Source organism: Chromobacterium sp. Beijing, assembly GCF_021496765.1.
Classification (GTDB): domain Bacteria; phylum Pseudomonadota; class Gammaproteobacteria; order Burkholderiales; family Chromobacteriaceae; genus Chromobacterium.
The window spans coordinates 949,541-1,180,226 of sequence record NZ_CP053750.1 but is presented as its reverse complement, the minus strand read 5'-3'; the positions used below and the strand labels follow the sequence as shown (position 1 = coordinate 1,180,226).

Below are 230,686 nucleotides of genomic sequence, written 5' to 3'. Positions count from 1 at the left end.
CAGGTTTACCTCGGCTTGCTGGGTGATCATGCGCAGCGAGGTCGCTTCGAAACCGTGCTCCACAAACAAGCGTTCTGCAACGTCCAGAATGCGGGTGGCGGTATCGGGGCGGCTTGCTTCCATGTTCTCCAGTGCCTTTTTTGTATTTGCTGGTTTTATGGTCTTGCTCATTTCAGCTTTCGAACAAGCGTTTCAAACTTACGTTTTAATTTGACGAATGTCAAGACATGTCTCGACGGCGCTCGGGCCAAACTCTCAGGGCGGCAACAAAAGCGGCAGTCCGTATTTTAGACTGCCGTTTGAATGAAACACATGTTGAAAGCGTTTAGTCAAGGCCGCGCGCCAAATCCCGCTTCAGATCCTCGACATGCTCCAGGCCCACCGCCACCCGCAACAGGCCTTCGACGATGCCGGCCTTGGACCTGGCTTCCGGCGTGATGCGGGCGTGGGTGGTGGACGCGGGATGCGTAATGGTGGACTTGACGTCGCCCAGATTGGCGGTGCGGGAAATCAGCTGGACCCGGTCCACCACGCGCCAGGCCTCGGCCCTGCCCCCCTTGACCACGAAGGACACCACCGCGCCGCCGCCGCTTTGCTGACGCAAGGCCAGTTCATATTGCGGATGGCTGGCCAGCCCTGGATAAAACATCCGCTCCACCGCAGGCTGCGCTTCCAACCAGCGCGCCAACTCCAGCGCGTTGGCGCTGTGCTTTTCCATCCGCAGATGCAGGGTTTCCATGCCGGAGAGCAAAGCCCAGGCGTTGAACGGCGCCAAGGTGGGGCCGGCGGTGCGCACGTGCAGGTAGATCTGTTCGATCAGCGCGTCGCGGCCCACCACCGCGCCGCCCATCACCCGGCCATGGCCGTCCAGGTATTTGGTGGCGGAGTGCATCACCAGGTCCGCGCCCAGTTTCAGCGGCTGCTGCAAGGCCGGGGAACAGAAGCTGTTGTCCACCACCAGCAGGGCCTCATGCTGATGGGCAATAGCCGCGATGGCGGCGATGTCGGCGATTTCCGTCAGAGGATTGGACGGCGTTTCCAGAAACAACAAACGGGTATTGGGCCGCGCCGCGTCGCGCCAGGCTTGCAGGTCGGTGGCGTCGACAAAGGTGGTTTCCACGCCGAACTTGGCCAATAGGCCGGCAAACAGATTGGTGGTGGAACCGAACAGGCTTTGCGAGGACAGGATGTGATCGCCGGCCTTGAGCAGACTCATCATGATGGCCTGGATCGCCGCCATGCCGGTGGCGGTGGCGATGGCGCGCTCGCCGCCCTCCATCAGCGCCAGCCGCTGCTGAAAGGCCGCGACGGTGGGATTGGTGAAGCGGGAATAGGTGTAGCCGTCCAGTTCGCCCAGGAACATGGCCGCGGCCTGTTCCGCCGAATCGTAGGTGAAGCTGGAAGTCAGATGCAGGCTTTGGCTGTGCTCGCGATAATCGCTGATTTCGCGGCCGCCGCGGATTGCCTGGGTTTCCGGGTGCCAACAGGCTTGTTCGGTATTGTCGGATGCCATTGATGTTTCTCTGCGGGTGCTTCTAAGAATTTGTTCACGATCGGCTGCGCGTCATGAGACCTGGCGCGGCGAATACTGCTTCGAGAGGCTCATGCGCCGTGCGCACACTCCGCTTTCCCTGCCGCAAGGCCTTGTCTCGCCTTGCCTCGCGGGAGCATGAACAGGCGCCAAGGATAAGACCAACGGCCATATTGCCTGAAAATCCGCGGTTTGCTAAATGCCTGCCGGGCATAAAGCCGCCGGCCCGGCGGCATTAGCGCCAGCCGGCGACGGCGGCCGGCTCACTCGATCAGCAGCATATGCGCGCGCACCCAGTCGCGATCCGCCGCCTCGAAGTGCCACCACTCGGTGGCGATGCCGTTGAAGCCGGCCTGGCTCATGCAATGGCGCAACAGCTGACGGTTGGCCACTTGCGCCTCGCTCAGCCTGCCGGTCCGCAGCAGCTCCGCCTCGCGCTGCGGCTGCGCCCGTTCGGTGAAGTCGTCGAAACCGGTGCCCATGTCCAGTTCGCCCCCGTCGGCATCCTCCACGCTCAGGTCCACCGCCATGCCGAAGCTGTGGATCGAACCGCGCGCCGGGTCGGCGACGTAGATGCGCTGCGGCGTGTCCTTGACGATGTCCCACAGCACCCGCTGCACCCGCCCCGGCCTCAGCGCGTCGAAAACCAGCAAATGGAAGCCGGGACGCAGCCGGCGCAGCTCGCGCGCGGCCATGGCCAGGCCTTCGGCCGCACGGCGGTGCAATAAGGCGGGCGCCGCCTCGCCGTAAAGGTTTCGCCCCACGAAATTGTTGGCGCAGGCATAGCGCAGGTCCAGTCTCACCCCGTCGATGTCCGCTATCGACAGGTATTCCGGATGCGCCGCCAAGTCCTCCATCCCGATCACCGCTTTCATGCTCGCCTCGCTTCCCTCATCCATCCCCCGGCCCTCACTCCCCCGCCATCTCCCCCGCCATCTCCCGCGCCAGCCGCTCGGCACTGCCCAGGGCCAAGGTGAAGCCCAAGGCGCCGTGTCCCAGATTCAGCCACAGATTGGCCGGTCCGCCGGGCGCGCGGCCTATCAAGGGCACCCCGTCCGGCGTCGCCGGCCTCAAACCGGCCCATTCCGCCGCCTGTTCCAGGCGGCCCGCCCGCGGCCAATCTCGCATCACCTGCCGGCGCAAGCCGGCCACGCGCCGCGGGTCCGGGCTTTCGTCATAGCCGACCAGATCCGCCGCCGCCGCCACCCGCAGACGGCCGCCTATCGGCGCGTACAAGATCTTGCGCTCGAAATCGGTGACGCTGAGCGCGGGCAAACCCTCGCCCGCCGGCATGTCCAGGCTATAGCCCTTCAGCGGGTAGAGCGGCAGCCGCAGGCCCAGTTTGCGCGCCAGCCCCGCGCCGCCGACGCCGGCGGCCAGCACCAGATGCCGGCAAGGCAGAGCGCCTCCGGGCAGCCAAACTTGCCGCACCCGCCCCTGGGCCAGTTCGAAGCCTACGACCTCCTCGCCGAAGCGGAACTCTACGTCCAGACCCTCGTCGCGCATTCTTCGCTGCATGGCCAGGCAGAACAGCCGGCAATCCGCCACCTCCTCGTCCGGGGTATGCACCCCGCCGGCCAGCGGCCCGCTCAAGCCGGCCAAGGCCGGCTCCAGCGCGCGGCAGGCGTCCGCGTCCAGCAAGCGCTGGCGCGCGCCCAGCTCGCTCAAGGCCGCCATGCCCTGTCGCGCATGCTCCAGCGCCGCTGCGCCGCGGTACAGCACCAGCTTGCCGTTGCGCCGCCAGGCGAAACCGTCCAAGCCTTCCGCGCGCAGCGCGTCCAACTGCTGGCGGCTGCTTTGCGCCAAACGCCACAATTGGGCGCTGCCGGCGCGGTTGGCCTCGCGGTTGCAGGCGCGGTAGAAGCGCCACAGCCATTGCCACTGGGCCGCGTCCCAACGCGGGCGCAAACGCATCGGCGCGTCCGCGCTCAGCAGCCAGGCCAGCGCCTTGGCCGGCACCCCGGCGTCGGCCAGCGGCGCCACATAGCTGTAGCTTAGCTGGCCGCCGTTGGCGTGGCTGGCGCCGGCCGCCGCCTCGCCGCGCCGTTCCAGCACCGTGACCGGCCAGCCCGCCCGCGCCAGCCGCCACGCGCTGCACAGTCCAATCACGCCGGCGCCCACGATCAGCACCCTCGCCTCGTCCATTCCGCCCCCTCGCAAAGTCCGTCAAACCGCAAAGCCGGCTTTCGACGCCGGGAACCAATCGCCAAGACCTTGGACCGACAGCGGTAGATGACGGACAATTCGCCTGCCGCGAACAAGAACTCAGGATAGCGTAAATGACAAAATCGATCCTCTCCCTTTCCCTGTTGCTGGCCGGCGCGCTGCCCGCCGCCGCGCTGGCGGCCAAGCCCCTGGTCTTTTGCGCGGAAGCCGCGCCGGAAGGCTTCGACCCGGCGATGTGGGACACCGCCTCCACCTACAACATCGTCAAGCCCGTCTTTCAGGGTCTGACCGAATTCAAACGCGGCGGCGTGGCGCTGCGCCCTGGGCTGGCGGAAAGCTGGAGCGTGTCGGCGGACGGACTGGAATACACTTTCAAGCTGCGCCGCGGCGTCAAATTCCATCAAACCGATTACTTCAAGCCCAGCCGCGACTTCTCCGCCGACGACGTGGTTTTCACCGTCAACCGCTGGATCCGGCCGGAGCTGCCGTTCAACCAAGCGCTCAAGACCCCGCTGACCGGCCCGGACGGCTACGGCCTGGTCAAGCTGATAGACTCGGTGCAAAAGCTGGACCCGAGCACCGTCAAGATCCGGCTGAAGGAACGCAACGCCACCTTCCTGACCTTCTTCGCGATGGGTTTCGCCGGCATGCAGTCAGCGGAGTACGCCCAGCAGTTGCTGCAGGCCGGCAAGCCCGCGCAGATCAATCTGCAGCCCATAGGCACCGGCCCCTACCGCTTCAAGAGCTACGCCAAGGACTCGACCGTGCGCTACGAGGCCAACCCCCAGTACTGGGGCGCGCCGCAGAAAACCCGCAGCCTGATTTTCGCCATCGTCACCGATCCTCAAGTGCGCATCCAGAAACTGAAAGCCAATGAATGCCAGGTGGCCGCGGCGGTGCGCGAGGCCGATCTGGACACCTTGAACGCCGATAAGAACATCAAGATCGCCGCCACCGGCGCCAGCAACATCTCCTATCTGGCCTACAATCTGAAACGGCCGCAATTCGCCAAGCGCGAAGTGCGCGTGGCGCTGGACATCGCCATCAATCGCGACGCCCTGTTCAAGGCGATGTTCCCCAAGGGCGGCGCCACCCAGGCGGTCAACCCCTATCCGCCGTCCACCTGGAGCTGGAACCCCAAAACCCGCAATGAATACAACCCGGCCAAGGCCAAGGCGCTGCTCGCCCAGGCCGGCTACCCCAACGGCTTCGCCCTCGATCTGTGGGCGCTGCCGGTGCAAAGACCGACCAACCCCAACGGCAAGCTGATGGCGCAGATGATCCAGCAGGATTGGGCCAGGATAGGCGTCAAGGCCAATATTCGATCCTACGAATGGGGCGAATACCTGAAACGCGCCGCCGCCGGCGAACACGATGTCTATATGTCCGGCCTGACCAGCAACTCCGGCGATCCGGACGATTTCCTGTGGAACTCGCTGTCCTGCAGCGTCAGCAAGGGCGGCCAGCGCTTTTGCAACCCCGAGTTCGACAAGCTGCTGCTGCTGGGCCGGCAGGCCACCGAGCAGAAGCAACGCGCCCAGTACTATTTGAAAGCCCAGGAGATTTTCAAATACGAGCGCCCCTGGATCACCATGGCCCATTCCCGCATTTACATTCCGCTGCGCAACAATGTGCAGGGTTTCGTGATGAATCCCAACGGCTCTTTCGACTTCGAGGACGTATGGCTCAAATAAACCCAAGCTGGCCGCCCTATTTCGTCAGCCACCGTTATCAGGGCTTGCGGGCCGGCCCCCGCCTGATCGTCACCGCCGCCGTGCACGGCAACGAGGGCTGCGGCACGCTCGCCGTCCGCCGGCTGATGGCGGAGCTGGAACAAGGCGCGCTGGCCTTGCGCGCCGGCCGGCTGACCCTGGTCCCGGTGAGCAATCCGCTGGCCTTTCAGTTGGGCCAGCGCGGCGGCGAACGCAATCTGAACCGCCATCTCGCCCCCAGCGACGCGCCGCGCGATTACGAAGACCATGTCGCCAACTGGCTATGTCCGCTGCTGGCTGAGCACGAGGTTTTGCTGGACTTGCACTCCTTCCAGTCCCAGGGCCAGGCTTTCGTGTTCCTGGGACCGCGCGACAACGCCGGCGAGCTGGAGCCCTTCGCCCTGGCCGCGCAAGAAGAAGCGCTGGCGCAAAGGCTGGGCGTGGCCCGCGCGGTGGACGGCTGGCTCGCCACTTACGCGCTGGGCGTGAACCGACGCGGCAAGGCCTCGGACGGCGACGTCCGCTACGGCGTCGGCACCACCGAGTACATGCGCCAACAAGGCGGCTGGGCGCTGACGCTGGAGTGCGGCCAGCACGACGACCCGGCCGCGCCGAGCGTCGCCTACCAGGCCATCGTCAACACCTTGGCTCATCTGGGCATGTTGGACGCGCCGCCGCCCGCGGCCGGCCCCTTGGAGGCGCTCAGCCTGTACGAGGTGGTGGACAAGCTCGACGACGGAGACCGCTTCGCTCGCGACTGGACCAGCTTCGACCCGGTGAGCCGAGGCGAGCTGATAGGCTGGCGCGCCGACGGCAGCCCGGTAACGGCGCTGGACGACGGCCGCATCGTCTTCCCCAACCCCCGCAGCCCTAGCGGCCAGGAGTGGTTCTATCTGGCCCGGGCGTCCTCCCGCTTTTGAGAAGCTGTTGACGATCCGCCGCGCGCAGCGAGGCGCGGCCACCGCTTCGGAATGCTCATGCGCCGCATGAGCATTTCACTTTCCAAGACCGGCTCCCAGCGCCATTCTGCACGACTCAGCATTTCCACTTAAGTATTTGTTTTTCATAAAAACCGCCATTTAGGCCAGCACGCCCCCCATCCCAACTGCTACACCGATAAGCACTGCCGCGCGGCCGGCAGCCGCTACCGCGCCCGGTCGTCCCTGGCCGTGCGTCCACCTCAAATCATTCAGCGCAAGGAAGTGAACACCATGAGCCATCTTCCCACGCATCAAACGCTGCCTTATGGCGTCGCCATTCATCAGGCGATCGCCGAAGGCAACCTGGCGCAGATGAAAACCTTGCTGGAGCAAGGCGAACAGCATCTGCACCAATACGGCGATCTGCACGCCGCCATTGAGCAATTGAAGCTGGAAATCACTCGTCTGGAACGGCGCTGAGCGCCGCGCAGCCCGAGGCATCCCTCACCTTTAGTTTTGGAGGTCTTATGTCAGGCAATACTCAGACTGAAATCGGATTGTTCCCCGTCAGCTACCTCATCGGCAACGATCTGGCGGGCGCGCCGACGCTGCTCTTGAACCTGCTGGTGGCGCCCCCCACCCACTCGGTGACCGGCAGCGCCCACGTCGTCAACCAAAGCCTCCACCCGCCGCTAAACCTGCACTCCCATGTTCACGGCCAATACGCCTACCTGGGCGTGGTGCCGACCAGCGAGGGCCGCATCCTGATCTCCGCCCAAGGCCACAACGGCAACACCACCAACTTCAAATTGCACCTGGTGCTCAGCCACGACTGGAAAAAGGGCATCGCCAATTACAGCTATCTCGACGGCTCCACATGGGTGGAAGTGGACAATGTGCCGGCCAAGCTGAACCCGGAACTGAAATCCCGCTATTTCCCGCTGCCGCTGGAACCCGGCCCGGTGATCCTGCCCAATCCGCCCATCATGGCCCTGTACGGCGTGCCGATCCAAAGCGCCATCGCCAGCGGCGACCTGGCCCATATGAAAACCCTGGCCGCTTACGCCAAACAGCAGCTGGACGCCCAGCCGCAACTGCGCAAGGAACTGGATGCGCTGAAGGCGGAAATCACCAAGCTGGACCGCAAATAAGCAGGCGCTCGCGCCGATACCTTCCCATTCGTCAAGGAGTGCTCCATGTCAGCAACAGGATTGTTCCATGTCCGTTACCTCATTTCCCAACCGGTGCTGGGCGCGCCGGTCCTGACCCTGGACTTGCTGGTCGACACGCCGCAGAAAAAGATCAGCGGCCACGCCAGCATCACCCAGAGCGTCAGTCCGCCGCTGCAGTTCCAGGCCAATGTCTGGGGCCATTACAGCCAGGCCAAGCTGGACCCGTCGGCCGAGCATCACATCGTGCTGTCGCTGGACGGCAGCCCCAGTTCGCCCAATAGCCAGATCGCCGAAACCTTCCATCTGCAAGGCATCCTCGATCAGGACTGGCAGGACGGCCACGCCAGCTACCGCTTCTTCTACCAGGAAGCCTGGCACACCGTCGCGCACGCCATCGTCACCGAAGCGCCGGCCGTGCACCCGGAGCCGCGCGCCGGCAGCAAGCCCTATCCGCACCCCATCCCGCTGTACGCCGCCGCGCTGCAACAATCGCGCGTCAGCAGCAATCTGGCGCAGATGAAGTCCTTGGCCGGCCAGGCGGAAGAGCAGCTGAAGCAGCACGACAATATCGAGGCCGCGCTGAAGCAGCTGCATGCTGAAATCGCCCGCCTCGAAGGCCGGCACTAAACCGCCCCGCCTCATCCGCGCTTGTTCAAAGCCCAGGAGCGCCCGCCGGGCGCTCCTCGCCCTCTCTCAAGGACCCGCCCATGCTAGACGACAGCCCCGCCGTCCGCCCGGCACGCTATCTGGACGACGAAGACTTCAAGCGCTACGTCCCGGTGCACGTGGTTTGGGAAATCACCCTGGCCTGCGATCTGAAATGCCTGCACTGCGGCTCCCGCGCCGGCCACCGCCGCCCCAACGAGCTGTCCACCGCCGAATGCCTGGAAGTGATAGACGCGCTGGCGGCGCTGGGCACCCGCGAAATCACCTTGATCGGCGGCGAGGCCTATCTGCGCAAGGACTGGACCCAGCTGATCCGCGCCATCCGCGGCCACGGCATGTATTGCGCGATTCAGACCGGCGGCCGCAATCTGAACCCCGCCCGGCTGCAACAGGCGATAGACGCCGGCCTCAACGGCGTCGGCGTGTCGCTGGACGGCCTCGCGCCCCTGCACGACAAGGTGCGCAATGTGCCGGGCGCTTTCGACAAGGCGGTGGACGCCCTGCGCCGCGCCAAGGCCTCCGGCCTCGCCGTCAGCGTCAACACCCAGATCGGCGCGGCCACCATGCCGGACTTGCCGGCGCTGATGGATCAGATCATCGAGCTGGGCGCCACCCACTGGCAGATCCAGCTGACGGTGGCGATGGGCAATGCGGTGGACAACGACGAACTCTTGCTGCAGCCCTACCAATTGCTGGAGCTGATGCCCTTGCTGGGGCGGCTTTACCGCGAGGGGGTGGAACGCGGCCTGTTGATGAACGTGGGCAACAATATCGGCTACTACGGCCCTTACGAGCGGCTGTGGCGCGGCTTCGGCGACGAGCGGGTGCACTGGAGCGGCTGCGCCGCCGGTCAGACCGTGCTGGCGCTGGAGGCGGACGGCACCGTCAAGGGCTGTCCCTCGCTGGCCACCGTCGGCTTTTCCGGCGGCAATGTGCGCGATATGAGCCTGGACGACATCTGGCACCACAGCGAGGGCATCCATTTCGGCCGGCTGCGCTCAGTGGACGATTTATGGGGTTATTGCCGCGGCTGCTACTACAACGACGTCTGCCGCGGCGGCTGCACCTGGACCTCCCACTCGCTGCTGGGCAAGCCCGGCAACAATCCCTACTGCCATTACCGCGCGCTGGAACTGGAAAAACAGGGCCTGCGCGAGCGCATCGTCAAACTGCAGGACGCCGCGCCGGCCTCCTTCGCCGTCGGGCGTTTCGACCTGATCACCGAGGACATCGCCAGCGGCCAGGAAGTCGGCCGCATCAGCCGCAGCGGCCAGGTGATCGCGCTGACTTGGAAAAACAAGGGCAAGACCGCGCCGCGCGAAGGCCGGCCGCCGGCCAAGCTGGCGCTGTGCCGGCAGTGCCAGCAATACATCCACCCCGACGAGACCTGTTGTCCGCACTGCGCGGCCGACGTCGCCGCCGCCGAACGCGATTACCTGCAAGAACAGGCCAAACGCCAGCAGGTGATCAACAATCTGCGCCGCCTGCTGGGTTTGCCGGACGATTAAGGCGCCGCGCCGGCGCCGAAACGTGGTTTTATGCCAAAAAACTCGGCGCCGCCGCCACGGCCATCCACTGGCCATAGCTCATTTGACGAAAATCGGTCTACAATCGCGGCTTGCCTAGCCTCACCACGCCGCCATGGGAGCCCGATGCCCGCATGAACCGTTTCGCGCCGTTCGCCCTATCCCCGGAAGCCGTCGCTTCCGCCTTGCCGGGCCCGCATCATGAGCGATAAGCCGCGCCGCCCGTCGCTGCAGGACATCGCCGACCGGGTAGGCACTTCCAAGATGACGGTCAGCCGTTATCTGCGCAACGCCAGCCTGGTGTCGGACGCCACCGGACAGCGCATCGCCGGCGCGATGGAGCAACTGGGCTATATCCCCAACCGGGTGCCGGACCTGCTGGCCCGCGCCAAGAGCCGCGCCATCGGCGTGCTCTTGCCGTCCATGTCCAATCAGGTGTTCTCCAGCCTGGTACACGGCGTCGAAGCCATGACCCGCGAGGCCGGCTACCACACGCTTTACGGCCATTACTGCTACGACATCGAACAGGAAACCCGGCAAGTGGAGCAGTTGCTGTCCTTTCAGGTGGACGGGCTGATCCTGTGCGAAACCGTTCACTCCGAACGCACTTTGCGCATGCTGCAGGTGGCGGCCATCCCGGTGGTGGAAGTGATGGAGCTGCCGACCCAGCCCATAGACCTGGCCGTGGGCCTGGACCATAGGGCCGCCGCCGAGGACATGACCCGGGCCATGATCGCGCGCGGCAAGCGGCGCATCGCCTATCTGGCCGCCCGCCTCGACCGCCGCACCCGCTTGCGCGCCGCCGGCTACCGGGCGGCGATGGAGCAGGCCGGGCTGATCCCGCTGGAGATCCAGACCGAACAACATTCCAGCTTTCAGCTTGGCGGCGAAATGCTGCGCCAGGCCATGGCCTCCGCGCCGGATCTGGACGGCGTGTTCTGCACCAACGACGACATCGCCGCCGGCGCGCTGCTGGAGGCCCAGGCCATGGGCCTGGCGGTGCCGGAGCGCATCGCCGTCGCCGGCTTCAACGCGCTGGACATCGGCGCCGCGCTGCACCCGCGGCTGGCCAGCGTCGTCACGCCGCGCGAAGCGATAGGCCGGCTGGCGGCGCAACGCCTGCTCGGCCGCATCCACGGCCAGCGTTACGCCGATCCGGTCGTGGACCTGGGCTATACCCTGAGCCTGGGCGGCAGCGTCTAAGCCGGTGCCGGAATACGACACCGGCCTCCCCGTAAAATCCCTTAGCAATCAAGCCCTCAAGCGATGACGCCGGTTCCGGATCAAGCCCGGCGCTCAAAACGCTTGCCTGCTCGCCGCAAAGCCGACATATTGTCATCGGCATGATGTTACCGGTAACAATCACGATCCGCCTTCAAACGAAAGCGACAACTCATTGGAGTGGCTTCATGAATTCCACACCACATCAGGTTTACGTGCTGATGGGCGTCTCCGGCTGCGGCAAATCGGCGCTCGCCGCGCGGCTGGCCCAACACCTGACATGCGCCGTGCTGGACGGCGATTTCCTGCATCCGCGCGCCAATATCGACAAAATGGCCGCCGGAACGCCGCTGGACGACGCCGATAGGCTGCCCTGGCTTGCCGCGCTCAGCGACGCCGCCTACGCCATGCAACGCAGCAACGCGCTGTCCATCATCGTCTGCTCCGCGCTGAAACGGCGATACCGCGATCAGTTGCGCGCCGGCAACCCCCAACTGTCCTTCCTCTACCTGAAAGGCGACTTCGACTTGATCCTGCAACGGCTTCAAGCCCGGCAAGGCCATTTCCAGAAGGCCGATATGCTGGCCTCTCAATTCGCCGCGCTGGAAGAGCCGGGGCCGGACGAGACCGACGTCCACGCCCTGGACATCCGCCCCGAGCTGGACAGCGTCGTCGCCGGCGCGCTGCGCCTGATCCAGTCCCGCCAGGAGCGCTGACATGTCCATCGCAACCCTGGTATTGACCGCGCTGGGCTCGGTCGCCCTGTTGTTGTTGCTGGTGATGAAGGCGCGCCTGCACGCTTTCATCGCGCTGATGCTGGTCTCGATCGGCGCCGGCGTGGCCTCCGGCATGCCGGTGGAGAAAATCGCCGACACCATGCAAAAAGGCATGGCCGGCACGCTGGGCTTCCTCGCCGTGGTGGTGGCCTTGGGCGCCATGTTCGGCAAGATCCTGCACGAAACCGGCGCGCTCGATCAGATCGCCGACCGGCTGCTGAGCCGCTTCGGCGAACGGCGCGCGCATTACGCGCTGGGCGTGGCCGGCCTGGTCTGCGCGTTGCCGCTGTTCTTCGACGTCGCCATCGTGCTGTTGATCGGCGTGGTGTTCGCGGTGGCGCGCCGCACCGGCGGCAATGTGGTCAAGCTGGCGGTGCCGCTGTTCGCCGGCGTGGCCGCGGCGGCGGCCTTCCTCTTGCCCGGTCCCACGCCCATGCTGCTGGCTTCGCAGATGCAGGCCGACTTCGGCTGGATGATTCTGATCGGGCTGGCGGCGGCGATTCCCGGCATGCTGCTGGCCGGACCGCTGTTCGGCAGCTTCATCAGCCGGCACGTCAGCCTGGCGCTGCCGGACGACATCAGCGAGCCGGCTCTGGACCGCGGCCGCATGCCCTCCTTCGCCTTCAGCCTGACCCTGGTGCTGTTCCCGCTGGTCATGGTGGCCTGCAAGACCCTGGGCAGCCATCTGGCCGCGCCGGGCTCGGCCGTCTTCCATTGGCTGCAGTTCATCGGCCATCCGTTCAGCGCCATCCTGGCCGCCTGCCTGATCGCCATCTACGGCCTGGCGATCCGCCGCGGCATGGACGCGGAACAGGTCATGCGCGTCTGCAACGCCGCACTGCAACCGGCCGGCATCATCCTATTGGTGACCGGCGCCGGCGGCGTGTTCAAGCAGGTGCTGGTGGATTCGGGCGTGGGGCCGGCGCTGGGCAACGCGCTGATCGGCGCCGGCCTGCCCATCGCCGTCGCCTGCTTCGCGCTGGCGGCCGCGGTCAGGGTCATACAGGGCTCGGCCACCGTCGCCTGCCTGACCACGGTGGGCCTGGTGCTGCCGGCCATAGAAACCATGGGCTTGTCCGGCGCGCAGCTGGCGGCGCTGTCCATCTGCATCGCCGGCGGCTCCATCGTGCTCAGCCACGTCAACGACTCCGGCTTCTGGCTGTTCGGCAAATTCACCGGCGCCGACGAGGCTCAGACGCTGAAAACTTGGTCGCTGATGGAGACCATATTGGGCACGACCGGCGCCCTGGTCGGCATGGCGGCCTTCGCCATGCTGTGACGCGCGGCATGCGCCTTGGCAAGCATGGCCGCCGGGTACGATACTCACTGAAACACGCTTGAGTAGCCCACCGCCATGACGGACCCCCTCTGCACCACCCTGCTTGCCTTGCTGGACGACAGCGCGGTCCTGATCGCGCTGTTCGACCCGCAAGACATGCTGCGCTACGCCAACACCGCCTTTCGCCAAAGCTTCTTCCTGTCCCAAGAGGAATACCTGAGTTGGGCGGAACTCATGCGACGAAACTACCGGCAGAAGCAAGGCTCGCGGATAGAAACCGACGATATCGAAGCCTGGCTGCGCTCCGCCTGTTCGCGCCGCGGCAAACTGCCTTACCGCGCATTCGAGGCCGATCTATGCGACGGCCGCTGGATGTGGATGACGGAAACCATGAGCGCGGACGGCTGGATGCTGTGCCAGGCCAGCGACATCACCGAACTGCGCGCCGACAAGCGCGAACTGCGCCAGGCCCGCGACGTGGCCGTGCGCGCCGCCCAGACCGACCCGATGACCGGCATCAGCAACCGCACCCATCTGATGCAGTTATTGCAACTGCTGTTGCAGCAGCGGCTTCAGCACGCGGCGCCGTCCTGTCTCGCCATTCTCGATCTCGACCACTTCAAGCGCATCAACGACCTGGAGGGCCATCCGGCCGGCGACCACGTCATCTGCGGCTTCGTCCAGACCGCGCGCGCTCAGCTGCGGCAAAGAGACGGCTTCGGCCGCTTGGGCGGCGAGGAATTCATGCTGCTGCTGCCGCAAACCTCGCTGCTGGAGGCCGAGCAATGCTGTGAACGGATTCTCGCCGCCGCGCGGCTGGACCGCCCCCTGGCGGCCAAGCCCGAGCTGGGCTACACCTGCTCGATCGGGCTGACCGAGCTGCGGCCCGACGACGACATCGCCAGCTGCTACGCGCGCGCCGACGAAGCGCTGTACCACGCCAAGGGCAGCGGGCGGGATTGCGTGAGCAGCGTGCGTTAAAACCGGCTCAGTCGGCCGTGGCCAACAGCTCGGACGCTTGCCAGCGCTGGAATCGCCGCTGCGCCGCCGCCACGCTGGACGCGGTCAGCGTCAGGCCGCCGCAAGCCGGCGCCCAGTCTTCCGCGCGCTCCGGCGCGTCGTCGAAGGCCAGCAAATGCGGCGCGCCGCCGGCCGCCATGCCCGCGCCCAGCAACACCGCGCCGTCCGGATTGCCGGCGCTTTCCACCAGGCCCACCCGCCCTCGTTCAGCAGCATCGGGAAGCGATGGCTGGCCGCCACCGCCTGGCGCGCGTCGCGAGCGATCTGCAGCTTGTCCGCGTCGCCGGGCTCCAGCAATACCGGGCATGGCAGCGCCGAAGCCAGCTCCCGATGAATCTGACTCTCGATCACGGTGGGCGGCAGCAACACCGCGCTGACCAGATCGCTCAGATACGCCATCTCATTGGGCTGAATCAAGACATGCGCCAAGGGAACGCCCGCGACCAGGCATTGCAGATAAACCTTTCTTTGCTCCAACAGCGCTTGTCGTCCGCGCCCCGTCGTCGCGACGGCAAGCGGCTGGGCCAACACGCTCCAGCCCGCCTCCCGCGACAGCCAGGCGCTCAGCTGTTCAGCCTGCTCCAGCAAGGCCGGCAGCGGCAAACGCAGCAACAGCAGGCGGCGCGTCCCCGCCCCGGCTATCGCGGCCTGAGTCAGGCGGCGGCCGCGCGCCACCGTCTCCCGCGCCCTGTCGTCCGCCATCGCGTCGGCCATCAGTTCCCGCGGCGAGGGCAAGCGCAGCAAGCCCATCGGCTCCGCCGCCTGCGCACTATCGGGAACACCGTCCATGCTGTCGCTGCCTTCAAAATACATTGTCGTTCTCCATCCTGCGCCTGCCATGCAAGCGGTTCAATTGGCGGCTACGATATTTTTATTGAGAATGATTGTCAATTGCGTTTTTACCAAAATTAGTCCAATCCCTCGGCATGAGACACCGCCTCCCGCCCTTGCGCAGCATGCCAAAAAGTAGCTGAGAACGGCCTCTGGCGCGCCTTTTAGATGACGTCAACATGAGACGGCGCCGCCAAATCCGGACCTGCGCCTCCACGAAGTCCTAGAGCAAAAATGTGGAATCAATATCATCTGTACGCAATATCACCGTATTGCAATGGATAACGATTATCATTTATATTCGCCCTCGACGCTCAGACGAGCCATCCCCACCTACCCAGTGGACTCAGGAATAGCGATGAACCAAACCTCACTCGACCCAGCCTATAGCGGCGAACACAACCTGTTGGCCGCCTACCAGGCCGATTCCGCCTTCTTCTTCGCCTCGCCATGCCACACCCTGCTGGCCGAAGGCATCCAGCAAGTGATCACCGACACCGATCCCAGCGCCGCCATCGCCGCCGCGCTGGCCGCCCAGCCGGACCCGGCTCAGGCCGTGGTCGTCGGCGCCATCCCCTTCATGCCGGAACAACAGCCGTGGTTGTTCGTGCCGCAACAAGTGCGCCGCGCCGACGCGCTGCGTCAGGAACAGCGCAGCGCCCTGCGCCAGCCCTTGCAAGCCGATTGCCAATTGACGCCGCAGCCGGCGCCGGCCGCTTACTGCCAGGGCGTCAGCGACGCGCTGGCCCGCATCGGCAGCGGCGCGCTGGACAAGGTGGTGCTGTCGCGCACCTTAGAGCTTTCCGCCAAGCAGGCCATAGACCAGCGTCAATTGCTGCTCAATCTGGCCAGCCAGAACCAGCACGGCTACACCTTCGCCGTGCAGCTGAGCGAAGACGGCGCGCCCCGCCGCGCGCTGATGGGCGCCAGCCCGGAACTGCTGCTGGCCCGCTACGGCCGGCAAGTAATCACCAATCCGCTGGCCGGCTCCGCCGCGCGCAGCCCGGACCCGGCGGAAGACCGCCGTCGCGCCGACGCGCTGCTGGAGTCCGGCAAGGACTTGTTCGAGCACAAGCTGGTGATCGACGCCGTGGTCGAGGCGCTGGCACCGTACTGCCGCGATCTGCAAGTGCCGGCCGGCCCGTCCCTGGTGTCCACCGCCACCATGTGGCACCTGTCCACCCGCATCAGCGGCGAGCTGATCGATCCGGCGGTGGGCTCCTTCGAACTGGCGCGCGCGCTGCACCCCACCCCGGCGGTGTGCGGCTTCCCGGCCGACCCGGCGCGCAGCCTGATCCGCGAGATCGAGCCCTTCGACCGCGGCTTCTTCACCGGCATGGTGGGCTGGTGCGACGGCAAGGGCGACGGCGAATGGGCGGTCACCATCCGCTGCGCCGAAATCGCCGAACGCACGCTGCGCCTGTTCGCCGGCGCCGGCATCGTCACCGGCTCGCTGCCGGAAAGCGAATTGGCCGAAACCGCGGCCAAATTCCGCACCATGCTGCGCGCAATGGGCCTGGCCGACCTGGCGGAGGCGGCATGAGCGAGCAACAACTGGACTGGACGCCGTGGCCTGAAGACTTCGCCCGCCGCTACCGCGAGGCTGGTTATTGGCAAGGCCAGACCCTGTTTTCCATGCTGGCGGCCCAGGCCGAGCAACAGCCGGAAAAACTGGCGCTGGTGGCCGGCAAGCAGCGGCTGAACTACCGCGAGCTCAAGCTCTACGCCGAACGCCTGGCCGCCGGCCTGTACGCCCGCGGCCTGCGTCCCGGCCAGCGCGCCGTGGTGCAGCTGCCCAATTGCGCCGAGTTCTTCATCGTCGCCTTCGCGCTGTTCCGCCTCGGCATGCTGCCGGTGTTCGCTTTGCCGGCGCACCGCCGCGCCGAAGTGTCCTACTTCTGCCAGCACACCGACGCCGCGGTCTATATCTGCGCCGATCAGCACGCCGGCTTCGACTACCGCGCGCTGGCGGCCGAGCTGCTGCCGCTGGCGCCCTCGCTGCAGCAGGTGATCGTGGCCGGCGACGCCGGCGACTACACCCCGCTCAACAGCCTCTACCTGATGGACCAGCCCTTGCCGGCGGAGCCGGATCCCAGCGGCCTGGCCTTCTTCCAGCTCTCCGGCGGCAGCACCGGCGTGCCCAAGCTGATTCCGCGCACCCATGACGACTATCTGTACAGCTTCGCCGCCAGCGCCGAAATCTGCGGCCTGAGCCGCGACAGCGTCTATCTGTGCGTGCTGCCGGCCGGCCACAACTTCCCGATGAGCTCGCCCGGCAGCTTCGGCGTCTTCCACGCCGGCGGCACCGTGGTGCTGGCCTCCGGCCCCAGCGTCGACGAATCCTTCGAGCTGATCGAGACCGAGGCCGTCACCATCGCCGCCCTGGTGCCGCCGCTGGTGCCGCTGTGGCTGGACGCCGCCGCCAAGCAGCCGGGCAAGCTCGCCAGCCTGCGCCTGCTGCAAGTGGGCGGCGCCAAGTTCGGCCCCGAGCTCGCCGCCCGCGTCGAGCCCGCGCTCGGCTGCAAGCTGCAGCAGGTCTTCGGCATGGCCGAAGGCCTGGTCAACTACACCCGGCTGGACGACGGCCCGGAACAGGTGCTGAACACACAAGGCCGGCCGATCAGCGCCGACGACGAAGTGCGCATCGTCGACGACGAGGACCAGCCGGTGGCGCCGGGCGAAGTCGGCCACCTGCTGACGCGCGGCCCCTACACCATCCGCGGCTACTGGCGCGCCGCCGACCACAATCAGCGCGCCTTCACCGCCGACGGCTTCTACCGCACCGGCGACCTGGTCAGCATGAACGCCGACGGCTATCTGACGGTGGAAGGCCGCGCCAAGGACCAGATCAACCGCGGCGGCGAGAAAATCTCCGCCGAGGAAGTGGAAAACCACCTGCTGGCCCACCCGCTGGTGCGCGACGTCGCCATCGTGGCGATGAGCGACCCCTATCTGGGCGAGCGCTCCTGCGCCTTCATCATCCCGCGCGAGCAACAGGCGATCCGCCTGCCCCAGGTGGCCGCCTTCCTGCGCGAGCGCGGTCTGGCCGCCTACAAGATTCCGGACCGGCTGGAGCTGGTCGACACCCTGCCGCAAACCAGCGTCGGCAAGGTCAGCAAGAAAACCCTGCGCCAGATGCTGGAACAGAAACTGGCCGCGCAGTCCACCCAAAGGTCACAAGCATGAGCATTCCCCGCATCGCCCCTACGCCATCCCGTCGCAACTGCCGGACAACCGCGTCAACTGGACGGTGGCGCCGCAGCGCGCCGCGCTGCTGATCCACGACATGCAGGAATACTTCCTGGATTTCTATGACCGCGAGGCCGAGCCGGTGGCCACCGCGCTGCGCAATATCGCCGCCATCCGCGCGCGCTGCCGCGAGCTGAACATTCCGGTGTTCTACACCGCCCAGCCGGCGGAACAGGCCGACAGCGACCGCGGCCTGCTCAACGATATGTGGGGCCCCGGCCTGCCGGCGCGTCCGGAACGCCATCCCATCGTCGCCAGCCTGAGCCCGGCCGCCGACGACACCGTGCTGACCAAGTGGCGCTACAGCGCCTTCCAGCGCTCTCCCTTCCTCAATCTGCTGCGCCAGCAAGGCCGCGACCAGCTGATCATCTGCGGCATCTACGCCCACATCGGCTGCATGAGCACCGCGCTGGACGCCTTCATGTACGACATCCAGCCCTTCTTCGTCGCCGACGGCCTGGCCGACTTCTCCGCCGACCGCCACGCGATGGCGCTGGAATACGTGGCCCAGCGCTGCGGCGTGACCCTGGACAGCCAGCGTCTGCTGGGCCAGCTGGACCAGCAGGCCGCACCGGCCAGCGCCGCGCCCAGCGCGGAAGCGCTGCGCGCCGCCATCGCCGAACTGCTGCAACAGCCGGCCAGCGACATCGGCCTGGACGACAATCTGCTGGACTGGGGCCTGGACTCCATCCGCCTGATGAGCTTGCTGGAACAATGGCGCGCGCTGGGCGCGGAAATCGACTTCATCGAACTGGCGCAACAACCCACCGTCAACGCCTGGCAGGCGCTGCTGGCGCGCCAGCTGGACGGGGCCGCCGCATGAGCGCCAGCTACCCGGAATTCCACGGCCGGCTGGCCGTGGTCAGCGGCGCGGCCCAGGGCATAGGCGCGGCGCTGGCGCGCTCGCTGGCGGACCAGGGCTGCCGCGTGGCGGCGCTGGACCTGCGCGCCGACGGCCTGCAGCAACTGGCGCTGCATACGCCGGCCCACGCCGACGGCCGCATCATCCCGCTGCCGCTGGACATCCGCGACGGCGCGGCGGTGGAACAGGCGGTGGCCCGCATCGAAGACGAGATCGGCGCCATCGACATGCTGGCCAATGTCGCCGGCGTGCTGCGTCTGGGCACGGTGGAACAGCTCAGCGACGAGGACTGGCTGCAGAGTTTCGCCGTCAACACCCACGGCGTGTTCTTCCTCAGCCGCGCGGTGGCGCGGCGCATGCAGGCGCGCCGCCAGGGCGGCATCGTCACCGTGGGCTCCAACGCCGCCGAAGTGCCGCGCACCCAGATGGCGGCCTACGCCGCGTCCAAGGCCGCCACCACCCAGTTCAGCAAATGCCTGGGCCTGGAGCTGGCCGAGTTCGGCGTGCGTTGCAACATCGTGTCGCCCGGCTCCACCGACACCGCGATGCAGCGCCAGTTGTGGAGCGACGACGCCATCCCGCCGGCCATTCTGCAAGGCTCGCTGGAGCAGTACCGCACCGGCATCCCGCTGCAACGCATCGCCGCGCCGCAGGATGTGGCCAATGCCGCGCTGTTCCTGCTGTCGGATCAGGCGCGTCACATTACGCTGCACAATCTGTACGTGGACGGCGGCGCGACGCTGGGGATCTGAGAACCTGTTTACGATCTGCTGCGCGTCGGCGATACGGCGTTGAAACCGGATTCGAAATGCTCATGTACCGTATGTACACTCCGCTTTCTCAGCCGTTTTCGCCTTGTCTCACCTTAGCTCGCGAGATCGTAAACAGGTTCTGAACACCGATTCACGATCCGCAAAGAAAAACGGGCAAGACCATTGGTCTTGCCCGTTGTCACGTCGCCGCGCCAAGCGCGGCGCGGCTCCGGCGGATCAGTTCACCGGGCAGCGGTTGGCGGCGCGGTAATCCACCACCTTGATCTTGCCGCTGACGATGTCCTTGCGCGCCTGCAGAATCTTCTTCTCCATCTCAGGCGTGATCAGCGAACGGTTGTATTGGTCCAGCGCCCAGTCCACGCCGTTTTCCTTCAGGCCCATCAGCTTGACGTCCGGCTTCCACGCGCCGTTCTTGGCGTCGCGCATGGTTTCGTACACCGCGTTGTCCACGCGCTTGACCATGGAGGTCAGCACCACGCCCGGCTGCAGATAGTTCTGATTGCTGTCCACGCCGATGTAGAACTTCTTGGCGCCCTTGGCCGCCTGGATCACGCCCATATTGGACAGCGCCGCCGCGGCGAACACCACGTCCACGCCGCGATCGAACTGGCTCTTGGCCAGCTCCCCGCCGCGCGCCGGGTCGTTGAAGGCGGCGTGGGTGGTGCCTATCATGTTCTGCATCACCACCGCCTTGGGATTGGCGTACTTGGCGCCCTGGGCGTAACCGCAGCCGAAGGCGCGGATCAGCGGCACGTCCATGCCGCCCAGATAGCCCACCTTGCCGCTCTTGGACTTGAGCGCGGCGGCCATGCCCACCAGGAAGGAGCCTTCCTGCTCCTTGAAGGCGATGCTCTGCACATTCGGACCCTTGGCCACCGAATCCACCAGGGTGAACTTCACCTTGGGGAACTCCTTGGCCACGGTCTCGATGGACTGGGTGTAGGCGAAGCCCACCGCCACCACCAGGTCGGCGCCCTTGCGCGCCATATTGCGCAGCATCTGCTCTTTCTGAGCGTCGTTGCTGACCTGGCCTTCGCGGTAGTTGATGTGGAATTCTTTCTTGAAACGTTCGGCGCCGTTGAATGCCGCTTCATTGAAGCTCTTGTCGAACTTGCCCGCCTGATCGTAGATCACGGCGACAGTGAAATCCTTGGCTGCAACCGGGCCTGCCAGCAAGATGGCAGCGGTTGCGCCTGCGATGTGTTTCAGCGCAAACGTCATGTTTTATCTTTTCTATGTGGATTACAGGCGATGCGACAGCGCCGCGGGCGGCGTTGCCGGCGCTTCAAGCGAAAGACGGAGGGGGAAACCGAGTGGACCGCGGCTGCCGGGGCAGACGGGACGAAACAGAACCACGCCGCTGCGAACCGCAGCGGATACAACGCGCCAATTGAAGCTGCCGGATTGTAGGCAGCCCGCCGCCGGCTGTAAACCGGCGTGGCCGAATCCTGCAACAACAGGTCGAAAAACGGACAGCCCGCCATAAGAACCTGTTCACGATCTTTTCAAACCGGAACGGAAGTATTGTTCAAAGCATTGAATCCGCTACGCGGATGATGATTTAGGGCCGGTTCCACCCGGCGAACGGAAAGGGAGATTTGCGCGGCCAAATCTCCCTTTACCCTAAAGGCCGCCCTGCAAGCCTGGCCTGCGGCTACCCGTCGGGTCCCGTCAGGCCCGAGGCGCGGCTGAACTCGCAGCGCGCTAACGTCGCGCTGCTCGAACAAGCAGCCGCTTAAAACCTCGGGCCTGCCACCCGACGGCAGGCTTGAAGGGACCCGGGGCGCGTCGAATACATGGTTTCCTACGTATCTAGCAACGGTTAAACACATCTACAAAAGATCGTAAACAGGTTCTAAGATCTTGTTCAAAGTCCGCAGCGCCTCATGAGAGGTGACGGCTTCGAAATGCTCATATACCAAACGTACATTCCGCTTTCTCAGCCGCGACGCCTTGTCCCGCTCCGGCTCGCTAGACTTTGAACAGACTCTGAAAACCAGGACGACGGGCCGTCGGCAACGCTCAATCCCCGCTCAGCGCGGAAACAGCTGGCCGATGTCCTTGGCCTCCCAGTGCGGGAAGTATTTGCGCACCAGCGCGTTCAACTCCAGCTCGAAGGCGCGCAAGCGCTGCAATTCGTCCTGCGGCGCGGCCGCCTGCTCCGTCCTGGCCGCCGTGATCATGCCGGCGCCGGCGGTGGCGTTGCTCAGCCGGTCGATCACGATGAAGCTGCCGGTGCCGCGACAGGCGGCGTAAGCGTCTATCACCGCCGGCGCGTTCAGGCTGATGCGGCACAGCGCGATCTCGTTCAGGTGCAGCGCCTCGGCCGGCTTCTGCTCCAGCGTGTTGACGTCCACCTGGTGCAGGATGGCCTCCACCCGGCCGGTGACGAATTTGCCGGCCAGCTTGAAGCCGTATTCCTTGCCGGCGCGCAAGGGCGCGTCCTGCATCCACACCAGATGCGCGTCCAGGCTGGCCGCCACCGCCGGCGGCGGCTGGTCGGCGCGCACCAGCATATCGCCGCGCGACACGTCGATCTCGTCCTCCAGCGTCAATGTGATCGCCTCGCCGGCCCCGGCCGCGGCCAGTTCGCCCTCGTAAGCCACCACGGCCTTGACCTTGCTGCGGCGGCCGGACGGCAGCGCCAGCACCTCGTCGCCGGGGCGGATCTCGCCGGCGGCGATAGTGCCGCAAAAGCCGCGGAAGTCCAGATTGGGCCGGTTCACGTACTGCACCGGCAGGCGGAAGCCTTCCAGCGCCGCGTCGCTGCGCACTTCCACCGTTTCCAGCAACTGCATCAGCGTCGGCCCCTGATACCAGGGCGCGCCCTCGCCGCGGCTGACCACATTGTCGCCGCGCAGCGCGGAGATCGGCACAAAGCGGATGTCCGGAATCGCCAGGCCCTCGGCGAAGGCCAGATACTCGCCGCGGATGCGCTCGAACACCGCCGGGTCGTAATCCACCAGGTCCATCTTGTTCACCGCCACGATCACATGACGGATGCCCAGCAGGCTGACGATGAAGCTGTGGCGGCGGGTCTGGGTCTGCACCCCGCGCCGCGCGTCGATCAGAATGATGGCCAGATTGCTGGTGGACGCGCCGGTGGCCATATTGCGGGTGTACTGCTCATGGCCCGGGCAATCGGCGATGATGAACTTGCGCTTGTCGGTGCTGAAATAGCGGTAGGCGACGTCGATGGTGATGCCCTGCTCGCGCTCCGCCTGCAAACCGTCCACCAGCAAGGCCAGGTCTATCTCCTGATCGGTGGTGTTGTATTTCTTGGAGTCGCGCTCTATCGCCGCCAGCTGATCCTCGAAGATCAGCTTGGAATCGTGCAGCAGCCGGCCGATCAAGGTGGACTTGCCGTCGTCCACGTTGCCACAGGTGATGAAGCGCAGCAGATCCTTGTTTTCGTGCTGGCGCAGGTATTCCAGGATGTCGCCGGCGATCAGATCGGATTGGTGGGTCATCAGAAATATCCTTCCATCTTTTTCTTTTCCATCGAACCGGCGCTGTCGTGGTCTATCACCCGGCCCTGACGCTCGGAAGTGCGGGTCAGCAGCATCTCCTGAATGATGTCCGGCAGCGTGGCCGCCTGCGATTCCACCGCGCCGGTCAGCGGATAACAGCCCAGGGTGCGGAAGCGGACGCGGCGGGTTTCAATGCTCGCCTTCTCCGCCGGGCTCAGATAATCCAGTATCCGCTCGTCGTCTATCATGATCAGCGTGCCGTCGCGCGCTATCACCGGCCGTTCGGCGGCGAAGTACAGCGGCACGATCTCGATGTTTTCCAGGAAGATGTATTGCCAGATGTCCAGCTCGGTCCAGTTGGACAGCGGGAACACCCGTATGCTCTCGCCCTTGTCTATCTTGCTGTTGTAGATGTTCCAGAGCTCGGGCCGCTGGTTCTTCGGGTCCCAGCGGTGGTTGCGGTCGCGGAAGGAATACACCCGCTCCTTGGCGCGGCTTTTTTCCTCATCGCGGCGAGCGCCGCCGAAGGCGGCGTCGAAACCGTATTTGTTCAAAGCCTGCTTCAGGCCCTCGGTCTTCATCACGTCGGTGTGCTTGGCGCTGCCGGCGGTGAACGGATTGATGCCGGCGTCCACGCCCTCCTGGTTGACGTGGACGATCAGATCCCAGCCGTACTCGCGCGCCTGCTTGTCGCGCAGCGCGATCATTTCCTTGAACTTCCAGGTGGTGTCCACGTGCATCAAGGGAAACGGCGGCTTGCCCGGCGCAAACGCTTTCTTGGCCAGATGCAGCATCACCGCCGAATCCTTGCCTATCGAATACAGCATCACCGGGTTTTCGAATTCCGCGGCCACTTCGCGAATGATGTGGATAGACTCCGCTTCCAACTGCTTGAGGTGAGTCAGCCTCTGTTGACCGATGTTCATGCTTCCTGCCCATCCTGTAGATGCGCTCAAATCTACCGAAAGCCCATCGGCGCATCAAAACCGATGGGTTATATCAATATGCTCTTAGCAAATCAACAATTAGTCCAAAGGGCAATAAGAACGCCAGGACGGACGCTGCGGAATCTTCGGCCCACGCGGCAATAACTGTCTACATTAGTACAAATACGCAAGCCGCACGGAGACAGCGATGAGCCCCGCCGCAGAGCCGGAATACCAAATCGTCGCCACGCTGCACTGCCCGGACGGCCTGTCGGTGCTGCTGGCCAGCCGCGACGGCGCGGCGCTGGCGCTGGTGGAATCCGCGTCCGAGCTGCCGGACGCGCCGCCGCGCCCGGCCTTCCGCCATCCCTTGCTGCAAGCCTGGCAGGGCCAGGCCCGCCTGGACGGCAAACCCTACGCCGTCTACCGGCAGGACACGCTGCAGCCCTTGCGTCTGAAGGCGCTGGCCGCGCTGCCGCTGGCCGAGCGCATCGGCCTAGCCTGCGACATCCTGGAGCCGCTGATCCACCTGCACGCCAGCGGCAAATGCCTGGGGCGGCTCTATCCCGAAACCGTGCTCGCCGACATCCACCAGCGCGTCGCGCTGCTGGGCGAACACGCCTGCCAGGCCTTGAACCCGGAACGGCTGCGCCAAGAGCTGTCTCAGGCCGAACAACTGCTGCGCTGGCTGATCAGCGCCGGCGCGCCGGAACGGGACTGCGATCCGGAGCTGGAACAATGGCTGGACGCGCTGCGCGACCCGGCGGCCGACGCCGGCGCCTGTCGCCGCGCGCTGGCCGGGCTACAGGACTGGCTGGCCCGCCATCAACGCTTCAACCGCCAGGAAGGCGGCCGCGCCGCGCTGGACCACTTGCTGCAACGCATGCGCCACGCGCCGGACTTTCCGGCGCTGTCCCAGGCCATCGCCGCGATCAACAAGAGCAACAACGCCGACAGCGAGCGCCTGCAAGCGCTGTCCAGCGCCATCCTCAAAGACGTGTCGCTGACCAATAAGCTGCTGAAAGTGGTGAATTCCGCCAATTTCAGCCAGTACGGCGGCGCGGTCAGCACCATCTCGCGCGCCATCGTGATCCTGGGCTTCGACACCATACGCAATCTGGCGCTCAGCCTGCTGCTGTTCGAACACCTGCACAACCGCGCCCACGCCGACGAGATCCGCGACGTGGCGATCAAGACCCTGTTCACCGGCCTGCTGGCCCGCTCGCTGGCGCCGGCCTGCGGCGTGCGCGAGGCGGAAGAAGCCTTGATTTGCGGCATGCTGCAAAACCTGGGCGAACTGCTGTGCGTCAACTACTTCCGCGACGAGTACCGGCAAATCCAGACGCTGATCGCCGCCGGCGCCGGCGTCGACCAGGCCGCGCACCAGACGCTGGGCGCCCATTACGCCGACCTGGGCGCCGCCACCGCCGCCTTGTGGCGTTTTCCGGAACGGATTCTGACCGGCATGGAACCGATGCCGGCCGGCGCGGTGCGCCAGCCGCAAACCGGCGAGATGCGGATGAAGGCGCTAAGCTCGCTGTGCCGCGAACTGGTCTGCCAGCTGACCCAGAGCGGCATCGACCAGGCCGACGCCAGCCGCAAGCTGCTGCAACGCTACAGCCGGGCGCTGGCGCTGGAGTGGGCGCCGCTGGAACGGGAACTGGCGCAGGCCCAAACCCAGCTCACCGCCTATCTGGCGGAACTGGGTCCGGAAGCCGGCCAAGGGCCGCGCTCGCAGGCCTTGCGCCAGGCCAGGCTGGACAAGAGCGCGCCGCCGCCCAGCCCCGCCGCGCCGCCGCCGCCCGCGCCGGACCCCACCCGGCTACAGGCCACCGCCGGCTCCGCCGGCCGGATCGCCGTGCTGTCCGCCGGCGTGCAGGACATCACCAACACCCTGCTGGGCGATTACAAGCTCAACGACCTGCTGCGCATCATTCTGGAAACCATGTACCGCGGACTGGGCTTCGACCACGCGCTGATCTGCGCGCGCAGCGGGGCCGATCTGCCGCTGCAGGCGCGCTTCGGTTTCGGCGAAAAAGTGGAGTTGCTGCTGCCGGCGCTGCGCGCCGACATCGACAGCGGCGACAGCCTGTTCCGCAAGGCGCTGGAACGCAACGCCGACATGCTGATAGACGACATCGACGCGCCGGCCATCGCCCAGCACATCCCGGCCTGGTTCCGCCAGATGGGCGTCGCCCATACCTTTGTGCTGCTGCCGCTGTCCTTGGACAAACGCAAGCTGGGCATACTCTACGGCGACCGCCGCCAGGCCGGCTCGCTGGCCATCGCGCCGGAGCAGCTCAGCCTGCTGAAGACGCTGCGCAATCAGGCCTTGCTCGCCATCCGCCAGCAGCCCGCGCGCTAAGAAGCTGTTTACGATCTGCTGCGCGTCGTGAGACGTGGCACGGTGAGCACCGCTTCGAAATGCTCACGCCCCCCTTGTACACTCCGCTTTCTCAGCCGCAACGCCTTGTTCCGCTCTGGCTCGCGAGGGGTTGAACCGGCGCTAAACCACCTCGCCGGCGAAACCGTCCAAGGCCTCCAGCAGGCGATCGATGTCGGCGAACTCCGCGTCCGGACACAGCAGCAACATATTGTGGAAGGGCGTGATCAGGAAACCGCGGTTGAGCAGGTAAAGATGGATCACCCGCTCCAGTTCCTCGTCCAGCATCGCCCCCGCCTCGCTGCCGTTGCGCGGCGGACGCGGGGAAAACTGGAACTCGCAGCGCGCTCCGACGCGGCTCACGCACCACGGCAGCCGCCAGCGTTCTATCCAGTCCTGCAAGCCGTCCGCCAGATGCTGGGCCAGCGCGAACATCCGCTGATAGGCGGCGTCGCTCATCACCTCGGCCAGGTTGGCGCGCATCGCCGCCGCGGCCAGCATATTGCCGCTCAAGGTGGTGCCGATGCCGGAATGACCGGGCGCGGCCGCGCGCTTGGCGCGCTGCGCCCGCTCCGCCAATTCCGCGCTGAACCCATAGACCGCGCACGGCAGGCCGCCGCCCAGCGGCTTGCCCAACACCAGCGCGTCCGGCTTCAGGCCGTAGGCCGCGCCGTAGCCGCCCGGCCCGCTGCTGATGGTGTGGGTTTCGTCCAAGAGCAGATAGCTGCCGTAGCGGCGGATCAAATCCTGGGCCTCGCTCCAGTAACCGGGATCCGGCAACACCATGCCGATATTGGTCATCACCGGCTCGGCCAGCACGCAGGCCGCCCGCTCGTCGCTGAGGGCCCGCTCCAGCGCTTCCAGATCGTTGAACTCCACCACCCGGGTATGCGCGGCCGGATCGTGGACCTGACCCAGCAGGCTGGCGCGCCGCCTGGGCCGGCCGTCGACCAGATCGACGAAGGCATCGTCCACCGTGCCGTGGTAACAGCCGTTGAACACGACGACCTGGTCCCGGCCGCTGGCGGCGCGCAGCCAGCGCAGCGCGAAGCGGTTGGCGTCGCTGGCGCTGAGGGCGAACTGCCAGTGCGACAGGCCGAAGCGCCGCGCCAGTTCCTCCGCCACCCAGACCGCGTCCGGCGACGGCAGCATGGCGGTCAGGCCGCGCGCCGCCTGTTCGGCGATGGCACGCGCCACCGGCTCCGGCGAATGGCCGAACATCGCCCCGGTGTCGCCCAGGCAGAAATCCAGGTATTCATGGCCGTCCACGTCGCGCAGCCGCGCGCCCCGGGCCTCTTCCACGTAGAGATTGAAGGGAGTGGACCAGTCCGCCATCCAGTGCAAGGGCGCGCCGAACAGCAAATGCTCGCCGCCGGCGGCGGACAGCTGCCGCGAACGCGGGCGCCGCTCGGAAAACATCGCCAGTTCCTGCCGGTGCAAGGCCTGGGCCTTGTCGAAATCGATGCCGTGACGCAAAGCCATGAAGCTCTCCTTGAAGGGGAAGACTGCGCGTCAGTATATCCAGATGCCGTCGACGGCGGCAGCGGCGCCGGCCCTCCCCGGCACAAGGAACAGCCTGAATGCGACGAAGCCCGGCCGAGGCCGGGCTTCGTCAGCGCCGCGATGGCGGCTTTACAAGGGCAGATGGCCTGCCAGAGCGTTGATTTTTTGCAGCGCGCGGCGGAAGCGGCTGTGAGCGCGGGACACGGTGGACTCGCTGATGTCCATTTGCTGGGCGGCGAAGTAGCCGGTCATGCCCTCCACCTCCATCAGCCACACCGCTTCGCGCGAGCGTTTTTTCAGGCCGATCAGATCGGCCACCTGGTTGAAATCGTCAAGCTTCATCGCGCTGTTCTCCTCAGGCGTTCGCCTTCGCATCATGACAGTCCATGCAGTGGGCGGCTTTCTCGACAATGACGTGGCCGCGCGTTTCGCGCGACATTACCAGTATAGGGGCTTGCAAAAAAAATGCAGGCAGCGCTCCGTGTAAATACGCAGTCGCCGCCTATTGCGCTGGCGTGGACGCAACAGGCCTCAAGCCTGCCGCATCCAGCGCAGCACGCCGCCGGCGGCGGCGCGCCCGGTGGAGAAGCAGGCGGTCAGCAGATAACCGCCGGTGGGCGCTTCCCAATCCAGCATCTCCCCTGCGCAGAACACGCCGGGCATCGCCTGCAACATCAGATTGTCGTCCAACGCGCCGAAGGTCACGCCGCCGGCGGTGCTGATCGCCTCGTCCAGCGGCCGCGGCGCCAGCAAGCGCAAAGGCAAGGCCTTGATGCCCTCGGCCAGCTTGGCGGGGTCGTTGAACACGTCCTTGTCCAGGCATTCGCGCAGCAAGCCCATGCGCACGCCCTTCAGACCCAAACGGCTTTGCAAATGGCTGGACATCGAACGCGAACCCCGCGGCCGCGCCACTTCGCCCAGAATGCGCTGCAAGCTCCAGTCCGGCATCAGGTCCAGATAACACAAGGCCGCGCCGCTGCGCGCGATTTCGTCGCGGATGGCGCCGGAGCAGGCGTAAATCAGATTGCCCTCCACGCCGCCGGCGGTGATGACGAACTCGCCGCGGCGGCTGAACGGATGACCGACGGCCGGATGGAACTGCAAGGTCACCGATTTCAACGGCGCGCCGGCGAACTTGTCGGCGAAATACTCGCTCCAGCCGGCGTCGAAGCCGCAGTTGGACGGCTGCAGCTTGGACACCTCCACGCCGCGCTCGCGCAGCATCGCCGCCCAGCTGCCGTCCGAACCCAGCTTGCGCCAGCTGCCGCCGCCCATGGCCAGCACCACGGCGTCGGCCTCGGCCAGGCGCTCGCCGTCCGGCGACGACAGCCGCAGGCGGCCGCGCTCGTCCCAGCCCAGGAAACGATGGCGCACGTGGAAGCTCACTCCCGCCTCGCGCAAGCGCGTCAGCCAGGAGCGCAGCAGCGGCGCCGCCTTCATTTCCTTGGGAAACACCTTGCCGGAACTGCCGATGAAGGTTTCTATGCCCAGGCCGTGCACCCAGGCGCGCACATGCTCGCCGTTGAACACGTCCAGCATGGGCCGCAACTCGGCGCTGTGAGCGCCGTAGCGCTGCACAAAGCTGGCGTGGGGCTCGGAATGGGTGATGTTCATGCCGCCCACGCCGGCCAGCAGGAATTTGCGGCCGACCGACGGCATCGCGTCGTAGACATCGACCCGCACGCCCGCCGCCGCCAGTTGCTCGGCGGCGGCCAGGCCGGCCGGCCCGCCGCCGATGATGGCTACGCGGCGTCCGCTTGTGTCACCCATATACTGCGCTCCTTGAAATCCATGGTGAAGAATGCGCCCAAACTGCGGCGAGGGCGGGATTTTCACAGAAAACCGCCGCAAACCCAAGCCTAATCGTTTTAACTATAAGTTTGATTTAAACCAACATTCCTACGTCATCAAATCACTACCATCGCGCTGCGACCCATTTCAATAAACCTATAGCGGCAATCGCGCGATTCTACAAACACACCGGGAGAACGGACCCTCCGTCCGCACACGCATGCGCAAATTTTCCGATTGGCCGATCTGGCTGAAACTGACCATGGCGGTATGGTGCTGCCTGGTCCTGGCCTGGAGCGGGCTGATTGCCTGGGAAACCAGCGTCAGCCGGGACATCGCCGTGGAACAGGCGCAAGACCTGGCCCACAGCATGAATGAAATGACCATGGCCGGGCTCACCGGCATGATGATTACCGGCACCGTGGGCCAACGCGACGTTTTTCTGGACCAGATCAAGGAACTGTCCGCGGTGCGCGATCTGAGGGTGATCCGCGCCCCGGCCGTCAGCAAGCAGTTCGGTCCCGGCAACGCCGGCGACAAGAATCTGAACGGCGACGCGGTGGAGCTACAGGCGCTGCGGGACGGCAAGCCTCATATCCGGATTGAATCCACGCCGGCGCTGGGCGAACATCTGCGCGTGGTCTATCCGGCACTGGCCTCGCGCAACTATCTGGGCAAAAACTGCATGATGTGCCACCAGGTGGCGGACAAGACGCCGCTGGGCGTGGTCAGCATGCGCGTCTCCCTGGAGAAGCCTTACGCCTCGGTCAGCCGTTTCCGCGATCAGAGCATTCTGTTCGCCATCCTGGCTTCCCTGCCCCTGATGGCGGTGGTCTTCCTGCTGGCGCGCCGCCTCGTCACCCGCCCGCTGCAGGCGATGTCGGCCGGGCTCGCCGAGCTGGCCCAGGGCGAAGGCGATCTGACGCGACGGCTGCCGGTGCGCAGCCGCGACGAAATCGGCGACACCGCCTTGCGCTTCAACCAGATGCTGGCCGCCATCGCCGAGCTGGTGCGCCATGTCGGCGCCTCCGCCGGGGCGGTGTCGCAGTCCTCGCGCCAACTGGCCGACGGCGCCGCCCACCTGGCGGAAAGCTCGCACAGGCAAAACCGCCAATCCCAGTCCGCCGCCGGCGCGGTGGAGCAGCTGGCCAGCCATATCGGCGAAATCGCCGGCAAGGCCGAGGACGTCAGCGCCGAAGCCGACCAGAGCCTGCAACGCTCCGAAGACGGCCGCGCCAGCCTGAGCCAGCTGCAACGCGAAGTCAGCCAGGTGGAGCAGGCGGTGCGGCTGATGGCGCAGGCGGAAACCGAGCTGGCCAGTTCCACCTCCAGCATCACCGATATGACCAAGGAAGTGCGCGAGATCGCCGAACAGACCAATCTGCTGGCGCTGAACGCGGCGATCGAGGCCGCGCGCGCCGGCGAACAGGGCCGCGGCTTCGCGGTGGTGGCCGACGAGGTGCGCAAGCTGGCGGAGAAATCGGCCCGCTCCGCCAGCGAGATCGACGCCGTGACCGGCGCGCTCAACCAGAAAACCGACGCGGTGCGCGCCGCGGTCAACGCCGGCCTCAGCTCGCTGGCCGCCAGCCGCCAGTCCGCCGACAGCGTGTCCAGCGTGCTGGACGCCGCCAATCAATCGGTGGCCGAGGTGCGCCAGGGCCTGCGCCAGATCGTCGCCGTCACCGAGCAGCAGCGCGCCGCCAGCCAATCCGTGACCGGCAGCATAGACGCCATCGCCGAAATGGCGCAGACCAACGATCAGGAGATCGGCCAAACCGTGAACGCCGCCGAACAACTGGAACAATTGGCCCAGCGGCTGACGGAATCGGTGTCGCGCTTCACCGTGTGAATCCAACTCCATTGAGCCGCTAGTCAATTTCTGGCCCCGTTCGCGCGGGGCCTCCGCCTTCTTGCGAGCCGGAGCCGAAATAAATCCGCCGGCGGCGGATATCCGATTTGGCCGTTGGCCGCCGGCCTGTTACACTCGCAGCCCGATACCGTAATACGCCAAGTCATTGTGAAAAAAGCCGCTTTCTCCACCCTGCCCCTGTCCGCCGCCCTCTTATCCAATCTGGACAGCCTGGGCTACCACAGCATGACCGCCATCCAGGCGGCCAGCCTGCCGGCCATTCTGGACGGCCAGGACCTGATCGCCCAGGCCAAGACCGGCAGCGGCAAGACAGCGGCTTTCGGACTCGGCATCCTAGCGCGCTTGAACCCGCGCTGGTTCGGCGTGCAAGCGCTGGTACTCTGCCCCACCCGTGAGCTGGCCGACCAGGTAGCGCAGGAAATCCGCCGGCTGGCGCGCAGCATAGACAATGTCAAAGTGGTTACCCTGACCGGCGGCAGCCCGATGGGCCCGCAAATCGGCTCACTGGAACACGGCGCCCACATCGTGGTGGGCACCCCCGGCCGGCTGCAGGATCACCTGTTCCGCGGCTCGCTGAATCTGTCCGGCGTCGGCACCCTGGTGCTGGACGAGGCGGACCGCATGGTGGACATGGGCTTCATCGAGGAAATCGTCGGCATCGTGCGCGCCTGCCCGCGCCAGCGCCAGACGCTGATGTTCTCCGCCACCTATCCGGAAAACATCCGCAAGATCAGCGCCCAATTCATGCGCCGGCCGCAGGAAATCCAGGTGGAGTCGCTGCACAGCGGCGAACGCATCGAACAATGGTTCTACAAGATCAAGCCGGAACAGCGGCTGGAAACCGTCACCACCATACTGCGACACCTACGCCCGACGTCCGCGCTGGCCTTCTGCAACACCAAGGAACGCTGCAAGGAGCTGGTGCGAGACCTGCAGGCGCGCGGCTTCAGCGCGCTGGCGCTGTACGGCGACCTGGAGCAGCGCGAACGCGACCAAATCCTGCTGCGCTTCGCCAACAAGAGCGCCACCGTGCTGGTGGCCACCGATGTCGCCGCGCGCGGCCTGGACATCAAGGAACTGGACCTGGTGATCAACGTCGACGTCACCCATGATCCGGAAATCCACATCCACCGCATCGGCCGCACCGGCCGCGGCGAGGCGATGGGCCTGGCGCTGACCCTGACCGCCGACAACGACGACAAGCGGCTGGCGCTGATCGAAAGCTATCAGCAGGCGCCGCTGACCTGGGCCAAGCTGGAACAACTGACCCCGGCCCCCGGCGGCCCGCTGCTGCCGCCGATGGTCACGCTGGAAATCGCCGGCGGCAAGCGCGAAAAACTGCGCCCCGGCGACATCCTCGGCGCGCTGACCGGCGACGCCGGCTTTAGCGGCGCCCAGATCGGCAAGATCAGCATCTTCGAATTCGCCAGCTTCGTCGCGCTGGACCGCGCCATCGCCGAGCAGGCGCTGGAGCGCCTGTCCGCCGGCAAGATCAAGGGCAAGCAGTTCAAGATGCGCCTGATTTGAACGACGACGCGCCCCCGGCCCGACAAGCACTGCCGGGCCGGGGGCGTTTTTGCTAGAATACGTCTCATTAGCCGCAGACACGCACATCACCAGAATCCCATGAGCATCCAACTGAAAAACGCCCAAGACATCGAAAAGATGCGGATCGCCGGCCGCCTGGCGTCGGAAGTCCTCGACTACATCACCCCCTTCATCAAGCCCGGCGTCACCACCGAAGCCATCGACAAGCTGTGCCACGACTACATCGTCAATGAGCAGGGCGCGATCCCGGCGCCGCTGAACTACGCGCCGGACGGCCACAATCCCTACCCCAAATCCGTGTGCACCTCGGTCAACCACGTGATTTGCCACGGCATCCCGAACGACAAGCCCCTGAAAAGCGGCGACATCATGAATCTGGATGTCACCGTGATCAAGGACGGCTACCACGGCGACACCAGCCGCATGTACCACGTCGGCAACGTCAGCGAACACGCCCGCCGCCTGTCCCGCATCACTTACGAATGCATGTGGCGCGGCATCGACAAGGTCAAGCCGGGCGCCACGCTGGGCGATATCGGCTACGCCATCCAGCAGCACGCGGAAAACTCCGGCTACAGCGTGGTGCAGGAATTCTGCGGCCACGGCATCGGCACCAAATTCCACGAAGAGCCGCAAGTGCTGCACTACGGCCGCCCCGGCACCGGGCTGGAACTGCAAGCCGGCATGATCTTCACCATCGAGCCCATGATCAACCAGGGCAAGCGCCACCTGCGCATGCTGGGCGACGGCTGGACCGTGGTCACCAAGGACCGCAGCCTGTCCGCGCAATGGGAGCACACCGTGCTGGTCACCGACAGCGGCTACGAAATCCTGACCCAGTCCGCGGGCACGCCGCCCAAGCCCGGCAAATAAGCCGGAAACGCATCCCCAGCCCGGCGCCGCCGGGCTTTTTCACGCCCATGCCCGCGCCATCCGCCGCGACGCGACTTTACCCAAAACCCGGCTTGCCCTGCCCCGCGCGCTTTCTTACACTGAAGAAGTGAAACCACATCCAGCGGGAGCCGGCCATGGCACTGACCATCAATAGCAATCTGAGCGCGCTGCAGGGGCAGAACCAGCTGAACCAGACCCAGAAAGCCAAAGACAAGCTGCTGGCTCAACTCTCGGCCGGCAAGACCACCAACAACGCCGCCAACAATCCGGCCAACGCCGCCATTTCCGAAGCGCTGCTGGCCCAGATCAACGGCAATAATCAGGCGATCAACAACGCCAACGACGGCATCTCGCTGGCGCAAACCGCCGACGGCGCGCTCAATCAGCTGCAAAGCAATACCCAGCAAATCCAGGAGCTGGCGATCCAGGCCGGCAACGGCGCGCTCAGCGCCAGCAACCGCCAGGCGCTGCAACAGCAGGTGGACCAGCTGACCCAGGCCAACTCCGCCATCGTGCAAAGCACCGAATTCAACGGCACCCCGCTGCTGAACAGCAACGCCTCCACCACCTTCCAGGTGGGCCCCAACGGCAGCGCGGACAACCAGGTGAACATCTCCGGCGTCAATCTGTCCGCCGCGCCGGCCAGCGGCGGGCTCAACAGCTACAACGCCAATCTGAACGCCACCGGCACCATAGACATCAGCACCCAGGCCGGCGCGCTGGCCGCGCAGCAAAGCACCAACGCCGATCTGAACACCCTGGCCAACACCCGCAGCACGCTGGGCTCGATCAGCAACCGTTTCGAGGCCAGCATCAACAATCTGCAAACCGCCTCGGTCAACACCGCCGCCGCCAATAGCCGGATCAGCGACACCGACTTCGCCGCCGCGACGGCGCAGCTGACGGCCAAACAGATCCTGGGGCAAACCGGCCTCGCCGCCCAGGCCCAGGCCAATGTCGGCCCGCGCGCGGCGCTGTCCCTGCTGGGCTGAAGCGCGAGGCCGGGGCTCCCCCCGGCCCAAAGCCCAGTATTAGCGGCGATTGCGCCGCCAAGCCTTGTTACACGCGGTTACAAGCGATATCATTGGCACACACGCTTTTCGCGCACTAAATCATCGGGCACCCTGCGGTGCCCTTTGTCTATCTGAAGGAGTTGCATATGTCGACAAGCCCGGCCATCACGGTGTCCTCTCTGGACTATGAGCGCCTCGCCGCGCTGCTGGAGGATTGCGAGAGCGGCCACCCCACCGCGGCCGCGCTGGAAGCCGAGCTGGAGCGCGCCGATGTGGTGGAGCCCGCCGCCATGCCCGCCGGCATCATCACCATGAACAGCTGCGCGCGGGTCAAGCTGGACGACGCCCAGGAAAAAACCCTGACCCTGGTCTACCCGCGCGAAGCGGACAGTGAACAGGGCAAGATCTCGGTGCTGGCGCCCATCGGCGCCGCGCTGCTCGGCCTCTCCGCCGGACAGAGCATAGATTGGCCGACGCCGGCCGGCAGCATCCGCCTGAAGGTGCTGGAAGTCACCTACCAGCCAGAAGCCGCGGGCGAACTGCACCGCTGATAAAAAAAACCGGCCATCGCATGGATGACCGGTTTTTTTGCGCCAGGGCCTGACGACGCCCTACCAACAGCGCTGAATCGTCTGCGCCAGCTGCACCAGGCGGCCATGGAAGAAATGGCCGGCGCCGGGAAACACCACCACCGGCAAACCTTGCGGCCGGGCCCATGCCATCACCGCGGACAGCGGAATCACCTCGTCCTCCTCGCCGTGAATCACCAGCGCATCGGCCGGCACCTCCGGCGTCGGCGTTTCGTACTTGCCCACCGCCACGCCCATCAGCAGCAATTTGTCCGACGCTATGCGCGCGCGGGTGCGCGCCGCGACGAAACCGCCGAAGGAAAAACCGGCCAACGCCAGCGGCAGATCGCCCTGCTCGCGGCGCGCGTGTTCCACCACGGCGATCACGTCCTCCACCTCGCCGATGCCGTAATCGTGCTGTCCCTCGCTGTCGCCCACGCCGCGCAGATTCGGGCAATAGCAGACATAGCCCAGCTGCGACAGGGCCTTGGCCGCGGTCTGCACCACCTTGTTGGTGTTGGTGCCGCCCTGCAGCGGGTTGGGATGGCAGATCACCGCAATGCCGCGCGCCTCGGCCTGGGCCGCCACCACGATGGTTTCCAGACCGCCGGCGGGCCCGGCCACCACTTGCTTGTTCATCGCCTTCAACATCAGATCTTCAACCTTTCCACCACGCGCCCGCCCACCATGTGCTCGGCGACGATTTCGTCGATGTCTTCCTTGTCGACGAAGGTGTACCAGGTCTCCTCCGGATACACCACCATCACCGGGCCGTCGTCGCAGCGCCCAAGACAGCCCGCCTTGTTGACGCGGATCTTGCCCTCGCCGGCCAGGCCCAGGGCCTTGACCTTGTCCTTCATATAGCCCAGCAGTTCGCTGGCGCCGTGATTATTGCAGCAATCCTCGCAGCCGGCGCGCTGATTACAGCAGATGAATACATGCTTGTCGAAAAAGCTCATGGAATGCCTCGTATGCTCACAGAACCATCTTAGAACGTGTTTACGATCTCGCGAGCCAAGGCGAGACAAGGCGAAAACGGTTGAGAAAGCGGAGTGTACAGACGGTACATGAGCATTCCGAAACCATTTTCAACGCCGTATCGCCGACGCGCAGCAGATCGTAAACAGGTTCTTAGGAGTCGCTGTCCGCCCAACCGCTGACGCCCAGCGTGGCGGCGTTGTCGAACTTGGCGTACTTGCCGACGAAGGCCAGCCGCACCGCGCCGGTGGGACCGTTACGGTGCTTGCCGATGATGGCCTCGGCCAGGCCCTTCACTTCCTGGTTCTCCGGGTTGTAATACTCTTCCCGGTACATAAAGACGATCAAGTCGGCATCCTGCTCGATGGCGCCGGATTCCCGCAAGTCCGACATCATCGGCCGCTTGTTGGGACGCTGCTCCACCGCCCGCGACAGCTGGGACAGCGCGATCACCGGCACCTGCAGCTCCTTGGCCAGACCTTTCAGGCCGCGCGAAATCTCGCCCAGCTCGGCGGTGCGGTTGTCGCCGCGGCCAGAGCCCGACATCAGCTGCAAGTAGTCGATCACGATCAGACCCAGCTTGCCGCCGTGCTGGCGCGCCAGACGGCGCGCGCGCGCGCGCACTTCCAGCGCGGTCAGCGCAGCGGTTTCGTCGATGTACATCGGCGCCTCGGACAGCTTACCTATCGCGTAAGTCAGCTTCTGCCAGTCGTCGTCGCCCAGCTTGCCGGTGCGCAGCGTGTGCTGATCCAGCCGCCCCACCGAACCCAGCATACGCATCACCAGTTGCGTGCCGCCCATCTCCATCGAGAACACCGCCACCGGCAGATGCTGCTCCACCGCCACATGCTCGGCGATATTCATCGAGAACGCGGTCTTGCCCATGGACGGACGTCCGGCGACGATGATCAGATCGCCCGCTTGCAGGCCCGAGGTCTTGGCGTCCAGATCAATGAAGCCGGTGGGCACGCCGGTGACCTCGTCCGGGTTCTCCCGGCTGTAGAGCATGTCGATGCGCTCCACCACCTCTTTCAACAGGCCCGGCATCTCCAGGAAACCCTGCTTGGACTTGGCGGTGGATTCGGCGATCTGGAACACCTTGCCCTCGGCCTCGTCCAGCAGCTGCGAGGCGTCGCGCCCCATCGGCGCGTAGGCGGCCTCGGCGATCTCGGTGCCCACCAGCGCCAGCTGGCGCATGATGGAGCGCTCGCGCACGATCTCGGCGTAGCGGCGGATATTGGCGGCGGACGGCGTGTTCTGCGCCAGCGTGGCCAGATAGGACAGGCCGCCGATATTGCCCAGTTCGCCGTTCTTGTCCAGGCTTTCGGAAACGGTGACCACGTCGGCCGGACGCGCCAACTCCACCAGCCTGGCCACGTGTTTGTAGATCAGCCGGTGGTCATGGCGGTAAAAGTCCGCCTCGGACACCACGTCGGCGATCTTGTCCCAGGCGCTGTTGTCCAGCAACAAGCCGCCCAGCACCGATTGCTCGGCTTCGATCGAATGAGGCGGCGTGCGGATCGCCGCCATCTCGCTGTCAAAATTCTCGTACGATTCAGTCATGTAGACTCGGAGTGATGGCGCGGCCTGGCCGCGCGAATGAAGCAAGCCTGGATCAGGCAAAACCCGATTTTAACCCGAAACCGCCACTCGCTGAGCATGCGTTGACAAGCGCCCCGCGCGGCCCCAGCATCGAAGCTTCGTTCATCTGGAGCCGCCATGACGCCCACCGCCCTCGTCCAAAGACAACTCGACGCTTACAACCAACGCCAGCTGGAGCCCTTCCTCGCCGTCTACGCCGACGACGTGACGGTGTACCGGCTGCCCGGCGCGGAACCCAGCCTGCGCGGCAAAGCCGCCCTGAGAGATTTCTACGCCGGCCAGCGCTTCAACTTGCCGGACCTGCACGCCGAACTGGTCAAACGCATCGAGTTCGGCAACAAGGTAATCGACCACGAACGCGTCAGCGGCGTGGCCGAGCAGCCCTTCGAAGTGGCGGCCGTCTATGAAATCATCGACGGCAAGATCCAGAACGTGTGGTTTCTGGCGGCGGACTAAGAACCTGTTTACGATCTGCTACGCGTCGGCGATACGGCGTTGAAAACATCTTCAAAATGCTCATGTACCGTATGTACACTCCGCTTTTTCAGCCGTTTTCGCCTTGTCTCGCCCTTGCTCGCGAGATCATAAACAGGCTCCAAGATCAGCAATGCATCCCGGCCACATAGCCTGACGACCAGGCCCACTGGAAATTGTAGCCGCCCAGCCAGCCGGTGACGTCCACCACCTCGCCGATGAAGAACAGGCCGGGCACCGCGTTGGCCATCATGGTCTTGGACGACAGCGCCTTGGTCGACACCCCGCCCAGCGTCACCTCAGCCTTTTTATAGCCTTGCGTGCCGTTGGGTTTGACCCGCCAGCCGTGCAAGCGCTCGGCCAGCTGCTGACGCTGCTTGGGCGACAAGTCCTTCAGCCGCTTATTGCAGCCCTCGCGCTCAAGCCAGGCCTCGGCGAAGCGCTTGGGCCAGCCGAACTCGGCCAGCGCGTTGGCGATAAGCTGCTCGCTGCCCGCCTTTTGCTCCAGCCAGGCCGCGGCGTCCGCGTCCGGCAGCAGGTCCAGTTCCAGCGTCATGCCCGGCTGCCAATAGGACGACACTTGCAGAATGGCCGGGCCGGACACGCCCTTGTGAGTGAACAACACGTTCTCGCGGAAGCGCCCCTTGCCGGCGCGCGCTTCCACTTCCAAAGACACGCCGGCCAGCGGCGCGAACGCTTCCGCGTCCTCCACATGAAAGGTCAGCGGCACCAGGGCCGGCGTCAGCGGCGTCAGCTCCAGGCCGAACTGTTCGGCCAACTGGTAGCCGAACGGCGTCGCGCCGATCTGCGGGATGGACAAACCGCCGGTCGCCACCACCAGCGACGCCGCGCGAAAAACGCCGGCGCCGGTCTCCAGCGCGAAACCGTCCGCGTCCCGGCTCACCCGCAGAACCTGCGCCTCCATGCGCCGGTCCACCCCGCCCAGCCGGCACTCCTCGTCCAGCATGGCGATGATGCGTTCGCTGCCGTCGTCGCAGAACAGCTGGCCCAGCTTTTTCTCGTGATAGCCGATGCCGTGGCGCTCGACCATGGCGATGAAATCCTGCGGCGTGTACTGCGCCAGCGCCGAACGGCAAAAATGCGGATTGGCCGACAGATAACAGTCGAAACGGGCGTGGAGATTGGTGAAATTGCAGCGGCCACCGCCGGAAATGCGAATCTTCTCGGCCAGCTTGCGCGCATGGTCCAGCAAGAGCACGCGCCGGCCGCGCTGGCCCGCGGTGGCCGCGCACATCAGGCCGGCGGCGCCGGCTCCAATGACAATAACATCATACTGCAATGGCGTTCATCCTTACTTTACTTTTTTAGTCAACTATTGGCGACCAGCGGCTTAATCCAGTAAACTTGCGGCTAAAGCATCCGCTTATGCGGCTTACTTTCTCAACAAGGAGAGCATAATGGAACACAAACTGCCGGAACTGCCGTACGCGCTGGACGCGCTTGCCCCGCACATTTCCAAGGAAACCCTGGAATTCCACTACGGCAAGCATCATCAGACCTACATCACCAACCTGAACAACCTGGTCAAGGGCACCGAGTTTGAAAACGCCTCCCTGGAAGAGATCGTGAAGAAATCCTCCGGCGGCATCTTCAACAACGCGGCCCAAGTTTGGAACCACACCTTCTACTGGCTGGGCTTCGCCCCCAACGCCGGCGAAGAGCGCAAGCCCACCGGCGCGCTGGCCGACGCCATCAACGCCAAATGGGGTTCCCACGACGAATTCAAGAAAGCCTTCACCCAAACCGCCATCGGCACCTTCGGTTCCGGCTGGGCCTGGCTGGTGAAGAACACCGACGGCTCGCTGGACCTGGTATCCACCAGCAACGCCGCCACCCCGCTGACCACCGACAAGAAGCCGCTGCTGACCTGTGATGTGTGGGAGCACGCGTATTATATCGATTACCGCAACAGCCGCCCGAACTATCTGGACAGCTTCTGGAAGCTGGTGAACTGGGACTTCGTCGCCAAGAACTTCGCCTGATTCGACGCGGCCTGACAGCCTGATGCAAAAGGGACCTCCGCGGTCCCTTTTTTGTCGCCCTCGCGCCATGGCCTCTCAGGTTTTTACGCCCTGCATCCGCTGCCGCAAGGCCGCCGCCGCGCGCAGGGCGAAGGCGTAAATGGACAGCTGCGGATTGGCCCCCACGCTGCTGGGAAACACCGAACCGTCCACCACGGTCAGATTGTCCAGCTGCCAATGCCGCCCCCATTCGTCCACCACCCCGGACTCGGCGTCGCCCGACATCGCCAAGCCCCCCATCACATGAGCGCTGACCACCTTGGCCAGCAAGGGCTTGAGCGTCAGCCCCGCAATCATGCCCCGGGCCTCGCCCCAGCTGCGGGCCAGGCCGGCCTGCTCATGCACCGTCAGCACCTGCCTGGCGCCGGCCGCGAACTGGATCTCGGCCATGCTCAACCAGGCGCGGCGCGCGCCCTCCCACAAGACCTCGTTCAAGGGATAGTCCAGCTCCGGCGAACCATCGCCGCGCAAGCGCACCTGGCCGCCGCGGCTTTCCGGATGAAAACCGTCGCGCAACAAGGCCAGCGTCGCGTGCAGATGCGGCAAGCGCCGCAGCAAGGCCGGCTGCGCCGCGCCGAAGCCGGGAAAGGTGATGCCGGCCAGCAAGGGATGGATGGGCGGCACCTCCAGCTTGTAGCCCAAGGGGCCGTCCAGCGCGTGAACATGCATGAAGTGATCGCTGTACACCGTCTGCGGCGCGCCGTTGAACGGCTCCACCGGTTCCGGCATCAAGGCCGCCGACAGCAGCACCGGATGCAGAAAGGTCCGCGTCCCGGTATGGCCGCCCGGATCGATCAGGCCGCTGCGCAGCAGAATGGCCGGCGAACCGATGGCGCCGGCGGCCAGCACCACCTGAGCCGCCTTCACCTTGAAGCGGCGCCCGGTTTCCCCCACCCCGTCCGCCGCCAGAAAACGCCCTTCCAGCCCTTCCAGCCGGGTTCTGGCGGCATTGGCGCGCAGCCGGTCCACCCGCGCCCGGCTGATCAGCCTGGCGCCATGCTCCAGCGCGGCGGGAATTGCCGTCACCAGCATGGACTGCTTGGCGTTGGTGGGGCAGCCCATGCCGCAATAACCCAGGTTCCAACAGCCGCGCACATTGCGGCGGATACGCGCATGGGCGATGCCCAGCGCCGCGCAGCCGCGGGCCAGCGCCGCGTTGTTGGGGTTCGGGTCCGGCAGCCAGTCGGCGATGCCCAGCCGCGCCTCGGCTTGCTCGAACCAGGGCCGCATCGCCTCCTCGCCCACGCCGCTCAAACGGTGGCGCTCCCGCCACCAGTTCAGCGTGTCCGGCGGCGTGCGGAAGGAACTGGTCCAGTTGACCACGGTGCTCCCGCCCACGGCCCGGCCCTGCAGGATGGAAATCCCCTTATCCGCCGTTTTGCGACAGGCGGACTCCTGATACAGCTCCGGGTAGGCCTTGGCTTCCAACAGACGAAAATCGCGCGAGCTGTACAGGCCGCCCTCCTCCAACAGCAGCACGTCCAACCCGGCCGCGGCCAATTGCTCGGCCGCCATGCCTCCGCCGGCGCCGCTGCCGACGATGACCACATCGGCCCTCAGCTCCAGATCGGGCAGGCTCGCGCCGTCCAGCGCCTTCCAGCCCGCGACGACGCCGGCGGCCACCGGATCGGGTATCGTCGCGCGGCTCACGGCAGCATCTCCATCACCGCCGCCGGCTGCCGATAGCCCAGCGCCGGCCAACTGGCCGGATTGCCGTACCAGGCCGCGTTCAGCAACTGGTGCAAGGCCTGGTAGCCACTGCGCAGCAAGGGAAAAACGCTGCCGCGCCAGCGCCGCAGAAAGGCTTCGATGTCCTCGACCGACGCCTGCCGCCACGGCGCGGACACTCCGGCGATCCAGCGCCGCCCCCAGGGGTTGCCGAGCAAATCCAGCAATTGACGCAGTTCGGCCCGCATCGCCGGCGGCAAGCCGGCCACCGCGCGGTCCACGCCGCGCACCACGTCCTCGGGCGGCGCGACGCCCGCCCCCAGGACGCCCGGGGCGATCGCCGCCAGCAACTGGGCGTCCCGCGGCGTCAAGGCGCGCAGCTTCAAGGGCTTGGCCCAGTCCTCGGCCGGGCCGTCCGGCTGCGGCGAGGCCAACAAGGTGGCCAGCGCCAAGACCGCGGTGCCGCCCAGACCGGTTTTGAGCAATTGGCGGCGGCTCAGCATCTCAGCGCAGCATCCACTTCAACAGCCGCTCCACGCCGGCGCCGTAAGGCGCGCGCGTCAAGGCGGTGCCGGCCCAGCGGCTTTGCCGGAACACCGGCTTGAGCTTGGAGAAGGCCATAAAGCCCTCCTTGGCGTGACAATGCCCCATCCCGGACGGGCCGACGCCGCCGAAAGGCAAATCCTCCTGCACCACCTGCAGGGCGATGTCGTTGATCGCCACCCCGCCCGACACGGTTTCGCGCAAGGTTTTCTCTATGCGCAGCGCATCCCGGTCGAACAGATACAAGGCCAGCGGCCGCGGCCGCGCGTTGACGTAGGCCAGCGCCTCGTCGAATTTGTCGTAACTCAGCACCGGCAGAATCGGCCCGAAAATCTCCTCCCGCAACAAAGTCGCGTCTTCCGGGCAGCCCTGCACCAGGGTCAGCGGGAATTTGCGGCTGGGCCGCCAGTCCTCCGCCGCCGGGTTGATCTGCTCCACCTCGGCGCCGGCCGCGCGCGCCTCCTCCAGCCATTGCAGCAGGCGCTGGCAATGACGCTCGTTGATGATGGCGCTGTAATCGGGATTGTCCGCCAGCGTCGGATAGGCGCGCCGCGCCGCGCCGCGCAACTCGTCCAGCAAAGCCTCGCGGTCCTTGTCGTTGACCAGCACATAGTCCGGCGCCACGCAGGTCTGGCCGGCGTTCAGCATTTTGCCGGCGACGATGGCCTCGGCCGCGTGACGCAGATCGGCGCCCCGGGCGACGATGACCGGCGATTTGCCGCCCAGCTCCAAGGTCACCGGCGTCAGATTCTCCGCCGCCGCGCGCATGACGTGACGGCCCACCGCGGTGGAGCCGGTGAAGAACAGATGGTCGAAAGGCAGCCTGCTGAAGTCCTGGGCCAGTTCGGCGTCGCCGTTGACCACGACCATCACCTCCGGCCCCAGATAGCGCTCGGCCAGGCGCTGCAACAGCGTGCCGGTTGCCGGCGTGTATTCCGACATCTTCACCATCACCCGGTTGCCGGCCGCCAAGGCGGACACCACCGGCCCCAGCGCCAGAAACAAGGGATAGTTCCACGGCACCAGCACGCCGATGACGCCCAAGGGCTGCGGCATCACGCTATTGCCGGCCGGCTGGAACCACATAGACACCCCGCGCCGTTCCGGCCGCATCCAGCGCCGCAGCCGCCGACGCGCGTAACGTATGGCCTCCAGCGAGGGAAACAGCTCGGCCAGCCGGGTTTCCACCGCGCTGCGGTGGCCGAAGTCCTGGCTGATGGCGTCGACGAAAGCCTGGCGGTTGTCCTGCAACATGCTCTCCAGGCACTTGAGCCAATCCTGGCGCTGCTCCAGCGGCGGAAACGCTGAAGCCCGGCTAAGGCGGTACAGGCGGGAAAACTCCGCTTGCAGATGATCATCCCGGCAAATGGGCATGGCGGCGGCATTCATTGTATTATCCTTAGGATAGCAGTATCCGAACGATTGTTTAGAGCCGTGACTCTAAAACAAGAATATCATCGCCCACCCACGCTGTCACCCTCTAGCCGCGCCATGTTGATCGATTTTTTTTACGCCCTGCGCGAAGCCGGCCTGCCGGTCACGCTGAAAGAATTCCTCACCTTACTGGAGGCGCTGCAAAAACGCGTCGCCTTCGGCGATCTGGACGCGTTTTACTATCTGGCGCGCACCGCGCTGATCAAGGATGAGAAACACTTCGACCGTTTCGACCAAGTGTTCGGCAGCCATTTCAAAGGCCTGTCGCTGGCGCTGGACGAACTGAAAACCGGCATCCCGGAAGACTGGCTGCGCAAGCAGGTGGAAAAGCACCTGTCCGAGGAAGACAAGCGCCGCCTGGAGGCGCTGGGCTGGGAGCAGTTGATGGACACCCTGCGCCAGCGGCTGCAAGAGCAGCAGGAACGGCACCAGGGCGGCAATAAATGGATAGGCACCGGCGGCACCAGCCCCTTCGGCGCCTTCGGCTACAACCCGGCCGGCATCCGCATCGGCCAGCATGAGTCGCGCCATCGCCGCGCGGTGAAAGTGTGGGACCAACGCGAATTCCGCAATTTCGACGACTCGGTCGAGCTGGGCACCCGCAATCTCAAGATCGCGCTGCGCCGGCTGCGCGAGTTCGCCCGCGACGGCGCCGAGGAAGTGCTGGATCTGGACGCCACCATCGCCGCCACCGCCGGCAAGGCCGGCATGCTGGACCTGCGCATGCAGCGCGAGCTGCGCAACGCGGTCAAGGTGCTGGTGCTGTTCGACATCGGCGGCTCGATGGACGACCACGTCAAGGCCTGCGAGGAACTGTTCTCGGCGGTGAAGTCCGAGTTCAAGCACCTGGAGTATTTCTACTTCCACAACTGCGTCTACGAAGCGGTATGGAAGGACAACGCCCGCCGCCACACCCAGACCCTGCCCACCTGGGACCTGATCCATACTTTCGGCGGCGATTACAAACTGATCATCGTCGGCGACGCCACCATGAGCCCCTATGAGATCAGCTATCCGGGCGGCAGCGTGGAACACATGAACCAGGAGGCCGGCGAAGTCTGGCTGCGCCGCCTGCTCGCTCACTTCAAGCACGCCGCCTGGCTCAACCCGGTGCCGGAGGCGCACTGGGACTACACCCAATCGCTGCACATGCTGCGACAACTGATGTCCGGGCGCATGTACGGGCTGACGTTGCAAGGCATTGATCAGGCGATGCGGGCGCTGAAGCGCAGCGCGCCTTGAATTTTAACTTTCCGACACAAATTATTACTTGAGCTTGCGGCGGCTTGTGTTCCAGAATGAAATCACAGGGGGCCGCCATAGACGACTTTGCTTCCAGGCCGGTTGGCCGGCAATCGTCTTCACCAACAAGTTCGTACTCAAGCCTCGGGGAGCCATGCCATGGAAATTTTGCTTTTATTCGCCCTCATCGCCGCTGTGGTCGTCGTCGCCAAGATGTTGAGCGGCCCGGTGGAAGACCAGGACCAACTGGCTCCGATCCGCATTCGCAACGATCAGGACCAGCGCCGTCGCTGACCCCCGTCCACGCATAAGAAACGAAAAAGCGCGCCGCTAGGGCGCGCTTTTTTCATGCGGCGACACGCGGATCAGAACTCGCGCTGCGGCACCAGCACCGTCCGGTTGCCGTTGCTTTCCATCGGGCTGACGATGCCCGCCGCTTCCATTTCCTCGATCAGCCGCGCGGCGCGGTTATAGCCTATGCGCAGATGGCGCTGCACCGATGAAATAGACGGCTTGCGGGTGCGCATCACGATTTCCACCGCCTCGTCGTACAGCGGGTCGCTTTCCGTCGCCGCCTGCGCCTTGGCCGTGGCCGCGGCGGACTCCTCCTCCGCCTCGCTCTCGCCGGTCAGCAGGCCTTCCACATAATCGGGCTCGCCGAACTGCTTCAGATGTTCGACGATGGCGTGCACTTCGTCGTCGGTGACGAAGGCGCCGTGCACGCGCTGCGGATAACCGGTGCCCGGCGGCAGGAACAGCATATCGCCCTGACCCAGCAGGCTTTCCGCGCCCATCTGGTCCAGAATGGTGCGGCTGTCCACCTTGCTGGACACCTGGAAGGCGATCCGCGTCGGAATATTGGCCTTGATCAGACCGGTGATCACGTCCACCGACGGCCGCTGAGTGGCCAGGATCAAATGGATGCCGGCGGCGCGCGCCTTCTGCGCCAGCCGCGCGATCAATTCCTCGATCTTCTTGCCGGCCACCATCATCAGATCGGCGAACTCGTCCACCACCACCACGATGAAGGGCAAGGCCTCCAAGGGCTCCGGCGTTTCCGGCGTCAGGCTGAACGGATTGCCGATGCGCTGCCCCATGGCTTCGGCCTCGCTCACCTTGTCGTTGTAGCCGGCCAGATTGCGCACGCCCAGCGCGCTCATCAGCCGGTAGCGGCGCTCCATCTCGCCCACGCACCAGTTCAAGGCGTTGGCCGCCAGCTTCATATCGGTGACCACCGGAGCCAGCAGATGCGGGATGTCGTTGTACACCGACAGTTCCAGCATCTTGGGATCTATCATGATGAAGCGCACTTCGTCCGGCCGCGCCTTGTACAGCATGGACAAAATCATCGCGTTGACGCCCACCGATTTGCCGGAACCGGTGGTGCCGGCCACCAATAGATGCGGCGCCTTGGCCAGATCCATCGCCACCGGCTGGCCGGTGATGTCCTTGCCCAAGGCCAGGGTCAGGCGAGAACGCGGCTGCTGGAACACTTCGGAGGAGAAGATCTCGGACAAACGTATCATCTGGCGCTTGGGATTGGGCAGCTCCAGACCCATGCAGGTTTTGCCGGGTATGGTTTCCACCACCCGGATCGCGGCCAGGCCCAGCGCGCGCGACAAATCCTTCATCAGATTGACCACCTGATTGCCGCGCACGCCCACCGCCGGCTCCACCTCGTAACGGGTGATCACCGGGCCGGCGTAAGCGTCCACCACGCTGACCTTGACCTTGAACTCGGCCAGCTTTTCCTCGATGACGATGCCGCGCTCCAGCAACTCCTCCTCCGAGCACGTCACCGTCGCCTCGTCCGCCGGGCGCAGCAAATCCAGCCCCGGCAAACCGTAATCGTCGTATACCGGCCGCGGCTTGGCTTCCGCTTTGGCTTCCGGCGTCGCCGCCTGCTCCACCTCGGCCTGCGCCTGCCGCGCCCATGCCTCGGGCGCCTCCGGCGCCGGCTCGGCGTCCCAGGGCGGACGAAGCTCGGCCAAGACTTCCGCCGGCTTCGCTTCCGCCGCCGGCGGCTCGATCAAGACCCAGGGCATGGGCTTGGCCGCCAGCTGCCGCGCCGCGGCCGCCGCCGAAGGCGGCTCTTCCGTCGGCAACACCGCCTGCTGCACCACCGCGGGCTTTTCATCCTCCTGCACCAGAACCGAGCGCGTTTGCGGCCAGCGCCACGGCGCCGGCTCCGGCGGCCGCGTCGGCTCCGCTTCGTCTACGGTCTGCGGAACGGAAACCGGAACCGGGTCGATAAGCGGCAACGCCGCCTCGTCGGCCGCGGGCACCGGCGGCGCGGCCTCGGCCGACGACCATTCCGGCTCGGACCTGGGCTCCACGTCAAGCAGAAACGCCGGCGCGGCGGGCTCGACCGGCGCGAATACCGGCGACGCCGGCTCCGACGACGGGGCCTGGGCCTCGTCCTCCGGCCTAGGCGGCGCGATCTCCGCCATCGGCGCGGACATCTCCTCGAACGCCACCACTTCGGGCTCGATCAACGGCGGCGCCGGTCGCGCCTGCGCGGGCGGCGGAGACAGCCAGCCGTGATGCGCGGGCCGCGCGCTGGCCGGCAATTCATGCCGCACCACGGGCGGCGGCACGATTTGCGGCTCCTCCGCCTCTTGCGGCTTGAGCGCCTGGGAGCGAATCACGAAAGCTTGAGGCGCGGCCATGGTTTTGCCGCGCTTGGAATGGATGTGGCGCAACTGCTCGCGCACCTCGCTGGGCTCGATCACCGGCAAGGCGGACGCGCCCTGATCCTTGGCGCTCTGCGTCAGAACCCGGGAGGCCTGGCGGCGACGGTAATCCGACTGCAGATTATGTTGCAGCTCATGCAGGCCGATCACCGGCAGATCCTTGGCCTGTTCTTGCTCGGCCGACGGCTGGCGCACGCGCTTGCGGTATTCGCGGGACAGTTCCAGCGTCGGCAGTTCCGGCTTGGCCTGCGGCGGCGCGGCCGGCCGTTTCGGCAAGACTACGGTTTCGCGTTCGACGGCGGCCGGCGGCGCTTCGCGTTCAGGGGACGGCTGCGGCGCGGACGGTCTGACCGGCTCCGGCTCGGCTGAAGCGGGAGACGCGTCGCGGGGCGCGATCGGCTCGATCCGAGAACGGCTCCACGCCTCCGCGGCGTGCGGCCCGGCGTCGGCCTCCTCCACGAAGTAGTCCGGCTCATGACGCTCCGTCGGCGACATGCCCAACAAGCGATCCAGCTTTTGGGTCCATTCGGACAAGACGACGCGGCCGGTATACACCAGCCAAGCCAGCGCACCCAGCACCAACAGCAGCACACACAGCACAAACCACACAGTTCACAACCTCTGACGATGTCGAAAATTAACGGCCGGCCCCGCACCCGCTGCGAGCCCGACTGCGGCGATTGTACCGTTTTTTATAGTGTTCGCGGCAGGCGCGCGCGGACGATGAGCGCCCAGGCGGAGAAAAAAATTAAGCCGCGGCATGATGCGGCGGCTTAATCCCTGCTGGCGGCGCGGTCCGGCTAGGCGGCCAGTTGCAAATACCCCTGCAGCTGACCATTGGCCAACAAGCGGCGCAGATGGCTGCCCGGCGTGGGGCCGGCGTAGGCGACGCCGGCCTGTTTGCAACGCAGCACCTGGCCGGTGGCCAGGGTCACGAGCTCCATTTCCAACACCCAGGCCTGAACGTCGTCCACGCCTTCGACTTCCGGCTCCAGCGTCGCGGTCAGGCGATAGCGGCCATCGCCGGAGTTCACATCCAACAAGCCCATCAGCCCCAGATTGTTGCGCACATCGGCATCGTCCGCGTCAAAAGCGCCCGTCGCCAACGCGGCGGCCGGCAGCTTGTCTTTAACAGTGTTTGCAACCATGACAGTTAATCCCCTTTGATGTTGTTATCGTTTGCCGCTTTGGGCTGGCCGCGGTTCAAAGCGCCGCGCGGGCGCGGGCTCCCGAACTAAATCAGCCGCGGAGACGGGAAACGCCGCAACATCATGCTGCATTTCATTGGCCTACTGCAATCCCTTGCCAGAGGCCTCTGCGTTGCGAGACGGACAAACTGTCCTTTTTGCCACTTCTTCACATTGCGGGACGATTACAGCAAACGCGGATTTAGCGTATAGCGGCCGCTCAAGCTGGCCGAGGCCAACACATGGCCGTCCAAAACCGCGACGATGTTGGCAGGCGTCAAGACGCCGTCCACCGGCAAAGCTGCCACATCCAAGGCGTAGACGGTGAAAACGTAGCGGTGCTCCAGGCTGTCGTTCCACGGCGGGCAGGGGCCGTCGTAGCCGTAGTAGTCGCCGGCCATAGCCGCGTCGCCGGCGAACCAGCCGGTGTAGTCGTTGATGCCGTGACGCAAGCCCTGTGGCGCGTCCGGACCGCTCTTGCCGCGCGCGCTCACCCCCGCGCTGTGGCCGCCCTCGGCGATCTCGCTCTGTCCGGCGGGAACGTCCAGCAGCAGCCAGTGATAGAAGTCCACCCGCGGCAGATCCGCCGGCACCTCCCTGCCCTCCTGATTGACGTCGTCGCCGCGCGACGGCACGTCCGGATCATGGCATATCAGCGCGAACGAGCGCGTCCCCTCCGGCGCTCCGCTCCAGACCAGATGCGGGTTGAGGTTGTCGGACAGCGCGACATGGCTGTCGGCGTCCGGCACGCAGAAGGCCAGGCGGCCCGGAATGCGTTCCCCGTCTTGAAAGCTGCGGCTGTGCAATTGCATGAATCTGCTCCTTGACTACGGCCGGCGATAGGCCGATTGAAAAAAAGCCCCGACTTGCGGGGCTTTGGCGATGCTGGATATCAAAACCGGCCAGGCTTAGCCCGCCTTCACCACCTGGGCGATGGCGGAAGCCACATAGGTCAGGTTCTTGCTGTTCAACGCCGCCAGGCAGATGCGTCCGGTGGACACGGCGTAGATGCCGAAGTCGGCGCGCAAGCGCTCCACCTGGGCCGCGCTCAGGCCGGTATAGGAGAACATGCCGCGCTGCTGGGCGACAAAGGAGAAGTCCTGAGCCACGCCTTCGGCCTTGATCGCCTCGACCAAGCCGACGCGCATCGCGCGAATGCGATCGCGCATGCCGGCCAGTTCGTCTTCCCACAGCTGGCGCAGTTCAGGGTTGGACAGCACCGCGGCCACCACCGCGCCGCCGTGAATCGGCGGGTTGGAATAGTTGGTGCGGATCACGCGCTTCAGTTGGGACAGCACGCGCGCGGATTCTTCCTTGCCGGCGGTGACGATGGACAAGGCGCCCACGCGCTCGCCGTACAGCGAGAAGCTCTTGGAGAAGGAGCTGGACACGAAGAACTGCAGGCCGGAGGCCGAGAACAGGCGCACGGCGACGGCGTCGGCGTCGATGCCGTCGGCAAAGCCCTGATAAGCCATGTCCAGGAAAGGTACCAGGCCGCGCTCGCGGCAGACCCGCACCACCTCGGCCCATTGCGCGTCGGACAGGTCGGCGCCGGTGGGATTGTGGCAGCAAGCGTGCAGCACGATCACGGAGCCGGCCGGCAGTTGCGCCAGGAAGGCGCGCATGCCTTCGAAATCGACGCCGCGGGTGGCCGCGTCGTAATACGGGTAGTTTTCCACCTCGAAGCCGGCGGACTCGAACAGCGCGCGGTGGTTTTCCCAGCTCGGGTTGCTGATATAGACCCTGGCCGCCGGGTTCAGGCGCTTCAGGAAGTCCGCGCCGATTTTCAGGGCGCCGGTGCCGCCCAGCGCTTGAGCCGTCACCACCTGGCCCGCCTTGATCAGCTCGCTGTCCGCGCCGAACAGCAGGTTCTGCACCGCGCTGTCGTAAGCCTGAGCGCCTTCGATCGGCTGGTAGCCGCGCGGCGGCATGGTTTCAAGACGCGCCTTCTCCGCCGCCTTCACCGCCGCCAACAGCGGAATCTTGCCGTTGTCGTCGGAATAAACGCCAACGCCCAGATTCACCTTGGTGGTGCGGGTGTCGGCGTTGAATGCTTCGTTCAGGCCCAGGATAGGGTCGCGCGGCGCCAGTTCTACGGCGGAGAAGATCGAGGTCATGCAAGGCTCCATTACTTTACGCAACAACCGGCCAAAAGCGCTCGCCCTGGCCGGCTGGACAAGAAAAACCGGATGGCCACAGTCTAACATGGAGAGCCGTTCTCCGGGCTCTCATCCACCGTCGCCGCGTTTTGACAGTGCGTCGCCCGGCCATTACCCTGACATCAGCCACCCAAGCATTTCCTTGCGGCAGCCACAGGAGCATGACTCAATGAAAAAAGGCATCTTGCTGTTCTGGCCCTCCTTCATCATCGCCATTCTGGCGACAGGGGTGTTCTTCTCCATTTTCGATCCGGCCGAGCTCAGTCTGCACGGCAAAACCCTGTTCAACGACAAGCTATCGGCCTACTCGGTGTTTTTCCTGGTCAGCTGGGCTTTCGGCGCGCTCAACACCAGCATTGTGCTGCTGTTGGAAAAAACGCCCGCGAACTGAACGGCTTCACCCCGCCGCCGGTGGTGATCCCGGAAGACGACGCCGCCCAGCCCTAAACCCCTGCCGGCCAGCATGAAAAAAGGAGCCTCGCGGCTCCTTTTTCTGTTTGACGGCACGGGCTCAAATCACGCCCAGGCCCTTCAGCATCACCACCAGGATCAACAGCGGCGACACATAGCGCAGCACGAAGAACAGCGCTTTCAACAAGCCCTCGTTCTTCAGGGCGCCCTGATTGCTCAGCGCCTGCTTCAGCTGTTCGAAGCCCCACACCCAGCCAACGAACAGGCAGAGGAAGATGCCGCCCAATGGCATCAGCAGATTGGAGGTCACGAAGTCGAACAGATCGAACAAGGTCATGCCGAAGAGCTTGAAGCCGGACAGCGTGCTGTTGGACAAGGCGCAGCCCGCGCCCACCAAGGCCAGCAGCAGCAGGTTGATCACCGTGGCCTTGACGCGGCTGATGCCGAAGCGCTCGCTGAACACCGACACCGGCACTTCCAGAATGGACAGCATCGCGCCGGTGGCGGCGATCGCGGCCAGCACGAAGAAGGCCACCATGAACACATTGCCCAGCGGCATGCTGGCGAACACCGCCGGGATGGTGATGAAGAGCAGCGACGGGCCCGCCGCCGGCTCAAAGCCGAAAGCGAACACCGCGGGGAAAATAGCGATGCCTGCCAGCAGGGAAACGAACAGGTCCGCGCACATCACCCGGAAGGTGGTGACCGGGATGTTCTGATCATCGCGGAAATAGCTGCCGTAGGTAATCATGGTGCCCATGCCTATGGACAGCTTGAAGAAGGCCAGCCCCACCGCGGTCAGCACCACCGCGCCGCTGATCTTGGAAAAATCGGGGGTAAACAGGAAGTCCAGCCCTTTGGCCGCGCCGGGCAGCATCAGGCTGCGCGCGCCTATCACCAGCAACAGCAGGAACAGCAAGGGCATCAGCTTCTTGGTCACCGCCTCGATGCCTTTGGACACCCCCATCAGCAGAATGCCGCCTATCAGCAGCAAGACCAGCCATTGCCACAGCAAGGATTGCACCGGATCGGAGATCAAGGCGCCAAACGCCTGCGAGGTCACCTTGGGATCGCTGGACAAGAGGCCGCCGCCCAAGGACTTGAACACATAGGCGAAGACCCAGGCCGCCACTTCGGAATAGAAAGCCATGATCAGGAAGGCGGCCAGCACGCCGAAAGCGCTGATCAGCCACCAGGGCTGACCGGCCGGCGCCAGCGTCTTCAGCGCCGTCACCGCGTCGCGCTTGGCTTTGCGGCCCAGCATGATCTCGGCGATCATCACCGGCAAGCCCACCAGCAGCGTGGCCAGCACGTACACCACCAAAAAACCGGCGCCGCCATTGGTGCCGGTCAGATAAGGAAACTTCCAGATATTGCCGAGGCCCACGGCGGAACCGAGAGTCGCCGCCAACACGCCAAAGCTGGAGGTGAAGCCGTCTCGCGACTTGGCCGCGCCTCCCTGCCGCACAGATCCCACGTTCTGACTCATTTATTTTTTCTTTCTGACTACCGCGGCGCCAACGCTCGCCGGCCCTTGGGACCGGGCGTTGAACAGCTGCTCACGCCGCCATAAAACAAGCCCGCCTAAGGGATCCCCCGGCGGGCAACTTGAGTGTTCGGCTTGTCGCCGGCAGCGATTTTGCGGCTATTCGGTCATCAGCGCAAAAAAATCTTCACGGTTTTTGCGTCAGCTCATCTCCCAGTCGCCGCAACCAGGCCGCGCACTGCTCCAGTTGATCGATGTCGATGTATTCGTCGGGCCGGTGCGCTTGTTCGATGTTGCCGGGCCCCAACACCACGCAAGCGATGCCGGCCTCGCTGAACAGGCCGGCCTCGGTGGTGTAGGCGACGCCCTTGCCGCCGTCGCAGCCGCACAAGCGCGCCACGGTGCGGCGCACTGCGCTGTCTTCAGACGATTCGAAGGCCGGGCTGTACACCACCCGTTCGATCTCGATCTGCGCCTCCGGCGCCACCTCGCGCATCTCCAGCAACAAGGTGGCGGCGTAGTCCCGGACGGAACTGACAAAACGCTCAGGCCCATCGCCCGGCAACCAGCGGCACTCGAACATGAATTCGCAATCCTTGGGCACGATATTGCAGGCGGTGCCGCCATGAATGGTGCCGGTCTGCAAGGTGGTGAACGGCACATCATATAAGGACTGACGATGGCCGAAGGACGCTTCGGCGTCGGCCAGCTTGCGGATATGGGTGATCAGCCGCGCGGCGAACTCGATGGCGTTGACGCCTTGCGGGGTGAGCGAGGAATGCGCGGCGCGGCCGCCCACCTTGCACAGGAAATGAGCGATGCCCTTGTGCGCGATCACCGGCTGCATGCTGGTGGGCTCGCCGACGATGCAGCCCGACACCTTGACCCCGTCCTCCGCCAGGCGGTCTATCAGCCGGCCCACGCCCAGGCAGCCGACTTCCTCGTCGTAAGACAGGGCGATGCCTATGCCCTGCCTTAATTCTCCGCGCGCGGCCAACTCCGCGAACCAGGGCGCCAGCGACAGCACGCAGGCGATGAAGCCCTTCATATCGGCGGAGCCGCGGCCATACAAGCGACCATCGCCCTTGTCGGTCAGAACGAAGGGATCGCTGCTCCAGACCTGGCCGTCCACCGGCACCACGTCGCTATGGCCGGACAGCACCACCAGCGGCAGCTCCGGCGCGCCGATGCGGGCGAACAGATTGGCCTTGCTGCCCTCGTCGTTGAAGGTCAGCGTGGACTCCACGCCCAATTGCGACAGATAAGCGCGCGTCCACTCGATCAATTGCAGATTGGAATGCCGGCTGGTGGTGTCGAAGCGAATCAGTTCCGCCAACAGTTCTTGCGCCGATTGAACCATCACACACTCCCACGCTTGCCGCGGTATTAATATAGATGCCGCCCAGTCTGCCTGCGCGGCCGCGCTTCGGCAACCGACGCCGCGGCCGGCGTCGCGACAAAAACGCACGCCGAGCTTGGCAAAACGGCCGCTTGTCGTTAGAATGCGTCTTCTCTTGAGGCGGGTCTCCCCGCATTGCGCGATAGCGAACCTGGTCAGGTCCGGAAGGAAGCAGCCACAGTTATTTAGCGCAAGTGCCGGGGGTCAGGCTCGCCGCCCCTCCCTTTTTTTCAGTCTCAAATGCCAAAACGCTTTACAAAAAAGCGACCACACAGTATCTTTTTGCGTCTCGACCTGCAAATCCCATTGTCCTTGACAATAAGAATCCACTAACATTGCAAAAAACGAAGTCGACTCTTAACGGAACTTCATGAACTTTTTTGCATCAGAATTATTCCTGATGGATTTTTTTTGCTATTTTTAGGGTGCAGGGCACGAAACCTAAAAAATATTAGAACCAATATTCTTTGATACTGAGAGGAACACTCATGAAACTGTTTGAAAAGATCCCCAACCCGCGTGAGATCCGCCGCAAGCTCGGCCTGAACCAGCAAGAATTCTGGAGCCGCATCGGCGTGACCCAGTCCGGCGGCTCCCGCTACGAAAGCGGCCGCAACATGCCCAAGCCGGTGCGCGAACTGTTGCGCCTGGTTCACGTCGAGCAGATCGACCTGTCCAAGGTTCGCCGCGAAGACTTCGAAATCGTCGAGTACCTGAAGGAAACCCACCCGGACCTGTACAAGAGTCTGCGCAAAGCGGTTCGCACCAAGCTGGAAGCCCAGGACGGCAGCGTGGAAGCCACCGCTGGCTGATCCCCTTCCGCGAGGAAAGCCAGCCCGCAGCGATGCCGGCTGGCTTTATTTTTGCCCGCGTGATTGTCCGACAAGCAACGGCGCGCCTCACTCCGTCCATGCAAGGCGCCCGCCATGCCATCAGCCTAGTCCCCCGGGTTGCGCACCAGCAACACCGGTACGTCCGCCAGTTTAAGCACGCCCTCCGCCACGCTGCCCATCAGCAAATGCATTAAGCCGCTCCAGCCATGGGTACCCATCACTATCAAATCGGCGCCCCAGACGCCGGCGTCGTCCACCAGCACCGCGGCGATTTTGTCGCCCCAGCTTTCCAGGATCTTGCAATCCGCCGTCACGCCCAGCTCCTTGGCCTTGGCCCCGGCCTGGCCAACACCTGCTCGCCCGCCTGCTTGATCGATTTCTGCAGCTCGGTCGCGTCCAGAAACTCGGTGCCGCCCCAGCCGAACTGGGCCAAATCCACCACATGCACCAACTTCAGGCTGGCGCCCACCTCCTTGGCCAGATGGCAAGCCTCGTGCAATGCCAGGTTGGAGGTTTCACTATCATCCACGGGTACGAATATGCGCTGATACATGACTCTGCTCCTTGTTGTATTTGCCTTACACTTGCAGTCTATCAAACCATGCCACTGCCCTGTTGACTCAGGTTAAGACAAACAACTCAGCCAAACCACTCGCCCAAAGCCCACATCATGCCCAGAATCCAGATTGTCCTGCCTGAGCGCTTCGCATTCGAAACCCGCGTCGACATCCGCATCGGAGACATCAACTACGCCGGCCACCTAGGCAACGACGCCGTGCTGAGACTGGCCCAGGAAGCGCGGCTGCGCTTTTTACAAAGTCTAGGCTATCCGCACGAACTCAGCATCGAGGGCCTGGGCGTCGTGGTGGCGGACACCGCCACCCTCTATCGCGCGGAGGCCTTTCACGGCGAGGTGCTGCGCTTCGCGCTGGCCGTGGACGACGTCGGCGCGCGCGGTTTCGATCTGCTCTATCAGGCAAGCAATGACAAAACCGGGAAAGAAGTGGCAAGATTGAAGACAGGCCTAGTCTTCTTCGACTACGTCAGCCGCAAGCCTGCCGCCATGCCCCCAGCGTTTCTGGAGCGGCTAGGCGTCACATCAGAATAAAGGAAAGGCGTCATGAGAAAATACGCACTCAATAGCCCGGAAGCACTGGCGCGCCTGCTGGCCATGTTTATGATCACGGATGGCAATATGGACCCGCGCGAGCTGGAGCTGCTGGAGAAACTCCACGTCTACGACCTGATCGGCCTGCCGCGCAAGCAGTTCACCAAGGTGCTGGTGGATTACTGCGACGACGTCTCCGACGAAGCCAACGACGACGGCACCATTCATTTGCTGGACGCGGAGCGCATCAACGGCCTGCTGGCCGAGGTGAGCGACCACCGCAAACGCATCCTGGCCTGCGTGCTGGCCATGGATATCAGCAAGTCAGACGGCACCATCAGCGAGCCGGAAATGGCCTTGCTGAGCCATATGATGAAAAGCTGGGGCATTTCGCTGGACGATCTGGAACGCGAATTCGCCCGTTAACCCCTTTCCGCGCCAAAGCAGCCGTCCGCGCGGCTGCTTTGGCCATTTTGAAGCCTCCCCCGCCCATGACGAGCAATACCCGATTTTCCGGCACCGACAACTACATCGCCACCGAAGACCTGATGATGGCGGTGAACGCCGCCATCACGCTGGAGCGCCCGCTCCTGATCAAGGGCGAACCCGGCACCGGCAAGACCATGCTGGCCGAGGAAGTGGCCCGCAGCCTGGGCCGAGAGCTGATTGTCTGGCCGATCAAGTCCACCACCAAGGCGCAGCACGGCCTGTACGAATACGACGCGGTGTCGCGACTGCGCGACTCGCAGCTGGGCGACGCCCGCGTGCACGACATCCGCAACTACATCGTCAAGGGCAAGCTGTGGCAGGCTTTCGACGCCGACGCCGCCCCGGTGCTGCTGATCGACGAAATCGACAAGGCCGACATCGAATTCCCCAACGATCTGCTGCGCGAACTGGACCAGATGGAGTTCTTCGTCCACGAAACCCAGGAGTTCGTGCGCGCCCGCCAGCGCCCCATCATCATCATCACCTCCAATAATGAAAAAGAGCTGCCGGACGCCTTCTTGCGCCGCTGCTTCTTCCATTACATTCGCTTCCCGGACCGGGACACCATGCAGGCCATCATCGACGCCCACTTCCCCGCCCTGCGCCAGCAACTGGTCAGCGAAGCGCTGGAGGTGTTCTTCTCCATACGCGAGCTGCCGGGCCTAAAGAAGAAACCCAGCACCTCGGAATTGCTGGACTGGCTGAAACTGCTGTCGGCGGAAAACATGGACGCCGCCGCGCTGAAGCAGCGCCATCAGGACAACGCCCCGCCGCCTCTGGCGGGCGCGCTGCTCAAGAGCGAACAGGATCTGCAATTGTTCGAGCGCCTGATGCAGATGGCCAGGCTGCGCCGCTGAAATGGACATCCTGGAGCGCTTCGCCGCCTCGCTGGCGCTGGCCGGCCGCAGCGGCCACACCGCCGCCGCCTACCTGCGCGATCTGGAACAACTGGCCGCCCTGCTGAGCCCCGCTCCGCTGGAGCGGGCCGAACACGCCCAGTTGCGCAGAATCCTGGCCAAGCTGCACGCGCAAGGCCTGCACAGCCGCAGCCTGGCGCGCAAGCTCTCCGCCTGGCGCCGCTTCTACCAATGGCTGCTGGACAACGGACAGCGCGGGGACGACCCCAGCCAGGGCCTGCGCGCGCCCAAACAGGACAAGCCGCTGCCCAAGGCCTTGCCGGTGGACAGCACCGCGGCCTTGCTGGACCGCATCGACGACAACGACGCGCTCTCCATACGCGACCGCGCGCTGTTCGAGCTGATGTATTCCTGCGGGCTGCGCCTGTCCGAAGCGGTGGGATTGAATCTGGAAGACCTGGACTTTTCCGACGATCTGCTGCGCATCCGCGGCAAGGGCGGCAAGGAACGCATTGCGCCGCTGGGCGCCGAGGCGCGCGCCTGCCTGCAACGCTGGCTGGCGCAACGCCAGGCGGCGCAGGAGGAGCGCGCGGTTTTCATCGCCCGCCACGGCGGACGGCTGGGCGGACGGCAAGTGGAAAAACGCCTGCGTGACTGGGCGATCAAGACCGGCGCGCAACAACACGTGCATCCGCATATGCTGCGCCACTCCTTCGCCTCTCACCTGCTGCAATCATCCGGGGACTTGCGCGCGGTGCAGGAACTGCTGGGGCACGCCAATCTGTCCAGCACCCAGATCTACACCGCGCTGGACTTCCAGCACCTGGCCAAGGTCTACGACGGCGCGCACCCGCGCGCGCGCAAAAAACCGGACAACAAAGACTAAAAGCCTGTTCAAAGCCCGCCGCGCTTCAGCGGGTGGACGCTAAGCCGCGCGGCTGCGCGCGGCCAACAGCTCGTCCAGACGCTGCAAGGCGCGGATCACGGTTTGCGCGCGCACCTGCGCGCGATCGCCGTCGAAGCGGCAGCTGAAAGCCTCGCTCCAGCCGTCAGGGCCGGCGATGCCGAACCAGACCAGCCCCACCGGCTTGGCCGCCGTGCCGCCGCCGGGGCCGGCGACGCCGGACACCGCCACGCTCCAATCCGCGCCGGACAACGCCTGCGCGCCGGCGGCCATCTGCCTCACCACCGCCTCGCTGACCGCGCCGTGCTCGCGCAAGGCGCCGTCCTCCACCCGCAGCAGACGCTGCTTGGCCTCATTGCTGTAAGTGACCACGCCGTAGCCGAACCAGGCGGAACTGCCGGCGATGTCGGTCAGCGCCGCGGCGATCATGCCGCCGGTGCAGGATTCGGCGGCGGCAACGCTCTCGCCCGCCGCCAGCAAACGCTCGCCCAGACGGCGAGCCAATTCCAGACTTTCTTGCATGGCCATCCTCTCAGCCTCGCCGCGCTTTGAAATGGCGGATCAAGCCGTTGGTGGAGCTGTCGTGCGCCAGCGCGTCGTCGCCGGCGGCCAGCTCCGGCAGAATGCGGCGCGCCAGTTGCTTGCCGTACTCCACCCCCACTGATCGAAGGAGTTGATGCCCCAGATCACGCCCTGCACGAACACCTTGTGCTCGTACAGCGCCAGCAGCATGCCCACGCTGCGCGGACTCACCTCGTCCAGCGCCAGGGTGTTGGACGGCTGATTGCCCGGGAAGAGCTTCTGCGGCAACAGCATGTCCAGCTGCTCGCCCGGCAAATGCGCCAGCTCCCGCATCGCCTCGGCCTCGCTCTTGCCGCGCATCAAGGCTTCGGTCTGGGCCAGGCAGTTGGCCACCAGCACCTGGTGCTGGTCCGCCACCGGATAATGACTGCGCATCGGGATGATGAAGTCGCAAGGCACCAGTCGCGTGCCCTGATGCAGCAGCTGGAAAAAGGCGTGCTGACTATTGGCCCCTCTTCGCCCCAGATCACCGGGCCGGTGTCGAAGTCCAGCGCCTCGCCGTAACGGCCGACGCGCTTGCCGTTGGACTCCATGTCCAATTGCTGCACATGGGCCGGCAGACGCCGCAAGCCGTGGTCGTAAGGCATGATGGCGTGGGTATGGGCGCGATAGAAGGTGTTGTACCAGACGCCGATCAGCGCCAGCAGCACCGGCATATTGGCGGCGAAGGGCGCGCTGAAGAAATGCCGGTCCATCGCGTGACCGCCGGCCAGGAACTCCTGGAAGCGGTCGAAGCCTATCGACAGCATCACCGGCAGGCCGATGGCCGACCACGTGGAGTAGCGGCCGCCCACCCAGTCCCAAAAGCCGAACATATGCGCCGGATCGATGCCGAAAGCCTGCACCGCCGGCTGATTGGTGGACACCGCGACGAAATGACGCGCGATATCGGCCTCGCTCCCCGCCTGCAAAAACCACTGACGCGCCGCCTGGGCGTTCAGCAGCGTCTCCGGCGTGGTGAAGGATTTGGACGCGATGATGAACAGGGTTTCGGCGGGGTCCAGCCGCTGCAGCGTGCCCGCGACGTGCGCGCCGTCCACATTGGAGACGAAATGCACGTCCAGCTCCGGCGACGCGTACGCGGCCAGCGCCTCTTTCACCATCAGCGGCCCCAGATCGGAACCGCCTATGCCCAGATTGACCACGTGACGGATGCGCCGGCCGCTGAAGCCTTTCCACTCGCCGCCGCGCACCTGTTCGCTGAAAGCGCGCATCCGCGCGAGCACCGCCTGCACCTCGGCCACCAGCTCGCAGCCGTCCAGCAGCAGGCTCTCGCCGGCCGGCAGCCGCAAGGCGGTGTGCAGCACCGCGCGGTCCTCGCTGACGTTGATGCGCTCGCCGCCGCGCATTTTCTCCATCCAGCCGGCCAGATCGGCCTCGCGCGCCAATTCGAACAACAGCTCCAGCGTACGTTCGGTGATGCGGTTCTTGGAGTAGTCCAGCAACAGGCCGTCCAGCTCCAGCGAAAAGCGCTGGAAACGCTGCGGATCGGCGTCGAACAACTCGCGCATATGCATGTGCCGGGTCGCGCGCTGATGCTGATGCAGCCGGGCCCAGACCCGGGTGGAATTAATGTCGGAACTGCGTTGCGAAGCCATATGGATTGCCGCTGGAATAAGTGTTCGCCAATAAAAAGGAGCAAGCTCCGCTGCGGAGCCGCTCCTGTGGGACAGTACCCCGCTTAAAACGTGTTTACGATCTCGCGAGCTAGAGCGGGACAAGGCGTTGCGGCTGAGAAAGCGGAATGTACTCATGGTACATGCGCATTTCGAAGCGGCACTCGCCGTGCCACGTCTCACGACGCGCGGCGGATCGTAAACAGGTTATTAGAGCTTGAGGAAATGCTCACGGTAGTAACGCAACTCCTCGATGGACTCCAGGATGTCCGCCAGCGCCTCGTGCTTGCCGCGTTTGACCACGCCGCGCGCCACCTCCGGCTTCCAACGCTTGCACAACTCTTTCAGCGTAGACACATCCAGGTTGCGATAGTGGAAATACTCTTCCAGCTTAGGCATCCAGCGCACCATGAAACGACGATCCTGGTGGATGGTGTTGCCGCACATCGGCGTGATCCGCGGCGGCACGTGCAGAGCCATGAAATCCAGCAGGATTTGCTCGGCCTCGGCTTCGCCCAGCGTGGAGACCTTGACCTTTTCGATCAGGCCACTCTTGCCGTGGGTGTTCTTGTTCCAGTCGTCCATGCCGTCCAACACCTCGTCGGGCTGGTGGATCACCAACACCGGCGATTCCGCCACCACGTTCAGCTGGCTGTCGGTCACAATCATCGCCACTTCGATGATGCGGTCGGTCTCTGGATTCAGGCCCGTCATTTCCATGTCGAGCCAGATGAGGTTCATTTGATCTTGTGTCATACTTGCCAATCTTTGCAAAACCCTTCTATTTTCCTTCATTGCCGCGCTGGCGGCAAACCTGACAGCAGATAACGGACTCCGATGACCGAGGCATTCAGCTCTCTCTTCCTGGCCGCGCTGGCGGCCACACTCGCGCTAAAACTCTGGCTGGGCTGGCGCCACGCCCGCCACATCGCCCGCCACCGCGCAGAAGTGCCCGCCGCTTTTCGCGACGCCATCGCCTTGCAACAACATCAATTGGCCGCCGATTATTGCATCGCCAAGACCCGTTTCGGCCTGTTTTCCGCCGTGCTGGACAGCCTGGTGATCCTGGCGCTGACCTTTGGCGGCGTGCTGCAATGGCTGGCCGGCGCCGTGGCCGCCGCAGGCGTCTCGCCGCTGCCGTCCGGCCTGCTGCTGATCGTGGGCGTGGCGGCGCTGACCGGCTGCGTCAGCTTTCCGCTCAGCCTGTACTCCACCTTCGGCATCGAGGCCCGCTTCGGCTTCAACAAGACCACGCCCAGGCTGTTCATCATTGACCAGATCAAGGGCCTGCTGCTGGGCGCCGTCATCGGCTTGCCGCTGGTGGCGCTGGTGCTGTGGCTGATGGACATTTCCGGCCCGCTGTGGTGGCTGTGGGTCTGGCTGGTCTGGACCGGCTTCCAGCTGCTGATGGTGGCGATCTACCCGACGCTGATCGCGCCGCTGTTCAATAAATTCACCCCACTGGAAGACCTGGAGCTCAAGGCGCGCATCGAAGCGCTGCTGCAACGCGCCGGCTTCCAGAGCCAGGGCGTCTTCGTGATGGACGGTTCTCGCCGCTCCAGCCACGGCAACGCCTACTTCACCGGCTTTGGCGCCGGCAAACGCATCGTGTTCTTCGACACCTTGCTGGGGCAATTGGACCATCAGGAAATCGAAGCGGTGCTGGCTCACGAGCTGGGCCATTTCAAGCGCCGCCACATCGTCAAGCGCATCGCGCTGGCCTTCGCGCTGTCGCTGGGCTTCCTCTTCCTGCTGGGGCAGCTGCTGGACGCGCCCTGGTTCTACGCCGGCCTAGGCGTCTCCACGCCCAGCACCGCGATGGCGCTAATCCTGTTCTTCACCGCGGTGCCGGCCTTCACCTTTCCGTTCACCCCGCTGTCCAGCAGCCTGTCGCGCCGCCACGAATACGAGGCCGACGACTTCGCCGCCAGCGAAACCGACGCCGGCAAACTGGTGTCCGCCCTGGTCAAACTTTATCGCGACAACGCGTCCACGCTGACGCCGGACCCGCTGCATTCCGCTTTTTACGACTCGCACCCGCCCGCCGCGCTGCGCATCAACCATCTACAAGGAAACCGCTGACATGAACCTGCTCGAACTGTCCTGCGAAGCCCAACACGGCGCCAGCCCGCTGGCCGCCAGCACCGTCAACCAATTGATGGGTTCCCTGCCCGGCTGGAACATCCGCGGCATCGAACTGACCAAGACCTTTCCCTTCGCCAACTTCCACGACACCATGGCCTTCGTCAACGCGCTGGCCTGGATCGCTCACCGCGAAGACCACCACCCGGATCTGTCGGTGCATTACAACCGCGTCGTCGTCAACTTCAGCACCCACGACGCCGGCGGCCTGACCCTGAACGACTTCATCTGCGCCGCCAAGACCGAAGCGCTGCTGGCCCGCCCATGACAGGTCAGACCGGACAAATCATCCGCAGCCACGGCCGCCGCTTCATCGTTGAATCCGACGGCCAGGTTTACGATTGCACCACCCGCGGCAAACGCGTCGATTTCGCCTGTGGCGACTGGGTGGACATCCTGGTGCAGAACAAGGAACAGGCCGTCATCGAGCGCTCGCAAGAGCGACGCAGCCTGCTCTACCGCCAGGACGACTGGAAAACCAAGGTCATCGCCGCCAATGTGACCCGCATCCTGTTCGTGATCGCCGCCGTGCCCAGCCCCAACGAAGAACTGCTGGGCCGCTGCCTGATCGCCGCGGAAGCCGGCGACATCGACCCCGTCATCGTGGTCAACAAGGCCGACCTGCCGGAAACCGAGGGCTTGCTGCGCAAGTTGGAGCTGTACCGCCAACTGGGCTACCAAGTGGTCACCCTGTCCGCCAAGCAGGACGTCGCGCCGCTGCTGCCCTTGCTGCAAGGCCAGACCAGCGTCTTCGTCGGCCAGTCCGGCATGGGCAAGTCCACGCTGACCAATGCGCTGCTGCCGGACGCCAACGCCCGCATCGGCGACATTTCCACCGCGCTGGACTCCGGCCGCCACACCACGACTCACGCCACGCTTTACCATCTGAACGCGGACAGTCATCTGATCGATTCCCCCGGCCTGCAGGAGTTTGGCCTCAAGCATTTGAAGGCCGCCGAACTAACCCGTTACTTCCCGGAAATACGCCCGTTGATTGGTCAATGCCGCTTCCACAATTGTTCGCACCGCGTGGAACCGAACTGTGCCATCATGACCGCATGTGAATCGGGCGCCATCGCCAAGTCCCGGCTCTCTTTGCTGCAACGTCTAACGGATGAACTTTCACCGTCCAAGCCGTGACGAAGGGTGTGCGTACTTTCCATTCACATACGCGGGTAATTCACTTATCCTAAAAAACTGAAAGTCGTATCGCATAAGCATATCCAGACAGACAGCCAAAAAAGGAGCCAGCACTATGACTAAGCGAATCGCACTCGTAACCGGCGGCATGGGCGGTATTGGCACCGCCATCTGCAAAGCCCTGGCGGAAAGCGGTCACATCGTAGTCACCACCTACAGCAAGCCCGGCCGCGAACAAGCCTGGCTCGCCGACATGAAGGGGCTGGGACTCAAGGATATCCACGCCTACCAATGCGACGTCACCGACACCGCAGCCTGCAAGGCACTGGCCGAAAAGGTGGCCAAAGACCTGGGGCCGGTGGACGTGCTGGTCAACAACGCCGGCATCACCCGCGACTGCAGTTTCAAGAAGCAGACCAAGGACGATTGGGACGCGGTGCTGCGCACCAATCTGGACTCCCTGTTCAATATGACCAAGCCGGTGGTGGACGGCATGGGCGACCGCGGCTTCGGCCGCATCATCAACATCTCCTCGATCAACGGTCAGAAGGGGCAGTTCGGCCAGACCAACTACTCCGCCGCCAAGGCCGGCATGCACGGCTTCACCATGGCCCTGGCGCAGGAAGTGGCGCGCAAGGGCGTGACCGTCAACACCATTTCGCCCGGCTATATCGCCACCGATATGGTGATGGCGGTGGCGGAGGAGACGCGCAACAAGATCGTGGCGCAGATTCCGGTGGGCCGCCTGGGCAAGCCCGAGGAAATCGCCGCCCTGGTCGCCTTCCTCGCCTCCGAACAAGCCGGCTTCATCACCGGCGCCAACGTGGCGATGAACGGCGGTCAACACATGATGTAAACGGGCCCCGGCCCGCCGCGCGACGCCGCCCCGCCGGGCGGCGTTTTCTTTTGCCCGCCCGCTGTGTATGCTGTCGCTTTCCCAAGCCACACCCCGACGACACCCCATGGCAGAACATCTGATCATCCACGGCGCCGACAAACAAGAGCGCTATCAAACCCTATTGCCGCAGGCGCTGGCGCTGATTGAGTCCGAGACCGATCAGATCGCCGCGCTGGCCAATCTCTGCGCCGCCTTGCACAGCAGCTTCGACTGGCTGTGGACCGGCTTCTACCTGGTCAAGGACAAGCAACTGGTGCTTGGCCCCTTCCAGGGCCCGATCGCCTGCACTCGCATCCCGTTTGGCAAAGGGGTGTGCGGCAGCGCCTGGCAGGCCGAAAAAACCTTGGTGGTGGAAGATGTCGACGCTTTCCCCGGCCATATCGCCTGCTCCTCCAGCGCCCGTTCGGAAATCGTGGTGCCCGTCCGCAACGCCGCAGGCGAAGTGGTCGCGGTGCTGGACGTGGATTCCAGCGAACCGGCCAGCTTCGACGCGGTGGACGCCGAATACCTGGAGCGCATCGCCGCGGGGCTGGCCCGCTTGTTCTGAGAAAGCCCGCAAACCGGCCTCAAGAGCTTTCGAGGCCGCCGCGGCCATGAAAAAAGCGCGCCCTTTGGCGCGCTTTTCATTGCCGGCCCTTGCCGCCGGCTACGACTGCAAATGCATAGGGTTTCGCCCCTCGCGGGATCTCGACCACGCGCGTCCCGCCAGCTCCAGAACCCAGAACACGGCCAGACCGGACAGAATGGACAGATTCTTGCCCGCGGCCATCGCCAGCAAACCCTGCCAGAAAGAGCCGCCGTCCGCCCAGCACAAGCCGCACCACACGAACAAGGCCAGCAGGGAGATCAGCGCCGGCGCGCGATAATATTCGACGAAAGTCATATTGCCTCCAATCAAGACAATCCTCACGTCAAACTAGCAAAGCCGGCTTCCGCCGGCATCGTGGCAAGCACTTAGTAGAAACACGCGTCCGGAGCGCACTAGCCCAGCAAGGGCAATTGCAGTTGCCGCCCCAGCCATTCGCGCAAGCCGGCCTCGTCCAGCGCCAACAGCTCCTGGCGCGAACCGGCCAGAATCTCGACCAAACGCGCCAGCTGCCGCTCGGCGCCCAGATTCACCTCGCCGGCCAGCCGGCTGTTCTCGCTGGCCATATCCAGCAAGCGCGCCGAAGTCTGCTCCAACTGCACCGCCTGCCGCAACGCATCCTGCTCCAAGGCGGCGCTGCGCCCTTCCAGCCACTCCAGCCTCGCCTCCAAACGGCCGTTGTCTCGCTCGCGCTCCGCCAGACGGTCGCGCCACTCGCCTTCCAGCCGCGTCCGCTCGCGCCGGCTGTGTTGCAAAGCCTCTTCCTGGCGCGCCTGCGCCTGCTGCATCGCCCGACGCTCCTCTTCCATCTGTTCGTAGAGCCGCAGCCGCAAACCTTCCAGCCGCTCATAGGCCAGCGCCTCGCGCCGCGCGGCTTCCTCGCGCGCCTCCTGCACTTTCAGCTCGGCGCGCTCTTCCAGTTCCTGCTGACGTTGCTCCGCCTGACGCCTAAGCTCGGACAGCTCCTTCCTGGACTGCTCCAGCCTCGACTCCTGCTCCAGCTGCGCTCGCTCCAGCATCTGGCGCCGGGTTTCCTCGCCCTGCAAGCGTCCTTCCAAATCCGCCAGCCTCGCGGCGCGCAACTCCAGCTCGCGCAAGGCGGACTGCAACTCGGCCTGGCGCGCCGCCAGGCCGGCTTCCAGCTCGCGGGTCTCCGCCGCAGCCTGGGCCACCGCGGTTTCCGCGTCCTGACGCAAAGACTCCAGCCGCCCGTCCGCCTCGTCGCAGGCCCGCTGCCACACTTGTTCAAAGGCTTCGGCCAGGCCGGCCGGCCAATCCGGCCGCCGCGACGACACCGCCACCCGCGACAGAAACTCCTGTCGCCATTCTTTCAAGGTGTTGTTGATCGTGGTGTTGGAGCCCGCGCCTATCCTAGCCCTCACCTCCATCACCGTCGGCCATACGCCTTCGCCCACCAGCTCGAACGCCGCCTGCCGGATGCGCGAATAAATATCTGTCGCCATGCCTGAAAATGCCCGTTTGTCGTGGCCGACATTCTAGCAAAGCGTCGCTTTAAAATATATTACGTATTACATTTAAAATTTAACAGACAGCCCGCGCATGCCTCGGCCGGAAAACACAAAGGGCGGCGCGCCGTTTACGGCGCCCGCCCGCATCGCTCCGTCCGCCCGCGTCAACCGCGCGCGGCTTCGCCCACGAAGATTTCCACCCGCCGGTTCTTCGCCCGCCCCGAGGCGCTGGCGTTGCTCGCCACCGGTTCATGCGAGCCGCGGCCGGCGATGCTGATCCGCCCCTCCGCCACGCCGCGCGCGGTCAGATAGTCGCGCGTGGCGCGGGCGCGGTTCAGCGACAGCGGGTCATTGACCGCATTGGAGCCGGTGTTGTCGGTATGGCCGACGATCTTCACCGTGGTCACCGGATTCTGGTTCAAGGTGGCGGCGAAACGGTCCAGAATCGGCCGCAGATTGGGCTTGATGTCGTAGCGGCCCACGTCAAAAGACACATCGCTGGGGATGTCCAGCTTCAGCTGATTGTCCGCGGTCTGGCTGACGCTGACGCCCGAACCCTTGGTCGCCTGCTCCATCGCCGCCTTCTGCTCCTGCATGTGCTTGGACCACAAATAGCCGCCGCCGGCGCCCAGCGCCGCGCCCAGGGCCGCGCCGGTGGCGGCGCTGCGGCCAGGGTTGCCGCCGGCGGTCAGGCCGCCCAGCACCGCGCCGGCCACCGCGCCAATCGCCGCGCCGGTACCAGTGTCTTTCTGGGTTTCGGACATGTTCGCGCAGCCGGACAGACCGCCGCTCCCCAGCGCCAATGCAACAAACATCACGATCAGTTTATTCATGCCTGGATCCTTTCCATTCAGTCCATTACCCGCCCCGGCTCCTGCGGGACGCGCTTTCAGCATATACCCATTGCGTTGCGGCCACCGCGCGTCCCGGCCAAAAGACAGGCGCGGCCAAAGCCGCCAAAGCGACAAAACGCTTGATTCGGTTGCCAAAGCCTTCCCTTGCCGCGCCAATCCGCGTACCATCGCGCCTCGCTTTACGGGAGGGAATATGAACACGCAGACTACGGCCCGCGCCTGCGGCATTGACTTTGGCACATCCAACTCCACCGTGGGGTGGCTGCGCCCGAACCAAGCCACTCTATTGACGCTGGAGGACGGCAAGATCACCTTGCCCTCGGTGGTTTTCTTCAATTACGAGGAAGATCATTCCGTGTTCGGCCGGCTGGCGCTGCAGGAGTACATGGAAGGCTATGAAGGCCGGCTGATGCGCTCGCTGAAAAGCCTGCTGGGCTCCAACCTGATCGACAGCCAAACCGAAGTGCAAGGCAAGGCCCTGCCTTTCCGCCACCTGCTCAGCCTGTTCATCCAGGAATTGAAGCTGCGCGCCGACCGCGCCGCCGAGCGTCCGTTCGAACAAGTGGTGCTGGGCCGCCCGGTGCACTTTGTCGACGACAACCCCAAGGCCGACGCCGAAGCCGAGACCACACTGGGCGAGATCGCGCGCCAGGTGGGCTTCAAGGACGTGTCCTTCCAGTTCGAACCCATCGCCGCCGCCTTCGACTACGAAGCCCGGCTGGAGCGCGAAGAGCTGGTGCTGATCGTCGACATCGGCGGCGGCACCTCGGACTTCACCCTGATCCGCCTGGCGCCCGAGCGCCACCGCCTGGACGAGCGCCTCGACGACATTCTCGCCACCGGCGGCGTCCACATCGGCGGCACGGACTTCGACAAGCAATTGAGCCTGCACGGCGTGATGCCCCTGTTCGGCTTCAAGAGCCGGCTGCGCAACAACGCGGAGATGCCGTCCAGCCAGTACTTCAACCTGGCCACCTGGCACACCATCAACTTCGCCTACACCCGCAAGGCCTGGATGGACCTGCAGGACGTGCACCGCGACGCGGCGCAGCCGCAGGTGCTGGACCGCCTGTTCCGCCTGATCCAGGACCGCGCCGGCCACCGACTGGCGATGCAGGTGGAAGCCGCCAAGATCGCGCTGTCGGACGAGGCGCAGCACCGGCTGGACCTGGGGCATATCGAGGCCGGCCTGCACTGCGAGTTGAGCCGCGATCAATTCAATCACAGCATAGACGCGATGCTGGGCCAGATCGGCGCCACCGTGCGCCAATTGCTGACCGACGCCTGCGCGCAGGCCGACGACATCGACACCGTCTTCTTCACCGGCGGCTCCAGCGGCGTGCCGGCGCTGCGCGACAGCATCAAGCGCCAACTGCCCCAGGCCCGCCATGTGGAAGGCGATCTCTTCGGCAGCATCGGCAGCGGCCTGGCGATCGAGGCCGCCAAACGCTACGGTTAAGACACGATTCGCGCCCGGCCCGCCGGGCCCTGAAACGCCAAAGGCCGAGCATGCTTGCTCGGCCTTTTCGCTTATTCGCACGGCGGCGGTGCTTACGCGCCGGAACCGCCGTTAGTCTTCTTGCCCTTGCGCCGCGCCTCCGGCGGCAGATCGAACTCGAACAACTGCGCGGTGCGCCCGGTCTGCGATTGACAGGCTATCATCAGCGCGCGGTTGATCGCCTCCTTCTTGCTGACGCCCCACCACTCTATCATTTTATCCAGCGACTTCTGCGCGTCCCGGCTCAGTTCCACCGTCACCGACAGCTCCTGCAGGCGGCTGCGGCGCAGTTCGCGGCTGCGCCGCTTGCGCTCGGCCACCGTCATCGCGCGCTCGCCCAAGGGCTTGCGTCCCGGCTTTTTGCGGACGCCGCCAATCAGATCGAAGGTGTAGTGATCGCAAGGATCTTTCATGGCTTGAGTGACGGGTCACGGTCGTTGCTGAAGAGGGGCGCAAGGATAGCACAAAGCAAGCCCTGACGGGCGTTTCACGCATTCCCGGCGCAAAATATCCCATTGCGATGCGGCGGGCGCAAAAAAACCCCGGCCTGGTGCCGGGGCAGACTCAATCAGCCGCCCTGAAGGCTGATCGAAAGCGACTATACAGTTCCAGCATAGCCCTTGTTTCGGCTTTGCACAGCCCGCTTTGGCGTAGTTGGGCCCCGTCTCAGTCGCTGCCGAATTCCCGCTCCAGTTCCGCCAGCGCCTGGCGCGTCACCCGCACTGGCATCAAGGCGCGACGCAAAGGTTGGGCCTGCCCCAGCACCAGCTCCTCGAACTCCAGTTCGGTGGCGTCTTCGCCCGGCGCGTCCTGCTTGATCCCCATGCGGTTCAGGTACAAGGTCCGCCATTCCAGCCGAAAATATTCGGCCGGATGCTCCAGCACATGGCGCACCGTCTCCAGCAAGCCCTCAAGGCTCAGCGCGCCGCGCGCCTCGCGCAATTGGGGCTCGATCTCGGCCATGCGCCGCTGCACCCCTTCGCAGGTATCGGGCAAGGGCGAACCGTCCGAGGAGCCGTCCACCACGGTGCCGGCCTCGCAACGCAGCACGCTCAAGCGCAATTGCAGCCGCGACATCTCGTTGTCCAAGGTCTGGCGCAACTGCTCCAGCAGGCTCAGCCGCCGCGCAATCACCGTGACCAGCATTTCCTCGCTGCGCCGCGCGCTGCTCTCAAGCAGCAGCTCGCGCGACGCGCAGGGCATGGCCAGCCTATGACCGTCGAAGCTCACCACCTGCTGCGGCACTTCGCGGCGCAGCTCCCCGCCCTCCATCGCCACGCCCAGGCGGCCGGTTTCGCTGCGCGCCATCGACAACAAGGCCCAGGCCTCGTCGCCCTGGCTGGCGGACAGGAAGAAATTGCGCAAGGCTTCGCTCTGCCGCAGGCAGGACAAAAGGCTGGCCGGCCCGGAAAACAGCAAGCCCAGCCGCGGGTCCTGCGCAAAGCCGCGCAAGGACAGCGCCAGCGGCTCCGGCATTCGGCTGGGCAACTCGGCCAGATAGGCCTGGGTGACGCGCATGCCCGGCGCCAGCGCGTCCAGATAGCCGGGAGACAGGCGCAAACGCTTGTCCGTGCCGTCGACCAGGCTCTCTATCGCCTGTGTCAACTCCCGCTGCTGCTGCCGGCTTTCGGCATCCAGCCCCCATCTTTGCAACAAGCGCCCTAACATCCGTCCTCCGTTAAACAATCATCGATTCCGCGCCGCCTAGAACGACTCGTCGTCGCGCAGATAGCGCCATTGGCCGGTGGGCAGATTGCCCAGCTTGACCTTGCCGATGCGAATCCGCTTCAGGCCCACCACGCGCAAACCCACCAGTTCGCACATGCGGCGGATCTGGCGTTTCTTGCCCTCGCGCAACACAAAACGCAACTGATCCTCGTTTTGCCAAGCCACGGTGGCAGGCAGCAATTTTTTACCATCCAGCTCCAGACCGTGATTGAGCAGACTCAAACCTTCGTCGGAAAGTTCGCCCTCCACCCTCACCAGGTACTCCTTGTCCACGCTGGAATGCTCGCCGATGATCTGCTTGGCCACCCGGCCGTCCTGGGTCAGGATCAACAGGCCCACCGAATCGATGTCCAGGCGGCCGGCCGGCGCCAGCCCTCTCAGATGCTGCGCAGAAAACCGGCGGCGGCTCTTGTCCTCCGCCCACTGGTTTTCCGGTTTGACCAGCACCACCGCCGGCTCGTAGCCGTCCTCGGCCTGGCCGGACACGTAACCCATGGGCTTGTTCAGCAGGATGGTGACGCGCGAGGCTTGAGCGTCCTGCGCCTTCTTGTCCACTTCGATCAGATTGTGCGGCAGCACTTTCTGCCCGAGGACGGCCACCTCGCCGTCCACTTTCACCCACCCTTGTTCGATATAGCTATCGGCCTCGCGGCGCGAGCACAAACCCAACTCGGCCATGCGTTTCGACAGGCGCACTGGTTCCATCATTTCGTTCCGTAATAAAAAAAGCGGCTTGCGCCCGCTGCGGCGCCCGCTCCGTCTCTATCTTCCAAGACAGACGCTCGGGCCACCCGCAACCACCGGCAAGTCCGCTGTTGCATTCCCGCTATTGTAGGGGATGCCACTGCAACTGGCTATGCGCCAACCATCACCCTCCTGTTGGGGACTTGTTCAGCACCCCGGTGCCACGCACCTCCTCTCTGGTGGACAAGCGCCACTGCAGCACCTTACCCCCAACGTCAAACAATAACACCAGCTCCTTGTCGTAACGGTTCTGCGCACTGAACAAGGGCCCCAGGTCGGTGAAGTTTTGCAACTGAGGCCGATACTGAACATAGCTGTACACCCACAATTCACGATTGCTGGAAAAACGTATTCGGTCCTGCGGCTCCCCAAAAGCATCAAGCACCTCGCGCCGGCTGCCTCCGCTTTGCAGCATTCGCTTCACCGCCGGTTCATCCACTTCCGCCAACTGCCTGCTTCCGCTGCTGGCGCACCCCATCAACCAACAAACGCAACATAGCGCCCACCATCGCTTTTTCATTTGCCGCCCTCCCCAATCATGGGTTCCAACACGACTTGCGCATCGTCAGACCATGCCCCTACATCCAGCGGCACCGAATACAAATACTCACGCGGGTACGGCCATTGAAAGAACGGTGTGAACGACTCAGCGCGACCGTAAAGCCAGATGACGGGCAAGGTGAACTGCTTGCCACGCTCCAACAAGGTAACGCTGAACACCGGCTTGTCAGCAATGAACAAGTATTGAACGCGCCCTTGCTCATAAGGGTTTTTCTCGCTCTGCAAGCGCGCCAGCCCCTTGAGCATCGCCTCGCCCAAGGCCGCTGAAGCCTTGCGCGCGCAGGCCACCACATCCTCCTGACACGCGGCCTCCACTACCGGCAAGCAGGCCACCTCCCTCTCATCCCGCAAGCTCACCCTACTCTGGACCCCCACCAAGCACTCCAGTCGCAAATCTCCCAGCCGCCGGGTATTAGCGGGCAGACCTTTGCTGCGTACCACCGGACGCCAACTCAACTCCACCGGGGGCAGGTTCGCCACCAACAGTGCATTGCGCTGCGCCAGCCCCGCCAGCTCATCCAGGGCAAAGCTGTAGTCGCTGGCGAGCTTGACCATGCCTTTGCCCCCACTGCCATCGCGCCAAAATAGCCCTACTCCCGCCCGCGGCGGATGTGGATAAAGGCGATAGCGCAGCGAGGAGCCCGGTGCCAGCGCGCGGAATGCGTCGAAAGCTGCCCACCCCTTGGCCAATTCGGCATAGGCGTAAACCGACTCCTTGCGCGGGGCCTGCGAGTGTCCTGGTGTTTCGGCAACCGCCCCGACCGCCATCAGCAAACCCAAGAAACCAACTCCCGCCCTCAGATTGCGCATTGCCACGCCTCCCCCGTAAAATTCATATTGCATCATCAAGACAAGAAAACCATCGCATTCGATTTTATTTAGTCGCAATCAGTACATCAAGCCGTCTTGTTCGACTATGCTGGTACGCCATGGAGCGCCAGCCAAGCCCCGGAGGCAGGCATGAACTGTTTCAATGAATACGAAGACTACGACGGCATTGGCCTGGCCCAGCTGATCGCCGGCGGCCAGATCAGCGCCGGCGAGGCCGCGGCCGCCGCCCAGGCACGGCTGGAGCGCTGGAATCCGGCGCTGAACGCGGTCTGCCTGCCGCTGCCGGAACAGGCTCAGGCCCAGTTGCGGCAAGCGCAAGGCGCCGGCCCGCTTGCCGGTTGCCCGGTGCTGATCAAGGATTTGCTGGCCGACATCGCCGGCGTGCCCACTCGCAACGGCAGCCGCCTGTTCGACGGCTATGTCGCGCCGCGCGACGCCGACATCATCCAACATTATCGCCAGGGCGGCCTGATCTTCATCGGCAAAACCGCCACGCCTGAACTGGGCCTCAGTCCCTACACCGAATCCGAGGTCTACGGCCTCAGCCGCAACCCCTGGGACCTGACCCGCACCCCGGGCGGCTCCAGCGGCGGCTCGGCCGCGGCGGTGGCCGCCGGCATCGTGCCCATCGCCCACGGCGGCGACGGCGGCGGCTCCATCCGTATTCCCGCCTCCAACTGCGGCGTGTTCGGCCTCAAGCCCAGCCGCGGACGCGGCCCGGCCGGCCCGGACTACAGCGAGGGCTGGCAGGGACTGGTCTGCCAACACGCGCTGACGCGCAGCGTGCGCGACAGCGCGGCGATGCTGGACCTGCTGGCCGGCGGCCCGCGCGGCGGCGAGGCCTATTACTGGCCGGCGCCGGAGCAAAGCTTTTTCGCCGCGCATCAGCGCGAGCCCGGCAAGCTGCGCGTCGCCTGGAGCAAGCGCCCCATCCTGGGCGGCGCGCTGCACCCGGACTGCGCCGCCGCGCTGGACGACGCGCTGGCCTTGCTGACCGAGCTGGGACACGAGGTGGAAGAAGCGTCGCCGCCGCTGGCGTCGCCGGAGGAATACAACCGCGCGATGCTGGCCATCATCTGCGGCGAGATGGCCGGCCTGCTGCGCGACATCGAGCGCCGCACCGGCAAACCGGCGCGCCACCAGCAACTGGAAGCGGCCAGCTGGGCGCTGGCGCGCTACGGCGAGCGGCTCAGCGCCGGTGAGCTGGCCTGGGCGCGCGGTTTCGCCTGGGAGCAGGCCCGGATCATGGAAACCTTCCACCAGCGCTACGACGCGCTGACCACCCCGGCCCTGAACCAGCCGCCCGCCCTCGTCGGCGGCCTGGGACCCAGCGCCGCCGAAACCGCGATCTCGCGCTGGATGCTGGGCAAGCTGGGCTGGGATTGGACTTTGCGCTTCGGCCAGTTGATTCCGGCCACTTCGCGCCGTCTGATGGAGTATCTGGGCTGGACCATACCCTTCAATATGAGCGGACAGCCGGCAATGAGCGTGCCGCTGTACTGGAGCCAGGCCGGGCTGCCGATAGGCGTGCAATTCGTCGCGCGCTGCGGCGACGACCTGACCCTGCTGCGGCTGGCCCGCCAGTTGGAGCAGGCCAGACCGTGGGCGCAACGGCGCCCGCCGGCCCCGCCTAGCGCTTGAAGCCGGCCAGAGCCGGCCCCAACTCGCCGGCCAGCCGGCGGCCCAGCTCGGTCACCAGCGTCTGCAGGCCGGCCGCGGCCGCCGCGGCGTCCGGCGTCGCCAAAGGCTGGCTCTGCAGGAAATAACCGCTGGCCAGCGGCCGTTTGTCCCCCTGCGTCGGCAGAGCCTGCCAAGCCACTTCCAGCGAGGCGTCGCGCCCCGGACGCAGGCGCAGCTGGCGCACGTCCAGCAATAAGCGGACGTCCCCGCCGCCCATGCCCGGTTGCGGATAGGCGTAGATACTGGCCAGGCCCAGCGAGCGGGACAGGTCCGCCGCCACGGCTTGCGTCAGCATACGGTCCAGCGGACCGGCCCAGCGCTGCAAGTCCAGCAATTCGACATTGCCGGCGGCGTCTTCCACCACCAGCTGGGGCCGCTCCAGCCCCGCAGGCAGGCTTGCCGGCCCCACCATCACGCTGACGCCCAGCACGGGGGTCGCGGCCGCCGTCGACAGGGCCGGCCGCAATTGATGGAAGGTGGTGGGCGGCGAGGCGCAGGCGCTCAGCAGCGCCAGCATGATCAAGCTCAGCGCGATGGATTTCATTTTTTCTCTCCCTTGCCGCGTATCAACGCTTCCGGATGGCGGTCCAGGTAATCGGCCAGCGCGCGGAAACTGCGCGCCGTTTCCGACACCTCCTGCGCCGCCGCGCGCACGTCCTGCTGCAGCGGCGAATCCGCCTGCATCGTCTGGCGCGTGCTTTCCAGCGTTTTCTGCAAGTCTTCCAGCGTTTTCACCGCCTGCGGCAGCACCTTGCCGTCCATGTTCTCGGACAGCTTGCGCATGCCGTCCAGCGTCTGGTGCAGCGATTTCAACGATTGATTCAGCTCCTCGCCTATGCTGTCGAACGGCACCTTGTCCAGCCGGCGCGCAATGCGCTGCAATACCCGCTGCAGTTCTTCCAGATCGCCCGGCAGCGTCGGCAGCTCGGTCATGCCGTTGCGCACCGCCACCTTGGCCGGCTTGGCCTCGGGGAAAAAGTCCAGCGCCACGTAAAGCTGACCGGTGATCAGGCTGCCGGAGCGCAGCTGGGCGCGCAGGCCGTTGCGCACCAGAGATTCCACGGAAATCTTGGCCGAAAGACTGTGATCGCCGGACAGGGTGTTGAGCCGGCTGGGATAGGTGCGGATGTCCACCGTCATGTCGAAGTCCTTGCGCGCCGCCGCGTATTCGATGCCGATGGCGGTGACTTCGCCGAAGGTGATGCCGCGGAAATCCACCGGCGCGCCCACGGTCAGGCCGCGCACCGACTGCCGGAACTTCAGCCGGAAGGACTGGGTTTCCCGGTCGCGGTTCTGCAGCGCTTTTTCGCGGGTTTCATTGAGCAGGAACAGGTATTTGGCGTCCGGCGCCTTGTCCGGCCCGTCGCTGAGCGGGGTTTCAAAGGCGATGCCGCCCAGCGCAATCGCCGCCAAGGATTGGGTGTTGACGCTCAGGCCGTTGGCGCCGATGGCCACGTCGATGCCGCTGGCGTGCCAGAAACGGCTGTTGACGGTGACGAAGTGATCATAAGGCGCGTTGACGAATACCGACAGCTTCACCGCGCTGCCGGCCGGGTCCAGCTCGTAGCCCACCACCTGGCCCACCGGCACGCGGCGGAAATACACCGGCGAGCCGGCGTTGAGCGAACCCAGATTGTCGGAGCGCAGCACGAACATCTTGCCCGGCAGGTCCGCGTTGATGATGGGCGGCACTTCCAGGCCCTTGAACTCGGTGCGGCGCTCCTTGCTCTTGCCCACGTCCATGCCGATGTAGGAGCCGCCCAGCACCGTGCCCAGACCGGACACGCTGCCGCCGGAGATGCGCGGCCGCACCACCCAGAAACGGCTGTCCGCCACCAGGTAATCGTCCACGTTCTTGCTCAGCTCCGCGGTGACCAGGATGGACTGACGGTCCGGGCTCACCGACACCGCCTTCACCTCGCCTATCTCCACGTCCTTGTACTTGATCCGGGTTTTGCCCGCCTCCAGCCCTTCCGCGTTCTGGAAGGCGATGGTGATGGTGGGCCCGCGCGACAAGACCGCGCTCACCGCCAGCCAGCCGCCTATCACCGCGGCCACCACCGGAATCAGCCACACCAGCGACGGCGACCAGCGCCGCCGCTTCACCGGCACCGCGGCCGGCAAGTCCTCGCCGGCTGCGGCCGGTTTTTCGGGTTGATCACTGCTCATCGTCTTCCTTTACCTGATCCCAGATCAGCCTGGGATCGAAACTCATCGCCGCCACCATGGTCAGCACCACCACCGTGCCGAAGGCGATCGCCCCCGGCCCGGCCTTGATCGACGCCAGCGACTGCCATTGCACCAGCGCCACCATCAGGGCCACCACGTAAATGTCCAACATCGACCACGGGCCAATCACCTCCACCACCCGATACAGCCGCGTGCGTTGCCGCGGCGCCCAGCCGGAACCCAGCTGCACCGTCACCAGCAAGAGCAGCAAGGCCAGAATCTTCAACAGCGGCACCAGCACGCTGGCGGTGAACACCACCAGCGCCAGCGGCCAGGAGCCGGATTTCCACAAATACACCACCCCGCTCATGATGGTGTCGTTCTGCATGCCCATGATGGTGGAGGTTTCCATGATAGGCAGCAGATTGGCGGGCAGATAGGCCACCATCGCCGCCAGCAGCAAGGCCCAGCTGCGCTGCAGGCTGTGCGGCTTGCGCGAGTGCAGCGCGGCGTGGCAGCGCGGGCAGGATTGGGCGCCTTCTCCGGCCCGGCACAGCAGCCCGCAGCCGTGGCACAGCCATAGGCCGGACTGCGCGGCGGTTTTCACGCGGTAGTCCGACATTGCTGACAACGCTCCCACAAGTCTTCCGGATTGAAACGACTGGCGCTGGCCGCCATCAACACGATCAAGGCGAACAAGGCCATCAGGCCCACGCCCACGTGCACGGTGGCCAGGCTGACCAGTTTGACCAGGGACACCAGGATGCCCAGCAAAAACACTTCCACCATGCACCACGGGCGGGTCAGTATCTTCAGCCGCATCAGCCAGGGAAAGCCGCGCGGCACATGGCCGAAGGCCAGCGGCAGCCGCACATAGAGCATGCTGCCCAGCTCCAGCGACGGCATCACGATGCCGGTGAACATCACCAGCATCGCCACCGACAACATGCCCTGGCGCTCCAGCGCCACCACCGTCTGCCACAAGGTGGCCGCGCTGCGGGCTCCGGCGGCCTCCAGGGTCACCACCGGATAGACGTTGGCCAGCAGAAAGGCGATCACCCCGGTCAGCAGCAGCGCCAGTTCGGCGTCCTGCCGCTGCGCGCCGTAACGGCGCACCAAAGCACCGCAGCGCGGGCAGCACGCCCGGCCCTCCCCCTTCAACGCCACCTGCATCAGCAGATCGCAATCGTGGCAGGCGGTCAGCTTGGAATCGGCGTCCGGTCGCGTCATCAGTAGCCGCCTTTCGCCTTGCGCTCGGCGGTGAAGCTCCACCACGGCCGCGCCTCGTCGCTGTCCATGTAATGGACCACCGACATCAGCGTATCCAGCACGCACGGGTCCTGCCGGGTTCCGGTCAGTTCGCACAAACGGTGGTACAGCCGCAAAGGCTCGGCGCCGCGCAATTGGCACGGCTCTTCGATGCCGAGCAGGCGCAAATCCTCGGCCAGGCTGGGGCCGATATTGGGCAGCTCGCGCAAATGCCGCGCCCGCGCCGCGGGCGGACAACGTGATGGATGCATAAACTCTCTGCGCAGATGGCAACAACCCGCATCATAAAGGAGGCCGCGCCAGAGTTCAAAAGCCGTCCCGGCCCGGAGGCCGTTCAACATCCCGAGAATTAGGCGAGACAAGGAGGGAGGAAAGGAAGAAACGGAAGGGAGGCGGCGCATGCGCCTTGCGCAACGGCGCCCGCCGCGCCCGGTCCAGCGCGGCGGACTTGAACAGACGCTCAGCCGTGGAAGATGTCCCAGCCCAGCTTGAGGATCAAGGTGCTGGTCAACAGCAGGAACAGCACCCGCACAAAGCCGGTGCCCTTCTTCATCGCCACCCAGGTGCCCACTGTCGCGCCGGCCATATTGCACACCGCCATCGGCAGCGCGTACTGGAACAGCACATGACCAGCGGGGATGAAGAACAGCAGCGCCGCGCAGTTGGTGGTCAGGTTCACCACCTTGGCCGAGGCCGAGGCGTGCAGAAAATCGAAAGCGAAGAAGCGGATGAACAAAAACATCAGAAAGCTGCCGGTGCCGGGGCCGAACAGGCCGTCGTAAAAACCGATGGCGCCGCCGATGGCCATGCCTATCGCCATTTCGCGCCGGCCTATCGCCACCGGCTTGTGCAGGGAGCCGAAGTCCTTCTTCCACAAGGTGTACACCGCCATCACCACCAGGAGCGCCAACACCAGGGGGCGCAGCACGGCCTTGTCGATCAGGCTGACCGTGGCCGCGCCGGCGATGGACATGAAGAAGGCCGCCACCGCCGCCGGCAGCACCAAGCGCCACGGCACCTTGACCCGCTTCAGATAGGAACGCGCGGCGGACAGCGTGCCCATGGCCGCCGCCAGCTTATTGGTGCCGAACACCGTGGCCGGCGCCAGATTGGGCAAGGCGCTGAACAGGGCCGGAATCTGAATCAGGCCGCCGCCGCCCACCGCCGCGTCCACCAGGCCGGCGGCGAAGGCAATCACGCACAAAAAACTCAAGGTCAACAGCATCCACTTCTCCCGGCTCCGCGCCGCTTACAGTTAGGACAAGATTCTATGCCTTGCCAGCCAAGCGTGCTTGCAATACCGTATTGCGAAAATCGCAATCAGAATACCGGGGCCGGGATGAAATCCTTATGGGAATTGCGCGTGTTCTGCGCGGTGGTGGAAAGAAAAAGCTTTGTCGCCGCCGCGCGCCAGCTGGGCACATCGCCCAGCAGCGCCACCCGCGCGGTGCAGACGCTGGAAGAAGCGCTGGGCGGCAGCCTGCTGGCGCGCTCGCAAAAACAGGTCAATCTGACCCTGGCCGGCGAAAGCTATTACGCCGCGGCGCGCAAAATGCTGGACCTGCAGGAAGAAGCCGAGGACGAGCTGGCGGCCTTGAGCGAGGCGCCGCGCGGTCTGCTGCGCTTTTCCGCGCCGGAGGCGATGAGCCACGCTCTGTTGCCGCCGGTGCTGACCCGCATGGCCGACGCCAACCCGGAGCTGCGCTTCGACGTGCTGTACAGCGACACCATACTGGACCCGATACGCGAGAAGCTGGACTTCAGCATCCGCGGCGCCTTCCCCGCCTCCAGCGAGCTGATCGGCTACCCGCTGTGGGATTACCAGCGCCACCTCTATGCCAGCCCGGCCTACGTCGAGCGCCACGGCGCGCCGCAAACGCCGGAACAACTGCCGGAGCACCGGGTGCTGATCCACTCCGCGCCGCGCGTGCTGAAAGCCTGGAATTTCGTGTCCGCCGGCCACCAGCTCAGCCTCAATCTGACGCCCTGGCACCGCGTCAGCTCCGGCAGCGCCGTGCTCCACGCCGTGCTGGCCGGCCTGGGCGTCGCCCGTCTGGGCAATTGGCTGGCCGAGCCGCTGGTGCGCGCCGGCCAGCTGCTGCGGCTGTGCCCGGATTACCGCATCGTCTCCAGCCACGGCGACAATCCGCAGATGCACGCCGTCTTCGCCAACCGCCGCATTCCGCGCAAAGCCCGGCTATTGCTGGAGGAGGTGCGCGCGGCCGCCCGCGACGCCGGCTACGGGCTTAAAGCGCGCTGAACCATAAAAAAACGGAAGCCAAAGCTTCCGTTTCGATCATGTTCACCATGGGCCGGAACACCGGCCCGCCATGGCCCCGCTCAACCCACCCAGCGGCGGGCAGCGGCGAACATCCGGTACCAAGCGCCGTTCTCGCCCCAATCCGCCGGGTGCCAGCTGTTCTGCACGGTGCGGAACACCCGTTCCGGGTGCGGCATCATGATGGTGAAGCGGCCGTCGGCCGTGGTCACCCCGGTGATGCCCGCCGGCGAGCCGTTGGGGTTCAGCGGATAGGTCTGGGTGGCGCGGCCGTCGAAATCGACATAGCGCAACGCCGTCAGCGCCTGCTCCTGCGCGCCCGGCGCGAACACCGCGCGACCCTCGCCGTGGCTGACCACCACCGGCAGCTGGCTGCCCACCATATCGCCCAGGAAGATGGACGGCGAGGCCGTCACCTCCACCATGGCGAAGCGCGCCTCGAACTGCTCGGAAGCGTTGCGGTGGAACTTGGGCCAGTGTTCGGCGCCCGGGATGATGGACGACAGATTGGACATCATCTGGCAGCCGTTGCACACGCCCAGCGCGAAAGTGTCGCCGCGGCCGAAGAAGGCCTCGAACTGATCGCGGGCGCGCGGATTGAACAGAATGCTCTTGGCCCAGCCTTCGCCGGCGCCCAGCACGTCGCCGTAGCTGAAGCCGCCGCAGGCGGCCAGGCCCTTGAAATCCGCCAGCGACACGCGGCCGCTGATGACGTCGCTCATATGCACGTCCACGGTGTCGAAACCGGCGCGGTCGAAAGCGGCCGCCATCTCCAGCTGACCGTTGACGCCCTGCTCGCGCAGCACCGCCAGGCGCGGACGCGCGCCGCCGGCGACGAAGGGCGCCGCCGGATCGGCGTGCACGTCGAAGCTCAGCTTGGCGCTCAGACCCGGCGCTTTCGGGCTGGAGCGCAGCAGGTGTTCGCTGTCGGCGCAGGCCGGATTGTCGCGCAGGCGCTGCATGCGGGCGCTGGTCTCAGACCATTCGCGGTGCAGATCGGAACGGCTCTCGTTGAACAACTCCACGCCGCGGTGCTTGATCACCAGGCGGTCCTTGTTGTTCACGCGGCCGATCACGAACAGCTCGCGGCCGATGCCGGCCTTCATGAAGCGCGAAATCACTTCCGGCGTGTCGGATTTCTTCACCTGCAACACCGCGCCCAGCTCTTCATTGAACAGCACCCGCATCAGGCGGCCATGGGTGGCGGCTTCCTGAGTGGGCTGCACGAAGTCGTCGATGATGCGCTGGGTGTTCTTGCGCTCGATCACCAGTTCCTGCAGATCGATGGTGACGCCGATATGGCCGGCGAACATCATTTCCGACAAGGTCACGAACAGGCCGCCGTCGGAGCGGTCGTGATAGGCCAGCAACATATCGTCGCGCAACAGCGTCTGCACGGTGTTGAAGAAGGCCGCCAACTGGTGCGGGCTTTCCACGTCCGGCGCCTTGCCTTCCATCGCCTTCCATACCTGGCCGTAGATGGAACCGCCCAGACGGCAGCGACCGTAGCCCAGATCGATCAGGATCAGATCGGTGTCCTTGTCCTCTTTCAGCTCCGGCGTCGCGGTTTTGCGCACGTCTTCCACCGGGGAGAAAGCGGAAATGATCAGCGACAGCGGCGCGGTCACGGCTTTCTTCTCGCCGGCCTCTTCCCACACCGTCTTCATCGACAAGGAGTCCTTGCCCACCGGGATGCTGATGCCCAGGTCCTGGCTCAGCTTGGACACCGCGTCCACCGTACGGTACAGGCGCGCTTCCTCGCCCGGGTGGCCGGCGGCGGCCATCCAGTTGGCGGACAGCTTGACGTTGCCCAGGTGGCCGACAAAAGAGGCGGCGATATTGGTCAGCGCCTCGCCTATCGCCATGCGGCCGGAGGCCGGCGCGTCGAACAGCGCGGTGGGCGTGCGTTCGCCCATCGCCATCGCTTCGCCGCGGTAGGTGTTGAAACCCATGGTGGTGACGGCCACGTCCGCCACCGGCACCTGCCAGCGGCCCACCATCTGATCGCGCGCGGTCATGCCGCCCACGGTGCGGTCGCCGATGGTGATCAGGAAGGATTTGTCCGCCACCGTCGGGTTGCGCAGCACGCGCAGCGCGGTTTCCTTCAATTCAAAGCGCGAGGCGTCGAAGATGGCCAGATCGCGTTCGCGAGTGGCTACATCACGCGTCATCCGCGGCGGCTTGCCCAGCAACACCTCCAGCGGCATGTCCACCGGATGGTTGTCGAAATGATCGTCGCGCACCTGCAGATGGCCGTCGTCGGTGGCCACGCCCAGCACCGCGAACGGGCAGCGCTCGCGTTCGCACAGCGCGGTGAAGCGTTCCAGATCCTGCGGCAGCACCGCCATCACATAGCGCTCCTGCGACTCGTTGGACCAGATCTGCATCGGCGTCATGCCCTTTTCTTCCAGGTGCACCTTGCGCAAATGGAAGACGGCGCCGCGGCCGGCATCGTTCACCAGCTCCGGGAAGGCGTTGGACAGGCCGCCGGCGCCCACGTCGTGAATCGACACGATGGGGTTGGCGTCGCCCATCTGCCAGCAGCGGTCGATCACTTCCTGGCAACGGCGTTCGATTTCCGGGTTGCCGCGCTGTACCGAGTCGAAGTCCAGGTCCGCGCTGTTGGCGCCGGTATCCATGGACGAAGCCGCGCCGCCGCCCAGGCCGATCAACAGGCTGGGGCCGCCCAGCTGAATCAGCAGCGCGCCTTCCGGAATCTCGTTCTTGTGGATTTGCTGCTGCTGGATATTGCCCAGGCCGCCGGCGATCATGATCGGCTTGTGATAGCCGCGCATCTCGCCTTCCACCACTTCTTCGAAGGTGCGGAAATAGCCGGTCAGATTGGGACGGCCGAACTCATTATTGAACGCCGCGCCGCCGATAGGGCCTTCCAGCATGATCTGCAAGGCGGAGGCGATGCGCTCCGGCTTGCCGTATTGCGCCGCTACGTCGCTGTAACGTTCCCACGGCTGCACAAAGCCGGGGATGTTCAGATTGGACACGGTGAAACCGGTCATGCCGGCCTTGGGACGCGAACCGCGGCCGGTGGCGCCCTCGTCGCGGATTTCGCCGCCGTTGCCGGTGGACGCGCCGGCGAAAGGAGAAATCGCCGTCGGGTGGTTATGGGTTTCCACCTTCATCAGAATATCGGTGGGCTCGCTATGGTAAGCGTAGCCGTGGCCTTCCGGCTGCGGATAGAAGCGCTCGATGAAAGCGCCTTCGATCACCGAGGCGTTGTCCTTGTACGCCACCAGCGTGCCTTGCGGATTGGCGTCGTGGGTATCCCGGATCATGCGGAACAGCGACTTTTCCTGCTCCTCGCCGTCGATGATGAATTTGGCGTTGAAGATCTTGTGGCGGCAGTGCTCGGAGTTGGCCTGCGCGAACATCATCAATTCCACGTCGGTGGGATTGCGGCGCATCTTGGTGAAGTTTTCCACCAGATATTCCACCTCGTCTTCGGACAGGGCCAGGCCCAGATCGGCGTTGGCCGCTTCCAGCGCCGCGCGGCCGCCGGCGAGGATGTCCACGCTGCTCATCGGCTGCGGATCTTGATGGACAAACAGGCGGGCGGCGTCGTCCAGCGAGGCCAACACCGTTTCCGTCATCCTATCGTGCAAGAGGCCCGTCAAAATATGACGAGCCTCTTCATTTAAAGATTGTTGCGCGGACTTAACCCAGAAGGCGGTGCCGCGTTCGATGCGGTGAATCCCTCCCAGCCCGCAGTGCTGAGCGATATCGGTGGCCTTGGAGGCCCAGGGCGACAAAGTGCCCAATCGCGGCGTCACCAGAAACAGTTCGCCATCCGGCTGGCCGGCCAACGGCGCTTCGCCGTAACTCAGCAACTTGCCCAAGGTGGCCTGCTCTTCCAGCGTCAGTTCGGTTTCGCTTTCGGCGAAATGCCAGAATTCGGCACTGATGCTGAGGTCCGGCAGCCCGGCTTCGGCGGCTGCGGCAAGCAGTTTTTCAAGACGGAACGGCGACAGCGCAACGCCGCCACGGAGCTTGGTAAGGTAAGACATTAGACACCCGCGACAAGTATCAGGAAAGCGCGTCATAATACAGCAATTCACTGTTTGTTTTAAGCGGCTAATTGCCCGGATGTCCGCCGCTTAATAAAATAATCCGCATTTAGACAGCATTTCATCTCATCAGCAAGGAGCTTCCAGCATGAAAAAGGTTGAAGCCGTGATCAAGCCGTTCAAACTGGACGAGGTGCGCGAGGCCCTGTCCGAGCTGGGCATCAACGGCCTGACCGTCACCGAGGTCAAGGGCTTTGGCCGCCAGAAGGGCCATACCGAGCTCTATCGCGGCGCCGAATACGTGGTGGACTTTTTACCCAAGGTGAAAGTGGAAGTGATCCTGCCGGACGACCTGGTGGAGCGCGCCATCGAAACCATCGTCGCCACCGCCCGCACCGGCAAGATAGGCGACGGCAAGATCTTCGTCACCCCGGTGGAGCAAGTGGTGCGCATCCGCACCGGCGAAACCAACGAACAGGCGATTTAAGCCCACCGGCAAGCGCCGGAACCCGTTCTCCAAAGCCCCGCTTCCGCGGGGCCTTGTCATTTAATCCAAAGGCCCGAACAGGCAGGTATGCGTATCCTGCCCCGCGGCCACCACCTTGCCGTCCCTGGACATGACGATGTGGCTGCTGCTCCTCTCCTCGCCCGGGCAGAACAGGCGCTGCGTCTTGGGCGCGCCAAAGCGCCAGCGCAAAGTGGCGTAGCCGCCCTGCTCCGGCTGGGTGGAGATGCCCGCCACCACGCGGCCGTCCTGACTATAAGCGGTCAGCGTCAGATCGCCGATCACCGGCGAGAACGGCGCCAGCTTGCCGTTTTCCAAGCGCAGCGGGTGTTCTCCGTCCGTAGCGGACGCGCTCAGCCATACGCGGCGGCCATCCTCGGAAACCGAACGCAAGAACATCCCCAGGCTCTCCTTGCGGGTTTCCGCGCGCACCGCCGCCTCCAGATCCGCCTCGCCCTCCGGCGAGATTTGCACGAAGGCGCGCCTATGGTCGTTTTCCCGGTTAAAGGACACAAAAACCGTGCGCCCGTCCGCGGACAAGCCCTCCAACACCGACTTGGCGCGGATCACGCTGACGCCCTCGCCCGCACGCCAACGCACGGCGTCGCTTTCCGTGAAGATCTTCCCGTCTGCGCCGCTCATGCCGGCCCAGGCCAACACCTGAGCGTCGCGCTGCGCGCCATCCATCTTGCCTTCCGCCGCGGCCGGCCACGGCAAGGGCTCGCGCCGGCTTGGCTTGCCCTCGTCCGGATTCCAGACAAAGCCGTGCCACACGCCGGAGTCGGCATTTTTGAAGTAGCCGGCCACATCGCCGCGCCCCAGATGGACGCCGGAAACATGCAGCTGAGTCGCCGCGCCATCGCTCATCAGCGGGCTTTCATTCATGAAATCTTGCATGCGCCGCATCCGCCGCAGCGTGTCCAGATCGCCGCGCAGGGCGATGCCGGCCGTTACGGCCCCATCCGCGCTCAGCGCCAGCGGCAGGCTCATGGGCTCCGGCAACAAGCTGAAGCCCTTGCCCTCCACCCATTGGAAGCCGCGCGGCATGGCTCCTTCGTCGCTCAGCAGCCAGCCAATCACCGTGCGGCCGTCGGCGCTGATGTCGGTGACGCCGGACAGCCAGGCCTGGCCGGCTGGCACCAGCGTCTCCAGCGCTCCGCCGCGCCGCCAGCGCACCGCCTCCAACTTACCGCCCTGGCCGCTTCCAAAAGCCAAGATCAGGCCGTCTCGCGACATCGCCACATAGCTGGCGGTGAAATAACCGCCCTTGGGCAAAGGCAAGACCGCCTCCGCGCGCCCCTGACGCAAGCTCAGGCCATTGGCCGAACGCAGCGCCCACAGCTCATGCCAGGGAAAACGCAGCTTGAGCGCGTCGATCAAATCCATGGCGGAATCGTTCAGTTCGCCGCTGCCGGCGCTCAGCAATTGCGCCGAGCCGTCGTAGGACAGCTTTTCCGGGTAACGCGCTTTCAATAGGACGAAGTCTGGTTTTGCGGCGGCGGCAAGCGGCGCGCACCAGACGGCCAGCGCCAATAGGGAGGCGAAGGTTTTGGACATGGCTAATTATGATTATCAGCTTAAAGGGCGAAACCTTATCATCCCGCAGGCATTGCCCTCAAACCCTTGCCCCGCTGCGCCTGCGCGGCGTCAAACAAAAAGCCCCCGGATTCCGGGGGCTTTCAAACCATTTAAGGTCGGCTTACTTCCACAGCTTCCACCACGGCATGTCCTCGATGGACCAGCCTTCTTTCAGGTATTCGCTATTGGGGTAGTTCAGCGCCAACACGCGCTTGGCGTCGTCGCGCAGCTGCGGCATGGACAGCTTGTCGTAAGCCGCCACCATGATGCCCAATGCCTCTTCCGGATACTTGGTGTTGGCGTAACTCTTCACCACGCCCTGGGCGCGGTTGGCCGCCGCCAGGTAAGCGCCGCGCTTCATGTAATAACGGGCCACGTGCATCTCGTTGCCGCCCAGCGCGTCCAGCAGCCGCTCCATCTTCTTGGAGGCGTCTTCCTTGTAAATGCTGTTGGGGAAGCGCGTCACCAGCTCGCGGAAGGCGGCGAAAGCCTCGCGCGCGGCGCGCGGATCGCGCTCGCTCATGTCCTGACCGGCCCATTTGGCCAGCAGCCCGGAATCATCGTTGTAAAACACCAAGCCTTTCAGATAATAGATGTAGTCCAGGTTTGGATGGGTGGGATGAAGCTTGATAAAACGGTCGGCGGAGGCGATGGCCTGCTCCGGCTCATTATCCTTGTAATGGGTGTAAGCCAGGTCCATCTGCGCCTGCTGGGCGTAGCGCCCGTAAGGGAAACGCGCTTCCAGCGTTTCGTAGAGCTTGACAGCGCGGGTATAATTGCCGCTGTTCAACTCATCATGCGCTTCCGAATACAGCTTTTCCACGGTCCAGCCGCGAGTCTCATCGTAGGTTTCCGTGGTTGCACAACCGGCAAGCCCCATCACCAACATTGCAGCGACAACGTATCTTTTCATGACTGATCCTTACTTTGACCCGGACGATTATAGCGACATCTCGGAAAACGAGGTATCCGCTACACAACAACTTGATGTTCCGCTGTCGCTGTGCGGCGAACGGCTGGACGCCGCGCTGGCGAAATTGATGCCGGAATACTCGCGCAGCCGGCTGACGCAATGGATCAAGGACGGCCATGTGCTGCTGGACGGCAAGCCCGCCGCGCCCAAGACCAAAGTGCTGGGCGGCGAAAAGCTGGACGTCACCCTGATGCGCAGCAACGAGGAGATGGCCTTCCAGGCGGAAGCCATGGACCTGCCCATCATCTTTGAAGACGATCATATCCTGGTGATCAACAAACCGGCCGGTTTGGTGGTCCACCCCGCCTCCGGCAACTGGAGCGGCACCCTGCTCAACGGCCTGCTCCACCATTGTCCGGCGCTGGCCCAGGTGCCGCGCGCCGGCATTGTGCACCGCCTAGACAAGGACACGAGCGGCCTGATGGTGGTGGCCAAGACGCTGCCGGCCCAGACCGAGCTGGTGCGCCAGTTGCAGGCGCGCACCGTCAAGCGCATCTACCGCGCCATCGCCGACGGCAACGTGCCGTTTGACGGCACCATAGAAACCCAGATGGGCCGCGATCCGCACAACCGCCTGAAAATGGCCGTGCTGAAGTTTGGCGGCAAACAGGCCATCACCCATGTACGGGTGCTGGAACGCTTCGCCAGTCACTCCTACATTGAATGCAAGCTGGAAACCGGCCGCACCCACCAGATCCGCGTGCACATGCGCGAGGCCAACCACCCGCTGGCCGGCGATCCGGTCTACGGCAACCTGCGCCACAAGATGGACGAAGGCGTGGCCGCCGTGGTCAAGACGCTGGGCCGCCAGGCGCTGCACGCTTACTCCCTGACCCTGGTGCACCCGGCCAGCGGCGAAGAACGCAACTGGAAAGCCCCGCTGCCGGACGACCTGCGCCACCTGCTGGACGTGCTGCGCGGAGACGGCGACACCGCCGACGCCGCGCCGCTGCCGCAATTGCAGGACGAGCCGGAAGACGAGGACTGGGACGAAGAGGACGATGAAGACGACGGCGACGTGGAGGTGATCTATGTCCGCTGAACGTCCCGCCGAACAAGCGCCGGACTGGCTGGAGGCCGACTGGCCGGCGCCGCCCAATGTGCGCACCCTGATCACCACCCGCAACGGCGGCGTCAGCGCCGCGCCCTTTCACAGCCTGAACCTGGGCCAGCACGTGGGCGACGACCCGGCCGCCGTGGCCGCCAACCGCGCGCTGCTGCGCCAGCAACTGCCGGCGGAGCCGGCCTGGCTGAACCAGGTCCACGGCGTGACAGTGCTGAACGCGGCCGAGGTGGGCGCCCAGCCGCCGGACGCCGACGCCAGCTTCAGCCGCCAAAGCGGCGCGGTGTGCGCGGTGATGACCGCGGACTGCCTGCCGCTCTTGCTGTGCAATAGCGAAGGCACGGTGGTGGCCGCCGCCCACGCCGGCTGGCGCGGCTTGTGCGAGGGCGTGATAGAAGCCGCCGTGGCCGCCTGCCAGGAACGCCCGGCGCGGCTGATGGCCTGGCTGGGTCCCGCCATCGGCCCGGACGCCTTTGAAGTGGGCGCGGAAGTGCACGCCGCCTTCATGGAACGCGACCCCGCCGCCGCGACCGCCTTCAGCGATATCGGCGACGGCAAATTCCTGGCCGACATCTACGCGCTGGCGCGTCAGCGCCTGAATGCCGCCGGCGTGGAACAGATCTACGGCGGCGAAGAATGCACGGTGATAGACCGCGCGCGCTTCTTCTCCTACCGCCGCGATGGCCAGACCGGACGCATGGCCAGCCTGATCTGGCTGGAGTAAGAACCTGTTTACGATCTAAGAGCGTGTTTACGATCTCGCGAGCAAGAGCGAGACAAGGCGAAAACAGCTGAGAAAGCGGAGTGTACATACGGTACATGAGCATTTCGAATCCGGTTTCAACGCCGTATCGCCGACGCGCAGCAGATCGTAAACAGGTTCTAAGCCACCCTCCCCACAGCCCCGCCACGCGCGGGGCTTTTTATTGACCGCGCGGTCGGACAGGCCAAAAACCCAACACACCAATTACGCACCAATTTCCGCCCGCGCGACGCCATCCGCGCCCTGATGCAAATCCACAACATCTAGTGGCCCGCGCCGCCCTCCCCGCTGCGGCTTGTTTCAGCAAGGTTTCCTGCCTACAGAGTGAAATGTGTCGGCCGGCCAAAAAAAAATCTCAGGCCCCGCAAAGCCAACAACCACGGGCTTTCGCCCCTCGTCCGCGCCAAAACAGCCATTAAATCTTCCGCTGTCAAGACTTGTACTGCCCCATACTCAACACTAGAATTTGGGTGTTCCGCGAGCTACAAACAATACATATTGTGTTTACCCACAGCTCGCGCACAGCTTTTCAACAGATTTGTCCACAGCCGGCCTGCCCCTCGGGAAACGCAGCAACGGAAGGACGCAACCACCCACCTTATCGAGGGCTACATGCAATTGACCACCTTTGAAGGGCAGACCGCCGCAGAACTCGGCCGCGCAGCCGCGCCCAAGGCCGATTTCAGCCAGTACAAAACCATCCGTCGCAACGGTGCGGTGGTGCCGTTCGAGCCCGTCAAGATCTCCATCGCCATGACCAAAGCCTTCCTGGCCGTCATGGGCCATCAAGGCGCCACCTCCGCCAGCCTGCGCGAAAAAGTCGCCCAGCTGAGCGAACAAGTGGCCAGCGCCCTGATGCGCCGCAAGCCGGAAGGCGGCGCCATCCACATTGAAGACATCCAGGACCAAGTGGAACTGTCTCTGATGCGCTTTGGCGAGCATGATGTAGCCCGCGCCTACGTGCTGTACCGCGAACAGCGCGCCCAAGAGCGCGCCGCCCGCGGCGAAGCGCTGACCCAGGTGCAGATCAATGTGGTGCGCAAAGACGGCCGCAAGCTGCCGCTGGACATCGCCCGCCTGCGCGCCACCATCGAATCCGCCAGCCAGAACCTGGCCGGCATCGATATCGACGCCATCCTGAGCGAAACCCTGAAGAACATCTACGACGGCGTCAGCGAAGACGAAGTCAACAAATCCGCCATCCTGGCCGCCCGCTCCATGATTGAGCAGGACCCGGCTTACGATTACGTGACCGCCCGCCTGCTGCTGAACAACATCCGCCTGGAAATCCTGGGCGAAGCCGTCAGCCAGGAAGAAATGGCCAAGCAGTACGCGCTGTACTTCCCCACCTTCATCAAGAACGGCATCGACGCCGAACTGCTGGATGAAAAACTGGGCGAATACGACCTGAAAAAAATGGGCGCCGCGCTGGACGCCAACCGCGACCTGAAGTTTGGCTACCTGGGCCTGCAAACCCTGTTTGACCGCTACTTCCTGCACGTGGACGGCAACCGCATCGAAATGCCGCAAGCCTTCTACATGCGCGTGGCCATGGGCCTGGCGCTGAACGAAGTGAACCGCGAAGAGCGCGCCATCGAGTTCTACAACGTGCTGTCCAGCTTCGACTTCATGTCGTCCACCCCCACCCTGTTCAACTCCGGCACCCGTCGCAGCCAGCTGTCCAGCTGCTACCTGACCACCATTGCCGACGACCTGGACGGCATCTACGAAGGCATCAAGGAAAACGCCCTGCTGTCCAAATTTGCCGGCGGCCTGGGCAATGACTGGACCTCCGTGCGCGCCATGGGCTCCCACATCAAGGGCACCAACGGCAAATCCCAAGGCGTGGTGCCGTTCCTGAAAGTGGTCAACGACACCGCCGTGGCGGTGAACCAGGGCGGCAAGCGCAAAGGCGCCGTCTGCGCCTACCTGGAAACCTGGCACGCGGACATTGAAGAATTCCTGGAGCTGCGCAAAAACACCGGCGACGACCGCCGCCGCACCCACGACATGAACACCGCCAACTGGATTCCGGACCTGTTCATGAAGCGCGTGATGGAAGGCGCGGACTGGGCCCTGCTGTCCCCGTCCGAAGCCCCGGACCTGCACGACCTGTACGGCGCGGCCTTCGAGAAGCGCTACAAAGAGTACGAAGCCATGGGCGAGCGCGGCGAGCTCAAGGTGTACAAGCGCATCCCGGCGCTGTCCCTGTGGCGCAAGATGCTGACCATGCTGTTTGAAACCGGCCACCCGTGGATGACCTTCAAGGACCCGTGCAATATCCGCAGCCCGCAGCAGCACATGGGCGTGGTGCACAGCTCCAACCTTTGCACCGAGATCACCCTCAACACCAATGAGGACGAAATCGCGGTCTGCAACCTGGGTTCCGTCAACCTGTCCGCCCACCTGAAGGCGGACGGCGGCCTGGACTCCGAAAAACTGCAGCGCACCATCCGCATCGCCCTGCGCATGCTGGACAACGTGATCGACATCAACTTCTACCCGGTGAAGAAGGCGCGCAACTCCAACCTGAAACACCGTCCGGTGGGCATGGGCATCATGGGCTTCCAGGACTGCCTGCACCAGAAGCGCGTGGCCTACGGCTCCGACGCCGCGGTGGAGTTTGCCGACGAATCCATGGAAATGGTGGCCTACTACGCTTACTGGGCGTCCACCGAACTGGCGGAAGAACGCGGCCGCTACCCGTCCTACAAGGGCAGCCTGTGGGACCGCGGCATCCTGCCGCACGACAGCATCAACCTGCTGGCGGCCGAACGCGGCGGCTTCCTGGAAGTGGACCGCAGCGAACGCATGGACTGGAACGCGCTGCGTGAACGCGTGAAAACCCACGGCATGCGCAACAGCAACTGCCTGGCCATCGCGCCCACCGCCACCATCGCCAACATCATCGGCGTATCGGCGAGCATTGAGCCGACCTACCAGAACCTGTTCGTCAAATCCAACCTGTCCGGCGAATTCACCGTCACCAACGAATACCTGGTGCGCGACCTGAAAGCCGCCGGCCTGTGGGACGAAGTGATGGTGGCCGACCTCAAATACTTTGACGGCAGCCTGGGCCAGATCGACCGCGTGCCGGCCGAGCTGAAAGCCATCTACGCCACCGCCTTTGAACTGGACCCGCGCTGGCTGGTGGAAGCGGCCTCCCGCCGCCAGAAGTGGATCGACCAGGCTCAGTCCCTGAACCTGTACATGGCGGGCGCTTCCGGCAAGAAACTGGACGAGCTGTACAAGCACGCCTGGTTGCGCGGCCTGAAAACCACCTACTACCTGCGCACCCTGGCCGCCACCAGCGCCGAGAAATCCACCGGCCGCGGCGGCGAGCTGAACGCGGTGTCCAACAGCCACAGCCAAGCGGCTGCGGCTCCGGAAGCCATGGTGGACAACACCCCGGCCACCGACGCCAAGTTCTGCAGCATCGACAACCCGGATTGCGAGAGCTGCCAATAAGGCGGAAGCAGCCATCCTGGCTTGAACGGCCGGCCCCTCGGGGCTGGTCTAGCCTGGCCCCGGCCAGGCTCCATGTCACAGCCCCCTGCCCGCAGCCGGCTGTGACATGGCCCCGTAATCCGGCCGCCCCACCCATTGGCCAGCCGCCTGCCCGTCCAGACGGCTGGCCAATGGGGAACGCAGCAACAACCCGCGCCAGACCGTAAGGGCAAGGGAAGCCGCACACACACAAAACCAGGGGAAACCGGATGAACATAGAGGAATTTTTCAACAGCTACGCCGTTGGCTACAGCCAGCTGGATGTGCCCCAAGTGACCGCGCACTTCACCGTGCCCTTCACCGCCATCCACCAGGGAGACCTGAGCAGCTGGGAAGACATGGCATCGCTGCGCGACACCACCACTGCCTTGCTGGCGTGGTACCGCAGCCAGGGCTTTCTCAGCGCCAGCCACCAGCTGGACAGCGTGCTGAATTTTGGCGAAGACGCCGCCAGCGCCCGCGTGCGCTGGATTGTGCAGCGCCAGGACCAGCCGGCCTGGGAATACTGCACCGGCTACCACCTGAAACGGGTGGACGGCCAGTGGAAGATTTACGGCCTGGTCCAGTACCAGGACGCGCCGCAGCAGTAAGTAGTGCCCAGCCTCAAGCCGCTTGCCCTCAGGCGGCTTCGGGATGGAAACGCCGGCCGGCCCGCGATGCGGGCGGACGGAAACAGCTCAAGACCAAGCAAGCAAGCGCGGCGGGTGTTGAGCGGGTTCCAGGAAGACGAGGCCCACGGCCCCGCCGCCACAAGCCAGGCTTCAGCAGGAGGTCAGATGCAAACGTTTGAAAACATCCGGATCAACGGGTTTTGCGAACAAAGAACCCACAACCCCGACAAGCAGTTTGTGCTGTTCAATATGTACCTGACGCTGAACCAGGCCCCGCCCTGCGAATGGAAGGACCTGTTCAACGAAGCCCGCCGCCTGCCGCGCCAGAAAGTGTGGCGCAAAGCCTGGGTGGAAGCGGACGCGCTGGTGGTGTACTGCCAGCCGGAAGAACTGCAGCAGCAAATAGAGCTGCTCAAGCAAGACATAGAACAAGCCAACCGGCAATACCGCCAGCTGCTGAAGCTGCGGCAGCCGCGCGGCAGCCAGGTGGAGCAGGAGGAAAGCAGCGAACGCCAGCTGATCCACCGCCTCAGCCAACAGCTGCGCTTCTGAAAGGACGCCGCTCATGAGCGCCACCGCATTCTGTATCGCCCGCCATGGCGAAAATGGCAAAGACGCAGGCTACCGCAAACTGGGCAGCCTGCACGTGGACCTGGACCCGGTGCCGGCAATCGCCGCCGCGCCGCGCCAGATACAAATACTGCGCAAAAGCAGCCTGCCGCTCAGCCCCAGCCTGGCTGGCGACAAGCAGCCGCTGCCGCCCCAAATCACCGCGCCGGACGCGGAGTAAATCCAGACAGGAGCCCTTAATGCTGAACTTTGACGACACCATCGAAACCAAACCGGCCGCCCCCTCCGCGGGCGCCAACGCCGCCGGCCGCGTCAACGTGGTGGACAAAAAAGTGATCAACGGCACCACCGACGTCAACCAGCTCGTGCCCTTCAAACACAAATGGGCATGGGAAAAATACCTGGCCCAATGCGCCAACCACTGGATGCCGCAAGAAGTTAACATGCAGCGCGACATCGAACAGTGGAAAACCGGCCAGCTGACCGAAGACGAAATGCGCATCGTCAAGCGCAACCTCGGCTTCTTCGTGACCGCGGACTCCCTGGCCGCCAACAACATCGTGCTGGGCACCTACCGCCAGATCACCAGCCCGGAATGCCGCCAGTTCCTGCTGCGCCAGGCCTTTGACGAAGCCATCCACACCCACGCCTACCAATACATCGTGGAAAGCCTGGGCCTGGACGAAGGCGAAGTCTTCAACGCCTACAACGAAATCAAATCCATCCGCGACAAAGATGAATTCCTGATCCCCTTCATCGACGTACTGTGCGACCCGGCCTTCAAGACTGGCACGCTGGAAAACGACCAGAAGCTGCTCAAATCCCTGATCGTGTTTGCCTGCATCATGGAAGGCCTGTTCTTCTACGTGGGCTTTGTGCAAATCCTGGCGCTGGGCCGCCAGAACAAGATGACCGGCGCCGCGGAACAGTACCAATACATCCTGCGCGACGAGTCCATGCACTGCAACTTTGGCATCGACCTGATCAACACCATCAAGCTGGAACAGCCGGAAATCTGGACCGAAAGCTTCAAGGCCGAGATCACCGAACTGTTCAAGCACGCGGTGGAACTGGAATACGCTTACGCCGAAGACACCATGCCACGCGGCGTGCTGGGCCTGAACGCCAGCATGTTCAAGGAATACCTGCGCTTCATCGCCAACCGCCGCATGCAGCAGATTGGCCTGGACCAGCTCTACCCCGGCGTGAACAACCCCTTCCCGTGGATGAGCGAGATGATTGACTTGAAGAAGGAGAAGAACTTCTTTGAGACGCGGGTTACTGAGTACCAGACTGGCGGGGCTTTAAGCTGGGATTAACTCCTCATAAAAAATAAAAGCACGCAATTTAGCGTGCTTTTATTTTATGAAAGAGACAATATGAAATTCAAAAGAACCAACAACCTCATAACATCATCATATCAAGTCTGCATCGATAATATTAGTGAAATGAGTGCTGCACTGCATGCGGCTATCGATTAACGAGGACATACTGATATAACTCTCGACTTCAAAAAATGCACGCTTGCCGAGCCAGAATTTATGCTTGCTCTTTGCGCCATGACAAAAGCAAGGCAATTAAATAATATAAGTTTCGACATTGAATTGCCAACAAACCTCAAAATGAGAAGGCTTTTTATTAACACAAATTGGGCACACTATATCTCTCCTCATCTACATGAATACAGAAATTTTGAAGGCTACGCACAAGTACCCGCAACGTATTTTTCCAATCATCAGGAACAATATGCAGCAGTCACAAAAATTGTTGACGTCATCTTAACTCATATTGATGGCATTCAGAAAAGTGATTTCGCAGCTTTTGAGTGGGCCGCCAATGAAATGACTGACAATATCTTAAATCATTCAATAACTGGATCTGGTTTCGTCCAAGTATCAAAACTTAGAAAATTCCACAAGAAAATCTCAATGATTATATGCGACATTGGGATTGGAATACCGGATAGTTTACGATCAGGTCTCCACACCTCAATGACAGATGCAGTCGCATTGTCTGAAGCAATCAAAGAAGGAGTAACAAGGGATAAAAGCGTTGGGCAAGGAAACGGACTATATGGAAGCCATAAAGTATGTCCTAATAGTGGCGGCATGTTAAAAATTAGATCAGGATACGCCATACTCACAGCAGTTGGTGACAAAGTTGAAACCGAAACAACTTCTGCACCTTTCAAAGGAACTTTAATTGCGTCAGAAATCGATTTCTCAAAAAAAGGCCTTCTTGAAAATGCACTAAAATTTGATGGAAAAGTGCATGAGACCCTATCGAGAATTGAGGCAATATATGAAGACGAATTCAACGATTTATTAACAATAAAAATTATAGATTGCACCAAGTCATTTGGAAGCAGGGCCTCAGGAAGCCTAATACAAAAGAAAATTTACAATCTTTTGGAAATGCACCCTGAGCACAAAGTAAATATTGACTTCAGCGGAGCCCCATTAATTACAAGCAGCTTTGCTGACGAAATACTAGGAAAGCTACTTATAAAAATAGGAAAAGAAGCATTTTTTAAAAAAATCAAACTATCTGGAATGGATGAAATAAACAAAAAAATCATCTCGCGCTCACTTACCCAACGAGAAAGAGACATGCACTAAATATCTCACCCCTTCAATATCAACATTATCAATAACGGTTATTGAAAAATACGTAACTGATTAGATTATAGCTACACACCAAAATAGCTAGCACATAATAAAAAAACTCTTAACTCGTTATCTTATATTTTCAACCCATTTCGTTTATGATGTTTAACACACCAACTACGTCCAAAAAACAAGGGGATTGTGCGATTACCCTCTTTCAATCATGATGGTTTTTCTGCATCGCGTGGAGACAGGTATTAGCACCGCTATCACCATATATTTTGCAGCTGTCATCCAAAATAGAATTAGCCAGAAGATTACCCCGCCCCGAAAGGTCGTTGCAAAATCAATACTAAATTCACAAATAAATAACTCTTCATTTCAATAACAATCAAAGCAAATCACAATTACGGCCATTAAGACTTCATACGTCTTTAGCATTAAAAACCTCTCCATAGCATTCAATATCACGATATATGAATTTCATGCCGGTCTGACATGAAACCATCTCTCTCTTCAACAGATTCTGATGCATCAAGGCTATCATTGGTGGATTAGTTATATAATCAAAAAAACCCTTAGAAGTCAAAGCCCCTCCAAACGCTCATCATAATACTCTTCAATAATCGCCCCCGTTACTACATTTTTTTTACGCATTTTTGCTCTTGAAAAAAAATCTTTCAATGTTTTCTCATCTAGAATATAAAAATCATTAACTCTCAAAGATCGACCAAGCAAGGCAGAGGTTACTATAAGTTTGTGTATATTAACTGGATTCCAGTTAGCATCCAAACTCAATTCTTTTCTAATGTAACTTAAATTACCCACGAAAAAATCAGTAGTTTTTTTATGCTGAGCTACAGTATCAAGCAAAAAGCCTTCCAAATACTCTCGATATCCTTTTACATTTTCCTGTTGAAATTTAGACTTACACTCACACAAGTAGAGATCATCATCAAAAATAAATGCAACATCACAATCGAAATTCTTAACCTTTACCGTTGCACATGGAATATTTTTTCCTTGCAGGAATTTCAAAATATTGTTTTGAAATTTATTTCCTTGACTTTGAAAGTCAGCACCTTTTGACCTTAATAGCGACTCGATTGAAAATGCGGGATGAATCACAGAGGCGCACGATTTCAGTATCGCATAGCGGTCCGGAGACACTAAAATGAGCGGGCAGTCCAATATATCTGTTGACTTGTTTGTAAAAGTTAGAGAACTCACCACAAACTCACAGTCACTCTTATCAATCCCTTCATTACTTAGCAGCTTCAACAAATCTGTCTTACTTACTGTAAAGAACAATCCAAAACAATCTTTTTTTAAACTATTCTCATTTATCAATCGCAAGATGAGAGAATAAGATTTCAGCCATACATTTAGAGCAACGCCCAAATAATTTTCTTTAAGATCTCGCGAGTAGAATTGTTCAACTAGATGATAAAATGAAACTACTGTGTTTTCCTCCCATCTTTTAAGTAGCCTAGAATGCGACGAGGACACCCTCCTTATAATATCAGCATCCCTAGAAAATCTTTTCAACCTTAGTCTTGCAAGGGAAACCCTGAATGCAGCAACCACCCCACTCGATTGCGCATTTAGAATAGCTTGCCCCCCATCAACAGTAATGGTTACTTCATTTATTTCCCAAAGCTTTTGAAATTCATTAAAAATAGCCCAATCAGAAGCTAGGGTCGCACACTCAAAAGCTGTTCTAAATTTCCCCCAATCCATAGCATTGGGAAATAGAAGATCACTCTTAACATTTATCCACAACTCCTTTAAAATGCCCGAGTAATTCTGCAAAAAGTAATCAAAAGCAAACTCCTCATCAACAAGGCCTCTATAATTAATCCCATCTTGGAAAGATGTATTAATCTTTACATCAAAGCCAAAACCAGAATCCTCTACATTCCCATCGACATTTTTCCTCCTAGAAATAAACTCCAACACCATTAACGCATAAACAAACTCTTCTTCCGGGCTAGAGAAAGCACTCAGCTTTGATATTCTAGCCTTAAGCGCCTCACGCTCTCTCTTAAAAAATAGCACTTCGTTTAAAAGCTCATTAAGCTTTTCATCTCCAGCAGCACCGTAGCGCCCACAAAGATATGATCGACAGTCTGATAGTGCGTCAATATCGTAACACAGATTTTTTCTTTTTATTTTTAATAAAAATCCATCAATGCTTGTGCATTTTTCTGCAATGGTTTTTATTTTTTTCAAATTATTCACGACACCCTTTCAGATAGAAATTAACAAATTTGAATTAAGATCAGGCCAAGCCCAGCAGACAAGAGCAATTTCAGATTTAATACCACAAGAAATTAATAACCTGCAAGTCACATCTTTTCATTCCTGCTAAAATTTTATACTGATCTTGACCTACCCACTAGAAATACCAAATTTGGTTCTTATAGAAAATCCTGGCCGGTTCATTTTACCCCAATGCATTGACCCCAAGCTGCCACACTGTTAAATTGCACGCTGGTGCTCAACACACCCTCCGCTAGCGGTTAGCCCGCGCCCGTAAGTCGTGGCTTTTTTGCGTCCATAGGTTTCCTGTCGTGCCACTATCCTGGCACGTCCAAAGCTTATGGCCGGGTAGCGTGCAGCCATACAATACCCCGGCAACGGGGGAAATCTGTGGGCCGTCTAGCGGCGGTGTTGAAGTGCCCGGCCGCCCCTCTCAACAGGGGGCGCTTTAGACAAAACCGCTAGGAGTCCATGACCATGGATGCTCGTCTTATATTTGTCGTCTCTATCTCCCCTCCCCTTACTTGTTCTCCCCACCGCCTATCACATGCCTTGTTGTGCCTGCGCGCTGCGTATCGCCATGCGTTTTTGGCCGCGCGGTTTGCGCGCTTCGCTGGGGAGGCTCGGCCATGAATACCGCTATCAATCTGGAAATGAAGACGCCACTGCGGCTGGATTTCTCCAAGGGTTTGGCGATGCGAGTGCTGCGGCGACCGGAGGGGTTCTGGTTTGTCGCGGCGGAGGTGGCTGTGTCCATGAAGCTGGAGGTGAAGGATTTGCAGATAGCCTTGGGCGAGCCGCTGGGACGATCCTTCTGCCTGGCGGATGAGGCGGAGCCGGTGCTGTGCCTGTCCGAGGGCGAACTGAGCGAGGTGTTCCGCCGCATCAAGAAGCCAGGCGCGCGGCGGCTGCGGCGCTGGTGGCTGGAGGAAACCCGCCCGGCCTTGCTGCACCAGGCCGCCGCGCCAAGCACGGCGGAAGCCCTGCACCTGGCGCTCGCCCTCGCCGCGGAGGCGGCGCAACAGGTCAGCCGCACGGTGTTGGACGCCGTGCTGCGCGAACCCAGCCCATGGCTGCATTCACGCTAGGTGGTGACACTGGATTACGCACCCAACAACAAGCAGCGCTGGCCGCAAGGCAGGCTGATCGGCTTGAACAGCAGCGTCTCCACGCTTAGCGCCTTGGCAGAGCTGATCGCCCCACCCGGCAAGATACCGATCAGCAAGGCGGAACTGGTGAAGCTAGCCACCGCCTGCCAGTTGCGTTTGGCGGAGCGCATAGGCAGTTAGAGCGGCTCACAAAACCCCTGATGCTGCGTTGCGCCGACTTGCCGTACTCAATGTGCTCTCTGCGTCGGCGCGCCTTGCCTCAGCCGTAAAACTGAGTTTTGTTAGCCACTCTTAGTCGGCTAATCACGCAGTGTAATAAGAAACACCGCTTCACTATTGCGAAGCGGTGTTTTCGTCAAAAGAGTCCTAGTAGTTTAAATGCGACCTACCCGTCGGCTTCTTTCTCAAAGTATTGACCTGGATATGCGGCCAGCGCGTCACCTGGCCATTGGAGCCGAACATGAACTCAAAAAACAGCACTTGTTCATATTGAAGCTGCAACACCTCACAGCCGTCGCTGTCTATCACCGTCTGTATCCACAAGTTCAGATTCATCTCGGTAACATTGGCAAAGGTGCTCACAAAGGGGGTATTTAAAATCCCGCCTTGCGGCCCGCCATTGTGTTTGCTGCTGAGCTGAATCAACGTGTATTTTTTGATGCGCTGGTCTTTGATCACATCACGCAACCGCAAATCAGGGCGTACGGAATACGGGTAGTTTGGGTCAGCGACAATCCGTTGGAAATAAGTCAGATTGCTGTCCGGCTGGGTGGCCGGCAATGACTTGTCAAACGCCCAAGCCGGCGCGGGTTCATCCAGATTAAGCGGCGCGGCCGGCGTGCCCTCCTGAACCGACAACAAGGGAGCTGCGCCCATGCTGGGTGAAATGGCGAGCGGAGAGCCTGCCAGGGGCACGGGGTTGGCAGCAACGGCAGCCGGTACCGTATTATTGTCTTGCGGCTGCGGAGTCGTTGGCCACGAGTTGCTAAAGGGCTGAGTCCAACAGTCGGTGCCGGTGGGATATTCCGGTTTGCCTGGAATGTCCGCCTGAAATCCGCCGGTGATCATCATCGCACTGCCATGGGGTATGGTCCCGCTACGCGCAATGGAATAAGGCGGCACGTAATTTGGCCCGTTGGCGCCGGCGCCAATGGCAATCCCAGGGAAGCCGTTATCAGAAATGACGGATTCTTCAGTAGCCGCATGGTTGTACATCGGGTTCATCCACAAATACATGCCATCTTCTTCGTGAATGCCCACGCCGTCACTGACGCGCTGTATGCTTTGATTGTATTTCACCGCGCCCGCAAACTGCTCGTTGGTGCCGCCCCGATTCCGCACCCCGCCATCCACCAGGGAGAACGTGAGTTCTTCGGTATAGTTTTCACATAGGAAGTGGAATATACCGAAAATGGTTTCAGAATTTGTCCCTGGAGACGGCATACAGGTGGTATGCAAGCCCCACCCCAGATTCGTCTTATCCGGATTGTAGTTAACCCATGTGCCTTCCAGCTGCTTCAGCACACCATAATCAGCTGGCTGATCCAGTACTTTATCCGAATATTCCGGATAGGGCGGAGCTGGCGTTTGAACCACATTGTTTTCAGGCATACACACCTCGCATGATCATTCATTTTGATAAAGGCCGGTGTAGCGAAAAGACGATAAAAGCCGTGTCAGCTTTACGGGACTTGCTGTACAAATAAAAACACACCAATGAAAAGCTGGGTTTCTAGCAAAATTTGTATTTGCGTGGCTGAAATATTCTGCAAATCTCCAGCCATGAAATGAACCAAATTCCACCATACAAAAATCCTAGCACTAGACATGACAATGTCAAGGCAAATTTTATTGATTATTTTATTATGAATAGAGAACGTCTAAGTTAGGCGAAATTTTCTAAGAAACCATCTTTGGAGAGAATGCGGTCATGGGGATGGTAGAACCGAAACCCAAGCACAGTGGAGGTGATATCGCCCTCCCGGGCGATTGCGGTACAGCCGCCGTCTTCCATCCACCGACGGGAGCGACCTGGCGTGCCTTTGTTGGAACCGGCACGCCTCGGGGTGTAGGAGGCGCAGCGCACACTAGATGCGTTCTATAGACACCGGGCTGTTGACGATTTCCTTAAGATCTCGAAGCGTCCGCCCTATCATCTGGAATGCTTCGCTCCCGTCGTAACGCAGGGATGATTCATATCGGGCATAACCACTTGTGTCATTGCGGACTGCGGATAGCCAGTTAAACGAGCCGATCACCAACCAAGCGTAATCAACCAGCACCAACTTGCTGTGCACGCCTTGCGACTGGGCAACCCGTACCTTGGCGCCTGCCGCTTTCAAGCGCTCGATACATTGCGCGTACTCGGCTTTGGCCCTCTGGTTCAACATCGGGTCCGATACAACCGTCACGCTGACACCCCGCTCAACGGCCTTACTCACCTTCTCCAGCACCCGGTCTGCCCCTATGGCTGCGGAGGTGAGAAAGGGAGATACGATGACAAGCCGGTTACGGGCGGCTTCGAATGCTTCGGCCAACACTGAGCGATGCGCATCAAGATCCCGGATGAGCGCCGCTGGCGCCATGTCGAACCCAGGAACCAATAACTCAACGGGCACATCGGATATTTCGTTGCCGCCGCCGTTGAACAGGCTTTTACCTACAATCGCGGACGGATGCTCACCGATAGGTTGGAAAAGATGCATATTGCCGAAGACCAGAAAAGCATCCTGCGCGCGGGATATCGCGACGTTCAAGATAGACGGATCTAGGTCAAAGAAGGCCTCTCCAGGCACGGTGTCTAGACCGTAGGTTGGCGAAAACACGACTATCCTGCGCTCCGCACCTTGCAGGGCATGAACGGTGCCAACCGTTATGCCGTGGTCCTTGCCTAGCTCGCTTTCCAGCGCACGGCGCACCGTGCGCGCCTGGGCGGCGAACGGCGTGATCACCGCAACCAGTTCGCCAAACGACTTGCCACTCTCCTGGTACGCGTCCTCAATTTGTGTTTTGCGCTGTCCCAACCATTTGGCGATGGCCGCCGCCTCTGTCCGGTTGAATAAGCTGGTGCCGCTGCGCGATGCCACACCAGGAATGTGGACATAGCCTACGCTCGGCGTAATACGCCGCGGCCCTTCCTCCCGGCAAGGCTGTAGTAGCCCGCCATAGGCCAGGCGATTGCAGATCGTAATGATCTCAGACCAACATCGCCTGTGCTCCTGGAGGAACATGCCCCGGCCTCGCGCCGGATGTTTCGAATACGGCGTCGCACGCTGAGCCAGCCGCATCAGGCTGCTCGCGGAAACATCCAACCCAGACTTATGAAAATAGGTAGATTCGGACATCGAGGGAATCACGCCATGCCGCCAGGCATTCGCCAAATCGATGGGCTGCGGGATAGCCCAGATGGGCTTAATCTGGTCGACATCGCCCACCACGAGTGCCTGCTTGGCCAATGCGAAGGAGACCATGCCAATTTCCAAAGGCACCTGGCCGGCCTCATCTACGATGAGCAGATCGATGCCGTCATACAGCGGCTTAGGTTCGCCGCTATATCCGGTAAAACGGTTCGGCAAGGAATAAAGCGTTGTGACAAAGCATGGAAACAACTTAGCCAAGCGCCGGTATTGACGTAGCAATTTGTCGGGCGCTTTGCTGTCACCCATGCCGGTGGAGCCGCGCAATTGCCCCTCAACCTCGAGAAGGTAGCGTGCCTCCCAATAATGGGTGGCCAGTTTGAACGCATCGTAGCGAGCGCCTTTATCCAAGGCGGTTTGAATCGTTTCGACAGTCAACTCGCCCAATTCCGGCACAAGCTTCCTGAGAGCCGCCACCGCGCGCATCAAATTGTCCCTGGCCGCTTTAGCGCCTTGAACCTCGTATTTAGCGCCCTCAAGACCCACTTCTTCAGCCGCTAAGAGGCTGAGCAAAACCACATCCGTCTCCGGCCGCTGCCGCTGTTCGCGGAAACGACTGCCTACCAGCTCTCCGTGACTGATTTCCCGCTCCGCCCAAAACGCGGCGTCGCGCCGCAGCCGTGGAGACTGAAGGCGGAAGCCCGCCAGCAGGCTCATCCACCATGGCTCGCTGGCGCAATGAGTCATCCATTGCACGCGCAAAGCCTTCAGGTCTCCAATCCGCTTTTCCGCCGCAACGCTCTCTATTTGACGGTTGTTCAGTTCCGCGTCCGCAGCGGTCAACGTAGACAAAATCACTTCGCCACACAACGCTTGCCCCTGTATCGCGTCTGCCAGGAACTCCATAGCCCGCAAGGCATCCTGGACCTGAGCGGTGCAAGCGGTCAGTTCTGCCTTCAGCAGTACGAGAACCCGGTCGAGCGAGAGCGAGGCCTCTCCGGGGAAGGCCTTCTGCGCGTGCCCCAGAAAGACTTCGAGCGCGCTTGCAAAGCCCTCTTCGGTTTCATAGGCCTGGGCTTCATAAATGGCGTCCTTGCCCATCCCTTTCATGGCATGAACGGGAAAATTCTCTTTCGCCTCTTTCGACTTTGCGGGGAGATACATGCCATAGCTATCAAGGCCGCTCAGCCATCGTCCGGCAAATGGCGACGTCCCCTCATCATCCACTTCGGCGAAAGCTCGCAAGATATTGAGTACCGCCTGATTATTGGTTGACGTCGCTACAATAATCGGTGGTTCGGCATCAGCCAACGCGGCGGACACCCACGCGCTTGCGATCGCACTGAGGAGCAGCGTGGTCTTGCCTGTACCGGGCGGGCCATCAACCGCCAAAATAGGTGAAGACTGGTTCGACAGATGGTGCGCTAGCGACTCGCGCTGCGAATCGGCCAAACCGTATCGATGCTCCATCTGACCAACATGTAAGCGGGAAGCGCTCCATTGCGCGCGAGTATCCAGTAAATCCCGGTCCGTAGCCGCTTGTACCAACTTTTCCAGAAGCGGGAGTTCCGGCGCATCCGCTCCCCGTAAGCTGTCAACCAGGGCTTCGATAAAGAAAGTTGCCGAGCCGGCTCCGCGCGGCATAAACACGGCGATATCGAGCGGCTCGTAAGCGTCAATCTCCAACTCGTCCAGAGTGCTTCCCGTCAACGCATTCAGCAGTTGATCAGCTTGCTCCAGCAGAGACTTCCAATCGGTTTTCGCCTGGGCCAATCTTGAATAGGCCGAATCAGCGTCATCGACGGTGCCGATAACCACCTCGGAGGATGTGGGTTCAAGCAAATTTCGCGGGACAAGAACGGGGAACTCGACTTTGTCGTCGACGACGATCTCGCCATTTTGGCAAATCTTTGCCGAGATGATGACTGGGGCAACCCTGGCGGGCCGACGCGTATCCGCACGCCCATGCTCAGTGCGCAAGCTGAAAACTCTTGGACAGATCAGGACGGGAATGGGCCATAACCTGTCATCCGCGGTCCCCTTTGAACGGCTTTTTACTTTTCTGAACAGCGTTTTTGTCGCGTGTTCGCCGATGCTGCCGCTCAGCAGCAGCTCCTCCTGAGTCTCTACGACATCATCGCTGCGTAAATCCGGTGACAAACGAGCCGCATCGGCCAAAGACGCGTGAATATAGCTTAAGTACTTCTGCAAAACGTCAGTCATCTTCCCATTCTCTTTATTCTCTACGAGGACAGCTAAGCGCCCTCTCCCACATACCTCAAACCCAGCAAAACCTGAAATTCTGGCGCATGGAGTCCTCGACGGTTTTGCAAAAACACATAAAACCAAAAGCATATTCCATACAACTAACAATGTCACACGACTAATATCAAACCCGTTGCTGTCTACCTAAGCATTTCCTTCAAAAAGCCGCTCTCTTCTTGAGGCCAAGCTTGACGGCTGCCGTAGTAGATCGCGGCCTTGCAACCTTGTCGCGCGCCGGGTCAAGCCTCTCCCGGCCGGCGCCAAAGTTGACCAGGAGGCCGTCATGACGCCTTTCCCTCCGCACTCCGCTGGGTATGCCTCGTCCATGGGATATGCCGGGCCGCCGGTCATCAAAGCATTGCGGGGCTTAGGCCAGCGCTTGCTCGCGAAACAGGAGCACAACACCTTGTCGCAGCTAACCGTCCAAGCAAAGCGGCTTGCGGCACAGGAGGTTTTCCCACGCTATGGCGCCTGGAAAGTGGTGGTCCAGGCGGCGAACTGCTCAGCCGGCATCGGCGCGGCAATAAAATATCCCTGAGCATAGTCGCAGCCCAGTTCGCGCAGGCTCTGCCAGTCAGCGGCGGATTCCACTCCCTCCGCAACCACCAGCCGTCCCAGATGGTGGACAAGTTCGATGGTGGATTTCACGATCATGGCGGAGTCTTTGTCCTGCGACATATTCATCACAAAAGACTGATCAATCTTGATGTAATCCACCGGCAGTTTTTGCAGATAGCTCAACGACGAGTAGCCAGTGCCAAAATCATCCACATACAGTGCGACACCAGCGCATCGCAGTTCATGCAACAAGGCCAGCGCCAGCTCCGGGTCCAACATCACGGAGCTTTCCGTGATTTCCAGCTCCAGCAAGCCGGTGCGAATCGAACGCTGTTCCTGCCAAAGCCGCAGCTTGTCCGGCAAGGCGTCGTCTTGCAGATTGCGCGCCGATAAATTGACCGCGATGGGCAGCATCAGCCGCTGCCGCTGCCAAGCTTGCAGAAGCTCCAGCGTTGCCGTAATGACCCACTCGGTCAGCGGGTGGATAAGCCCGGACCGCTCAGCGATATCAATGAAGGCGCTGGGCCCCAACAAGCCGTGCTGCGGATGCTGCCAGCGCACCAAGGCCTCGGCGCCGCAAATCCGGCCATCGGCCAGGCTGACCTTGGGCTGCAGGTATAGCCGCAGCTCGCCCTGCGCTATGGCATGGCGGAGTTCTCTGGCCAGCGTCAGCCGCTCAGCCTGCGTCTCGCCCTTGCCCGGTTCGTACAGGCAATAAGCCACCCCCGCTGCTTGGCCTGCTGTGCGGCCTTGCCCATATGACGCAACAAATCGTGTACGTTCCCCCCATGTTGAGGGAACAGCGCGATCCCCACTCTTGCAGCAACGTCCAGGGTCAGCCCCGCCACTTCAAAAGCGGTGGTCATCGTCCAGGTGACCGCCGTGACCAGCACCAAGGCCTCTTGCGCATCGGCGCCGGGAAGCAAGACCGTAAATTCGTCGCCTCGCACGCGCGCGGCCAACGCGGCGGCGGGCAGGCAAGCCCTCAGGCGAGCGCCAAACTCACGCAATACCTGGTCGCCCTGCGCGAAGCCGAGCACCTCGTTGATTTCCCCCAGCCGTTCGATATTGAACTGCAGCACGGCCAGCATGCGGCCCTCCTGACTGGCGTGTACAACGGCCAGCGTCAATGCCTCTTCAAACTGCAACATATTGGGCAGGCCGGTCAGTTGATCATGGCGCAGCATTTGCTGCATGGCTGCGCGGGCCTGCTCTCGTTCCCGCTGCGCACGCAAGGAGCCGATGCCGAACGCGAGATCGGCGCTGGCCTCAATCAGCAAATCAATCTCGTCGTCGTCAAAGGTATCCGCCTGCTTGTCGTAAATGGTCAGGGCGCCGATCACGCGGCCGTCCACCCGCAACGGGCAGGCCAGGCCGGATGCCGCTCCATACATCAAGGCCCGCAGCGCCTCATACCGGCTGTCGTTCTGCATGTCGCGCGCCAGTTGCACCTTGCCGGTACGCACGGCAGTCGGCGTGATGCTGATGCCGCCGGCGGCATCGGCCCTGCCCAGGACAATGCCTTTCAGTTCGTCCAGCCCGCCGGCAAAGCCGCATTGAGCCATCGGCTGTAGCTCTTGCGCCTCTCCGTCGCCATACCAAATCACCGCCGTGTCGTAACCGCCGGCCTCAACAATGGCCCGGCAGCTGCTGTCCAGCAACTCCTGCTCGTCCTTGGCGCGCAACATGGCGCGGTTTCCGGCGCTGAGGGTACGCAAGGCGCGGGAAACATGCTCCAGCTCGCGCACTTGCTGAGACAGTTCGTTGTTGAGCAGCTGGATATGCTCCTCTGCCGCCTTGCGCTCGGTGACGTCGATGCCCAGCACGTAATAACCGATCACCTCCTCCTGCTCATTGCGTTTGGGCACATAGCGTATGTTTTGCCAAACCCCTGGAAAAGGCTGCCAGTCATAGTCCAGCGGCTCGCCTGCCAGCGCTTTGTCAATGCGCGGACAGGCTATGTCGTAACGCTCTTCCCCCAGAATTTCCTTCACGGCGCAGCCGGTGATGTTCACGCGCTCTGGCGCAAAGCGCTGCCGGTACTGTTCGTTGACATACACATAGAGGCGATCGGCATTGACATAGGCAATCAGCACCGGCACTGCGCTGAGGATGGCGTCCAGATGCGCCTCGCTTTCCACCAAGCGCAAGGACCGGTCCTGCACTCTCTCGGTAAGCAGGGCATTCTGCGCCAGTATGGTCAGCCGGGCATCCCGTTCCGCGGTGGAGTCATGGAATACGACCACCACGCCGTTCAGTTGACCGCCGCTGGCGATAATCGGGGCCACGGTGTAGCTGATCGGGCACTGCCGGCCGTCGCGCGCCACCAGTTCCCCATGCCAGGACTCCGGCATGTGCAAGGCCTGAGTCACCATTCTTGTGCCGCACGCCAATAAATCGATAGCCCGGTCGTCTTTATCCCGCCGCACGGTCAATATCTGTGACAGGGGCACGCCGACGGCCTCGGCGGCAGGCCAACCCGTGAGCAACTCGGCCACCCGGTTGCAACGGGTAATCAAGCCAGCCGCATTGACGGAAACAACCGCGTCCCCAATCGAATGCAGCGTGGCGGCCAGGCTTTCCTCGCTGGACGCCAATGCCTCCCGGCTGGCCTTGAGCGCCCGCCATTGCCGCCGCACCATGAAAAAAGTCCCGGCCAGCAGCAGGTAAAGCGTGATGCCGCTCAGGCCGTTCCACCATAGCTGCCACTGCTGTGAGCGCTCATAATCGATCTGCCTCCGTTCCAACACGTGGTGCTCTTCCCGGTCCATTTCGTCCAGCAAGCGATATACCTGTGTGCGGGAGGCGCGTAGCGGCGCTTGCGTCGCATAGGCGCTGGCTGCGGTTCCGCCCTGCTGGCGATACAAGCGCTCAACCTCACGGGAGATTGCCAATCGCTGATTGACGACCCTGCGCAGAGCTATCCAACGCTTAAGCTGTTCCGGGCTATCGCCGACTCGCACACGAAGCTGCGCCAACAAGCGCTCGCGTGCGTCAATTGCCCTGTCGCGCTCCTTTAAATTGGATTCATCGCCTGTCAGACGATAGTTCTGAGTGCTCATTTCCACTTGCGTGGTATCGCCGCGGATATGCGCCAACTGGTCCATGACCAGAACGCTGTTCGCCAGCCAGTGCGCGGCTTGACTGGCGTTGTCGACAACCTTCCAGATGGAAAGCGACAGCGCCGCTACAAACAACATGGCAACGGCAATGGCGACTCGCAACTTGGCTTCAAATCGGTCTGGCAAAATGTCCACCCCGGCGTGCTGACCCCAATCAATATCCTATATAGATAGTAAATTCCGCCACGGTAGAACAAGGCATTAACCATAGGGTTTGGTCTTGAGGCCCCACAAACTCCAGCCCGCTCCACTTGAAAATTCCGACTTGATGAACCACGGCGCATCCTTTGAAGGATGACAATCAAGAAACCCTCCTCTCCTCCGCCATTGGCTTGACGCCCCACCCCCGCCTCAGTACCCTGTGCCTCGCGCTGCGCCCAATACGCTGCGTAGGGCTGGCAAGCCCAGAAATGTATGATCGCAGACTCTTTTGTGTCCGCTTTGGCACAACTACGTCTGCTGCCACGCTGTACCCATTCGGGTAGGCCGTGGCAGGGAGCTCCTTGTGGGCTGCCGGTCCTTGATCATACATACCGGTCTTGCCACCTTGTCACGTGCCTGTCCATGCCTCTCCGGGCAGGCTCTAAAGCTGACTAGGAGACCGCAATGCCCCCTTCCCATCCGCACTCCGCTTTCGCCAAACCGCCGCCTGATCCACAGAGCCAAACCCTGGCCGCCTGCGCCCTGGCCTTGAACTGCCTCGCCACCCTGCGTCACGCGCTTGACGCCTTCCAATCCCACGCCGCACAGTCACATCAGCCCCGTTTGCAGCATCTGGCCTGCGCCGCCACCGCGGTGCTGGACGATTGCGCCAGCCAGTTGCACAGCCTTTGCCCCGACGCCGTTCCCTGCCCGCGGAACGACGGGTTTCCAACACTGACTTGGAGACCGCAATGACACCTTCCCTCTCTTTCGCCACGGCCGCTAAACCGCCCCCGGCTGCCCGCTCTGTCAGACGCCCGCATCAGTCGGCGTTGAATCGTCATATTTTTAACAAATTAAGTTGTCATTCCTACCATCCTATGGTCTTATGCGTTGATGACAGCTGGGACCAAAGCCGTGACAGGGTTCCCGCGTCGTCAAACCGGATGTATGTGCTCAAGGATTGTTACTGCGCAAGCAGGCAAAACCTGATGACTTGGCTGAGGCCAAGCCGTCAGGTTTTTTTGTTTTCAGGGTGTGCGCTATGAAAATCAGCAAAATCTTGAACAACAACGCGGCCCTCGTGTTGGACGAACACCAGCATGAGTTGGTGGCCATGGGCTGCGGCCTGGGGTTCCAAAAGCGCCCGGGAGACGCGCTGGACCCGGCCCGGATCGAAAAACTCTTCGCCTTGCAAAACCATGAGCTGACATCCCGCTTGAGCGAAGTCTTGAGCGGCATCCCCGCGGAGGTGATGGCGGTGTGCGCCGACATCCTCAGCCTGGCGAAAAAGCAATTGGGCAAACTGCCCGAGGAGGTGTATCTGGCGCTGCTGGATCACTGCCATTTCGCGATTGAACGCCAGCGCCAGGGCATTGCCCTCCACAACGCGCTGCAATGGGAAATGCGCAGGCTCTACCCAAGAGAGTTCGCCCTTGGCCAGCAAGCGCTGATGCTGATTGAGCAGCGCCTGGGTCTGAGCCTGCCGGAAGATGAAGCGGGGTTCATCGCCTGGCATTTGACCAATGCCCAAATATCAACCGAGGCTCTCGGGATGCAAGCCATTTCCCAATTGATGCAGCAGATACTCCGGATTGTCACCTACCAGCAAGGGCGTGAGCTTGACGAGCAAATGCTGAACTACCACCGCTTCATTGCCCACCTGAAGTTTTTTGCGCAACGCGTGTTGTCGCAGCAGACATTGCCTGTTGGAGACGCCTCCTTGCATGCGGCGGTGAAGGCAAGCTACCCGCAGGCGTGGCGCAGCGCGGAAAGCGTTAGAGGCTTTATTTGGGAGCAGTACCAGAAGGAACTTGAGTTGGACGAGATGATGTTCCTCGCCATTCACATCAGCCGTCTGTAAGCCTGATCTTTACTCGCCGGCGGCTTTGAGCCGCCGAGACATCAACAGGGTTGTTACTGTCTAGAACAGGCAAAACCTGACCACGCCTCCCCCATTGCGGGCGGGCGCGGTCAGGTTTTTTTTTGAGCGTTCGCTCGCCATAGGGAGGAGAACAATGGACATACTCGCCAAGCTGATCGTCGCGGGAGTGGGCGGCAAGGACAATATTCTGAGCCTGGTGCACTGCGCCACCCGTCTGCGCTTCAAATTGCGCAACCCGGGGCTGGCCCATGCCGAAAGCTTGAACAGCCTGCCCGACGTGCTCATTGCGCTGGAGAGCGGCGGGCAATTCCAGGTGGTGATCGGCAACCGGGTGGCGGAGGTCTATGCCGAGATACAGCCGCTGATGGGTGCCCAGGAGGACGCCGATAAGGAAGAAAAGGATGGGCTGTTCAATCGTTTTATCAGCCTGGTATCGGCCATCTTCATGCCCGTCCTGGGCATTCTTACCGCCTCCGGTGTTTTAAAGGGGCTGCTGGCTCTGTTCGTGGCTTGCGCTTGGCTGAGCAAGAGCAGCGGCACCTATTTACTCTTGTTCACCGCCAGCGACGCCTTGTTTTATTTCCTGCCGATGGCGCTGGGCTATACCGCCGGCAAAAAATTTGGCGGTAATCCTCTGTTCACCATGGCGATTGGCGGCGCCTTGGTGCATCCACAAGCGCTCCGTGCTTTTGAGGCCGCCAAAGACCCGGGGACGGCGGCTTTGGATTTTCTCGGCCTGCCCGTCACCTTGATGAATTACAGCTCCTCGGTGATGCCCATCCTGTTTGCGGCCTGGGTCAGTTGCCAAGTCGAGCGTAGGCTCCGTCCACGCCTGCATGACTCGGTGCGCAACATCCTGACGCCCCTGGCCTGCCTGATCCTGGTTGTGCCGCTCACCTTCATTCTGATAGGACCGCTGGCCACTTGGGCCAGCCAAACACTGGCGGGCGGCATTCAGGTCTTGTACGGCTTCATGCCCATGCTTGCGGGCGCCGCCTTGGGCGCGGGCTGGCAGGTCTTGGTGATCTTCGGCCTGCACTGGGGATTCATCCCGCTGTTCTACAACAATCTGAGCGCGCTGGGCTACGACACCTTGACGCCCATGTTGATCCCCGCTGTTTTAGGGCAGGCTGGCGCAGCCTTTGGGGTGATGCTGCGCAGCCGCGACGCCAAAAAACGCGCCCTGGCCGGCTCGGCGGTCACGTCCGGCCTGTTCGGCATTACCGAACCGGCCATCTATGCCATCAATTTGCCGGCCAAACGCCCTTTCATCTTCGGCTGCGTGGGAGGCTCGCTAGGCGGCCTGTTTGTCGGCTATGTGCAGGCAAAAAAATACTCGATGGGTCTGGCCAGCATTTTTTCCTTTGCTCAACTCATTCCCGACAGCGGCATCGACTATACGGTTTGGGGAGCGATTGCCGGCAGCCTGCTGGCGGCGAGTCTCGCCGCGCTGCTCACCTTCTTCTTCGGCCAGCCCAAGGCCGAGGCGGCCGCCGCCGCGACGACAGAGGCTCCAACCGCGGTCGATGCCTCATCGTCTTATCAAGTCCTTTCCCCGATTCATGGCCAGCCCCAGGCGCTCAACACGGTACCGGACCCCGCCTTCGCCAGCGGCGTGCTGGGCAAGGGCGTGGCTATCTTGCCGCACAGCGGTCGGGTGGTGGCGCCGTTTGGCGGCCGGGTCAAATCCCTATTCCACTCTTGCCACGCCCTGGCGGTCGTCGCCGACGACGGCACCGAAATGCTGATCCATATCGGCATCAACACCGTCAAGCTCGATGGCCGCCACTTCAACGCCCATGTCCGGACAGGCGACGCCATCACGGCGGGCGATCTGCTGTTGGAGTTTGACCGCGCCGCCATTGCCGAGGCCGGCTTCGACATGACCAGCTTGGTGCTGATCAGCAACCCCGGCTGCCCGCAAGTGCAGCCTCTCACCATGGCCGAGGTGGCGGAGTTGGCCCCTCTGCTGGCCGTCAGTCGTTAACCACCGCATCAGGAGATATAGAGATGACATTGTTTCCCGCTGATTTTCTATGGGGCGGCGCTTTGGCCGCCAATCAGGCTGAAGGCGCTTACCTGGCCGATGGCAAGGGCCTGTCCACCTCGGATGTGCTGCCGCAAGGGGTGTTTGGCCCCATCGCCCAGCGCGTGGCCGGCGACAGCGGCCTCAAGGACCAGGCCATAGACTTTTATCACCGCTATCCGGAGGACATCGCCCTGTTCGCCGAGATGGGTTTTAGCTGCCTGCGCGTGTCCATCGCCTGGAGCCGCATCTTTCCCCAAGGCGACGAGGACGCGCCCAACGAGGCCGGGCTGGCGTTTTATGATCGCCTGTTCGACGAAATGGCCAAGCACGGGATTCAACCCTTGGTCACGCTGTCGCACTTCGAAATGCCCTATGCGTTGACCCAGCGACACGGCGGTTGGGCCAGCCGCCAGACCATCGCCTTTTTTGAGCATTACGCCCGCACCGTGTTCGCCCGCTATCGCGACAAGGTCAAATACTGGCTGACCTTCAATGAGATCAATATGGCGCTGCACGCGCCGTTTACCGGCGTCGGTCTGCCGCCGGACAGCGGCAAGCAAGCGGTTTACCAAGCCATCCATCACCAACTGGTGGCTAGCGCCCGCACCGTCAAAGCCTGCCATGAACTGATACCGGGCGCCCGGATCGGCAATATGTTGTTGGGAGGCGTTCGTTACCCGCTCACGTGCCGGCCGGAAGACGTGCAGGAAGCTTTGCGGCAAAACCGAAAGTGGCTGTTCTTTGGCGATGTGCAGGCAAGAGGCGCTTATCCGGCCTATATGCAGCGCTTCTTCCGCGAGGCAGGCATCGCGTTGGACATCCGCGCTGCCGACCTTGACGACCTGCGCGCCACCGTAGACTTCATCTCCTTCAGCTACTACATGTCCGGCTGCGCCTCAGCCGATCCCACAGTGGGCCAACAGGCAAACGGCGTGCTGGGCATGGTGCCCAACCCTCACCTGCCCAGTTCGGAATGGGGCTGGCAGATCGACCCGCAGGGCCTGCGCTACTTGCTCAATCTGCTCTACGACCGCTACCAGAAGCCGCTGTTCATCGTGGAGAACGGCCTGGGCGCGCGCGACGAGGTGACGCCGGACGGCCGCATCCACGACCCCTACCGCATCCAATACCTCAACGATCACCTGCTGCAAGCGGCCGAGGCGCTGGACGACGGCGTGGAGCTCCTTGGCTACACCAGTTGGGGGCCTATTGATCTAGTCAGCGCCTCCAAGGCGGAGATGTCCAAACGCTACGGCTTCATCCACGTCGATCTGGACGACCAAGGCCAAGGCAGCCTGGAGAGACGGCGCAAGGACAGCTTTTACTGGTATCGAGACGTGATCCGCAGCCGGGGACAAACGCTTAAGCCGGCCGGCTAATCGCACGGGAACATTCGCGGCTCGCCAACAGCGGGCCAAGCCATAGCAGGCGCTGCCATAAGCCAGGAGCGGGCTTTGCCCGCGCCTAGGCAGCCGCCGGAAAGATCAGGAGACAAACATGCCTACCTTGTTCTCTACCGCCCCGCGTCGCGGTCCCTTGGCTTTGGCGCTGAGCTTAGGGGTATTGCTAAGCCCCGATGTCATTCAAGCCGAAAGCCAAAACCCGGCCTGGAACGGCACGGTTCTGGGCTTCGAACCGCAGGCCGGCGACTTGCTCAGCACCGATACCGGTATTCGCAACCGGCTGGAACAATATGGTTTTCGTTATCGCCTGGCCCACGTCAGCCAAACCGCCTACAACGCCAAAGGCGGTTACAACACGGACAAGAAAGCCGAATACATCGACCAGTTTTCGCTGACCTTCAGCCAAAGCCTGGAGGCGCTGACCGGCATGCCCGATGCCGCGATCGAAGGCAATATCGTCAACCGTAATCATGACAACAATCTGACCAGCACGCGGCTGCAAGACCCACGCGTCGGTTTCAACGACCTGGCGCAGGAAAGCTGGGGCGGCCAGTCCATTACCCGGCTGGGCTGGCTGACCTTCCGTCGCAGCTTTCTCGACGGCAGATTGCAGTGGCGGATAGGACTGATGAACAAGGTGCAGGACTTCGACCAGATCATTCCCTGCGATTTCCAGACCTTGAATCTGTGCGGAGGAAAATCCGCCGGCTCGCGCACTTGGTACAACTGGAACGTGCACTACTGGGGCACAAGCTTACAGTACCGGCTCACTCCGGAAGTCACCCTGAAAACCGGCCTGCTGGAACAGAACCCGCAAGCGCCATCACGCAGCCACGCCTGGAGCGTATCCACCGACGGCAGCCGCGGCATCCTGCTGCCGCTGGAAGCGGAATGGAAAACCCGCCATTTTGGCCTGCCAGGCATTTACATGCTGGGATTGCTCTATACCAATGCCAAGCAACGCGACTTCTACGCCGGAGCATCCGGAGGCGCGGGAACGGACGACCCCGCGGGGTATCGGCACTACCGCAATACTTGGTATCTGTACACCGGCTTCAATCAACAGCTGACTCGCCATCTTGAAACAGCCAACCGCGGGCTCAGCCTCTCCTGGAGCTTGGGCGTGGCCGATCAACGCAGCAACGCCCGGTCCTATGCCAGCTCCTTGTCCTTACGCTATCGCGGACCATTTGATGCCCGGCCAAATGACTGGCTGGCCTTGGGCGTATCCAAATTTCAGGCCAGCCCCAACTGGCGCCGCAGCCAGAACCTGCTGAATCAGCGAGCCGGCGTCAGCGACTATCAGGACCCGCTTTACGCGCCGCTGCCGGAATCCTCGGTCAACGCCGAATTGATCTACCGCTACCAGGTCAGGCCCTGGCTGGAGTTGCAACCCGGACTCCAATACTGGGTGCGGCCGGGAGGGCTGGTTCAGACGCCCAATGCCTGGGTCGTGGGCCTAAAAACCACCCTCAACTTCTGATATCGCCAATCTTCTTGAGTTTTTCAGAGGGGTCAAACCAAGGAATGCCATGACAACGACCTTGCCCGCCATGGAGCAATTAAGACGCTTGAACCAAAACCTGAGCAATACACAGGACCAGAGCGCCTTGCCGCAGCTGGGCCGGCAACTGGCCCGGCAATGCGAAGAGATGGACGTCCGTCTGACGCAGGGCCTGATCGACATCCGAGCCGCCCATCTCGGCCTGCAGGCCATCCAGACCCTGCTGCAGCGCCGCGACGAGCCCTTGCTGTGGAACAGCGAGGAAGCCGCGGCGCTGCTGGAGCCGCTGCAACAGCGCCTGAGCCAGGGCTTAAGCCGCATCAACCGCCTGGTCTAGCCCGCCTGGCCTCTCTGCCTGCGGCCGGCGGGCCTCAGGTGCTGCTCTCGCTCAGCAGCCCCGCCAGGGTCAGCAGCCCGGACGCGCCGGTGGCGCCGTTGGGATCGGCGACATCCTCGCTCTGCGGGATGACCGACGCATCCGTCGGGCCCAGCCACAGCGGGGCCAGCCGGCTGAGGCCGCCTTGCATCAGCAGATCCGAGATCAGATCAAAGGCCGCGGCGGGCGATTGCAGGCGCAGCCATTCCGAGGCCGGCAGCCCCGCCGCGTCCGTTGGGCTCACCTGCAGCTTGGCCGCCATCAGTTGCCGGCGGAAGGCGCTCACCTTGCGGCTGTAACCGCCGGCGATGTCCCGATCGAACGAGGCCACCGCCATGCTGCCGTCAAAGGTCATGCCGCGGCGCCGAAAATGGGTGGCGCCGCTCAGGCACCAGACGTCGTCGACAATGACGGTGGTGGTGCGCAGCTGCGCCCAGCGGCCGGGGAAGCCGCGCGGGTGGAACACCGCCACGCGCGCCGCGCCTGCGCTTTGCAGGATGTCCACGGCGTCCTTGCGCTGGGCGATCGCCCTGCGCACAAAGGGCGCGTACGCGGGCGCGAAGTCCGTCTCGCGCGGCAGGCAGACAATCACTTTCAGATTGGGGTTGGCCGCCATCCGGTCCGCTATCTTTTGCGCAAGGTCTATCTCATAGGCGGCGGGCGGGCCGCTGGGCCGCGCGGTGCGGGCGAAACCGGCGGTCTCGATGTAGATCAGTTCATCGGCCTCGCCGATGGCGCGGGTCAGCGCCCAGAGCGAATCGCGGTTGCCGTGCTTGGAGACGAAGAATTCGCGCCGCACCGCGTTGATCAGCCGGTCTTCGTTGGAGATGGTGATGGACGGCGCGCTGCCCAGCCCCAAGGCGGCGGCCAGCTGGTTGAGCAGGTTCTGGAAGGTGATGGGCGAGGACGAGCCCAGCGGGTTGTCGTCGGGCAGCAAGGACAGTTCCGGCGTTTCGCATACCGCGCACACCGTTTCCAGCGCCACGCCCGAGGAGCTGCCGGGCGTGGCCGCCGGCGCGGCGGCGGGCGGGTTGAAGTTGTTGCCGCCGGACATGGCGATCCAGCCCGGCGTGCTATCTCCGGGCAAGGGAAAGATGGGCTGGACGCGGCGCAGCGCGTGCTGGGCCAGGTCGTAAGCCAGCGCGCCGGTGACGCGCACGCCCGGCGCATGGGTGTCCGGGCCGGCGGGGTTGCCGGGGTTGGCGTTGGCGTGGTCCGCCGATCGGCTTTCGCGCGCCCAGCGGCCGCCGCTGAGCACCGCGTCCCAGTCCAGCCCCGCCGATACGTTGGCGCTGGGGACGCCGGTGACGACGATCGCGTCGAAGCGCGCCATGGTGGGCATGCGCGGCCCTTGGCGCGGCTGGGTTTCGGACATCAGCGCGCGCGCCAGGTCCGCCGCGGTGGCCGGGGAGCCGCCCGGCGGCGTCACGGTGCGCGGCAGGCCGAAGAGCGGCACCGGGCAGATGGATTTGATGTTGTCCGGCCAGGCCGCCAGCGGGTCTCCGGCGGCGAAGGGGTCGGCCGGCGCGGCCGCCGGCCCGGCGGCGATGACGGCGCGCTGCGCCGCCCACATGCGCCGCCGCCCGGTGCGCGGCGCGATCACCAGGTCATAGACCAGGGTGCCGGGGCTGGGCAGCGGGTCCCCGGGCTTCAGGCCAAACGGGTTGCGCACCAGCACCTGCACCGGGCTGCCCGCCGCGGCGATCGCCGCGCCGCCGTCCGCGCGCAGGAAGGAGAGCTCCTCGCCTATGGCCTGGATCAGCTGGAAGCGCTGCGCGAAAACGCGCACGGTGGCGCCGCTGGGCGCGAAATCGGCCGGGATGGCCACCACCACGTCGTTGGTTCCGGACCAGGCGGCGGTGACGCCGGCTGGCGGCGCCATGCCCGCGCCAAAGCCGGCATTGGTGTTGGGGCCGGGAAAAGCCGGCCAGTGCGCGCCCGCGCCCGGCGCGGCGGCGGTGCCCACGCCGGATTCAAAGGTGGGCGACACGGCGAACATCAGCGCGCCGGCGCCGGCCCCCATCATGCGTCCCGCCGTCTGAGACGCCGCGGCCAACATGTCCGGGCCGTCCGCCAGGTAATCCACGGTTACGCCGTCCCTGACCTGGGGCTGCAGGTCCGCCGGTATTTTCTGGTCGTCCGCGGGGATGCCGTTGACCGCGGAGGCGGTGCGGTTGCCGCGCAAATGCCAATCCAGGTCCACGGCGAAGGCGCGGACGAACTGGCGCGCCAGCGTCACGCCCGCCGGCAGATTGGGCACGGTGAGCGGTCCGGCCGACATGGTGCCGCCGCCGGCCCAGCCCAGGCGCAGCCTGGCCGCCGCGCCGGCTCCCGTGCCCGCCAGTTGCTGGCCGGCGCTCATGGCCACCAGCCCTGCCGCGCCCAGCGCCGTGGACGAGCCGCCGCCGGACGCCTGCCTTTCCACGCCGGGGCCGCCGCCCACCGCTGAAAACGCGCGCCCGTGCAACGTGGCCACCTGGGCGAGCACGCCGCCGGCCAGGCCGGCAATGCTGCGCACCCCGCCCGCCGCCGCGGGCGATACCGCGCCGGCGCTGATATCCAGCGCGGGAAACGCCGTTTGCAGATCGTCCAGCATGGCGGCCACCGCGACGGGGTCGACGATGAGTCCGCGCGCATCGTGAAAACTCAGCGCCGCGCCCGCGGCCCCGGCCGGCAGGTCATCGCCCGGATCGTAGCTGTGCGGCGAGACGTTGTCCGTCAGGCCGCGGACAATCAGGGTATGCGGCACGGCGCGCACCTGGGGCTGCCCGGGCGCGGCGTAACGGCCGGCGGCCAGCGTCTCCAGCCGCGCCGCCGCCTGCGGATGCAGGCGCAGCGCCGCGCCGGCCCCGCTCAGGGGCGCGCCGTCCGCCGCGCGGAACGCGGCCAGGCTGTCCAGGTATTCAAGAATGCCGCGCCACGGCGCTTTGGGCGCGCCGGCAAAGGCGAGCGTGAGCGCCGCGCCGTCAAACGCGGGGTTGGCCCCGCCCCAGCGAGGCCCCAGCCGCAGCGCGGTCAGCCCCAGCGCGTCCAGTCCGTGGTCCTTGAGCGCCTGCGCGGCGCCCGCCGGCGTCAACGTGAAAACCGTCACCATGGCGCGCTCCTTATCCGTGGGCCCGTTGTTCGACCGTGCGGCCGTCGGGCGTGATGATGCGAACCAAGACGCCGCGCAAGGCCAGCGCCGAGACGATGGCGAAATGGTCGTGCGCCGGCGCGGCCTGCCGCGCCACGGCCGGCCCCGACGCGCCGAGGACGGGCCTGCCGGACACGGTGGGCACCGAGCCCAGCTCCGCCTCGAACACATAGACCCCGTTGATCAGCTTGAACTGGGACGGCGCGGGACGCGGGCCGATGATGATGGGTGGGATTCCTATGCCGCCTATGCCGCCCAGCCCGGGCGGCAGCCGCGGCGAGAGGGGCGGAATGGTCGGCAAGGGCCGGATGGGCGGTATCGGCGTAATGGGCGGAACCGACGGTTCGGGCGTCAGTTCTATGCGCAGACGATAGACCCCGCCCGCATCGCTGTCCGGCGCGTTGCTGCTAAAGGTGTAGGCCTTGCCGGATGGCGACAGGGCCGCGCCGACGATGGGCGACAACAGCGGCAGCGGGACGATGGAGCCGGACGGGATGGCCAGCGTACGCTCGCTCGCGCGTCCCAGCGGGTCCGTCATCCGCACCGTCACCGACACCGCGTCGCCCATGGCGGCGCGACGCACCAGCAGCCGGTATTGGGTGGGGCCGCCGTCTATGCGCCAGACGTCCGTGCCGGTGACGGGCGGCGCCAGGCCCAGCTTGTCGAGCGCCGTCTGCCGCCGCAACAGGGGCGCGCCGCCGGCCAGGACGGCTTCCACCGACAGCATGTGCGGCCCGGCCGGCGTGGCCGCCACCGGCGCGTTGGAGCTGAACTGCAGCAGCACCGCGGCCGGATCGCCGCCGGGCCAGCTCATCGTCAGCGGGGACAGGTCCGGCGGCCCGGCCGGCGGGATCAGCACCGACACCGCGGGCGACGGCCGCGAACGCCCCTTGAGCACGCCGCGCAGCGCGTCGTCGTCGCTCCAGGCCACGGCGCGATACCAGACATTGCGCCATGAGCCGCTGGGGCGGTCTTCGCCGGCCAGGCGGGCGATCCAGTCGCCGCCGCCGTCCGGCGCGCTCACCGTCCAGCCGCCGCCGCTGGCCATGACGCTGGCGATCGGCGGGCCCATGCTGTCCAGCGCGCGCGCCGCGTCGTCCACGCGCACGCGGTACAGGTCTATGCGCTTGGGCCGCGCGCCGGCGCCGCCGCGCGTGCCCACCCGGATGCGCGCCCGGTAATCCGGCGCGGCGGGCGGTTTGTCGAACACCATCTGCACTTCTATCGTTGGCGGCGCGGGCTCGGCCACCCGCGGCGCGGCGTAGGCGATGAGCGCCTGATCCGCGTTCGGTCCGCTGGGCCAGGCCGCTTCGTGGCCGCCCGCCATCATGGGCAGCACGGTGTAGACGTGGATGTCGCGCGAGCCGCGCGGCATCGTCACGTCGGCGGCGGTGACGGTGATCAGTTCGGCGTTGCGGCGGATGAAGTCCCGGCGGATGGGGTTGGCCTTGAACGCCTGCTTGATCGTGCTCAGCCGCTGGCTGAGCGTGCGTTCCGGCGTTGGTTCCGGCTGCCCGGGGTGGCTGCTGAGGATGCGGGTTTCGGTGCTTTCATACACCGCGTAGCCCACGGCGCCGGCCACGGCCGCCCAGCTCAGGTGCGCGTGGCATTCGCCGGCGGCGTCCGGCAGGCTGGCGAGCTGGACGATGTCCACGACGGTGGGCCGCGCGCGCGGATCGGAGGCGTAAGCCAGGCGCGGCGTAGGCGGCCAGGGGCCGCTGCGGTGCGGCGCGATGGCCTCCACCGCGCGCGCCTCCAGCACCAGGCCGATATGCGGCGTGGCGCCGAAGTCCAGCGAGAAGCCGGGAATCGTCAGCCGGTAACGCCGGCTGCTGCCCTGCGCGGCGTGGCCGGGCGTCACCACCGCCGCGCCTTCCGCGTCCAGCGCGTCCACCGTGCCGCCGGCCAGCGCGGGCGCGTCGCCGGCGAAAGTCAGCTGCATGGCCGCCGCCGCGCCGCCCAGCGATTTTTGCAGCCCCGCCGGCGCGGGCGCGGCCGGCGGAGCGCTGCTGCGCGTGGCCGCGGCGAACAGGCGACCGCGCAGATCGATGCGCGACGGGGTGCGCACGCGCCAGTCCACCGATATCTCGCACACCAGGGACGCCGCGCAGACGCTGCCGCTGCCCGGGTCCGTCGCGCGCAGGTCGGCGGACAGGAACTGCACTGGCGAGAGGTCCGGCTGGCCCACGGTGATGGCCGCCGCCGCCCAGGGGCTCCAGATGCCGAAAATGTTCTGGGTGGCCGCCGCATACGTCATGGCCACGCTGCCCGGATCATTGGGGACGGCGAGCGCGCCGTCGGTGGCGCTCTGGCGCGTCGGCTCCGGGTCGCGGTCGTTGCGCGCGCTGCCGATGGGGCGATGGCCGCCGGCCTGAGCGTGCTTTTGCAGCAGCGCCTCGGCCGCGCCGGGCGCGCCGTTGCGGCGCCGCGCCGCGGCGTAGCTGGCCACCGCGCTCAGCTGGTTCAAGGGAAAGCGCTCCCAGCTCGCCCGGATCGACGCCAGCCAGTCCCGGTCCGCCTGAGACGGCCGCAGATTGGCCTGGAAGTCCACCGCGAAATCCGCCGGCGTGGGCGCGGGCAAGGCCAGGCCCGGACGCGGCACCAGCGCGGCGAACTCCACCGGCCCCGACGCCCCGTCCAGCCCCTTGTCCCACAGGCCGGTGATCAGCCAGTCCCAATCGCTGCGGCTGGCGTCGCCGAACAGCTGGCTGCTGGCGAAGTTGATGGGCGGAATGTCCTCGTCCGCGTAGCCGGTGCCGTAGCCCAGCGTCACGGCCAGCAGCGGATCGGTCGACGCCGCCATCGCCAACAGCCCCACCGGCGACAGATCGGCCTTGCCCGGGTCCGTGGCGGGCATGGTTTCGCCGGCCGGGTTCTGCGGCGGATCGATGGTGAAGGTGAAGCGTTTGGCCGCCTGCTGATTGGGCGGCAGCGAGGCCACGTCATGCAGCATGGGCAGCAGTTCGATGGCGCTCTCGTCCACCAGCTTGGCCGGGTCCGGCAATTGCCACATCGGCGCCGGCGCGGCGTCCGGAAACGCCGGCCACCAGCCCAGCGGATTGACGCCGCGCTGGTAGCGGTCCACCGCCGCGTCCGGCGCCGGCATTTCCGCGCCCACCCTGCCCTGTTTGACGCCGTGGCGCTGGCCCAGCCCCGCCCAGTCCGCCTCCGCCACCGGCAGCCCCACCGTTTCCACCAGCTGCCAGCCTTCCACTTTTTCCAGTTCGTCGGCGTTGAGCCCGGTGGGCGCGTCGTAGCTGGAGACGTTGACCAGCATCAGCCCGGTGATCAGCGGCGCCTGAAACTCCAGGGTGTCGCTGCCGCCCGCGGCCAGGGTGCGGGACTGCACGGCCACGATGGCCTCCAGCACCGGCGGCCCGGCCAGCACGGCCACGCTGAGCATGCCGCCGGCGCTGGAATGCACGGTCAGCCGCGCCGAAGCCAGCGGCGCGTCGAACTGAATGATGCGGAACAGCGGCGGCAAGGCCAGTTCTTCATAGCCCACCGGATGCGGCTGGCCCAGCGGCGTGGCCGGACGGCGCCAAACCTTGAAGGGCTCGCTGGGCAGCCCGGCCGCGGGGCTGGTCTGCCAGCGCAGCAGCAGCGCGCGCCGTTTGGGCGGCACCATGGTCGCCGCGCCGATATTGGGGTTGACTCCGCCGCGCTGGCGCAGGAGGGCGGTGAAATCCACCAGGGCGCCTTGCGCGTTCAGGATCGCGGGGTCGTAGATACGGGTCGCCATCTCGGGGCTCCTCAGAACTCTTCCCACGGCGCATGCGCCAGCGGTTCGTCGACGATCACAAAATCGGTGGGCGCGGCGCCCGCGCCATCGAGATAAGCCGCCTTGAAGACCTTGCGCTCCAGCGCCAGGCGCAGCCGCTGACCGCGCGCGCCCGCGCCCAGGCGGATCAGCGCGCGTTGATTGCCCGGCGCCCACAGCGTCTGGCTCACGCCGGCCGCATTGCCGGCCGCCGGGGTCAGATCCAGCCAGACTTGCTCGGTCATCTGCCAGCGTTTGCTGGGCGGCGTGTCGCCGCTGGGCTCCTCGCTGGGCAGCGGGCGGGTGCGGCGCATGGGCTCGGGGGCGTCTATCATCACCGCCACCGGCTGCGGCGTGGCCGCGGGGTTGGCCTGTTCCCAGAACACGACGACGCGCGGATCCTTGGGCACCGGCATCGGCTCCAGCCCGGCGGCCATCATCGCCTGATCCAGCTCCGGCCCCTGCGGGTCCCGGCTGGCGAAGGCGGCGGTGGCGAAAATGCCCTGCATGGCCCCCGTCGGCGCGTAACGGTGCTCGGTCAGCACGCCCTGGAAGGCGGTGGCGAACGCGTCGAAGGTGCCGAAGGCGCCGGTTGAGAAATGCCGCCGCAGCACGCGCTCGCCCACGGCGTTCGTGGGCGCGCCCATGGGCACGGCTTCGATGTCCAGCACGTAGTCGGTGTAGGGTTCGAGCGGGATTGGGAGGGTCAGCTCGCTGTGGCGCGAGCGGTCGACATCGACCGGGATGCACGGCCCGAACTCGGCCAGCTTGTCCACCAGCACGCCTTCGAACGGCGACATCACGCTCGCCTTCACATCACCCAGCTTGGGCTGAATGCCGGCGCCGCCCCCGGCGGGATGGACGATGGGCACAGGATGCTCGATGCCCGGCACGTTCACCTGGGCGAACGAGGCGGCCTTCAGGCGCACGCGCAATTCCTTGCCGTAAGCCCCCCACAATTTGTCCACATCGTTGGTCCCGAACACCAGGCGCACGTGCTCCTCGCCAAAATAATGCGCTTCCCCGGCGGCCGGCAGCGTGCACAGCATCCATGGTTCCAGCGATTTGGGGCTGTTGGCGTCGGTGCGGAACCAGAAGTCCTGCGTCTGCGCGCCGCCGTCGGTTTCGTTGCCGGCTTTGTCGCGGGCGCGGATATGGACCGTGGTGCGCAGGTGGTACAGCTCGTCCGGCGCCAGCAAGGCCACGTCGCCGCTGGCGGCGCCCAGCAATTGCTCCAGCACGCCGCGGTTGCGCTGGGTCTGGCGTTGATCCCAGTCTTCGCGCGCGGCCTCGGCCCAGCGGGTGAACTCCAGCGCGGCCACGTAGTACGGCCGCCCGCTCACCTCGCGTTTCTTGGCCGCGACCGGGTCCTTCGCGTGCGGCACGCCGATCTCGATGCGGTCCAGCTTCTCCGCCTTGTCCAGGTGGATCAGATACGGCACATAGCCCTGCGCCTGCATCAGCTGGGATTGCAGCACCACGTGGGACACCGGGTCCACCCACGGCCCGTTGGTGTCCGTCCAGCGCGGCGGCAGGCCGAGCAGGCCAAGCGCGTCGGCGTTGCTCACCACGCGGCGGCCGATCTCGGCGCCGTTCGCGTCCAGCAGACGCAGCACCAGGCCGCGCGCCGGCGTGGGGTTGGGCGGCAGTTCGCGCCGGGCCAGCAGCAGGATGCGGCCGTCGACGATGGCGCCGCAGCTCACCACGATCACATCGTCCAGCGGGCCTTGCTTGAAACCGGCCTGCTCCAGTTGCGCGGCCACCTCGCCTGCGCGGCGCTTGTCGCCGAACACCACTGGCAGGCCGATGTCGTACAGCGGAGACGCCAGCAGACGGCTGTCGCAGCGGCGCGGCGGCACGGTGGCGGCGCCCGGCGCGGCGGCCGGCGGCGCCAGCGTGGCCAGGCCGGCGCTGATCTGCGTCAGCGCCGCGCGGTTGATGACGGTGCTGCTCGCCAGCTGGCGCACGGTGTCGGCAAACGCGACCGGGGCGACGTCGATGCGGTCGGTCCGGCGCAGCGCGATGGACGGCGCGGTGGCGGCTTCCAGCACCGCGCGCCCGACGGCGAGACGGCTGGCGAAACCCGACAGATTAAGCGGCGCGGCGGCGCCCGCGGGCACGGTGGAGGACGGCAGTCCGGGCTTCTGGCGGCACGGCACTTGCGTGCCCGCGATGACGGCCGGCACGATGCCGCGCTGGCGGTCCAGCTGGCGCTGGCCGGTGCGCCAGCGTTCGCTCACCTCCAGCTCCAGGTCCGGCGCTTCCGAGCGCTTGGTCTTGTCCGGGTCCGGCCAGGCGATGCCGTCCACCTGCCAGCCGGTTTCCGACGGGCCGCTGGGTTCGTGCTCGAAGGTCCAGAGCACGGCGGCGGCGGGCGCGGCGTCGTGGCAGACGGTGCCCCAGCGTTCGGTGATGTTTTCTTCCAGGAACTGGCTGCGCTCCAGCGCCTTGGGCGTGGGATTGGGCACCCAGTTCAGCAGGGACAGATTGGCGACGAGATTGCCTTCGGTGGGGTCGTTCAGCGTCCACCAGGTCGACGGCGTCGGCCCCGGGCCGACCGCGACGCCGCCGTCGGCGCGCGTCAGCTCCACGGCGGTCACGTCGTAGCGGTAGGCGTAGTCGCCGCGCTTGACGAAGCCGTCGGCCGGCGCGCCGGGCGATCCGCCCGGCGTCTGGCCCAGAATCGTCAGCGCGTCGTCCACCGGGGTGGCCGACATCGTGATCACCGGAATGGCGTCTATGGGCACCACCGGCAAGGCCGGATTGTTGGCGGCCGGCTGCGCCGCGCCGCGCAGCGCGTCGCCGATTTTCGAATCAATGCCGCGGTCCACCCCGGTGCCCACCACCAGCGCGGGCGAACGGCTGACCAGGCTCACCGCCCGGACCAGCTCGGGCGCGGCCGGGATGATGGGGTTTTGCTCGCCGATGTGGAAATCGACGCAGCCCTTGATGCTGAAGAAGAACAGATCGATCTCGCCGCAGATCTCGCCGTCTATCCGCGAGATCTGCGAGCCGTCGGACTTGGTGCCGATCTGCACCGTCAGATCCGCCGACGCGCTGATGCTGATGATGAACAGGTGCAAATCCCCGCGGACATAGAGCAGGCCGCCCACGTAGAACGGGTCGAAGCCGAGCACCGCGTTGAAACCGGCGGTGGCGCGCAGATAAAGGTTGATCGAGGTGTTGCCCCAGGTGATGGACACCTCCAGGCCCACGGCCAAGCCCACGCCCGATACCGCCGACAAGCCCTTGTACGCCGGGATGCCGTGCCCGGACACCATCACATAGCCCTGGCCGTCGAACACCTTGAGGATGTTGGCGTGGATGGGGCCCGGCAGCGGACGGTTCATGCTGTCGCTGCCCGGGAAGGTGCCCAGGTAGACGTGCCAGTCGCCGCCGTGATTGAGGTTGAAATACGCCTCGATCGGGATGGTGATCTGCACGATGGGGGTGATCTTGAAATCGATGGACAGCCCGATGGTCAGCGTGCCGCGGCCGAAGTCGAGATCGATCACGCACAGGAAGGTGCCTTCGGCGGTTTTGTCCTTGAGGTCCGGCAACTTGGCCAGAAGATTGGCCTTGACCACCAGCAGCAGGCGCGGCCCCGGCAGTTCCAGCAGGACCATCCCCTTGACATTGAAGATGATGCCGCCTTCCATCGTGCCCAGGATGGCGCCCACGCCGAAGGCCCAATGGTCTATCTGCGGCTTCCACGCCTGAAGGTTGGTCGGATTGCCCTGAGCCCGGTCCTTCAGCCAGGTGAGCGCGGGCGTCAGCGAGGTGATGCCGTCCTCGTTGCGGGTGTAGTGCATGGCGAACAGGCCGAGGAAGCCGTAAATGCCGAAGCCGGACTGCGCCAGTGGTATCGCCACCGGCAGCTCCAGTTCCAGCGAGATCGCCACCGCCGTGGCCGGCCCGCCCAGGGCCGCCGGGATGTCGGACACCGCGATGCCCGCCGCCAGCCGCAGCTTGATGGGCACCAGCGATACGTCGATCTGCCCCTTGATCTCGAACGGGTTGGCGTTGATCTCCATATAGCCGCGCCCTTCTATGGTGCCCGGCACCTTCAGGCTGGCGGCGAAGGCCGTCAACTCCGGCGGACCCGCCGGGTCCACGGGAATGCGCACCCGCGCGCGTTCTATGGTGATCACGCCCAGGTTGACCGCGAAACCGAGATCCACTTCGAAGGTCAGCGGGTTGGTCCGCGCGATGCGCGCGCCCAACACCTGGATGATCTGGCCCAGCGGGTCCGGCACGCGCACCGCGCCCGGCCCCGACAGGTCGATGGAATAGCCCTTGGACGAATCGAACATCGGCCGCAGCTGGAAGCGGTTGGCCGAGCCCGGCGGATAGCCCATCTGCAGGCCTATCGCCTTGTAGCGCACCGCCAGCGGCTTGTTACGCGGAATCTCCAGCAGCTGGAAGCCGCCGATGGAGACATTGGCCGACACCGCCGTTTCCACGTCGAACAACAGCGTGGAAACCCATTGCCCCGCTCGCGTCGTCACATGCAACTCGCCGCCGTACAACACCACGCGCTCCACATTGAACAGGCCCAGCTCCGCCAGCGTGATGGGCAGCGCGAGCGCGGCCCCGGTCAACACCAGGGCGCCGACGTCGCCATCGGCCGGATTGGCGGGCGCGGTGGCGGCCAGCAGCGGCGTGAACACCGTGGTCATGCCCAGCACGTTGCGGCCGGTGCTGGGGGCTTGCAGCGGCTGGCCGGCCAGCTGCCCCGTCATCACCAGGCCGTCGCGGTCGTTGGGATCGGCGCCCAGGTAGAGCTTGACCTCGTCGGTCTGGCTGGCCGGATCGCGCTGGTAGAGGATCTGGTAATTGACGATGCCGTCCGACGGGTTCTGGCTGCCCAGGCCCTGGAAGGTGGGGATGTCGCCCTGGGCGACGCCGCCGTTGCGCAGCCGCTGTTCGGCCGCGGTTTCAAAGTCGATCGACCCGCTCAATTCAATGGCGACGAACTGATCGCGCACGATGCGCACCTTGAGCGCGGCGGAGCGGAACCAGTCCGGCGGCGGCGGCGTGGCGGGCGCGGGATCCCGCGTGGGGATGGTGGGCGGCGGCGGCGGCGGGGCCGCCGGCCGCGTGGCGTCGCCCTGGGTGACGGTGCCCGGCAAGGCGATGGGCCCGAAGCCGCCGATGCTCGCCTTCCACCACAGATTGCGCGCGCCGGAATGCGTCTGCCAGTCCGCGGTCCAGGCCGGCGGCGGTTCCGCCGCGCCGATGTCGGGCGGGTCCAGCGTCAGCGTAAAGCTGGGGATGCGCAGATTGGCGTCCGGATTGGCCGCCTCCGCGCTCAAGATCTGCTGCAGCGCCCGCGCGCGGCGGCGCGAGAGCAGGTAGTTGTACTTGGCCTTGGCCACATTGCCTTCGAAGCTGGCCACGCCGGTCAGCGTCAGCGCGGCGGCGGAAATGCGTTTGAGCGCCGCGCGGTACTGCTGCATGAACGGCGTCGCCGGCGGCGTCCAGACGGCGCTGCCGCTCGGGTCCACCGCCGGCGAGCTGTTGGTGTTGTCGGGGATCAGCGCGTAGTCGGCCGGATCGCTGTCATTGGGGTGATCGAAGCGGTAGTAGCAGGTAATGCCGGTCACGGAGCCGCTGCTCAGCTCCGCGCGTATCGCCCGGGTTTGCCCGGCGGACACCGGGATCGTCACCGTGGCGCCGGGGCTCTGCGCCGCGCCGTCCACGGTCCAGGCCGTGGCCGGATTGGCCGGGTTGAGGCTGACAGTGACGGAGCTCGCGTCCTGACGGACGAGCAACAGCTCGGGCGTGGTCTGCGGCTGCCCTTCCAGCGTAATGGAGGTGGTGCGCACCGTGGCCGGCTGGCCGGGCGCGGCGCCGGGCGCGGGCAGGCTCTGCGCGGCCTGCTCCCTCCGCGCGGTGATGGTGAGGGTGGCGCTTTTCTGCGGATTGGACGCGTCGGTGGCGGTGACGCCTATGCTCATGTCGGCGGCGCCGGACAGATCGATGTCGTGCACCAGGCCGTTATGCGCGCCGCCGCCGAAGCTTGCCTGCCCGACATAGGGCGCGCGGCCCCCCGTGATGTCGATCACCATGCGCGTGCGCGCGGGCAAGGACGCCTCGGCGGTGTGCTCGCCGGTGCGGCGGATGCCGATGGCGGCGCCGTCCGGCGTGAAAAAGCGCGCCGACACATTGAGCTGGCCTGCGCCCTGGTTGATCACCATCAGCTCGAAATCGCCGGTCACGCCGCTGGATTGGCCGAAGCCGATCAGGAAGTTGCGCACCCCGGCGTCCACGGCGAAGTCCTGCATGCCGTTGGGGGCCACGAACAGGCGGATCTCCGGCAGATAAAGCCCGGTCCAGCTCTCGTCGAAGCCAAACTGGTCCAGCACCTCCGGCGGCGTGTAGCCGTCGGCCAGGTCCAGCGTGGCGGAGCGGAATCCGAAGCCCACCACCTGCCCGTCGCCGACGAAGGCATAGGGCGGCGTCATCGTAATCAGCTGCGCGGCGCCGATGTCGCCGGGATCGTCTATGCCGGTGACGCCCAGCGAGGCGATGGACACGTTCAGCGCCGCGGCGGCGTCGCTGCCTTGCGACAGGCGCAGCTTGATCTTGGGCAGGGTGAAGAAGACGTCGCTGCGCGAGGCGTCCGGCACCAGCAGGCCGTCGCTCTCCATCTTGGCCGGCTTGAGGAAGGGAGGCCGCAGCACGATGCCGGCCAGCACCAGGTCCAGCGTGAAGCCGGTGCCGGGATAGTCCGAGGGCGGCGCGTCGCCGGGAATCGGGTCCCAGGCGTTGAGCACGGCGCGCACCGGCGCGAAACCCGCGTCGCCGCCGGGAATGCCGCCCACGCCGTTGGCGATGATGGCGCCCGCCGCGCGCGGCACCGACAGGGCGAACTCGACATGGGTGTCGGTGATGTCGAACCAGGGGTCGCGCCGGCCGGGCTGGCTGCGCGGGTGCCCTTCGGTATTGGACGCCTCTGCGCGCAGCGTGCCGCTGGACGGATCGAAGCTGATCTCGACATCGCCGGAGAAGCGCGCCACGCCGCGGATGACCGTGCCTTCCACGCCAAACGCCGTCTCGAAACTCTCGACATACAGGACGGACAGCACGGCATGCCAATCCGTGTTCTCGCCCTTGAGCAGATAGGGGCGGAACAAATCCACGAGCGCAAGTTCGGTAACCATCAGAGCTCCCTTTCTTGAAAAGGAGTCAACGCGTCGGCGGGGCGCTAGAGACTGATCAGGAAAGCATAGGCCACTGTCAGCGGATATTCCATTAAGTTTGTAAATTCAATAGGATATGGTTTATGGAAAGCCTTTTTGCTGATTGAATGCATAAACCATATTGTTCCTACTTGCCGTCAATCCGCGGACTAGCCTCATCCCGGCACTCTGAAGGAGGACTCGCCGCCGCGTCCTTGGGCGTCATCCTGCTGATCTTGATGAGAATCCGTCCCTGGTTGTTGCCATAGAAGGATTTCGTATCATTGACGTAGAATCTCAACTCGCCGCTTAAGTCGCTTATTTCAGAAGAAAGCTGCCCAATATAAACCGGCTTCCCTGACCCGCCTCTGTCACCTGTGGCCATCAAAGCAAACCAGCAAAGCTCAGAATGATGTTTCGTCCACCCCAAGTACTTGGTGACACCACCGCCCGTGTCCCCCTGGGGCGCCGGCACCTGTCGGGTTTTGTCATACCAGAACTGCTTCGGAAAAACGTCTACCCTGTACCTCTCCTCCTTCTCCAGCAGCAGCCCGGTTCCATTGCCTGTTGTGTCAAAGCTCACCCCAGCCTGCACGATGAACCAACAGGCGCACCCAGGCTTAAGCTTGCCCAATGCGCGCTGAAAGCTAGGATGCCGGCATGGCAGCGCTTCTTTTACTTCCGCCAAGGGTAAGGGCGCATCTCTGACTCTCAGTTTCTCCTGCGAGGAGGCGCAGCCGGCTACCAGCGGCATGACGAGCGCCAGGCAGACCAGGCCTCCCCGCCCTTGTTGCGAAATAATGTTCTTGGAAAACATCATCGTCCCTCCTGAGCCGGGATGCAGTCCCCATCCTGTTCGGACCAGGTAACAACATCAACGGCGAGCGCATCAGACGGACAGGAGCTGCCGGCGGCTTGCTCCACAATGATGGGGGGACTCGCCATCTTGGCTAAGGGCTCCAAGCAAACCCGTCCTACCTGACGCAAATCCAGATATTGATTTTCATGTTCTTGAGGCGGCATAGCCTGTCTTCGCTGGAAAACACTGCCGTGCATGCATAAACGGTTTTGAAACTCCGCCATGGGCTCGTGCGCCATGCCTGTTGCCCCCGCACAAGCCCATACGCCGCAAAGTCGCCTATCTCCTAAGGCATAAGCAGCCAGGTTACGATTCATCTTGTGGTACAACGCCGACCAGACGCCGTCCTCAGGGTCGTGGCTGCTGCCATAGATGTCCTCGGGGGCTTGCATCTTTCCAGGCAACAAACCGGTATTGGCTTGCATCAGCCGGCTAATCATCCAGTTCAGGCTCAGGCCCGACAGCTTGCTGTCCGAGGCCCCTCCGCCCACATCCGAATGCGCACCGGCAAACCACACCTCTCGCACTTTCCCAGCCTCCTTCCGCGCGTCCGGCTCTCCCGCGGGCAAAAGACCGCGCTTGCCCAGTGCTGCCCGTTGTTTGCCATCGTTTGGACAGCTATAACGCCCATTGCCCTGAGCTTCGGCAAGGTCCGGCAGAAACTTGCGGGTCAGCAAGTGCTGGCGCGTCATCAGCAGCGGAGTAAAGATCCACTCGCGGTCATCATCCAGGGAGACCGCGTGGAATACTTGCTCCACATTCAGAATCTGGTCGCCATAGCGCCCGTTGGGCTCGTCGATATCGACATAAAGGGGAGCGACATGCGCTTTGTGCAGCAAGCGGTCATCCCAACCGCCCACCCCTCCTCCCAGCGCGCCCACGGTGTCCCACAAGCCCAGCACCTTGACCATGCGGGATCGATAGCTTTGCTTCTCCGGTCCCCCGCGCGCCACCGCAATCTCACAGGGGAAACGGCGCTCATGGAAGCCATCCTTCATCTCCTGGAACAGCGCCTTGGCCTTCTGACTCCTGACCTCCTCAGTCATATCTGGAGGCTGATCCGGCAAACCGATGTATTGCAACATTGATGCCAGCACCCGGGCCGCATAAGCTCCACGGCTGAAGCCGAACAAGTAGATCTCATCTCCGGCCTGGTAATGCGTCAGCAGAAAATCATAGGCCAGCGCCACGCGGTTCTTGAAGCCCAGGCCTGTGGCAGCCCCTAAAGCATTGCCATTCACCCCCACCCCTTCGATATACAAGGTGGAAATATTGGGCTGATTTTGCATTGATATCATCGAATGCAAACGCTTGACGTTGGTGTTGCTTTGTACATCGTTCGCAGTGCCGTCAAAAAAGATGGCGAACTTCTGGGGCTCGGCTGAATGCTCCTTCACTACAGCAAGCTGCTGTTCATAATAGATATTGCTACACCCTTGTAGAAAGGGGAACAAAATTGCAAAACCCAGCAAGCGCAGAGCAAGCCAACTCAATACATTCATTACGTGGCCTCTTTTCATGGCGAGACATAACGATCAAAAATAACAGTCATTGATTTAAAAACTGATCGATGGCTTTATTTTCAATAATCAACAGTGCACTTAAAAATCAAGCTGGCAATCAAAATCAATCACCGCAAAATCAAAACAACACTTTCCCGATAAAATCATTCCATAGAGAAAGCGTATAGAAAACGAATCTCCGTTAAAGCACACCAATTAAAACAATTACACTCGATATCATCCAAACAAAGATAGTTTACAAAATACACAAGCAAACTCCGTACAAGCACTTAGGCCCGCTAATAAAACCTGTCGATAAATTGCGTACAGATCAATGAGAAAGCCAGCTCGAGCAAAACGTAATGTGTATCCAGCCGTGGCCGCCATCCCGGCGGGAGCAAGATGGCAGTGGGTGTCGTGGCCGCAAAGACTTTCAGAGCTTCCAACTAACGACTTTTCGGTCATCTTTGCCAGACGCGAAAATAGTCACACGGCATAAATTGGTTTTGTTAGCGGGAATTGCCCAAGCCCGCCGACGCGGCCGCCATTGTCTATACCTGAGAGGAGTCCCGGCGCTTGAGTTGGCATAGCGTAAAGAAACCATTGAAAATGGGGAGTCCATGCTCAGTTCGTTTTTCATTGACGCTTACCAGTCCTATTTATTTCTACCGACCCAATACAATCTGTGGCTGGTGGCGCTGTCCTTGCTGGTCGCCGTTTTCACCTCTTGTCTGGCGCTGCAGATCGCCGGCCTGGCCCGCGAGGCCAGCGATCGCTGGCTGCGCCGGGTCGCCCTCGCCACCGGTTCTTGCGCCATGGGCGGCGGCATCTGGGCCATGCACTTTGTCGGCATGCTGGCTTTCAGCGTTTGCAGCACGGTCCAATACGCGCTGCTGCCCACTCTCTTGTCCATGCTTCCCGCCGTCGCCGCCTCGCTGATTGCCTTGCACTTGCTGTCTCAGCCCAAGATCGACGGCAGGCAGTTGCTGATCAGCGGAGTGCTGGTGGGGAGCGGCATCGGCACCATGCATTATTCCGGCATGGCGGCCATGCGGATGACGCCGCTGCTGCGTTACGACCCGCTGTGGTTCTCCGTTTCCATCCTGCTCGCCGTTTTGCTGAGCACCTTGTCGCTGTGGATACGCTTTGGCCTGGACAATAAAAAAATCGGCAAGGGGTGGATGACGCTGCTCAGCGGCGCGGTGATGGGGGTGGCCATTGCCGGCATGCATTATTTCGGCATGGAGGCCGCCCGCTTCATCGGCACGCCGGACCCGGCGTTCCGCAACGCCTTGGACAACAACGCCGGCCTGGCCGTCGCCATCGCCATCACGGTGCTCCTGCTCGGCAATATGGTCTTCGTCGGCAATGTGTTGCTGCGTTACCGTCCCTTGTACCTCAGAACGCAAAGCAATGAATTGAAGCTGCAAGCCACCTTCAACACCTCGCTGGACGGCATCATCACCATTGATGAAAAAGGCCGCATCTTGACGGCCAACCCGGCGGTGGAGCGCTTGTTTGGCTGGAAGGTCGACGAGTTGCTGGGCAAGAACATCAAGCTATTGATGCCGGAACCGCATCACTCCAAACATGACCGTTTCCTCTCCGACTACAAGCAAACTCAGATTGCGAAGCTGATCGGCAGGGAGCGCGAGGAGATGGCGCTCAGGAAAGACGGCGTCCAGTTTCCCATCCGGCTATCGATAGGCAAGGTGTTGCTGCCCGATCAGGTGATCTACGTCGGTTTCATCGGCGACATCAGCGAACGCTACCGCATCCAGCAAGAGCTGGAGGACCGTGAAAAGCAGTTCCGCACCCTGATAGACAACATTCCCGGCGTCGCCTTTCGCAGCCACTGCCTGGAGCCCTGGAAGACCATCTTCATCAGCGAGGACATCGAGAAGCTCTGCGGCTGGCCGGCCAAATCCTTTCTGGACGGCCGCATTCAGCTGCTGGACATCATCCATCCGGAGGACCGGGACAGGGTGCGCGAAACCATCCGCGCCGCCCTGGAGCAGCGGCAGCTCTATGTTCTCGAATATCGTCTGCTATGCCTGAACGAGGAGGAGCGCTGGGTGTTGGAGAGCGCTCGCGGCGTCTACGACGACGCCGGCGCGCCGCTGTTGATTGACGGGGTGATTCTGGATATTTCGGAGAAAAAGGCGGCGGAGTTCGCCTTGATCGAGGCCAAGAATCGCGCGCTGTCGGCGGTCAAATCCAAAAGCGCCTTCCTGGCCAATATGAGCCATGAGATCAGGACGCCGATGAACGCCATCATCGGCTACACCGATTTGCTGCAAGACACCGAGCTGGACGCTCAGCAAAAAAGCATGCTGAAAACCGTCAATCACTCCGCCAAAAGCTTGCTGGGCCTGCTCAACGATGTCCTCGACACCGCGAAGCTCGAACAAAACGCCCTGGAGCTGGAAGAAGCGCCCTTTTCATTGCGCGAGGTGGCGGAACACGTGATCGACATCCTGCGGCTGAGCGCCAGCAAAAAAGGCATCAGCTTGCAGCTGAAATACCCGGCCATTATCCAGCAGGCCTTTATCGGCGACGCTTTCCGGGTGCGGCAAATCTTGATGAACTTGGTTGGCAACGCCATCAAATTCACCGCTCAGGGCGGGGTTTGGCTGACGGTGCTGTCCGCGGGAGAAAACGTGGTCATCCTGATCCGCGACAGCGGCATCGGCATGAGCAAGGACACCTTGGCCAAATTGTTCGAACCCTTTTCCCAGGCGGACGCCTCCACCACCCGCCGCTTTGGCGGCACCGGCCTGGGCACCACCATCGCCTTGCAGCTGGCCCAGAAAATGGGCGGGCGGATCGAGGTGCAAAGCACCCCGGACAAAGGCTCCATCTTTCAGGTTTACCTCCCCTTGCGCCCGGCGCCGCCGGACGCCCTGTCCTGCCTGGAGCCTGCGGCGACGGAGCTCATGCCCAAGCCGCCGTCCCCCCTGAACATCCTGGTGGCCGATGACGATGCGATCAATCTGGACATCGTCACCATCCTGCTCAAAAAATACGGGCACCGCATCTATACCGCGTCCAATGGCAAAGAGGTCATCAACGCGTGGCAGCACCACGACATCGACCTCATCTTGATGGACATTCAGATGCCGGTGATGGACGGCATCACCGCCTGCAAGTTCATCCGTCAGGTGGACCCCGACAGCGACAAGCGCGCCACGCCCATTATCGCCTTGACCGCCGGAGCGTTTCAGGAGGACCGCGAGGCGGCCATGGCCGCCGGCATGGACGGCTTCATGACCAAGCCCATAGACGTCATCCGGCTGCAAGATGAAATCGAACGCGTGATGAAGCGCATGGCCGGCTAGCCGCCGGCGCTCCCGGCCGAGGGCGGCGGCGGGGCCGCCGCGCGCCGTGGCAGCTTGCGCGATGAGCGCCGCATCGAACCCCTCGCGCCGTACGCGCATTCCGCCCCCTCCGCGTTTTTCTCCCTGCCCCGCTCCGCCTCGCCATAGTCCATTTATTGCGATAAAACCATATTTATTTAATGACATGTTCATTTTGTATTGATATGCTGTTCAGATATTTCTGCGCATTGACGCAGACAAACCTCATGAGACAGCCACAGGGAGAAGTGTCATGGCGAACCCGTTCGACAATAAGGAAGGCGTTTTTTTCGCCCTGGTCAACGATGAGGGCCAGTACTCGCTCTGGCCCGAGTTCGCTCCGATTCCGGAGGGTTGGCAAGCCTGTTTCGGCCCCTCCGACCGCCAGTCCTGTCTGGACCACATCGAACAAAACTGGATAGACATGCGGCCCGCCAGTCTGGCCCGCGCTCAGGACGCCTTGCTCTCCACCGGCTGATTCCCGCCCCGGCTCAAGGGGGCCATGCCGGGACGCGCCCGCTTTCAGGACAAAGCGCGGCGCCGCTCTCGCCATCTCGCGGCGGCGCGTTCGCCGCGCGCCCTACCCGCCATCCCGCTCCACACCGAAAAAAACGCCGGCCGGCCGCGCATGCGCGGAAGGTTGCGGCCTCACGCCCTGTTCCGCAAGCCATTCAAGGTGCGATATGAACGACAACGCCGTTTTTCCCTCCCGCAATCCGCACGCCGCGGCCGCCCCGGCTGAAACCTTCGCCGCCCTGTTCGCCCGAAGCGCGGCGGACCATCCCGACGCCATCGCGCTGCGACACGGCGCGCGCGCGCTCAGCTACCGCGAGCTGGACGACCAGGCCAACCGTCTGGCCCATTATCTGCGGGAGCTGGGCATAGACCGCGAAACGCCGGTGGGGCTGTGCCTGGACCGCTCGCCCGAACAAATCATCGCCATGCTGGCCATTTTCAAGGCCGGCGGCGCTTATCTGCCGCTGGACCCCGATTACCCGCGGGAAAGGCTGGCCTATATTCTCAACGACGCCATGCCGGCCGCGCTGCTGACGCGGGCCGCGCTGACCGAACAACTGCCGGTCCACTGGGCGCGGGTGGTGGAACTGGATACCGAGCAGCCCACATGGCAGACGCAGCCGGATCAGGCGCTTCCGCTTCACGATTTCCCGGACCAGCTGGCGTACCTGATCTACACCTCGGGCTCCACCGGCCAGCCCAAGGGCGTGGCGGTGACTCACCGCGGCATAGGCGCGCTGGCGCGCGCGCAGAGCCGCCGCTTCGGCATCGCCGCCGGCGCCCGCGTGCTGCAATTCGCGTCTTCCAGTTTCGACGCGGCCTTCTCCGAAGTCGCCATGACCTTGCTCTCCGGCGCCTGTCTGGTCACCGCGCCGGCGGCGGAATTGACGCCGGGCGCGGCGCTGGCGGACTTGCTCGCCCGCCAGAAAATCAGCCATCTGACCCTGCCTCCCAGCGCGCTGGCCCTCATGCCGGACGGCGGTATCCCGCAGGATTGCGGCCTGATCGTCGCCGGCGAGGCCTGCCCGGCGGCCCAGGTGCGGCGCTGGTCCGCCGGCCGGACCATGCTTAACGCCTACGGCCCCACCGAGGCCACCGTGTGCGCGACGATGAGCGGCCAGATGCGGGATGAGGCCCCCGCCGACATCGGCGCGCCGCTGCCCGGCGTCCAGGCTTACGTGCTGGACGACGCCCTGCGGCCGCTGCCGCCGGGCGTCGAGGGCGAGCTGTATCTTGCCGGCGACGGGCTGGCCCGCGGCTATCTGGGCCGGCCGTCGCTGAGCGCCGAGCGCTTTGTCGCCAATCCCTTCGGCCCCGCCGGCAGCCGCTTGTACCGCAGCGGCGACCTGGCGCGGCTGCGCGCCGACGGCGCGCTGGACTACCTGGGACGGGCGGACGAACAGCTCAAGCTGCGCGGCTACCGCATCGAGCCCGGCGAGATCGAACACCTGCTGACCCAGCAAGCCGGCGTGAGCCAGGCCGTGGTCCGCCTGCGCGAAGACCTGCCCGGCATCAAGCAGTTGATCGCCTACGTCGTTTCCCGCGCCGGCCTGCAAGCCGACGGCGCGGCCTTGCGCGCGGCGCTGGCCGAGCAACTGCCGGATTTCATGGTGCCGGCGGCGGTGGTGCCGCTGGAGCGCCTGCCGCTGACGCCCAACGGCAAGGTGGACAAACAGGCGCTGCCCCCGCCGGATTTTGAAAACGCCGACGCCGGCGAGGCGCGGGACTGGCTGGAGAAAACGCTGGCCAAGCTGTATGCGGAAGTGCTGGGGCTGTCCAGGGTGGGCCTGGGCCAGGGTTTCTTCGACCTGGGCGGCGACAGCATCAGCGCCATTCTGCTGGTCAGCCGCGCCCGCGCCCACGGCCTGCAATTCAGCCCGCAGGACGTTTTCGACCACCCCTGCATCGAGCGTCTGGCGCTCCGGGTCCGCCCGGTGGACGCCGACGCGGCGGCAGGCGAATTGCCGCCGTCCAGCGCCGCGGACCTGGAAAGCATCCGCGCCCGCTATCCGGCGGTCAGCGCGGTGCTGCCGCTGTCGCCTCTGCAGCGGGGCCTGCTGTTCCACCTGCTGTACGACGAAGGTCAAAGCGACGTCTATCTGATACAGATGGGCTTCCAGCTGGACGGCCCGCTGGACGCGGACAAGCTGCGCGCTGCCGCCGAAGGCTTGCTGCAACGCCATCACCATCTGCGCGCCGCCTTCTCCGCGGACGGGCTGGAGCAGCCGGCGCAAATCGTGCTGGAGCGCGTAGAGACGCCCTGGCGCGAGCTGGACCTGTCCGCGCATCAGGCCGATGAACAGCAGCGCGCCCTGGAACGGCTGCGCGCGGACGACTACGCCGCCGGCGTGGACCCGGCGCGCGCGCCGCTGCTGCGCTTTACCTTGGTCAAGCTGGACGCGGAGCGCCACCAGCTGCTGTGGAGCTTCCACCACCTGCTGTTCGACGGCTGGTCGGTGCCGGTGCTGCTGCGCGAACTGTTCGCCCTCTACCGCGGCGACGCGCTGCCGCCCGCCATTCCCTACCGCGATTACCTGGCCTGGCTGCACACCCGCGACCGCGACGCCGCCAAGCGCCAATGGATCAAGCATCTGGCCGGGCTGGAGCAGCCGGCGCGCCTGGCGCCCAGCGCGTCCCAAAGCCGACAGCTGCCGCGCAACCACAATGTGACGGCGGACCCGGCGGTCTACGCCGCGCTGGAGCGGCTGGCCCGCCGGCAAGGTCTCACCCTCAACACCTTGTTGCAAGCCGCCTGGGCCATTCTGCTCGCCCGCCTCTCCGCCTCAGACGACGTCGTTTTCGGCGTCACCGTCTCCGGACGTCCGCCGGAGCTCCCCGGCGTCGAGCGCATGGTCGGCCTGCTGATCAACACCGTCCCGCTGCGCCTGCGGCTGCAGCCCGAGGAAACCCTGACCGCCCTGCTGCAACGCTTGCAGGCCCAGCAGGCCGCGCTGATCGAGCATCAACACCTCAGCCTCGCCGAGATCCAGCAGGCGGCCGGCCTTGGCGATTTGTTCGATACCCTGCTGGTCTTTGAAAACTATCCGATCGCCGATGACGATCGCCGCGTGGACGACGCGCTGTCCATCGGCTATCTGGGCGGCCAGGGCGTGGACACCTCGCACTATCCGCTCAACTTGTGCGCCGTCCCCGGACCCGAGCTCGAGCTGCGCTTCGGCTACCGGCCCGACCTCTTCTCCGCCGACGCCGTCGACGGCATCGCCCGGCAGTTGCTGGAGCTGCTGCGCCTGATCGCCGAACAGCCCGAGCTGCCGCTCGCCCGCATCCCGCCGGCCACGCCGGCCCAACAAGACGCGCTCGCCGCCTGGAACCGCACCGACGCCCCGCTGCCCGCCGCCACCCTGACCCAGTTGCTGGAACGTCAGGCGGAACTCAGCCCCGACGCCGAGGCGCTGCGCTTCGACGAGGTCGCCCTTAGCTACCGCCAGCTGCACCAGCGCGCCAACCGCCTCGCCCGCCGCCTGCGCGCCGACGGCGTCGGCCCCGAGACCCTGGTCGCCGTCGCGCTGCCCCGTTCCGTCGATCTGGTCGTGGCCCTGCTCGCCGTGCTCAAGGCCGGCGGCGCTTATCTGCCGCTCGATCTCGACTATCCGGCCGAACGCATCGCCTTTATGCTGGCCGACGCCCAGCCCGCCGTGGTCCTGTCTCGCTCCGGGCTGCTGGCCGGCCTGCCGGTCGAACACGCCTTATGCCTGGACCAGATCGACGATGCGCTCGAGACCCTGTCCGATGCGCCGCTGGAGCTCCCCGGCGACGACAGGCATCCGGCCTACGTCATCTACACCTCCGGCTCCACCGGCCGCCCCAAGGGCGCCGTCAACAGCCATCGCGCCATCGTCAACCGTCTGCTGTGGATGCAGCACGCCTACCCGCTGGCCGACGACGACGTGGTGCTGCAAAAAACCCCGTCCAGCTTCGACGTCTCGGTCTGGGAGTTCTTCTGGCCGCTGATCGCCGGCGCCTCGCTGCTGCTGGCCCGGCCCGACGGCCATCGCGATCCCGTCTATCTGGCCGAGCTGATCCGCCGCCGCGGCGTCACCACCCTGCATTTCGTCCCCTCCATGCTGGACGCTTTCCTGCAGGAACCCGCCAGCGCCGGCTGCGCCAGCCTGCGCCGCGTGCTGTGCAGCGGCGAAGCCTTACCCGCGCCGCTGCTGGCCCGCGCCGCCCAGACGCTGCCCTGCCCGCTGCATAATCTCTACGGCCCCACCGAGGCCGCCGTCGACGTCACCGCCTGGACTTGCGATCCGGTGCGCGACAGCCGCTCGGTGCCCATCGGCCATCCGATCTGGAACACCCAGCTCTTCGTGCTCGACGCCATGCTGCGGCCGCTGCCGCCCGGCATCCCCGGCGAGCTGTACCTGGGCGGCGTCGGCCTGGCCCGCGGCTATCTTCGCCGTCCGGCGCTGACTGCCGAGCGCTTCGTCGCCCATCCCTTCGCCGCCGGCCAGCGGCTGTACCGCACCGGCGACCGCGTCGTCCGCCGCGAGGACGGCGCGCTGGACTACCTGGGCCGCCTAGACCATCAGGTCAAGCTGCGCGGACTGCGCATCGAGCTGGGCGAGATCGAAGCCGCGCTGCTGGATCAGCCCGGCGTCGCCCAGGCCGTGGTCCTGATCCGCGAGGACGCGCCCGGACAGCGCCGGCTGGTCGCCTACGCGGTGCCCGCCGCCGGCGCCCAGGCCGACGTCGCGCGCTGGCGCGACGCGCTGGCCGCCCGCCTGCCCGACTACATGGCGCCCGCCGCCTGGGTGTTGTTGGATGCGCTGCCGCTGACGCCCAACGGCAAGCTGGACCGCCGCGCCCTGCCGGCGCCGGAACTGACGCTGGCCGAGCACCGCGAGCCGGTCACCGAAAAAGAAAAACTACTGGCCGAAGCCTTCGCCCAGACCCTGGGCCTGGAGCGCGTCGGCCTGGACGACAGCTTCTTCCATCTCGGCGGCGACAGCATCAGCTCCATCCAGCTGGTGAGCCTGGCCCGCAAGCGGGGCTTGGGCCTGACGCCGCGTCAGGTATTCGAACACCCCAGCGTCCGCGGCCTCGCCCAAGTCGCGGCCGAGGCCTCGGCCCTGGCCGTTGACGCGCGCGCCGACGCGCCGCTGCTGCGGCTGGAGCCAGCCGAAATCGAGCGTCTGAGCCGCCGCCGCCCCGGCCTCGCCGAACTGCTGCCGCTGACGCCGCTGCAGCAAGGCCTGCTGTTCCACGCGCTCTACGACCACTCCGCCGCCAACCCCTATGTGGTGCAGATGCGCATCGAGCTGGACGGCGCGCTGGACGGCGCCGCGCTGCGCCGCGCCGTCGAACGTCTGCTTAGCCGCCACCCGCATCTGCTGGCCTCCTTCATTCACGAGGACACCCAGCAACCGATGCAGGCCTTGAGCCTGGACAGCGCCGCGCCGTGGCGGGAAGCCGATTTGTCGGCGCTCAGCGACGACGAGGCGCGCGCGCGGCTGGAAGACATGCAGACGGCCGATCATGGGGAGAGCATGCCGCCGGACCGCGGGCCGCTGCTGCGCTTCACCCTGATCCGGCTGGCGCCGGAGCGCCACCGCCTGCTCTGGACTTTCCACCACCTGCTGCTCGACGGCTGGTCCCTTCCCGTGCTGCTGGAAGAACTGTTCGCGCTCTACCGCCAGGGAGAATCGGCCGCGCTGCCGCCCGCGCCGGCCTACCGCGATTACCTGCTCTGGCTGTCCGGCCGCGATCAGGCCGCCGCCCGCCAGGCCTGGGGCCAATACCTGCGCGGCGTGGACGAGCCCACCCTGGTGGCGCCCGGCCTCCCCGCCGCGGAACAGCGGCCGGATCTGCACACCGCCGCGCTGACGGCGGAGCTCAGCGCCGCGCTGTCCGCCCAGGCGCGGCGTCGCGGGCTGACCCTCAACACCCTGGCCCAGGCCGCGTGGGGCCTGCTGCTGGCCCGCCTGACCGGCCGCGACGATCTGCTGTTCGGCATCACCGTGTCCGGACGGACCGCGCCGCTGGAAGACATCGCGCGGCTGCCCGGCCTGCTGATCAACACCGTGCCGCTGCGCCTGAAACTGGAACCGTCGGCCACGCTGGCCGGCTGGCTGGACGATCTGCAATCGCGCCAGGCCGCGATGATGGAGCATCAGCATCTCGGACTCGGCGACATCCAGCAGCTGACGGACATGGAGGAATTGTTCGACACGCTGATGGTGTTCGAAAACTATCCGCAGCTCGACGCGCTGCGCCAAAGCCGCGCCGGAGACGGCCTGAGCGTGCGCCCCGTCGACGGTTTGGGCGGCGATGTGTCGCATTACCCGCTGGGCCTCTGCGTGGTGCCGGGGGAAAGACTGGAGCTCCGGCTGGGCTGCCGCGCCGACGCCTTCCCGCCGGCCGCGGCCGAGAGCATTCTCGCCAGCCTGACGCGCCTGTTCCAGGCGCTGGCCGGCGATCTTGAGCGGCCGCTGGCCAGCCTGCGCTGGCTGGACGAGGCCGAGAGCCGCCAGCTGGACGGCTGGAACGCCACCACTCGCGCCACCGCGCCGGCGACGCTGCCCGAGCTGTTCCGCCGGCAGGCCCGGCTGACGCCGGACGCCGTCGCGGTCTGCGCCGGCGACGTTCGCCTGAGCTACCGCCAGCTGGATCTGCAATCCAACGCGCTGGCCCACCGCCTGCGCGCGGCCGGCGTGACCGTGGAAACGCCGGTGGCGCTGTGGCTGCGGCGCGGCCCGCTGCTGCCGGTGGCCATCCTCGGCGTGCTCAAGGCCGGCGGCTGCTATATCCCGCTGCACACCGCCCAGCCGGAAGAGCGGCGTGCCTGGACCCTAACTCAGTCGCGCGCCGCTTTGCTGCTGGCCGACGAGGCCCCGGCGCCGGCCATGCTGCCGCCGGGCCTGCCGGTGCTGCGGATAGACGGTCCGTCCGACAGCGCCGAGCACCCGCCCCGCCTGGAGCTGACCCCCGACGCGCTGGCCTATGTGATGTACACCTCTGGCTCCACCGGCGTGCCCAAGGGCATAGCCGTCAGCCACGCCAACGTCGGGGATCTGGCGCTGGACCGCCGCTGGGAGGGCGTATCCCAGAGCAAGGTGCTGCTGCACTCTCCGCATGCCTTCGACGCCTCCACCTACGAGCTGTGGACGCCCTTGCTGCACGGCGGCCAGGCGACGCTGGCGCCGCCGGGGGACAACGACATCGACTCGCTGGCGGACGTCCTACAGCGGGAAAGCGTCACCGCGGCCTTCCTGACCACCGCGCTGTTCAACCTGCTGGCCGAGGAGCGGCCGGACTGCTTCGCCAGCCTGCGCACGCTGTGGACCGGCGGCGAAGCCGCCTCGCTGCGCGCCTTCCAGCGGGTGCGGGAGCGCCATCCGGAGCTGGAACTGGTCCACGTCTACGGCCCCACCGAGACCACCACCTTCGCCACCTGCTGCCCCCTGCCGTACGATCAGCCACTGGCTGCGCCGCTGCCGATAGGCGCGCCGATGGACAATACCCGCGCCTATGTGCTGGATTCCGCGCTGCGCCCGCTGCCCGTCGGCGCGCCCGGCGAACTCTATCTGGCCGGCAGCGGCCTGGCGCGCGGCTATCTGGATCAGCCGGCGCTCAGCGCCGAGCGCTTCGTGGCCAACCCCTTCGGCCCCGCCGGCAGCCGGCTCTACCGCAGCGGCGACCGGGCGCGCTGGCGCGCCGACGGCCAGCTGGAATTCCTCGGCCGCGCCGATCAACAAATCAAGCTGCGCGGCTTCCGCATCGAACTGAGCGAAATCGAAGCCAGGCTGCGCGAACACCCGGCCGTGTCCCAGGCGCGGGCGGTGCTGCGCGAGACGGACGGCGCGCCGCGCCAGCTGCTCGCCTATGTCGCGCTCCACCCCGGCGCCGACCTCGCCCCGTCCGCGCTCAGACAAACCCTGGCGGCGCAGCTGCCCGACTATATGGTGCCAGCCGCCGTCGTCGCGCTGGACGCGCTGCCGCTGACCCCCAACGGCAAGCTGGACCACCGCGCGCTGCCCGCGCCCGATTTCCAGGCCGGCGAACGGCGGCCTCCGCGCAGCGACGCCGAGCACATCCTGGCCGGGCTCTACGCCGAGCTGCTGGGCCTGGACGAAGTCGGTCTGGACGACGGCTTCTTCGATCTCGGCGGCGACAGCATCGCCTCCATCTTGCTGGTCAGCCGCGCGCGGCGGCAAGGCTTGCTGCTCAGCCCGCGCGAGGTCTTCCTCCATCCTCGGGTGGAGGCGCTGGCCGCCGTCGCCCGGCCGGTCGTCGCCGTCGCGGCCGAGGACACCGCGGAGGGCCCGCTGCCGGCGACGCCCATCATCCGCTGGTGGCTGGAGCGCGGCGGCCCGCAAAGCGGCTTCTACCAATCCATGCTGTTGCAAACCCCCGCCGGATTGGAACAAGCCCATCTGCTGCAGGCGCTGCAAGCCTTGCTGGACAAACACGACGCGCTGCGGATGCGGCTGGATGCCGACAACGGCCTGAGCGTGCCGCCGGTCGGCTCGACCTCGGCGCAGGACTGCCTGTGCCGCATCGCGGCGGACGCGCATCTGGAGATCCCGCCGGCCGACATCGCCGCCGCGGCGCGGCAGCTGGACCCCGCCGCCGGCGCCATGTTGCGGGCGCTGTGGCTGGACGCCGGCCCGGACGCGCCGGGCAGGCTGTGGCTGGGCATCCATCACCTGGCGGTGGACGGCGTTTCCTGGCGCATCCTGCTGCCCGACCTGGCCTCCGCCTGGCGCGAGGCCCGCGCCGGCCAAGCCATCCGGCTGGATCCGGTGGCCACCTCCTTCCGCCACTGGGCGCTGCTGCTGAACGAGGACGCCGTCCGCGCCGCCCGCGCGGCCGAAGCGCCGATGTGGGCGGCCATCCAAGACCAGGCCGATCCGCCGCTATCGCCCTGCCCGCTGGACCCGGCGCTGGACACGGCCGGCGCCAGCCGGCGTCTGAGCGTCGCGCTGCCTTCCGCCGTCACCGCCGATCTGCTGACCCGGGTGCCGGCGCTGTTCCACGCCGGCATCAACGACGTGCTGCTCACCGGCTTCGCGCTGGCGGTGGCGCGCTGGCGGCATGGCCGGGGACGGGACGGTGGCTCCGCGGTGCGCCTGGAATTGGAAGGCCACGGCCGCGAGGAGCGGGGCGAGCATTGCGATCTCTCCCGCACCGTGGGCTGGTTCACCAGCCTGTTCCCCGTCTGTCTCGACCCCGGCGCCTCCGCCGCGGCCGCCCTGGACGACGACGCCGTGCTGGGCGCGGCGCTGAAGCGGGTCAAGGAGCAATTGCGCGCGCTGCCGGACCGGGGCCTGGGATACGGCCTGCTGCGCTATCTCAATCCGGAGACCGCCGCCCGGCTGAGCGGCGCGGCGCCGGCGCAACTCGGCTTCAACTACCTGGGACGCTTCTCCACGCCGGCGCGCGGCGACTGGATGCCGGCGCCGGAAGCGGCCGGGCTGGACGGAAACAGCGATTCTTCGACGCCGCAGACCCACGCCATCGAACTCAACGCCGCCACCCACGACGGCCCGGACGGCCCGGAACTGGTGGCCACCTGGCTGTGGGCCGGCCGCCTGTTCGACCGGCAGGAGATCGAGAAGCTGGCGGAGGACTGGTTCGACGCGCTGCGCGCCTTGGCCAGGCTGGGCCGCGCGCCGGACGCCGGCGGCAGCACCCCGTCCGACCACCCCTGGCCGGCGGGCTGTCGCAGGAGGAGATAGACCTGATCGAAGCCGGCTTCTAAGAACCTGTTCAATGTCTGCTGCGCTTCAGCGATACGGCGTTGAAAACCAGCTCAAAATGCTCATGTACCACGTGTACATTCCGCTTTTTCGCTCGTTTTCGCCTTGTCTCGCCCTTGCTCGCGAGACTTTGAACAGGCTCTAAGAGCCTGTTCCAAATACTTTCCGGGCGGCCGTCGACGGCGACCGCCCATTGCGAGGTTCACGATGTCGAAGATCGCCGAAATCCTGCCGCTGTCGCCATTGCAGCAAGGATTGCTGTTTCACGCGCTGTACGACGAACGCGAGGTGGACGCCTACCATGTCCGCAACCGCTTCGAGCTGCGCGGCGTCCTGGACGCCGGCCGGCTCAGGCGCGCGGCGGAGGCGCTGCTGCAACGCCATCCCAATCTGCGCGCCGCCTTCGTCTACAAGGGGCTGGCGCAGCCGCGTCAGGTGGTGCCCCGCGAGTTCGAGCTGGATTGGCGCGAGGAAGATCTGTCCTGCCGGGACGCCGCCGCGCTGGACGCGCTGCTGGAGGCGGACCTGCGCCGCCGCTTCGATCCGGGCAAGCCGCCGCTGCTGCGCTTCATCCTGGTCAAGCTGGACGCGGAACGCCATCAACTGCTGTGGAGCTTCCACCACCTGCTGTTCGACGGCTGGTCCATGCCCATCCTGATGGACGAGCTGTTCGCGCTCTACCGCCAGGGAGAATCGGCCGCGCTGCCGCCGGCCGCGCCCTACCGCGATTATCTGGCCTGGCTGCAACAGCAGGACAAGGCCGCCGCCGCCCGCGCCTGGGCCGCCAGCCTGGACGCGCTGGACGAGCCGGCCAAACTGGGCGCCGCCGCCGCGGGGGAACGCCAGCTGATCCTGTCCCGTCAAACCGAAACCGCCCCGCTGCAGGCGCGGGCCCGCCAACTGGGCGTCACCCTCAACACCCTGCTGCAAGCCGCCTGGGCCATTCTGCTCGCCCGCCTCAGCGCCGCCGACGACGTCGTTTTCGGCGTCACCGTTTCCGGACGTCCGCCGGAGCTGCCCGGCGTCGAGCGCATGGTCGGCCTGCTGATCAACACCGTCCCGCTGCGCCTGAGGCTGCGGCCCGAGGAAACCCTGGCCGCCCTGCTGCAACGCCTGCAGGCCCAGCAGGCCGCGCTGATCGAGCATCAGCACCTCAGCCTCGCCGAGATCCAGCAGGCGGCGGGAAGAACGGAGCTGTTCGACACTCTGCTGGTTTTCGAAAGCTATCCGGCGCTGCCCGGCGCGGCCGACGGCGAGGTGGCCGACGGCCTGGCCTTGATTCCGCTCGGCGGCGACGGCGCGGACACCTCCCACTACCCGCTCAGCCTGTGCGCCGTCCCCGGGCCCGCGCTCGAGCTGCGTTTCGGCTACCGGCCCGATCTCTTCTCCGCCGACGCCGTAGACGGCATCGCCCGGCAACTGCTGGAACTGCTGCGCCTGATCGCCGAACAGCCCGAGCTGCCGCTCGCCCGCATCCAGCCGGCCACGCCGGCCCAACAAGACGCGCTCGCCGCCTGGAACCGCACCGAGCGCTGCCCGCCGCCACCCTGACCCAGTTGCTGGAACGCCAGGCCGCGCTCAGCCCCGACGCCGAGGCGCTGCGCTTCGACGAGGCCGCCCTCAGCTACCGCCAGTTGCACCAGCGCGCCAACCGCCTCGCCCGCCGCCTGTGCGCCGACGGCGTCGGCCCGGAAACCCTGGTCGCCGTCGCGCTGCCCCGCTCCATCGATCTGGTCGTGGCCCTGCTCGCCGTGCTCAAGGCCGGCGGCGCTTATCTGCCGCTTGATCTCGACTATCCGGCCGAACGCATCGCCTTCATGCTGGCCGACGCCCAACCCGCCGTCGTCCTGTCCCGTTCAGAGCTGCTGGCCGGCCTGCCGGTCGAACACGCACTGTGCCTGGACCAACTGGACGAGACCCTGTCCGATGCGCCGCTGGACCTCCCCGGCGACGACAGGCATCCGGCCTACGTCATTTACACCTCCGGCTCCACCGGCCGCCCCAAGGGCGCCGTCAACAGCCATCGCGCCATCGTCAACCGTCTGCTGTGGATGCAGCACGCCTACCCGCTGGCCGCCGACGACGTGGTTCTGCAAAAAACCCCGTCCAGCTTCGACGTCTCGGTCTGGGAGTTCTTCTGGCCGCTGATCGCCGGCGCCTCGCTGCTGCTGGCCCGGCCCGACGGCCATCGCGATCCCGTCTATCTGGCCGAACTGATCCGCCGCCGCGGCGTCACCACCTTGCATTTCGTCCCGTCCATGCTGGACGCCTTCCTGCAGGAGCCCGCCAGCGCCGGCTGCGCCAGCTTGCGCCGCGTGCTGTGCAGCGGCGAAGCCTTGCCCGCGCCGCTGCTGGCCCGCGCCGCCCAGACGCTGCCCTGCCCGCTGCATAATCTCTACGGCCCCACCGAAGCCGCCGTCGACGTCACCGCCTGGACTTGCGATCCGGTGCGCGACAGCCGCTCGGTGCCCATCGGCCATCCGATCTGGAACACCCAGCTCTTCGTGCTCGACGCCATGCTGCGGCCCTTGCCGCCCGGCATCCCCGGCGAGCTGTATCTGGGCGGCGTCGGCCTGGCCCGCGGCTATCTGCGCCGTCCGGCTCTGACTGCCGAGCGCTTCGTCGCCCACCCCTTCGCCGCCGGACAACGGCTGTACCGCACCGGCGACCGCGTCGTCCGCCGCGAGGACGGCGCGCTGGACTACCTGGGCCGCCTAGACCATCAGGTCAAGCTGCGCGGACTGCGCATCGAGCTGGGCGAGATCGAAGCCGCGCTGCTGGATCAGCCCGGCGTCGCCCAGGCCGTGGTCCTGATCCGCGAGGACGCGCCCGGGCAGCGCCGGCTGGTCGCCTACGCGGTGCCCGCCGCCGGCATCCAGGCCGACGTCGCGCGCTGGCGCGACGCGCTGGCCGCCCGCCTGCCCGACTACATGGTGCCCGCCGCCTGGGTGGCGCTGGACGCGCTGCCGCTGACGCCCAACGGCAAGCTGGACCGCCGCGCCCTGCCGGCGCCGGAGCTGACGCTGGCCGAACACCGCGAGCCGGTCACCGAAAAAGAAAAACTGCTGGCCGAGGCCTTCGCCCAGACCCTGGGCCTGGAGCGCGTCGGCCTGGACGACAGCTTCTTCAACCTCGGCGGCGATTCGCTGCTGGCCTTGCGGCTGAAGGGCCTGGCGCTCAAAGCCGGCGTCTCCTTCGAACTGGCCAGCCTGTTCGAACACCACAGCGTGGCGCTGCTGGCCGCCCATGCGGAACAGGCGGCGGCCGCCGCCGCGCCGGCCGAACCGTTCTCGCTGCTGGACCCCGCCGACCGCCGGCGGCTGCCGCCGGACGCGGTGGACGCCTACCCGCTCAGCCAATTGCAACAGGGCATGCTGTTCCACAGCGCCTTCCGCGACGGCTCGACGCTATACCACAACATCGTCGGGCTGGCGGTGTCCCTGCCTTACGACGCCGCCGCGCTGCGTCGCGCGCTGGACGCGCTGTGCCGGCGGCACGAGCTGCTGCGCACCCGCTTCGCGCTGGACGGCTATCTGGAACCCTTGCAACTGGTATTGGCCACGGCCGCCATTCCGCTGGGAGAAGGCGATCTCGGACAGCTGCCGCCCGCCGCGCAGCAAGAAACCCTTACGGCCTTCATCGCCGCCTGGTCCAAACAGGCTTTCGATCCCGGCGCCGCGCCGCTGCTGCACGCCCACGCCCACCGGCTGGGCGAACGGCGCTTCCACCTGACGCTGCGCATCCACCACGCCATCCTCGACGGCTGGAGCGACTCCGTCTTCATCGTCGAACTGGCCCAGCTCTACCAGGCTGAACTGGCCGGCCGGCCCTGCCGGCTGCCCGCGCTGTCCAGCCGCTACCGCGACTACATCGCGCTGGAACGCGAGGCGATGGCCTCGCCGGCCAGCCGGGATTTCTGGCGGGAACAGCTGCGCGGCTACGAAGCCGCCGCCGCGCTGCTCGCCCGCGAGGACAGCGCCGCCGCGGCCGACGGCCCGCTGCAGATCCACGCCGACATCGCCATAGACGAGCCGGTTTCGACGGCGCTGACCGCGCTGGCGCGCCGCTTGAACGCGCCGCTGAAATCGGTGCTGCTGGCCGCCCACCTGGCGGCGCTGGCCATGCTGACCGGCAAAAGCAGCGCCTGCACCGCGCTGGTCACCAACGGCCGGCCGGAAACCGCGGACGCGGAGCATATGGTGGGCCTGTTCCTGAACTCGGTGCCGCTGCGCATGGAGATCCGGCGCGAACCCTGGACCCGGCTGATAAGCCGCGTGATAGACGCGGAACGGGCGCTGCTGCCGCACCGGCGTTATCCGCTGGCCACCATGCTGCGCGACGCCGGCCTGCGCGACGCCGGCGAGGCCATCTTCAATTACACGCATTTCCAGGCGCTGGAAGCGCTGGCCGACTGGCGCCAGCAGGACAGCGCGATGGACAACAGCTTCGCGCTGCAAATCAATTTCCGCCCCGACGGCGCGCGCATCGCCGGCAGCCTGACCGCCCACCGCGACGCCCACGACGCCGACGCGCTGCGGCGCTACGCTCGCTGCTACGCCGCCGTGCTCGCGCAGCTGGCCGGCGACCCCGACGGCCCGGTGCGCCGTCTGGACCTGCTGGACGAGGACGAGCGCCGCCTGCTGCTGGATGACCAGGCCAGCGCCCGCGACATCGCGCCGCTGCCGCTGTGCGAGCTGTTCGAGCGGCAAGTCCGCCGCGCGCCGGACGCGCCGGCGCTGGACTGCGACGGCGAAACCTTGAGCTACGCCGAGCTCAACCGCCGGGCCAACCGGCTGGGCCGGCGGCTGATCGCCGCGGGCGTCGGCCCTGGTCGGCTGGTGGCGGTCGCGCTGCCCAAATCGGCGGCGCTGCTCGTCGCGCAACTGGCGACGCTGAAAGCCGGCGCCGCCTATCTGCCGCTGGACCTCAACTACCCGGCGGAGCGGCTGGCGCTGATGCTGGACGACGCCCGCCCCGCCCTGGTGCTGAGCGACGCCGGCTCCGCCGCCCGCCTGCCGCAAACCGCCGGGCCGGTGATGGCGCCGGAGGCCGACGATAGCTTCGCGGACGGCGACATCGGCCAGCAAGAAAGGCTGCGCCCGCTGACAGCGGACGATCTGGCCTACGTGATCTACACCTCCGGCTCCACCGGCCGGCCCAAAGGCGTCGCGGTCGGCCACGCCGGACTGGCCAGCCTGGCGCAAGACCTGAAAGAGCGCTGCGCGCTGGACGCGTCCGCGCGCGTGCTGCAATTCTCCTCGCCGGGCTTTGACGCCTCGGTGCTGGAAATGCTGATGGCCTTCGCCGGCGGCGCCTGCCTGGTGCCCGCCAACGCCAGGCAGCTGGACGCCGACAGCCTGCCGGGCACGCTGCGCGCCGCGCGCGTCAGCCACGCGCTGCTGCCGCCGGCGCTGCTGGCCATGCTGGAACCGGCGCCGGATCTGCTGCCCGGCGCCTTGCTGGTCGGCGCCGACGCCTGCCCCGCCGAGGTAGTGGCCAAATGGGCGCGCGGCCGCCGGATGATCAACGCCTACGGCCCCACTGAATCCACCATCTGCGCCACCCTGAGCGACCGCCTGACCGACGGCGCGCCGCCCATAGGCCGGCCGGTGCTCAACAGCCAGGTCTATCTGCTGGACGAGGCCTTGCAGCCGGTGCCCGCCGGCGTCGCCGGCGAGCTGTACGTGGCCGGCGCCGGCCTGGCGCGCGGCTATCTGGGCCGCCCCGCGCTCAGCGCCGAGCGTTTCGTCGCCAATCCCTTCGGCGCGCCCGGCAGCCGGCTCTACCGCAGCGGCGACAAGGCGCGCCGCCTGGCGGACGGCCAGCTGGAATTCCTGGGCCGGCTCGATCAGCAGATCAAGCTGCGCGGCTATCGCATCGAGCCGGGCGAGATCGAGGCCGCGCTGCGCGCGCAAACCGACGTGGCCCAGGCCGTGGTCTTGCCTGTCGACGACGACGGCCGCAAGCGCCTGGTCGCCTACGCCGTCCCGCGCGCCGGCGCCAGCCTGGACGGCGCGCGGCTGCGCGCCGGGCTGGCCGCCGGCCTGCCCGACTACATGGTGCCCGCCGCGGTGACGGTCTTGCCCGCGCTGCCTTTGAACGCCCACGGCAAGCTGGACCGCGGCGCGCTGCCGGCGCCGGTCTTCGCGACCGCGCCGCAACGCTTGCCGGCCACGCCGCTTGAACAGACGCTGGCGGCCTTGTTCGCGGAGACGCTGCGGCTGCCGGCCGTGGATCTGGACGCCGGCTTCTTCGAATTGGGCGGCGACTCGCTGCTGGCGATGCGGCTGGCCGCCCTCATCCGCGGCAAGCTGGGCGTCAAGCTGTCGATGGAACAACTCTTCCTCGCCCCCAGCGTCGCCGAATTGGCGCGGCGCCCGGCGTTTGGCCGCCCGGACGAATCCTCGTCGGCGGCCGGCGGCCGCTCGTTCTGGCTGACCGTCCGCCGACAAGACGGCGAGCCGGTCTCGCTGCGCTGCGACGGCGAGCTGGAGCTGCCGGCCTTGCGCCAGGCCTTGCGCGAGCTGGGCCGCCGTCACGCCGCCCTGAACGCGCCGGCCGAAACAGGGGCGACGATCAAGGCCGCCAACGGCCTGGCCTTGCCCGCCGCGCTGCGCCAGGCCGCGGACAGCGGCGCCGGCGCGCCGATCGCGCCGCTGCTGCGGGAGCTGGCCCAGGCTTACGCCGCCCGCGCCGACGGCGGCGCCCCCGATTGGACGCCGCTGCCGCGGCCATACGCCGACTACGCGGACTACGCCGCGTCGCGCGCAGAACTCAGCCAGGCGACGGCTCCGTCCGGCACGCCGGCTTCGCGCCCTTTCCCTCCCTCTTCCACGACATTGGAGCAAGCATGAACACTCCCCATCCCGACGCGGCCGTCTACCTGAAAAGCGGCGTCAAACTGGAACCGCTGTTCCACCGCTGGTACGCCTGGAGTCATCTGGTGTCGCCGGTCCAGCAGGCGATCAATCTGGCCTTCCGCCAGATTCCGCTGCTGCGCTCCTTCATCGCCAACCCCAATGTGCACATCGCCGCCTCCAAGAACCCCCAGATGCTGGGCGGCCCCTTCCTGGAGCTGCCGGCCAGCGATCTGCCCGCGGTGCGCCGCCTGCTGCAGGACACGCTGAAGGACGCGGCGCCGCTGCTCCGCTTCGCCGAAGACCTGCAAAAGCTCAATCGCCAGCTGCAGCAAACCGCCAGCGGCCACAGCCTGGACGCGGTCTACGCCGAGTTGCCGCCCACGTTGGCCGGCCTGGTCGAAGTCAGCTACGACCTCAACCATCACCCCGGCCTCCGCGTGCTGGACCCATTGCTGAGCTATCCGGACGCCGCGGACGCGGACCGGCAGGCGCTGGCCTTCAGCACCGAGCGCGACGAGCAGCGCCATTTCTTTCTGAACACGCCCCGGCTGGACGGCGACGCCAGGCTGGTGCTCCCGCTGCCCTTCGCCGCCCCCCATCACGAAGCGCTCGCCGCCAGCCGGATACGCGCCGTCCCTTACGCGGAGCTGAAGCAGGCGCTGAAGGTACCGGCGGAACAGGAAGCCCGCTTCCGCGGCTTCTTCGACACCGAAGCGCCGCGGCGCGAGCAGCCCGAGTATCACGGCGGCGACGTGCGCATCCGTTATTTCGGCCACGCCTGCGTTCTGCTGCAAACGGCGTCCACCTCGGTCCTGATCGATCCCTTCGTCACCTGGGACCGGGACGGCGAGCCGCAGCGGCTGACTTTCGACGATCTGCCCGACCATATCGACTACGTGTTCATCACCCACAACCATCAGGACCATTTCAGCCCGGAGCTGCTGCTGCAATTGCGCGGCCGCATCGGCCGCCTGCTGGTGCCTCGCCACAACAGCCGCAGCCTGGCCGATCCGTCGATGAAGCTCACGCTGCGCGCGCTCGGCTTCCGCAACGTGTCCGAACTCGAGCCGATGGAAAGCGTGCGCTTCGACGACGGCGAAATCGTCAGCCTGCCGTTTTACGGCGAGCACGCCGACCTGGACATCGAAAGCAAGCACGGCATGTTCCTGCAGCTGAAAAACCGCCGCTTCCTGTTCCTGGCGGACTCGGACTGCAAGGACCGCGCGCTCTACCGCCGCATCGTGGAGCGTCTGGGCAAGGCGGACACGCTGTTCATCGGCATGGAGTGCGACGGCGCGCCGCTCAGCTGGCTGTACGGCCCGTACACCGGCAGCCCGCTCAGCCGGCGCGACGACGAATCCCGCACCTTGTCCGGCTCGGACTGCGAGCACGCCTGGAGCATCGTCGAGGAGTTCGACTGTAAGAAGATCTACGTCTACGCGATGGGGCAAGAACCCTGGATGCGCTTCGTCACCGGCCTGGAGTATTCGGCCGACAGCAAGCAGATCGTCGAGTCGAACAAGTTCCTCGAGCGCTGCCGCGCCGCGGGCCTGAGCGCGGAACGGCTGTACGGCTGTAGCAGCTTCAGCTGCTGAGCCTGTTCAATGTCCGCCGCGCGTCGCGGAAGCCGACACGGTGAAAGCCGCCTGGAAATGCTCATGCGCCCCAAGCACATGCCGTTTTCCAGCGGTTTTCGCCCTGTCTCGCCTTCGCTCGCAAAACGTAAGAGCTTCCAGGACGCCGTCGCCGGCTTGGGGCGCGGGGCTGAATAAAGGCTTGCTCTTGTCGACTGATTGCCGACCCAAGGTATTCGCTTATGAAATTTTCACTCGATGCCGGCTACGGCTGGCTTGCGTCCTTGCAACAGGAACGACTGTTCCACCTGAATCCGCTGGCGCCGGACGCCGCCTCATGCTCGTTTCCCGTCGTGCTGCGGATAAGCGGCGCGCTGGACGCCGCGGCATTGGAGACGGCCCTGGCCGCGGTCGTGGCCAAACACGAGGCCTTGCGCACGACGATGGCCTTCGACGGCGACGAACTGCTTTGCTCGACGCGGCACGCCTGGCCCGGCCCCCTGCTCCAGCCGACGCGCCAGGAACCGGCGAGCGGGGACAGCGCCGGCCTGGCCGCGGCCGTCCGGGAAGTCATCGACCGCCCCTTCGATCTGGCGACGGGGCCTTTATTTCGCTTTGCTCTCTTTCAGCCGGCGGATGATGAGGCGAGCCTGGTCATGGTGTTCCATCAGGCTGTTTTTGACGCCTGGTCGGCCGGCATCCTGGCTACAGACCTGGACACGGCTTATGCCGCCGCCTTGAACGGCGGCGACGTCGAGCTCGCGCCCAATGCGCTCGATTACGCGGACTTCGCCCATTGGCAGCGCGAACCATGGCGCGCCGGCGCGCCCCGGCCTTCACGATTGGGCGCGGACGGTCCGTTGCCGGCCACGATATCGACGGACGGCGCTCAATGGGCGCTCAAGCTCCCCTCCGAGCAAGAACAACAATTGCGCCGGCTTCAACGGGAAACGGGAGACGCCTTGCTGGTCGTTTTCTCATCCTTGCTCGGTCTTTTCCTGGGCGCGGAAAGCGGCCGGGATGAAATCCTCATCGACGCGTCCGTCCCGGGGCGACGCCACGCGGAAGCCAATGAAATCATCGGCCTGTTTGAAACCCCGCTCCCGCTGCGCTTGCGCCTGGACGCCAAGCCCACTCTGCGGGAGATGCTGGACCAGGTCCGCACGCAGGCCGCGCAGGGCGCGGAGAACCGGAGCATGGCGTTTGAACCCTCCGCCGCCTTGGAGCCGCCAGGGTTTCAAGTCGCCGCGCGGGTGCGAAAACGCCCGCTCTGGCGTCTCGCCGGCCTGCGGCTGACCGAGCAGGCGGCGCATGCCGGACGCGCGAAGCGCGACTTGAGCTTTGTGCTGGACGAACGCGACGACGGCGTCTGGCTGACGCTCGAGTACGCCGACGCCTTGTTCGAAGCCTCGGCCGCCCAGCGGCTCTTGAACGGGCTGGTCCGCTTCGCCGCGCAATGCCTTGCCGATCCCGCCCGCCGGCCGGACGCCTTGCCGGCGGCTGATGGGCAAGAACTCGCCAGCCGCGGACAAGAGCGGGGCACCGGCGCGCTCGCGGCGTTGGCGCGGCCCCAGGCCGACGCCCGGCTGGGCCAGCTGTCCAGCAATCAGCAAAGCCTGTATTTCTTTGAGAAACTGGCCCCGGACCGCGCCTTGTACAATGTCCCGCTGCATCTGGAGATGCGCGGCCAGCTGGACCCCGCCCGCCTGGAGGCGGCGCTGGAACAGCTGCTGAAACGCCATGAAGCCCTGCGCGCGCGCTTTGTGGAAACCCCGGCCGGCCTGCGGCAGGACATCGGCGCGTCGCCCTCCCGCGTACTCGAAACCGCGGATCTCAGCCAACTGCCGCCGGACCGCCGCGACGCCGGCTTCGCCAGCCTGGAACGGGATGTCAGCTCGACCCCCTTCGACCTCGCCGCCGGCCGGCTATGCCGCTTTTGCCTGGCGCGCCGCGGCCGCGATCACTGGGTGTTGTTGATGGTGTTTCACCACATGGCGTTTGACGGCCATTCCGCGCAGATATGGCTGCGCGATCTGCGGACCCTGCTGCGAGACGGCGCCTTGCCCGCCGTGGGGCCGGCGACGACGGTGAGAGAGGCCGCCGCCGAGGAGCGGGCCTGGCAGCGCAGCCGCGACTATCAAAAGGAATTGAGCCGCTGGCTAGACCGCCTGGCGGGAACCGCGGCCCCGCTCAATCTCAGGCCGGACCGCCCGCGCCCGCTGAGACGCGACTACGCCGGGGCCTTCCTGGAATGCGCCTTGCCCCAGACGCTGCTGGGCGAGCACATCCAGCGCGCCGCCCAGCTTGGCGCCTCGCCGTTCATGGCCGTCGCCGCCCTGCTCGCCGCCTATCTGTCCGCGCGCGGCAATCAGGCCGACGTCTGCCTGGGCTTCCCCCATGGCGGACGCGGCGACGGCGCGATCGAGGACACCATAGGCAATTTCGTCAATTTGCTGGCCATGCCGGTGCGGATAGAGATCGCCGACACCCCGCGCAACATCATCGAAAAAGTGCGCCAAACCGCCCAGGCGAGCTACGCCGGCTACCGGGTGCCGTTCTCCTCCCTCGTCGATCGGCTTGGCCTGGAGCGCGTTCCCGGTCAACACCCGGTCTTCCAGGCGGTGGTCACCGTCGATCAAGACTTCGACGGCTGGACGCAGGACGGCCTGACCGTGGCCTTGCTGCCGGGCAGCAACCCTATCGCCAAGTTCGACCTGGCCTTCGGCTTCAATCTGGCGCGCAGCTGCGTCCGCATCGAGTACGCGACCGATATGTTCGACCCGGCGTCGATTGAAGCCATGGGCGCGGAACTATCGGCCTTGCTGTCCCAGTGCGTGCGGGGCTTCGACGCGCCGCTGCGGCAGGCCGCCGGCGCGACGGCCGCCGGGGAGGTGCCGCGCGCCGCGCCCAAGCTGCTGAGAAAACCCAAGCCGGCCGGCGCCGGGAACGCCGGCTTGGCGACGGACGCGACGTGAGCCCATGTCAAGCGCCGACAACTGACCAACCGCCGGAGGGCGCAAAGCGCTCTAGCCGGCAGGACATGCAAAACCAATGACTCATCCAACAGAACTCAGCGCCTGCCAAACGCTTGCCGAGGCCTTCTCCCGCTCGGTCCAGCGCTTTCCCGATCGCATCGCCGTGCAATGCGCGGCGGCTTCGCTCAGCTACCGGCAACTGGATCAGCGGGCGGACGCCCTGGCCCGCCGCCTCCGCGCCATGGGCGTGACCGCCGAAACCCTGGTGGGCTTGTCCGTGCGCAGATCGTCCGATCTGATCGTCGCCATGCTGGCCATTCTGAAAGCCGGCGGCGCCTACCTGCCGCTGGACCCGGAGTATCCGGCGGAGCGGCTGGACTACCTCGTCGGCGACGCACGGCCCAAGCTCATCGTCGTGGATGCGGCATCGCGGGAACGGCTGGCCGCCGCCGCGTCCGCCAAGGACATCCCGCAGCTTGATCTGGACGCTTTTGCGCCATCGCGCGACGAGACGCCCGTGGGCGGCGGCGCGCCGAATCGCGACAACCTGGCTTACGTCATCTATACCTCGGGCTCGACCGGAGGCCCCAAAGGCAGCCTGATCACCCACCGCAATGTGCTGCGGCTGTTTACCGAGTCCCAGCCTTATTACGACTTTGGGCCGGAGGACGTCTGGCCCTTGCTGCATTCCTACGCCTTCGATTTTTCGGTCTGGGAAATCTTCGGCGCGCTCTTGCATGGCGGCGCCCTGCTGGTCCCGGACCTGGCCACCATTCGAGACCCCTCCGCGCTGCTGGCGTATTTGCGGCGGCATGGCGCGACGGTGCTCAACCAGACGCCGTCCTTCTTCTATCAGCTGGCCCTGTATCTGAGCGAACATCCGGAACAGCGCGAGGCCCTGGAATCGCTGGCCTTCGTGGTGTTTGGCGGCGAGCGGCTGGACCTGACCCAGCTCAAGCCCTGGTTCAAGACCATGGGCGACGAGGGTCCGGTGCTGGTCAATATGTACGGCATCACCGAGACCACCGTGCACGTCACCTTGCACGTGGTCGACGCCGACGAGACGAAGCATAGGAAGTCCGCCGGCATCGGCTCGGCCTTGCCGGACTTGTCGCTGTTCCTGCTCGACGAGGACTTGCAGCCGGTGGCGGCCGGCGAGGTCGGCGAGCTGTATGTCGCCGGTCCGGGACTGGCGCGCGGCTATCACGGCCGGCCCGGCCTGACCGCCGAGGCCTTCATTCCCTGCCCCTTCCCCGGCCGCGAAGGCCAGCGGATGTACAAAACCCAGGACCTGGCGAAGATCGATCCGCACGGCGAGCTGGTTTACGAATCGCGCAAGGGCGGCTACCTGAAGATCCGCGGTTTCCGGGTTTCGCTGGCCGAGATCGAATCCGCGCTCTGCGAGCTGGACGGCGTCGCCAACGCGGTGGTCCAGGCCTCGTCCGAGGATGGGCGAGATCTGGTGTCGGCCTATCTGCGCTTTGCGTCCGCGCCGATGAGCTTGCGGGAACTCCGCCAGGCGCTGGCGGAAAAACTGCCCGGCTTCATGATGCCGCACCACTTTCATTGCATCGACAGCCTGCCGCTGACCGCTCACGGCAAGATCGATCGCAGCCGTTTGCCGCACATCGCGCGGGCCCTGAGCGACGAACGCCCGCCGGACGCGCCGGCCTCGGCCGACGAAGCCGACATGACGGCGATCTGGCGCCGGGTGCTCGGCGTGGAACGTCTTGGTCCTAACGATGATTTCTTCGCCTTGGGCGGGGACTCCATCCGCGCCGTGGAACTGATCATGGCGCTGAATCGCGCCGGCTGGGCCGCCACGGTGGAAGACGTGTTTCACTCGCCCAATGTCCGGGACCTGAACGACCGCAGCCTGCGGGGCGAAACCGGCTTGCCGCCGACGCGGGCGAAACGCGCGAACGCCGCGTCCGACATGCAGCGCCTGATGCTGGAGCACTATCAGGCGGCCCCGGCAGGGCTGGGCGTCTATCACGTGCAGCAGTGGTTTGACTGCGTGGACGCGGCGCTCGACATCGGGCGGCTCATGGAGTCCTTCCGCTTGGAGTTTTCCCGGCATCCCGTCTTCCGCACGCTCTTCGTCCGCGACGGCGACGCGATTCTCCGCACCGACGCGGGCAGGGAACGGGTGCGCCTGGACGCCGTCGACCTCCGGCGCGACGCCCCTGCCCGGCAGCGGGCGCGGATTGCCGAGTACGCGCGCGCCGATCTCCACGCGCCATTCGCGCCCTTCGAGGCGGCAAGCGAAACGGCGCGGCTGCGCTTCTTCCAAACCGAGGACAGCCGCTGCGTCGTTTTCCTGAGCATCCACCACGCGATAGACGACGGCTGGGGTCAGCAACGCTTTTTCGACGCGGTATTTCAGCGCTATCAGCGCCATGACGCCGTCGCGCCGCCGGCGCGCGCGGACGTGTTTTCCGAATACGTCGCCCTCCAGCAGCGCATGGCCCTGGACCCGGCGGCGATTGAATACTGGCGGCGAGCGCCGTTTGCCGGCGCGCAGACGCTTGCGCGACGGAGAACGCCGCCGGCCGGAATGACGGAGCACAAAAAACGAATCGCGCCCCGGCTGGTGGCCCGCGTCGGCCACTGCGCGCGCGCGCGGCGCATCCAGACGCGATCCTTGTATTTGGCCGCCGCCGGGCAAGCGATCGCGCGCGCGACCCGGGACCCCAGATCTTGATCGGAATGGTGGTCAACGGCCGGGTGCCGGAACTGAGCGATCCGCTGGACGCGGTGGGCCTGTTCTGGAATTTGCAGCCGCTGTCGTTTCAGGCCTTGGCGTGCCCGCTGGAGACGGCTGAGGCCATCCACCAGCGCCTGCTGCTGCAGGAGAAATACGCGCTCTACCCGCTCAGCGCGATTTTCGATGCGCGCAGCCCTGGCCGGGAGTTTCTTTACACCTTCAACTTCACGAATTTCCGGGCGCGGGATTCGAAAACGGCGGATTTGCGGGACTGGGACGGCGTGGATCGCTTCCACTACCCCGTCAATATCGCCGTCCATCTGGACGAGGGCTCGGACATCGCCGAATTCCGGCTGAGCGGCGATCCCGCTTATTGCGGCGAGGCCGCGGCGGACGCGCTGTTCCAGGCTTTCGAAGAAGCGCTGGGCGTCGCCGTCGGGGAGCTGGCCGGCCTAGGCGCTTGACGCGGCCGCGCGAGGCCGGCGCTCCCGGCCTCAGCGCGACAGCAAGGCGGCCACTCGCTTGGCGGTGGCCTTGGCCGACTGCGGGTTTTGCCCGGTCACCAGCCGGCCGTCCACCACCACCTTGGGCATGAACGGCAGCCAGGCTTTTTCATAGCGGGCGCCGCGCCGCCTCATTTCCTCCTCGGCGTTGTAGGGCACTTTGCCGGCCACGCCGGCCAACACTTCCTCCCGCCAGGAAAAGCCGGTCAGCCGACGACCGGCCACCAGCAGCGCGCCGTCGGACAAGCGGATATTCAGCAGGCCGCAATAACCGTGGCACACCGAGGAAACGACGCCGCCCTGCTCGTAGATCTCGCGGGCGAGCCGCTGCAGGCCGGCGTGCTCCGGAAAATCCCACATCACCGCGTGGCCGCCGGTGAAATAGATCGCGTCGAACGCCGCCGGGGCGATGTCTTCCGGCTTGGCGGTATCCGCCAGCAAGGCCCGCTTATCGGCGCTGGCCAGCCAGGCCCGCGCCGAGGCGTCGGCGTTCGGCCATTTCAGCGAGCGCGGCTCCAAGGGAGAGGCGCCGCCCAGCGGGCTGATCAACTGCTGCTCCCAGCCTTGCGCGGCGAACACCTCGTAAGCGTGGCTCAATTCAGACAGCCACAAACCGGTGGCTTCGGACGGATCGGCGTAGTGAGCGACATTGCTCACCACATGCAGAATGCGCTTGCTCATGACGGCTTCTCCTCATCAAAGCGCCGCTGGGGTTTGAACACGGTTTGCGTCGGCCGTTTCCGGCGGCGGGCCTGCGCCACCTTAAGCTTCAAGTCCGCTTGAGGGTCAAGGCATTTCACCTGAGCCTAAGCGCCCGTTTACGACTTTTCCGGGAGCGGGCCTTGCCCGCTTCCCGGCGCTCCGCCCGCCGCGCCGTCCTCGTCGCGCAGGCGGTTCAGCACCCATTGGGCCCGCTCGTCGCAGGCCAGCCCTTCCGGCCCGTTCTCCATGCTGGCGATCACCCGCCGCAACTGGGCCTTGTTCTGCTCCAGCCGCTGCTGTAAGCGTTCGATCTCGGCCACTTTGCGCATGAGCCCCGCCAGCAGGTCCTCATGCTGCCAGGCCTTAGGCTCCGTCGGCAGCAGACGGCGAATCTCCTCCAGGGAAAAGCCGGCGCTCTGGGCGCTGGCGATGATGTCCAATACCCACAGCGCTTCCGGGCCGTAATCACGGTAGCCGTTGGCCCCGCGCGCCACCGCCCGGATTAGGCCGCTGGCTTCGTAAAAGCGAATGCGGGAGGCGGTCATGCCGCAGCGCTTCGCCAATTCTCCAATTTTCATCCGCGTTCTCGATCGGGGCTTGACATTAAAGTTAACTTTAAACCTATGGTTGAGCCAAGATCAAACCCGGAGCGCGCGCTCATGACCCTATTCAGCCCCTTGACCCTTCCCAACGGCTCCAGCCTGCCCAACCGCATCGCCAAGGCGGCGATGGAAGAAAACATGGCGGACGCGGACCAGGCCCCGTCCGATGCCTTGATGAGGCTCTACCAGGCCTGGGCGGACGGCGGCGCCGGCCTGCTGATCAGCGGCAACGTGATGGTGGACGGCCGCGCGATGACCGGGCCGGGCGGCGTGGTGCTGGAGGACGAGCGCCAGATGGAGCGCTTCCGGCGCTGGGCCCGGATCGGCCGCTCCCGCGGCGCGCAGTTCTGGTTGCAGATCAACCATCCCGGCCGTCAGATGCCGGCCAATCTGGGCCAGGCCACCTGGGCGCCGTCCGCGGTGCCGCTGGACCTGGGCAAGATGTCCAGGCATTTCGCCCTGCCGCAGGCGATGACGCCGCAGGGGATCGCCGATGTGATACGGCGCTTCGCCCGCAGCGCGGGCCTCGCCGAGCAGGCCGGTTTCGACGGCGTGGAAATCCACGCGGCCCACGGCTATCTGCTCAGCCAGTTCCTGTCCCCGCTGTCCAACCAAAGAACGGACGCCTGGGGCGGCCCGCTGGAAAACCGGGCCCGCCTGTTGCTGGAGATCGTCAAAGCGGTGCGCGCGGAGGTGTCCCCGGGCTTCGCCGTGGCGGTCAAGCTCAATTCCGCCGATTTCCAGCGCGGCGGCTTCAGCGCCGACGACGCCCGCCAGGTGGTGCTCTGGCTCAATGAGCTGGCGGTGGATCTGGTCGAGCTTTCCGGCGGCAGTTACGAAGCGCCGGCAATGCAGGGCGAGGCCCGCGACGGGCGCACCCTGGCCCGCGAGGCCTATTTCCTGACGTTCGCCCAAGCGCTCCAAACCGTGGCAGCCATGCCGGTGATGGTCACCGGCGGCATCCGTCGCCGGCCGGTGGCCGAACAGGTGGTGGCCAGCGGCGTGGCCATGGCGGGCATCGCCACCGCGCTGGCCCTGGACCCCAGGCTGCCCAGCGACTGGCGCCAGGGCAAGGACACCGCTCCGGCGCTGCCGCCCATCGCCTGGCGCAACAAGCCGCTGGCGGCGCTCGCCAATATGGCCGCGGTGAAGTTTCAGCTGCGCCGGCTCAGCCAGGGCAAGACGCCCAAGCCCCAGGTGTCGCCGCTGCGGGCGCTGATCCAGCAGCAGCTGGCCGCCGCCTGCCGCGCCCGCCGCTATCGACGCTGGGCGGCGCAACGCTGAGCCGGCGGCCTCAAGCGCCCGGCAGCGCGGCCAGAAAGCGCTTCAGCGCCGGGTTGGCCGCGTCCTTGCGGCTGACGAAGCTCAGCGGCATCGGCAAGGACAAATCCCGCAGCCGGAAGAAGCGCGCCTGGGCCGGCGGCCGGCCCAGATTGGCGGAGTTGACGATGGCGGCGCCGATGCCGGCGCAGACCAGCGACAAGATCGCCGTTTCGGTGCCGGCCTCCTGCGCCACCCTAAGACGCACGCCCAGTTGCCGGCAAGCGCTGATCAGGCGGTCGTAATAGCCGGGATAGGCTTCGCGCGGCATGGTGACGAAGGGCCGGTCCGCCAGGCTGCGCAGCGCGACGGGGCGGCTCTCGTCGTGGCCGGTGTCCCAGCAGCGCGGCAGCGCCAGCACCACGTCGTGCTCCAGCAAGGGCAGGCCGGCCAGGCTTTCCGGCAAGTCTTCGTATTGGTAGATGAAGCCGCCGTCCAGCGCGCCCTCCTCCAGCGCGCTCAATTGCTGCGGCGTGTTCAGCACGCTCAGCTCCAGCGCCACCTCCGGCGCCTCCGCCTGGAAGCGGCTGAAAGCCTGGGGCACCAGGCCGTCCCAACCGGCGTTCTCCACGCAGCCCAGCCGCAGCCGGCCCAAAAGGCCGGCGGCCACGCGCCGCGCGCTCTCGGCCGCGTCGTCCAGCGCGGCCATCGCTTTGCGCACCTCGCGCAAATAGCTTGCGCCGGCCGCGGTCAGCTTGAGGCCGCGCGGCGAACGCTCAAACAGCGGCAGGCCCAGCTCTTGTTCCAGGTCCTGGATCTGCCGCGACACCGCCGGCTGGGTGATGTGCAGATGCTCGGAGGCCAGGCGCACGCTTTGGTGCTCGGCCACGGCGATGAAGTAACGAAGATGGCGCAATTCCATGCGGGGTCTTTCGGCTTGGCTATGCCTTTAAGTTATCACGAATTAATAATTCGGCATTGGAAAGCATGAATAATTTCCGCGATAGTGACGGTCAAGCCGCCGGCCGCGCCGGCGCGCACCCTAGCCGCAGAGACCCAAATGGACACCATCAGCCCCACTTATCAACTTGGCGACGCCAAGATCACCCGCGTGACGGACACCCTGCTGCGCGGCCTGGCCCCGTCCTTCCTCTACCGCGACTGGAACGAGACGCTGCTGGCGCAAGAGCCGGGCTTGCGCGGTCTGCTGGACGCCGACGGCGCGCGCCTCACCCTGAGCGTGCACAGCTGGGCGGTGGAATGGGCCGGCCAGGTTTTCCTGATCGACACCGGCGTCGGCAATGACAAGGAACGCGCGTTCAACCCGCTGTTCCACCGGCTGCAAACGCCCTTTCTGGAACGCCTGGCCCGCGCGGGCATCCAGCCCGCGGACGTCGACCACGTGTTGCTGACCCATTTGCACGCGGACCATGTGGGCTGGAACACGCGGCTGATCAACGGCCAGTGGACGCCCACCTTCCCCAAGGCCCTCTATGCTTTGCCGCAAGGCGATCTGGATTTCTTCGCCACGCCGGAAGCGGACAGCCGGCGCATGGTGTTCGACGACAGCGTGGCGCCGGTGATCGCCTCCGGTCAGGCGCGCGTGATCGGCCTGGACGGCGGCGACTACCAGGACGGTTTCCGCTTCCACCCCACGCCCGGCCATTGCGCCGGCCATATGTCGATCTCGCTGAGTTCGCGCGGCGAGACGGCGCTGTTCTGCGGCGATGTGATGCATACGCCGATGCAGGTGTACCGGCCGGAATGGAATTCGGTGTTCTGCCGGGAGCAGGACGCGGCGCGGACATCCCGGCGCTGGCTGCTGGACTTCGCCGCCGAGCGCCGCGCCCTGGTGTTCAGCGCCCACTTCGCCGACAGCTCCGCCGGCCGGGTGACGCGCCGGGACGGCGGCTTCGGCTGGACCTTCCTCTAGAGGCGCCGCTTAACGATCCGCCGCCTCCGTGGGGCGTCCCCGTCCACGCGGCTTTGAAACGCCGACGACAAGCTGCTCTAATCCTTAATCTCAATGCCTTGCGCCAGGCCTTGCACAGGCCCCCAACCTAGGAGCTCCTCATGGCCCTTCCCACCCTCGCGCCGGAGGCCGTCGCCGCCCTGGCCCAGGCCGCCGGCCTCAAGCTCGCCCCCGATCGCCTGGAGGCCGTCGCCGCCACCCTGGCCTTCATCCGCGCGGAAATCGCCAAGCTGGACCGGCTGAGCCCGGCCGACGCGCGCTCAGCGCCCCCCTTCGACCCGGACTGGAGGTAAACGCCGTGCAAGCCTATCAATTGAGCATTGTGGACGCGGCCCGGCAGATAGCGGACGGCCAGTTGTCACCGGTGGAGCTGACCCGCTCGGTGCTGGAGCGGGCGCAAGAGAAAGAAGACCAGCTGTCCGCCTATGTCACGCTCGCCGCGGATCAGGCCATGGACGCCGCGCGGCGGGCCGAGCAGGAAATCCGCCGCAAGGAATACCGCGGCGTCTTGCACGGCATCCCCTACGCGCTGAAAGACCTGATAGACGCGGCCGGCCTGCCCACCACCGCCAGTTCGCAAGTGCGCCGGCATCACCTCGCCGCCGCCGACAGCGAGGTGGCCGCCCGGCTCAAACAGGCGGGCATGATCTTGACCGGCAAGACCCATACCCATGAATTCGCCTTTGGCCTGACCACGCCGCAAACCAACAATCCCTGGGCGCCGGAGCGCTCCCCCGGCGGCTCCAGCGGCGGTTCCGCCGCCGCGGTGGCTTATGGCGGCGCGCTGGCGGCGCTGGGCACCGACACCGGCGGCTCCATCCGGGTGCCGGCCGCCTTGTGCGGGCTGGTGGGCCTGAAGCCCACTTACGAACTGGTGTCCCGCCAAGGCGTGGTGCCGCTGTCCGGCTCGCTGGACCATGTCGGCCCCATCACCCGCACCGTGGCGGACGCCGCGGCCTTATTGGACGCCATCGCGACGCGACGGCCGCCATCGGCCGACAGCTACCGCCAGGGCCTGGGCCAGGGGTGGAGGGGCTGCGCGTCGGCGTGGCCGGCAATTATTTCTGCGAGCATATCGCGCCGGACATCCAGGCCGCGCTCCAGGACCAGCAGGCCGAACTCGCCGCCGCCGGCGCGACGCTGGTGGAGGTCGAGATCCCGCTGACCGATTTCATCCTGCCCATCCAATGGGGCCTGATAGCGCCGGAAGCCGCCGCCTATCACCGGGACGCGCTGCGCCGCGCGCCGCAGCTGTACGGCGACGAGGTGAGGACGCTGCTGGAAGCCTGCATGCTGGTGCCGCAGAACGAACACGCCCAGGCCCAGGCCGCGCGGATCGCTCTACAAACCGCCTGGCGCCGGCTTTTCGCAGGCATCGACCTGCTCTTGGTCCCCACCGTGCCGCACACCGCGCCGCTGCACGGCCAGGACAGCTTCGTCTGGCCGGACGGCGTCGAGGAGAGCGTGGTCTCCGCCTATATACGGCTGAGCACGCCCGCCAATGTGCTGGGCCTGCCGGCGCTGACGGTGCCGGCCGGCCTGGACCGGGCCGGGCTGCCGTTCGGCGTACAGCTGATTGGCCGGCCTTTCGACGAGCTCACGGTGCTGCGCGCCGGCCAGCTGATAGAGAGCCGCTGCCAAACCCGGTTTGACCTGCCGCGGGCCTAAGAACCTGGTCACAGCCTGCCGCGCTTCGCGACGCGTGGCGCGGCGGGCGCCGCTTAAACATGCTCATGCGCCGCCTGCGCATTCCGCTTTACTCAGCGGCTCCCGCCTTGTCTCGCCCTGGCGCGCGAGGCTTTGAACAGACTTGTGGACTGTCCGCATCGCGCCCGCTCACAAACCGCCCAGCGAACCGTCGCGCAGGCTCTTGGCCATGGTTTTGCAGGTGTGGAGAAAAGCCGCCACCGCCGGGCTGACGTGCTTCCGGCTGGGCACCGCCAGGCCCACCGCGCGCCTCACCATGGGCGCCAGCGGCTTTTTCACCACGCCGGGGCATAAGGCCAGCAAGGGCGCCGGCACCGCGAGATCGGCGACGATGGACACCCCGGCGCCGTTCTCCACCATTTTGACGATGGTGAGAATCTGGGCGTAGCGGTGCTTGACCATGGGCCGCAGGCCGGCGGTTTCAAACAATCTCTCAATCAGCGCGGTATTGCCCGCCAGCGTCATGATGAAGGGCATGTCGCACAAATCCGCCAGCCGCGCCGCCGGCTGGCCGGCCAGCGGATGGCCGGCCGGAATCAAGGCCACGAACTGGTCCTCCACCAGCGGCAAGGTGTCGAAACGATCGTCCGGCAACACCACGAAGCCCACGTCCACCCGGCGCTCGCTGACCCATTGCGCCACTTCGTCGTCCTCGCCCTCTTCCACGAACACGTCGATTTCCGGATAGCTGGCGCGGAACTGCTCGAGGATGCGCGGCAACAGCAGCAACGAGGAGGTGGTGCCGAAGGAGCCGATGCGCAGCACGCCGCGGTTCAGGCCGCGCGCCGCCGACGCCTCCTGACGGATCGCCTCGGCCACGCCCAAGAGCTCGCGCACGCGCAGCAGCAGGCTGTTGCCGGCCTCGGTGGCCTCGATGCCGGCCTGGCCGCGCGTCAGCAGGGTCAGCCCCCATTCCTTCTCCAATTGCCTGATCGCGTGCGACACCGCGGATTGGCTGATGCCCAATTTGTCCGCCGCCGCGGTGAAGCCGCCCAGCTCCGCCACCAGCGCAAAGATTTCCAGCTGCGTAAAGGTCATGACCGTCTCGTCCACCCATGAGCAAATGCTCATTTTTCCATGAATTCAAACAATCAATAGTATATACGCACCCACATAGCATCAGGAGGCCGGGCGGCACGCCCGGCGCCCACCATGAATCACTCAAGCACCCTCGCCGTCGCGGCGCAGCCCGCCCGCGCGCAAACCGCGCTCAGGCCGGCCCTGTCTCTGAAACTGGCGCTGACCGCGCTGTTCTGGGGCGGCACCTTCATCGCCGGCAGAGTGCTGGCGCAATCCATGCCGCTGATGACCGCCGCCTTCGGCCGCTTCCTGGTGGCCGCCCTGCTGCTGGTGCTGGTGGCTTGCCGGCTGGAAGGCGGGCTGCCGCGGCTGAACCGCTCGCAGATCGCCGTCACCGCGTTTCTGGGCTTTACCGGCATTTTTCTCTACAACGCCTGTTTCTTCGGCGCGCTGGCGCGCATTCCCGCCGGCCGCACCGCCTTGTTCGTCAGCCTCAATCCCATCATGACCGCGCTGGCCGCCAGCCTGATTTTCCGCGAGCGTCTGGGCCTGCGCCGCTGGGCCGGCATCGCCGTGGCCTTGCTGGGCGCCATGGTGGTCATCACCCGCGGCGATCTCGTCGGCACGGTCCACGATTTCAGCCAGTCCTTCGGCGCCGGCGAAGCCCTGATGAGCCTGGCGGTGCTGAGCTGGGCGGCCTATACGCTGGGCTCGCGCAAGGCGATGGAAACCCTGAGTCCGATCGCGGCCACCACCTACGCCACGCTGTGGGGCCTGGCCTTCCTGTCCCTCGGCGCGGCCGGCGAGATCGGCTCCGTTCCCTGGGCCTCCTTCGGCTGGCGGATCTGGCTGTCCATGCTCTATCTGGGGGCCATAGGCACCGTGGTGGGCTTCATCTGGTATTACCAGGGCATCCGGGAGATCGGCCCCTCGCGCGCCGCCGTGTTCACCAATCTGGTGCCCGCCTTCGGCGTGCTGCTGTCCGCGGGGCTGCTGGGCGAACCCATTCTGGCGTCCATGTTGGCGGGCGGCGCGCTGGCGGCGGCGGGCGTGTCCCTGACCAACCGCAAGTGAGCGTTCGGCCGCGCCCGCCCCGCCGGGCGCGGCCCTCGGGCAAGCCCTTAGTACGAATACCTAAGCCACGGCTTTTGATTTGCAAAACGAATAAAATCGCATTGACAGTCAAGGTCGCGCTGCTAGGCTTCAATTCCCAAACCCCTTAGGGAGAAGCCCCATGGCCAGCCCGCTCACCCTGTTGATGCCGGTCATTCCCGGCACCAGCCTGGAAGCCATCGCCGCCACTCTGGCGGAATACGAACCCACCCTGCATCAAGCGCTGACTTCGATCGGCACCGTCCATTACGCGCGCACCTTGCTCTTGGACCGCTCCGCCGCCAATCTGCAGCCCACCGGCAAAAGCAGCGACAACTACGTGATCGCGGTCATCACCGAGTACGACGGCAGCTTCAACGCCTACATCAACGACTTCGTCGCCCAGGTGGGCACCGTCTTCGACGCGCTGCTGCAATTCGTCGTGGGAGGCAAGGCGCTGACCCCGGTGGCCAATAATGTGGCGGCCTTTCAGGCCTTCATCGCCCAGAACGACGCGTCCCAGCATATTCCCAACAACGGCGGCGGCGGCAAGGACGACAACGGCTTGTACCAGGCCTATCCGTACACGGTGCAGACCATACTCGCCGCGCTGGACTGAAGCGCGCCCGCCAGGCGCAGGCGGCCCGCCCGCTTGCGCCTTAGAGCCTGTTCAAAGTCTCGCGAGCAAGCGCGAGTCAAGGCGAAAACGAGCGAAAAAGCGGAATGTACGCGTGGTACATGAGCAGCTTGAGCGGGTACTCGCCGAGCAGCGTTTCACGAAGCGCAGCGGACTTTGAACAGCCTCTTACACCCGTCCCATTGCTGAAAGGCATGCCATGAACAGCCCCGACCTCCCGTACGACGACATCCAAGGCACGATTCTGCGCGGCTACCGCGTGGACCTGGCCCGGCATTTCATTCTGAGCGTTAGCGACAAGGCCGCCGCCGGCGAGCTGATCCTGAAACTGGTGGAGGGCCGGGACGGCCTGCCGAGCATCACCAGCGCCAAGCGCTGGCTGCAAAAACCGAGCAGCTTCCTGAACATAGGCTTCACCTGTCCCGGGCTGCGCATGCTGGGCGTCGGCGCCGAGCAGCTGGCCAGTTTCGAATCGACCTTCCAGCGCGGCGCCACCGATGGCGACACCGCCAGCCTCGTTGGCGACATCGGCGCCAGCGCGCCTGAAAAATGGATAGGCGGCCTGGCCAATGGCGAGCAGGTGCACATCGTGCTCAGCTTGTGGGTGGCCAAAGATCCGGCGCTGCTGGAAAGCCTCAGCGCGCGGCTGCGTCAGGCCTTCGCCGGCGCCGTCAGCGAACTATCCGCCCATGACGCCCAGGCGCTGCCTGACAATCAGGTGCACTTCGGTTACCGCGACAGCATCGCCCAGCCCACCATCGCCGGCGCCCCGCCGCGCAAGCGCCCGGAACCGGACGATCAGGCCGTCATCGCCACCGGGGAATTCCTGCTCGGCTACACCAACGAGGGCAACGGCGTGTACTCGGTGCAACCGCCCGAACTCAGCCGCAACAGCAGCTATGCCGCTTTCCGCATCCTGGAACAGGACGTGGCCGCTTTCGACGCGTTCCTGAGCGAATACGCGGCCAAGGCCGGCATCGATCCCGAACTGCTGGCGGCCAAGGTATGCGGACGCTGGCGCAACGGCAACCCGCTGACGCTGCGGCCGGACGAGGCCGGCGCCACGCTGCCGACCAGTCAATTGAACGACTTCAACTACGTCAATGCCCAGCCGTCCCAAGACGACACCCTGGGCCTGAAATGTCCGATAGGCTCCCACATCCGCCGCAACAATCCGCGCAACGGCGCGGTGGTGGGCACCGACAGCGCCCACCACCGCATCGTGCGCCGGGCCATGCCTTACGGCCCGGCCTACGACCCCGAACACCCCTCGGCCGCGGCCCGCGGCCTGATCGGCTACTTCATCAACGCCAGCCTCAGCAATCAGTTCGAATTTCTCAGCAGCCAGTGGAACCTGCTCAGCGACTTCGTCAAATCCGCCACGGAACCGGGCAATCCGGACGCCGGCAACGCGGTGTTCAACATCAGCGGAGAAGACGTCTTCCTCGGCGTCAACGACGCCGCGGACAGCAGCTTCACCCTGGCCGCGCCCGGCCGCTCGGGCAAGAACAACACCGTGTTGCAAGGCTTCTCGCGGATGATCACCACCCGCGGCGGCGCGTATTGCTTCCTTCCCGGCATCGGCGGCCTGCGCTACCTGGCGCGGCTGGCCAGCGGCTAAGAGCCTGTTCAAAGTCTGCTGCGCGTCGTGAAGCCTTGCACGGTGAGTACGAGCTCAAAATGCTCATGTACCACGTGTGCATTCCGCTTTTTCGCTCGTTTTCGCCTTGTCTCGCGCTTGCTCGCGAGACTTTGCACAGGCTCTAAGACGCGTCGGCCGGCCGCCCGTACTGCTCGCGGATGAAGTCCGTCATGTGCGCGGCCAGGATCTGGTGCACCTCCTGGCTGGGGTGCACCTCATCGTGGAACAGGTGGCGATGCGAGCTGTCCAGCGGCCGCGCGTCGCCGGCGAAGCCGAGCACGCGCGGCAGGTCGATATAGCCCTCGTGCTTATTGTGCATCGTGTCGTAATCCACTGTTTCCGCCAGCTCCATCATGTAATCCAGCTTGGCGCCGATATCGAAGAAACGGAGGGTCACCCCGGCGTCGCGGTAGCGGGCTTGCAACGCCTCCACCGCCTGGCTCAGCTGCCGGTTATGCCGCTGAGACAAGTCGTGCAGCTTTTCGGCCTCCGCCGGCGGCTGTTTGCGCGCGTTCACGGTTTTGGACAGATCCGGCGCGCCGGCCACCAGGATGTCCTTGACCCCCTTGGCCACCAGCTTGTCGATCTGCCGCTCGTAGGTGCGGATCACCTTGTCCACGTCGGTCTTGCCGAAAGTCATGTAGTCGTTGGACCCAGAGCCAGCACCGCCATATCGCCCGGCTGGAAGTGGTGCTTATTGATCTGGCGCTCCATATGGGAGATGAACATGAAGGCCGGGTTCCACTTGGAGTACTTGCCGGCCACCGCGCCGCCCTCGGCGTAATTGACCACCGGCTTGCCCAGAAAAGCCCTGGACGCCAGGAAGTCCGGCCAGGCGAAGCCATTGGTGAAACGCCCTTCGTAGTACTGGCGCGAGGACGGCATCACCCCAGGGTTTTGCTGAGCATGCGGCCTTCGGAGTCCGACAGGCTGTCGCCTATCACCACCAGGCGCTGGATATGCCCCAGGCTCTTGCCCTCCCCGGCGGCCGCGGCCGGCGTCTTGGCCTGCACCGCCTGGTTTTTCAGCGCCAGCGCGAACAGCGCCTTCTTGTCGAAGCCAAGCGAGGCGACGGAGTCCGAGCGCGACAGCGTGGCGGGATCGTGCCGCAATTGCCGCAGCCGCATGATCAGCCTGGACGCCTCCGCCAAGCGCGCCTCCTCGCGCCGGGCGCAGTGCCTGGGAACCAGCAGTTTTCCGGGTACGAGTTTGCAAGTCATCGGCATGGCGTAAGCTCCTGTGCGCGATCCGCGGCGCGGTCAATGGGTTTTCAATGTGCCGCAGCATGCCCAAGCGCGAGCCCGCAAGCTTGCTTAAAACGATCACGCCGCCGGTCAAGGCGCGCAAAAAAGCCCTGCCGAGGCAGGGCGCTTGCCGTAGGCGGCCGCAATCAGCGGCTCTTATCCCGATGAAACGCCAGATGCTCGCTGGCGTAACGCCTCTGCTCCCGCAAAAAGCCCTGAATGCCCTGCCGCATCGCCACCGCCATGTCCGGCCGCTTGTCCGGCTTGCAGATATAGGTCCACAGAAAATCCTCCTGCGTGTCCGGCTGGATGTCCTCCATCTTGGCGTGCTCGAACTCGGTTTCCCGCGATTCGCCGTTCACATCGAAAGCCACCGTCATCGGCATCATGATCAGGCGTTGCCGGCAATGGATCTCGTACAGGGACTGGCTGTAGGCGTAAGCCGTCATCGGCTTGTCCGCCTCGAATCTGGGCGCGCACAGCGTCCAGAACTTGACGGTGCCGTGCGGCGATTGCGCAATGCTGTCGGTATCGATCAACAAGCCGCCCTCGCTGGGGTTGAAGTAGGTGAAATCCCAGCTGGAGGCGCTGGCCATGGAGGACAACAAGATAAAAACGCAGGCAATGACTTTCAACATTCTGATTCCCAATATTTTTCCAATCGATACGCGCAATGCAGCGGCGGCGGGCATGATAACAGCCCTGGTTTTTCCTTGTGAATGGCCGGGCGCGCTCTGAATCAAGCCCGCGGAGCCGAAACACGGCAAGGCGAATCGGCGCCGCTCAAGGCCAAGGCTGATAAATGGGTCGCGGATCAAGGGCTTTTTCTTACACTTGAGCCAGCCGTCCATCGGCCCGCGGCCGAAATCGTTTTCTGAAAGTCTTCCCCGCCGCTCAGCCTTCACACTGCGCCCCAATAAAATAACCATGCGGCAAACCTGGGTTCGCTCCCCAGTGCGTCCGTCGCCGTCCGCTTCGGACGGCGCGCCGAGACGCCGCCGCTCCAAATCAGCACTTCGCCGGGAAAACCGCCATGAGCACCATTCCAACCGCCATCCAACTGCGGGCGCAGCAGTACGACCTGTCACGCCTGCAAGACCACAAGGAACACAGCCGCGTCGGCATGCGCAAAGACGGCATGCTAGTGCTGTACACCGGCCGCAGCTATCTGCTGCACCCGGAACAAACCCGGCGCGCCAGGGACTTTCTCCGCGCCCGGGGAGCCGTCGTCGGCTCCGGCCCGCTCAAGCTGTCCGCTTTATTGCGCCTGAGCCCGCCCGTCGTCGCGCCCCGCAACGCTCCGCCGCCGGCTGGGGACAGGAGCTCCTGCCTGCTGCTGCGCTGCCTGATGCAACAGCGAGTCCGCGTGATTCGAGAAGAACTGGGCCTGCTGCGCAGCGCCTGCGTGGTGACGCGGGCCAAGCAACGCCTCGTCCAGCCTGAGACCAAGGCGGACGCCCCGCTCCCGCAAGCCATGCCGCCGGCGCTGCTGCGCCGCTTCAAGATGGTGGGCGTGGCTTTCGAGCGCCCGCCGGCAAGCTACGCCGAATTGTTGTCCGGCATCCGGGCCTGCGGCCGGCCGAAACAGATCGCCGTCGCGGAAAGAAAACTGGGCAAGGTCGATCTCAGCTCCGCGCCCAAGCCCGGCAAGGTCAAAAGCCTGCTCGCCGCGCTGGCGCGCGCATCGGAGGACGCCTGGACCCAATGCGCGCGGGCGCATGGCGGCGAGCAGGCGCGCGCTTTCCGGCAAACCGCGTTCATCCAGGGGTCGACGATAGGCGAACAAGGCGTTTGCTTCCCGCTGGTCGTCAAATGGTTGGCCAGCCAGCGCAGCTGGCCAAACGAGGCCGAGGCCTTTTTCCGCGACATCGAAACCGAGGGCGGACGGGACGAGGTGATGGAACTGGCGGTCAACAGCTATGTGTGGCGAAGCGTAGACGCCATCGCCGACTATTTCGCCGTCTATGGCTTGAGCCCTCGCGGCCACAGCGAAAGCCCGGGCTTCAAGATCGCGCTGGAGCGCGACGGCCTGTACAACATCGGCATCCGCCCGCCCAAGGCGTCGGCCACGCCTTGGCGGCCAGGGTGGATCATGCCGCGCGGACATTCCGGTTTTTCGATCCCAATAGCGGGGAATACGCGCTGCCGTCCGCCGAGGCCCTGGCCGGCTTTACGCAAGACTACCTGGCGCTGGCCTACCCTGCGCTGGACAAGGGCAGCGATGTGATGCGGCTGGAGTAGCGCCCGCTCCAAACCTCATCGTCTGAATTTTCCGCGCGCCAATCCGCATAGAATGCGCTTGCTGCGCGCGGCGCAGCACTATTTCCCTCTTCCAACGCTGAAACGCCGACAGGAGGCCCATCTACTTGCGCGCATCCGCGCCGCCCGTTCCATTTGCCAGTCCCCCCTCTTTCGCCAATAAAATCCGTATGGCATTTTGTGCGTTTTCCCGGCTCGCGCCGCCCTACCTCTGTCTACCGGAGAACGTTTTGAAACGCACACTTTCGATGCTGGCCCTGGCCGGCGCCGGCTGGCTGGCCTGCGCCGGCGCATCCTGGGCGCAAGCCTCCCCCGCCGGCAGCGCTCCTAGGCTGGCGGCGCGGCTGGCGGTCTGCGCCGCGCCGTGGAAGGCCGCCACGCCCTATCCGGCCGGCAGCGTGGCCAGCCATCACGGCGTCAACTTCACCGCCGTCTACTGGACCCAGGGCAACACGCCGGACGCCAGCAGCGGCGCGGCGGAAATCGGCCAGCCCTGGACCGCCGGCGCGCGCTGCGCGCTGCCCGGCAAGGCCAAAGCGGCCAATCCGGACGCCAACTTCTCCCCAGCACGCTGAAATTCCTGAAAGCCAACACCGGGCTGGACGGCGAGCAGTGGAACAACATCATGAAGTTGGTGAACAAGCCGGAGCAAGACTCGCTGGATTGGCCCAAGTTTTACGGCTATTGCGAGGACATCGACGACGAGCGCGGCTTCACCATCGGCATTTTCGGCGCCACCACCGGCGGCCCGCGTGATCAGGGGCCGGACGGCCCGACGCTGTTCAAGGAGTTCGACGCCGCCAGCGGCGCCGGCAATCCCTCTATTGCCGGCGGACTGGCGCGCGCCGGGGTGCGCGGCGGCATGCAAGGGCCGGTGCTCAAGATCAGCGACAGCGAGAAGGTGTTCTGCGGCAAGATAGCCGCGCTGCAAAACAACGCCGCCTGGCGCGAAGCGATGTGGCAGACCTTTTACAAGGTCTACATCCAATACAGCGTGCAACAGGCGCGCCAGCGCGGTTTCGGCAGCGCGCTGACGATAGGCTCCTTCGTGGACACCGCGCTGAACCAGGGCGCCAGCGGCGGCTCCGACACGCTGCAGGGACTGCTGTCCCGTTCCGGCGGCAGCGGCGACGAAAAAACCTTCATGAACCGTTTCCACGCCGAGCGCAGCAAGGTAGTGGACACGAATGAATACAACCAGCCGCCCAATGGCAAGAATCGCGTCAAACAATGGAGCGGCCTGCTGAGCCAGGGCGAGACCGATCTGAAAGACGCCGACGCCGCGGTGCTGAAAGCCACCAGCTGGAAGATGAAGTAGGCGCGCCCGGCCCGATTCACGATCCGCCGCGCATCGTGAAGACGCCCCACGGTGAGCGCCTTGTCTAAATCCCGCTGAAGCGCAGCGGACCTTGAACAGGCTCTCAGGCCTCGCCCGCCGGCTCCAGGCCTTCCTCCGCCGGCGCCGAAGCCTGCGGCGCGCGGCGCAGCCAACCCAGCGCCCGCGGATGGTCCACCCTCGGGACGCCCTGCTCCATGAGCAAGGGCAGTCGCTCGCGGGCCTCGCCGAACGGGCCGGGGTTCTGCTGAATGATCTCGATGAAATCCGGCCCGATCCGACTGACGATGGCGACGTGGCCATAGCGGTTGAACACCCAGGGCGCGAACACGATCAGGTCTTCCGCCCGCGGCGCGTCGCCGCCGCCGTTGCGGTATTGCAGCAGGCCGCGCTCGGGATTGAGCGCGCCGTTGTCCAGACGGGACTGGAAGAAATCCCGGGCATGGCCCTTGTCTTGCGGCATCTTGTGGCCAAAACGCTGATAGTAATAGCGTTTGACGAACTCCACGCACTGATAGCGCAGGCCCAGATTGTAGCCGTCCGACGCCAGATTGCGTCCTTCCACATGCTGCACGCCGCCGTTGTAATACACGGCGACGCCGTTGAAGGCGTCCACAGGCTCGCCCACCGCGCGGCCCCAGTTGCTGTTCAGATGCGTGGCCGCCCAGTAGGCGCCGCTCAGCAGCGCGAGCAGCGCCAGCGCCGCCTTGCCCTTGCTCAGCTTCATTGCGGTCCGGGCCCGGCTTTGACCGGCTCGTCCAGCCAATCCTCCAGATGACAGGACTCGCCGGAACGGATCGCGTCGATGCGCTCCACTTGCAAGGCCGGCTTGCCGTCCCGCTCCGTGAATTCGCCCAGGATCCGGGCCGAGGTTTTGGCCTGTTCTTCCAGCGCCTGCGGCGACAGACCCGGCCATTCCGCCAAGGGCCGGCCTTCCTGGCTCAGCAACTGATAGATAGGTTTGCCGATGCTGCAGCGGGTCAGCCGCAAGCTCCCCTCCTGCGCGCTCAGCATGCCGATATAAATATCCGCCGCCATGGCGGCAAACGGCGTCAGCGCGCCAAGGACAAACAGCATCGGTTTTCGCGGGAACATATCGGTCTCCTTGCGGCCGCCATCGAGACAGGCGGCCTAAAATTCGATCGGCATGTTAACAGTTGCCGTGCCGATGAACCAGCCTCGCCCGGAGCGCGGCTAGCCGCCGCCGGCCGCTCTTGTTATATTGGCGGCCTTCCGTCCTCAGTCCGAACGCCGCCCATGTCCGTCCCCGCCCGTTACCTTTTCGCCAGCCTGGCGCCGGTCCTGCTCGTTCTGCTGGCCGGCTGCAAGCCGCAGGCGATGCAGGCCAGTTACCACTGCGCCGACGCCACCCGCTTCCACTTCAGCCGCCAGAGCCAGACGGTGGAGCTGATTCGCGGCGAACAGCGTTTTCAGGGCTATATGGACGAACGCGGGCTGCTGACCTGGCCGCGCGACAAGGCCGGCCTGGGGCTGCCGGACAGCTTTTTCATCACGCGCAAGCTGCCGGATGAAATGAAGCTCTACGGCGGCTTCGCCGGCACCGGCCTGGCCTGCAAGCTGGATAAAGGCCGCTGAGCGCCGGCAAGCTATCCGAAGTTCCCCGCGCCGACCTCGCCGAAAGATCAGCGGCTAAAACCCCCATCGCCAACTTTAATGAAATAAGCATATTCCTCGCGCCATCGGCGCGACGTCGAATCTGCTTTCTCTCACTTTCATTTTGGAGATTCACCATGGCTTGGACCGGTACTGTCGCTGCGAACAATCCCAACGGGGAACCCACCACCATCACTTACAATCCCGGCGATGTGATCACCATTGTCGCGTCGGGCTGGGCAGGCTACGGCCCGCAGCCCAACTGGGGCCCGCAGGGCGACAAGAGCCACCCCAATCAGGGCCTGATCTGCGGCGACGCCTACTGCGGCGCGCTGGTGATGAAGATCGGCGCCGGCGGCTTCATCCCGGTGAACACCGGCCTGTTCCGCTGGAAAGCGCCGGCCAACGCGCAAGGCCAGATCACGCTGTACTACAACGATGTGCCCAGCACCTACGGCAACAACTCCGGTTCCTTCCAGGTGAGCATCGGCAAAGACGCGGTCTGATCGCGCTCTTCCGCTCGCAAGCAGCCCCGCAAGGGGCTGCTCCGCGCCCTTTCCCCGCCTTCACGCTGTCCGAGCCGCTACGCGCTCAATGCTGCGCCGCCAGCCAGGCCAGAGCCGCCTCTCTATCGTCGAACACGCGAAACTGCCGGCCACGGCGCGCTTCGCTCAGGTATTCGCCAAAACGTTCGCCGTAGGCGGCGCCGTCGGCGAACACCCCGGCCACGGCAAGACGATAGTTGACCAGCTTCTGAACGAACTCGCCGGCGAAGCGGCTGCTCAAATCGAAAAAAGCCGGCGGCAAGGCCTCTTCCGCCAGCAGCACGCGCGGCGCGTCGTGCTCCGCGCACAAGGCCACCAAATCCAGCGCCTGGTCCAGGCTCGCCACCCCGGCGCTGCACTCGATCAACTTCGTCTGCTTGACGGTCGTCACTCGGGTTTCCATCGGCACGCTCTCCCTTGCATGAAAAACAAAAGCAAATCATGACCAAGACATGGCCGCGCGACAAGCGCCGTTTGAGCATGGCTCTTAAGACCTGCTCAAAGACTCGCGAGCAAGAGCGGGCCTAGACGGCAAGCACAGAGAGAAACGTGTTTAACGCCGCGTCGCCGAAGCGCGACGGACCTTGAACTGGCTCCTAGATCATTCATGCGGATTTTCAATATGGTGGTAGTACCTATATCGGCAGTCTGATCCTTAAACCATATTGATGTCTGCGCAAGCGTAAAAGAAACCGGGCCGGCGGCCGCTCCGCCCGGGCCGCCGCGGCGCTCAATGCAAGCAAGGGTTCCGTTCATGCACCGTCTCAGCCAGATCATCATGCCGGTATTGCGGGATTTGCCCGCGTCCCACCTCAAGCGCGAACTGCTGCAAGCCTTTGAACGGCACGGCAGCCACTTCGACGCGATCGAATCCGGCTTTGCGCGCCTGACCGCGCGGCGGCAAAGCCCGGAAACGCTGCGGCGCTTTTTCCAGAGCTGGAGCCAGACCAACAATAGCGCGATGACGGTGGCCGGCATCAGCAACCGGCTGACGCTGCTGGTCCACACCGGCCAGCCGGTGGCGGACCGCGAGGCCTTGTTCGCCGCCATGGTCTGTTTGAACCGCATCGTGGACGAGGATTTGGCGGTCACGCACAAGGTGCTGCACGCGCAGATGTACTACAACATGGCCACGGGCATTGTCGGAGATGACCAGTGGCTGTCCCATGCCTATCTCCACCCCAGCGCCAAGGCCTTCAAAAGCTGGAAGGATCATCAGTCGCTGCGCGAGCCGGACCTGGCCGTCGCGCTACTGACCACGCTGACGCACGAGATTTACACCCATGGCGAGGTGGAATTCATCCTGCCGCTGTTCCGCCGCTGGCTGACCCGGACGCTGGGCTTCGCCGAGCGAGACGCCACCCGCACGCTGGGCTGGATCAGCGTGCACTGCGGCCCCACCGAGAAAAACCACTTCTTCCACGCCATGAACGCCCTAAACCACTACGCGCGGGCCATGGCGCTGGACCTGGAGCGCTACAGCCTGGACGGCATCGTCGGCGCCTATCTGGAGCAAAAGGCGGCGGTGCTGGCGACGGTGCCGCGGGACGCCGCCGCGGAGGCGCTGTGAGCCGGCCGCGGCCTCCGCTTTTGCGGCTGGCGGACCAGGCCGCCGCGCCGCCGCCCTGGCCGCCGGGCGCGCCGCCCCTGTTCGCCCCGGAACAGTTGGCGCGCGCCCGCGTGGAGGTGTCCGCCGACTATCTGAGCAGCCTGCGGCGCCTGAGCGCGCTGCTGGACGCCGCCTTCCGCGCCATCGTCGGCCGCTACTTTCTGGACCCCCGCATCCGGGCGCTCTATCAGCTGCCCAAGGCCATGGAAGCGCTGCTGCGGCGCGCGCACGGCCGGCCTTACCGCGTGGGCTTCTACCGTCCGGACTTCATCTACGACCGCCATGGCCAGCCGCGCATTTGCGAGGTGGGCGCGCGCTACCCGATGAACGGCTGGATGATCAGCCGCTGGCTGGGTCAGCCGGCCGGAGACGACGCCTTCTTGCAAACCCTGCGTCAATGGCATCCGCCCGGCTGCGTGGTGGCGCTGACGCACGCCCGCGAACCCGGCACCGAGATTTTCCTGCTGGCGGAAACGCTGCGCCGCGACGGCGTCCACTTTCTGTCCGCCCGGCCGGAGGCGCTCAGCGTCCGCGACGGCAAGCTGCGGCTGGACGGCCGGACGGTGAACCGCTGCATCCTGGAAATGGATCGCAGCGAGCTGCCGCTGCTGCCGGACCGGGTGCTGGACCAGCTGCTGGACGGCGGCGCGTATTTCAACGACATCCGCACGCTGATTCTGGTGCACGACAAGCGGGTGCTGGCGGTCCTGAATCGCGAGGACATCATGCGGGACTGCCTGGACGCCGACGATTACGCGGCCTTGCGCCCCTTTCTGATCCCCTCCTTCGCGCCGGCCTCGCGGGACGAGGCCGAGGCCCTGCTGGCGCGCGCCGGCGACTTCATCGCCAAACCCAGCAGCGGCGGCCGCGGCCTGGGCTCGCTGGTGCGCTCCGCCTGCGGCGAAACCGCCTGGCGCGAACTGGTGCTGGGGCAATGGCCGCAATACATGTTCCAGGACTACATCGAGCAAAGCGAGTTCGTGGACCCGGAAAGCCGGCAGCGCATCCGGCTGGTGGGCATGCAGCTGTGCCGCGACGCGGAAAGCTACGGCCCCGGCGTGTTTCGCGGCTCGGACGAGTTGATCATCAATCTGCACCAGCGCCGCGGCAAGCTGTACTCCGCCGCCGCGACGGCCTGAACCGGTTTCGCGCACAGGGGCTTCATGCGGCATTCCGTCATTATTCCGCTGTACAACAAACGCGCCTACATCGGCGAGACCATCGCCTCGCTGGCGGCGCAGGAAAAGGCGCCGCACGAGATCATCATCGTCGACGACGCCAGCACCGACGACGGCGCGGAGGCGGCCGAGCAGGCCTTGCGCCACCACGCCCAGGATTTGAGCCGTACCCGCAGCGTGCTGCTGCGGCTGCCGCGCAACAGCGGCCCCGGCGCGGCGCGCAACGCCGGCCTGGCGCGGGCCGGCGGCGAACTGGTGAGCTTCCTGGACGCCGACGACTGCTACCGGCCGGACTGCCTGCGCTTGCTGGAGCAGAAAATGAACGAGCACCGGCTGGACCTGGCGGTGCTGGGCTACGACAGCGCGCCGCCTGAGGAACGCTTCCCGCAGCTGGACGCCTTGCGCGCCGAACTGGAGCCTTTGGAGGACGAAGCCTTCCTGCTGCCCCGCCCGCTGCGCACCGCCGGCCACCCGGACTTCTTCATGGGCCGGGCCAGCAATGTGGCCGCGCGGCGGCAATGGCTGCTGACGCAGCGCTATGTGGCCGGCGCGCGGCTGAACGAGGGCATCGATTTCTGGTATCGGGTGCTGAAAGAGATCGTCGCGCACGGCGGACGCGCCGGCCTGCTGTCCGCGCCGCTGATCCGCTTCCGCATTCTGGCGGACAGCCTGTCGCACCGGCCGTGCCGGGACTGGCGGCTGCTGGCCACCCCGCCACGGTGCTGCGCTACGCGGGCAGCCAGGACGCGGACGAATTGCGCCTGGCGCGCATGCTGGCGCAGCGCTGGCTGGACTACGCGCAAGAAGCGCTGCCGGACGCGGCGCAGCGGCGCGCCTTCCTGAGCCGCCACCGTCCGCTGCTGATCCAGCTGGGGCTGACGCCGATGGACGCGGCCAGGCTGCCGGCATGAAGGCGCCGCCCGCCCAGCCGCCCGCGCCGGCCCGCCAGCAGGCCTTGCTGCGCGAGTGCTTCGAACTGGCCCGCGCCCACCCCTTCTATCGAACGCTTTACCGCGGCGTGGCTTGCGCCGAAGACGCGCCGCCGCTGGAGAAGGCGACGCTGCAAGCCGCGCTGGAGACGTTTTCGCCGGAGCGGGAAGCGTCCGGCCTCTATCTGGTGCGCTCCGGCGGCAGCACCCGGGCGGCGCTGATCTTCCCGGTGGACATTGCGGAAAACCTGGCCCAGCGGCAGGCGCTGGCGGACCGGCTGCGCGCCGACGGGGTGTTCGGTCCCGCCAGCATCGCCTTGAACCTGTTCGGCTACGCCAATCTCTATCGCACCGCGGCCATCGTCGACGATGTGCTGGAACGTTGTCAGGCCACCACGCTGCCGATGAGCGCCCACGCCGCCGACGCCGACATCCTGGCCGCGGCGCGGCGATTCCGCCCCAGCCACGTGCTGGGCACCCCGTCGCGGCTGGCCTTGTTCGCCGCCCATCTGGAAGCCGCCGGCGAGCGGCTGGAGATTCCGCAGCTGCTGTACGCCGGCGAAACCCTGCACGCGTCCACGCTGGCGCGGCTGCGCGCCGCGCTGGGCGCGGCCCAGGTCTGGTCGCTGTACGGCGGCGCGGAAACCGGCATCTGGGCGTGGAGCGACGCCAGCCGCCGCCCCGGCCTGTTCCGGGTGCTGCCTCGGGTGGCGGCGGAGATTCTGCGGCCGGACGCCGCCGGTTACGGCCGCATCGCGGTCAGCAACGCCTGGCGGCGGCGCTTCCCGGTGTTCCGTTACTGCCTGGGCGACATCGGCCGCTGGGTGGAGTGCGACGGCGAACGCTGGCTGGAATTGCGCGGCCGCGACGGCCGGTCCTTCCGCCTCAATGAAACCACGTACGAGTTGGACGATTTCGCGCAACTGACCGGCGCGGAGCACGCTTTCCAGATCCAGCTGGACCGCGACCCGGCCGGCCGCGAGCGGCTGACCCTGCTCTTGGCCGAACATCTGGACGCCGGCCCGGAAGCGGCCTTGCGCGCGCGCCTGGCGGCTTTGCTGGGCCTGGCGCCGGATGACGGCGCCTTCGCGCTCGGCTTGGCCGCGCGGGCGCGATGGCGGCTGGACCCCGTCACCAGCAAGACGCCGCCCATCGTGGATTTGCGGGACTGAAGCCGCCGGCGGACCGCCGTTCCGGCCGTCCGCCGCCCTTGCCCGCCGCGCGCTTACAAGGTCTGGAAGTAGAAGCGGTAATCGCCCTGGCCGAACAACATCGACATGCTGGTCAGATTGCTGTTGGCCGGCGTGCCCACCAGGGTCAGGATGGGAATGGAATCGTGACCGTATTGGTAGGCCTGGGTCTGCGGGTTGTAGCCGAACTGGTAGAAGGTGTCCACGCTGCCCACCTTGAAGGCGTACAAGCGGTAAGTGCTGCCGTCGAACAACATCGACCAGCGGTGGAAGTCGGTGTCTCCCGGCGCGCCGGTGACGTTCAGGGTGGGAATGGAGTTGTAGCCGTACTCATAGTGGTTGGTGGAGCGGTTGAAACCGAACTGGTACAGCACCGTGGGCGCGCCCAGGCGCCGCAAATACAAGCGATAGGTACTGGTGCTGCTGTCGTAGAGCATGGACACGCTGCTGGCGTCCGCATCCGGCGGCGCGCCGGTGATCTTCAACTCCGGGATGGAGTGGAAGCCGAACTCGTACTTGGACGTGGCCGGATTGAACGCGGCCTGGTACAAGGTGTCCGCGCTGCTGCCCTTGAAGAAATACATCCGGTAATACTCGCCGTCGTTGAGCATGGTCCAGCGCGCCCAATTGGTGTCGCTGGGCATATTGGCGATCGACATATTGGGAATGGAGCCGCCATAGGCGAACTTATACGTGCTGGTGTTGGGCACATAGGCGAACTGATTGACTGATGGCATGACGCTTTCCTCCAAAGTGAGTCAGCTGCCCAGGCGCGGGCCCAAGGCCGGCGACCTCCCTACGGCAACAGCAGCTGACAAAACCCGCGCAAACGGCATGACGCCGGCGCGGCGCGCGGACTGGCGCGTTCAAGCGGGTTTTGCCAGCGGTTCTACCCCTGGCTTGAGATGATGATTGCGTGATTGCGCATGGATCTCTCCTCCCCGCGCGGCGGCGCGGGCGAACAAACAGCCACTAAGTCGTCAATCAGGGGCGGGCGCCTTGGCGCGGACGAGGCGGGGCCGATAATGGCGGCGATAGGGACTTCGACTAGCCAGTAATAGCATCTTGAAAACCGGGCGTGCCTGTACTTTCGGACTGGGTCGGCGGCTCTGGTTACAGTCGTTACATATTGCGCGCTATGCCGTCCACCGCCTCCCCCTAAAATGCACGCCATCTGACGGCGCCGCCGGCGCGCCGCCTCATCCAAGGGAAAGCAAGATCAATGAGAACAAAGGGATTCATCAGCCTGGCCCTGGCCGCCCTGCCGGCCTTGAGCCAGGCCGCCATGCCCATCGCCCAACTGAACCAGCACGCCGAGCGGATTTTCAAGGATAGCCAGGCGGTGGGCATGGTGATGGTGGTCGTCGACAAACAAGGCGGCCTGCAACGCTTTTACGGAGAAACCCGCCCGGGCAGCCGCCAGACGCCGGACGCCAATTCGCTGCTGCGCATCGCCAGCCTCAGCAAGCTGATGACCAGCGAAGTGCTGGCGGCCATGGTCCTGGACCAACGGCTCAAGCTGGACGATCCGCTGCGGAAGTTCGCGCCGGCGGGAAGCGCGCAGTCCAAGGCCCTGGCCGGCCAGCCCATCACCCTGCTCCACCTGGCCACCCACACCAGCGGCTTCCCGCGCGAACTGCCGGGCGTCAAGCCGCGCGACACGCCGGTTTTCGTCTGGCCCAATCAGCAGCAGCGCTGGCGCTGGCTGGCCAAGACCAAGGCCCGCTTCGCGCCGGGTCAGAGCGCGCAATACTCCAATCTGGCTTACGACTACCTGGCCGACGCGCTGGCCGTCGCCGCCGGCAAGCCCTATCCGGCGCTGCTGCGCGACACCGTCACCGGGCCGCTGGCCATGCGCGACACCACCTTCAGCCCCAGCCCCGCCCAATGCGCGCGCCTGCTGCGCGGCGTGGAGGCCAGCCCCTGCGTCAACACCAGCGCGGCCATAGGCAGCGGCGGCGTCTATTCCACCGCCGCCGACATGCAACGCTGGCTGCAGGACCTGGTGCGGCCGCAAAGCGAGCAGCGCAAGCGCCTGTACCAGCAAACCTTCCAGATGCGCTATCAGCGCGCCGAATTGCGCAGCCTCGCCGGCATGGACGTGCCCGGCAAGGCCGACGCGCTGGGCCTGGGCTGGGTGGCGATGCACGAACAGCCGGACACCCGGCCCTTCCTGCAAAAAACCGCCGGCGGCGGCGGCTTTTTCAGCTACGTCGCCATCGACCCCCAGCGGGGGACCGCGGTATGGGTGGCGCTGACCCGCGGCAAGCAGACCCGCTACCAGGCGATGAGCGACGGCGTGAACCAGTTGCTGCTGGCGCTGAACCGCTCCTAAGAAAGCCGCTTGCGATTCGCTGCGCGTCGCGGGGCCCGATGCGGCAGACGCCGTTTCGAAATCCCCCTATCGCCCAGGCGCATGCGGCTTGATCGGACGCAAGGCCTCGCCTCGCTCGCGGGGCCTTGAACAGACGCCAAACGGCCCTGGCGACGCGCAGACGCCATGACTCGCGCCGCTCCTTCTTTTCCCACATCCTCATCGACAAGGAGGCATCGTCATGCCCGCAATGAATCGCCGCGTCCTGCTGCTGGCCTGCGCCGCGCTATCCGCCCACGCCCTGGCCGCCGCGCCTTCGCCCCAAGCCGCCGTCGACGCGGAAATCCCGGCGCTGATGCGCAAGCACGGCATCCCCGGCATGGCGGTGGGCCTCGCCGTCGACAGCGGCGTTCAGGTTTACAACTACGGCCTCGCCTCCAAGGCCGACCATAGGCCGGTAACGCGCGCCACGCTGTTCGAGATCGGCTCGCTCAGCAAAACCTTCACCGCCGCGCTGGCCAGCTACGCCCAGGCCGAAGGCCGGCTCTCGCTGGCCGACCCCGTGACCCAGCACCTGCCGGCGCTGGCCGGCGGCGGCCTGGAACGGGTCACGCTGCTGAACCTGGGCACTCAGACCTCAGGCCTGCCCTTGTTCGTGCCGGACGACGTCGACAACGCCGGCACATTGCGGCGATTCATGCGGCGCTGGCGCCCCAGGCAGCCGGCGGGCGGGCAGCGGGTCTATTCCAATATCGGCATCGGCGTCCTGGGCCAGATCGCCGCCGCCAGCATGCGCATGCCCTACGCGGCGGCGGTGGAAGGCAGGATCTTCGCCAAGCTGGGCATGGACAGCAGCTTCGTCAACGTCCCCGCCCAGAGAATGCGCGACTACGCCCAGGGCTACGACAAGAACGACAGGCCCGCGCGGCTGACTCCGGCCCTGCTGGCGGACGAGGCCTACGGCGTCAGGTCCAGCGCCGCCGACCTGGCGCGCTTCCTCAACGCCAATATGGGCCTGCTGCCCATGGCGCCCAAGCTGCGGGCCGCGCTCGAGGACACCCATATCGGCTACTACCGCGCCGGGGTGCTGACCCAAGGCCTGATCTGGGAACAATACCCGTATCCGGTGGACCTGCCGCGGCTGCTGAGCGGCAATGCCCCGCCTACATCTATCAGGGCATGCCGGCGCAGCGCCTGGATCCGCCGCTGCCGCCGCAAACGCGGGCCTTCATCAACAAGACCGGGTCCACCAACGGCTTTTCGGCTTACGCCGCCTATATCCCGGAAAAACGACTGGGCATCGTGCTCTTGGCCAACAAGTCCTATCCGCTGGCCGAGCGAGTGAGCGCCGCCTACCGCATCCTGGCGCGGCTGGACGGCGGACTCGCGCCCGCCGCTCAACCGTGATCCCGCGCGGCCGTCGTCGCTAGCCGGCGGTCTTGAGCACAACGATGGACGCGACCAGCAGCGACAGATAGGCAAGCTTTTTATTGCTCTTTTTATCGCCCCAGAACAGGATGCCGGTCACCACCGTGCCCACCACGCCAATCCCGGTATAAGCGGCGTAAGCAATCGACATGTCTATGGTTTTCATCGCCCAGTAGAGAAGAAACAAGGAGCTGCTCAAGCCCGTCGCATACAGCGCGCAGCCCCTGACATACCGCTTCAGCGCGATGTCCCGGATCCCCACCACCACCAGAATTTCCAGCACGCCCGCCGCCAACAGATAAAGCCAGTCCATTTCAGTCTTTCACTTGCTTGAGTTGCACCACCGAAAACAGGATCACCGCAATCGCCAGCATCGCCACCGGACTGAACGGCTTGCCGAACAAGGCCACATCCAACAGATAAGCGCCTACGGTTCCGAAGATCACGAAAAACACATAGGCGGTCGACGCGCCCATTCTCTTGGTCGCCAGCACCAGCAAGGAGAAACTGCCGATGATGCAGACAATGGTCGCCAACCATTCCAATGCGCTTTCCGAGCGCTTCAAACCCGCGGCCCACAGTACTTCCAAACCGCTGGCAAACAGCAACAACACCCAGCTAAGCATCTTTAACGCCCCTTCCCCGACTCAATCATCAAAGCCCGTTCAGCCGTCGCGGCACACGCCCGGAGCCTGTTTACGCACCCTCGGGCAAGAACGGAAAAACCTTGCGGCGGCCCACTTGATAATGAGCGCGCCAAGAACGTCTTCAGCGCTCCGCCAATCGCTCGATATCTTGGAACGCGTCCCGCCACTCCTGCTCGCTCATCTCGGCCAGGCCGAAGTAGCGCAGCATGAACGCCCCTTCCACCGCCAGATAGGCCACGCGCGCGCGGCGGCCCTCCTCGGTGGCCACGTCCAGCTTGCCCAAGCGCTCGGCATGCCAGGCCCGCACCCAGTCTTTCTGGTCCTTGGACTCCAGCATGGCGCTCAGATGGCAGGCGGCGCGGGCGATCAAGGCCTCTTCCGTCGCGGTGATGCGGACATGGGTTTTGACTTGCTCGACGCTGGACAGCTGTTCGGCGGCGACGCCCGCGGTTTTCTCGAAACACGCGTCGTAGTGCTTGCCCCAGCGCTCCAACATGGCGTTGACCAGATTGCGCTTGGCGCCGAAACAGGACTGGACCCCGCCCTTGCTGATGCCCACGGCCTTGGCCACGGCGTCTATGGTGAGGGCGGCCGCCCCCTTGCGTTCTATGATCTCTTCCGCCGCGTCCAACACCTGATTGCGATCGATGGATCTGGGTTTGCTCACGATGCCTCCCGGCTCATTGAATACATACGTATGTATTCTATTGAATCCCAGGAAGTAGCGTCAAGCGCGCGATGGGCGTCGCAACTAGGCCGGCGCCAGCTCCTGAGTGAACAAGGTCTGGCCGGCCACGTCCTTCAGCCTCACCGTCATCGCGCGGCTGCGGGCGTCTATGTCCACCTGGCCGAAGAACTGCATGCCGGCCAGCGGCGACAGGTTCTGCGTCTCCGGCGCCTTCTGGTACACCACCTTGGGGCCGAACGTCATGTCCAGCGGATTGGGGCCGAAGGTGCCGGCGTTCAACGGACCGGAGACGAACTCCCAGAACGGATTGAAGTCCGCGAAGGCGGCGCGTTCCGGATGGTAATGATGGGCGGCGGTGTAATGCACGTCGGCGGTGAACCACACCACGTTGCGGATATCGCGGCGCTTGATCTCGCCCAGCAGCCAGGCCAGCTCCAGTTCGCGCCCCAGCGGCCGGCCGTGGTCGCCGTTGGCCATCGCCTCCCAGCGCGCGCTGCCGTCCGCGTTCTTGCCGTCGGCCACCTGCAGGCCCAGCGGCATGTCCGCCATCACCGCCTTCCAGACGCCCTTGGAAGCCTGCAAGCCTTCCAACAACCATTGCAGCTGCGCCCGGCCCATGAAGTTCGCGCCCGGCTCGCCCTCCCGCTGCAGATTGGCGCCGTTGGCGTCGCGATAGCTGCGCATGTCCAGCACGAAGACATCCAGCAACGGCCCCTGCGGCAGATGGCGATACACCCGCTCGTCCTCGCCGTTGCCGTGAAGCCGCAGCGGCGCGTACTCCAGAAAGGCGCGGGTGGCGCGCGCCTGCAACACGCCTATGTTTTTCTCGCGGTAACGCGGGTCGGCGGACAAGTCCTTGCCGTCGGACCAATTGTTGACCACCTCGTGGTCGTCCCATTGCCAGATCTGCGGCACCTCGGCGGCAAAGCGCCTCACATTGGCGTCCATCAGGTTGTAGCGGTAGCGGCCGCGGTATTCGTCCAGCGTCTCCGCCACCTTGCTCACTTCCGGCGTCAGCAGATTGCGCCAGATCTTGCCGCCCTCCACCGCCGTCTCGGCCGCCATCGGGCCGTCTGCGTAAATGGTGTCGCCGCAATGCACGAAGAAATCCGGCCGCTGCCGGCGCATGGTTTCGTAGATGCGCATGCCGCCCCAGTCCGGATTGATGCCGTAGCCCTGGCCGGCGGTGTCGCCGGACCAGACGAAGCGCAGATCGCGCGCCGTGTCCGCCACAGTGCGAAAGCTCCCTGTCACCGGCTCGGACCAGGCCCGCGGATGGACCGCGTCTTCAAAACGCGCTCTCACATACAGCCGCTCGCCGGCCGGCAGGCCGCTCAGATCCACGCGCGCGGTGAAGTCGCCGGCCTCGGTCGCCCAGGGGCCCCGCACCTGGCGCGGGCTGGCGAAGCGCTCACTGCGGTCCCACTCCACCACCAGGCGCGCGGTCCGGTCGGAGCGCGCCCAGACAATGGCGCGGTCCGCGCTCGCGTCGCCGATCTGGATGCCGGAATTCATCAGCGGGCGCAGACGGTCCGAGGTGACGACGGCCGGCGCGGCCAGCGCCGGCCCGGCCAGCAACAGGCCGCCTCCGGCAAGCGAGGTTTTCAAAAAACGGCGGCGATCCATGGCGTTCTCCGGTGTTGATCAAGACAGTCAAAACGCCGATCTTGCCGCGGCAAGATGACGCCAGGATGTCCCGCTAGCGGGTTTTACGTATTTCATTCGCGCGCTTGATCGCATATACCTCAAACACCCGCCGCGCGGCCCTCCGAGCCGGCCCGCAGTCAACGGGCTCCGCCAACAGGTTCAAAGGAAAGCACATGCTCTGGGACCCCGGGCCGCCCCCGCCTTTCTCCTCGCTGTTCGAGCACGCTCCGCTGGCAAGCTATCAGGCTCTCCCGGCCAAATTCCGCCTGGAATGGGGCCCCGTCTACTATCGCGGCCGCCTGGACGGCAGCGCCAAGGTGCTGATCGTGGGACAGGACCCGTCCGCCGATGAAAACCTGACGCGCCGCGCCATGGTCGGCACCGCCGGCCAGCGGGTGCAGGGCTTTTTGCGCAAGCTGGGCCTGGACCGTTCCTACGTGATCGTCAACGCCAGCCTGTACAGCATTTACGGCCAGTTCGACGCCGAGATGGCCGGCTTCATGGACCAGGCCGCGGTGCGCGCCTGGCGCAATCAATTACTGGACCAGCTCAAGCAACCCGGCCTGCAAGCGGTGATCGGCTTTGGCAAGGCGGCGGCCAAGGTGCTGGACGACTGGCCCGGCGCGGCGTCCTTCAAGGCCGCGCAGCGGCTGTTCCAGCCGCAGCACCCCACCGCGCGCTCGCCCGGCGCGCTGCTCAAATCCTGGAACCAGACCCTGGCCGCGCTGGCGCCCTTGCTGAACCCGGACCCCGGCCTTGCGCCGGACCCCACCCCCTATGAGCTGACGGGCTTTCGCGAGCAGGATCTGGCGCGGATTCCCGCCGCGGACCTGCCCTTCGGCATGCCGGCCTGGCTGGGCCAGGGCGATATGGCCACGCGGGTGATCAAGGGCCAGGCCAAACTGAAAACCCCGGCCGCCAACGCCTCCATTCTGTGGACGGCGCAGGCGGACCAGGGCTGAACCGGCGGGAGAAGCAAATGAAAAGCCTGGGATGGCTGCTGTGCGCCGCCGCGCTGTTGCCGGCCCACGCCGGGGTGACGGTGACGCCGGGCGACGACGAACACCTGGTGATACGCGGCCGCCTGGTGCTGGCGGAACAAGAGAGCGACGGCCGGCTGGTGCTGGCCGGCGACCGCATCGTCTGCGCCGGCGCGGACTGCGCCGAGCCCCCGGCGCCACCGTGCTGGACGTGAGCGAGGGCTACGTCTTTCCCGGCTTCATCGACGCCCACAACCACGTGGCCTACAACGCGCTGCCCAAGTGGACGCCGCCCAAGCTCTACCAGAACCGCGGGCAATGGCAGCGCGCCGCCGCCTACAAAACCTTCAAACGCCCCTACGATCAATTGAAGAAAAGCGGCCTGATCTGCGAAATGGTGAAATACGGCGAGGCCAAGGCGCTGATCAGCGGCGTCACCACCATACAAGGCTCGCCCGCCGGCCGCTGCCTGCAAGGGCTGATCCGCAATGCGGAGAACCCCCAGTCCGGCCTGCCGGTCTCCTCCGCCCACGTCCGCACCTTCATCCTGGACGTCGGCGGCGCGCCCAAGATCGACTGGAACGCGACCGACGCCTTCCTGATCCACGTCGCCGAAGGCGTGGACGCCGACGCGCTGGCGGAATTCTCCACGCTCAAGGCCAAGGGCCTGCTCGCCCCCGGCACCGCCGTCATCCACGGCACCGCCTTCGGCGACGAGGAGTTCCGCCAGATGGGCGCGGCGGGCAGCAAGCTGATCTGGTCCCCGCAAAGCAATCTGGCCCTGTACGGCCGCACCACCCGCGTCGACCTCGCCTTGCACCACGGCGTGCCGGTCTCGCTGGGCGTGGATTGGAACCCCACCGGCAGCGACAATCTGTTCGACGAACTGCGCGTGGCGGAAAGCGTCAACCGCCAGCAATTCCAAAGCGCGATCCGGGAACGGGACTGGGTGGCCATGATCACCCGCCACCCGGCGCGGGCGCTGGCCCTGGACGACTACATCGGCGAACTGCGCGCCGGCCTAAAAGCCGACGTCGTCATCCTGTCCAGCCGCGCCGCCGCCCCCGGCCAGGCGCTGCTGGACGCCAGGCTGCGCGACGTGGCCGCGGTGCTGGTGGGCGGCCGGCTGCTTTACGGCGACAGCGACGCGATGGCGGCGGCCGGCCGCGCCGATTGCGACGCGCTGACCGTGGACGGCGCGCCCAAACGGCTCTGCATGCAAACCGCCAAAACGCCCAAGGGCGAGCAGCGGCTGGACGACGTCCGCGCCACGCTGCGCAGGGTCTACGCCGGCGTGGCGCCGCTGGCGCCCTGAGCCCGCCGCTCAAAGTCCGCGCTCCGCGACAGCGCCGATCCGGCGGCGCGCGCCCATGCCCGCCGGTCCCCGCGGCGTCTCCGGCATGCGTGGATACGCAATGGACATTCCACTCCCTGCTTACGAGTGCATATGCTATAAAACAGCAAAATATGATTAATTCATAAACACCAAATCCGTTGATCAATGGAGCTTTGGCGCATGCAGCAAACTCCCGCCTCCGGCAACGACGCCTTCGAGTTTCTGTCCACGCTGCCGCCCAGCCGCGCGCAGCGCCGGCTGGCCCTGGCCGCCATCGTGGTGTCCATGCTGGTCTTCGTCTGCGCGCTGCCCTTCGCCAAGCTGCCCCTGCCCAAGGTGCCCGCCTTCATTCCCGCCTATCAGGCGGCGATGGCGGTCTGCGATCTGGTCACCGCGGCGCTGTTGTTCGGCCAGTACGCGATCTTGCGCGCTCGCGCCTTGCTGGCCTTGGCGACGGGCTATTTGTTCACCGCGCTGATGGCGATGGCGCATTCGCTGACCTTCCCCGGCGTGTTCGCGCCGGGCGGCCTGCTGGGCGCCGGGCCGCAGACCACGGCCTGGATGTATATGTTCTGGCACGGCGGCTTTCCGCTGATGGTGCTGGCCTACGCGCTGCTCGCTCAGCGCAACGACGGCCCCAAGCGCTTCGCCAGCGCGCTGCCGGCGGTGCTGGGCTGCGTCGCCGGCTCGCTGGCGCTGATGGCGGCGCTGACGGCGCTGGCCACGCTGGGCCACCCCTGGTTTCCCCCCATCATGCAAGGCAGCCGCTACACCCCCATCATGTTCGGCGTGGTGTCCGCGGTTTGGGGCTTCAGCGCGCTGGCGCTGCTGCTCTTGCTGCGGCGCTGGACGCGCACCTTGCTGGATGTCTGGCTGGCGGTGGTGATGACGGCCTGGCTGTGCGACATCGCCCTGTCCGCCATGCTCAACGCCAGCCGCTTCGACCTGGGCTTTTACGCCGGCCGCGGCTACGGCCTCTTGTCCGCCAGCTTCGTGCTGATCATCCTGCTGCTGGAAAACGGCCTGCTTTACGCGCGGCTGGCGGATACCGCCGGACAATTGCGCGTGGCCAAACAGCAGGCGGAAGACGCCACCCAGGCCAAATCGATGTTCCTGGCCAATATGAGCCATGAAATCCGTACGCCGATGAACGCCATCATCGGCATGTCCTATCTGGCGCTTAAAACCAAGCTGAGCGGGCAACAGCGCGACTACGTCAACAAAATCCACAACGCCGGCACCTCCCTGCTGGGCATCATCAACGACATCCTGGACTTCTCCAAGGTGGAGGCCGGCAAGCTGGAAATGGAGGCCGAACCGTTCTGGCTGGACGATGTGCTGGAGGCGGTGTCCTCGCTGGTGGCGCAAAAGGCGACGGACAAATCGCTGGAATTGCTGTTCGAAGTGGGCTCGGACGTACCCAAGGGGCTGGTGGGCGACGCCCTGCGGCTCAGCCAGGTGCTGATCAATTTGAGCAATAACGCGATCAAGTTCACGGAAAAGGGCCAAGTGGCCATCATCATCAGCCGGCTGGAACAAGTGGGCGACAAGGTCCAGCTGCGTTTCTGCGTGCACGACACCGGCATCGGCATGAGCGAGGAACAGGCGGCGCGGCTGTTCCAGCCGTTCAGCCAGGCCGACGGCTCCACCACCCGCCGTTTTGGCGGCACCGGCCTGGGCCTGACCATCGCCAAGCGGCTGGTGGAGCTGATGGGCGGCTCCATCCGGGTGGAATCCGCCCCCGGCTGGGGCAGCCTGTTCATGTTCAACGCCTGGCTGGGCGTGTCCTCCGCCGTGGACACCCGCCGCCAGGGCCTGCCCGGAGAGATCAAGGGCCTGCGCGTGCTGGTGGTGGACGACAACGCCTCGGCGCGGGACATCCTGTCCGACCAACTGCGCTCGCTGGGCTTCTACGCCCACGCCTGCGCCTCCGGGCCCGAGGCGGTGGCGGCGATCGCCCAGGCCAATCTGGACCGGCCTTTCGACGCGGTCTTCGTGGACTGGATGATGCCGGGCATGAACGGGGTGGAAACCATCTCCCAGATTCGCAGCATCAGCCGCAGCATCAAGGTGGTGCTGGCCACCGCCTTCGGCCGCGACGACGTGCGCGCCCAGGGCGAGCTGAGCGGCTGCGACGCGGTCCTGATCAAGCCCGTCAGCCTGTCCTCGCTCTACGACGTGGTGCTGGCGATGTTCGGACCGCAGCGGGACCACGGTCTGGTGACGCTGACCGAGGAATTGCCGCGGCTGGACGGCGTGCGCCTGCTCTTGGTGGAAGACAATCTGGTGAATCAGCAGATCGCCGTGGAACTGCTGGGCGACGCGGGCGCGCTGGTGACCTTGGCCAATCACGGCGGCGAAGCGCTGGCGCGTCTGGCCGCGATGGGGCCGCAAGGCTTCGACGCGGTATTGATGGATGTGCAGATGCCGGTGCTGGACGGCATCTCGGCCACCCGGCAGATCAAGGCCGATCCCCAGTTCGCCTCCTTGCCGGTGCTGGCGATGACGGCCGACGCGCTGTCTGAGGAGCGGGAGGACTGCATGAACGCCGGCATGGACGACTACATCGCCAAGCCGATAGACCCGCATACGATGTTCCAGACCCTGCTGCGCTGGGTGAAGCCGATACCGCCGGGCGCGGAGATCCACCGCGCCGCCTCGTCCGCGCTGGCGCTGCCGGACATCCCCGGCCTGGATCAACAGGCCGGCTTGAAACGCGTGGCCGGCAAGCGCGAGCTGTATCTGCACCTGCTGCGCCAATTCATCGCCGAGGAAGCGGACGCCGCCGCGCGGCTGTCCGCGGCGCTGGAAATCGGCGACTACGTCCAGGCCGAACGCACCGTGCACACGCTCAAAGGCGTCAGCGGCAATGTGGGCTGCGTGCAGTTGCAGGAGGCGGCCACCGTGCTGGAGCGGGATTTGCGCGCGCGCGGCGCCATTCATCTGGCGCCGCTGGAACAGGCGCTGGAACAGGTGATGACGGCGCTGCGCGCCGGTCTGGAAGCGGAAGACCGCTTATCCGGCGCCGGCGCGCCGACGGCGGACGCGCCGGCCGGCCCGGCGCTGCTGCAACAACTGGCCGCCCTGCTGGCCGCCAGCGACGGCGACGCGCTGGAACTGTTCCTGCAACAGACGCCGGCGCTGCGCGCCCTGTTCGGTCCCGATGAATTCGCCGACTTCGAAAAAGCGCTGAACCACTTCGATTTCGTCAACGCGCTGACACTGCTGCGCCACGCCGCGGCCGCCCAGCGCATCCCCTTGCCGGAGGACATAAGATGACGGACTCCGCCCCGGCGGCCCCGCGTCAGACCGTTCTGATCGTGGACGACACCCCGGAAAACCTCACCTTGCTGTATGGCTTGCTGAAAGACCATTATCGGACCCAAATCGCCAACAGCGGCGAGCGCGCGCTGGAGCTGCTGGAAGGCGACGCGCTGCCGGACCTGCTGCTCTTGGATGTGATGATGCCCGGCATCGGCGGCTTCGAGACTTGCCGCCAGGTCAAGGCCAACCCGCGCACCGCGCGCATCCCGGTGATCTTTCTGACCGCGATGGGCGAGAACGAGAACGAACAGGCCGGCTTCGACGCCGGCGCGGTGGATTACATCATCAAGCCCATCTCGCCGCCCATCGTGCTGGCCCGGGTCAAAACCCATCTGAGGCTCAAGGCCGCCGCCGACTTTCTGGAAGACAAGGCCGCCTTCCTGCAAACCGAAGTGGAACGCCGCATCCACGAAGTGCAAGTGGTTCAGGACGTCACCATTCTGGCGCTGGCCTCGCTGGCGGAAACCCGCGACCATGAAACCGGCAACCATCTGCGCCGGACGCAGAACTACGTGCTCGCCCTGTGCACCCAATTGCGCAATCACCCGCGCTTCCAGGCCGTGCTGGAAGAGGAGACCATCCAGGAACTGTTCAAATCCGCGCCCTTGCACGATATCGGCAAGGTGGGCATTCCGGACGACATCCTGCTCAAACCGGGCAAGCTGACGCCGGAAGAGTTCGAAATCATGAAAACCCACACCACGCTGGGACGCGACACCATCGCCGCGGCGGAGCGGCTGCTGGACTCTCCCAGCAGCTTTCTGCGCCACGCCAAGGAGATCGCCTACAGTCATCAGGAGAAATGGGACGGCAGCGGCTACCCCAGGGCCTGACCGGCGACGACATTCCGGTGTCCGCCCGGCTGATGGCGGTGGCGGACGTCTACGACGCCCTGATATCCCGCCGCGTCTACAAGCCCCCTTCCCCCATGAGCAGGCGGTCGCCATCATCCGCGAAGGCAGCGGCAAGCATTTCGACCCGGACATCGTCGCCGCCTTCCTGAGCATGACGGAAACCTTCCGCGCCATCGCCCTGCGCTATACCGACTAAGAACCGCCTCCCAACCAAGCGCCGCGCCAAGACCGCGCCGTATTCCGCAACAGCAATAAAAAAACAGCCCGCGCCGGATAAACGGCGAAGGCTGTTTTTACATTCCAATCAAAGCGCCATGGCCGCCATCAGCGCTTTTTCATTTGCGGGGACGCCGTTTAGGAAAGCAGAGATTTAACGGTGCTGCTGGTTTTATGCTCCACCAGCAAGGGCTCCATACTGTCTCTTTTAGTCACGTCCAGATCATGCTTGGAAATGATTTCCTTCAATTGGCAAGCCAATTCCGACATGCTGTACGAGCCCGCTTCAATATCGATCAGCAAACCGTCCACCCGGCTGCGGCTCATGCGGTTGCTTTTCCACTTACGCTCGAAGCCGCCCGCGGCGGCCAGGCTGGACAAGGCCGCGGCGATCGAGGTCAACACCGTGGAATAACCCTTCAGGTCATGCCCTTGCACCTGCAGCAAGCCGCCCACCACCACGCTGCAGAGAATCGATCCGAAAATGGCCGTATGATGGGCGAAGCTCCAAAGCCGCTGACCTTTGCTAAACCAGTTTCGCCATCTCATGGCTTCCTGCCTGAGCGCCTCTTTATCCATCATATTTCCTCCTCGCTGAGAAGTACGCATTTGCGGCCAGTCATGAAGTCAACATAGTCAATCCAACTGAAGTTGCAAATATTGACGCGTAAAAAGCCCATTAATTTGAAATGGCCCTGGCCGAATTCGACGCGTGAAGGAACAACGCTTAAAAACTGAAATTTCCCGGAAGACCCGGCGCGTCCCAGAAAAGCGGAAAGTGAAAATCCGGGACGCCCCGCTCAAAGGCGCATCGATAAATCTATCAATCTAGACCACGGTCTTGATTCCCGAAAGTCTGATTTCCCCCTTTCCGCGCGGCGACGCTTGCAAGGGAAATCCTGAATCTGTTTCAAGCGGAACCCTATGACAATCGTCGTCTCTCGCCGACGCCGCACCCTGCTCCGGCCCCCGACGGCGCTTGAATTCGTACGAAAAGCGCCGCGGAACTAGCCTTGGCCGCGCATTGTCTATATAATCTGGATTCTTATCTGGGGGCGACCTGGTTTCGACGAGGGTTGCGAAGCAGATGAGGGCATACCGGGATTTCAGTCACCCCGTAAAACACTGAGTTTATTTAGTCGCAAACGACGAAACTTACGCTCTGGCAGCCTAAGGGCTAGCTAGACACTACAACGGTTCGCAGATGGGCCGGGGGCGTCAAAACCCTGTAGTGTCACTTTACATCTGCTAGTGCTATGTCGGGTTACTTGGCATAGTGCGAAACAATAGGTAACTCGCCAAAGTCCAGCCTGTCCGTCGGCGTGGCAGCGGTTAAATCCAAATGACACGACTAAGTATGTAGAACTCACTGTAGAGGACTTTCGGACGCGGGTTCGATTCCCGCCGCCTCCACCACCACACCGCTTCATGACCCGTCATGAAGACTCAGAAACCCCGATAGCTCAAGGCTTTCGGGGTTTTTTGTCGCCTCAGCCTCCGCAAGGCGGCCCCCGCCCCGCCGCCCATCTATAATCCAGTCATCCCCATCTCCGCAAAGCGACCATGCCTCGCCTGTTGCCCAATTTGCCGGACAGTTTCCGGCTACGGCTGACCGCGCTGTTCGGCGGGCTGTTTCTCGCCTCGGCGCTGCTGGCCGCGCTCTTCCTGGATCAAGTGCTGAGCAGCCGCATCGTGCAGAACCAGGGCGTGGCCATGCATGCGCTGGCCGACAACATCGCCAAGGCCATCTCCACCAATCTGCAGGAACGCCATCGCGAAGTCTTGCTGCTGGCGCAGACGCCCGCCTACGTCCGCGCGCCGCTGGACGGCGACGACCTGCGCCAAAGCCTGGAACGCACCAAGCGGGCCTACCGCTACTACGCCTGGATTGGCATCACCGACCCGGACGGCAACATCGTTTCCGCCACCAGCGGCATGCTGCAGGGCCAAAGCGCGGCCAAGCGCCCCTGGTTTATCCACGGCCGCCAGGCTCCCTTTGTCGGCGACGTACACCAGGCCGTGCTCTTGGCCAAGCTCATGCCCTCCGCCGCGAACCATGGAGAGCCGCTGCGCTTCGTCGACTTCGCCTCGCCGATTTACGACCCCGCCGGCAAATTGCGCGGGGTGCTGGCCACGCACGCGCTCTGGGCCTGGGTGGAGGAAACGATACGGGAACGCCTGCCCGCCAAGACATCTCAGCAAGTCTTCATCATCGACAAGCGCGACAATACGCTGTCGCCCTTCGAGGCGATAGGCAAGGAGCGCCCGCCCGCGCCCCTGCCTTCCGGCCGGGATTTTCAGCTCGGCGTCTGGCCCGACGGCAAGAATTACCTGTATAGCGAGGCCTGGGTGCGCGAGGCTGGGCTGGACTGGCGCGTGGTCGTCCGACAGCCGCAAGGGCAGGCCTTGGCGGCCTTGAACCAGTTGCGCGCCAGCCTGATCCTGCTGGGCCTGGTCGCCACCTTGCTGCTGATGGTCGCCGTTTATCGGCTGGCCGCCCTGTTCAGCACACCGCTGGAACAATTGGCCGGCATCGCCCGGCGCATTGGCCAGGGAGACGAACACGCAGATTGGACGCTGCCCAGCGGCGCCCAGGAACTGCGCCAGCTGTCGCAGGCGATGCGAAGCATGGCCACCGCCCTGCTGGCCCGCAAACAGGAGCTGACCGACATCAACGCCAAGCTGGAGCAGCTCGTGGAGGAGCGCACCGAGTCCCTGCGCGAGGTCAACCACGAGCTGGTGCGCACCGCCACGCGATTGGCGCAGCAGGCGCGCAGCGACGCGCTCACCGGACTGAACAACCGCATGGCCTGCAACGAACAGCTCAGGGAAGAGCATCTGCGCTACGGACGCAGCGGCGCGCCCTACTCGGTGTTGTTGCTGGACGTCGACCACTTCAAGCGCGTCAACGATCATTTTGGACACGACGCCGGCGACCGCGTGCTATGCCACATCGCCCGACTCCTGCAAGCCACCGCCCGCCTCACAGACTTCACCGCCCGCTACGGCGGCGAAGAGTTCCTGCTGCTGCTGCCCGACACCGACGACAAAGGCGCCGCGGTGCTGGCCGAAAAAATCCGCGCCGCCGTCGAACACTCGCCGGCGCCGGACGCCGGCAAGGTCACCCTCAGCATCGGCCTGGCCATGGCCCGGCCCGCCGACGCCCAGCCTGAAACGGTGGTCAAACGCGCCGATCAGGCCCTGTACCGCGCCAAGGCCAACGGCCGCAACCAGGTTGCGCTGGACACCACGGACGGATCGCATTAAAAGTGAGCCATCGGCCCGGCCGAATCATGACAAAGAGATTCCGCCCGGCGCTGACCGCGCCCGCCACCCCCAACGCCAAGGATGTGAAGATGAAAGAGCAAATGCCGCCGCCCAAATATCAGATCAAACCTGAAACCTCAACCCCGCCCCTGCCGGCGGGCCTGTCCAAGGTGCTGGATATGCTCAGCGACGCGACGCGCGCCAAAGAGGCTGAGCCGGCGGCGGACGCAAACGCGGAAGCCGGCACCGACAAACCGCCCGCGGCGCGCTGAACGCCCGACGCGCATGAAAAATGCCGCCGGCGCAAAGCGCGGGCGGCATGCTTGAAGCGGGAAGACCGGTTTACATCGAGGCCAACACCTTGATGCCCAACAGATCCAGACCGGTTTTCAGCGTCTTGCCGGTCAAAGCGGCCAGCTGCAGACGGCTGGCGCGGACTTCACCCTCGCTCTTGAGAATGGGGCAAGCCTCGTAGAAGCGCGAGAACAGCGTGGCGATGTTGTACAGATACTGGGACAGGTAGTGCGGATAGCAACCGTCCACCACCGCCTGCAAAGTGTCTTCGAACTGAGCCAGCGCGGCGGCCAAATGCTTCTCCGCCGGCTCGGTGATGACGATGGCGGCGTTGGCGTCGTAGCCGTCGGCCTTGCGGAACACGCTCTGCACGCGAGTGTAGGCGTATTGCAGATAGGGCGCGGTATTGCCCTCGAAGGCCAGCATGGTGTCCCAGTTGAAGATGTAGTCGCTCATGCGGTTCTTGGACAGATCGGCGTACTTGACCGCGCCGATGCCCACGGCGGCGGCGATGTCGCGGCGCTCCGCTTCCGACAGATCCGGGTTCTTCTCCGTCACCAGCGCGAAGGCGCGCTCTTCCGCTTCCTGCAACAGCTCGATCAGCTTGACGGTGCCGCCGGAACGGGTCTTGAACGGCTTGCCGTCGTCGCCCATCATCACGCCGAAGCCGACATGCTCCAGCTTCATGCTCTCCGGCGCGAAGCCGGCCTTGCGGCAGATGGAGAACATCTGGGCGAAATGCTGGCTCTGGCGCGCGTCCACCACGTAGATGACGCGGTCCAGGTTCAGGGTCTTATGGCGATAACGCACCGCGCCCAGATCGGTGGTGGTGTACAGATAGCCGCCGTCCTTTTTCTGGATGATCACGCCCATGGGCTTGTCTTCCTGGGTGCGGAACTCTTCCAGGAACACCACTTGGGCGCCGTCGTCCTCGCTCAGCAGGCTGGCCGCGCGCAACTCGTCGACGATGACCGGCAGGTCGTCGTTGTACGAGGACTCGCCGCGCACGTGCTCGCGCTTGAGGCCGACGTTGAGCTTCTGGTACACCGCCTCGCAATGCTTCAGCGACACGTCGACGAACTGCTCCCACAGCTTCAGCACGTCCTGGTCGCCGCCTTGCAGCTTGACCACGTAGTCGCGGGCGCGGTTGGCGAAGTCTTCGCTTTCGTCGAAACGCACTTTAGCGTTGCGGTAGAAGGTTTCCAGGTCGGACAGCTGCAATTCGGCGTCGCCGGCGTGGCTGGTTTCCACCAGGTAGGCGGTCAGCATGCCGAACTGGGTGCCCCAGTCGCCCACGTGGTTGGCGCGCACCACGTCGTGGCCGACAAACTCCATCACTCGGGCCAGCGCGTCGCCGATGATGCTGGAACGCAGATGGCCAACGTGCATTTCCTTGGCCAGGTTGGGCGAGGAGTACTCCACCATCACGCGCTGCGGCGCAACGCGGCTGATGCCAAGCTTGTCGTCTTTCAGGGCGGCTTCGCTTCGTCGGGCAAGATATTCAGGGGCTAGATGAATATTGATGAAACCCGGGCCGGCGATTTCCACCTTGTCGGCGATGCCGGCAAGATCCAGCGCGGCGACCACTTTCTGGGCCAGTTCGCGCGGGTTGGTTTTCAGCAGTTTGGCGGCGCTCATGACGCCGTTGGCCTGATAGTCGCCGAATTCCGGCTTGGACGCCGGCTGCACCACGGCGGGCGCGTCCGGCGCGCCGGCTGCCGCCAGAGCGGCCTGCACCCGTTGATTGATGAGTTGAAGAATAGTCATTAGAGCCCCAAGAATTGCCGCGAAAACGAAAATTAGTCTTCGCTTCTGAAAAAAACTACTTGTTGATTGTATTCCCGCTTGCCATCAGGGGCAATGCTTGCAACCAAGCCGCGTCGGTAAAATAAGCCTCAAGCGGCGGCGTTTGGGATTTCCTGCCAAGATAGGGCTTAAAACCAGCGGGTTTCGCCCATGGCCGGCAGTTGGAACCTCGATGCGGGGATATTCCATTGCGCTAGCGCGGCGGCGAGATCGTCCTGTGGTTGGTCCAGCGGCTCGTCGGTCAGAATGAAGCTGCCCCAATGCACCGCCCAGGCGGCGCGCGCGCCGGTATCCAGCAGAATGCGCACCGCCTCTTCCGGATTCACATGCTGAGGATGAAGAAACCAGCGCGGCTCGTAAGCGCCTATCGGCAGCAAGGCAAGATCCGCGGCGCCGATGCGCTCGCCGATCAGCCGGAACAAGGACTCCTGATAACCAGTGTCGCCTGGATACCAGAACTGAAGCCCGTCGCCGCGCACGGCGAAGCCGCCCCACAGCGCGCGGTTTTCATCGCCCATCATCCAGCGCTTGCTCCAATGATGAGCCGGCGTCAGTTCCGCCTCCACGCCGCCCAGACGGCAACGCTGCCACCAGTCCAACTCCTGAATCCGCGACGCCGGCACGCCGGCGCGCCGCAGGGTCGCGCCCACGCCCAGCGGCGCGGCGAACTGCGGGCAGCCGGCCGGCTGGCGCGCCAGACTGCGCACGGTGTTGAAATCGAGATGATCGTAATGGTTGTGGGTGATCAGCACCAGATCGATGGCCGGCAGCTCCCGCAAAGCCATCGGCGGCGGCGACTGCCGCGCCGGCCCCGCCCACTGAAACGGAGAAGCGCGTTGCGACCAGATCGGGTCGATCAGAATGTTCTTGCCGCACAGCTGGATGAAGCTGGTGGCGTGGGCGACCCAGGTCAGCGACGGCCGGTCCCGGTTGGCGTTCAGCGCGGCCAGCTCCGGCGCCTGGCGCGGGATGCGCTCCAGCCTGTGCTTCACCGCCGGCATGCGGCTGCGCTGCCACTCCCAGCGCAGCACGTCGGCCAGGCTTGGTTGCCGAAACGGAAACAGATTGCGGTAGCCGTCCGCCTGATGATGCGGCTGCCGCGGGTCCGGCCGGTAGACGGGCAACGGCCAGCGGTCTTGCAGCCAGGACTTCAATCGCGACATGACGTCACCATACCGAAAGAATTCCGGCATTGTCGCCGATGAAAGAGGAAAACAAAAGACGGCCGGCGCCGCCGTCTCGCCGACGGCGCCGGCCCGCCTCCCCCGCGGTCAGCCTTGGGCGAAGGCCAGCTTCATTTCGCGCTCGCGCTTGCGTTCCGCCGCGCGCATATAGAAGTTGGCGGCGATGACGCCGACGGAGACGAAGAGAATGAACAAGGTGGCCAGCGCGTTCATTTCCGGGTTCAAGCCCAGCCTCACCCGCGAGAAGATCACCATGGGCAAGGTGGTGGAGCCGGGGCCGGACAGGAAGGCGGTCAGCACCAGATCGTCCAGCGACAGCGTGAACGACAGCAGCCAGCCGGAAATCAGCGCCTGGGAGATCAGCGGCAGCGTGATCACGAAGAACACCTTCAAAGGCCGCGCCCCCAGGTCCATCGCCGCCTCTTCCAGCGACAGATTGAGCTCTCTCACCCGCGACTGCACCACGATGGCGACATAGGACACGCACAACATCACATGACCGATCCAGATGGTGAACACCCCTCGGCCCTCCGGCCAGCCAAAAGCCTGCTCCATGGCGACGAAGAGCAGCAACAGCGAGATGCCCTGAATCACTTCCGGAATCACCAGCGGCGCGTTGACCATGCCGGCGAACAAGGGAAACATGCGGAAGCGGCCAAAACGCGCCAGCACGAAACCGGCCCAGGTGCCGATCACCACCGAGGCGGTGGCGGTCATCAGGGCGATCTTGACGCTGAGCCAGGCCGCGTTGATCAACTCCTCGTCCTCCAGCAGCGCGGCGTACCACTTGGTGGAGAACCCGGACCACACTGTCACCAGCTTGGATTCGTTGAAAGAGAACAGAATCAGCAGCGCGATGGGCAGATAGAGAAAGGCGTAGCCCAGGCCCAGCACCAGGAAGGACAGCGGCTTGTTCGGCTTGATCATTTCGCGGCCTCCATATTCTTGACCTGGTAGTGCTGGAACAGCGCCATCGGCACCAGCAACAGCAGCACCATCGCGCAAGTCACCGTCGCCGCCATCGGCCAGTCCATATTGTTGAAGAACTCATCCCACATCACGCGGCCTATCATCAGCGTGTCGGAACCGCCCAGCAGCTCCGGAATCACGTACTCGCCCACCGCCGGAATGAACACCAGCAGGCTGCCGGCGATGATGCCGTTCTTGGACAGCGGCAAGGTCACCTGGACAAAGGCCTTCCACGGCTTGGCGCCCAGATCGTAGGCCGCCTCCAGCAAGCGCAGGTCCATTTTCACCAGATGGGCGTACAAGGGCATGATCATGAACGGCAGGTAGGAGAACACCATGCCGATATACACCGCCCAATTGGTGTGATACAGCCTCAGCGGCGTGTCGATCACCCCCAGCCACAACAGGAACTGATTAAGAAAGCCGTCGTTCTTCAAAATGCCAATCCAGGCGTAAACCCGGATCAGGTAAGAGGTCCAGAACGGCAGAATCACCAGCATCATCAGGGTGTCGCGCGCGCGGTCTGAAGCCCGGGCGATGTAATAAGCCATCGGATAGCCGATCAACAGACAGAGCAGCGTGGAGACGAAGGCCATCTTCACCGAACTGATATAGGTGGCGAAGTACAAGTCGTCGCTCAACATGAACTTGTAGTGGCTGATGTTCAGCGCGATGGAGAAGACGTCGTCTTCCAGCTTGGTGAGCGGGGTGTAAGGCGGGATGCCCAGTTGCTGCTGCGAGAAACTGATGCCCACCACCAGCAGGAAGGGCAGCAGGAAAAACACGAACAGGAAGATGAACGGGATGCCGATGACGGTGGTCCGTCCGCTGGGCAACCATTGTTTTAATTTTAAACTTTTCATGTCAGCACCACGTGGCCGGCGCGTTCCGGCTTGGCTTGCATTGCTTGTCTTGCCGGCGGCCCCTCCCATCTGACGCGGGCGGTGGCTGGGCGGCTTCCTCTTGATCTCTCCTCGGAGTCCGGTCCGGCCCGCTGCTCGCTAGGCCGGAAAGCCGGCTCCAGACCACCCACAGCCGACGGCTGGATGGCCCGGGACTATTCTCCACGCTGCGCCGGACGCGGCCGCCCGCGGGCCGCGCGGCGCGGGCCCGGGGTGGCGGATCGGCATGGGTTCGTCAGGTCCGGTCTTGCGCTCAATGACCGGTCTTAAGCTGTGTCCACAGCCGGTTTTGCAGGCGCATGATGTCCGCCGGCAAGGGCTTGAGCAGGAACAGCGTCTTCACCACCGCCTCCGGCGGATACACCGCCGGATCGTTGGCGATTTCCGGCTTCACGAATTTGCGCGCGGCGGCGTTGGCGGTGGGATAGAACACTTCATTGGTGATCGCGGCGTTGACTTCCGGCGACTGGATGTAATTGATCCATTTGTGCGCCGCCTCCGGATGCGGCGCGTCCTTGGGCACCACCATCACGTCGAACCAGAGCGGCGCGCCGCTCTTGGGGATCACATAAGCCAGCTGGTAAGGCCGCTTGGCCTCGCGGGCGCGGTGCTTGGCGATATTGATGTCGCCGGAGAAGCCCAGCGCCAGGCAGATGTCGCCGTTGGCCAGGTCGTTGATGTAGCCCGAGGAGTTGAACTGAGTGATGTAGGGCCGGATTTTCCTCAGCGCGGCGAAGGCGGCCTGGTAGTCGGCGGGGTTCTTGCTGTTCGGGTCCTTGCCCAGATGGTGCAAGGCGACGGCGAACACGTCGTTGGCCTGGTCCAGCACCGACACGCCGCAGCCTTTCAGCTTGGACACGTATTTGGGATCGAACAGGATGTCCCAGCTGTCCAGCGGCGTATCCTTGCCCAGCGCCGCCTTGACCTTGTTCAGGTTATAGCCCAGGCCGTCGGTGCCGTAGGCCCAGGGCACGCCGTGGGCGTTGCCCGGGTCCGCGTCGACGATCTTGGCCATCAAAGCCTTGTCCAGATTGGCCAGATTGGGCAGCTTGGATTTGTCCAGCTTCTGATAGATGCCGGCCTCGATCTGCTTGGCCATGAAGTTGGACGTGGGCGCCACGACGTCGTAACCGGCGCGCCCGGTCAGCATCTTGGCCTGCAAGGTGTCGTCGCTGTCGTAAACGTCGTACTTGACCTTGATGCCGCTCTGTTTTTCAAACCCGGGGATGGTGGACTTGGCGATGTAGTCCGACCAGTTGTACACGTTCAGCGCCTTGTCTTCCGCCTGCGCGCCCATCGCGGGGAGCAGCAGCAGCGAACAACACAGATTGCGAACCAGCTTCTTCATGACAGGTTTCCTCAATGGAACGACCGCAGCCGGCGTAGGCGCGGCCTGACCGACGACAAGTTCAGCGCCGCCCTCCTCGCCCGTTGCCGGGCCATGACGCCGCTCCCTCTCCCTTGGCGGCGGAAGCCGCCCAAGGCCCAAGGCGATGCCTGCGCGCCGAAACGCCGTTGCCGGCGACTGCCGACGACACGCGCCGCATTGCCAACTTACACTGCATCGCGCGAGATTCCAGCTGTCCGTTCGCTACGATTTGTAAGAGCCGGCCCGCAAGCCGCCGCGCATCGGGATGAGGCGCGCGGCTCGCGAGCGCTCCCGAGATCGCGGACAACTTCCACGCGCCTGCTCCAAGCGACAAGGTGCCAAGGGTCATTATGGCCCGCGCGCCGTCGAAACGACGACGCGCGGACAAGGGAAACCTGTGCGGAAAACCGGCTGGCGCCGCCCCCAACAGGCTGCGGCCGGCCTCCATCGTCTCCTCTTCTTTCTCATCTCTCCGCGTCCAGTGTGTGTTTAATAAAATTCACACATCTATCTGTAACGCCATTACTTTTTAACCATGTTTTTAGAGCTGCGCAACTTTTATCGATGCTGCCGCGCAAAAAAATAAACACGATTACCACAGACTGTGCTCGTCACGTTAACTATGTTCAACATTCAACAGCCCGTTTCCCAAGCTGGCGGCCATGAAAAACGGGCGGCCGCAATGGCCGCCCGCTTAGGCGAAAATCCGCGTCGACGCGCTTCAGAACAGCCGCGCCAGCAAGGCCTTTTCCTTGCCATGCATGCCGGGGATCTTGACCTGCATGCCGTTGCCGGCCGCCACTTCCACCGGCTGGTCCTTGCGCGTCATCTGCGCCAGCTCGATGATCTGATTGCCGCTGGGGTGGATCACTTCGATGCGATCGCCCACCGCGAAGCGGTTCTTCACCTCGATCAGCGCCCAGCCGTCGGCGTCCACCGACAGCACGTCGCCGACGTACTGGCTCTGCTTGGCCTTGGAATGGCCGGTGAGGTAGTTCTGGTATTCCTGGGTCTGGTGACGCTCCAGGAAGCCCGGGGTGTAGCCGCGGTTGGCGAGGCCGTCCAGCTCGGCCAGCAGGCCGAGGTCGAACGGGCGGCCGGCCACGGCGTCGTCGATCGCCTTGCGGTAGACCTGGGCCGCGCGCGCCACGTAGTACAAGCTCTTGGTGCGGCCCTCGATCTTCAGCGAATCCACGCCGATTTTGGCCAGCTTCTCCACCTGCTCCACCGCGCGCAGGTCCTTGGAGTTCATGATGTAGGTGCCGTGCTCGTCTTCGATGATGGGCATCAGTTCGCCGGGACGGCTGCCTTCTTCGATCAGATAGGTCTTGTCCGCCAGCGGATGGCGCTCGGCGCCGCCGCAGGAGGCGAAACTCTGATTGGCCTCTTCCAGCGCCTTGTTGAAGTCGAACTGGATGGTCTGCACATCGCCGGCGTCGTCGCCCTGAGTGTCGTGCACCTTGTAATCCCAGCGGCAGGCGTTGGTACAGGTGCCCTGGTTCGGATCGCGGTGATTGAAGTAGCCGGACAGCAGGCAGCGGCCGGAGTAAGCGATGCACAGCGCGCCGTGCACGAAGACTTCCAGCTCGATGTCCGGGCATTGCTGGCGGATTTCGGCGATCTCGTCCAGGCTCAGTTCGCGCGACAGAATGATGCGCGACACGCCCAGCTTCTGCCAGAACTTGACGCCCATGTAATTGACGGTATTGGCCTGCACCGACAAATGGATGGGCACTTCCGGCCATTTTTCGCGCACCATCATGATCAGGCCGGGATCGGCCATGATCAGCGCGTCCGGCTTCATCGCGATCACCGGCTCCATATCGGCCATATAGGTCTTGATCTTGCTGTTGTGCGGCAAGAGGTTGCTGGCGACGAAGAACAGTTTGCCGCGCGCGTGGGCTTCGTCTATGCCCTGCTTCAGCTCTTCCAGCTTGAAGTCGTTGTTGCGGGCGCGCAGGCTGTAGCGCGGCTGGCCGGCGTAGACGGCGTCGGCGCCGAAGTCGTAGGCGGCGCGCATCTTGTCCAGCGTGCCGGCCGGCAACAGAAGTTCTGGTGCTTTCATTGTTTATTCTGTGGGTTCGTTGAGCGGTGGGCTCAGTGCAGCAGACAGGACATCGGCAGCGGCTCGCGGTCCGGCTCGACAAAGCCTTTGCGCGCCGAATCGTCGTCCAGGCGCTCTGAAGAATAGTGTTGCAGAATCACGGCGCGGGGGTCGGCCAGCATGTCCGGGCAGTGGCTGGCGAACGCCTCCCAATCGTCCAGCAACTGCGGCTGGCTGGCCATCCGGCTGTACAAAATCACCAGGATGGCCATGGTCAGGGTGTGGTGGTACTTCATCGCCGCGCCGTTCACCATGGCGAAACGGGACAGCGCGCGCGCGCAGCGGGCGGCGGCTTCCGGCGCCGGGTATTGGCGGCGGTAGGCCCAGGCGGCGTACAGGTGCGCGCGGTGGTTGAAGTCGGATGCAGGCAGCGCGTTGGTTTCCAATTGGCGCAGGAATGCCTGATGGTCCATGACTCGGTTTCTCCGAAAATTCCAAAAAGCAAAGGCTCCACCCAATGTGGAGCCCTGACCCTTATCGATACGGGGGCGATTATGCGCGGCCTGCCGGTGGCAGTCAAGTCCGCGCGCCGTCCGCAAGCAACACTTTAAGCCGCTGTTTTAAAAATCCTTTTCCGGTTTAAGGTCTTTTCGCCAATGCCAACAAAGCGCTGAACTGGCAGATCAGGGCCAGCAGCATCGCCAGCGGACACAGAATGGCCAGCAAGGGGCCGGGGCCGCCGTCCAGGCCGCGCCACAGCGCCGAGCTGAGCGCAAAGACCAAGGTGCTGAGCAGCAGCACCGTCATGGCGAAGCGCCGCTGCCTTTGCATCTTCTTAAACAAATTCAATAGCATGTTTCATCGTTCCAGGTGAGGCCGCCGGCATTCTAGCCGGCTGGAGCTGTGTCGTCTTCGCACAAGGCGCGCAGCGCTTCCAGCTCCTTGGCTGAAAACCCCGCCCGCTCGCGGGCGGCCAGATTATAGGCCCCGCGGTAAAGCTGGACATCGTGGCGCCGCAGCAGTTCCTGAAAACAGGCCTCTGGCTCCAGCCCCCGCTGCCGGCACAGCCGGCCGAACCAGGCGTTGCCGATGCGCACATGCCCCACTTCCTCGCGCAGGATGATGTCCAGCACCGCCACGCTCGCGTGATCGCCAATGCCGGCCAGCCGCCGCTGAATGCCCGGCGTCACGTCCAGACCACGCGCCTCCAACACCCTGGGCACCAGGGCCATCCGCGCCAGCGGATCGTAATCGGTCTTGCAGCTCATCGCCCACAAACCGTTGTGAGCGGGGAAATCGCCGTAGTCGTGGCCCAGCTCCCGCAGACGCCGCAGCAGGAGGGAGAAGTGGCGCGCTTCTTCCGCGGCGACTTGCAACCAGTCGCTGACGAAGGCGTCCGGCATCTCGCGGAAGCGCCAAGCGGCGTCCAGCGCCAGGTTGACCGCGTTGAATTCGATATGGGCGATGGCGTGGAGCAGCGCGGCGTGCCCCTGCCGGGAGGACAGGCTGCGCTTGGGCACCTTGGACGGATGGACCAGTTCCGGCAGCGGCGGCCGTCCGGCCTCCGGCAAAGAATAGGCCGGCGGCGCGTCCGCGCGGCGCGGCAACGCGTCTAAACGCCAGCCGTGCAAGACCGCCGTCGCCAGCGTCATCTTGCGCTCGACGTCGTCGCACAGCAGCGCCGCTTCCAACTGCGGGTAAAGAGATGTCGACTCGCTCATGGCCGGGTATTTTAGCCGATCTCGCCTCGCCTCAGAACCTGTTCAAAGCCTAGCGGCCTGCGACAAAGCAAGCGGTTTCGCTCATGCGGCGCATGGGCATTTCAATGCCCGGCTCCCCCGCCGCGTCGTCGGCGCGCTGCGGACTTTGAACCGTACCTCAGGCCGGATTGGTTTCATTCTGCCTGGCCAGCCAGGCCTCGAACTCGGCCAGCGCGGCGTCGAAAGCCGGCATCAAGGCCGCCACCTGCTCCATCGCCTGGGCCTTGCCGGCCTTTTCCACCGCTTCGGCCGCCTCGCCCAAGGCCTTGATGCCCACCATGCGGCTGGCGCCCTTGACCCGGTGGGCGGCGAAGCTGACGCGGTCGCTGGAGCCTTCCTCGATGGCGCTGCGCAGTTCGGCCACGTCCTCGGCGTTGCCTTGCTGGAAGTCGCGCAGGATTTCCAACTCCACTTGCAGCTCGCCGTTGCTGTACACCTGCAGCACGGAGCGGTCCACCGGCCCGTCTTCCGGCCCGCCCTCAGGTTCGGCCGCGGCGGGCGGCGCCGCCGTTTTTGCCCCGGCCTCCGCCGTCGTCCACTTTTGCAGCGCGGCGGACAGCTCCGCAATCGACAGCGGCTTGGTCAGAAAATCGTCCATGCCGGCTTCCCGGGTCTTGTCCAGCTCCTCCTTGGCGGCGTTGGCGGTGCAGGCGACGATGGGAATACGGCTTCCTTCCGCTTCCTCCTGTTCGCGCGCGCGCACCAGCCGCGCCAGCTGATAACCGTCTATGCCCGGCATATGGCAATCGGTCAGGATCATCGAGTAGCGGCCGGACTGCCATTTGGCGAAAGCCTGCTCGCCGTCCTCCGCCCATTCCGCCGCATAGCCCAGCTTTTCCAGCTGCTTGAGGGTGAGCTTGCGGTTGGTGGGATTGTCCTCGGCGAACAAGATGGGCAGCGCGCTCCGCTCCGGCGACGGCGCCGCGGTTTCGACCTCCTCTTCGCGCGGCGTCTCCGCCGGCACGTGGACCTGGGGCAGGCTGACCGGGGCCACCACTTGCTCCGACCACTCCGCCTCCAGCAGCAAACGCGCGCAACTGCCCTGGCCCAGCTCGCTCTCCAGTTCCACATGACCGCCCATCAAGCCGGCCAGCCGCCGGCAAATGGCCAGGCCCAGGCCGGTGCCGCCAAACCGCCGGGTGGTGTCGGAGTCCGCCTGGGTGAAGGGCTGGAACAGCCTGGACAAGCTATCCTCGGACATGCCGATGCCGCTGTCCTCCACCTCGAAGCTGAGCGACTGGTAATTGGCCATGGTGCTGAGCACTTTGACGCGTATGGTCACGCCGCCCTGAGCGGTGAACTTGATCGCGTTGCTGATGAAGTTCTGCAAAATCTGCCGGACGCGCAAGGGGTCCAGCACCAGCGTCGGCGCCAGTTGCTCATCCACTTCCAACTGGAAGTCCAGCCCCTTCTTATAAGCGTTTTCCTGATACAGGCTGCGGATGCTCTCCAGAAACGGCCGCGTCGCCGTCGGCGCGGTGACGATCTCCAGCTTGTCGGCCTCGATCTTGGAGAAATCCAGGATGTCGTCGATCAGCCGCAGCAGCGTGTGCGCGGAATCGTGTATCGTCGCCACCGCGTCCCGCTGCTCGCCGTCCAGCCGGGTCATGTTCAACAGTTCCAACATGCCCAGCACCCCGTTCATCGGCGTGCGGATCTCGTGGCTCATGGTGGCGAGGAAGGCGCTCTTGGCGCGGTTGGCGGCATTGGCCTGGTCCCGCGCCATGCGCAGTTCGAATTCGGCCATCTTGCGTTCCGTGATGTCCAGGCAAGCCAGGATCATCACGCCCTCCACCGTTTCCGTCGCCACCATCTGGCCTTCGAACAAGACCCAGATCGGGAGGCCCGCGCCGGTCAGGCATTCCAGTTCGCAGTGGATGCGGGTGCCCTGACGCATTTGCTGCAAGTGCTCGGTCAACTCTATCCAGCCTTGATCCGACGCCATCAGCTCCATCAAATGCATGCCCACCAGGCCGTAATCGCCCACGTCGAAAATCATCTCCGCCGTCTGGTTGGAACGGGAAATCTGCAATTGCTCGTTCAGTCTCAGCAAACCCACCGGAGACGAGGCGAACACCGCCTCCTCTTCCTGCAACACGGTGCGTAACTGCGCCTCCGACACCTTGCGCCGCGCTTCCTCATCGTAAAAGCCCAGGATATTGGCGTAGGCGCCGATCAGCGGCTGCATGCCCACGCCCAGACGGAACACGTCCGGCTGCTGCATGCACACCGCCGCGGCGACATCGCCGCCCAGCATCACCGGCAGGGAAATCCAGGTGGAGCGCTCGCTCAGCAGCTGGAACAATTGGCTGAGCGGAGCCGCCGCGTGGGTGACTTCCTGCAGCGACGGCAATTCCGGCGGCCAGCTGCCGGCCTGCAAACGCAGGGATTGCCCGCATTCGTCCAGCGGCGACCAGGCCACCAACAGGCATTCGCGGGCGCCGGTGTGGTGGCAGAACACGCGGTGCAGCTCCTCGAACACCTTGTCGCGCGGCTCCCGCGCCAGCAACATGCCCTCCACCACCGAAATCGCCGACAACAGTTCCACGCTGCGCTCCAGCGAGGTTTCGGCCTGCCGTCTTTGTTGCTCGTTGCGCACCGTCAGCATGCGCCAGCCGTGGTCTCGGCTATTGCTGAACTGACTGAGCGAGATCGCCACGTAGAAGCGTTCGCCGTTGGCGGGCAAGCCTTCTCCGGCCAAGGCCACGGTTTCCTGATCGTTCAAGGCCTGGGTCAGATGCGCGGCGCCGCCCGGCACCTCCAGCAAGCTATAGGCCGACATGCCGTGCAAGGCCGCTTGCGGATAGCCGAACATCTTGCCGGCCCCGGCGTTGGCGATTTCGATCCGACCGTTGCGATTGACGATCAACACCGCGTCGCCGGAGGCGTCCAGCATATGCTTCAGCGCGGACAGCGGCCGCAATACGCGGCGCACCATGTAGTACAGCAACACCAGCACCAGGCTCAGCGCCAGCACGCCGAACAAGCCGTCGCGCACCATGCGCAGCAGATAAGTGCGCCGGCTTTCGTCAATACGCTCGGCCGTCATCCGCTCCACCATGCCGAAGGTGCGCCGCAGTTCCTCATCCAGTTCCAGCAAGTTGACGCGGAAATTCGTGACCTGACGGAAAGACTGAACGCCGTCTATCTGTTCGTATTGCAGTTTGACGACCAGTTGCAGCTTCAGCGTCAAGGTGGTCAGATTGGTGAACGCGGCTTTCAAGGCGTCGTCGTGCACGCCCAGGATCACCGGGCGCAGCTGCTCCACCATGACCATGGCGGAGCTGAGCCGGAAGGCCAGATCGTCCTCGATGTCGCGGTTCATCCGGTGCCCCAGCTGCTCGCGCATGATCAGCGCCACCGCGTTGCCGCGCAATTGCCCGCCCAGCTGCCACAGGCTCTGCTTGATCATCATCAGGCTGTTGAGCGTGGGGTCGCCCTGACTGGCCAGCTGCGCCATGTCCGCGGCCAGGATGCCGCCGGCCTCGTTGCGCATCCGCGCAGTGGCCAGGTAGAGCAGATTGCTCAGCGATTCGTTTTGAAAATCCGGCTGGCTCAATATCTTTGTGGTTTCATCGCGCAGCACCTTGAAATCGTGGGCCAGATTACGCAGCCGCCCCTGGCTGGAGGCGTCCGCCCCGGTCATGACGGGAACCGACGCCAGCGCCACCACGAACTTGGCGTCGGTGTCGCGGGCAAGCTGCTTCAGTTCTTCCTGTTGTTGCGGCGTAGGCGGCGATTTTGCCGTCAGCAGCAGCCGCAGCTTGCTGCTCTCCAGGTTTTCCGCGCTGACCGCCTGATACAAGGCCGAGATGTCTCGATTGAGCTCGGCCACGTGCCGGGCTCTGCGATAGGAGTCCCAGGACTCGTCCAACAGACGCAAAATGGCCCCGGTCTGCAGCACGCCCAGCAATAAGACGATCAGGATCACCGCGCGGCGGATGGATTTGATGTGCTCCTGACGCGGCCTGGAAAACTTCATCGACGGCCGCTCAGAGCTCACGTGACGACTCGGCCTCCGTCTCGGAAACCTCCTCGACGAAGAGCCGCAAAACGCCGTAGCGGTCGCTGAAATCGCGCAGCACCGTGATCTGGTTGGCGGAGATGGCCGCGCCGCGCGGCAGCAGCAAATGGCCGTGCTTGCTGTGCAGGTCCTGAGCCAGCACCGCGCCCGCCTTCACCGTGAGCAGGCTGACCGCCATGCCCGGCGGCGCTTCGGGCAGCGCCGGCGCGTCGAACAGCCGGCCGAAAACCTTGCGGTCGTATTCGGTGCCGGTGGACACGCCGTAGTAGCTGAACGGATCAATCTCCGGCCGCTTGCGCTGCATCGCCGCCACGATGGCCTTCTCCACATCGGCCGGCTTCGGCGGCTTGACCACGAAGCCGTCTGCGTGCAACTGGCTGGCCAGCACCACATTGCTGCGGTCCGCATGGCCGGACAGGAACACAAAGGGCAGATTGGAAGGATTCATGGTGTGGCCGCAGCGCAGTTCCTTGAGCAGATCCATGCCGTTCATCGGCGCCATCTGCACATCGCACAGCACCAGGTCCACCATGCGGATATCCAGCAAGCGCATCGACGCGGTGCCGTCCGCGGTCTGGAAGATGGCGTCCGAGCGCATGCCCATGGTCTGCAAAGCCTGACTGATCAAGGAGCGCACCAGAGTCTGGTCGTCCACGACCAATATCCGCATCCGCGAGAAGTCCACCGCCGCGATACTCATCCCGCGCCCCTTCCGCCGCCGCGGTTTCCTGACTCCGCCGCAAATAGTCGCTCAATTCGTTTTCACGCACCGGCAAGGCCATATAAGCGCCTTGCACGCAGGGGCAGCCCATCTCCTGCGCCAGCGTCACATCCTCCTCCTCGTCCACCCCGCTGGCGGTGATGGCTCCCGGCGGCAAGCCGTAGATGCGCAAGAAACGCAGCGCCTGCGGGTCCGCGCCCAGCATGGCGCGTATCCATTGCAGGGATTCGATGGGGATGTTCACATGGTCGAACGGCAGCTTGAGCATATTGCTCTGGGTCAGCGAACCGCTGCCGAAATGATCGGCGATCAGCCGGAAGCCCAGATACTTGATCTTGGCGACGTTCTCGAAAGCCTGGGCCGGCGATTGCTGCCCCAGCCCCTCGGCCAGCTCGAAACCCAGCAAGCGCGGCGGCACGCCGCGCTGCTGCAACTGGGCATGGCAGTGGTCGAACAGGTTCTCGCTCTCCAGACAGGCTTTGTCTATGCGCACGTTGACGCCGCACTCCTCGCCCAGGCCTTGCTGGCGCAGGCTGGCCAACAGGCTGGCGATGCGGGCCACCAGCTCTTCCAGCACCAGGGCGGAGACCCCCTTGCGGCGCGCCAGCACATTGAAAAGACCGGCGCCCCACTCCACCCGCCCTTGCGGCCGAATCAGGGCCGTCACGTCGAAGCCGGCGAGCCGATGGCCGGGCAGGCCCAGGATGGGTTCGATCTCCAGCTTGAATTCGCCGGAGCAGACGTCGGCGAAAAAGCCCTCCACGTCCAGCTGCTGCACCTGGTAGGCGCGCTCCAGATCGTTGAACACGCTGTTGAGCGCGGTGAGAAAGGACTCCGCCGAGTACGGCTTGGACAGGAAGCGGGTGCTGCCTATGCCCAGGCTGCAAGCCATCTCGCTGATGGTGTTCAGGGTTTTGCCGTCATAGCCGGAAATAATCAGCAAGGCCGCCCGGTAGCCGAGCAAGGCCACGTGCTTGATGAAGTCGATGCCGTTCATGCCCGGCATGCCGATATCGGTGACGATCAGGTCGTAGTGGTTCTCCCCGATGCTGCGCAGCGCCTCGGCCGGGTCGCTGAACTCGTCGATGGCCACTTCGTAGCGACTAAAGAAACTGGCCTGGCGGGAAATCAGTTTCCGCAGCACCAGCTGGTCTTCAAGAATCAGAAACCGCTTGGCGGGCAAGCTCATGGGATCTCCCCTTAGCATCGCGCGCGGGCGCCCTGCCGGCTGTCCGCAACCCAATTTAGATACGACATTCGAGTAATATTGATATAGGCCGATAAGCCCTCGGCCACAACCACGGCTTGCAATCTTCGCGCGCGGCGGCGTTCCGTTTGTGCAATTGCCGTCGTCGCCATGCATAATGAGAGCATTGTCACGCCAGGAGGCACGCCATGCGGTTCCAGTCCAGCCAGCTCGGCCAAGTCGATATCGACGAGAGCACCGTCATCACCTTCCCGCGCGGCATTCCCGCGCTGGAAAACTGCACCCGCTTCAAGCTGTTCCACAACGCCACCCAGGCCCAGCCGCAGGTGTTCTGGCTGCAATCGCTGGACGACGCCGGCGTCATTTTCAGCATCACCACTCCGGAAGCGCTGGACATCCGCTATGAGATAGAGCTGGACGACGCCGAAGTGGCCGAGCTGCAATTGCAGCGGCCGCAGGATGTGGCCATTCTGCTGATGCTGAGCAATCAGGCCGATGAACAGCACCCGGCGCTGTCCACGATGAAGGCGAACATCCGCAATCCTCTGGTGATCAATCTGCAAAGCCGCACCGGCCTGCAAAAAGTGGGGCTGCAGTGCGACATCCTGCTGCATAACCGCTGATGCCGGCCCCGGCCCGCTGCGCCTGGTGCGGCGACGATCCGCTCTACGTCGCCTATCACGACGAGGAATGGGGATGTCCCGAGCGCGACGACCGCAAGCTGTTCGAGATGCTGATTCTGGAAGGCGCGCAGGCCGGCCTGTCCTGGATCACCATCCTGCGCAAGCGCGACGGCTACCGCCGCGCTTTTCACGGCTTCGACCCGGTCAAGGTGGCGGCGATGGACGACGGCGACGTTGAGCGCCTGATGCAGGACGCCGGCATCGTGCGCAACCGGCTGAAGATCCGGAGCGCCATCCGCAACGCCAAGGTGTTTCTGCAGATGCAGCGGCAACACGGCAGTTTCGCCGACTGGCTGTGGGCGCATGTGGACGGCCGGCCGATACTGCGCCGCCGCGACGACGAGCGGGTGCCCGCCAGCACCGAGCTGTCCGACCGCATCAGCAAGGCGCTGAAAAAAGCCGGCATGAACTTCGTCGGCAGCACGGTGATTTACGCCTATCTGCAGGCCTGCGGCGTGGTCAACGACCACATGTCAGCCTGCTTCCGCCACCCCGATCGCGGCTGAGCGCGCCGCCCAAAGAAAAAGCCCGGATTCCCGGGCTTTTTTTACGAGCGGGCCTGCGTTCAGGCAAAGCTCAGATGGCCGTCCCGCGCTTCCACCAGGATGGTGGATTTCGGCGGGTATTCGCCGGCCAGGATGGCCTTGGCCAACGGGTTTTCCAGTTCGGACTGGATCGCCCGCTTCAAGGGCCGCGCGCCGTAGACCGGATCGAAGCCGGCTTCGGACAGCAAGGCCAGCGCCTCCTCGCTGATCTGCAAGTCCAGATCCAGCTTGGCCAGCCGGCGCTCCAGGCTCTTGAGCTGGATGCGGGCGATGGACTTGATGTGCTGCTCGCCCAGGCCGTGGAACACCACCACCTCGTCGATGCGGTTGATGAACTCCGGCCGGAACTGGGTTTTCACCTCCGCCATCACCGCCAGCTTGATCACCTGGTAATCGTCGCTGTCCATCGCCTGAATCTGCTGGCTGCCGATATTGGACGTCATCACCACCACGGTGTTCTTGAAATCCACGGTGCGGCCCTGGCCGTCGGTCAGACGGCCGTCGTCCAGCACTTGCAGCAGGATGTTGAACACGTCCGGATGCGCTTTCTCCACCTCGTCCAGCAAGATCACGCTATACGGCTTGCGGCGCACCTGCTCGGTCAGATAGCCGCCCTCCTCGTAACCGACATAGCCCGGCGGCGCGCCGATCAAGCGGGACACCGAATGCTTCTCCATATACTCGGACATGTCGATGCGGATCAGGTGATCTTCGCTGTCGAACATAAAGCCGGCCAAGGTCTTGCACAGCTCGGTCTTGCCCACGCCGGTCGGCCCCAGGAACAGGAAGGAGCCGTAAGGCTTGTTGGGATCGGCCAGACCGGAACGGGAGCGACGGATGGCGTCGGCCACCGCGCTGACCGCCTCGTCCTGCCCCACCACGCGCTGATGCAGCACCTCCTCCATGCGCAACAGCTTGTCGCGCTCGCCTTCCAGCATCTTGGACACCGGAATGCCGGTGGCGCGGCTGACCACTTCCGCGATCTCCTCCGCCCCCACCTGGGTGCGCAGCAAACGGTTGGGCCTGGCCTGCTCGCCGGCGCCGGCCGCCTCGGCGTCCTGCAGCCGCGCCTCCAGCTGCGGCAGCTTGCCGTACTGCAGTTCCGCCAGCTTCTGCCAATCGCCCTTGCGCTTCAGGTCCTCCATCTCCACCTTGAGGCGCTCGATTTCCTCCTTGATGCTCTGCGAGCCCTGTTGCGCGGCTTTTTCCGCCTTCCAGATCTCGTCCAGGTCCGCATAGGCGCGCGACAGTTCCGCGATCTCGTCCTCGATCAGCTTCAGCCGCTTTTGCGAGGCCTCGTCGCTTTCCTTGTTCACCGCCTCGCGCTCGATCTTCAGCTGGATCAGCCGGCGGTCCAGCCTGTCCATCTCTTCCGGCTTGGAATCCAGCTCCATCTTGATGCGGCTGGCGGCCTCGTCGATCAAATCGATGGCCTTGTCCGGCAAGAAGCGGTCGGTGATGTAGCGCTGCGACAGCTCGGCGGCGGCGACGATGGCCGGGTCGGTGATGTCCACGCCATGATGGATTTCATACTTTTCCTGCAAGCCGCGCAGGATGGCGATGGTGTCCTCCACCGAGGGCTCGCCGACCAGCACTTTCTGGAAGCGGCGCTCCAGCGCCGCGTCCTTCTCGATGTAACGGCGGTACTCGTCCAGCGTGGTGGCGCCGATGCAGTGCAGTTCGCCGCGCGCCAGCGCCGGCTTCAGCATATTGCCGGCGTCCATCGCACCCTCCGCCTTGCCCGCGCCCACCAGGGTGTGGATCTCGTCGATGAAGATCAGGGTCTGGCCGTCGTCCTTGGCCAGATCGTTCAACACCGCTTTCAGCCGCTCTTCGAATTCGCCGCGAAACTTGGCGCCGGCGATCAGCGCCGCCAGATCCAACACCAGCAGGCGCTTGTTCTTCAGGCTTTCCGGCACTTCGCCGTTGACGATGCGCTGGGCCAGGCCCTCGACGATGGCGGTCTTGCCGACGCCGGGCTCACCGATCAACACCGGGTTGTTCTTGGTGCGGCGCTGCAATACCTGGATGGCGCGGCGGATCTCGTCGTCGCGGCCTATCACCGGGTCCAGCTTGCCCAGGCGCGCGCGCTCGGTCAGGTCCTGGGTGTACTTCTTCAAGGCTTCGCGCTGGCTCTCCGCGTCCTGGCTGGACACGCTTGCGCCGCCGCGCACCGCGTCGATCGCGGCCTGGATCGCCGCCGGCTGGCCACCGTGCTCTTTCAGCAACCGCGCGGCCTCGCCCTTGTCCTGGCTCAGCGCGGACAGGAACAGCTCGCTGGCGATGAATTCGTCGCCCAGCTTCATCGCCGCCTTGTCGCTCAGGTTCAGCAGATTGGCCAAATCCCGCGAGACGGTGATCTCGCCGCCATTGCCCTGCACCCGCGGCAGACGCTGCAAAGCCTGGTTCAAGCCGGCTTTCAGGCCGGGCACGTTGACGCCGGCGCGCGCCAGCAGGCCGGCGATGCCGCCGTCGGCGTCGTCCAGCATGGCCAACAGCAGATGCTGCGGCTCGATGTAAGCATGGTCTTGAGACAGGGCCAGGCTCTGGGCATCCCCCAGCGCCTGCTGGAACTTGGTCGTCAGCTTGTCGAATCGCATGGAGTGGCTCCTTCGGAAGATTGATAAACACTATCTGGGCATGGCCAGTTGCTTTTCAAGCCTCGCAATCGTCGATCTTGAACCCGATTTTCCCTCAGACGCATTTTATTTATGGCGCTGGCAAAAAATTTAATCTATGCATTAAATCAAGAGCGGAACCGGACTGGCCCAACAAGAGCCGCCCACCCAAGTCCCGAGCCGCCTGACTTGCGTAATCGCTTATCTTCCTTAAAGGGGTATCACCATGAAGCCACTCCTGGCCGCCGGCCTGCTATTGACCGCCTGTTCCCTGGCCCACGCCGACAATGATCTTTCCCTGCTGGCCTACGGCGCGTCCATACACAGCCAATGCAGCGGCAAGCGTTGCGATTTCAACGGAGAAAACCCCGGCCTCGGGCTGGAATGGGCGCCGCTGGGCAACGACGCGGACGGCCGTTGGATCGGCCGCGTCGGCTCTTATCGCGACTCCTTCCGCGAAACGGCCTGGTTCGTCGCCGGCGGCTGGCGCAAGGAATGGCAGCTGGGATCCAGCCCGCTCTACGCCGGCACCACCTTATTGGTCGGTTATCTGGACGGCTCCGGCGTCAAGCAGGTGGTCGCCTTCCCCATGCTCAGCATAGGCACTCGCAAACTGGCGCTGGAAGTGGGCTATGTGCCCAAGATGGACTACACCCCGCACAAGACGCGGGTTGCCGTCACCACCTTCAGCCTGCGCTGGACCTTTTAAGAACCTGTTCAAAGCCTGCTGCGCTTCGGCGATACGACGTTGAGAGCACCGTCGAAATGCTCATAGACCCTATGTGCATTACGCTTGCTCAGCCGTTTTCGCCTGGTATCGCCCTAGCTCGCAAGACTTTGAAATAGGCGCTAAGCCGCGCCGGCAAACTCAGCGCAGCGAACGCACCACCGAGCTGACCACGCCCCAGATCTCGACATCGGTCTCCGCCTGTAAATCGGCGTAGCCCGGCTGAGCGGCGCGCAAGCAGGCGCGATCAGGGCTCAGGTGCAGCCGGCGCACCAGGAATTCCTCGCCCGCCACCGCTACCACCACATCGTTGTGACGCGGCGGCAGCATGCGATCGACAATCAGCAAGTCGCCGTCGAAAATGCCGGCCCCGGCCATCGCGTCGCCGGCGACGCGCACGAAGAAACTGGTGTCCGGGTGCTGGATCAACAAATCGTTGAGGTTGAGCGAACGCTCGAGATAGTCGTCGGCCGGCGATGGGAAACCCGCCGCCACACTGCCGTCGAACCAAGGAATCTGGGCGTCGTCGGCGCTGGCGCGCCGCGCGCCGCCCACCCGCCCGGGCGCCAGCCGCGCCAGCTCCGTCAAGGGCCGGTCGCGGGCGGCCAGCCGCAGGCGCTCCGGACGCGCGTCTTTCACGTCGCGCCGCTCAGCGGACGATGACGCGGGCCTCGCCCGCGGCCAGGCGGCCGATCTTGGCCGCATAGCCGAAACCGGCGCGCTGGAAACGCGCCAACACCTCGTCGGCCTGCTCCGGCGCCACCGCCGCCAGCAAACCGCCGCTGGTCTGCGGGTCGGCCAAGAGCCGCAGCTGCCACTCCGGCAGCGCCGCGCCAAAATCGACGTGCTCGCCGAAACTGGCCAGATTGCGCTCGATCGCGCCCGGACCGCAGCCTTGCTCCGCGAAAGCGCGCGCCTCCTCGATCACCGGCACCGCGGCCATATCGATGTGCGCCGCCAGCTTGGCGCCCTTGCACACCTCCAGCGCATGGCCCAACAGGCCGAAACCGGTGACGTCGGTCAGCGCGTGCACGCCGTCCATGGCCGCCAGTTCCGCTCCGACGGTATTCAATTTGGTGGTTGAAGCGATCAAGGCCTGATAGCCCTTATCGTCCAGCTCCCCTTTCTTCATCGCCTGCGCCAGCACGCCCACGCCCAGGCCCTTGCCCAGGATCAGCACATCGCCGTCGCGCGCCTCGCTATTGCGCTTGAGCTGGTCCGGATGCACCACGCCCAAGGCCACCAGACCGTAGATCGGCTCGGGGGAATCGATGGAATGGCCTCCGGCGAGCGGGATGCCCGCGGCGTGGCATACCGACTCTCCGCCGGCAAGAATGTCGCGGATGGTTTCCACCGGCAACACCTTCACCGGCATGCCGACAATGGCCAAGGCCATGATGGGCGTCGCGCCCATCGCGTAAATGTCGGACAGCGCGTTGGTGGCGGCGATGCGGCCAAAGTCACGGGCGTCGTCGACGATGGGCATGAAAAAATCGGTGGTCGCCACAATGGCTTGCGAGGCGTTCAACTGATACACCGCGGCGTCGTCGCTGGTTTCCGCCCCCACCAATAGGTTGGGGAAAACCATTTTTTCCTTGGCCGTCGACAAAATGGACTCCAGCACCGCCGGGGCAATTTTGCAGCCGCAGCCGCCGCCGTGAGACAATTGCGTCAATTTGATTTCAGCCATTTGCGGACTCCGCCATATTTATGCTTTTCAAGGTCGCGAACGTATCACAGCTTGGGCAGTTTGACGAGATCATCGACGTCCGATCTCCGGCGGAATTTGCCGAAGATCATATCCCCGGCGCCATTAACTGCCCGGTTCTGGACAACGACGAGCGAATTCGCGTCGGCACGCTGTATAAACAGGTTTCCCCATTCGAAGCGCGCAAGGTCGGCGCCGCGCTGGCGGCCAAGAATATCGCCCGCCATATCGAAGAGCGCTTCGCCGATCGCCCCAAATCCTGGCGCCCGCTGATCTGCTGCTGGCGCGGCGGCCAGCGTTCCGGCTCCATGGCCCTGATCTTCGCCCAGATAGGCTGGCCTGCGCATCAGCTGGAGGGCGGCTACAAAGCCTATCGCCGCCAGGCGCTGCAATGGCTGGAGGAACTGCCCGGCCAGCTCAAGCTGCGCGTGATCTGCGGCCCCACCGGCTCCGGCAAAAGCCGCTTGCTGCAGGCGCTGGCGCGCGCCGGCCACCAGGTGCTGGATCTGGAGCAGCTGGCCAATCACCGCGGCTCGGTGCTGGGCCGTCTGCCGGACTTGCCCCAGCCGCCGCAAAAATGGTTCGATACCTTGCTGCTGCAACAGATCCGCAGCCTGGATCCCGGCCGCCCCGTCTTCATCGAATCGGAAAGCAAGAAGGTCGGCTTCGTCACCCTGCCCGACGTGCTGTACCGCCAGATGCACCAAGGCGACTGCCTGCTGATCGACGTGCCTTTGGCGGAGCGCGTGCGCTTTTTGCTGGAGGATTACGACTTCTACCTGCGAGACCCCGAAACCTTAATCCGCCAACTGGGCTTCTTGAAAGGGCTGCACTCGGGCGAACAGCTGGACGCCTGGAACCAGTTGATCCGGGCCGGGCGCTTCGACGCTCTGGTGGCGGAGCTGCTGGCCAAGCACTACGACCCGCTCTACTACCGCTCGCTGGGCAAGCATTACCCGCAGCTGGCCAAGACCGCGCCTTTGCGGCTGGACAGCCTGGCTCCGGAGCAACTGGACCTGGCCGCGGCGCGGATAGTCTGAACAGGGGCCGCGGCACCGCTCATCAGCGGCGCAAAACTGCGGTATCATCAGAACATCCTAATTCACCCGCGGCGCCGCGCCGCGCCCCGACCCCGCGCGCATGACCCCACACGCTCAACTTGACTGGCACGACGGTCAACCGGTTTCCCTCGCCTTCGGCGACGTCTACTTCTCCCGCGCTTCCGGCCTGGACGAGACCCGCCATGTCTTCCTGCGGCACAACCGTTTGGCCGAGCGCTTCGCCGAACTGCCCGCCGGCGGCCACTTCGCCATTGCCGAAACCGGCTTCGGCACCGGCCTGAACTTTCTATGCGCGTGGGAATGCTTTTTGCAATACGCGCCGGCCGATACGCGCCTGCACTTCATCAGCGCGGAGAAGTTTCCGCTGACCCCGCGCGATCTGGCCCGGGCGCTGGCGCTCTGGCCCCAGCTCGCCGGCCTGGCGCAGCAGCTGCTGGCCCAATACCAGTCCCTGCCTCCGGGCTGGCACCGCCTGCTGCTCAGCCAGGGGCGCGTCACGCTGACCTTGCTGATCGGCGATGTCCTGGAAGTGCTGCCGGAGGTGGACGCTCGCGTGGACGCCTGGTTCCTCGACGGCTTCGCCCCGTCCAAGAACCCGGACATGTGGCAAGCGGAGCTGTTCCAGACCATGGCGCGGCTCTCCGCGCCCGGCGCCACCTTCGCCACCTTCACCAGCGCCGGTTTCGTGCGTCGCGGCTTGAGCGAGGCCGGCTTCGCCGTCAGCAAGACCGCCGGCTTCGGCCATAAGCGGGAAATGAGCCACGGCCATCTGCAAACCCTGCCCGACGGCGAATGGTCGCCTCCGTGGTTCGCCCGCCCGGCGCGGCGCCACGGGGAACGCAGCGCCATCGTCATCGGCGGCGGCATCGCCGGCGCCGCCAGCGCCTACAGCCTGGCCTGCCGCGGCTGGCAGGTCACCGTGGTGGAACGCCTGCCCGAACTCGCGCGCGGCGCCTCCGGCAACCCGCAAGGCGTGCTGTACACCAAGCTGTCCCCGCACTTCACCCCGCTGACCCGCCTGATCCTGTCCGGCTACGGCTATAGCCTGCGCACGCTGAAAACCCAGCTGCCGGAGGACGACGCGCACTGGCGCGGCTGCGGCGTCTTGCAACTGGCCTACGACGCGGCCGAGGCGGAACGCCAGCAAGGGCTGGCCGCGGCCGGCTTCGGCGAAGACTTCCTGCGCCCGGTCGACGCGCGGGAAGCCAGCGAGCTGGCCGGCGTCGAGCTGCAGCACGGCGGCCTGTTCTTTCCGCAGGGCGGCTGGGTCAATCCGCCCGCCCTGGTGCGCAAGCTGGTGGAGCATCCCAATATCCAGGTCCGCACCAGCCGTACCATCGTAGAGCTGGACTACAACCCGCTGGACAAGAGCTGGGTCGCCATCGGCGATGAAGGCTCGGTGGCCATCGGTTCCGTGGTCATTCTGGCCGGCGCGGCGGAAACCGGCGCCTTCGACGCCACCCAGCATCTGCCCTTGAAAAAGATTCGCGGCCAGGTCACCGTGACGCGCGCCACCGAACACAGCGAGGCGCTGCGCACCGTGCTGTGCGGCGAAGGCTATATTTCCCCGGCCCGTTTCGGCGAACACTGCCTGGGCGCCACCTTCAAATTCAACACCGAAGATCTCGGCGTCAACCTGTTCGAGCATCAGGAAAACCTGCAGATGCTGGCGGGACTCGCGCCCAGCCTGTACCAGGCCCTGGGCGGCGAAAGCCTGCTGGACAAAGCCCTGGCCGGACGCGCCGCGCTGCGTTGCACCAGCCCGGACTATCTGCCCATCGTCGGACCGGTCGCCCACGCGCAAGGCCTGATCGACGCCTATCTGCCGCTGAGCAAGGACGCTTCCTTGAAGCTGACCGCCGCCGCGCCCTGGATAGACGGCCTCTACGTCAACACCGCCCATGGTTCGCGCGGCATGATCACCGCGCCGCTGTCGGGCGAAATACTCGCCGCCCTGCTGGAGGACGAACCGGCCCCGGTGGCCCGCAGCCTGATGCAGGCCACCCACCCCAGCCGTTTCCTGATGCGCGATCTGATGCGCAACAAAGTGCCGCGGCAAAGCTGACCCGACGGCAGCCGGGCGCGAAAAAGCCCCCGCCGCGCCAAGGCGACGGGGGCCGGGAAAACCTGGTCGTCTCAGGCGGCGGACTTGGCCGCCGTCTCCACCGCCGCGCGAATGTCCTCCGGGATGGCGACCGACTTGCCCGCCTGATAATCCACCCACACCAGCGTCACCTCGCCGCTGGCGTACACCACGCCGGGATCGTCGCGCCGATAAAAATGATGGCGCAGCTTCAAGCTGCTGCGTCCCAGTTTTTCCAGTTCGATGCTAATGTCTAGCGTGGCCGGATAGGTGATCTCCTTGCGGAACACGCAGGCGGTGCCCGCCAGCACCGGACCGCAGCCTGAGGGGTCGATGCCGTGCCCCAGGCTTTCCAGCCAATCCAGGCGGATCTGCTCCAGATAACGGAAATAGTACGTATTGTTCAGATGCCCGACGGCGTCCATATCGCCCCAACGCATCACGATGCTGCGGGTATCGATAACCGGGTAATGCTTGTCCACGCTGTTCCCCTTGAAAGACGAGCCGGCGCGGCGTCCATAGGCGCGCCGTTCACGGCCGGCGCGCCATGATTGTTTGCACTGCGTCATGATAGCGGCCAATCCCGTCCGGGTCACATAGCGTCACATAAAACACAACAAATCCAAATATCCGGCCTCGAAACAAATCGGCATACTGGTTTCCGTCAGCAGCCAGGGCTCGCAAGAGTCCTGATCTGGCATGATCAGCGCGCGGGTTCTGTTGGAAATTACCTACCCCTTCTGGCCGGCGCGTTGGTCTCCTGAGCGAAGGTGCAAATTGGGGCCCCATCTGGGGCTCTTTTTTTATGCTTCGCGCCCCCTCAGCCAGACCTGCGCGCCAATTCATTGCGCAAATGTTAAGCCCGCCCCGATTTCATCACAGCCCGTCACACAAGCCCCCAATAATCACTCTATTTGGCCCGTGCCGGCAGGCGCATACTGCGTCCATCGAATCGGCTCTCCCCCGAGGGCGGTTCGATACGATCGAAGCGCTGCCGGCTGTGGATACACGCCCACCGGCAACCGCGACGATCACCTGAGCGAAGGTGCAATTCAGAGCCCCCTGATCGGGGCTCTTTTTTTATGCTCCGTTCCCGGCGGCGCGAGCCAAGCCGGCATGCTTTCGTGTTATGCTCTGAGGGCTGGGCAAAAAAAGAGGCCGCACGGAGGCGGCCCAAACGGGGATCTCAATTCACCAAGTGTCCAAGCCAAAGCTTGGCGCACCAGAACGAAGTACAGACGGACGACGTCTACGTACACATGAACATCAAGACTCGGCAAGCGGCGTACAAGCATGAGCAGCCAACCGGGTTTTCATGCAAGCCCTGAAGCTGCATGGCTCGTATACTAGCGATTAAGCGACCGGGCAAATATAAGATTATTCTTAAAATTTTCGCGCTTTATTCCAACGCCCCTCGATAAGACTCGCCGCCTTTCTTGACAAGCGCGGCGAACGCTTTTTAAATCGCACATTTCCCGCCCTTGGGCGCATCCCTCATCTACCATCACAGGAAATCTCCATGACCATTCGAGTCAACGGCATCGAAATCACCGAAGACACGGTGCAAGCGGAACAAGCCCACTACGCTGACGCGCCGAACCCGCGCGACGCCGCCGTTCAGGAGTTGGTCCTGCGCGAACTGCTGTTGCAGAAAGCCAAGTCCCTCGGCATCGACACCGCCGACCAAGGCGCCGCCATCGGCGCCTTGCTGGAACAGGAACTGCACGTTGACGCCGTGGACGAGGCCGCATGCCTGGCCTTCTACAATCAATACCCCGAGCGCTTCAGCAGCGGCGAGTCCGCCGTGGCCAGCCACATTCTGTTCCCGCTGGGCGAAGGCCTGGCCGGCAGCCTGGCCAAAGCCAAGGCGGAAGGCGTGCTGGAAGAAATCAAGGCCAATCCGGCCCGCTTCGCCGACCTGGCCCGCGAACACTCCACCTGCCCGTCCGGCCAGCAAGGCGGCAGCCTGGGCCAGTTCGGCCGCGGCCAGATGGTGCCGGAATTCGAACAAGCGGTATTCAACACCGCCGCCGGCCAGCTCGCTCCGGACCTGGTGCAGACCCAGTTCGGCTACCACATCATCCAGGTTCAAGAGCGCCACGAGGGCGGCAAGGTGAGCTTTGAGGAAATCAAGGACCGCCTGCAGCAATACCTGAACGACATGGCCGGCAACAAGGCGATGCAGGCCTATCTGGGCCAGCTGGTCGCCGCCGCTCAGATCGAAGGCTATGCGATGCCGGCGCTGTAAGCCACGGCTCGAACCCGTACAAAACCGAGGCGCAATCGCGCCCCGGTTTTTTTACGTCCATCAGTTGCGGCCGCGCAGCGAAGCCCCCACCGGCCGCGAGAACGGGAAGCCGTCCTTGCGGTCCCAGTTGATCGACCAGCTCATGACGCCGCGAAACGACGGGTAGGCCTGACTCGGCTTGACGCTGCCGCAATTTTTCAAGGCCATCAGGCAATCCAGCGACTTGATCACGGTATCCGCGCTGACAAAGCCGGAATTGGCGGAACTGCGGCCGGAAGGTACGCCGAAAGCCACCTGATCCGGCCGCAACCCCTTGAAGCTGCCCGAAGCGCCGTAAGCCAGCGGGAAGCCCTCGATCAACATCTTGCTGCCGCCCACCAACATGTCCACGCTGCCCTCAGCCAATGCGGCGTTGGAATAAGGCGTGTTCAGCCCGCCATTGTTGTAATACTGGACATGGATCACGCTCAAATCGTCGCGCAACGCGTCGATGATGGGCAGATAAGCGCCCCAGATGCTGCCGTAGGCGACATAGCCGCCCTGGACATAGGGGTGCTCCGGCGCCATGGACAGGTAGAAACCCGCCCCCACCTTGGCCTTCAACTGCTTCACCGCGCCAATCAGATTGCCGATGATGGGCGCGCCTTGCGACACCCCGCTTTCCAAATCCAGATCGATGCCGTCGAAGCCGAATTTGACGATGATGGCGTAGAGGCTATTGACGAAATTCTGGGCTTGCGCCGGGGTGTTCAGCGTGACCGAGCCATTCTGCCCGCCCAGCGACAACACCACCTTCTTGCCCTTGGCCTGCTTGGCGCGAACATCCTGGATGAACTGAGCTTCGGAGCCTGCCTTGGGATCCAGCGCGAAGCTGAGCTTGCCGTTGCCCGCGTCGTCGGCGAAGGCCACCGCGATCACGTCCCAATCGTCGCTGACCTGGCTCAGCGGATAGGCGTCGCCGCTGGGGTTGGCGAAATTGTGCCAGTAGCCCACCAAAGCATGTTTGGCGAACGGCGCGGACGGCCCAGGAGCGGGAGACGGCGTCGGCTCCGGCGTTGGCTCCGGCGCCCCCGCGCAACTGCCTCCCGCCAGCCACAGGGTCGGCGACGCCGGAGGATTCCAGTTGGCGCCGACATGGGCGGTATGCGCCACCCGCGCGGTGTAGTTGGCCGCGGCATACGCAACCGTGTCGCCGGCCCGATAGCTGGCGCCCTCCTGCCATGCCGGGCAGATCGCCCACGCCTGCCCCGCCGCCAGCGCGCACGCGGACGCGGACGCCCGCATCACGGTTATCCAGTTCAACGACATGCGTCTTCCTCCTTGGATTGCAGCGTCCGCGTCGGCGCGCGCAGGAGACGGGAGCCAAACGGGACGTCAGCCCAGACCTTGCTGGTATTTAATTGGTATTACATT

Annotated in this window: 183 protein-coding genes, 2 other RNA genes and 5 pseudogenes (1 of these 190 only partly in view); 98 read left to right on the top strand and 92 right to left on the bottom strand. The window is 64.8% G+C overall.

All coding sequences use genetic code 11. The features are described 5' to 3' along the window. The 4 genes from HQN78_RS05675 to HQN78_RS05660 all read right to left on the bottom strand — a co-directional run. A protein-coding gene (locus HQN78_RS05675) for a TetR/AcrR family transcriptional regulator (protein ID WP_019102939.1) crosses the window boundary here: on the bottom strand, positions 1 to 123 show its 5' portion. The gene continues 525 nt to the left of window position 1, outside the view; 123 of the gene's 648 nt are visible here — the first part of the coding sequence; it begins with the start codon at positions 121 to 123; its stop codon lies off the left edge, out of view. A gap of 202 nt (positions 124 to 325) precedes the next feature. Then, entirely contained in the window at positions 326 to 1,513 is a 1,188-nt protein-coding gene (locus tag HQN78_RS05670) for an O-succinylhomoserine sulfhydrylase (protein ID WP_235088460.1), read from the bottom strand. A 281-nt stretch (positions 1,514 to 1,794) separates the two neighbouring features. Continuing rightward, a complete protein-coding gene (locus tag HQN78_RS05665) occupies positions 1,795 to 2,406 on the bottom strand; it encodes a M15 family metallopeptidase (RefSeq protein ID WP_227103338.1) in 612 nt (203 codons plus the stop codon). 34 nt (positions 2,407 to 2,440) lie between these two features. After that, positions 2,441 to 3,676, bottom strand: coding sequence for a D-amino acid dehydrogenase (locus HQN78_RS05660; protein WP_235088459.1), 1,236 nt, complete (start codon positions 3,674 to 3,676; stop codon positions 2,441 to 2,443). Positions 3,677 to 3,810: 134 nt separating this feature from the next. Between HQN78_RS05660 and HQN78_RS05655 the strand changes: the two genes are divergently transcribed. From HQN78_RS05655 to HQN78_RS05610, 10 genes are all read left to right on the top strand, one after another. Beyond that, complete coding sequence (locus tag HQN78_RS05655) at positions 3,811 to 5,391, top strand: ABC transporter substrate-binding protein (RefSeq protein ID WP_235088458.1); 1,581 nt, start codon at positions 3,811 to 3,813, stop codon at positions 5,389 to 5,391. After that, the gene (locus tag HQN78_RS05650) at positions 5,379 to 6,329 is read left to right on the top strand and encodes a succinylglutamate desuccinylase/aspartoacylase family protein (RefSeq protein WP_235088457.1); all 951 of its coding nucleotides are present in this window, start codon (positions 5,379 to 5,381) and stop codon (positions 6,327 to 6,329) included. The genes HQN78_RS05655 and HQN78_RS05650 overlap by 13 nt, the downstream gene beginning before the upstream one ends. A 291-nt stretch (positions 6,330 to 6,620) precedes the next feature. Continuing rightward, a complete protein-coding gene (locus HQN78_RS05645; RefSeq protein WP_107798863.1) occupies positions 6,621 to 6,809 on the top strand; it encodes a DUF1843 domain-containing protein in 189 nt (62 codons plus the stop codon). Between the two features lie 47 nt (positions 6,810 to 6,856). Next, the gene (locus tag HQN78_RS05640; protein WP_107798862.1) at positions 6,857 to 7,480 is read left to right on the top strand and encodes a DUF1842 domain-containing protein; all 624 of its coding nucleotides are present in this window, start codon (positions 6,857 to 6,859) and stop codon (positions 7,478 to 7,480) included. 45 nt (positions 7,481 to 7,525) lie between these two features. Then, entirely contained in the window at positions 7,526 to 8,128 is a 603-nt protein-coding gene (locus tag HQN78_RS05635; RefSeq protein WP_235088456.1) for a DUF1842 domain-containing protein, read from the top strand. 80 nt (positions 8,129 to 8,208) lie between these two features. Then, the gene (locus tag HQN78_RS05630) at positions 8,209 to 9,675 is read left to right on the top strand and encodes a GDL motif peptide-associated radical SAM/SPASM maturase (RefSeq protein WP_235088455.1); all 1,467 of its coding nucleotides are present in this window, start codon (positions 8,209 to 8,211) and stop codon (positions 9,673 to 9,675) included. Between the two features lie 219 nt (positions 9,676 to 9,894). Next, positions 9,895 to 10,896, top strand: a complete 1,002-nt coding sequence (locus HQN78_RS05625; protein ID WP_227103352.1) for a substrate-binding domain-containing protein — start codon at positions 9,895 to 9,897, stop codon at positions 10,894 to 10,896. Between the two features lie 206 nt (positions 10,897 to 11,102). Continuing rightward, a complete protein-coding gene (gene gntK / locus HQN78_RS05620) occupies positions 11,103 to 11,630 on the top strand; it encodes a gluconokinase (protein WP_235088454.1) in 528 nt (175 codons plus the stop codon). 1 nt (position 11,631) lies between these two features. Beyond that, positions 11,632 to 12,969, top strand: coding sequence for a gluconate transporter (gene gntU, locus HQN78_RS05615; protein WP_235088453.1), 1,338 nt, complete (start codon positions 11,632 to 11,634; stop codon positions 12,967 to 12,969). A 75-nt stretch (positions 12,970 to 13,044) separates the two neighbouring features. Beyond that, a complete protein-coding gene (locus HQN78_RS05610; protein WP_235088452.1) occupies positions 13,045 to 13,950 on the top strand; it encodes a sensor domain-containing diguanylate cyclase in 906 nt (301 codons plus the stop codon). Between the two features lie 90 nt (positions 13,951 to 14,040). On the opposite strand, the gene HQN78_RS05605 is transcribed toward HQN78_RS05610, so the two are convergent. Beyond that, positions 14,041 to 14,802, bottom strand: a complete 762-nt coding sequence (locus HQN78_RS05605) for a hypothetical protein (protein ID WP_235088451.1) — start codon at positions 14,800 to 14,802, stop codon at positions 14,041 to 14,043. A gap of 376 nt (positions 14,803 to 15,178) precedes the next feature. Here HQN78_RS05605 and dhbC point away from each other — a divergent pair, with 376 nt between their 5' ends. From dhbC to HQN78_RS05585, 4 genes are all read left to right on the top strand, one after another. Further along, on the top strand, positions 15,179 to 16,363 hold the full coding sequence (gene dhbC, locus HQN78_RS05600) for an isochorismate synthase DhbC (RefSeq protein WP_166451738.1): 1,185 nt from the start codon (positions 15,179 to 15,181) through the stop codon (positions 16,361 to 16,363). Further along, complete coding sequence (locus tag HQN78_RS05595) at positions 16,360 to 18,006, top strand: (2,3-dihydroxybenzoyl)adenylate synthase (protein WP_235088450.1); 1,647 nt, start codon at positions 16,360 to 16,362, stop codon at positions 18,004 to 18,006. Before dhbC ends, HQN78_RS05595 begins: the two co-directional genes overlap by 4 nt. A 64-nt stretch (positions 18,007 to 18,070) precedes the next feature. After that, complete coding sequence (locus HQN78_RS05590) at positions 18,071 to 18,892, top strand: isochorismatase family protein (RefSeq protein WP_304502840.1); 822 nt, start codon at positions 18,071 to 18,073, stop codon at positions 18,890 to 18,892. After that, the gene (locus HQN78_RS05585) at positions 18,889 to 19,683 is read left to right on the top strand and encodes a 2,3-dihydro-2,3-dihydroxybenzoate dehydrogenase (RefSeq protein ID WP_166451735.1); all 795 of its coding nucleotides are present in this window, start codon (positions 18,889 to 18,891) and stop codon (positions 19,681 to 19,683) included. The genes HQN78_RS05590 and HQN78_RS05585 overlap by 4 nt, the downstream gene beginning before the upstream one ends. 237 nt (positions 19,684 to 19,920) lie before the next feature. Here HQN78_RS05585 and HQN78_RS05580 read toward each other — a convergent pair whose 3' ends face one another. The 3 genes from HQN78_RS05580 to cysD form a co-directional block, all read right to left on the bottom strand. Beyond that, positions 19,921 to 20,925 carry a BMP family protein gene (locus tag HQN78_RS05580; protein ID WP_019102171.1) on the bottom strand — a complete coding sequence of 335 codons (1,005 nt, stop codon included), beginning with the start codon at positions 20,923 to 20,925 and terminating at the stop codon, positions 19,921 to 19,923. Positions 20,926 to 21,737: 812 nt separating this feature from the next. Next, positions 21,738 to 23,174, bottom strand: coding sequence for a sulfate adenylyltransferase subunit CysN (gene cysN / locus HQN78_RS05575; protein WP_235088449.1), 1,437 nt, complete (start codon positions 23,172 to 23,174; stop codon positions 21,738 to 21,740). Then, a complete protein-coding gene (gene cysD / locus HQN78_RS05570) occupies positions 23,174 to 24,100 on the bottom strand; it encodes a sulfate adenylyltransferase subunit CysD (RefSeq protein ID WP_107798848.1) in 927 nt (308 codons plus the stop codon). Before cysD ends, cysN begins: the two co-directional genes overlap by 1 nt. A gap of 208 nt (positions 24,101 to 24,308) precedes the next feature. Between cysD and HQN78_RS05565 the strand changes: the two genes are divergently transcribed. Beyond that, positions 24,309 to 26,465 carry an HDOD domain-containing protein gene (locus tag HQN78_RS05565; RefSeq protein ID WP_227103370.1) on the top strand — a complete coding sequence of 719 codons (2,157 nt, stop codon included), beginning with the start codon at positions 24,309 to 24,311 and terminating at the stop codon, positions 26,463 to 26,465. A gap of 141 nt (positions 26,466 to 26,606) precedes the next feature. Here the strand turns inward: HQN78_RS05565 and HQN78_RS05560 are convergent, their stop codons facing one another. The 3 genes from HQN78_RS05560 to HQN78_RS05550 all read right to left on the bottom strand — a co-directional run bounded on the left by HQN78_RS05560 (position 26,607) and on the right by HQN78_RS05550 (position 29,756). Then, positions 26,607 to 27,965: an aspartate aminotransferase family protein gene (locus HQN78_RS05560; RefSeq protein ID WP_235088448.1), complete on the bottom strand. Its 1,359-nt coding sequence runs from the start codon at positions 27,963 to 27,965 to the stop codon at positions 26,607 to 26,609. A gap of 150 nt (positions 27,966 to 28,115) precedes the next feature. After that, a complete protein-coding gene (locus tag HQN78_RS05555) occupies positions 28,116 to 28,328 on the bottom strand; it encodes a sigma factor-like helix-turn-helix DNA-binding protein (protein WP_048415477.1) in 213 nt (70 codons plus the stop codon). 189 nt (positions 28,329 to 28,517) lie between these two features. Further along, positions 28,518 to 29,756 (bottom strand): TIGR03862 family flavoprotein, encoded by a 1,239-nt coding sequence (locus tag HQN78_RS05550; RefSeq protein WP_107798845.1) that lies wholly within the window; start codon positions 29,754 to 29,756, stop codon positions 28,518 to 28,520. A 241-nt stretch (positions 29,757 to 29,997) separates the two neighbouring features. On the opposite strand from HQN78_RS05550, the gene HQN78_RS05545 reads away from it, so the two are divergent. The 5 genes from HQN78_RS05545 to rnk all read left to right on the top strand — a co-directional run bounded on the left by HQN78_RS05545 (position 29,998) and on the right by rnk (position 35,653). Beyond that, positions 29,998 to 31,626: a methyl-accepting chemotaxis protein gene (locus HQN78_RS05545; protein ID WP_235088447.1), complete on the top strand. Its 1,629-nt coding sequence runs from the start codon at positions 29,998 to 30,000 to the stop codon at positions 31,624 to 31,626. 168 nt (positions 31,627 to 31,794) lie between these two features. Beyond that, positions 31,795 to 33,174 (top strand): ATP-dependent RNA helicase DbpA, encoded by a 1,380-nt coding sequence (dbpA, locus tag HQN78_RS05540; protein ID WP_107801722.1) that lies wholly within the window; start codon positions 31,795 to 31,797, stop codon positions 33,172 to 33,174. Between the two features lie 99 nt (positions 33,175 to 33,273). Next, positions 33,274 to 34,068, top strand: a complete 795-nt coding sequence (gene map, locus HQN78_RS05535; RefSeq protein WP_048415481.1) for a type I methionyl aminopeptidase — start codon at positions 33,274 to 33,276, stop codon at positions 34,066 to 34,068. Between the two features lie 155 nt (positions 34,069 to 34,223). Further along, positions 34,224 to 35,081, top strand: coding sequence for a flagellin (locus HQN78_RS05530; protein ID WP_235088446.1), 858 nt, complete (start codon positions 34,224 to 34,226; stop codon positions 35,079 to 35,081). Positions 35,082 to 35,248: 167 nt separating this feature from the next. After that, a complete protein-coding gene (gene rnk, locus HQN78_RS05525) occupies positions 35,249 to 35,653 on the top strand; it encodes a nucleoside diphosphate kinase regulator (RefSeq protein WP_107798842.1) in 405 nt (134 codons plus the stop codon). A 60-nt stretch (positions 35,654 to 35,713) separates the two neighbouring features. Here the strand turns inward: rnk and HQN78_RS05520 are convergent, their stop codons facing one another. The 3 genes from HQN78_RS05520 to dnaB form a co-directional block, all read right to left on the bottom strand. Continuing rightward, entirely contained in the window at positions 35,714 to 36,322 is a 609-nt protein-coding gene (locus HQN78_RS05520) for an alpha/beta hydrolase (RefSeq protein ID WP_107798841.1), read from the bottom strand. Further along, positions 36,322 to 36,630 carry a ferredoxin gene (locus tag HQN78_RS05515; RefSeq protein WP_107798840.1) on the bottom strand — a complete coding sequence of 103 codons (309 nt, stop codon included), beginning with the start codon at positions 36,628 to 36,630 and terminating at the stop codon, positions 36,322 to 36,324. Before HQN78_RS05515 ends, HQN78_RS05520 begins: the two co-directional genes overlap by 1 nt. Before the next feature lie 172 nt (positions 36,631 to 36,802). Next, a complete protein-coding gene (gene dnaB / locus HQN78_RS05510) occupies positions 36,803 to 38,212 on the bottom strand; it encodes a replicative DNA helicase (protein ID WP_107798839.1) in 1,410 nt (469 codons plus the stop codon). Between the two features lie 156 nt (positions 38,213 to 38,368). On the opposite strand from dnaB, the gene HQN78_RS05505 reads away from it, so the two are divergent. Beyond that, entirely contained in the window at positions 38,369 to 38,707 is a 339-nt protein-coding gene (locus tag HQN78_RS05505) for a nuclear transport factor 2 family protein (RefSeq protein WP_107798838.1), read from the top strand. 145 nt (positions 38,708 to 38,852) lie between these two features. On the opposite strand, the gene HQN78_RS05500 is transcribed toward HQN78_RS05505, so the two are convergent. Beyond that, positions 38,853 to 40,025 carry an NAD(P)/FAD-dependent oxidoreductase gene (locus HQN78_RS05500; RefSeq protein ID WP_107798837.1) on the bottom strand — a complete coding sequence of 391 codons (1,173 nt, stop codon included), beginning with the start codon at positions 40,023 to 40,025 and terminating at the stop codon, positions 38,853 to 38,855. Positions 40,026 to 40,143: 118 nt separating this feature from the next. Between HQN78_RS05500 and HQN78_RS05495 the strand changes: the two genes are divergently transcribed. After that, entirely contained in the window at positions 40,144 to 40,728 is a 585-nt protein-coding gene (locus tag HQN78_RS05495) for a superoxide dismutase (RefSeq protein WP_107798836.1), read from the top strand. A gap of 75 nt (positions 40,729 to 40,803) precedes the next feature. Here the strand turns inward: HQN78_RS05495 and HQN78_RS05490 are convergent, their stop codons facing one another. Genes HQN78_RS05490 through HQN78_RS05480 form a run of 3 tightly spaced genes read right to left on the bottom strand, consistent with a single transcriptional unit; the run spans position 40,804 to position 44,367 of the window. After that, complete coding sequence (locus HQN78_RS05490; protein WP_235088444.1) at positions 40,804 to 42,417, bottom strand: GMC family oxidoreductase; 1,614 nt, start codon at positions 42,415 to 42,417, stop codon at positions 40,804 to 40,806. Next, positions 42,414 to 42,938, bottom strand: a complete 525-nt coding sequence (locus HQN78_RS05485; protein ID WP_235088443.1) for a hypothetical protein — start codon at positions 42,936 to 42,938, stop codon at positions 42,414 to 42,416. The genes HQN78_RS05490 and HQN78_RS05485 overlap by 4 nt, the downstream gene beginning before the upstream one ends. Position 42,939: 1 nt before the next feature. Next, positions 42,940 to 44,367: a coniferyl aldehyde dehydrogenase gene (locus HQN78_RS05480; RefSeq protein ID WP_235088442.1), complete on the bottom strand. Its 1,428-nt coding sequence runs from the start codon at positions 44,365 to 44,367 to the stop codon at positions 42,940 to 42,942. A 102-nt stretch (positions 44,368 to 44,469) separates the two neighbouring features. Here HQN78_RS05480 and HQN78_RS05475 point away from each other — a divergent pair, with 102 nt between their 5' ends. Beyond that, the gene (locus HQN78_RS05475) at positions 44,470 to 45,654 is read left to right on the top strand and encodes a VWA domain-containing protein (protein ID WP_107798832.1); all 1,185 of its coding nucleotides are present in this window, start codon (positions 44,470 to 44,472) and stop codon (positions 45,652 to 45,654) included. A gap of 159 nt (positions 45,655 to 45,813) precedes the next feature. After that, a complete protein-coding gene (locus HQN78_RS25455) occupies positions 45,814 to 45,948 on the top strand; it encodes a hypothetical protein (RefSeq protein ID WP_019100128.1) in 135 nt (44 codons plus the stop codon). A 71-nt stretch (positions 45,949 to 46,019) separates the two neighbouring features. Here HQN78_RS25455 and HQN78_RS05470 read toward each other — a convergent pair whose 3' ends face one another. The 4 genes from HQN78_RS05470 to HQN78_RS05455 all read right to left on the bottom strand — a co-directional run bounded on the left by HQN78_RS05470 (position 46,020) and on the right by HQN78_RS05455 (position 51,642). After that, positions 46,020 to 48,956, bottom strand: a complete 2,937-nt coding sequence (locus HQN78_RS05470; protein ID WP_235088441.1) for a DNA translocase FtsK — start codon at positions 48,954 to 48,956, stop codon at positions 46,020 to 46,022. 191 nt (positions 48,957 to 49,147) lie between these two features. Then, positions 49,148 to 49,495 (bottom strand): hypothetical protein, encoded by a 348-nt coding sequence (locus HQN78_RS05465; RefSeq protein WP_107798831.1) that lies wholly within the window; start codon positions 49,493 to 49,495, stop codon positions 49,148 to 49,150. A gap of 224 nt (positions 49,496 to 49,719) precedes the next feature. Beyond that, positions 49,720 to 50,346, bottom strand: coding sequence for a YbhB/YbcL family Raf kinase inhibitor-like protein (locus HQN78_RS05460; RefSeq protein ID WP_235088440.1), 627 nt, complete (start codon positions 50,344 to 50,346; stop codon positions 49,720 to 49,722). Positions 50,347 to 50,442: 96 nt separating this feature from the next. Beyond that, positions 50,443 to 51,642: an amino acid aminotransferase gene (locus HQN78_RS05455; protein ID WP_235089760.1), complete on the bottom strand. Its 1,200-nt coding sequence runs from the start codon at positions 51,640 to 51,642 to the stop codon at positions 50,443 to 50,445. A gap of 220 nt (positions 51,643 to 51,862) precedes the next feature. Between HQN78_RS05455 and HQN78_RS05450 the strand changes: the two genes are divergently transcribed. Next, complete coding sequence (locus tag HQN78_RS05450; RefSeq protein ID WP_235088439.1) at positions 51,863 to 52,084, top strand: hypothetical protein; 222 nt, start codon at positions 51,863 to 51,865, stop codon at positions 52,082 to 52,084. A gap of 120 nt (positions 52,085 to 52,204) precedes the next feature. Here the strand turns inward: HQN78_RS05450 and HQN78_RS05445 are convergent, their stop codons facing one another. Both HQN78_RS05445 and argE read right to left on the bottom strand, forming a co-directional pair. After that, positions 52,205 to 53,593 carry a sodium-dependent transporter gene (locus tag HQN78_RS05445; RefSeq protein WP_227103392.1) on the bottom strand — a complete coding sequence of 463 codons (1,389 nt, stop codon included), beginning with the start codon at positions 53,591 to 53,593 and terminating at the stop codon, positions 52,205 to 52,207. Positions 53,594 to 53,777: 184 nt separating this feature from the next. Continuing rightward, entirely contained in the window at positions 53,778 to 54,950 is a 1,173-nt protein-coding gene (gene argE, locus HQN78_RS05440) for an acetylornithine deacetylase (RefSeq protein ID WP_235088438.1), read from the bottom strand. A gap of 158 nt (positions 54,951 to 55,108) precedes the next feature. On the opposite strand from argE, the gene ffs reads away from it, so the two are divergent. After that, positions 55,109 to 55,207, top strand: an RNA gene (gene ffs, locus HQN78_RS05435) — signal recognition particle sRNA small type. A 270-nt stretch (positions 55,208 to 55,477) separates the two neighbouring features. After that, on the top strand, positions 55,478 to 55,801 hold the full coding sequence (locus HQN78_RS05430; protein WP_107798825.1) for a DNA-binding transcriptional regulator: 324 nt from the start codon (positions 55,478 to 55,480) through the stop codon (positions 55,799 to 55,801). 125 nt (positions 55,802 to 55,926) lie between these two features. Here the strand turns inward: HQN78_RS05430 and HQN78_RS25450 are convergent, their stop codons facing one another. Then, on the bottom strand, positions 55,927 to 56,136 hold the full coding sequence (locus HQN78_RS25450; RefSeq protein WP_255701217.1) for a universal stress protein: 210 nt from the start codon (positions 56,134 to 56,136) through the stop codon (positions 55,927 to 55,929). Then, positions 56,133 to 56,375: a universal stress protein gene (locus HQN78_RS25445; RefSeq protein WP_255701216.1), complete on the bottom strand. Its 243-nt coding sequence runs from the start codon at positions 56,373 to 56,375 to the stop codon at positions 56,133 to 56,135. Before HQN78_RS25445 ends, HQN78_RS25450 begins: the two co-directional genes overlap by 4 nt. Positions 56,376 to 56,492: 117 nt before the next feature. Between HQN78_RS25445 and HQN78_RS05420 the strand changes: the two genes are divergently transcribed. The 4 genes from HQN78_RS05420 to xerC all read left to right on the top strand — a co-directional run bounded on the left by HQN78_RS05420 (position 56,493) and on the right by xerC (position 59,162). Continuing rightward, positions 56,493 to 56,930 (top strand): thioesterase family protein, encoded by a 438-nt coding sequence (locus tag HQN78_RS05420; RefSeq protein WP_235088435.1) that lies wholly within the window; start codon positions 56,493 to 56,495, stop codon positions 56,928 to 56,930. 12 nt (positions 56,931 to 56,942) lie between these two features. Next, complete coding sequence (locus HQN78_RS05415) at positions 56,943 to 57,356, top strand: hypothetical protein (RefSeq protein WP_107798822.1); 414 nt, start codon at positions 56,943 to 56,945, stop codon at positions 57,354 to 57,356. A gap of 65 nt (positions 57,357 to 57,421) precedes the next feature. After that, the gene (locus tag HQN78_RS05410; protein WP_107798821.1) at positions 57,422 to 58,276 is read left to right on the top strand and encodes a MoxR family ATPase; all 855 of its coding nucleotides are present in this window, start codon (positions 57,422 to 57,424) and stop codon (positions 58,274 to 58,276) included. Between the two features lies 1 nt (position 58,277). Next, a complete protein-coding gene (xerC, locus tag HQN78_RS05405) occupies positions 58,278 to 59,162 on the top strand; it encodes a tyrosine recombinase XerC (RefSeq protein WP_107798820.1) in 885 nt (294 codons plus the stop codon). A 39-nt stretch (positions 59,163 to 59,201) separates the two neighbouring features. On the opposite strand, the gene HQN78_RS05400 is transcribed toward xerC, so the two are convergent. The 3 genes and pseudogenes from HQN78_RS05400 to orn form a co-directional block, all read right to left on the bottom strand. Further along, positions 59,202 to 59,690 (bottom strand): CinA family protein, encoded by a 489-nt coding sequence (locus HQN78_RS05400; protein ID WP_370646600.1) that lies wholly within the window; start codon positions 59,688 to 59,690, stop codon positions 59,202 to 59,204. 22 nt (positions 59,691 to 59,712) lie between these two features. Continuing rightward, positions 59,713 to 61,360: pseudogene (pgi, locus tag HQN78_RS05395) on the bottom strand (glucose-6-phosphate isomerase). 228 nt (positions 61,361 to 61,588) lie between these two features. Further along, positions 61,589 to 62,134 carry an oligoribonuclease gene (orn, locus tag HQN78_RS05390; protein WP_235088429.1) on the bottom strand — a complete coding sequence of 182 codons (546 nt, stop codon included), beginning with the start codon at positions 62,132 to 62,134 and terminating at the stop codon, positions 61,589 to 61,591. Between the two features lie 81 nt (positions 62,135 to 62,215). Between orn and HQN78_RS05385 the strand changes: the two genes are divergently transcribed. The 5 genes from HQN78_RS05385 (at position 62,216) to HQN78_RS05365 (ending at position 66,105) form a co-directional block, all read left to right on the top strand. Beyond that, entirely contained in the window at positions 62,216 to 63,460 is a 1,245-nt protein-coding gene (locus tag HQN78_RS05385) for a M48 family metallopeptidase (protein WP_235088426.1), read from the top strand. A gap of 1 nt (position 63,461) precedes the next feature. Then, positions 63,462 to 63,788, top strand: a complete 327-nt coding sequence (locus HQN78_RS05380; RefSeq protein ID WP_048415508.1) for a 4a-hydroxytetrahydrobiopterin dehydratase — start codon at positions 63,462 to 63,464, stop codon at positions 63,786 to 63,788. After that, the gene (rsgA, locus tag HQN78_RS05375; RefSeq protein ID WP_227103405.1) at positions 63,785 to 64,660 is read left to right on the top strand and encodes a ribosome small subunit-dependent GTPase A; all 876 of its coding nucleotides are present in this window, start codon (positions 63,785 to 63,787) and stop codon (positions 64,658 to 64,660) included. The genes HQN78_RS05380 and rsgA overlap by 4 nt, the downstream gene beginning before the upstream one ends. A gap of 115 nt (positions 64,661 to 64,775) precedes the next feature. After that, positions 64,776 to 65,516, top strand: a complete 741-nt coding sequence (phbB, locus tag HQN78_RS05370) for an acetoacetyl-CoA reductase (protein WP_107798814.1) — start codon at positions 64,776 to 64,778, stop codon at positions 65,514 to 65,516. A 106-nt stretch (positions 65,517 to 65,622) separates the two neighbouring features. After that, positions 65,623 to 66,105 (top strand): GAF domain-containing protein, encoded by a 483-nt coding sequence (locus tag HQN78_RS05365; RefSeq protein WP_235088424.1) that lies wholly within the window; start codon positions 65,623 to 65,625, stop codon positions 66,103 to 66,105. Between the two features lie 99 nt (positions 66,106 to 66,204). Here the strand turns inward: HQN78_RS05365 and HQN78_RS05360 are convergent, their stop codons facing one another. From HQN78_RS05360 to HQN78_RS25670, 3 genes are all read right to left on the bottom strand, one after another. After that, positions 66,205 to 66,441 (bottom strand): hypothetical protein, encoded by a 237-nt coding sequence (locus HQN78_RS05360; RefSeq protein ID WP_235088422.1) that lies wholly within the window; start codon positions 66,439 to 66,441, stop codon positions 66,205 to 66,207. Positions 66,442 to 66,539: 98 nt separating this feature from the next. Beyond that, positions 66,540 to 67,607 carry a DNA-binding protein gene (locus tag HQN78_RS25675; protein ID WP_304502839.1) on the bottom strand — a complete coding sequence of 356 codons (1,068 nt, stop codon included), beginning with the start codon at positions 67,605 to 67,607 and terminating at the stop codon, positions 66,540 to 66,542. 170 nt (positions 67,608 to 67,777) lie between these two features. Next, positions 67,778 to 68,446: an OmpA family protein gene (locus tag HQN78_RS25670; RefSeq protein ID WP_107798810.1), complete on the bottom strand. Its 669-nt coding sequence runs from the start codon at positions 68,444 to 68,446 to the stop codon at positions 67,778 to 67,780. A gap of 214 nt (positions 68,447 to 68,660) precedes the next feature. Between HQN78_RS25670 and HQN78_RS05340 the strand changes: the two genes are divergently transcribed. Next, the gene (locus HQN78_RS05340; protein WP_235088420.1) at positions 68,661 to 69,926 is read left to right on the top strand and encodes an Hsp70 family protein; all 1,266 of its coding nucleotides are present in this window, start codon (positions 68,661 to 68,663) and stop codon (positions 69,924 to 69,926) included. Positions 69,927 to 70,018: 92 nt separating this feature from the next. Here the strand turns inward: HQN78_RS05340 and HQN78_RS05335 are convergent, their stop codons facing one another. The 5 genes from HQN78_RS05335 to HQN78_RS05315 form a co-directional block, all read right to left on the bottom strand. Further along, positions 70,019 to 70,378, bottom strand: coding sequence for a hypothetical protein (locus HQN78_RS05335; RefSeq protein WP_107798808.1), 360 nt, complete (start codon positions 70,376 to 70,378; stop codon positions 70,019 to 70,021). A 253-nt stretch (positions 70,379 to 70,631) separates the two neighbouring features. Then, the gene (locus tag HQN78_RS05330) at positions 70,632 to 71,633 is read right to left on the bottom strand and encodes a hypothetical protein (protein ID WP_235088418.1); all 1,002 of its coding nucleotides are present in this window, start codon (positions 71,631 to 71,633) and stop codon (positions 70,632 to 70,634) included. A 36-nt stretch (positions 71,634 to 71,669) separates the two neighbouring features. Then, positions 71,670 to 72,398, bottom strand: coding sequence for a pseudouridine synthase (locus HQN78_RS05325; protein WP_107801719.1), 729 nt, complete (start codon positions 72,396 to 72,398; stop codon positions 71,670 to 71,672). Between the two features lie 163 nt (positions 72,399 to 72,561). Further along, the gene (locus tag HQN78_RS05320) at positions 72,562 to 72,957 is read right to left on the bottom strand and encodes a hypothetical protein (protein ID WP_235088416.1); all 396 of its coding nucleotides are present in this window, start codon (positions 72,955 to 72,957) and stop codon (positions 72,562 to 72,564) included. Beyond that, a complete protein-coding gene (locus tag HQN78_RS05315; protein WP_235088414.1) occupies positions 72,954 to 73,847 on the bottom strand; it encodes a hypothetical protein in 894 nt (297 codons plus the stop codon). Before HQN78_RS05315 ends, HQN78_RS05320 begins: the two co-directional genes overlap by 4 nt. 111 nt (positions 73,848 to 73,958) lie before the next feature. On the opposite strand from HQN78_RS05315, the gene HQN78_RS05310 reads away from it, so the two are divergent. Continuing rightward, positions 73,959 to 75,470, top strand: coding sequence for an amidase (locus HQN78_RS05310; RefSeq protein ID WP_235088413.1), 1,512 nt, complete (start codon positions 73,959 to 73,961; stop codon positions 75,468 to 75,470). Here the strand turns inward: HQN78_RS05310 and HQN78_RS05305 are convergent. From HQN78_RS05305 to HQN78_RS05280, 6 genes are all read right to left on the bottom strand, one after another. After that, positions 75,460 to 76,053 carry a membrane integrity-associated transporter subunit PqiC gene (locus tag HQN78_RS05305; protein WP_227103423.1) on the bottom strand — a complete coding sequence of 198 codons (594 nt, stop codon included), beginning with the start codon at positions 76,051 to 76,053 and terminating at the stop codon, positions 75,460 to 75,462. The two genes, HQN78_RS05310 and HQN78_RS05305, sit on opposite strands and share 11 nt — an antisense overlap. Further along, positions 76,050 to 77,678, bottom strand: a complete 1,629-nt coding sequence (locus HQN78_RS05300) for an intermembrane transport protein PqiB (RefSeq protein ID WP_107798804.1) — start codon at positions 77,676 to 77,678, stop codon at positions 76,050 to 76,052. The genes HQN78_RS05305 and HQN78_RS05300 overlap by 4 nt, the downstream gene beginning before the upstream one ends. Continuing rightward, on the bottom strand, positions 77,668 to 78,300 hold the full coding sequence (locus tag HQN78_RS05295; RefSeq protein WP_107798803.1) for a paraquat-inducible protein A: 633 nt from the start codon (positions 78,298 to 78,300) through the stop codon (positions 77,668 to 77,670). The genes HQN78_RS05300 and HQN78_RS05295 overlap by 11 nt, the downstream gene beginning before the upstream one ends. Then, on the bottom strand, positions 78,282 to 78,908 hold the full coding sequence (locus HQN78_RS05290; RefSeq protein WP_235088411.1) for a paraquat-inducible protein A: 627 nt from the start codon (positions 78,906 to 78,908) through the stop codon (positions 78,282 to 78,284). The genes HQN78_RS05295 and HQN78_RS05290 overlap by 19 nt, the downstream gene beginning before the upstream one ends. Then, positions 78,908 to 79,198, bottom strand: a complete 291-nt coding sequence (locus HQN78_RS05285) for a helix-hairpin-helix domain-containing protein (protein WP_235088409.1) — start codon at positions 79,196 to 79,198, stop codon at positions 78,908 to 78,910. Before HQN78_RS05285 ends, HQN78_RS05290 begins: the two co-directional genes overlap by 1 nt. A gap of 209 nt (positions 79,199 to 79,407) precedes the next feature. Continuing rightward, positions 79,408 to 80,172, bottom strand: a complete 765-nt coding sequence (locus HQN78_RS05280) for a TSUP family transporter (RefSeq protein ID WP_197081470.1) — start codon at positions 80,170 to 80,172, stop codon at positions 79,408 to 79,410. 114 nt (positions 80,173 to 80,286) lie between these two features. On the opposite strand from HQN78_RS05280, the gene HQN78_RS05275 reads away from it, so the two are divergent. Then, positions 80,287 to 81,207: a LysR family transcriptional regulator gene (locus tag HQN78_RS05275; RefSeq protein WP_235088406.1), complete on the top strand. Its 921-nt coding sequence runs from the start codon at positions 80,287 to 80,289 to the stop codon at positions 81,205 to 81,207. Between the two features lie 80 nt (positions 81,208 to 81,287). On the opposite strand, the gene purL is transcribed toward HQN78_RS05275, so the two are convergent. Then, complete coding sequence (gene purL, locus HQN78_RS05270; RefSeq protein ID WP_235088403.1) at positions 81,288 to 85,247, bottom strand: phosphoribosylformylglycinamidine synthase; 3,960 nt, start codon at positions 85,245 to 85,247, stop codon at positions 81,288 to 81,290. Positions 85,248 to 85,395: 148 nt separating this feature from the next. Between purL and HQN78_RS05265 the strand changes: the two genes are divergently transcribed. Beyond that, on the top strand, positions 85,396 to 85,734 hold the full coding sequence (locus HQN78_RS05265; RefSeq protein WP_019100167.1) for a P-II family nitrogen regulator: 339 nt from the start codon (positions 85,396 to 85,398) through the stop codon (positions 85,732 to 85,734). Between the two features lie 60 nt (positions 85,735 to 85,794). On the opposite strand, the gene HQN78_RS05260 is transcribed toward HQN78_RS05265, so the two are convergent. Both HQN78_RS05260 and HQN78_RS05255 read right to left on the bottom strand, forming a co-directional pair. Then, on the bottom strand, positions 85,795 to 87,309 hold the full coding sequence (locus HQN78_RS05260) for a hypothetical protein (protein WP_235088400.1): 1,515 nt from the start codon (positions 87,307 to 87,309) through the stop codon (positions 85,795 to 85,797). A gap of 142 nt (positions 87,310 to 87,451) precedes the next feature. Then, positions 87,452 to 88,243: an outer membrane protein assembly factor BamD gene (locus HQN78_RS05255; protein WP_107798797.1), complete on the bottom strand. Its 792-nt coding sequence runs from the start codon at positions 88,241 to 88,243 to the stop codon at positions 87,452 to 87,454. Here HQN78_RS05255 and rluD point away from each other — a divergent pair. The 8 genes from rluD to HQN78_RS05215 all read left to right on the top strand — a co-directional run bounded on the left by rluD (position 88,242) and on the right by HQN78_RS05215 (position 97,435). Next, positions 88,242 to 89,345: a 23S rRNA pseudouridine(1911/1915/1917) synthase RluD gene (gene rluD / locus HQN78_RS05250; protein ID WP_107798796.1), complete on the top strand. Its 1,104-nt coding sequence runs from the start codon at positions 88,242 to 88,244 to the stop codon at positions 89,343 to 89,345. The genes HQN78_RS05255 and rluD overlap by 2 nt on opposite strands. Beyond that, positions 89,335 to 90,090, top strand: a complete 756-nt coding sequence (gene pgeF / locus HQN78_RS05245) for a peptidoglycan editing factor PgeF (protein ID WP_235088397.1) — start codon at positions 89,335 to 89,337, stop codon at positions 90,088 to 90,090. Before rluD ends, pgeF begins: the two co-directional genes overlap by 11 nt. Before the next feature lie 651 nt (positions 90,091 to 90,741). After that, entirely contained in the window at positions 90,742 to 93,597 is a 2,856-nt protein-coding gene (locus tag HQN78_RS05240; RefSeq protein ID WP_227103437.1) for a ribonucleoside-diphosphate reductase subunit alpha, read from the top strand. Positions 93,598 to 93,845: 248 nt separating this feature from the next. Then, positions 93,846 to 94,226, top strand: coding sequence for a hypothetical protein (locus HQN78_RS05235; RefSeq protein ID WP_107798793.1), 381 nt, complete (start codon positions 93,846 to 93,848; stop codon positions 94,224 to 94,226). Between the two features lie 186 nt (positions 94,227 to 94,412). Next, positions 94,413 to 94,799, top strand: coding sequence for a hypothetical protein (locus HQN78_RS05230; protein ID WP_019102819.1), 387 nt, complete (start codon positions 94,413 to 94,415; stop codon positions 94,797 to 94,799). Positions 94,800 to 94,812: 13 nt separating this feature from the next. Then, complete coding sequence (locus HQN78_RS05225) at positions 94,813 to 95,037, top strand: hypothetical protein (protein WP_227103441.1); 225 nt, start codon at positions 94,813 to 94,815, stop codon at positions 95,035 to 95,037. A gap of 19 nt (positions 95,038 to 95,056) precedes the next feature. Next, positions 95,057 to 96,136 (top strand): ribonucleotide-diphosphate reductase subunit beta, encoded by a 1,080-nt coding sequence (locus HQN78_RS05220; RefSeq protein WP_048410338.1) that lies wholly within the window; start codon positions 95,057 to 95,059, stop codon positions 96,134 to 96,136. 222 nt (positions 96,137 to 96,358) lie between these two features. Beyond that, complete coding sequence (locus tag HQN78_RS05215; RefSeq protein ID WP_235088395.1) at positions 96,359 to 97,435, top strand: STAS-like domain-containing protein; 1,077 nt, start codon at positions 96,359 to 96,361, stop codon at positions 97,433 to 97,435. A 573-nt stretch (positions 97,436 to 98,008) separates the two neighbouring features. Here HQN78_RS05215 and HQN78_RS05210 read toward each other — a convergent pair. Further along, positions 98,009 to 99,664, bottom strand: a complete 1,656-nt coding sequence (locus tag HQN78_RS05210; protein WP_235088393.1) for a hypothetical protein — start codon at positions 99,662 to 99,664, stop codon at positions 98,009 to 98,011. A 650-nt stretch (positions 99,665 to 100,314) separates the two neighbouring features. Between HQN78_RS05210 and HQN78_RS05205 the strand changes: the two genes are divergently transcribed. Further along, on the top strand, positions 100,315 to 100,773 hold the full coding sequence (locus HQN78_RS05205) for a hypothetical protein (RefSeq protein ID WP_235088391.1): 459 nt from the start codon (positions 100,315 to 100,317) through the stop codon (positions 100,771 to 100,773). Positions 100,774 to 100,776: 3 nt separating this feature from the next. Beyond that, positions 100,777 to 100,974, top strand: coding sequence for a hypothetical protein (locus HQN78_RS05200; protein WP_235088389.1), 198 nt, complete (start codon positions 100,777 to 100,779; stop codon positions 100,972 to 100,974). Positions 100,975 to 101,160: 186 nt separating this feature from the next. Here HQN78_RS05200 and HQN78_RS05195 read toward each other — a convergent pair whose 3' ends face one another. From HQN78_RS05195 to HQN78_RS05180, 4 genes are all read right to left on the bottom strand, one after another. Continuing rightward, on the bottom strand, positions 101,161 to 102,405 hold the full coding sequence (locus HQN78_RS05195; protein ID WP_235088386.1) for a peroxidase, FMP-type: 1,245 nt from the start codon (positions 102,403 to 102,405) through the stop codon (positions 101,161 to 101,163). 476 nt (positions 102,406 to 102,881) lie between these two features. After that, positions 102,882 to 106,373, bottom strand: coding sequence for an AAA domain-containing protein (locus HQN78_RS05190; protein WP_235088384.1), 3,492 nt, complete (start codon positions 106,371 to 106,373; stop codon positions 102,882 to 102,884). Positions 106,374 to 106,877: 504 nt separating this feature from the next. Continuing rightward, positions 106,878 to 107,696, bottom strand: coding sequence for a bifunctional diguanylate cyclase/phosphodiesterase (locus HQN78_RS05185; RefSeq protein WP_235088381.1), 819 nt, complete (start codon positions 107,694 to 107,696; stop codon positions 106,878 to 106,880). Then, entirely contained in the window at positions 107,642 to 110,230 is a 2,589-nt protein-coding gene (locus HQN78_RS05180) for a diguanylate cyclase domain-containing protein (protein WP_235088379.1), read from the bottom strand. Before HQN78_RS05180 ends, HQN78_RS05185 begins: the two co-directional genes overlap by 55 nt. A 471-nt stretch (positions 110,231 to 110,701) precedes the next feature. On the opposite strand from HQN78_RS05180, the gene HQN78_RS05175 reads away from it, so the two are divergent. The 6 genes from HQN78_RS05175 to HQN78_RS05150 all read left to right on the top strand — a co-directional run bounded on the left by HQN78_RS05175 (position 110,702) and on the right by HQN78_RS05150 (position 117,394). Beyond that, the gene (locus HQN78_RS05175) at positions 110,702 to 110,992 is read left to right on the top strand and encodes a hypothetical protein (RefSeq protein WP_235088376.1); all 291 of its coding nucleotides are present in this window, start codon (positions 110,702 to 110,704) and stop codon (positions 110,990 to 110,992) included. A 289-nt stretch (positions 110,993 to 111,281) separates the two neighbouring features. Then, a complete protein-coding gene (gene licT, locus HQN78_RS05170; protein ID WP_107801716.1) occupies positions 111,282 to 112,100 on the top strand; it encodes a BglG family transcription antiterminator LicT in 819 nt (272 codons plus the stop codon). A gap of 154 nt (positions 112,101 to 112,254) precedes the next feature. After that, on the top strand, positions 112,255 to 114,108 hold the full coding sequence (locus tag HQN78_RS05165; protein WP_235088373.1) for a beta-glucoside-specific PTS transporter subunit IIABC: 1,854 nt from the start codon (positions 112,255 to 112,257) through the stop codon (positions 114,106 to 114,108). A 23-nt stretch (positions 114,109 to 114,131) separates the two neighbouring features. Continuing rightward, a complete protein-coding gene (locus HQN78_RS05160; protein ID WP_235088371.1) occupies positions 114,132 to 115,529 on the top strand; it encodes a glycoside hydrolase family 1 protein in 1,398 nt (465 codons plus the stop codon). Positions 115,530 to 115,647: 118 nt separating this feature from the next. Beyond that, a complete protein-coding gene (locus HQN78_RS05155) occupies positions 115,648 to 117,036 on the top strand; it encodes a carbohydrate porin (RefSeq protein ID WP_235088369.1) in 1,389 nt (462 codons plus the stop codon). A gap of 49 nt (positions 117,037 to 117,085) precedes the next feature. Then, complete coding sequence (locus HQN78_RS05150; protein WP_235088367.1) at positions 117,086 to 117,394, top strand: DUF1484 family protein; 309 nt, start codon at positions 117,086 to 117,088, stop codon at positions 117,392 to 117,394. Positions 117,395 to 117,428: 34 nt separating this feature from the next. Here the strand turns inward: HQN78_RS05150 and HQN78_RS05145 are convergent, their stop codons facing one another. From HQN78_RS05145 to HQN78_RS05125, 5 genes are all read right to left on the bottom strand, one after another. Next, positions 117,429 to 120,527, bottom strand: coding sequence for a hypothetical protein (locus tag HQN78_RS05145; protein WP_235088365.1), 3,099 nt, complete (start codon positions 120,525 to 120,527; stop codon positions 117,429 to 117,431). Between the two features lie 10 nt (positions 120,528 to 120,537). After that, entirely contained in the window at positions 120,538 to 124,308 is a 3,771-nt protein-coding gene (locus HQN78_RS05140; RefSeq protein WP_227103481.1) for a hypothetical protein, read from the bottom strand. Between the two features lie 11 nt (positions 124,309 to 124,319). Further along, positions 124,320 to 131,492, bottom strand: coding sequence for a hypothetical protein (locus tag HQN78_RS05135; protein WP_235088362.1), 7,173 nt, complete (start codon positions 131,490 to 131,492; stop codon positions 124,320 to 124,322). Positions 131,493 to 131,658: 166 nt separating this feature from the next. Further along, positions 131,659 to 132,330, bottom strand: coding sequence for a hypothetical protein (locus HQN78_RS05130; RefSeq protein ID WP_235088360.1), 672 nt, complete (start codon positions 132,328 to 132,330; stop codon positions 131,659 to 131,661). After that, on the bottom strand, positions 132,327 to 133,871 hold the full coding sequence (locus tag HQN78_RS05125) for a DUF2235 domain-containing protein (protein ID WP_235088358.1): 1,545 nt from the start codon (positions 133,869 to 133,871) through the stop codon (positions 132,327 to 132,329). The genes HQN78_RS05130 and HQN78_RS05125 overlap by 4 nt, the downstream gene beginning before the upstream one ends. Positions 133,872 to 134,491: 620 nt before the next feature. Here HQN78_RS05125 and HQN78_RS05120 point away from each other — a divergent pair. The 9 genes from HQN78_RS05120 (at position 134,492) to HQN78_RS05080 (ending at position 162,042) form a co-directional block, all read left to right on the top strand. Next, the gene (locus tag HQN78_RS05120; RefSeq protein WP_235088356.1) at positions 134,492 to 137,209 is read left to right on the top strand and encodes an MHYT domain-containing protein; all 2,718 of its coding nucleotides are present in this window, start codon (positions 134,492 to 134,494) and stop codon (positions 137,207 to 137,209) included. A 271-nt stretch (positions 137,210 to 137,480) separates the two neighbouring features. Beyond that, complete coding sequence (locus tag HQN78_RS05115; RefSeq protein WP_235088353.1) at positions 137,481 to 137,705, top strand: MbtH family protein; 225 nt, start codon at positions 137,481 to 137,483, stop codon at positions 137,703 to 137,705. A gap of 205 nt (positions 137,706 to 137,910) precedes the next feature. Next, positions 137,911 to 147,441, top strand: a complete 9,531-nt coding sequence (locus HQN78_RS05110; protein ID WP_235088350.1) for a non-ribosomal peptide synthetase — start codon at positions 137,911 to 137,913, stop codon at positions 147,439 to 147,441. A 228-nt stretch (positions 147,442 to 147,669) separates the two neighbouring features. Continuing rightward, on the top strand, positions 147,670 to 149,013 hold the full coding sequence (locus HQN78_RS05105; protein ID WP_235088348.1) for a condensation domain-containing protein: 1,344 nt from the start codon (positions 147,670 to 147,672) through the stop codon (positions 149,011 to 149,013). Between the two features lie 5 nt (positions 149,014 to 149,018). Beyond that, positions 149,019 to 154,316 (top strand): non-ribosomal peptide synthetase, encoded by a 5,298-nt coding sequence (locus HQN78_RS05100; RefSeq protein WP_235088345.1) that lies wholly within the window; start codon positions 149,019 to 149,021, stop codon positions 154,314 to 154,316. Continuing rightward, positions 154,313 to 155,917, top strand: coding sequence for an MBL fold metallo-hydrolase (locus tag HQN78_RS05095; protein WP_235088342.1), 1,605 nt, complete (start codon positions 154,313 to 154,315; stop codon positions 155,915 to 155,917). The genes HQN78_RS05100 and HQN78_RS05095 overlap by 4 nt, the downstream gene beginning before the upstream one ends. A gap of 221 nt (positions 155,918 to 156,138) precedes the next feature. Beyond that, the gene (locus tag HQN78_RS05090; RefSeq protein WP_235088339.1) at positions 156,139 to 158,871 is read left to right on the top strand and encodes a condensation domain-containing protein; all 2,733 of its coding nucleotides are present in this window, start codon (positions 156,139 to 156,141) and stop codon (positions 158,869 to 158,871) included. Positions 158,872 to 158,947: 76 nt separating this feature from the next. Beyond that, positions 158,948 to 161,575, top strand: coding sequence for a non-ribosomal peptide synthetase (locus tag HQN78_RS05085; RefSeq protein ID WP_235088337.1), 2,628 nt, complete (start codon positions 158,948 to 158,950; stop codon positions 161,573 to 161,575). Next, positions 161,572 to 162,042, top strand: a complete 471-nt coding sequence (locus HQN78_RS05080; protein ID WP_235088335.1) for a hypothetical protein — start codon at positions 161,572 to 161,574, stop codon at positions 162,040 to 162,042. Before HQN78_RS05085 ends, HQN78_RS05080 begins: the two co-directional genes overlap by 4 nt. Before the next feature lie 30 nt (positions 162,043 to 162,072). Here HQN78_RS05080 and HQN78_RS05075 read toward each other — a convergent pair whose 3' ends face one another. Further along, positions 162,073 to 162,762, bottom strand: a complete 690-nt coding sequence (locus HQN78_RS05075; protein WP_107799548.1) for a type 1 glutamine amidotransferase domain-containing protein — start codon at positions 162,760 to 162,762, stop codon at positions 162,073 to 162,075. A 137-nt stretch (positions 162,763 to 162,899) separates the two neighbouring features. Then, the gene (locus HQN78_RS05070; protein WP_235088333.1) at positions 162,900 to 163,361 is read right to left on the bottom strand and encodes a MerR family transcriptional regulator; all 462 of its coding nucleotides are present in this window, start codon (positions 163,359 to 163,361) and stop codon (positions 162,900 to 162,902) included. Positions 163,362 to 163,442: 81 nt separating this feature from the next. Here HQN78_RS05070 and HQN78_RS05065 point away from each other — a divergent pair, with 81 nt between their 5' ends. Further along, positions 163,443 to 164,669 (top strand): NADH:flavin oxidoreductase/NADH oxidase family protein, encoded by a 1,227-nt coding sequence (locus tag HQN78_RS05065; protein ID WP_107799550.1) that lies wholly within the window; start codon positions 163,443 to 163,445, stop codon positions 164,667 to 164,669. A gap of 10 nt (positions 164,670 to 164,679) precedes the next feature. Here HQN78_RS05065 and HQN78_RS05060 read toward each other — a convergent pair whose 3' ends face one another. Then, positions 164,680 to 165,567, bottom strand: a complete 888-nt coding sequence (locus tag HQN78_RS05060; protein WP_107799551.1) for a LysR family transcriptional regulator — start codon at positions 165,565 to 165,567, stop codon at positions 164,680 to 164,682. Positions 165,568 to 165,705: 138 nt separating this feature from the next. Here HQN78_RS05060 and HQN78_RS05055 point away from each other — a divergent pair, with 138 nt between their 5' ends. The 4 genes from HQN78_RS05055 (at position 165,706) to HQN78_RS25430 (ending at position 168,285) form a co-directional block, all read left to right on the top strand. Next, complete coding sequence (locus tag HQN78_RS05055) at positions 165,706 to 166,578, top strand: MBL fold metallo-hydrolase (RefSeq protein WP_235088331.1); 873 nt, start codon at positions 165,706 to 165,708, stop codon at positions 166,576 to 166,578. A 140-nt stretch (positions 166,579 to 166,718) separates the two neighbouring features. Continuing rightward, positions 166,719 to 166,910, top strand: a complete 192-nt coding sequence (locus HQN78_RS05050) for a hypothetical protein (RefSeq protein WP_227103504.1) — start codon at positions 166,719 to 166,721, stop codon at positions 166,908 to 166,910. 5 nt (positions 166,911 to 166,915) lie between these two features. Further along, the gene (locus tag HQN78_RS25435; protein ID WP_255701215.1) at positions 166,916 to 167,782 is read left to right on the top strand and encodes an amidase; all 867 of its coding nucleotides are present in this window, start codon (positions 166,916 to 166,918) and stop codon (positions 167,780 to 167,782) included. Continuing rightward, complete coding sequence (locus tag HQN78_RS25430; RefSeq protein ID WP_255701214.1) at positions 167,665 to 168,285, top strand: amidase family protein; 621 nt, start codon at positions 167,665 to 167,667, stop codon at positions 168,283 to 168,285. The genes HQN78_RS25435 and HQN78_RS25430 overlap by 118 nt, the downstream gene beginning before the upstream one ends. A gap of 168 nt (positions 168,286 to 168,453) precedes the next feature. Here the strand turns inward: HQN78_RS25430 and HQN78_RS05040 are convergent, their stop codons facing one another. Next, positions 168,454 to 169,362 carry a LysR family transcriptional regulator gene (locus tag HQN78_RS05040; protein WP_227103509.1) on the bottom strand — a complete coding sequence of 303 codons (909 nt, stop codon included), beginning with the start codon at positions 169,360 to 169,362 and terminating at the stop codon, positions 168,454 to 168,456. A 114-nt stretch (positions 169,363 to 169,476) separates the two neighbouring features. On the opposite strand from HQN78_RS05040, the gene HQN78_RS05035 reads away from it, so the two are divergent. The 3 genes from HQN78_RS05035 (at position 169,477) to HQN78_RS05025 (ending at position 172,694) form a co-directional block, all read left to right on the top strand. Next, on the top strand, positions 169,477 to 170,418 hold the full coding sequence (locus tag HQN78_RS05035; RefSeq protein ID WP_107799555.1) for a DMT family transporter: 942 nt from the start codon (positions 169,477 to 169,479) through the stop codon (positions 170,416 to 170,418). Positions 170,419 to 170,578: 160 nt separating this feature from the next. After that, positions 170,579 to 171,055 (top strand): hypothetical protein, encoded by a 477-nt coding sequence (locus HQN78_RS05030; RefSeq protein WP_227103511.1) that lies wholly within the window; start codon positions 170,579 to 170,581, stop codon positions 171,053 to 171,055. A 217-nt stretch (positions 171,056 to 171,272) separates the two neighbouring features. Continuing rightward, entirely contained in the window at positions 171,273 to 172,694 is a 1,422-nt protein-coding gene (locus HQN78_RS05025; RefSeq protein WP_235088328.1) for a hypothetical protein, read from the top strand. A gap of 142 nt (positions 172,695 to 172,836) precedes the next feature. Here the strand turns inward: HQN78_RS05025 and HQN78_RS05020 are convergent, their stop codons facing one another. From HQN78_RS05020 to HQN78_RS05005, 4 genes are all read right to left on the bottom strand, one after another. After that, a complete protein-coding gene (locus HQN78_RS05020; RefSeq protein WP_235088326.1) occupies positions 172,837 to 173,355 on the bottom strand; it encodes an SGNH/GDSL hydrolase family protein in 519 nt (172 codons plus the stop codon). Beyond that, a complete protein-coding gene (locus tag HQN78_RS05015; RefSeq protein ID WP_235088324.1) occupies positions 173,352 to 173,600 on the bottom strand; it encodes a hypothetical protein in 249 nt (82 codons plus the stop codon). The genes HQN78_RS05020 and HQN78_RS05015 overlap by 4 nt, the downstream gene beginning before the upstream one ends. Then, on the bottom strand, positions 173,600 to 173,941 hold the full coding sequence (locus tag HQN78_RS05010; protein ID WP_235088321.1) for a hypothetical protein: 342 nt from the start codon (positions 173,939 to 173,941) through the stop codon (positions 173,600 to 173,602). The genes HQN78_RS05015 and HQN78_RS05010 overlap by 1 nt, the downstream gene beginning before the upstream one ends. A gap of 164 nt (positions 173,942 to 174,105) precedes the next feature. After that, complete coding sequence (locus tag HQN78_RS05005; protein ID WP_235088319.1) at positions 174,106 to 174,597, bottom strand: surface-adhesin E family protein; 492 nt, start codon at positions 174,595 to 174,597, stop codon at positions 174,106 to 174,108. Between the two features lie 395 nt (positions 174,598 to 174,992). On the opposite strand from HQN78_RS05005, the gene HQN78_RS05000 reads away from it, so the two are divergent. The 3 genes from HQN78_RS05000 (at position 174,993) to HQN78_RS04990 (ending at position 177,536) form a co-directional block, all read left to right on the top strand. Beyond that, on the top strand, positions 174,993 to 176,186 hold the full coding sequence (locus HQN78_RS05000) for a hypothetical protein (protein ID WP_235088317.1): 1,194 nt from the start codon (positions 174,993 to 174,995) through the stop codon (positions 176,184 to 176,186). Between the two features lie 262 nt (positions 176,187 to 176,448). Then, complete coding sequence (locus tag HQN78_RS04995; RefSeq protein WP_235088313.1) at positions 176,449 to 176,793, top strand: carbohydrate-binding protein; 345 nt, start codon at positions 176,449 to 176,451, stop codon at positions 176,791 to 176,793. 50 nt (positions 176,794 to 176,843) lie between these two features. Further along, positions 176,844 to 177,536: a chitosanase gene (locus HQN78_RS04990; protein WP_235088311.1), complete on the top strand. Its 693-nt coding sequence runs from the start codon at positions 176,844 to 176,846 to the stop codon at positions 177,534 to 177,536. 103 nt (positions 177,537 to 177,639) lie between these two features. Here HQN78_RS04990 and HQN78_RS04985 read toward each other — a convergent pair whose 3' ends face one another. Together HQN78_RS04985 and HQN78_RS04980 are read right to left on the bottom strand one after the other, a co-directional pair. Then, positions 177,640 to 178,281 carry a CHAP domain-containing protein gene (locus HQN78_RS04985; protein WP_235088309.1) on the bottom strand — a complete coding sequence of 214 codons (642 nt, stop codon included), beginning with the start codon at positions 178,279 to 178,281 and terminating at the stop codon, positions 177,640 to 177,642. Next, entirely contained in the window at positions 178,278 to 178,649 is a 372-nt protein-coding gene (locus HQN78_RS04980) for a hypothetical protein (protein ID WP_235088306.1), read from the bottom strand. The genes HQN78_RS04985 and HQN78_RS04980 overlap by 4 nt, the downstream gene beginning before the upstream one ends. 162 nt (positions 178,650 to 178,811) lie before the next feature. Here HQN78_RS04980 and HQN78_RS04975 point away from each other — a divergent pair, with 162 nt between their 5' ends. Together HQN78_RS04975 and HQN78_RS04970 are read left to right on the top strand one after the other, a co-directional pair. Beyond that, entirely contained in the window at positions 178,812 to 179,150 is a 339-nt protein-coding gene (locus HQN78_RS04975) for a hypothetical protein (RefSeq protein WP_235088303.1), read from the top strand. A 155-nt stretch (positions 179,151 to 179,305) separates the two neighbouring features. Beyond that, positions 179,306 to 179,674 carry a LecA/PA-IL family lectin gene (locus HQN78_RS04970; RefSeq protein ID WP_107799565.1) on the top strand — a complete coding sequence of 123 codons (369 nt, stop codon included), beginning with the start codon at positions 179,306 to 179,308 and terminating at the stop codon, positions 179,672 to 179,674. An 85-nt stretch (positions 179,675 to 179,759) separates the two neighbouring features. On the opposite strand, the gene HQN78_RS04965 is transcribed toward HQN78_RS04970, so the two are convergent. Next, positions 179,760 to 180,116 carry a DUF4180 domain-containing protein gene (locus HQN78_RS04965; RefSeq protein ID WP_235088300.1) on the bottom strand — a complete coding sequence of 119 codons (357 nt, stop codon included), beginning with the start codon at positions 180,114 to 180,116 and terminating at the stop codon, positions 179,760 to 179,762. A gap of 351 nt (positions 180,117 to 180,467) precedes the next feature. Here HQN78_RS04965 and HQN78_RS04960 point away from each other — a divergent pair, with 351 nt between their 5' ends. The 4 genes from HQN78_RS04960 to HQN78_RS04945 all read left to right on the top strand — a co-directional run bounded on the left by HQN78_RS04960 (position 180,468) and on the right by HQN78_RS04945 (position 184,601). Further along, positions 180,468 to 181,283 (top strand): hypothetical protein, encoded by an 816-nt coding sequence (locus HQN78_RS04960; protein ID WP_227103532.1) that lies wholly within the window; start codon positions 180,468 to 180,470, stop codon positions 181,281 to 181,283. Further along, positions 181,280 to 182,461 (top strand): hypothetical protein, encoded by a 1,182-nt coding sequence (locus tag HQN78_RS04955; RefSeq protein ID WP_146176648.1) that lies wholly within the window; start codon positions 181,280 to 181,282, stop codon positions 182,459 to 182,461. The genes HQN78_RS04960 and HQN78_RS04955 overlap by 4 nt, the downstream gene beginning before the upstream one ends. A gap of 24 nt (positions 182,462 to 182,485) precedes the next feature. Further along, a complete protein-coding gene (locus tag HQN78_RS04950; RefSeq protein WP_235088298.1) occupies positions 182,486 to 183,343 on the top strand; it encodes a glycosyltransferase family 2 protein in 858 nt (285 codons plus the stop codon). A 64-nt stretch (positions 183,344 to 183,407) separates the two neighbouring features. Then, entirely contained in the window at positions 183,408 to 184,601 is a 1,194-nt protein-coding gene (locus HQN78_RS04945; protein WP_235088296.1) for a hypothetical protein, read from the top strand. A gap of 53 nt (positions 184,602 to 184,654) precedes the next feature. On the opposite strand, the gene HQN78_RS04940 is transcribed toward HQN78_RS04945, so the two are convergent. Further along, positions 184,655 to 185,356, bottom strand: a complete 702-nt coding sequence (locus HQN78_RS04940) for a hypothetical protein (protein ID WP_107799571.1) — start codon at positions 185,354 to 185,356, stop codon at positions 184,655 to 184,657. Between the two features lie 485 nt (positions 185,357 to 185,841). Here HQN78_RS04940 and ampH point away from each other — a divergent pair, with 485 nt between their 5' ends. Beyond that, entirely contained in the window at positions 185,842 to 186,954 is a 1,113-nt protein-coding gene (gene ampH / locus HQN78_RS04935; protein WP_235088294.1) for a D-alanyl-D-alanine-carboxypeptidase/endopeptidase AmpH, read from the top strand. A 220-nt stretch (positions 186,955 to 187,174) separates the two neighbouring features. After that, positions 187,175 to 188,340, top strand: a pseudogene (ampC, locus tag HQN78_RS04930) (class C beta-lactamase). Positions 188,341 to 188,359: 19 nt separating this feature from the next. Here the strand turns inward: ampC and HQN78_RS04925 are convergent. The 4 genes from HQN78_RS04925 to HQN78_RS04910 all read right to left on the bottom strand — a co-directional run bounded on the left by HQN78_RS04925 (position 188,360) and on the right by HQN78_RS04910 (position 191,322). Further along, entirely contained in the window at positions 188,360 to 188,674 is a 315-nt protein-coding gene (locus HQN78_RS04925) for a multidrug efflux SMR transporter (RefSeq protein ID WP_107799574.1), read from the bottom strand. Position 188,675: 1 nt separating this feature from the next. Continuing rightward, on the bottom strand, positions 188,676 to 188,987 hold the full coding sequence (locus HQN78_RS04920) for a multidrug efflux SMR transporter (RefSeq protein ID WP_235088289.1): 312 nt from the start codon (positions 188,985 to 188,987) through the stop codon (positions 188,676 to 188,678). Positions 188,988 to 189,129: 142 nt separating this feature from the next. Next, entirely contained in the window at positions 189,130 to 189,675 is a 546-nt protein-coding gene (locus HQN78_RS04915) for a TetR/AcrR family transcriptional regulator (RefSeq protein WP_227103543.1), read from the bottom strand. Positions 189,676 to 189,759: 84 nt separating this feature from the next. Further along, the gene (locus HQN78_RS04910) at positions 189,760 to 191,322 is read right to left on the bottom strand and encodes an alkaline phosphatase (RefSeq protein WP_235088287.1); all 1,563 of its coding nucleotides are present in this window, start codon (positions 191,320 to 191,322) and stop codon (positions 189,760 to 189,762) included. A gap of 194 nt (positions 191,323 to 191,516) precedes the next feature. Here HQN78_RS04910 and HQN78_RS04905 point away from each other — a divergent pair, with 194 nt between their 5' ends. From HQN78_RS04905 to HQN78_RS04885, 5 genes and pseudogenes are all read left to right on the top strand, one after another. After that, positions 191,517 to 192,305 carry a uracil-DNA glycosylase family protein gene (locus HQN78_RS04905; RefSeq protein ID WP_107799578.1) on the top strand — a complete coding sequence of 263 codons (789 nt, stop codon included), beginning with the start codon at positions 191,517 to 191,519 and terminating at the stop codon, positions 192,303 to 192,305. A 17-nt stretch (positions 192,306 to 192,322) separates the two neighbouring features. Continuing rightward, a complete protein-coding gene (locus HQN78_RS04900) occupies positions 192,323 to 192,538 on the top strand; it encodes a hypothetical protein (protein WP_235088285.1) in 216 nt (71 codons plus the stop codon). Beyond that, on the top strand, positions 192,526 to 193,638 hold the full coding sequence (locus HQN78_RS04895) for an amidohydrolase family protein (RefSeq protein WP_235088282.1): 1,113 nt from the start codon (positions 192,526 to 192,528) through the stop codon (positions 193,636 to 193,638). The genes HQN78_RS04900 and HQN78_RS04895 overlap by 13 nt, the downstream gene beginning before the upstream one ends. Positions 193,639 to 193,839: 201 nt before the next feature. Next, complete coding sequence (locus HQN78_RS04890; protein WP_235088278.1) at positions 193,840 to 196,938, top strand: response regulator; 3,099 nt, start codon at positions 193,840 to 193,842, stop codon at positions 196,936 to 196,938. Next, a pseudogene (locus tag HQN78_RS04885) lies at positions 196,935 to 197,986 on the top strand (two-component system response regulator). The gene HQN78_RS04890 and the pseudogene HQN78_RS04885 overlap by 4 nt, the downstream one beginning before the upstream one ends. Here HQN78_RS04885 and HQN78_RS04880 read toward each other — a convergent pair. Together HQN78_RS04880 and HQN78_RS04875 are read right to left on the bottom strand one after the other, a co-directional pair. Then, a complete protein-coding gene (locus HQN78_RS04880) occupies positions 197,893 to 198,141 on the bottom strand; it encodes a hypothetical protein (protein ID WP_235088273.1) in 249 nt (82 codons plus the stop codon). The pseudogene HQN78_RS04885 and the gene HQN78_RS04880 overlap by 94 nt on opposite strands. A 50-nt stretch (positions 198,142 to 198,191) precedes the next feature. Further along, complete coding sequence (locus tag HQN78_RS04875; protein ID WP_146176650.1) at positions 198,192 to 198,635, bottom strand: hypothetical protein; 444 nt, start codon at positions 198,633 to 198,635, stop codon at positions 198,192 to 198,194. 469 nt (positions 198,636 to 199,104) lie between these two features. Between HQN78_RS04875 and ssrA the strand changes: the two genes are divergently transcribed. The 3 genes from ssrA to HQN78_RS04860 all read left to right on the top strand — a co-directional run bounded on the left by ssrA (position 199,105) and on the right by HQN78_RS04860 (position 201,592). Further along, positions 199,105 to 199,469, top strand: a transfer-messenger RNA (tmRNA) gene (gene ssrA, locus HQN78_RS04870). Between the two features lie 147 nt (positions 199,470 to 199,616). Beyond that, complete coding sequence (locus HQN78_RS04865) at positions 199,617 to 201,320, top strand: sensor domain-containing diguanylate cyclase (RefSeq protein ID WP_235088271.1); 1,704 nt, start codon at positions 199,617 to 199,619, stop codon at positions 201,318 to 201,320. A gap of 26 nt (positions 201,321 to 201,346) precedes the next feature. Then, a complete protein-coding gene (locus HQN78_RS04860; protein ID WP_235088268.1) occupies positions 201,347 to 201,592 on the top strand; it encodes a hypothetical protein in 246 nt (81 codons plus the stop codon). 70 nt (positions 201,593 to 201,662) lie between these two features. Here the strand turns inward: HQN78_RS04860 and argS are convergent, their stop codons facing one another. From argS to HQN78_RS04795, 13 genes and pseudogenes are all read right to left on the bottom strand, one after another. Further along, positions 201,663 to 203,381, bottom strand: coding sequence for an arginine--tRNA ligase (argS, locus tag HQN78_RS04855; protein WP_235088265.1), 1,719 nt, complete (start codon positions 203,379 to 203,381; stop codon positions 201,663 to 201,665). A gap of 167 nt (positions 203,382 to 203,548) precedes the next feature. Beyond that, positions 203,549 to 204,583 (bottom strand): MBL fold metallo-hydrolase, encoded by a 1,035-nt coding sequence (locus HQN78_RS04850; RefSeq protein ID WP_158274293.1) that lies wholly within the window; start codon positions 204,581 to 204,583, stop codon positions 203,549 to 203,551. Between the two features lie 108 nt (positions 204,584 to 204,691). Then, positions 204,692 to 205,531 (bottom strand): ABC transporter permease subunit, encoded by an 840-nt coding sequence (locus tag HQN78_RS04845; protein ID WP_107799587.1) that lies wholly within the window; start codon positions 205,529 to 205,531, stop codon positions 204,692 to 204,694. Further along, positions 205,528 to 206,436: an ABC transporter permease subunit gene (locus tag HQN78_RS04840; RefSeq protein WP_107799588.1), complete on the bottom strand. Its 909-nt coding sequence runs from the start codon at positions 206,434 to 206,436 to the stop codon at positions 205,528 to 205,530. Before HQN78_RS04840 ends, HQN78_RS04845 begins: the two co-directional genes overlap by 4 nt. A 292-nt stretch (positions 206,437 to 206,728) precedes the next feature. After that, positions 206,729 to 207,823 (bottom strand): polyamine ABC transporter substrate-binding protein, encoded by a 1,095-nt coding sequence (locus HQN78_RS04835; protein ID WP_235088263.1) that lies wholly within the window; start codon positions 207,821 to 207,823, stop codon positions 206,729 to 206,731. 742 nt (positions 207,824 to 208,565) lie between these two features. Next, positions 208,566 to 209,909, bottom strand: coding sequence for a tRNA 5-hydroxyuridine modification protein YegQ (gene yegQ, locus HQN78_RS04830; protein WP_107799590.1), 1,344 nt, complete (start codon positions 209,907 to 209,909; stop codon positions 208,566 to 208,568). A gap of 32 nt (positions 209,910 to 209,941) precedes the next feature. After that, complete coding sequence (locus HQN78_RS04825) at positions 209,942 to 210,361, bottom strand: hypothetical protein (RefSeq protein ID WP_107799591.1); 420 nt, start codon at positions 210,359 to 210,361, stop codon at positions 209,942 to 209,944. 166 nt (positions 210,362 to 210,527) lie between these two features. After that, entirely contained in the window at positions 210,528 to 210,743 is a 216-nt protein-coding gene (locus HQN78_RS04820) for a hypothetical protein (protein WP_146176651.1), read from the bottom strand. 32 nt (positions 210,744 to 210,775) lie between these two features. After that, positions 210,776 to 211,609, bottom strand: a complete 834-nt coding sequence (locus HQN78_RS04815; RefSeq protein ID WP_235088260.1) for a ferritin-like domain-containing protein — start codon at positions 211,607 to 211,609, stop codon at positions 210,776 to 210,778. Positions 211,610 to 211,766: 157 nt separating this feature from the next. Further along, positions 211,767 to 215,630: a PAS domain-containing hybrid sensor histidine kinase/response regulator gene (locus HQN78_RS04810; protein WP_235088257.1), complete on the bottom strand. Its 3,864-nt coding sequence runs from the start codon at positions 215,628 to 215,630 to the stop codon at positions 211,767 to 211,769. A gap of 10 nt (positions 215,631 to 215,640) precedes the next feature. Continuing rightward, entirely contained in the window at positions 215,641 to 216,000 is a 360-nt protein-coding gene (locus HQN78_RS04805) for a hypothetical protein (protein WP_235089932.1), read from the bottom strand. Positions 216,001 to 216,045: 45 nt separating this feature from the next. Then, positions 216,046 to 216,276: pseudogene (locus HQN78_RS04800) on the bottom strand (response regulator); the annotation flags it as partial. Between the two features lie 178 nt (positions 216,277 to 216,454). Next, positions 216,455 to 217,582 (bottom strand): annotated as a pseudogene (locus HQN78_RS04795) (EAL domain-containing protein); the annotation flags it as partial. A 206-nt stretch (positions 217,583 to 217,788) separates the two neighbouring features. Between HQN78_RS04795 and fliW the strand changes: the two are divergent. Continuing rightward, complete coding sequence (gene fliW / locus HQN78_RS04790; RefSeq protein WP_107799597.1) at positions 217,789 to 218,223, top strand: flagellar assembly protein FliW; 435 nt, start codon at positions 217,789 to 217,791, stop codon at positions 218,221 to 218,223. Continuing rightward, positions 218,223 to 218,789: a DNA-3-methyladenine glycosylase I gene (locus HQN78_RS04785; protein WP_107799598.1), complete on the top strand. Its 567-nt coding sequence runs from the start codon at positions 218,223 to 218,225 to the stop codon at positions 218,787 to 218,789. The genes fliW and HQN78_RS04785 overlap by 1 nt, the downstream gene beginning before the upstream one ends. A 59-nt stretch (positions 218,790 to 218,848) precedes the next feature. On the opposite strand, the gene clpB is transcribed toward HQN78_RS04785, so the two are convergent. Continuing rightward, the gene (gene clpB / locus HQN78_RS04780) at positions 218,849 to 221,428 is read right to left on the bottom strand and encodes an ATP-dependent chaperone ClpB (RefSeq protein ID WP_107799599.1); all 2,580 of its coding nucleotides are present in this window, start codon (positions 221,426 to 221,428) and stop codon (positions 218,849 to 218,851) included. Positions 221,429 to 221,672: 244 nt separating this feature from the next. On the opposite strand from clpB, the gene HQN78_RS04775 reads away from it, so the two are divergent. After that, entirely contained in the window at positions 221,673 to 222,155 is a 483-nt protein-coding gene (locus tag HQN78_RS04775) for a hypothetical protein (RefSeq protein WP_107799600.1), read from the top strand. Positions 222,156 to 222,314: 159 nt separating this feature from the next. Here HQN78_RS04775 and HQN78_RS04770 read toward each other — a convergent pair whose 3' ends face one another. Both HQN78_RS04770 and selD read right to left on the bottom strand, forming a co-directional pair. After that, positions 222,315 to 222,812 (bottom strand): LexA family transcriptional regulator, encoded by a 498-nt coding sequence (locus HQN78_RS04770; RefSeq protein WP_235088254.1) that lies wholly within the window; start codon positions 222,810 to 222,812, stop codon positions 222,315 to 222,317. A gap of 10 nt (positions 222,813 to 222,822) precedes the next feature. Next, positions 222,823 to 223,863, bottom strand: coding sequence for a selenide, water dikinase SelD (gene selD / locus HQN78_RS04765; RefSeq protein ID WP_235088252.1), 1,041 nt, complete (start codon positions 223,861 to 223,863; stop codon positions 222,823 to 222,825). Between the two features lie 20 nt (positions 223,864 to 223,883). Here selD and mnmH point away from each other — a divergent pair, with 20 nt between their 5' ends. Together mnmH and mnmC are read left to right on the top strand one after the other, a co-directional pair. Next, on the top strand, positions 223,884 to 224,921 hold the full coding sequence (gene mnmH, locus HQN78_RS04760; protein WP_235088250.1) for a tRNA 2-selenouridine(34) synthase MnmH: 1,038 nt from the start codon (positions 223,884 to 223,886) through the stop codon (positions 224,919 to 224,921). Positions 224,922 to 225,021: 100 nt separating this feature from the next. Next, positions 225,022 to 227,007, top strand: coding sequence for a bifunctional tRNA (5-methylaminomethyl-2-thiouridine)(34)-methyltransferase MnmD/FAD-dependent 5-carboxymethylaminomethyl-2-thiouridine(34) oxidoreductase MnmC (gene mnmC / locus HQN78_RS04755; RefSeq protein WP_227107926.1), 1,986 nt, complete (start codon positions 225,022 to 225,024; stop codon positions 227,005 to 227,007). Between the two features lie 71 nt (positions 227,008 to 227,078). Here mnmC and HQN78_RS04750 read toward each other — a convergent pair whose 3' ends face one another. Further along, entirely contained in the window at positions 227,079 to 227,507 is a 429-nt protein-coding gene (locus tag HQN78_RS04750; RefSeq protein WP_107801826.1) for a thioesterase family protein, read from the bottom strand. A gap of 1,037 nt (positions 227,508 to 228,544) precedes the next feature. Here HQN78_RS04750 and HQN78_RS04745 point away from each other — a divergent pair. Beyond that, positions 228,545 to 229,273 carry a peptidylprolyl isomerase gene (locus tag HQN78_RS04745; RefSeq protein ID WP_107799605.1) on the top strand — a complete coding sequence of 243 codons (729 nt, stop codon included), beginning with the start codon at positions 228,545 to 228,547 and terminating at the stop codon, positions 229,271 to 229,273. 60 nt (positions 229,274 to 229,333) lie between these two features. Here HQN78_RS04745 and HQN78_RS04740 read toward each other — a convergent pair whose 3' ends face one another. Next, a complete protein-coding gene (locus HQN78_RS04740) occupies positions 229,334 to 230,581 on the bottom strand; it encodes a chitinase (RefSeq protein WP_235088247.1) in 1,248 nt (415 codons plus the stop codon). Positions 230,582 to 230,686 lie beyond the last annotated feature (105 nt).

Excerpts from the sequence above, each read along its gene's own strand:
- HQN78_RS05175 (WP_235088376.1), top strand. The coding sequence starts at position 110,702 with ATGCCCCCTTCCCATCCGCACTCCGCTTTCGCCAAACCGCCGCCTGAT.
- HQN78_RS04840 (WP_107799588.1), bottom strand. The coding sequence starts at position 206,436 with ATGAAAAGTTTAAAATTAAAACAATGGTTGCCCAGCGGACGGACCACC.
- HQN78_RS05030 (WP_227103511.1), top strand. The coding sequence starts at position 170,579 with ATGGCCAGCCCGCTCACCCTGTTGATGCCGGTCATTCCCGGCACCAGC.
- HQN78_RS25670 (WP_107798810.1), bottom strand. The coding sequence starts at position 68,446 with ATGAATAAACTGATCGTGATGTTTGTTGCATTGGCGCTGGGGAGCGGC.
- HQN78_RS05005 (WP_235088319.1), bottom strand. The coding sequence starts at position 174,597 with ATGTTGAAAGTCATTGCCTGCGTTTTTATCTTGTTGTCCTCCATGGCC.
- HQN78_RS05495 (WP_107798836.1), top strand. The coding sequence starts at position 40,144 with ATGGAACACAAACTGCCGGAACTGCCGTACGCGCTGGACGCGCTTGCC.
- HQN78_RS05205 (WP_235088391.1), top strand. The coding sequence starts at position 100,315 with ATGAATACCGCTATCAATCTGGAAATGAAGACGCCACTGCGGCTGGAT.
- HQN78_RS05335 (WP_107798808.1), bottom strand. The coding sequence starts at position 70,378 with ATGAAAGATCCTTGCGATCACTACACCTTCGATCTGATTGGCGGCGTC.
- rluD (WP_107798796.1), top strand. The coding sequence starts at position 88,242 with ATGACTGATCCTTACTTTGACCCGGACGATTATAGCGACATCTCGGAA.
- HQN78_RS04925 (WP_107799574.1), bottom strand. The coding sequence starts at position 188,674 with ATGGACTGGCTTTATCTGTTGGCGGCGGGCGTGCTGGAAATTCTGGTG.
- HQN78_RS05160 (WP_235088371.1), top strand. The coding sequence starts at position 114,132 with ATGACATTGTTTCCCGCTGATTTTCTATGGGGCGGCGCTTTGGCCGCC.
- HQN78_RS05475 (WP_107798832.1), top strand. The coding sequence starts at position 44,470 with ATGTTGATCGATTTTTTTTACGCCCTGCGCGAAGCCGGCCTGCCGGTC.
- HQN78_RS05110 (WP_235088350.1), top strand. The coding sequence starts at position 137,911 with ATGAACGACAACGCCGTTTTTCCCTCCCGCAATCCGCACGCCGCGGCC.
- HQN78_RS05415 (WP_107798822.1), top strand. The coding sequence starts at position 56,943 with ATGAGAAAATACGCACTCAATAGCCCGGAAGCACTGGCGCGCCTGCTG.
- HQN78_RS04860 (WP_235088268.1), top strand. The coding sequence starts at position 201,347 with ATGACAAAGAGATTCCGCCCGGCGCTGACCGCGCCCGCCACCCCCAAC.
- HQN78_RS05340 (WP_235088420.1), top strand. The coding sequence starts at position 68,661 with ATGAACACGCAGACTACGGCCCGCGCCTGCGGCATTGACTTTGGCACA.
- gntK (WP_235088454.1), top strand. The coding sequence starts at position 11,103 with ATGAATTCCACACCACATCAGGTTTACGTGCTGATGGGCGTCTCCGGC.
- HQN78_RS05610 (WP_235088452.1), top strand. The coding sequence starts at position 13,045 with ATGACGGACCCCCTCTGCACCACCCTGCTTGCCTTGCTGGACGACAGC.
- HQN78_RS04810 (WP_235088257.1), bottom strand. The coding sequence starts at position 215,630 with ATGAAGTTTTCCAGGCCGCGTCAGGAGCACATCAAATCCATCCGCCGC.
- HQN78_RS05295 (WP_107798803.1), bottom strand. The coding sequence starts at position 78,300 with ATGTCGGACTACCGCGTGAAAACCGCCGCGCAGTCCGGCCTATGGCTG.
- HQN78_RS05075 (WP_107799548.1), bottom strand. The coding sequence starts at position 162,762 with ATGAGCAAGCGCATTCTGCATGTGGTGAGCAATGTCGCTCACTACGCC.
- pgeF (WP_235088397.1), top strand. The coding sequence starts at position 89,335 with ATGTCCGCTGAACGTCCCGCCGAACAAGCGCCGGACTGGCTGGAGGCC.
- HQN78_RS05155 (WP_235088369.1), top strand. The coding sequence starts at position 115,648 with ATGCCTACCTTGTTCTCTACCGCCCCGCGTCGCGGTCCCTTGGCTTTG.
- HQN78_RS05310 (WP_235088413.1), top strand. The coding sequence starts at position 73,959 with ATGAACTGTTTCAATGAATACGAAGACTACGACGGCATTGGCCTGGCC.
- HQN78_RS05135 (WP_235088362.1), bottom strand. The coding sequence starts at position 131,492 with ATGGTTACCGAACTTGCGCTCGTGGATTTGTTCCGCCCCTATCTGCTC.
- HQN78_RS05585 (WP_166451735.1), top strand. The coding sequence starts at position 18,889 with ATGAGCGCCAGCTACCCGGAATTCCACGGCCGGCTGGCCGTGGTCAGC.
- HQN78_RS25675 (WP_304502839.1), bottom strand. The coding sequence starts at position 67,607 with ATGGCGACAGATATTTATTCGCGCATCCGGCAGGCGGCGTTCGAGCTG.
- HQN78_RS05050 (WP_227103504.1), top strand. The coding sequence starts at position 166,719 with ATGGCCCTTCCCACCCTCGCGCCGGAGGCCGTCGCCGCCCTGGCCCAG.
- licT (WP_107801716.1), top strand. The coding sequence starts at position 111,282 with ATGAAAATCAGCAAAATCTTGAACAACAACGCGGCCCTCGTGTTGGAC.
- HQN78_RS05595 (WP_235088450.1), top strand. The coding sequence starts at position 16,360 with ATGAGCGAGCAACAACTGGACTGGACGCCGTGGCCTGAAGACTTCGCC.
- fliW (WP_107799597.1), top strand. The coding sequence starts at position 217,789 with ATGCGGTTCCAGTCCAGCCAGCTCGGCCAAGTCGATATCGACGAGAGC.
- HQN78_RS04785 (WP_107799598.1), top strand. The coding sequence starts at position 218,223 with ATGCCGGCCCCGGCCCGCTGCGCCTGGTGCGGCGACGATCCGCTCTAC.
- HQN78_RS04815 (WP_235088260.1), bottom strand. The coding sequence starts at position 211,609 with ATGAGCGAGTCGACATCTCTTTACCCGCAGTTGGAAGCGGCGCTGCTG.
- HQN78_RS04835 (WP_235088263.1), bottom strand. The coding sequence starts at position 207,823 with ATGAAGAAGCTGGTTCGCAATCTGTGTTGTTCGCTGCTGCTGCTCCCC.
- HQN78_RS05365 (WP_235088424.1), top strand. The coding sequence starts at position 65,623 with ATGGCAGAACATCTGATCATCCACGGCGCCGACAAACAAGAGCGCTAT.
- HQN78_RS05240 (WP_227103437.1), top strand. The coding sequence starts at position 90,742 with ATGCAATTGACCACCTTTGAAGGGCAGACCGCCGCAGAACTCGGCCGC.
- HQN78_RS05220 (WP_048410338.1), top strand. The coding sequence starts at position 95,057 with ATGCTGAACTTTGACGACACCATCGAAACCAAACCGGCCGCCCCCTCC.
- HQN78_RS05230 (WP_019102819.1), top strand. The coding sequence starts at position 94,413 with ATGCAAACGTTTGAAAACATCCGGATCAACGGGTTTTGCGAACAAAGA.
- argS (WP_235088265.1), bottom strand. The coding sequence starts at position 203,381 with ATGACTATTCTTCAACTCATCAATCAACGGGTGCAGGCCGCTCTGGCG.
- HQN78_RS05145 (WP_235088365.1), bottom strand. The coding sequence starts at position 120,527 with ATGGTGACGGTTTTCACGTTGACGCCGGCGGGCGCCGCGCAGGCGCTC.
- HQN78_RS04970 (WP_107799565.1), top strand. The coding sequence starts at position 179,306 with ATGGCTTGGACCGGTACTGTCGCTGCGAACAATCCCAACGGGGAACCC.
- HQN78_RS05035 (WP_107799555.1), top strand. The coding sequence starts at position 169,477 with ATGAATCACTCAAGCACCCTCGCCGTCGCGGCGCAGCCCGCCCGCGCG.
- map (WP_048415481.1), top strand. The coding sequence starts at position 33,274 with ATGAGCATCCAACTGAAAAACGCCCAAGACATCGAAAAGATGCGGATC.
- HQN78_RS05555 (WP_048415477.1), bottom strand. The coding sequence starts at position 28,328 with ATGAAGCTTGACGATTTCAACCAGGTGGCCGATCTGATCGGCCTGAAA.
- HQN78_RS05235 (WP_107798793.1), top strand. The coding sequence starts at position 93,846 with ATGAACATAGAGGAATTTTTCAACAGCTACGCCGTTGGCTACAGCCAG.
- HQN78_RS05640 (WP_107798862.1), top strand. The coding sequence starts at position 6,857 with ATGTCAGGCAATACTCAGACTGAAATCGGATTGTTCCCCGTCAGCTAC.
- HQN78_RS05460 (WP_235088440.1), bottom strand. The coding sequence starts at position 50,346 with ATGCAATTGCACAGCCGCAGCTTTCAAGACGGGGAACGCATTCCGGGC.
- HQN78_RS05670 (WP_235088460.1), bottom strand. The coding sequence starts at position 1,513 with ATGGCATCCGACAATACCGAACAAGCCTGTTGGCACCCGGAAACCCAG.
- mnmH (WP_235088250.1), top strand. The coding sequence starts at position 223,884 with ATGCTTTTCAAGGTCGCGAACGTATCACAGCTTGGGCAGTTTGACGAG.
- mnmC (WP_227107926.1), top strand. The coding sequence starts at position 225,022 with ATGACCCCACACGCTCAACTTGACTGGCACGACGGTCAACCGGTTTCC.
- HQN78_RS05580 (WP_019102171.1), bottom strand. The coding sequence starts at position 20,925 with ATGACGTTTGCGCTGAAACACATCGCAGGCGCAACCGCTGCCATCTTG.
- HQN78_RS05465 (WP_107798831.1), bottom strand. The coding sequence starts at position 49,495 with ATGGTTGCAAACACTGTTAAAGACAAGCTGCCGGCCGCCGCGTTGGCG.
- HQN78_RS04985 (WP_235088309.1), bottom strand. The coding sequence starts at position 178,281 with ATGAAGCTGAGCAAGGGCAAGGCGGCGCTGGCGCTGCTCGCGCTGCTG.
- HQN78_RS05190 (WP_235088384.1), bottom strand. The coding sequence starts at position 106,373 with ATGACTGACGTTTTGCAGAAGTACTTAAGCTATATTCACGCGTCTTTG.
- xerC (WP_107798820.1), top strand. The coding sequence starts at position 58,278 with ATGGACATCCTGGAGCGCTTCGCCGCCTCGCTGGCGCTGGCCGGCCGC.
- HQN78_RS05625 (WP_227103352.1), top strand. The coding sequence starts at position 9,895 with ATGAGCGATAAGCCGCGCCGCCCGTCGCTGCAGGACATCGCCGACCGG.
- HQN78_RS05090 (WP_235088339.1), top strand. The coding sequence starts at position 156,139 with ATGAAATTTTCACTCGATGCCGGCTACGGCTGGCTTGCGTCCTTGCAA.
- clpB (WP_107799599.1), bottom strand. The coding sequence starts at position 221,428 with ATGCGATTCGACAAGCTGACGACCAAGTTCCAGCAGGCGCTGGGGGAT.
- HQN78_RS04825 (WP_107799591.1), bottom strand. The coding sequence starts at position 210,361 with ATGGACCATCAGGCATTCCTGCGCCAATTGGAAACCAACGCGCTGCCT.
- HQN78_RS05450 (WP_235088439.1), top strand. The coding sequence starts at position 51,863 with ATGAAAAAAGGCATCTTGCTGTTCTGGCCCTCCTTCATCATCGCCATT.
- HQN78_RS05330 (WP_235088418.1), bottom strand. The coding sequence starts at position 71,633 with ATGTTAGGGCGCTTGTTGCAAAGATGGGGGCTGGATGCCGAAAGCCGG.
- dnaB (WP_107798839.1), bottom strand. The coding sequence starts at position 38,212 with ATGACTGAATCGTACGAGAATTTTGACAGCGAGATGGCGGCGATCCGC.
- HQN78_RS05305 (WP_227103423.1), bottom strand. The coding sequence starts at position 76,053 with ATGAAATCCATCGCGCTGAGCTTGATCATGCTGGCGCTGCTGAGCGCC.
- phbB (WP_107798814.1), top strand. The coding sequence starts at position 64,776 with ATGACTAAGCGAATCGCACTCGTAACCGGCGGCATGGGCGGTATTGGC.
- HQN78_RS05655 (WP_235088458.1), top strand. The coding sequence starts at position 3,811 with ATGACAAAATCGATCCTCTCCCTTTCCCTGTTGCTGGCCGGCGCGCTG.
- yegQ (WP_107799590.1), bottom strand. The coding sequence starts at position 209,909 with ATGAAAGCACCAGAACTTCTGTTGCCGGCCGGCACGCTGGACAAGATG.
- HQN78_RS05420 (WP_235088435.1), top strand. The coding sequence starts at position 56,493 with ATGCCCAGAATCCAGATTGTCCTGCCTGAGCGCTTCGCATTCGAAACC.
- HQN78_RS05125 (WP_235088358.1), bottom strand. The coding sequence starts at position 133,871 with ATGAATGTATTGAGTTGGCTTGCTCTGCGCTTGCTGGGTTTTGCAATT.
- HQN78_RS05115 (WP_235088353.1), top strand. The coding sequence starts at position 137,481 with ATGGCGAACCCGTTCGACAATAAGGAAGGCGTTTTTTTCGCCCTGGTC.
- rnk (WP_107798842.1), top strand. The coding sequence starts at position 35,249 with ATGTCGACAAGCCCGGCCATCACGGTGTCCTCTCTGGACTATGAGCGC.
- HQN78_RS04990 (WP_235088311.1), top strand. The coding sequence starts at position 176,844 with ATGAAGTTGGTGAACAAGCCGGAGCAAGACTCGCTGGATTGGCCCAAG.
- HQN78_RS04900 (WP_235088285.1), top strand. The coding sequence starts at position 192,323 with ATGAAAAGCCTGGGATGGCTGCTGTGCGCCGCCGCGCTGTTGCCGGCC.
- purL (WP_235088403.1), bottom strand. The coding sequence starts at position 85,247 with ATGTCTTACCTTACCAAGCTCCGTGGCGGCGTTGCGCTGTCGCCGTTC.
- HQN78_RS05360 (WP_235088422.1), bottom strand. The coding sequence starts at position 66,441 with ATGACTTTCGTCGAATATTATCGCGCGCCGGCGCTGATCTCCCTGCTG.
- HQN78_RS05150 (WP_235088367.1), top strand. The coding sequence starts at position 117,086 with ATGACAACGACCTTGCCCGCCATGGAGCAATTAAGACGCTTGAACCAA.
- HQN78_RS04940 (WP_107799571.1), bottom strand. The coding sequence starts at position 185,356 with ATGCCATCAGTCAATCAGTTCGCCTATGTGCCCAACACCAGCACGTAT.
- HQN78_RS04745 (WP_107799605.1), top strand. The coding sequence starts at position 228,545 with ATGACCATTCGAGTCAACGGCATCGAAATCACCGAAGACACGGTGCAA.
- HQN78_RS05020 (WP_235088326.1), bottom strand. The coding sequence starts at position 173,355 with ATGACTTTCGGCAAGACCGACGTGGACAAGGTGATCCGCACCTACGAG.
- HQN78_RS25445 (WP_255701216.1), bottom strand. The coding sequence starts at position 56,375 with ATGTATCAGCGCATATTCGTACCCGTGGATGATAGTGAAACCTCCAAC.
- HQN78_RS05550 (WP_107798845.1), bottom strand. The coding sequence starts at position 29,756 with ATGGGTGACACAAGCGGACGCCGCGTAGCCATCATCGGCGGCGGGCCG.
- HQN78_RS05630 (WP_235088455.1), top strand. The coding sequence starts at position 8,209 with ATGCTAGACGACAGCCCCGCCGTCCGCCCGGCACGCTATCTGGACGAC.
- HQN78_RS05285 (WP_235088409.1), bottom strand. The coding sequence starts at position 79,198 with ATGCATCCATCACGTTGTCCGCCCGCGGCGCGGGCGCGGCATTTGCGC.
- HQN78_RS05040 (WP_227103509.1), bottom strand. The coding sequence starts at position 169,362 with ATGACCTTTACGCAGCTGGAAATCTTTGCGCTGGTGGCGGAGCTGGGC.
- HQN78_RS05505 (WP_107798838.1), top strand. The coding sequence starts at position 38,369 with ATGACGCCCACCGCCCTCGTCCAAAGACAACTCGACGCTTACAACCAA.
- HQN78_RS05480 (WP_235088442.1), bottom strand. The coding sequence starts at position 44,367 with ATGAATGCCGCCGCCATGCCCATTTGCCGGGATGATCATCTGCAAGCG.
- HQN78_RS05300 (WP_107798804.1), bottom strand. The coding sequence starts at position 77,678 with ATGAGCAGTGATCAACCCGAAAAACCGGCCGCAGCCGGCGAGGACTTG.
- HQN78_RS04740 (WP_235088247.1), bottom strand. The coding sequence starts at position 230,581 with ATGTCGTTGAACTGGATAACCGTGATGCGGGCGTCCGCGTCCGCGTGC.
- argE (WP_235088438.1), bottom strand. The coding sequence starts at position 54,950 with ATGGTTCAATCGGCGCAAGAACTGTTGGCGGAACTGATTCGCTTCGAC.
- HQN78_RS05560 (WP_235088448.1), bottom strand. The coding sequence starts at position 27,965 with ATGGCTTTGCGTCACGGCATCGATTTCGACAAGGCCCAGGCCTTGCAC.
- HQN78_RS04820 (WP_146176651.1), bottom strand. The coding sequence starts at position 210,743 with ATGCTATTGAATTTGTTTAAGAAGATGCAAAGGCAGCGGCGCTTCGCC.
- dhbC (WP_166451738.1), top strand. The coding sequence starts at position 15,179 with ATGAACCAAACCTCACTCGACCCAGCCTATAGCGGCGAACACAACCTG.
- HQN78_RS05385 (WP_235088426.1), top strand. The coding sequence starts at position 62,216 with ATGACCGAGGCATTCAGCTCTCTCTTCCTGGCCGCGCTGGCGGCCACA.
- HQN78_RS05000 (WP_235088317.1), top strand. The coding sequence starts at position 174,993 with ATGAGCACCATTCCAACCGCCATCCAACTGCGGGCGCAGCAGTACGAC.
- HQN78_RS05275 (WP_235088406.1), top strand. The coding sequence starts at position 80,287 with ATGAAATCCTTATGGGAATTGCGCGTGTTCTGCGCGGTGGTGGAAAGA.
- HQN78_RS05565 (WP_227103370.1), top strand. The coding sequence starts at position 24,309 with ATGAGCCCCGCCGCAGAGCCGGAATACCAAATCGTCGCCACGCTGCAC.
- HQN78_RS05265 (WP_019100167.1), top strand. The coding sequence starts at position 85,396 with ATGAAAAAGGTTGAAGCCGTGATCAAGCCGTTCAAACTGGACGAGGTG.
- HQN78_RS05520 (WP_107798841.1), bottom strand. The coding sequence starts at position 36,322 with ATGTTGAAGGCGATGAACAAGCAAGTGGTGGCCGGGCCCGCCGGCGGT.
- HQN78_RS05120 (WP_235088356.1), top strand. The coding sequence starts at position 134,492 with ATGCTCAGTTCGTTTTTCATTGACGCTTACCAGTCCTATTTATTTCTA.
- HQN78_RS05280 (WP_197081470.1), bottom strand. The coding sequence starts at position 80,172 with ATGCTGTTGACCTTGAGTTTTTTGTGCGTGATTGCCTTCGCCGCCGGC.
- HQN78_RS04950 (WP_235088298.1), top strand. The coding sequence starts at position 182,486 with ATGCGGCATTCCGTCATTATTCCGCTGTACAACAAACGCGCCTACATC.
- HQN78_RS05645 (WP_107798863.1), top strand. The coding sequence starts at position 6,621 with ATGAGCCATCTTCCCACGCATCAAACGCTGCCTTATGGCGTCGCCATT.
- rsgA (WP_227103405.1), top strand. The coding sequence starts at position 63,785 with ATGACAGGTCAGACCGGACAAATCATCCGCAGCCACGGCCGCCGCTTC.
- HQN78_RS05290 (WP_235088411.1), bottom strand. The coding sequence starts at position 78,908 with ATGACGCGACCGGACGCCGATTCCAAGCTGACCGCCTGCCACGATTGC.
- HQN78_RS05060 (WP_107799551.1), bottom strand. The coding sequence starts at position 165,567 with ATGGAATTGCGCCATCTTCGTTACTTCATCGCCGTGGCCGAGCACCAA.
- HQN78_RS05070 (WP_235088333.1), bottom strand. The coding sequence starts at position 163,361 with ATGAAAATTGGAGAATTGGCGAAGCGCTGCGGCATGACCGCCTCCCGC.
- HQN78_RS04975 (WP_235088303.1), top strand. The coding sequence starts at position 178,812 with ATGTCCGTCCCCGCCCGTTACCTTTTCGCCAGCCTGGCGCCGGTCCTG.
- orn (WP_235088429.1), bottom strand. The coding sequence starts at position 62,134 with ATGACACAAGATCAAATGAACCTCATCTGGCTCGACATGGAAATGACG.
- HQN78_RS04920 (WP_235088289.1), bottom strand. The coding sequence starts at position 188,987 with ATGCTTAGCTGGGTGTTGTTGCTGTTTGCCAGCGGTTTGGAAGTACTG.
- ampH (WP_235088294.1), top strand. The coding sequence starts at position 185,842 with ATGAGAACAAAGGGATTCATCAGCCTGGCCCTGGCCGCCCTGCCGGCC.
- HQN78_RS05430 (WP_107798825.1), top strand. The coding sequence starts at position 55,478 with ATGAAACTGTTTGAAAAGATCCCCAACCCGCGTGAGATCCGCCGCAAG.
- HQN78_RS05635 (WP_235088456.1), top strand. The coding sequence starts at position 7,526 with ATGTCAGCAACAGGATTGTTCCATGTCCGTTACCTCATTTCCCAACCG.
- HQN78_RS04850 (WP_158274293.1), bottom strand. The coding sequence starts at position 204,583 with ATGTCGCGATTGAAGTCCTGGCTGCAAGACCGCTGGCCGTTGCCCGTC.
- HQN78_RS04775 (WP_107799600.1), top strand. The coding sequence starts at position 221,673 with ATGAAGCCACTCCTGGCCGCCGGCCTGCTATTGACCGCCTGTTCCCTG.
- HQN78_RS05260 (WP_235088400.1), bottom strand. The coding sequence starts at position 87,309 with ATGTCCAAAACCTTCGCCTCCCTATTGGCGCTGGCCGTCTGGTGCGCG.
- HQN78_RS05605 (WP_235088451.1), bottom strand. The coding sequence starts at position 14,802 with ATGTATTTTGAAGGCAGCGACAGCATGGACGGTGTTCCCGATAGTGCG.
- HQN78_RS05085 (WP_235088337.1), top strand. The coding sequence starts at position 158,948 with ATGACTCATCCAACAGAACTCAGCGCCTGCCAAACGCTTGCCGAGGCC.
- HQN78_RS05010 (WP_235088321.1), bottom strand. The coding sequence starts at position 173,941 with ATGCCGATGACTTGCAAACTCGTACCCGGAAAACTGCTGGTTCCCAGG.
- HQN78_RS05165 (WP_235088373.1), top strand. The coding sequence starts at position 112,255 with ATGGACATACTCGCCAAGCTGATCGTCGCGGGAGTGGGCGGCAAGGAC.
- HQN78_RS05025 (WP_235088328.1), top strand. The coding sequence starts at position 171,273 with ATGAACAGCCCCGACCTCCCGTACGACGACATCCAAGGCACGATTCTG.
- HQN78_RS04965 (WP_235088300.1), bottom strand. The coding sequence starts at position 180,116 with ATGGAAACCCGAGTGACGACCGTCAAGCAGACGAAGTTGATCGAGTGC.
- HQN78_RS25455 (WP_019100128.1), top strand. The coding sequence starts at position 45,814 with ATGGAAATTTTGCTTTTATTCGCCCTCATCGCCGCTGTGGTCGTCGTC.
- HQN78_RS05445 (WP_227103392.1), bottom strand. The coding sequence starts at position 53,593 with ATGAGTCAGAACGTGGGATCTGTGCGGCAGGGAGGCGCGGCCAAGTCG.
- HQN78_RS04890 (WP_235088278.1), top strand. The coding sequence starts at position 193,840 with ATGCAGCAAACTCCCGCCTCCGGCAACGACGCCTTCGAGTTTCTGTCC.
- HQN78_RS05545 (WP_235088447.1), top strand. The coding sequence starts at position 29,998 with ATGCGCAAATTTTCCGATTGGCCGATCTGGCTGAAACTGACCATGGCG.
- HQN78_RS05105 (WP_235088348.1), top strand. The coding sequence starts at position 147,670 with ATGTCGAAGATCGCCGAAATCCTGCCGCTGTCGCCATTGCAGCAAGGA.
- HQN78_RS05320 (WP_235088416.1), bottom strand. The coding sequence starts at position 72,957 with ATGAAAAAGCGATGGTGGGCGCTATGTTGCGTTTGTTGGTTGATGGGG.
- cysN (WP_235088449.1), bottom strand. The coding sequence starts at position 23,174 with ATGACCCACCAATCCGATCTGATCGCCGGCGACATCCTGGAATACCTG.
- HQN78_RS05325 (WP_107801719.1), bottom strand. The coding sequence starts at position 72,398 with ATGGAACCAGTGCGCCTGTCGAAACGCATGGCCGAGTTGGGTTTGTGC.
- HQN78_RS05515 (WP_107798840.1), bottom strand. The coding sequence starts at position 36,630 with ATGAGCTTTTTCGACAAGCATGTATTCATCTGCTGTAATCAGCGCGCC.
- HQN78_RS05530 (WP_235088446.1), top strand. The coding sequence starts at position 34,224 with ATGGCACTGACCATCAATAGCAATCTGAGCGCGCTGCAGGGGCAGAAC.
- HQN78_RS04845 (WP_107799587.1), bottom strand. The coding sequence starts at position 205,531 with ATGATCAAGCCGAACAAGCCGCTGTCCTTCCTGGTGCTGGGCCTGGGC.
- HQN78_RS05065 (WP_107799550.1), top strand. The coding sequence starts at position 163,443 with ATGACCCTATTCAGCCCCTTGACCCTTCCCAACGGCTCCAGCCTGCCC.
- HQN78_RS05225 (WP_227103441.1), top strand. The coding sequence starts at position 94,813 with ATGAGCGCCACCGCATTCTGTATCGCCCGCCATGGCGAAAATGGCAAA.
- HQN78_RS05255 (WP_107798797.1), bottom strand. The coding sequence starts at position 88,243 with ATGAAAAGATACGTTGTCGCTGCAATGTTGGTGATGGGGCTTGCCGGT.
- HQN78_RS04960 (WP_227103532.1), top strand. The coding sequence starts at position 180,468 with ATGCACCGTCTCAGCCAGATCATCATGCCGGTATTGCGGGATTTGCCC.
- HQN78_RS05055 (WP_235088331.1), top strand. The coding sequence starts at position 165,706 with ATGGACACCATCAGCCCCACTTATCAACTTGGCGACGCCAAGATCACC.
- HQN78_RS04865 (WP_235088271.1), top strand. The coding sequence starts at position 199,617 with ATGCCTCGCCTGTTGCCCAATTTGCCGGACAGTTTCCGGCTACGGCTG.
- HQN78_RS05650 (WP_235088457.1), top strand. The coding sequence starts at position 5,379 with ATGGCTCAAATAAACCCAAGCTGGCCGCCCTATTTCGTCAGCCACCGT.
- HQN78_RS04980 (WP_235088306.1), bottom strand. The coding sequence starts at position 178,649 with ATGTTCCCGCGAAAACCGATGCTGTTTGTCCTTGGCGCGCTGACGCCG.
- HQN78_RS05665 (WP_227103338.1), bottom strand. The coding sequence starts at position 2,406 with ATGAAAGCGGTGATCGGGATGGAGGACTTGGCGGCGCATCCGGAATAC.
- HQN78_RS05410 (WP_107798821.1), top strand. The coding sequence starts at position 57,422 with ATGACGAGCAATACCCGATTTTCCGGCACCGACAACTACATCGCCACC.
- HQN78_RS05195 (WP_235088386.1), bottom strand. The coding sequence starts at position 102,405 with ATGCCTGAAAACAATGTGGTTCAAACGCCAGCTCCGCCCTATCCGGAA.
- cysD (WP_107798848.1), bottom strand. The coding sequence starts at position 24,100 with ATGAACATCGGTCAACAGAGGCTGACTCACCTCAAGCAGTTGGAAGCG.
- HQN78_RS05130 (WP_235088360.1), bottom strand. The coding sequence starts at position 132,330 with ATGATGTTTTCCAAGAACATTATTTCGCAACAAGGGCGGGGAGGCCTG.
- HQN78_RS04875 (WP_146176650.1), bottom strand. The coding sequence starts at position 198,635 with ATGATGGATAAAGAGGCGCTCAGGCAGGAAGCCATGAGATGGCGAAAC.
- HQN78_RS05485 (WP_235088443.1), bottom strand. The coding sequence starts at position 42,938 with ATGCTGAGCCGCCGCCAATTGCTCAAAACCGGTCTGGGCGGCACCGCG.
- selD (WP_235088252.1), bottom strand. The coding sequence starts at position 223,863 with ATGGCTGAAATCAAATTGACGCAATTGTCTCACGGCGGCGGCTGCGGC.
- HQN78_RS05660 (WP_235088459.1), bottom strand. The coding sequence starts at position 3,676 with ATGGACGAGGCGAGGGTGCTGATCGTGGGCGCCGGCGTGATTGGACTG.
- HQN78_RS05215 (WP_235088395.1), top strand. The coding sequence starts at position 96,359 with ATGCTTGCTCTTTGCGCCATGACAAAAGCAAGGCAATTAAATAATATA.
- gntU (WP_235088453.1), top strand. The coding sequence starts at position 11,632 with ATGTCCATCGCAACCCTGGTATTGACCGCGCTGGGCTCGGTCGCCCTG.
- HQN78_RS05380 (WP_048415508.1), top strand. The coding sequence starts at position 63,462 with ATGAACCTGCTCGAACTGTCCTGCGAAGCCCAACACGGCGCCAGCCCG.
- HQN78_RS05015 (WP_235088324.1), bottom strand. The coding sequence starts at position 173,600 with ATGCCGTCCTCGCGCCAGTACTACGAAGGGCGTTTCACCAATGGCTTC.
- HQN78_RS05140 (WP_227103481.1), bottom strand. The coding sequence starts at position 124,308 with ATGGCGACCCGTATCTACGACCCCGCGATCCTGAACGCGCAAGGCGCC.
- HQN78_RS04910 (WP_235088287.1), bottom strand. The coding sequence starts at position 191,322 with ATGGATCGCCGCCGTTTTTTGAAAACCTCGCTTGCCGGAGGCGGCCTG.
- HQN78_RS05095 (WP_235088342.1), top strand. The coding sequence starts at position 154,313 with ATGAACACTCCCCATCCCGACGCGGCCGTCTACCTGAAAAGCGGCGTC.
- HQN78_RS04945 (WP_235088296.1), top strand. The coding sequence starts at position 183,408 with ATGAAGGCGCCGCCCGCCCAGCCGCCCGCGCCGGCCCGCCAGCAGGCC.
- HQN78_RS04905 (WP_107799578.1), top strand. The coding sequence starts at position 191,517 with ATGCTCTGGGACCCCGGGCCGCCCCCGCCTTTCTCCTCGCTGTTCGAG.